Source organism: Paracoccus sp. MC1854, assembly GCF_014164635.1.
GTDB lineage: Bacteria > Pseudomonadota > Alphaproteobacteria > Rhodobacterales > Rhodobacteraceae > Paracoccus.
The window spans coordinates 1-211,307 of the sequence record NZ_JACJFU010000005.1; the positions used below are offsets into that span (position 1 = coordinate 1).

The window sequence follows — 211,307 nt, forward strand, 5'->3', positions numbered from 1 at the left end:
GACCACGGCAAGACGACGCTGACGGCGGCGATCACGCGGTATTTCGGCGACTTCAAGGGCTACGACCAGATCGACAACGCCCCCGAGGAGAAGGCGCGCGGGATCACCATCTCGACCACGCATGTGGAATACGAGACCGAGTCCCGCCACTACGCCCATGTGGACTGCCCCGGCCACGCCGACTACGTGAAGAACATGATCACGGGTGCGGCGCAGATGGACGGCGCGATCCTGGTGGTGAACGCGGCCGACGGCCCGATGCCGCAGACGCGCGAACACATTCTGCTCGGCCGCCAGGTCGGCATCCCCTACATGGTGGTCTACCTGAACAAGGTCGACCAGGTGGATGACGAGGAGCTGCTGGAGCTGGTCGAGATGGAGGTGCGCGAGCTGCTCTCCTCCTACGACTATCCCGGCGACGACATCCCGATCGTCAAGGGTTCGGCGCTGGCGGCGCTGGAAGGCCGCGACCCCGAGATCGGCGAGAACTCGATCAAGGCGCTGCTGGCGGCGGTGGACGCCTATATCCCGACGCCGGAACGCGCCATCGACCAGCCCTTCCTGATGCCGATCGAGGACGTGTTCTCGATCTCGGGCCGCGGCACGGTTGTGACCGGCCGGGTCGAGCGCGGGGCGGTGAACGTCGGCGACGAGCTTGAGATCGTCGGCATCCGCCCGACCAAGAAGACGATCTGCACCGGCGTCGAGATGTTCCGCAAGCTGCTGGACCGCGGCGAGGCGGGCGACAACATCGGCGCGCTGCTGCGCGGCGTGGACCGCGACGGGGTGGAACGTGGCCAAGTGCTGTGCAAGCCGGGTTCGGTGAAGCCGCACACCAAGTTCGAGGCCGAGGCCTATATCCTGACCAAGGAGGAAGGCGGCCGCCACACGCCGTTCTTCGCCAACTACCGCCCGCAGTTCTACTTCCGCACCACCGACGTGACCGGGACCGTCAAGCTGCCCGAGGGCACCGAGATGGTGATGCCGGGCGACAACCTGAAGTTCGAGGTGGAACTGATCGCGCCGATCGCGATGGAAGAGAAGCTGCGCTTCGCCATCCGCGAGGGCGGCCGCACCGTGGGCGCCGGCGTGGTGTCCAAGATCCTCGAGTGAGCGAAGAAGCCGTGGCGGTGGGGTGAAACCCACCCCGCGGACGCTGTAGGGTGGGGTTCACCTCACCTGCACCGAACACCAAGGCCCGTCCCGTAAAGGGGCGGGCCTTTTGCTTGCCTCGGTCTGCAAACGGTCCAGAATGACGTGGTGACAGCCGTGAAGGGGCCTTGCAGATGATCCGGCAGCGATGAGGATGCTCCGCCTTCTTTTGCCGGCGTTCTGGCTGATGACGGCCGCTCAGGGCTGGGCGGGGACGGCTTTGGTTTATGACGGTCCGGGCACCTGCGACGGTTGCGCCGAGGCGATGGCCGAGGCTGCCCGGCGCGCGGGACTGACCCCGCGGCTCGTCGGTCCCGAAGGGCTGGACCCGCGCGTGCTGGAAACGGCCGAGGTGGTGATCGTGGGCGGCGGCGGCGATATGGATGTCCTGCGCGAGGGGATCGGCGATCGCCGGCTCCGGGGGCTGGCGGACTGGGTGGCGCGGGGCGGACGCTACATGGGGGTCTGCGCAGGGGGCTATCTCGCGGGGCGGACGCTCGACGACGCGGGCGAGGTGCCGGGCCCTGACCTGATCCAGGGCGATGCGGTGACCTCCACCCCGTTTGCCGCGCGGGTCGAGACGGTGACATGGCGCGGGCGCAAGCTGCGGATGTACACGCAGGAGGCGCCCGGGTTCGAACTGGACGACGATTTCGCAGGCGAGGTTGTCGCGCGCTATGCCGACGGCACCCCGGCTGCGCTGGTGGTCCCCCACGGAAAAGGCCTCGTCGCGGTGTCCGGCCCCCATCCCGAGGCTACGGCGGACTGGCTGGAGGGCGACGGCCTTCCGCCCGAGCCGCTGCCCGGTCCCGATTTTGCCGCCGAGTTCCTGCGCGAGGTGCTGTGACCCAAAACTGTCTGTTCTGCCGGATCGCGCGGGGCGAGTTGCCCGCCCATGTCGTCCATGAGGATGACGAGATCATGGCCTTTCTCGACCTGCATCCGATCCGGCCGGGTCATGCGCTGGTGATCCCCAAGGCGCATCATGTCTGGTTCGAGGACGTTCCGGCGCCGCTTGCCGCCCGCATCATGGAATGCAGCCAGATGCTCGCCCGGCGGATGAAGCGGCTTTACGGCGTCGAGCGCGTCGCCATGTTCTTCACCGGCATCCATGTGCCCCATGCCCATGCCCATGTGGTGCCGATGCACGAGGTCCATGACGTGACCTCGCAGGCCTATCTGGCCGAGGGGCTGACAGGCTTCTCGGCCCCGCCCCGGCTGTCCGAGGAAGAAATGGCCAGGGTCGCCCGCGAATTGGCGCGGGACTGAAGCCGGTGAAAAGGCCTGTCCCCGAACCGGCTCTTTGCAGGTGAACAAGGCGGGTCGGAAGGCCATGATGGGCCGATCGCAACAGGGAGCCGCGGCCATGACACGCAAGACCTATCACGGAAGCTGCCACTGCAAGGCCGTCACCTTCGAGGTGGACCTGGACCTGTCGCACGGAACCGGGCGCTGCAACTGCTCCTATTGCCGCAAGGTCCGGGAATGGGCGGCAATGGTGAAGCCCGACGCCTTCCGGCTGAGCGGGGCGGAGAACCTGACCCGTTATCCCGACGACCCCTCGCGCCCGAACGCCAGCTTCTTCTGCCGCAACTGCGGGGTGCGGACGCATGGCGCGGGCGACATCCCCGAGATCGGCGGCCCCTATGTGGGCGTGCAGATCCCCGCGCTGGACGATACCACGCCCGAGGAGATCATCGCAGCACCCGTGCAGTGGATGAACGGGCTGAAGGACGACTGGTTCAGCATCCCGGCGGAAACCCGGCACCTGTGACCCCGACCCGCCGGGGAACCGGGACGCGGCCCCGTGGTTCATTCCCGTAGCGCCCGGGGGCGGGGCGCCGGTCCCTCACTCGCCACAAGAGGCCAGGATGTTCAGTTGGTTCGAGCGGCGCCTCGACCCTTACCCTTCCGATCCGCCGAGGATGCCGCCCAGGGGGCTGGTGTCCTTCGTGCTGCATTATTCGCAGGGCGCGCTGCCCTGGCTGGTGCTGCTGGCTCTCACCTCCGCCCTGATCGCGCTGGGCGAGGTCGTGCTGTTCGGTTATCTGGGCGATCTGGTGAACCGGCTGGCCGAGACGCCCGCGTCCGAGTTCTGGGCGCTGGAAGGGCGACGGGCCGCGTGGATGGCGGTTCTGCTGCTGCTGGTGCTGCCGGCCCTGAACATCCTCAGCGCGCTGGTGATGCACCAGACGCTTCTGGGCAACTTTCCCCAGCGCATCCGCTGGCAGGCGCACCGCTACCTGCTGCGCCAGTCGCTGGGCTATTTTCAGGACGAGTTCGCGGGCCGCATCGCCACCAAGCTGATGCAGACGGCGCTGGCCGTGCGCGAGGTGGCGATGAAGGTCATGGACGTGGCCGTCTATGTCGCCGTCTATTTCCTCGGCGCGCTGGCTCTGGCCGCATCCCAGGACTGGCGGCTGGCGCTGCCCTTCGCGGCCTGGGGTTTGGGCTACGCGGTCCTTCTGTGGCTGCTGATCCCGCGCCTCGGCCGCGCAGCCGAAGCGCAGGCCGGGGCGCGCGCCGGCATGACGGGCCGCATCGTCGATGCCTATACCAACATCGCCACGGTCAAGCTGTTCAGCCATTCGGCCCGCGAGGAGTCCTTTGCCCGCGAATCGATGGACGGGTTCCTGGGCACCGTCCACTGGCAGATGCGGCTGTCGGCGGTGCAGGACATCACCCTGAACCTGCTGAACGCCGCGCTTGTAGGGTCATCGGCGGCGCTGGGCCTGTGGCTGTGGACAAACGGCACGGTGCCGGTGGGCGCGGTCGCGGTGGCGGTGCCGCTGGCGATGCGTCTGAACACCATGAGCCACTGGATCATGTGGGAATTCGCGGCGCTGTTCGAAAACATCGGCACCGTGCGGGACGGCATCGGCAGCCTGTCCCTGCCGCGCATGGTGGTGGACGCGCCGGGCGCGAAGCCTCTGCAGGTCACGGCGGGCGCCGTGCGGTTCGAGAATGTGACCTTCCGCTATGACGCCGGCCCCGGCGAACGGCCGCTTGCGGTGCTGGACGGGCTGACGCTGGACATCGCGCCGGGCGAGCGGATCGGGCTCGTGGGCCGCTCGGGCGCGGGGAAATCGACGCTGATCAACCTGCTGCTGCGCTTCCACGATGTCGAATCCGGGCGCATCCTGATCGACGGGCAGGACATCTCGCAGGTCACGCAGAACTCCCTGCGCGCGGCCATCGGCGTGGTAACGCAGGATTCGAGCCTGCTGCACCGATCCGTCCGCGACAACATTGCCTATGGCCGGCCCGAGGCCACGCCCGCGCAGATCGAGGCCGCGGCAAGGCTGGCCGAGGCCGCCGAGTTCATCCCGCGCCTTGCCGACAGCAAGGGGCGGCGCGGGTTCGACGCCCATGTGGGCGAACGCGGCGTCAAGCTGTCGGGCGGCCAGCGCCAGCGCATCGCCATCGCCCGCGTTGCACTGAAGGACGCGCCGATCCTGGTGCTGGACGAGGCGACCAGCGCGCTCGACAGCGAGGTCGAGGCCGCGATCCAGGCGCAACTGGAACGGCTGATGGCGGGCAAGACCGTGATCGCCATTGCCCATCGCCTGTCCACCATCGCCGCGATGGACAGGCTGGTGGTCATGGACCGGGGCCGCATCGTGGAACAGGGGACGCACGCCGAGCTGCTGGCGGCGAGCGGGCTATACGCCCGGCTGTGGGCGCGCCAGTCGGGGGGGTTCCTTGAGGCCGTGCCCGACGCCGTGCCCGATCCGCTTCCGGCCTGAGCGCAGATTGACCTTGCGCCAGCGCCGATCCTGCCGTAATCCGCAACTCGGCCTAGGGGTATAGCTCAGTTGGTAGAGCATCGGTCTCCAAAACCGAGGGTCGTGGGTTCGAGTCCCCCTGCCCCTGCCAGTTCCCGCACATCGAAAGTCCGGCCATGTCGCTGACGATTCATGTCGGCGCGCACAAGACCGCCTCGACCCATCTGCAACAGACCCTGCGCGGGCTGATCCCGCGGATGCTGGCGGCGGGAACCCATTACAGCGACGTCCACCACTGGCGCGGCGGCCCGGCCCGGCTGACGGTGGCGCTGGGCGAGGGGGAGGACGCGGCCCGCCTGCGCAAGCGGCTGCGGCGGCGGCTGGACGTGACGGCGGCGACCTGGCCCGAGATGGTGATCTCGGAAGAAAACATCCTCGGCAGCCTCAGGCGCGAGTCGCTGATGGGCAGGGGCAACCTCATCTACCCCGAGGCGCGTCGCCGGATGGGGCGGCTTTGCGGGATGCTGCGGCACCGTCCGGCCACGATCTGCCTTGCCGTGCGAGAGCCCTGCGACTTCCTGACCTCGGCCTTCTCGATGCAGGTCATGGGCGGTCACGAGCTGGTCCTGCCCGATTACCTCGGCGGTTTCGACCCCGCGCGCCTGTCCTGGACCGACCTCGCGCGGCGCCTGTTGTCTCTGCGCGGCGTGGCCCGGCTGGTCGTCTGGGCCTACGAGGACTATGCGGCGGTTCGCCCGCAGATCCTGTCCGCCATCTTGCCGCAGGCGCTGGCCGACCGTGCAGGCGACCCCCCGCCCGCCATCGTCGGCCTTTCGCAACCGGCCTACCGTGAAGTGCTGGCCCTGACGCTTGATCGCCCGGACGCCGATCTGGCGCGGATCGCCCGCGAGGCCAAGTCACGCTTTCCGCGTGATGCCGGCGCCGAGCCGCTGAACCTGATCGACGAGGCGACAGCCGCCCGCTGCCGTGCCGCTTACGGCGCCGACATGGCCCAACTTGCCCGCCTGCCGCGCACCACGCTGCTGCGTGCTTCCGGGCAATGACATCTTTCCGGCCCGAATACCCATGCACCCGTGCCGCCTGCGCGGCGCCTCAGCCCCTCCGCGCTGCCCTGCGCCCTTGCCTTCGCCCCCTTGCGGCCTTATCTGGGCCGCTGCAACGCAAGGGACGCCCATGACCAACCCCGCCCAGTTCATCAGCCAGGTCCGCGCCGAAGCCGCCAAGATCGTCTGGCCGGGCCGGCGCGAGGTCGTCACCACGACGATCATGGTCTTCGTCATGGCGGGCCTGTTCAGCCTGTTCTTCTTCCTAGTGGATTTGGTGATCCGCTGGGGCGTGACCACGGTCCTGACGACGGTCGGCTGACGCTTGCAATTCGCAGGGTGCACGGATATGTCCGCTCGACCTGCCCGGCGACCGGCGTGCATCGATTCGGTATGCGCGCCTTTTCAGTTTTCGGGCCAGCGCGGACCCGTGCGGCCGCAGAGTTCAAGCAGGGGACGATCAGTCGATGGCAAAGCGGTGGTATTCGGTCAGCGTCCTGTCCAACTTCGAGAAGAAGGTGGCCGAGGCGATCCGTCAGGCCGTGGCCGAAAAGGGTCTGGAAGACGAGATCGACGAGGTCGTCGTCCCCACCGAGGAAGTGATCGAGATCCGCCGCGGCAAGAAGGTCACATCCGAACGCCGCTTCATGCCGGGTTATGTGCTGGTCCACATGGACCTGTCGGACAAGACCTACCATCTGGTCAACTCGATCAACCGCGTCACCGGCTTTCTCGGCGCGCAGGGCAAGCCGATGCCGATGCGCGACGACGAGGTGAACGCGATGCTCAGCCGTTCGGGCCAGGGCGGGGCCGAGGTGGCGCCGCGCAACCTGATCCGTTTCGAGGTCGGCGAGAAGGTGAACGTGACCGACGGACCCTTCGAGGGCTTCTCGGGCATGGTGGAAGAGGTCGACGACGCGTCCAGCCGCATCAAGGTGACCGTCTCGATCTTCGGCCGGCCGACGCCGGTCGAACTGGAATTCACGCAGGTTTCCAAGGCCTCGTGAAGCAAGCGCGGGAGGCCCCCGATCCTTGAGGGTCGCGCCGCACCGCTAGGTCTGCCCTTCGGGGCGTGATGACAAGGAGAAGGCCCCATGGCCAAGAAAGTCGTCGGCAGCCTCAAGCTGCAAGTCAAGGCGGGGCAGGCGAACCCGTCCCCGCCCATCGGTCCGGCGCTGGGTCAGCGCGGGATCAACATCATGGAATTCTGCAAGGCGTTCAACGCCCGCACGCAGGAACTGGAACCGGGCGCCCCGACTCCGACCGTGATCACCTATTACGCGGACAAGTCCTTCACCTTCGAGACGAAGACTCCGCCCGCCGCCTTCCTGCTCAAGAAGGCCGCCGGCCTGAAGCCGGTGGGCAAGCGCAACCGGGCCAAGGGTTCGGACAAGCCCGGCCGGGCGACTGCCGGCACCGTGACCGCCAAGCAGGTCCGCGAGATCGCCGAACTGAAGATGAAGGACCTGTCGGCCCACGACATCGACGCGGCGATGCAGATCGTCCTCGGTTCGGCCCGGTCCATCGGCATCGAAGTGAAGGGCTGACCGACATGGCAAAACTGGCAAAGAAGAAAGCCGCCGCTCGCGCTGCGTTCGAAGGCAAGGCGAATCTCGCTCTCGAGGAAGCCGTTGCACTGGTGAAGGCCAACGCCACGGCGAAGTTCGACGAGACGGTCGAAATCGCGATGAACCTCGGCGTCGATCCGCGCCACGCCGACCAGATGGTCCGCGGTGTCGTGCAGCTGCCGAACGGCACCGGCAAGGACGTCCGCGTGGCGGTCTTCGCCCGCGGTCCCAAGGCCGAGGAAGCGAAAGCCGCCGGGGCCGATATCGTCGGCGCCGAGGACCTGATGGAAGCGATCCAGGGCGGAAAGATCGACTTTGACCGCTGCATCGCCACGCCGGACATGATGCCGCTGGTCGGTCGTCTGGGCAAGATCCTGGGGCCGCGCAACCTGATGCCGAACCCCAAGGTCGGCACGGTGACGATGGACGTGGCCGGCGCCGTCGGCAACGCGAAGGGCGGCGAGGTCCAGTTCAAGGCCGAAAAGGCGGGCGTGGTCCATGCCGGCGTCGGCAAGGCCTCGTTCGACGGCGAGAAGCTCGCCCAGAACATCCGCGCCTTCGTCGAGGCGGTGAACCGGGCGAAACCCTCGGGGGCGAAGGGGACCTATCTCAAGAAGGTCTCGATCAGCTCGACCATGGGACCGGGCGTGTCGCTGGACCTGACCTCGGCCACGCAGGGCTGAGCAGGCACCCGTTATGGCAGAAGGCCCCGGCAGCGATGCCGGGGCCTTTCTCGTTCCTACTGCTGCGCAGCGATGGCCCTCTCTGAGGGTGCCGGTTCAAGTATGGCTCTCTCACGCCGCCGGACCTCTCTCTGGCTGGGGGCACGGCGCATGATAGTAAGGAAATGAGACGCATTCTTGCCGCCGAATTGTTGCGCAATCGCCTGCTTGAAGCGGCGAGGGCGGTCGCCGAAATACAGGGCGTGATCGGCGCGCGCACGAGCAAGCTTTCCACGCTGCGCCGATATGGTATCGGAATGGAGATGCGCCGTGTGAATGAAGGCGAACAATCCCGGCAAACTCAGCGAGGGAACATATCTGTAATGTTTCCCATGCATCAGGTGGTATGGATTCCGAATCATTCCCGGCGGATTCACGATTGCGAATCCGATGGCGATATAGGGTTCGAACTTGGCCAGAAGTTGCGGACCTTCAGGCGAATCCATGAGGAAAAGCCCTAATGGACGGCTGATGATCGAGTGATCGGGAACTTCGTGCATGTGCTTGCGAATCGCTGCGATGAAGTCGACCGACAAGGCGTCGTCGTCATCCAGCCTGAAATGCACCGTACGTTGTTCGTGGACGATCCTCTGCTTCTTGATCCAAGGATCGATCGCTTCGCTGATATGTGCAGCCTTGCTGTAGACGATCTCGACCTGTGGAACCTTTCGAACCGAGCGGGCAAGCCGTTTCTTGTACTTGCGCGGAAGTTCCGGGGACGTGAATATCGCGAAACGGAAATTCCTGTCGGTCTGCCAGCGCAGGGACGGAAGGCAGATTTTCTCGAAAAAGTAGAAACGTTCTTTCAGCCGCTCCGGCGCGTAGAGGATCTGCTTGCGCTGCTCGAGGTCATCGGTGCTGCGCGCCAGCTTTGCATCGCTTCGTCCAAGATAGGAAAAGCGCATGTATCCGAAAATGTCGGGCTCCATCCTGCACCTTGAAAACGGGTTTTCTGGTTGCTGCCTTTAACCCGTTCCGGGGCGGGATGCCATGGCTGCGAACCGCTTGAAAGCTGCCGGAATGGAGAGTATGGACATCCCTTCAGGTGCCGCCGCGATTCGCGGCTGCCCTGTTCCTGTCCGAGACGGAGGGCCGGCGCGTGAACGCCGCTAAGTCCTTCCCGAGATGGAAGTCGAGATTTTTCCGCAAAGGTTCCACCTTTGGGGCGCTCTCGGGCCCATCGTCCAAGGACCCGCCCCTGCCGCCCCGGTGGCGGGGACAAGTGAGCCGGGGGGAAACCCCCAACGTGGAGTGAACCGTGGATAGAGCCCAAAAGGAAAACGTGGTCGAGGAACTCGGCCAGATCTTTGAAAGCTCTGGCGTCGTGGTGGTTGCCCGCTACGAGGGGATGACGGTTGCCGAGATGCAGACCCTGCGTGCGCAGATGCGCGACGCCGGGGGTGCTGTCCGCGTTGCCAAGAACAGGCTCGCCAAGATCGCCCTGGAAGGGAAGCCGGCGGCTTCGATCGCCGATTACCTGACGGGCATGACCGTGCTCGCCTTCTCCGACGACCCCGTGGCTGCGGCCAAGGTTGCGGATGCCTATGCCAAGACGAACGACAAGTTCGTCATCCTTGGCGGGGCGATGGGCGACACGGCCCTTGATCCGGCCGGTGTGAAGACCGTGGCCCAGATGCCGTCGCGCGAGGAGCTTATCGCTTCGATCGTGGCTGCCATCGGTGCCCCCGCGTCCAACATCGCCGGTGCGATCGGCGCGCCTGCCAGCAACATCGCGGGCATCCTGTCCACGCTCGAAGAGCGTGAGGCTGCCTGAGGCAATCCCGTCCCGTCCGGCGGCATGAAGGCCCCGACGTTGGAACAACCTGACTGGAAAGAACGGAAAAATGGCTGATCTGAAGCAACTCGCCGAGCAAATCGTCAACCTTACCCTGCTGGAAGCGCAGGAACTGAAGACGATCCTGAAGGATGAATACGGCATCGAGCCCGCCGCCGGTGGCGCGGTCATGATGGCCGGCCCGGCTGGCGCCGCTGCCCCCGCCGAAGAGGAGAAGACCGAATTCGACGTCGTCCTGACCGACGCCGGCGCCAACAAGATCAACGTGATCAAGGAAGTGCGTGCGATCACCGGCCTGGGCCTGAAAGAGGCCAAGGACCTGGTGGAAGCCGGCGGCAAGGTCAAGGAAGGTGCCAACAAGACCGACGCCGAAGAGCTGAAGAAGAAGCTCGAAGCGGCCGGCGCCAAGGTCGAGTTGAAGTAATCCGCCCCACGCGGATGCTGAAGGATTGGGCAGGGTCCGGGATTTCCCGGTCCCTGCCGAACCCGTCTTGAAGGACGCTTGCGGCGGCCCTACATAGGGCCACTCCGAGTTTCCTTCAGGGCGAGTTCGCGGTTCGGGAGCCGTGCGGTGGGACGCATGGCACGAATTGGGCCGCACCCCCTGATGTTCGCAAGCCGCCGGTTCGGGCCCCGACGAACCGGCGTGCGATGACGAAAGGCGATTACCTTCCATGGCGCAATCCTACGTCGGCCAGAAGCGCATCCGGCGCTCTTACGGCAATATCCGCGAAGTGCTGGAGATGCCGAACCTCATCGAGGTTCAGAAATCCTCCTATGACCTGTTCCTCGCATCCGGCGAAGGGGAGGTCCACAAGGATGGCGAAGGCATCCAGGGCGTCTTCCAGTCGGTCTTCCCGATCAAGGACTTCAACGAGACCGCCACGCTCGAATTCGTGAAGTACGAGCTGGAAAAGCCGAAATACGACGTGGACGAATGCCAGCAGCGCGACATGACCTATGCCGCGCCGTTGAAGGTCACGCTGCGCCTGATCGTGTTCGATGTGGACGAGAACTCGGGCACCCGCGTGGTGAAGGACATCAAGGAGCAGGACGTCTACATGGGCGACATGCCCCTGATGACCCAGAACGGCACGTTCATCGTGAACGGGACCGAGCGGGTGGTCGTCAGCCAGATGCACCGCAGCCCCGGCGTCTTCTTCGACCATGACCGCGGCAAGACCCACTCCAGCGGCAAGCTGCTCTTCGCCTGCCGGATCATTCCCTATCGCGGTTCGTGGCTCGACTTCGAGTTCGACGCCAAGGACCTGGTCTTCGCGCGCATCGACCGCAAGCGGAAGCTGCCGGTGACGACGCTTCTGTATGCGCTGGGGATGGACCAGGACGCGATCATGTCCGCGTTCTACGAGACCGTCGATTACAGGCTGCAAAAGGGCGCGCGCACCGAGGCCGGAGCCTGGGTCACGCGCTTCTTCCCCGAGCGGATGCGCGGCACCCGGCCGAGCTTTGACCTGGTCAACGCCGATACCGGCGAGGTCATCACCAAGGCCGGCGACAAGGTCACGCCGCGCCAGGTCAAGCAACTGATCGAATCGGGCGAAGTCACGAACCTGCTGGTCCCGTTCGAGCGGATCGTCGGCCGCTTCATCGCGCGCGACATCATCAACGAGGACACCGGCCTGATCTATGCCGAGGCGGGGGACGAGATCACCGCCGAATACAGCAAGGACGGCACCGAACTGACCGGCGGGCTGCTCAAGGTGCTGCTGGACAATGGCATCACCGATGTTCCGGTGCTGGACATCGACCATGTCAACGTCGGCCCCTACATCCGCAACACGATGGCCGCCGACAAGAACATGAACCGTGACGGCGCGCTGATGGACATCTATCGCGTGATGCGTCCGGGCGAGCCGCCGACGGTCGAGGCGGCAAGCGCGCTGTTCAACAACCTGTTCTTCGACGGCGAACGTTACGACCTGTCCGCCGTGGGCCGGGTCAAGATGAACATGCGCCTGGACCTTGATGCGCCCGACACCCAGCGCACGCTGCGGCACGAGGACATCATCGCCTGCATCCGCGGGCTGGTGGAACTGCGCGACGGCAAGGGCGAGATCGACGACATCGACCACCTCGGCAACCGCCGGGTGCGTTCTGTCGGCGAACTGATGGAGAACCAGTACCGCATTGGCCTGCTGCGCATGGAACGTGCGATCCGCGAGCGGATGTCGGGCGTCGAGATCGACACCGTGATGCCGCAGGACCTCATCAACGCCAAGCCTGCCGCGGCCGCGGTGCGCGAGTTCTTCGGCTCGTCGCAGCTGTCGCAGTTCATGGACCAGACGAACCCCTTGTCCGAGGTGACGCACAAGCGCCGCCTGTCGGCGTTGGGGCCGGGCGGCCTGACGCGGGAACGCGCGGGCTTCGAGGTGCGCGACGTTCACCCCACCCATTATGGACGGATGTGCCCGATCGAGACGCCGGAAGGCCAGAACATCGGCCTCATCAACAGCCTCGCGACCTATGCCCGCGTGAACAAGTACGGCTTCATCGAGACGCCGTATCGCAAGGTGGTGGACGGGCAGGTGACGGATGACGTGATCTACATGTCGGCTACCGAGGAAATGCGCCACACCGTCGCCCAGGCCAATGCCACGCTGGATGAAGAGGGCAGGTTCGTCGATGAGCTGGTCTCGACCCGCCAGGCGGGCGACTTCATGCTGAACCCGGTCGAGGCCGTCGATCTGATCGACGTGTCGCCGAAGCAGCTGGTGTCGGTCGCGGCGGCGCTGATCCCGTTCCTTGAGAACGACGACGCCAACCGCGCGCTGATGGGCTCGAACATGCAGCGTCAGGCCGTGCCCTTGCTGCGGGCCGAGGCGCCGTTTGTCGGCACCGGCATGGAGGCGACCGTTGCGCGCGACTCGGGTGCTGCCATCATGGCGCGCCGGGGCGGCGTGATCGACCAGGTGGACGCGAGCCGCATCGTTGTCCGGGCGACCGAGGGTCTCGGCGCGGGCGACGCGGGCGTGGACATCTATCGCCTGCGCAAGTTCAAGCGGTCCAACCAGTCCTCGACCATCAACCAGCGTCCGCTGGTCAAGGTGGGCGAACGGGTGAAGACGGATCAGGTCATTGCCGACGGCCCCTCGACCGACCAGGGGGAACTCGCCATCGGCCGGAACGTGGTCGTCGCCTTCATGCCGTGGAACGGCTACAACTATGAGGACTCGATCCTAATTTCGGAACGGATCCACCGCGACGACGTGTTCACCTCGATCCACATCGACGAATACGAGGTTGCGGCGCGCGACACCAAGCTGGGGCCGGAAGAGATCACCCGCGACATCCCCAACGTCGGCGAGGAAGCCCTGCGCAACCTCGACGAGGCGGGCATCGTCTATATCGGCGCGGAAGTGGGTCCGGGCGACATCCTCGTGGGCAAGATCACGCCCAAGGGCGAAAGCCCGATGACGCCCGAGGAGAAGCTGCTGCGCGCCATCTTCGGCGAAAAGGCGTCGGACGTGCGGGACACCTCGCTGCGCCTGCCGCCGGGAGCCTATGGCACCATCGTCGAGGTCCGGGTCTTCAACCGCCACGGCGTGGACAAGGACGAACGCGCGCTGCAGATCGAGCGCGAGGAAGTCGAACGCCTCGCCCGCGACCGCGACGACGAGATGGCGATCCTCGAGCGCAACATCTACGCGCGCCTCAAGTCGCTGATCCTCGGTCAGACCGCGGTCAAGGGGCCGAAGGGCATCCGCGCCAATTCGGAGATCAACGAGGACCTGCTGGGCCAGCTGTCGCGCGGCCAGTGGTTCCAGTTGGCGGTCGCCGACGAGGAGACGGCGCGCGAGGTCGAGGCGCTGCAAGACCAGTTCAACCTGCAGAAGAAGGCGCTGGAAGCCCGCTTCGAGGACAAGGTCGAGAAGGTCCGCCAGGGCGACGACCTGCCGCCGGGCGTGATGAAGATGGTCAAGGTCTTCGTCGCCGTGAAGCGCAAGCTGCAGGCGGGCGACAAGATGGCCGGTCGTCACGGCAACAAGGGCGTCGTGTCCAAGGTGGTCCCGATGGAGGACATGCCGTTCCTTGCGGACGGCACCCCCGTCGATCTGGTCTTCAACCCGCTCGGCGTGCCGAGCCGGATGAACGTGGGCCAGATCCTTGAAACCCACATGGGCTGGGCCGCGCGTGGTCTTGGCATCAAGATCGACGAGGCGCTGCAGGAATACCGGCGCAAGGGCGACATGGCGCCTGTCCGCGAAGCGATGCGGATCGGCTATGGCGACGACACCTATGAAGCCGAGTTCGGCGACATGGAGGACGACGCCCTGGTCGAAAGCGCCGAGCAGGTGACGAACGGCGTGCCGGTCGCCACCCCCGTCTTCGACGGTGCCAAGGAGGCCGACATCGACGACGCGCTGCGCCGCGCGGGCTTCGACACCTCGGGCCAGTCGGTGGTCTTCGACGGCCGCACGGGCGAGCAGTTCACCCGTCCTGTCACGGTCGGCGTCAAGTATGTCCTGAAGCTGCATCACCTTGTCGATGACAAGATGCACGCCCGTTCGACCGGCCCCTACAGCCTGGTCACCCAGCAGCCGCTGGGCGGCAAGGCCCAGTTCGGCGGCCAGCGCCTGGGCGAGATGGAGGTCTGGGCCCTCGAAGCCTACGGCGCCGCCTACACCCTGCAGGAGATGCTGACGGTGAAGTCGGACGACGTGGCGGGCCGGACCAAGGTCTACGAGTCGATCGTCAAGGGCGAGGACAACTTCGAGGCCGGCGTGCCGGAATCCTTCAACGTGCTGGTCAAGGAGGTCCGGGGTCTGGGCCTCAACATGGAACTCCTGGATGCGGAGGACGGGGAATAACGCTGCGCGCAAACACGCACCCTGCCTGTCGTAGGGTGCGTGGTCCCCACGCACCTTCCCCCATCCGCGCCACTCACAAGGTATTCAGATGAACCAGGAACTCTCCACCAATCCCTTCAACCCGATCGCCCCGGCGCGGCAGTTCGACGAGATCCGCATCTCGCTGGCCTCGCCCGAGGAGATCCTCGCCTGGTCCTTCGGCGAGGTGAAGAAGCCCGAAACTATCAACTACCGCACGTTCAAGCCGGAACGTGACGGTCTGTTCTGCGCGCGCATCTTCGGGCCGATCAAGGACTACGAATGCCTCTGCGGCAAGTACAAGCGCATGAAGTATCGCGGCCTCGTCTGCGAGAAATGCGGCGTGGAAGTCACGCTGCAGAAGGTGCGCCGCGAACGCATGGGCCATATCGAGCTGGCCGCTCCGGTCGCGCATATCTGGTTCCTCAAGTCGCTCCCGTCCCGGATCGGCCTGATGCTGGACATGACGCTGCGCGACCTGGAACGCATCCTCTACTTTGAAAACTACGTCGTCATCGAGCCGGGTCTGACGGACCTCACCTACGGTCAGCTTCTGACCGAGGAAGAGTTCATGGACGCGCAGGACCAGTATGGCGTGGACGCCTTCACCGCCAACATCGGCGCGGAAGCGATCCGCGAGATGCTGTCGGCGATCGACCTGCAGGCCACGGCCGACCAGTTGCGCGAGGAGCTGAAGGAAGCCACGGGCGAGCTGAAGCCGAAAAAGATCATCAAGCGGCTGAAGATCGTCGAATCCTTCCTGGAATCTGGCAACCGTCCCGAGTGGATGGTCATGACCGTGATCCCGGTCATCCCGCCGGAACTGCGCCCGCTGGTCCCGCTGGACGGCGGCCGCTTTGCCACCTCGGACCTGAACGACCTGTATCGCCGGGTCATCAACCGCAACAACCGCCTCAAGCGGCTGATCGAGCTGCGCGCGCCCGACATCATCGTCCGCAACGAAAAGCGGATGCTGCAGGAATCGGTCGATGCGCTGTTCGACAACGGCCGCCGCGGCCGCGTCATCACGGGCAACAACAAGCGCCCGCTGAAGTCGCTGTCGGACATGCTGAAGGGCAAGCAGGGGCGGTTCCGCCAGAACCTGCTTGGCAAGCGCGTGGACTTTTCCGGCCGCTCGGTCATCGTGACGGGCCCGGAACTCAAGCTGCACCAGTGCGGACTGCCGAAGAAGATGGCGCTCGAACTGTTCAAGCCCTTCATCTATTCCAAGCTGCAGGCGCAGGGCTATTCCACGACCGTCAAGCAGTCGAAGAAGCTGGTGGAAAAGGAACGCCCCGAGGTCTGGGACATCCTGGACGAGGTGATCCGCGAGCATCCGGTCCTGCTGAACCGCGCGCCGACGCTGCACCGCCTGGGCATCCAGGCCTTTGAGCCGATCCTGATCGAAGGCAAGGCGATCCAGCTGCACCCGCTGGTCTGCTCGGCCTTCAACGCCGACTTCGACGGCGACCAGATGGCCGTGCACGTGCCCCTTTCGCTGGAAGCCCAGTTGGAAGCCCGCGTCCTGATGATGTCCACGAACAACGTGCTGTCGCCCGCCAACGGCGCGCCGATCATCGTGCCGTCGCAGGACATGGTCCTTGGCCTCTACTACACCACCATGCAGCGTGACGGCATGGTGGGCGAGGGCATGGCCTTCGGTTCGGTTGACGAGGTCGAGCATGCCCTGGCCGCCGGCGCCGTGCATCTGCATTCGAAGATCACCTGCCGTCTGCCGCAGATCGACGAGGACGGCAACGAGGTCATCAAGCGCTATGAGACGACGCCCGGCCGGGTCCGTCTGGGCGCGCTGCTGCCGAAAAATGCCAAGGCCCCGTTCGAGCTGGTCAACCGCCTGCTGCGCAAGAAGGACGTCCAGAACGTCATCGACACCGTCTACCGCTACTGCGGCCAGAAGGAATCCGTGATCTTCTGCGACCAGATCATGGGCATGGGCTTCCGCGAGGCCTTCCGTGCCGGCATCAGCTTCGGCAAGGACGACATGGTGGTCCCGGATTCCAAATGGGACATCGTCGGCGAAGTGCAGGATCAGGTGAAGGAGTTCGAGCAGCAGTATCTCGACGGCCTCATCACCCAGGGCGAGAAGTACAACAAGGTCGTGGACGCCTGGTCGAAGTGCAACGACCGCGTGACCGAGGCCATGATGACCACGATCTCGGCCAAGCACCAGGACGAGAACGGCGCCGAGATGGAGCCGAACTCGGTCTACATGATGGCGCATTCGGGCGCGCGGGGTTCTGTCAGCCAGATGAAGCAGCTTGGCGGGATGCGGGGCCTGATGGCCAAGCCGAACGGCGAGATCATCGAGACGCCGATCATCTCGAACTTCAAGGAAGGCCTGACCGTTCTTGAATACTTCAACTCGACCCACGGCGCCCGGAAGGGCCTGTCGGACACGGCGTTGAAGACGGCGAACTCGGGCTACCTGACCCGCCGCCTGGTGGACGTGGCGCAGGACTGCATCATCCGCGAGCATGACTGCGGCACCGACCGGGCGATCACGGCTTCGGCCGCGATCAACGATGGCGAGGTGATCTCGCCCTTGGCCGAGCGCATCCTGGGCCGTGTCGCGGCCGAGGACGTGCTGGTGCCCGGCGAGGACGAGGTGCTGCTGCGCCGCAACGAGCTGATCGACGAGCGCAAGGCCGACGCCATCGAGGCGGCGGGCGTGCTGAACGTCCGCATCCGCTCGGCGCTGACCTGCGAGGCCGAGGACGGCGTCTGCGCCCTCTGCTACGGGCGCGACCTTGCGCGCGGCACGCTGGTCAATATCGGCGAGGCGGTGGGCATCATCGCGGCCCAGTCGATCGGCGAGCCCGGCACGCAGCTGACGATGCGGACCTTCCACATCGGCGGCATCGCGCAAGGCGGTCAGCAGTCCTTCATCGCGGCGAACCAGGAAGGCACCGTCCAGTTCGAGAACGCGGCCGTGCTGGAAAACGCGAATGGCGATCTGATCGTCATGAGCCGTTCGATGCAGTTGCACGTGATGAACGAGCAGGGCACCGCGCTGGCCAGCCACAAGCTGTTCTACGGTTCCAAGCTGATGGTGCGGGACGGCGACGCGGTGACGCGGGGCCAGAAGCTGTTCGAATGGGACCCCTACACCCTGCCGATCATCGCCGAGCAGGCGGGTTCCGCGCGCTTCGTCGATCTTCTCTCGGGCCTCTCGGTCCGCGAGGACACCGACGATGCCACCGGGATGACCCAGAAGATCGTGACGGACTGGCGGTCGGCGCCCAAGGGCAGCGACCTCAAGCCCGAGATCATCATCATGGGCGAGGACGGCGAGCCGGTCCGCAACGAGCAGGGCAACCCGATCAGCTATCCGATGTCGGTCGATGCGATCCTGTCGATCGAGGACGGGCAGGAGGTCAAGGCGGGCGACGTCATCGCGCGGATCCCGCGCGAGGGCGCGCGCACCAAGGACATCACCGGGGGCCTTCCCCGCGTGGCCGAACTGTTCGAGGCCCGTCGTCCCAAGGACCACGCGATCATCACCGAGATGGACGGCACGGTGAAATTCGGCAAGGACTACAAGAACAAGCGCCGGATCATCGTGCAGCCCAACAAGGAGGGACTCGAGCCCGTCGAGTACATGGTGCCGAAAGGCAAGCACATCCCGGTGCAGGAAGGCGACTTCGTGCAGAAGGGCGACTACATCATGGACGGGAACCCCGCGCCGCATGACATCCTGCGGATCATGGGGATCGAGGCGCTTGCGGACTACCTGATCGACGAGGTGCAGGACGTCTACCGCCTGCAGGGCGTGAAGATCAACGACAAGCACATCGAGGTGATCGTCCGCCAGATGCTGCAGAAGATCGAGATCCTCGATTCGGGCGACACCACGCTGCTGAAGGGCGAGCACGTGGACCGCGACGAGTTCGACGAGGAGAACGCCAAGATCGAGGCCCGCGGCGGCCGTCCGGCCTCGGGCGAACCCGTGCTGCTGGGCATCACCAAGGCAAGCCTGCAGACGCGCAGCTTCATCTCGGCCGCGTCCTTCCAGGAAACGACCCGGGTGCTGACCGAGGCTGCCGTTCAGGGCAAGCGCGACAAGCTCGTGGGCCTGAAGGAGAACGTCATCGTCGGCCGCCTGATCCCGGCCGGCACCGGTGGAGCTACGAGCCGCGTCAAGCGCATCGCCGAGGGCCGCGACGCCGAGGTGATCGAGATGCGCCGCGCCGAGGCGGAAGCCGCGGCCGCGCTGGCCGCGCCCCAGTCCTCGCCCGAAGTGCGTGAGGCGGATATCGACACGATCATCACCTCGCCCGAGGAATGATCTGACAGCCCCGACGAACCGAAAGGCCCGGCCAAGCGCTGGGCCTTTTCTTTTGCGGGCAGGACCCCAGCCGCCCGCTTGCGCGTCACCGGCGGCAGGCGTAGCCATGGGGCAGACAAACAGAATGCCTTTCGAGGGTCGGATGCAGGCTGCGGTCGATCAGAAGTGACGGATCAATCTGATGCGGCTGTCACTTCTGGCCATGATGCCGGCGATCCTTGTGATCAATCCGGCGCTTGGGCTAAGGGGGCCTCGGACACGAAGTCATTGAAGCCCTCGGTCTTCTGCTTCTGCTGACGGGAGTTCTGGGCCATTTCTGGTCATCCTGTATGTCGGCGGAGCCAAGAACCGGATGGTGGTGCAGGACGGCCCCTATTCGATGACCCGCAATCCGCTTTATTTCTTTTCAACCATCGCCGCGACAGGCATCGGTCTGATGTTCGGGGCGGTCAGCCTGGGGCTGCTGATCGGGGCGACCGTCGGCGTGATCCTGTGGATCACTGCGCGGAAGGAAGCCGCCTTCCTGTCGCACGGCTTCGGCGCGGATTATGACGCCCATGCGGCGCGCACGCCATTCTTCCTGCCCGGTCCCCGGCTGTTTTGCACCGGCAGGACCGTGCAGGTCGATACCGCCACGCTGCGGCGCAACATGTTCGATGCCCTTGTCTTCCTGTGCTTCATCCCGATCGTCGAACTGGTGGACCAGATCAAGGTCGGCCTCGGCTGGGTCCTGCTGTCGCTATGGTGAGGATGCGCCTTCCCTCTGCCGCCGCCGCGCCCTAAGGGCTGGGTGACAACAGCGCCGGCTTTCCATGCGAACCCCTCTGATTTCGATGAACCGCCGGTTTCGGCTGCACTCCGGCCCACGCAGCGGGGCGGGGGACAACCTGCTGGCGGCGGCTCTGATGGTCGCCTCGATGGCCGCCTTCGTGTTCAACGATACCGCCATCAAGCTCGTCACCCAGACCCTGCCGCTGTCCGAGGGGATCGCGCTGCGGGGCATCGCTGTCACCGCGATCCTCTGGGTAATCGCGCAGCGGGACGGCGGGGTTGTCTGGTGGCCGAAGGGGCGACGGGATCGTCTCATGCTGTCGCTCAGGACCGTGGCCGAGGTTTCCTCGACCCTCGTCTATCTGCTGGCGCTGCAGCTCATGTCGCTCGGGCAGCTTTCGGCGGTCATGCAGGCGACGCCGCTGCTGATCATGCTGGCGGCGGCCGTCGTCTTCCGCGAGCGGCTGGGCTGGCGGCGGTTGTCGGCCGTGGGGGTCGGACTGGCCGGCGTGCTGCTGATCCTGCGCCCCGGAACCGGCGCCTTCGACGCCTCGGCGCTCCTGGCAGTGGTGGCCGTGGTCCTGATCGTGGTGCGCGACCTGGCCAGCCGCGGCTTCACCCCGGCGGTCAGGTCCAGCACCGTCGCCTTCTACGCCGCGCTTGCCGTCACCCTGGGCGCGCCGCTGACCGGAGAGCTTGGCGACTGGCGTTGGCCGACGGGCGGGGAAGTCATGGGCCTCGCGGTCTCGACCGTGTTCCTGACCATCGGCTACCTGACCGCCGTCGCGGTCATGCGGGTGGGCGAGGTCGGCTTCGTCTCGCCCTTCCGCTACTCCGCCCTGATCTTCGCCTTTCTCGTGGACCTCGCCGTCTTCGGTGTCTGGCCCGCTGGCTGGACCTGGGTGGGCGCCGGGCTGGTGGTGGCGGCCGGCCTTTATTCGATCTGGCGCGAGGCGCGGCTGCAGGACAGGTCCCGCTGATGCGGGCGCAGCTTCTGGGCCTCTGCCGCTTCTCCTATCTCGGCGGGCGGGGCTTTCAGGTCAGGCACGCTTCGATCGAGGAACGGCGGGCCTTCCTTTACGACCCCGAGCGGCTTGCCCGTCGCTGGGCATGGTTCGAGGCGGTGGCGCTTCCCGGCCTGACCGGCCAGACCGATCCCGATTACACCATCGTCATCATGACCGGCCCCGACCTGCCGCAGCCATGGCTGGGCCGGCTGCGCGAAATCGCCGCCGCCCACCCGCAGATCCGGCTGGAGCTGGTGCCGCCGATGGAACATCACCGCGTCGCCTGCGCCCGCGCGATCCATCCCCATGTGGACCCTGCAGCCGACTGGGTCGGGCAGTTCAAGCATGACGACGATGACGGGCTGGCCTTTGACTTCGTGGCCCGCGCCCGCCGCGACCTGCGGCTGCTGATGCCGATGCTGCGGCGGGACGGCCGCGCCTGGTGCGACTACATGAAGGGCGTGATCCTGAAGGCCACCGAAACCGGGATCGAAACCCTGCCGCGTCATGTTCATGCCACCGGCGTGGCGCTGGTCATCTGGCAGCGTCCGGATGCGCGGCAGACCTGCATCGACCATGAGCACTGGAAGATCGGCAGCTACATGAACGGCATGGCCGTCAATGACCGCCCGATGTTCCTGCGGACGGTGCACCACGACAGCGACTCGGGCGCCTTGGGGCCGAACTATCCCTGGTCCGACCTGCCCGCCGACCTTGCGCCCGTGGTCAGGCGCCGCTTCGGCGTGGACCTGCGCGCGCTGGACAGGGCGGCGAAGGCCGCAGCCGTGCCGGGGGCGGACCGGCCGAAATGGGGACGCTGAGCCCCGCGTCATTGACATATGCCCGCGAATCCGCATATACGCCCGGCACCCGACGCGAAAGCGGACGGGAACCCCAGAACCTCAACGGTCGGATTCGGGCACAGCCCTGATCCTCTGGAAATCTTCCCGTCCAGCCCCTGACAGGGTTCGGATGGGTTTGGCGTTTCGCGATGGGCGCGAAAAGCTGTCGAGAAGTGGCGCACCAAGCCCGGGTGCGAGTATCGCAAAGCAAGACGGGGAACCGAATGCCGACGATCCAACAGCTGATCCGCAATCCGCGGCAGCCCAAGGTGCAGCGATCCAAGTCGCAGCACCTGCAGGGAAACCCTCAGAAGCGCGGCGTCTGCACCCGCGTCTACACCACTACGCCGAAGAAGCCGAACTCGGCCATGCGGAAGGTCGCCAAGGTGCGCCTGACCAACGGGTTCGAGGTCATCAGCTACATCCCCGGCGAAAAGCACAACCTGCAGGAACACAGCGTCGTGCTGATCCGCGGCGGCCGGGTCAAGGACCTTCCGGGTGTGCGCTACCACATCCTGCGCGGTGTCCTGGATACCCAGGGCGTCAAAGATCGTCGTCAGCGTCGTTCGAAATACGGCGCCAAGCGTCCGAAGTGAGGTTCTGATCCATGTCCCGTCGTCACGCCGCTGAAAAGCGCGAAGTCCTGCCCGACGCCAAGTATGGCGATCGCGTGCTGACCAAATTCATGAACAACCTGATGGTTGACGGCAAGAAGTCCATCGCCGAGACGATCGTCTACAACGCGCTCGACCGCGTTCAGGGCCGCCTCAAGCGCGAGCCGATCGAGGTCTTCCACGAGGCGCTCGACAACGTGAAGCCTTCGGTCGAGGTGCGTTCGCGCCGCGTCGGCGGCGCCACCTACCAGGTGCCGGTCGAAGTCCGCCCGATCCGCCGCGAGGCGCTGGGCATCCGCTGGCTGATCGACGCCGCCAAGAAGCGCAACGAACACACCATGGAAGAGCGGCTCGCGGGCGAGCTGGCCGACGCGGTGAACGGCCGCGGCACCGCGGTGAAGAAGCGCGAAGACACCCACAAGATGGCCGACGCCAACAAGGCGTTCAGCCACTACCGCTGGTAAGGACCGCGCATCATGGCACGCGTTTACGCTCTCGACCACTACCGCAACTTCGGCATCATGGCCCACATCGATGCCGGCAAGACCACCACGACCGAGCGGATCCTGTTCTACACGGGCAAGAACCACAAGATGGGCGAGACGCACGAAGGCGCGTCCACCATGGACTTCATGGAACAGGAAGCCGAGCGCGGGATCACCATCTCGTCGGCTGCCACCACCACCTTCTGGCAGCGTCAGGAAGACCCGACCAGCGAAGGCACGTCGGAAACCAAGTACCGCTTCAACATCATCGACACCCCCGGCCACGTGGACTTCACCATCGAGGTCGAGCGTTCGCTGGCGGTGCTTGACGGCGCGATCTGCCTGCTGGACGCCAACGCCGGCGTCGAGCCGCAGACCGAGACCGTCTGGCGTCAGGCCGACCGCTATGAAGTTCCGCGGATCGTGTTCGTCAACAAGATGGACAAGATCGGCGCCGACTTCTTCAAATGCGTCCAGATGATCAAGGACCGCACTGGCGGCACTCCCTGCCCGATCGCCCTGCCGATCGGCGCCGAGGACAAGCTGGAAGGCATCGTCGACCTGATCAAGATGGAAGAATGGATCTGGAAGGGCGAGGATCTTGGCGCAAGCTGGGTCCGCCAGCCGGTCCGGGATGAGCTGAAGGACGTCGCAGAGGAATGGCGCGGCAAGATGATCGAACTCGCCGTCGAACAGGACGACGAGGCGATGGAAGCCTATCTCGAAGGCAACGAACCCGACGAGGAGACGCTGCGCCGCCTGATCCGCAAGGGCACGCTGGCGCTGGCCTTCTTCCCGGTCACCGCCGGATCGGCCTTCAAGAACAAGGGCGTCCAGCCGCTGCTGAACGCGGTCATCGACTTCCTGCCGGCGCCGGTCGACGTGCCGCCGCTGATGGGCTTTGCCCCCGATGACGAGACAGAAACCCGCAACATCGAACGCAAGGCCGATGACGCGGCACCCTTCTCGGCGCTGGCGTTCAAGATCATGAACGACCCCTTCGTCGGCTCGCTGACCTTCACGCGCATCTATTCCGGCGCGCTGAAGAAGGGCGACGCGATGCTGAACGCGACCAAGGGCAAGCGCGAGCGTGTCGGCCGGATGATGCTGATGCACGCCATCCAGCGCGAAGAGATCGACGAGGCGTTCGCCGGCGACATCATCGCGCTGGCGGGCCTGAAGGACACCACGACGGGCGACACGCTCTGCGATCCGGCGAAGCCCGTGGTCCTGGAAACCATGACCTTCCCCGAGCCGGTGATCGAGATCGCCGTCGAGCCGAAGTCGAAGGCCGACCAGGAAAAGATGGGCCTCGCCCTTCAGCGCCTGTCGGCCGAGGACCCGTCCTTCCGCGTCGAGACCGACATCGAGTCGGGCCAGACCATCATGAAGGGTATGGGCGAACTTCACCTCGACATCCTCGTCGACCGCATGAAGCGCGAGTTCAAGGTCGAGGCGAATATCGGCGCCCCGCAGGTGGCCTACCGCGAGACCATCTCGACCGAGGCCGAGATCGACTACACCCACAAGAAGCAGACCGGCGGCACGGGCCAGTTCGCCCGCGTCAAGCTGGTCATCACTCCGACCGAACCGGGCGAGGGCTACTCCTTCGAGTCGAAGATCGTGGGCGGCGCGGTGCCGAAGGAATACGTTCCCGGCGTCGAGAAGGGCATCAAGTCGGTCATGGACTCGGGTCCGCTGGCGGGCTTCCCGGTGATCGACTTCAAGGTCGCGCTGATCGACGGCGCCTTCCACGACGTCGACTCCTCGGTCCTGGCCTTCGAGATCGCATCCCGTGCGGCCATGCGCGAGGGCCTGAAGAAGGCGGGCGCCAAGCTGCTGGAGCCGATCATGAAGGTCGAAGTGGTGACGCCCGACGAATACACAGGCTCGATCATCGGTGATCTGACCAGCCGCCGCGGCATGGTGCGTGGCCAGGATACCCGCGGCAATGCCAACGTCATCGACGCGATGGTGCCACTGGCCAACATGTTCGGCTACATCAACAACCTGCGTTCGATGTCCTCGGGCCGCGCGGTGTTCACGATGCAGTTCGACCATTACGAGGCCGTGCCGCAGAACATCTCGGACGAGATCCAGAAGAAATACGCCTGATGCTGCAGGGCGGGGTGAAAGCCCCGCCCGCCTTCACCTGACATACAAGGAGATCTTTGCGATGGCAAAGGCAAAATTCGAGCGCAACAAGCCGCACGTCAACATCGGGACGATCGGGCATGTTGACCACGGCAAGACGACGCTGACGGCGGCGATCACGCGGTATTTCGGCGACTTCAAGGGCTACGACCAGATCGACAACGCCCCCGAGGAGAAGGCGCGCGGGATCACCATCTCGACCACGCATGTGGAATACGAGACCGAGTCCCGCCACTACGCCCATGTGGACTGCCCCGGCCACGCCGACTACGTGAAGAACATGATCACGGGTGCGGCGCAGATGGACGGCGCGATCCTGGTGGTGAACGCGGCCGACGGCCCGATGCCGCAGACGCGCGAACACATTCTGCTCGGCCGCCAGGTCGGCATCCCCTACATGGTGGTCTACCTGAACAAGGTCGACCAGGTGGATGACGAGGAGCTGCTGGAGCTGGTCGAGATGGAGGTGCGCGAGCTGCTCTCCTCCTACGACTATCCCGGCGACGACATCCCGATCGTCAAGGGTTCGGCGCTGGCGGCGCTGGAAGGCCGCGACCCCGAGATCGGCGAGAACTCGATCAAGGCGCTGCTGGCGGCGGTGGACGCCTATATCCCGACGCCGGAACGCGCCATCGACCAGCCCTTCCTGATGCCGATCGAGGACGTGTTCTCGATCTCGGGCCGCGGCACGGTTGTGACCGGCCGGGTCGAGCGCGGGGCGGTGAACGTCGGCGACGAGCTTGAGATCGTCGGCATCCGCCCGACCAAGAAGACGATCTGCACCGGCGTCGAGATGTTCCGCAAGCTGCTGGACCGCGGCGAGGCGGGCGACAACATCGGCGCGCTGCTGCGCGGCGTGGACCGCGACGGGGTGGAACGTGGCCAAGTGCTGTGCAAGCCGGGTTCGGTGAAGCCGCACACCAAGTTCGAGGCCGAGGCCTATATCCTGACCAAGGAGGAAGGCGGCCGCCACACGCCGTTCTTCGCCAACTACCGCCCGCAGTTCTACTTCCGCACCACCGACGTGACCGGGACCGTCAAGCTGCCCGAGGGCACCGAGATGGTGATGCCGGGCGACAACCTGAAGTTCGAGGTGGAACTGATCGCGCCGATCGCGATGGAAGAGAAGCTGCGCTTCGCCATCCGCGAGGGCGGCCGCACCGTCGGCGCCGGCGTGGTCTCGAAGATCCTCGAGTGATCTGAAGCATGGTGCTGCAAGAGAGTGGCCCGTCCCGAAGGGGCGGGCTTTGAATTACTACTTTTAGCTAATTCTATTTAGCCATTTCGGTATACTCAAGTTGATACCCGGAAATGTTTGCCTCGTACAGTTTGACGTTTGCTTTGCGGCAGATGTTCAGCAACTTGGGTAGATGCCTTTTTCTCTCAAACCGCACCCCTATCGTCACACCTGCTACAGTTAGCGGATCGTCGAAATGCACCAGTCCGATCTTAGGGGAAAGCAGCCGCCACTCCCGTTCTTCGCCCCACCTAAGCGTCTTAGTGGAAAGGGCCAACCTAGCTTTTTCTGTGTCCGGCATTCGATCGTTTAAGAAAACAGGCGGAACATCATCGTATGTGACGCGAACTAGCTCAATGTCATTCGGCGTGGATCTTACAAGCCGTTTAAAGCGGTAGGAAATAGTTATTCCGTGAAATTCCCCCGCGTAGTGAGCCCACATCGTTTCGCTCGCACGGCATTCGGAGAAGCTGGCTATTCCGATAGAATCTCGTTCTGCTAGGATGCTGGCCATCCGGCTGCTTTTTCGCGATGATTTCTCGAAGATGGCGCTTTCCCGATGGGTGCCCTCCATAGGGTCATTCAAATTTTTAAATCCCCCGCAGTAGATCTCACTTCTCAATACACAGTTAAATTCCCTCTCCCAATTGTCATCGTTAATTGGCCTGTATCTGTATAATAATTGCGGATATGCGTAGCGTGTCACTTTCCCCATCGGCAAACTTCGTTCCTATTTTGACGACGCTAGACCAAGGGAAATTGTGTAGCAATGTTCTGTTGACACCCGCCCCCGCACCCCTCATAAGCTTCCATCGCTACCGGTCACGCAGAATCGGTTGCATCTGACAGGGCCGCCCGTTATGGGGGCGGCCTTGCAGTTTTTCTAAGGTCCGATGCTGGCGCCGTATGGTGCGACGTCAGCCTCTCGACTGAAATCCCCGACCGAGGGATGCTTTGATGCAAAGCCAGACCATCCGTATCCGGCTCAAGGCGTTCGATTATCGCGTGCTGGACGCCAGCACCGCCGAGATCGTGAACACCGCCAAGCGGACCGGCGCGACCATTCGTGGCCCGATCCCGCTGCCGAACAAGATCGAGAAATTCACCGTCCTGCGTGGTCCGCACATCGACAAGAAGTCGCGCGACCAGTGGGAAATCCGCACGCACAAGCGGCTTCTGGACATCGTCGATCCGACGCCCCAGACCGTTGACGCCCTGATGAAGCTCGACCTCGCCGCCGGCGTGGACGTCGAGATCAAGGTCTGAGGGGGATCGTCATGCGGACTGGTGTTATCGCCAAGAAACTGGGCATGACCCGGCTGTTCCTCGAGGACGGTCGTCAGGTGCCCGTCACCGTGCTGCAGCTGGACAACCTTCAGGTGGTCGCGCAGCGCACCGCCGGGCAGGACGGCTACACCGCGCTTCAACTGGGCGCAGGCGACGCGAAGCCGAAGAACGTGACAGCGCCCATGCGCGGTCACTTCGCCAAAGCCAGTGTCGCGCCCAAGCGCAAGATTGCCGAGTTCCGGGTGTCCGAGGACAACCTGGTCCCCGTGGGCGAGGAAATCATCGCCGCCCATTACTTCGCGGGTCAGTTCGTGGACATCGCGGGCACCTCGATCGGCAAGGGCTTTGCCGGTGCGATGAAGCGGCACAACTTCGGCGGGTTGCGCGCCTCGCACGGCGTGTCGGTCAGCCACCGCTCGCACGGGTCCACCGGCCAGTGTCAGGACCCCGGCAAGGTGTTCAAGGGCAAGAAGATGGCGGGCCATCTGGGCGCGGTGCGCGTCACCACCCAGAACCTGCAGGTCGTCCGCACCGACGCTGACCGTGGCCTCATCATGGTCAAGGGCTCGGTTCCCGGTTCCAAGGGCGGCTGGGTCACGATCAAGGACGCCGTGAAGAAGCCGCAGGCCGAGAACACGATCTACCCGGCCGCGCTGCGGTCGGCCGAGCGTGAGGCCAAGCGTCTGGCCGAGGAAGCCGCCGCCCAGGCCGCTGCCGAGGAAGAAGCCGCGCGTCAGGCCGCGCTTGAGGCCGAAGCCGCCGCGCAGGAAGCCGCGCTGGCCGAAGCTCAGGCCTCGATCGCCGAGGGCGACAGCGCTGCCCCCGAAGGAGACGAGAGCAAATGAAACTCGACGTGATTTCGCTTTCCTCGGGCAAGGCCGGGGACATCGAACTGCCCGACGACATCTTCGGGCTGGAGCCGCGCGCGGACATCCTGCAGCGTGTCGTCCGCTGGCAGCGGGCGAAGGCTCAGGCTGGAACCCATGCCACGCTGGGCAAGTCGGACGTCAGCTATTCGACCAAGAAGATCTATCGCCAGAAGGGCACGGGCGGCGCGCGCCACGGCTCGCGCAAGGCGCCGATCTTCCGCAAGGGTGGCGTCTACAAGGGTCCGACCCCGCGCAGCCACGCCTTCGACCTGCCCAAGAAGGTGCGCGCCCTCGGCCTGCGCCACGCGCTGTCGGCGAAAGCCTCGCGCGGCAAGCTGGTCGTGCTGGAGAACCTGGACCTGGCCGACGCCAAGACCTCAGTCCTGGCCAAGGCGGTCAGGGAGCAGGGCTGGAAGCGCGTCCTGGTCATCGACGGTGCCCAGGTGAACGAGAACTTCGCCCGCGCCGCCCGCAACCTGGAAGGCGTGGATATCCTGCCCTCGATGGGCGCCAACGTCTATGACATCCTCAAGCGCGACACGCTGGTGATCACGCGCGCGGGTGTCGAGGCGCTGCAGGCCCGGCTGAACGGCGCGCAGGCTGCCGCCGCCGATCAAGGAGCGACCGTGTGATGGCTGCGAAACCCGAACATTACGACGTGATCGTCAAGCCGATCATCACCGAGAAGGCGACGATGGCGGGCGAGCTTGCCAATGCCGTCACCTTCGAGGTGCAGAAATCGGCCAGCAAGCCGCAGATCAAGGATGCCGTCGAGGCGCTGTTCAACGTCAAGGTCAAGGCGGTCAACACCGTTTTGACCAAGGGCAAGACCAAGCGCTTCCGCGGCCGCCCCGGCGTCCGCTCGGACGTCAAGAAGGCCTATGTGATGCTCGAGGCTGGCAACAGCATCGACGTGAACACCGGCCTCTGATAAGGGCAACGACTCTGCGGCCCTCGGGATTCTCGGGGGCCGCGGTGCTTTTCGACTGAAACGGACCTTTGGTCCAAGGCAAACGGAAGACAGAAACCATGGCACTCAAGTCGTATAAACCGACGACGCCTGGCCAGCGCGGGCTGGTACTGATCGACCGTTCGGAGCTTTGGAAAGGCCGCCCCGTCAAGACCCTCACCGAAGGTTTGACCAAGACGGGCGGCCGGAACAACACCGGACGGATCACGATGTGGCACAAGGGCGGCGGGGCCAAGCGGCTTTACCGCGTCGTCGATTTCCGCCGCACCAAGCTGGACGTCGCCGCCACCGTGGAACGGATCGAATACGACCCGAACCGCACTGCCTTCATCGCGCTGATCCGCTATGAGGATGGCGAGCAGGCCTATATCCTTGCCCCGCAGCGTCTGGCTGTCGGCGACAAGGTTTTGGCCGCGCGCAAGGCGGACATCAAGCCGGGCAATGCGATGCCCTTCAGCGGCATGCCGATCGGCACGATCGTCCACAACGTGGAGCTGAAGCCCGGCAAAGGCGGCCAACTGGCCCGTTCCGCCGGCACCTACGCGCAGTTCGTGGGACGCGATGGCGGCTATGCGCAGATCCGCCTGTCCTCGGGCGAACTGCGGCTGGTGCGTCAGGAATGCATGGCGACCATCGGCGCCGTGTCGAACCCTGACCATTCCAACCAGAACTTCGGCAAGGCTGGCCGGATGCGGCATCTGGGCGTCCGCCCGACCGTTCGCGGCGTTGCCATGAACCCAATCGACCACCCGCATGGTGGTGGTGAGGGCCGGACTTCGGGCGGCCGTCACCCTGTGACCCCCTGGGGCAAGCCTACGAAGGGCAAGCGCACTCGTTCCAACAAGTCGACCGACAAGTACATTCTGCGGTCGCGCCACGCCAAGAAGAAGGGGCGCTGATCCATGTCACGTTCTGTTTGGAAAGGCCCGTTCGTCGACGCCTATGTCCTGCGCAAGGCCGAAAAGGCGCGCGACTCGGGTCGGTCCGAGGTCATCAAGATCTGGTCGCGCCGTTCGACCATCCTGCCGCAATTCGTCGGCCTGACCTTCGGCGTCTACAACGGGCACAAGCATATCCCCGTGAACGTCAGCGAGGAAATGATCGGCCAGAAGTTCGGTGAATATTCGCCGACGCGGACCTATTACGGTCATGCGGCCGACAAGAAAGCGAAAAGGAAGTAAACCGTCATGGGTAAGGAAAACAATCCGCGCCGCGTGGCGGACAATGAGGCGATGGCGAAGACCAAGATGCTTCGCACCTCGCCGCAGAAGCTGAACCTCGTCGCCGCCATGATCCGCGGCAAGAAGGTGGAAAAGGCTCTGGCCGATCTCACCTTCTCGAAGCGCCGCATCGCGGGCGACGTGAAGAAATGCCTGCAGTCGGCCATCGCCAATGCCGAGAACAACCACAACCTGGACGTCGACCAACTGGTCGTCGCCGAAGCCTGGGTCGGCAAGAACATGGTGCTGAAGCGGGGCCGTCCGCGCGCCCGTGGCCGGTTCGGCAAGATCATGAAGCCGTTCTCGGAAATCACCATCATGGTGCGCGAGATCGACGCAGCGGCCGAGGCCGCGAAGAAGGCGGCGAAGTCGCAGAAGCGCACGGCGTCGAACCGTCAGGCCGAAGTCACCGCCACCCCCGAAGCCGCTGCCGAGGAGCTCGCGTAATGGGTCAGAAGGTCAATCCCATCGGGTTCCGCCTGCAGGTCAACCGCACCTGGGACAGCCGCTGGTTCGCCGAAAGCAAGGACTTCGGCAACCTGCTGCTCGAGGACGTCAAGATCCGCGAGTTCATCCACGATGAAGCCAAGCAGGCCGGCGTCAGCCGTGTCATCATCGAGCGTCCGCATCGCAAGTGCCGCGTGACGATCCATGCCGCCCGTCCGGGCGTCATCATCGGCCGCAAAGGCGCCGACATCGAGACGCTGCGCAAGAAGCTGGCGAACTTCACCGACTCGGAACTGCACCTCAACATCGTCGAGGTCCGCAAGCCCGAGCTGGATGCCCAGTTGGTGGCCGAATCGATCGCCCAGCAGCTTGAACGCCGGGTGTCGTTCCGCCGCGCCATGAAGCGCGCGGTGCAGAACTCGATGCGCATGGGAGCTCTCGGCATCCGCGTCAACGTCGCCGGCCGCCTGGGCGGCGCCGAGATCGCGCGGACCGAATGGTATCGTGAGGGCCGTGTGCCGCTGCACACGCTGCGCGCCGACATGGACTATGCTTTGTCCGAAGCGAAGACCCCTTACGGGATCATCGGGGTCAAGGTCTGGGTCTTCAAGGGTGAGATCATGGAACACGACCCGCAGGCGCACGACCGCCGCGCCGCCGAGGCGCAGGAAGGTCCGGCATCTCGTGGTCCGCGCCGCGACCGCGACGCGCGCTGAGGAGTAGGGAACAATGCTGCAACCGAAACGGACCAAGTTCCGCAAACAGCACAAGGGCCGCATTCACGGCGAGGCCAAGGGCGGGTTCAACCTGAACTTCGGCTCCTATGCGCTGAAGGCGACGGAACCCGAGCGCGTCACCGCGCGCCAGATCGAGGCGGCCCGCCGCGCGATCACCCGTCACATGAAGCGCCAGGGCCGCGTCTGGATCCGAATCTTCCCGGACGTGCCGGTGTCGTCGAAGCCGACCGAAGTGCGGATGGGCAAGGGCAAGGGCTCGGTCGATTTCTGGGCCGCCCGCGTCCACCCCGGTCGGATCATGTTCGAGATCGACGGCGTCGAGGACGAGGTGGCCCGCGAGGCGCTGCGCCTCGGCGCGATGAAGCTGCCGGTGCTTAGCCGGATCGTGCATCGCGAAGATTGGTGATCGGTGCGTGTGAACCACGCACCCTGCGACTACGAGAAGCCCTGCCGGAAACGGCGGGGCTTTGCATTGGAGGGACCAGGCTGGCGCTCAAGCTTGTTGCCGCTCTGCTGATCATGTCCGGCGCGGTGTGGATCTCAACATCGCGGCACGGCGAAGTTTCTGCGGACTGCCGAAACGCACAGAGCTCCGTGAATGACGATCCGAACGATCGGGTCTTTCTTGGCTGGATTGCCTCCTGCGCGAAATAGCACAGGTCCGGGGCGCATCTTTGCTTGCCGCCAAGGCAAATATCGCGTATGCGCAGGCTTTCATCTCTAACTCCACCGGGAATCAGGGTGGCCCAGGCGACTGGGGCCCTCCGGTGATGTTGAAAGGAACGGGCGCATGAAAGCGCAGGAACTGAAAGACAAGACGCCCGAGCAGCTGCGCGAGCAGCTGGTCGCGCTGAAGAAGGAGGCGTTCAACCTCCGCTTCCAGCAGGCCACTGGCCAGATTGAATCGACCGCCCGGATGCGCACCGTCCGCAAGGACGTGGCCCGCGTGCTGACCGTCATGAACCAGAAGGCCGCCGACGCGGCCGCGTCGAACTGAGGAGCGGCCCATGCCCAAACGCATCCTGCAAGGCCGCGTCACCAGCGACAAGAACGAACAGACCGTCACCGTCCTGGTCGAGCGCCGTTTCAAGCACCCCGTGCTGCACAAGATCGTCCGCTCGTCCAAGAAGTACCGGGCGCATGACGCCAACAACACCTACAAGGTCGGCGATACCGTGCGCATCATCGAATGCGCGCCGATGTCCAAGACCAAGCGCTGGACCGTCCTCATGAACGAGACGGCAGCCGAGGCCGTTCAGGCCTGAGGAACAACGGCGGGCCGCCCGGCCCGTTGATATAGCGAAACCCTGGGGCCGGGACTGCAACCGGTCCCCAAAGGTCGGGAGCAAACCATGATCCAGATGCAGACCAACCTGGATGTTGCTGACAACTCCGGCGCTCGCCGGGTGCAGTGCATCAAGGTTCTGGGCGGATCGCACCGGCGCTATGCGTCGGTCGGCGACATCATCGTCGTCTCCGTCAAGGAAGCCATTCCGCGCGGCCGCGTGAAGAAGGGCGACGTCCGCAAGGCCGTCGTCGTGCGCACCGCCAAGGAAGTGAAGCGCGAGGACGGCACCTCGATCCGTTTCGACGCGAATGCCGCCGTCATCCTGAACAACCAGGGCGAACCGGTCGGCACCCGCATCTTCGGGCCGGTCGTGCGCGAGCTGCGCGCCAAGAACTTCATGAAGATCATCTCGCTTGCGCCGGAGGTGCTGTAATGGCCGCCAAGCTCAAGAAGGGTGACCGCGTCGTCGTTCTGGCCGGCAAGGACAAGGGAAAGACCGGCGAGATCACGCAGGTGATGCCCAAGGACAACAAGGCGGTCGTGGACGGCGTGAACATCGTGCTGCGCCACACCCGCCAGTCGCAGACCTCGCCCGGCGGCCGCGTTCCAAAGAACATGCCGATCGACCTGTCGAACCTCGCGCTGACGGACGCCAACGGCAAACCGACCCGCGTCGGCTTCCGCATGGAAGGCGACCGCAAGGTCCGCTTCGCCAAGACCACGGGAGACGTGATCTGATGCTGGATCAAGCGACCTATACCCCGCGGCTCAAGGCGGAATACCGCGACCGCATCCGTGCCGCTCTGAAGGAAGAGTTCGGCTACAAGAACGACATGCAGATCCCGCGCCTGGACAAGATCGTCCTGAACATGGGCGTGGGCGAGGCGGTCAAGGACACCAAGAAGGTCAAGCAGGCCGCCGAGGAACTGTCCCTGATCGCCGGCCAGAAGGCCGTCATCACCCATGCCAAGAAGTCGATCGCCGGCTTCCGCGTGCGGGAAGAAATGCCTCTGGGCTGCAAGGTCACGCTGCGCGGCGACCGCATGTATGAATTCTTGGACCGCCTGATCAACATCGCGCTGCCCCGCGTCCGCGACTTCCGCGGCGTCAAGGGTTCGTCGTTTGACGGCCGCGGCAACTATGCCATGGGTCTCAAGGAACAGATCGTGTTCCCCGAGATCGAGTTCGACAAGGTCGACGAAGTGCTGGGGATGGACATCATCATCACCACCAATGCGAAGACCGATGCCGAGGCGAAGGCGCTGCTGAAGCACTTCAACATGCCGTTCAACAGCTGATCGCGCGAGGAAGAACGATATGGCAAAGAAATCCATGATCGAACGTCAGAAGAAGCGCGAGCGGATGGTGGCCCAGTATGCCCCCAAGCGCGCGGCTCTGAACGAAATCATCAACGACCAGTCGAAACCGATGGAAGAGCGCTTCAAGGCCACGCTGAAGCTGGCCGAGCTGCCGCGCAACTCATCGCCGACCCGGCTGAAGAACCGCTGCGAACTGACGGGCCGCCCGCGCGCCTATTATCGCAAGCTGAAGGTATCGCGGATCATGCTGCGCGAACTCGGTTCGTTCGGCCAGATCCCCGGCCTCGTGAAGTCGAGCTGGTAAGGGAGAGGCACAGATGTCGATGAACGATCCGCTCGGCGATATGCTGACCCGCATCCGCAACGCTCAGATGCGCGGGAAATCCACCGTCCGCACCCCGGCCAGCAAGCTGCGCGCCTGGGTCCTGGATGTGCTGAAGGCCGAGGGCTACATCCGCGGCTATGAAGAGGTGACGACCGACGCCGGTCACACCGAAATCGAGATCAGCCTGAAATACTACGAGGGCACCCCGGTGATCCGCGAGTTGGCTCGCGTCTCCAAGCCTGGCCGCCGCGTCTATGCCGGCGCCAAGGCCCTGCCGCAGGTCCGCAACGGCCTCGGCGTCTCGATCGTGTCCACGCCCAAGGGCGTCATGACGGATGCAGCGGCTCGCAACGCCAATGTCGGCGGCGAAGTCCTCTGCACCGTGTTCTAAAGGGGGGGCAGGATGTCTCGGATTGGTAAGAAGCCGGTCGAACTGCCCTCGGGCGTGACGGCCGAAGTCAGGGGCCAGACCATCTCGGTCAAGGGTCCCAAAGGCACGCGGACCTTCACCGCGACGGATGACGTGGACCTGGTCCTGGACGGCAGCACCGTTTCGGTGAAGCCGCGCGGGCTGTCCAAGCGCGCCCGCCAGCAGTGGGGGATGTCGCGGTCGATGGTGGAAAACCTCGTCACCGGCGTGACCACGGGCTTCAAGCGCGAGCTTGAGATCCAGGGCGTCGGCTACCGGGCCTCGATGCAGGGCAAGACCCTGAAGCTGGCGCTCGGCTACAGCCACGACGTCATCTTCGAGGCGCCGGAAGGCGTCTCGGTGAACGCGCCGAAGCAGACGGAGATCGTGGTCGAGGGCATCGACCAGCAGGTCGTCGGCCAGGTCGCCGCCAACATCCGCGGATGGCGGAAACCCGAGCCCTACAAGGGCAAGGGCATCCGCTACAAGGGTGAGCAGGTCTTCCGCAAGGAAGGCAAGAAGAAGTAAGGATCGCGCAAATGGCACTGAACAAGAGAGAGCTGTTCCAGAAGCGCCGCCTGCGCGTTCGGAACAAACTGCGCGAGATGTCCGCTGGACGTCCGCGCCTGTCCGTCCACCGCTCGTCGAAGAACATCAGCGTCCAGCTGATCGACGACGCGCAGGGCGTGACGCTGGCTTCCGCCTCGACCCTGGAAAAGGATCTGGGCTTGGTCGGCAAGAACAACGTCGAGGCTGCGGCCAAGATCGGCGCGGCCATCGCGGAACGCGCGAAGGCGAATGGTGTCGAGGCGGTCGTGTTCGATCGCGGCGGCTTCCTGTTCCACGGCAAGATCAAGGCGCTTGCCGACGCGGCCCGCGAAGGCGGTCTGAAGTTCTAAGCGACTGCGGGTGGCGGTGACGCCACCCCGATGATCCGGGAGCCCTTCGGCTCACCTGGATCGGATCAACCGGCGCGGACCCTGCGCCAGAATGCAAGGGATGCCTCATGGCAGAACGTGATAACCGCGGGGGTCGCCGCGACGACCGCCGGGACCGGGACGAAACCCCGGAATTCGCCGATCGTCTGGTTGCGATCAACCGCGTGTCGAAGACCGTCAAGGGCGGCAAGCGCTTCGGCTTCGCCGCACTGGTCGTCGTCGGTGACCAGCGGGGCCGCGTCGGCTTCGGCAAGGGCAAGGCCAAGGAAGTGCCGGAAGCCATCCGCAAGGCGACCGAGCAGGCCAAGCGCGGTCTGATCCGCGTGCCGCTGCGCGACGGCCGCACGCTGCACCACGACATCGAGGGCCGCCACGGCGCGGGCCGCGTCGTGATGCGGACGGCCGTTCCGGGGACCGGCATCATCGCCGGCGGCCCGATGCGGGCCGTCTTCGAGATGCTGGGCGTGCAGGACGTCGTGGCCAAGTCGCTGGGGTCGCAGAACCCCTACAACATGATCCGCGCCACCCTCGACGGCCTGAAAGCCGAGGCCTCGCCACGTTCGGTGGCGCAGCGCCGCGGCAAGAAGGTCGCCGAGATCCTGCCCTCGCAGGACGCGAAACCCGCCCAAGCCGAGGCCGAACCGGCCATGGCCGAAGCCTGAGGAGAAGCGAGATGGCAACCATCGTCGTCAAGCAGATCGGCTCGCCGATCCGCCGTCCCAAGGAACAGCGCGCGACGCTGAAGGGTCTTGGGCTGAACAAGATGCACCGCACCCGCGAATTGGAGGACACCCCTGCGATCCGCGGCATGGTGAACGCGATCCCGCATCTGGCGAAGATCGTCGAGGAAAAGAACTGATCGACAAGGCCGGGGTTTGCCCCGGCCTTTTCCTTTGATCGCGGGGTCTTACCCCGAGGACAAGGGAACCGATCCCCGGGGTTCCGGCGTTTCGCCACAGCAAAGGAGAAATGCCATGCGCCACCTGAGCCTTTTCGCCGTCCTTGGCGGCACTGCAGTCCTTGCGGCCTGCGCCCAGCCAGCCTCGACCACCACGATCATCGTGCCCCCGGCGGCGACCGAGTGCACCGCCGCCGACTACCAGTCCTATATCGGGCAGCAGTCGCCGGCGATCACCCTGCCGCCTGGCACCGAGTTCCGCCATTATCGCAGCGGCGAGGCCGTCGCCACGGATGTGAACCCGGCGCGGCTGAACTTCGAATATGACCGCAGCGGCCGCCTGGTCGGCGTGACCTGCGGCTGACCCGAAAGCAAACGCCCCGACACTGCCGGGGCGTTTTCCCATTCAGCGCCGGGGCTGCGCCACATAGCGCAGATAGGGCAGGGTCTTGGTGAGTTTGCCGAAGCGTTCTTCGGCCTGCTCGTCGTTCAGCGACAGGGCCACGATCACGTCCTCGCCCGGGTTCCAGTTGGCGGGGGTCGAGATCGGCACCCCGTCCGTCGCCTGCACCGCGTCCAGCGCCCGCAGGATTTCCGCAAAGTTGCGCCCCACCGACATCGGGTAGGTCATCGTCAGCCGCACCCGTCTGTCCGGCCCGATGATGAAGACGCTGCGGACCGTCGCGGTATCCGCCGGCGTGCGGTCGTCAGGCAGCGAGGCATCCGCGGGGAACATGTCGTAAAGCTTGGCAATGGTCAGCGAGGTGTCGTCCGCCATCGCGAAATTCGCGGGGCAGCCCGCGACCGCCTCGATGTCGCGCTTCCATTTGCCGTGGTCTTCCAGGCTGTCCACCGACACGCCCAGGACCTTGGTGTTGCGCTTCTCGAATTCAGGCACCAGTTGCGCCACGACGCCGAATTCGGTCGTGCAGACGGGGGTGAAGTCGCGCGGATGGCTGAAGATGATCGCGTAGCTGTCGCCCATCCAGTCATGGAAGCGGATCTCGCCCTCGGTCGTCCGGGCGGTGAAGTCGGGGGCGATGTCGTTGATGCGCAGGGCCATGGGATGCTCCTTCAAAGCGGCAGGTTGTCGCAGAGATAAGCCCTTGCCGGTAAAATGCCACTGGGCGCGTGAAGGACTCGCCTGCGGAACGCCGGCCGAATCAATCAGATCGTCAGCCTTGCCAACCTTGCGCCGGGAATGACCGGGTGCAACGCTGTGGCCCGACAACAAGCCGGCAAGGGAGAGCGACATGGCCGAACTGGCAGACAAGCGGAAATTCTACATCGATGGCGCTTGGGTGGACCCCGCCGGGGCTCAGGACCTTGAGGTGATCGACCCGACGACCGAGGAGCCTTTTGCCGTCATTTCGCTGGGCGGGCAGGCAGATACCGACCGCGCCGTGGCGGCGGCCAAGGCCGCGCAGCCGGGCTGGGCGGCGACGCCCCCGGCCGAGCGGCTGGGTTTCGCCGAGCGGCTGCTGGAAATCTACAAGCGCCGCAACGACGACGTGGCCCATGCCATGACCTGCGAGATGGGCGCCCCCACCGACATGTCGAAGGGCGACCAGGCCGAGTCTGGCTCGTTCCATATCGAGACCTTCATCAACAGCTTCCGCGACTTCGAGTTCATCCGGCCCCTTGGCTCCCACGCCCCCACCAGCATGGTCGCGTGGGAGCCTGTCGGCGTCGTGGCCCTCATCACCCCCTGGAACTGGCCGATGAACCAGGTCACGCTGAAGGTGATCCCGGCGATCCTGGCGGGCAACAGCGTCGTGCTGAAGCCCTCGGAAATCTCCCCGATCTCGTCCATGGTCTTTGCCGAGATGATCCACGAGGCCGGGCTGCCCCCCGGCGTCTTCAATCTGGTGAACGGCGACGGCGCGGGCGTGGGCACGCAACTGTCCACGCATCCGGACGTGGACATGGTGTCCTTCACCGGCTCGACCCGCGCGGGCATCGCCATCACCAAGGCGGCGGCGGATTCGCTGAAGAAGGTGGCGCTGGAACTGGGCGGCAAGGGCGCGAACGTGGTCTTCGCCGATGCCGACGAGAAGGCGGTGACGCGCGGGACGCGGCATGTCTTCTACAACTCGGGGCAGTCCTGCAACGCGCCAACCCGGATGCTGGTCGAGCGGTCCTTCTACGAGCAGGCGGTCGAAGCCGCCGCTCGCGTGGCCGAGGAAACCACCGTCGGCAGCGCGCATGAAGCGGGCAAGCATATTGGCCCCGTGGTCAGCAAGCAGCAGTGGGAAAAGATCCAGGGGTTGATCCAGACCGGCATCGACGAGGGCGCGCGGCTGGTCGCCGGCGGCCCCGGCCTGCCCGAAGGCGTCAACCGCGGCTATTTCGTCCGTCCCACGGTCTTTGCGGATGTGACCCGCGACATGACCATCTTCCGGCAGGAGATCTTCGGCCCCGTGCTGTCGATCACCCCCTTCGACAGTGAGGAGGAAGCCGTCGAATTGGCCAACGACACGATCTACGGGCTGACCAACTACGTCCAGACGCAGGACGGCGCCCGCCGGAACCGGCTGGCCCGGCAGCTCAAGGCCGGGATGATCGAGACGAACGGCGTGAACCGCGGCCGGGGTTCCGCCTTCGGCGGGGTCAAGGCCTCGGGGCGCGCCCGCGAGGGCGGGGTCTGGGGGCTGGAGGAGTTCATGGACTCCAAGCAGATCTCGGGCTGGGACAACGACGCCTGACCCGGACATGGAGGGCGCCCCGCAGGGCGCCCTTACGGCTCAGCCCTGCGCCGCCCGCTCGGCTTCCAGTTCCTTCATCGCATCCTCCCACAGCACGTCGCCATAGGTCTCCCGCAGGGTTGCCTTGACGATCTTGCCGGTCGCGCCCAGCGGCAGGGTTTCGACAAAGATCACCCGGTCGGGCCGCTGCCAGCGCGGCACCTTGCCGTCATACCAGGAGAGCAGTTCTTCTTCGCTCAGGGCCGACTGCGACCGCCTGATCGCGCAGATCACCGGGCGCTCGTCCCATTTCGGATGCCGGGCGGCAATGGCGGCGGCATTGGCAATCTCGGGATGGCCCACGGCGATGTTTTCCAGATCGACGGTGGAAATCCATTCGCCCCCCGACTTGATGATGTCCTTGGATCGGTCGCGGATCACCATGTAGCCGTTCGGGTCGATGGTGGACACGTCGCCGGTGCCGAACCAGCCGTCCCAGGTCAGGGCGGATTTCTCATGCCCGAAATAGCTGTCCAGCACCCAGTGGCCGCGGATCTGCAACTCGCCCTCGGTCGTGCCGTCATTGGGCAGGACGCGGCCCTCGGCATCGACGATCCGCAACTCGGCCCCATAGGGGGGGCGGCCCTGGCCGTTGCCGATGCGGTCCTGTTCCTCGAAGGGCAGCGACAGGTGCTTGGCCAAGGGCGCGTTCAGCGTGCCGAGCGGGCTCGTTTCCGTCATTCCCCAGGCATGGATCAGTTCGACGCCATAGCGGTCGCGGAAGGCCGCGCGCATCGACGGCGGCAGGGCCGAGCCGCCGACGACCGTGCGCTTGAAGGTGGTGGGCTTCTCGTCCATGCCGTCCAGCGCGATCAGCAGCCCCAGCCAGATCGTCGGCACCCCGGCCGCCAGCGTCACGCTTTCGTCGATGATCAGCCGCGCGAGGCTGTCGCCGTCCAGCCTCGGCCCCGGCATCACCAGCCGCGCGCCGACGGCGGCCGAGGCATAGGGGATGCCCCATGCGTTGACGTGGAACATCGGCACGACCGGCATGACCGAATCCGTGGCCCCGATCCCCAGCCCGTCGCGGTTGTTGACGCAAAGCGCGTGCAGCAGCGTCGAACGGTGGGAGTAAAGCACCCCCTTGGGATCGCCGGTCGTCCCCGAGGTATAGCAGAGCGACGAGGGCGAGGTTTCATCGACCTCGGCAAAGGGCGCGGCGGGATCGCCCTCGACCAGCAGCTCGTCGTGGAACAGAAGGCCCGGCAGTTGCGCGGCCAGTTCCTCGTCGCGTCCGCCCAGCAGGACGATGCCGGTCAGCGTCGGCAACTGGTCGCGGACCGAGGCGATCAGCGGCACGAAGGTCCGCTCGATGAACAGGATGCGGTCGGCAGCATGGTTGACGATATAGACCAGTTGCTCGGGCGCGAGCCGGGGGTTCAGCGTGTGGCAGACCATCCCCATGCCCGGCACGCCGAAATACAGTTCCAGATGCCGCCGGTTGTTCCAGGCAAGCGTCCCCACCCGGTCGCCCGGCTGCAGCCCGCGCGCCCGCAGGGCCGAGCCGATCCGGTGCGCGTTGACGGCGACCTCGGCCCATGTGGTCCGCTCGAATCCGCCTTCGGTCAGGGCCGAGACGATCTCGGTGTCGCCGTGATAGCGCGCGGCGTGGTCGATCAGCGAACCGACGCTCAGCGGCTGATGCATCATCTGGCCAAGCAGCATGGTTTCCCCCTTTTTTGACGACAAGACACTGCGTCCACCGCCCGCCTGCCGCAAGTGTTTTGGCGCGCGACAGGGCGCGACGGCAGGTCCGCCTGACGGAAATCCGCCGCGCGCCTGGATTGCCGCGCCCTGCCGCCTTGCCTATCGTCGCCGCGGATTTGACGGAGGGGAAGATGAAACTGCTGCGCCATGGACCGGCCGGATCGGAAAAGCCGGGGCTGCTGGATGCCGGGGGGCGGGTGCGCGACCTGTCCGCCCATGTCGCCGACATCGCGGGCGAGGTTCTGACGCCCGAGGGGCTGGCGCGTCTGGCAGCGCTGGACCCCGCCACCCTGCCGCTGGTCGAGGGCACGCCGCAGGGGAACCTGCGTCTCGGCCCCTGCGTGGGGGATGTGCGCAAGTTCATCGCCATCGGGCTGAACTATGCCGATCACGCGGCGGAATCCGGGATGCCGGTCCCGACCGAGCCGATCGTCTTCGCCAAGTGGACAAGCTGCATCACCGGCCCCGACGACGAGGTGCGCCTGCCGAAAGGTTCCACCAAGACCGACTGGGAGGTCGAACTTGGCATCGTCATCGGCCAGCCCGTCTCGGACGTGCCGGTGGACGCGGCCCTCGGGCATGTCGCGGGCTACTGCGTCGTCAACGACATCAGCGAGCGGGAATGGCAGCTTGAGCGCGGTGGCACCTGGGACAAGGGCAAGGGCTTCGACACCTTCGGCCCGATCGGGCCGTGGCTGGTGACGACCGACGAGATCCCCGACCCGCAGGCGCTGGCGATCTGGCTGGAAGTGGACGGCAGGCGCTATCAGGACGGCTCGACCGCGACGATGGTCTTCGGGGTGGCGGAACTGGTCGCCTATTGCTCGCGGCTGATGCGGCTGATGCCGGGCGACATCATCACCACCGGCACGCCGCCCGGCGTGGGCATGGGGCAGGACCCCAAGGTCTTCCTGAAAGGCGGCGAGGTCATGCGGCTGGGGATCGAGGGACTGGGCGTGCAGACCCAGAAGGTGGTCGCGCAGGGCTGACCGACGCAGGCCGGGCCTGAGCCTGCCGTGGCGAAGGCCGGCCCGGTTGATCCCCCTTGCCCCGGCATGACAGACTTGCCGCGACCCATCGAAAGGCGCCGCCCATGTTCGACCTGCCGCTTTCCGGCCTGACCGTCGTCTGCATGGCCACCAATGTCCCCGGCCCGGCCGCGGCGGCAATTCTGGCGGGGCAGGGGATGGAGGTCATCAAGATCGAGCCGCCCTCGGGCGACCTGACCGCCTTGGCGATGCCGCAATGGTATGCCGAACTGAACCGCGCCGCGAAGATCGAGACGGTGGACCTGCGGTCCGACGCAGGGCAGGCCCGGTTCCGCGAACTGCTGAAGGGGGCCGACCTGCTGATCTCCAGCCACCGCCGGGCGGCGCTGGGGCGGCTCGGGATCACGGTTCCGGCGCTAGCGGCCGTGAACCCGCGGCTCGCCTGGGTCGAGATCGTCGGCGACGAGGATGCCCCGGACCTGCCCGGCCACGACCTGACCTATCAGGCCACCGCCGGGCTGCTGGACGGGCGGATGCCACGCGCGGTGATCGCCGACATGGCCGGGGCCGAGCGGGCCGCCAGCGCGGCCACGACGCTGCTTCTGGGGCGGGAACGGGGCCGCCCGCAGCGCCACGCCGTCATCGGGTTGCGGCAGGCGGCGGAACGCTTCGCCGCGCCGGTGCGCCTTGGCTTTACCGTGAATGGCGGGCTTCTGTCCGGTGCCTCGCCGGATTACGCCATCCACGCCTTGCGCGACGGGCTGGTCGCCTGCGCAGCACTTGAGCCGCATTTCTCGGCCCGTCTGGCCGAGGTCGCGGGCGGCGACATTCCCGGCTTCTTCGCCGGCCTGACCATCAAGGAATGCCGCGCCCTGGCTAGGGAACGGGATCTGCCGCTGGAGCCGTTCCGGGCGTGACCCGCACCCGCCGTTCGCGCGGCGGCTTTGCCGGGGCGGTCGCCGTCTCGTCCACGCCAGCGAAGTGGTGGGTCATGCGGAAGACGTCCACCGGGCAGGAATCGATGCAGGCGCCGCAGTTCAGGCAGTCGCCCGACCGGATCACCGGGCTGCCTTCGCCCTTCAGCGCCGGGACGATGACGTGGGGTTCCGGGCAGATGTTGAAGCAGGCGGCGCAGTCGGTGCAGGCCGCCCGACGGGTCGCCGCCACGCGGGTCAGCGAGAACCGCCCGATCTGCCCGTAGAAGGCGCCCACAGGGCAGAGATGGCTGCACCAGGCCCGCCGCGCCACGAACAGGTCCAGCAGGAACACCGCCAGCACCAGCCCCCAGCCAAGGCCGACGCCGGTGATCAGCCCCCGCTGCATCATGCTGACGGGGTTGACCAGTTCCCAGGCAATGCGCCCGGTCAGCACCGCCGCCATCAGCGTCGCCGCCAGAATCACCAGCCGGGTGCGGCGGTCGAGCTTGCGGTCGCGGGTCAGCCCGGTCTTCTCGCGCAGCCAGTGGGCGCTGTCGGTCACGACATTGACCGGGCAGACCCAACTGCAATAGGCGCGGCCCCCGACGATCAGGTAAAGCGCGACGATCAGCGCCGCCCCGATCAGCGCAGTGACGGCCAGCCCATGCCCCGCCGCAAGCGATTGCAGCAGGATATAGGGGTCCGACAGCGGCAGCACGCCGAGGATGTCGCTCGATGCAAAGTTCCCCCGCACCAACCAGATCCCCGCCCAAGGGCCCAGCATGAAGACCGCCATCGCCGCGATCTGGCTGGACCGGCGCAGCAGCCACCACTTGTGCGACCGCCACCAGCCGCGCGCCGCGACCGACTGCCGCCGCGCGTCCAGATCGAGCCGCCCGATCATGCAGGCCGCCCGGCGCGGTTGCGCCCCTCTCCGCCTAGGCCCAGATCACGGGGCAAGACGCGGATCGAGGCATGGCCGGTGACGCAATGCTTCTCGCAGGTGCCGCAGCCGGTGCATTTGTCGGAATGGACCACCGGCAGGACCACGGCGCGGCCGTCGATCTCGCCCTTTTCCAGCGTGATCGCCTCGTTGCGGATGGGGCAGACGCGGTGGCAGATGCTGCAGTTGAGGCCCTTGTAATTCAGGCAGGTCTCGTGCCCCACCAGAACCGCCACGCCCATGTCGGCCTGCCGGATGTCGGGGATCTCGCGGTCCAATGCGCCCGTGGGGCAGGCGCGGGCGCAGGGCACGTCCTTGCACATGAAGCAGGGCGTCTGTCGCGGGGTGAAGAAGGGGGTGCCCACCGCCGCCTCGTCGCCCCATTCGGCCAGCGACAGCGTATCATAGGGGCAGGCCTCGACGCAAAGGCCGCAGCGGACGCAGGCGGACAGGAAGTCATCCTCGGGCAGCGCCCCCGGCGGGCGCAGGGCGCGGGCGTCGGCGCGGCTGGCCATGTTGACCAGCGCCGTCAGCGACAACCCGGCCAGGCAGGCCGCGCCGCCCACGCGGGCGACCTCGCCCAAGGCGGCGCGGCGCGTGATCTTGCGTGGTCCGGCCATCGTCACCTCCTCCCGGGTTCGATGCGGGTCTCACTCCTGTTCGCTAGCGCGCGCGGCCTTCTGTTCGGCCAGCAGCGGCTCGTAGCGGCGGTCGGTCAGCGTTTCCAGGAACGCGACCAGCGCATCCACACGCACATCGTCAACCATCAGCCCGGATTCAAGCTCGGTCAGCGAGAGATTCGCCTCCACCTCGGGCGGGCCCCAGTCCTCGCCCGTCTCGGGGTTGATGCCTGCGTTCTTCCGGCGGCTCGTGTATTTGTTGTAGAAGACGATGGCCGTCCGCAGATCCTCGAACACGCCGTTGTGCATGTAGGGGCCGGTCACGGCCACGTTCCGCAGCGTGGGCACCTTGAAGCGGCCGTCCTGCGTCGGATCATCGATGCCCGGATGGGCGGACAGCCCGAGGTCCGCGTGATCCGCGCCAAGCCCGCTGGCATCCCGTGCCGGGGCGTGCACCGGCAGGCCGATGTTGTGATATTCGTAATTGGTGAAGGTTTCTTTCTCGGCCACCCCCTGCTTGCGGCTCATGTGGCAAAGCCGGCAGTTCCAGGTGATGAAGACGGTGTGGCCGAATTCCTCCTGCGCGGTGAACTTTTCCTCGCCGCGCAGCCAGCGGTCATAGCGGGAATCGAAGGGGGCGAATTCGTTGGTCTGCTGGTAGGCGGCAAGCGCCTCGGCCACGGCGTCGAAGGCGCCTTCTGGGTCGTCCAGCGCGCCCGGTCCCCAAAGCGCCGCGAACTCGGCGGGATAGCCGAGGTCGGCGGCAAGGCGGGCGGCGACGGTCTGCTTGTCGGGCATCGCCATCTCGACGGGGTTCAGCATCGGCTGGCCCGCCTGCTCGAACAGGTTGGCGGCGCGCCCGTCCCAGAACTGCCCGCCCTTCCAGTCACCGGATTCGGTCTGGTGGAACTCGGGGCTGAAGCTGGCATAGGCCAGCGTCGGCGTGTTGCGGTCGCCGTGCGAATCGCCGTCGTCGCCGACCGAGACGGCCAGCCCGGCGCGGCCCTCGCGCGGGTCGGTGAAGGCGCGGGCGGGGTCGTGGCAGGTGGCGCAGGACTGCGTGTTGTTCCGCGACAGCGCGGGATCGAAGAACAGCCGCTCGCCCAGCGCGGCAAGGCGGGTGGGATCGGGCGCGCGCCTTTCGGGCGGCTCGGCGATGGCGGCCAGCGCCACGGCGGCCCAGCCGGCGGCGATCACCGTGCCCAGACCAAGCGTCGCCCTCAGCATGGCGCCATCTCCTTTTCCGCGGGCTGCGGGGCAACCGTCCCCCGCGCCCGGATCTCGGCGGCAAGCAGCCGGTGCGCGGCAAGATCGGCAAGGTTCGCCATCCGCGACAGCCGCTGCCGCTGGGCCAGGTCGTCGCAAAGGGGCCGCCTGATCCCGGTCGGCCCGACCAGCCGGTCGTGCCAGGGCTGCAGCGCCGCCAGCAGGCCGGGCAGGTCGAGGCCCGACAGGGACAGGTCATCCGCCCCCGCATGGACCAGCATCTCGGTCGTGACGCGGAAGCCCGCGGCATTGGCGCGGGCCAGCGCCGGATGACCCTCATCCGCCGCGTGCAGCAGGGCGAATGCCGACAGCAGCCTTGCGCCCGGCTCGGTCGCGGCGCGGGCCGACTGGAACAGTTCGGCCAGGGGCGCGAGGTCCTCGGGCATGGGCGCGAAGGCCCCGTGGTCCAGCGTCAGGGCGCTGGGCCGAAAGGGGGTGCAGCGCCAGCGGGCGTCGTGGGCCATGTCGGCGATCCGCCAGCCTGCGATGGCCATGCCGCGCCCGGTTTCCACCACATAGCGCAACAGGCGCCGGGTCATCGCCCCATGGGCGCGTTCCAGCGCGGCCAAGGCCGAGGGGGCCGTCACGCGGACGATCACCTCGGCCAGCTTGCCCGCCTCGTTGCCATGCAGGGTCAGCGTCAACTCGCCCTCGGCCAGTTCGGTCCCGGCGGGGTCGGCCACGAGGTCCAGTTCCCATGCCTGCGTCACCGGGTTCCGCAGCAGGAAGCCCACCAGGAAAGCCCGCGGCGTCTGATCCGCGCGCGACTGACGGATCGTCTCGGGCGCGGTTGCCGCCTTCAGCGATCCGGTGATGTCATAGGGAATCCACATGGCACTGACCCTTTCACCTCACTCGACGATGACCTTGGCCTTCATGAAGGGATGGGGCGTGCAGTGGTAATCATAGCTGCCCGCCTCGTTGAAGGTGATGGAATAGGATTGCTCCTTCTTCATCATCGCCCCGTCCATCTTGGCGTCGTCGACGACGCCGGCCTTGAAGGCGACGTTGTGGGGCATCGCCTCGGTGTTGATCCAGGTGACGGTCTGGCCGGGCTTGATGGTCACCTCGGCCGGTTCGTATTTCATCTTGGCGATGTTCACGATGACGGCTTCGGCGGGCGCCTCGGCTGCCGGCGCGGGCGCTTCGGTCAGGATCGAGATCTTGTCGGCCAGTGCCATCTGCGTGCCCAGCGCGGTCAGCGCGAGGGCGGTCAGCAGGGTGCGGGTCTTGGTGGCGAAGGTCATGATGGCTCCGTGGGGTTCAAAGGGCCGGAGGGGCAGGGGAGCCGCCCCTCCGGCGCCTCTCGGATCAGCCGGCTCGGCCGACGATCGGAGAGATGGTGCAGTGATAGGTCATCGCGTCATCCTCGGCGCCGAAGCACCAGATGATATCGTTGCCGAATTCCGGGCGATAGACCGGCAGTTCGCCTTCCGTGTTGAAGCAGGGGCAGCGGCCGGACACCTGCGCGCCGCAGCAGTCGCGATAGGCGATCAGGTAGCTCTGCCCATCGGTCGGGTTGTAGCAGCTTGCCACCCAGGATGCGGTGGCCAGCTTGGTGCCCGGCGGGCAGTTGGTCAGCGAGCCGCCCGAGCAGTCGCAGACGTTGCCGTCGATCGAGCAGTGGCGCCAGTAGTCGCAGGCCTGGATGTCATGGTCCTGCGGGTTCCAGCCGTCGCGCGGATGGGCGGCGCCCGGTTCCGGCGTGGTGGCGGCGTTCGCCCGGCTGACGCGGCCGCGGCGGTCCACCGGCAGCAGCGGCACCAGGCCCACGCCCAGCATCACCGTGCCCAGCTTGCCGATGGCGCCGCGCCGGCTGGTCCGGCCTGCCACGCGCCGCGACATCTTTTCGACCATGTCGTCGAACCTGAAGTTCCCCAGCATCGAAATCCTCCCTAGTCTTGTGGGGTTGCGGTCAGCGGCCCGGTCAGGCCGCCTTCTTCCGGCTGGCGATATACTGCTGCAGCGAGGCGAAGCCGGTCTTGTCGGCCTCCAGCAGGCTTTCCAGATGCTCGCGCGTGTTGGTCAGGCCCTTGGCGCGGATGGTGCCCTGCGGGTCCAGAAGGACGCCGTAAGGGATCTTGCCGACCTGGAAGGCCATCCCCGCCTCGGCCGAGACGACATAGCGGATCTCGCCCAGATCATGACTGTCGAGGAAGCGGCGGTGTTCCTCGGGCGCGCCGTCCGAGATCATCACGACCGAGATCTTTTCCGCCCGCGCGATCGACTTGATGATCGGGAACAGCTTGTCGCAGACCGGGCAGGTGGGCGCGGTGAACATCAGCAGCGTCTGCCGCCCGTCCGCCGCGGGGCCGCCGATCTTGACGGCGCGGCCGGCGAAATCGGTCAGGTCCAGTTCCGGCGCCTTGTCGCCGATGTCCGGCCCGTGGTCGGTGATCATCGCGCCCATGGGCGACGAGCGTTCGTGCAGCAGCCCGACCTGGCGCATCAGCCCCAGCATCACCACCGTGACGCCCAGAAAGGCCACCCACAGCAGGACGTTGGATACGATCAGAAGATTGGTCATGTCAGCGTCCTTTCGACGTGGTGGTGTGCATGGCCCGCAGGCCCCCCAGCGCCGCGGCGCTGAGGTAAAGCATCATGGCGGTCAGCCCGGCCATCAGGCCGACCAGCGCCTCGGCCAGCATCGGACCGGGGGCGGCGGGCAGCAGCCCCGCCACCGCCAGCGCCGCACCGGCCATCAGCGCATTGCGCCCGACCAGCGCCCAGCCGACCTGCTGCTTCAGCCCGTTGCGGAAGCAGCCGCAGTCGATGGAGGTCCGCCCGCGCAGCACGTTGACCGCGATGGCCGCCCCGAAGACCGCCAGCAGCGCCGCCGCGGCGATGGCGGCCGGAACCGCCGTCGCCCCGATCAGCAGCCCCGCCGCGACCGCCAGTTCCACCACCGGCAGCGCCAGCGCGGTCACGCGGGACGCCCCGTCGGGCAGGATGCGGAAGTTGCGGACGACGCCGTAGAACTCCTCGGCATGGCCCAGCTTGGACAGCGCCGCCGTGGCGAAGACCAGCGCCAGGAAGACGCGGATCGCCAGCAGGGCCGCAGGATTGGCGATGAGATCGTGCATCATCGCCTCAGTTCATGTCCGACAGGCTGATGACGGTCGGACCGTGGCCAAGCTGGTTCACGGACCGCAGTTCCTCGCCCGACTCGGCGTCATAGATGTAGAGCGTCCTGGCCCCGGTCGAGAGACCGTAAAGCAGCGGATCGTCGTCCTGGCTGACCGCGACCGAGTCGATGTCATGGCCAAGCTCGTGCCTGGCGATGCGCTCGCCCGTCTCGGCGTTGATGACGACGACATGGCGGCTGGGGGTCTTGTGGGTCCATTCCGCGCGCTGGTCGACCAGCATGTAGATCTGGTTCGACGGCCGGTGATAGGCCACCAGTTGCCAGCCGCCCGGACGCCAGTTGTCGGCGCGTTCCTCGGCGGTCAGCCCGTCGATGGTGTTCAGCGCCTGCGGCTCGCCCGAGGACAGGTCGAACTGGTAGATCTTGCCCTCGTAGGTCGGCCAGGCCAGCCGCCCGGTCTTCTGCGAATAGGCCGGGTGGTTGACGAGATATTCGTCCTCGGGGTGGAAGACCGCGCTGTGGGTGATCTGCGGCTCGGCGTCGGATGCGGCGTCGAACTGCACCCGGGCAAGGCTGCCGTCGCGGCAATGCATGAAGAAGTTGTCGGGCGCGGTCGGGAAGATGTGGTAGCAGTCCGGCACTTCCAGCATCCGGCTGAAGGCCTTGCCCTCAAGGTCCACGACGCCGACGGCGGGCGCGGGCGAGAACTGGTAATACAGCAGCGTGCTGTTGCCCGGCGTCACCGCCGCCATCCAGGGATAGGTGCCGACGAGGAAGCGGTGCGCCTCGACCGGCAGGGTGATGTCGGCCACGGGATTGAAGGTGACGGGGTCGAAGACCTCGACGTAATCCTCGCGCTCGCCCCGCGAGATGCGGGAATAGGTGGTGCTGACCTGCGCATAGACCGAGCCGTCGTCGGACAGGACCGGGTTCGGCAGGAAGCCGCTGTCGGTGATGGCGATGACCCGGCCCGCGTCCGTGTCGATCACGAACTGCTGGGTGAGCGAGCCGAAATGCGCCGAGTCGTTGATATAGACGCGCCGGGTGTTCGGGGCGGGTGCCTCGAGGATCACCGGCTCGTCGTCCTCGCCCGCGGCCAGGGCGGCGGCAGCTTCGGCGGCGGCGCGCTGGCCGTGGGTCTGTCCCTCGGCGGCGGTGGCGGCAGCCGCACCCGCATCCGCAGCGGCAGGCGCGTCGGTCGCGGCAGGGGTGGCGTCAGCGGCGGCGGGGGCCTCGGCAGCCGGCGGCTGGCCCTCGGCCGGCGCGGGCGTCTGAGCCCAGGCCGCGCTGAAGGCGAGAAGCGAGCAGGTCAGCCCCGCCCCGACGAAAGATGCGCGCAAGAGCCGCGGCTTTTGGCCTGATTCGACCATCCTGTCCTCCCATTGATGGCAGCGTGGTGCTGGCTGCGCGGGTCGTGCCGCGCAGGCCGGTGTCATAGGTTTCGGCGGAAATCAGGCCAGCGCGGCCACCGCGAGGGCGGCGCCAAGGGCCACGAGGATCGCCCCGTCGGCCATCGCCGCGCGTTCCTGGTTGCGGGCCAGCCAGCCTTGGATCTGGTAGTCGTTGACCGGCAGGGCCGTGACCGCGACCGGCAGGAAGCGGCCGATGTTGAACAGCGCGATCAGGGCGATCGCCTCGGGGATGTTGCCGGTCAGCACCGCCGCCGCCGTGACCAGATACAGCAGCGGCGTCTGCACATAGGTCATGTAGTCCAGCCCCAGCGCGAGGCCGTAAAGCCCGCCCACCACCGGCTTGGAAAACCGCACCCGCGCGTCATGGGGCACCTGCGCCCGCCGCTGCGGATAAGGCACCCGCAGAAAGTCCAGCTGATGCGCGCCGTAGATCAGCCCGACCAGCGCCAACAGCACCAGCGCCACCGTCCCGAAGCCCGCAAAGCCCAAGATCGCCCCGAGGGCGCCCAGCGCGGTCCCCAGGATCAGCGCCCCCAGCGCATAGCCCGCCCCATGCATGGCAAAGGTCGGCAGCCACTCGGCCACGGCCTTCGCGCCGCGCCCGGTCGGCCGCAGCAGCGAGATCGAGGAATAGCCGCAGGGCGACCAGGTGGACAGCACGCCCCCCGCGACCGCCGCTACCCCCAGCGTGCCCCAGACCGCCGCCGTGCTGTCGGCGGCGCCGGCAAGCGCCACCCCGCCCACCGCGCCGGCCAAGCCCGAGGCGGCCAGGATCGTCAGCCGGGCGGGACGCGAGAATTCTTCCGCGAAGATCTGGCAGTCGGGAACGCCCTCCTGGCCGTCCGCGTTCTCGGGAAACCTGTCGATCGAAGCCACGCTGCGCTCTCCCCTCGCTGCTGCCGGTGGCAGCGGGTCGTTCCGACGCGCCGCTGCCGCAATCGGGACAACTGTGACGGAACGTCGCACACGGTAAACTTGTATCTGTGCAGGGAGGGGCTGCGTTTTTGCAGCAGGAAATATTTTTTCCTGCAAGTAATTGTATTCATTCGCACACGAAATCGGGCCGCAGAGTTAAGTGGCTGTGTTGCTTTCAGACTTTCGGGTGAGGCGGCGATGCGGCGAACTGTCCGGCGCACCAATCCGCCACGCTGCGGGCCAGAGAATCATCGCGCAGATGCGGCTGGGCCAGCAGCCAGACCTCGCGCGTGATCTCCAGCGGCTCGATCTCGATGGCGGGGTTGTCGGACAGGGTCCGGGCCAGCCGGTCCGGCACCACCCCGATGGCCCGGCCCGAACCCAGAAAGCGCCGCATCAGCTCAAGGTCCGTGGTTTCCAGCCTTGGCCGGACGCGGCCCAGCACCCCTTCCAGCGCCTGCATCTCGGGCGTTTCCAGCATCGCGTCGGGATAGGCCGCGACAAGCGGGACAAGGGCCGGGTCGCGCGGCCGCACCAGCGCGAACTGCAGGGTGCCGATGCGGCGGACGGTGAAATCCCCCCGGCTGGGGCGGCCGAGGCGCAGGGCGAAATCGGCCTCCCAGCGCGACATGGCGATATTCTGGTCCGAGGTGTCGATGGACAAAAGCAGGTCCGGCTCGGCTTCCAGCAGCTCGGGCAGGGCCGGGGCAAGGTAGAAATTGGCGATGGCGCCGATGGTGGACAGGCGCAGCCGGCGCTGGGCGGCATGGGGCTCGGCCAGCATCGCCGTGATGGCCTCGCTCGCCTGCTCCATCACCGCAAGGTGGCGCAGGATGCGGCGGCAGTCCTCGGTGGGTTCCCGCCGGCCATGGCTGGCGACGAACAGCGGCACGCCCAGCGCCGCCTCGATCCGGGCCATCCTGCGGGCGATCGTGGTCTCGTCCACGTCCAGCGCCGCGGCGGCGCGGGTGAAGGAACCGGTGCGGTTGATCGTCGCCACCACGCGCAGGTCGTCCCAGTTCATCGCGTCTCCCTCATGCCGCAAGGGGCATAGACCGGACCGCCCGTCGGGATACAAGCAAAGGATAGCCGGCCTTGCGTCGGCGGGACAGGGGCTGTAGATGCGGCCAGTCGCCGTGGATCCACCTGCGGGGACGGATGATTCATCACGCCGCGTGCGCCCCTTTGTCGCTGTTGGGGCGTTTCCGGCAAGGGAGATAGCGACATGAAACTGCATGAACTGCGCGACAACGACGGCGCGAACCGCAAGAAGAAGCGCGTGGCGCGCGGCCCCGGTTCCGGCAAGGGCAAGACCGCCGGGCGCGGGATCAAGGGCCAGACCTCGCGCTCGGGCGTGGCGCTGAACGGCTACGAAGGCGGCCAGATGCCGCTGTATCGCCGCCTGCCCAAGCGCGGCTTCACCAAGCCGAACCGGCTGGAATTCGCCGTGGTCAACCTGGGCCAGCTTCAGGCGATGGTCGATGCGGGCAAGCTGAGCGCCGGCCAGTCGGTGGACGAGGACGCGCTGATCGCGGCCGGCGCCACCCGGCGCAAGCGCGACGGCATCCGCCTGTTGGGCAAGGGCCAGTTGACGGCGGCGCTGAACCTGACGCTGTCGGGCGCGTCCGGCTCGGCGGCGGCGGCGGTGCAGGCCGCGGGCGGCTCACTGGTGCTGACCCGCCCGGTGGCTGAGCAGGACAACGCCACCGCCGAATGAGCGGCGCAATAAGCTGTTGAAGCGGCATCCCGCGCCGCCTAGATAGCGGTGAGTTTTTCCCAGCGCCGCCGCACCGGCAACGGTCCGGCGGCGCTGTCAAATCCGGCAGGCATCGCCGCCGATAGACAGAGGTCAGTCATGGCGTCAGCCGCAGAACAGATGGCCGCGAACCTCAGCTGGGGTCAGCTGGGCCGCGCGACCGAGCTTCGCCAACGCATCTGGTTCACTCTGGGCCTGCTGATCATCTACCGGCTCGGCACCTATATCCCCGTTCCCGGCATCGACGGCGGCGCGTTGCGGGCCTTCATGGAACAGGCGCAGGCGGGCATCGGCGGGATGCTGTCGATGTTCACCGGCGGCGCGCTGGGCCGCATGGGCGTCTTCGCCCTGGGCATCATGCCCTACATCTCGGCCTCGATCATCGTGCAGCTGCTGACGGCGATGGTCCCCACGCTCGCGCAACTGAAAAAGGAAGGCGAGCAGGGCCGCAAGAAGATCAACCAGTACACCCGCTACGGCACCGTGCTGCTGGCGCTGTTCCAGGCCTACGGCATCGCGCTGAGCCTCGAGGCCGGCGGCATGGCCCATGATCCGGGCTGGTTCTTCCGCGCCGCCGTCATCATCACCCTGGTCGGCGGCACCATGTTCCTGATGTGGCTGGGCGAGCAGATCACCGCCCGCGGCATCGGCAACGGCATCTCGCTCATCATCTATGTCGGCATCCTTGCGGAAATCCCCGGCAGCTTGGCGCAGTTCTTCGCCCAGGGCCGTTCCGGCGCGATCTCGACCCCGGTGATCCTCGGCATCATCGCCTTGGTGATCGCGGTCATGGCCTTCGTCGTGTTCGTCGAACGTGCGCTGAGGAAGATCCGCATCCAGTATCCCCGCCGCCAGGTCGGCATGAAGATCTACGACGGACAGTCCAGCCACCTGCCCTTGAAGGTGAACCCGGCGGGCGTCATCCCCGCGATCTTCGCCAGCTCGCTTCTGCTGCTGCCGGTCACGATCTCGACCTTCTCGGGCAACCAGACCGGGCCGGTGATGTCCACGATCCTGGCCTATTTCGGCCCCGGACAGCCGCTGTACCTGCTGTTCTTCGCGGCGATGATCATCTTCTTCAGCTACTTCTATACCCAGAACGTGGCCTTCAAGTCGGATGACGTCGCCGAGAACCTCAAGAACCAGGGCGGCTTCATCCCCGGCATCCGTCCCGGCAAGCGGACCGAGGAATATCTGGACTACGTGGTCAACCGGGTGCTGGTGATCGGCTCGCTTTATCTTGCGCTGGTCTGCCTGCTGCCCGAGGTGATCCGCGACGGCTTCTCGGTCCCGGTCTATTTCGGCGGCACCTCGGTCCTGATCATCGTCTCGGTGACGATGGACACCATCAACCAGGTCCAAAGCCACTTGCTTGCCCATCAGTATGAGGCTTTGATCGAGAAGTCGCAGTTGCGCGGCAAGCGCAAGGCGGGCGAACCCAAGCCCCGCCGCCTGCCGGCCCGCCGCTGACAATCCACGAAGGGGGGAGTCGTGACGATCAACATCATCCTGCTGGGGCCGCCCGGCGCGGGCAAGGGCACCCAGGCCCGCGCGCTGGTCGAGGACCGCGGCCTGGTGCAACTGTCCACCGGCGACATGCTGCGCGAGGCGCGCAGCTCGGGGACCGAGATGGGAAAGGTCGTGGCCGATGTCATGGACCGCGGCCAGCTTGTCACCGACGAGATCGTCATCGGCCTGATCCGCGAAAAGCTGGAAACCGAGGAGGCCCCCGGCTTCATCTTCGACGGCTTTCCCCGGACTTTGCCGCAGGCCGACGCGCTGGAAGAGCTGCTCTCCGGCATGGGCCGCAAGATCGACGCCGTGATCGAGATGCGGGTGGATGACGAGGCGCTGGTGGACCGGATCAGCGGCCGCTTCACCTGCGGCAACTGCGGCGAGGTTTATCACGACAAGACCCGCCCCACCGCGAAGGAGGGGGTCTGCGACGTCTGCGGCTCGACCGACCTGCGGCGGCGCGGCGACGACAATGCCGAAAGCCTCAAGACCCGGCTGATGGAATATTACAAGAAGACCTCGCCGCTGGTCGGTTACTACTACGCCAAGAAGACCCTGGCGCCCGTGGACGGCATGGCCGCCATGGACGAGGTCGGCGCAGAAGTGGCGGCCATCATGGACGGCATCGAAGCCGATCCGGCGCTGTCCGCAAGCGGTTGACGGGCAGCCCCTGATCCATTAACCGCAGTCATCTCATTCGAGAATCACCCATCCGGGGTGAAGCGATGGCCCGACGGCGATGCCGCGGGCCATTGGTTGTGAAAAAAGCTTCCGGCGTTACGGAAGCGCAACATGAAGGACAACGGACTTGGCCCGTATCGCTGGCGTCAACATCCCGACCGGCAAGCGCGTTCCCATCGCGCTGCAGTATATCCATGGAATCGGCCCGCTGAATGCCGACGAAATCGTCAAGGCCGTGGGCATCGACCCCTCGCGCCGCGTCAACGACCTGTCGGACGCCGAAGTCCTGCAGATCCGCGAGTTCATCGACGCCAACCTGACCGTCGAGGGCGACCTGCGCCGCGAGACGCAGATGAACATCAAGCGCATGATGGACCTCGGTTCCTACCGTGGCCTGCGCCACCGCCGCGGGTTGCCCGTGCGCGGCCAGCGCACCCATACCAACGCCCGCACCCGCAAGGGCCCGGCGAAACCCATCGCCGGCAAGAAGAAGTAAGGGGGCAGGGACATGGCACGCGACAAGACGCGCATGAAGCGCAAGGAACGCAAGAACATCGCCACCGGCGTGGCGCATGTGAACTCGTCGTTCAACAACACCAAGATCCTGATCTCGGACGTGCAGGGCAACGCGATCGCATGGTCGTCGGCCGGCACCATGGGCTTCAAGGGCTCGCGCAAATCGACCCCCTATGCCGCGCAGATGGCCGCCGAGGATGCGGGCAAGAAGGCGCAGGAACACGGGATGCGCACCATCGAGGTCGAGGTTCAGGGTCCCGGCTCGGGCCGCGAATCGGCGCTGCGCGCACTGGCCGCAGTGGGCTTCAACATCACCGCGATCCGCGACGTGACGCCGATCGCCCACAACGGTGTCCGCCCGCCCAAGCGCCGGCGCGTCTGACGACCGTTCATTGACCCGTCCCGCGCCGCATCCGCCGGCGCGGGACGGCTTTTCGCATTTTACCTCGGGCGTTTCCGGCGGCTGGACATGGGGCCGGAAACAGGAATGGAGGAAATCGCATGATCCACAAGAACTGGGCCGAGCTGATCAAGCCCGCGCAGCTGGACATCCGGCCGGGCGGCAATCCGTCCCGCGTCGCCACCGTCATCGCCGAGCCGCTGGAACGGGGCTTCGGCCTGACCCTGGGCAACGCGCTGCGCCGGGTGCTGATGTCGTCCCTGCAGGGCGCCGCCATCACCAGCGTGCAGATCGACAACGTGCTGCACGAATTTTCCTCGGTGCCGGGCGTGCGCGAGGACGTGACCGACATCGTGCTGAACCTCAAGGGCGTCACGCTGAAGATGGACGTGGACGGGACCAAGCGCCTGACCCTGTCCGCCAAGGGCCCGGGCGAGGTCAAGGCCGGCCAGATCACCGAAACCGCCGGCATCACCGTGCTGAACCGCGACCATGTGATCTGCCACCTCGACGAGGGCGCCGAGCTGAACGTGGAACTGACGGTCGCCATCGGCAAGGGCTATGTCGCCGCCGACAAGAACCGTCCCGAGGACGCGCCCATCGGCCTGATCCCGATCGACGCCATCTTCTCGCCGGTCAAGCGGGTCAGCTACGAGGTCACGCCCACGCGGGAAGGCCAGGTGCTGGACTACGACAAGCTGACCATGCGCGTCGAAACCGACGGCTCGCTGACCCCCGACGACGCCGTGGCCTATGCCGCGCGCATCCTGCAGGACCAGCTTGGCGTTTTCGTCAACTTCGAGGAACCCGAATCGGCCCGCAGCCAGGACGCCGAGGACGGGCTGGAGTTCGATCCGCGCCTGCTGAAGAAGGTGGACGAGCTGGAGCTTTCGGTCCGTTCGGCCAACTGCCTCAAGAACGACAACATCGTCTATATCGGCGACCTGATCCAGAAGACCGAGGCCGAGATGCTGCGGACCCCGAACTTCGGCCGCAAGTCGCTGAACGAGATCAAGGAGGTGCTTTCGGGCATGGGCCTGCATCTCGGCATGGACGTGGTGGACTGGCCGCCCGAGAACATCGAGGATCTCGCCAAGCGCTTCGACGACCAGTTCTGAGGAAACTTCGGGGGCACGGTCCCGTCTGCATCGTCTGTGCATCGACTGTGCATCGCCCGTGCCCCGGAAAAACCGGGCATCCCGCCCCAAGGAGAGCGTCCGCAACGCACGGCCGCCGGACAAAGCAAAACGCGATAGGAGACACCCATGCGTCACGCCCGCGGCTACCGCCGCCTGAACCGCACCCACGAGCACCGCAAGGCGCTGTTTTCCAATATGGCCGGCTCGCTGATCGAGCATGAGCAGATCAAGACGACCCTGCCCAAGGCCAAGGAACTGCGCCCGATCATCGAAAAGCTGATCACGCTGGCCAAGCGCGGCGACCTGCACGCCCGCCGGCAGGCTGCGGCACAACTGAAGCAGGACCAGCATGTCGCCCGCCTGTTCGAGATCCTCGGCCCCCGCTATGCCGACCGTCAGGGCGGCTATGTCCGGGTGCTGAAGGCCGGCTTCCGCTACGGCGACATGGCCCCCATGGCGATCATCGAGTTCGTCGACCGCGACACCTCGGCCAAGGGCGCCGCGGACCGCGCCCGTCTGGAAGCCGAGGCGGATATCGGTTTCGACGCCTGATCCACGAAGTCAGGGGCCGGTTGCTGCCGGCCCTTGCCAAGTGACGCCACGTCAGGACAAATAGACCCGCGCAGCCATGCTGCGCGGGTTCTTTTTTGCATCACCGTTAACTGAAAAAATACGTTCTACACTTAAATAACAGGGTAACGCCGGCAAGGCTTGGGCCTTGTCCTTAAATAAGCCCATTGACCGCCTCCTTGGCAATTTGTCTAAAAGGATATGTCTTCGAGAGCCGAGATCACCGCCACCCTGTCGCGCCTGAAAAAACTGGCGCCCGTGGGGTATTACATCGGGCTGCACATCCGTTTCGCGGCCCCCATCATGAGGTTCCAGACCTATCCCGAGGGCTGGTCGGAACGATACACGGCGAATGCCTATGCCTTGCGCGATCCGACGATCGCCTGGGGCTTCTCGACGACAGGTGCGGTGCGCTGGTCGGCCATGCCGATTCCCGATCCCTTCGGCATCCTCGCCGATGCGGCAAGTCATGGGCTGCATTACGGGCTGACCATGTCCAGCGGTCCGATCAAGTCACGCACCATTGCGAGCTTTGCCCATGACACGCGTGAATTCAAGGATGACGAGATCGAGACGATCTCGGCTCTGGTACGACGACTCCACGAGATCACGGAGCCGCCGGAGAGCCTGACAAAGGCTCAGCAAGAGGCCCTTCGATGTATCGCGGAGGGCGATCGCCACGCGGCAGCGGCTGCAAAGCTCGGCATCACCGAAAGTGCGTTCAAGGCGCGTCTGATTTCCGCCCGTGAACGGCTGATGGCCAGGACAACGGCCGAGGCGCTGCAGCGAGCCAAGGATTACCGTCTGCTTTAGGCCGTTCGCCCGTCATTCAACCAACCGCGGTCGCTCCGGGGGGCCAACCCCTCAACCCCAGGAGAAGACCATGCAGACCACCACGCTTTCCTTCAGCAATCTTCACAACCACGGCGAACTGTTTGCGAATTTGTTCCGCGCCCGCCGGCAGAGCTTCATCATCCAGAAGAACTGGGATCTGCCGCAGGCCGATGGCATGGAATATGACCAGTACGACACCCCCGCCAGCCGCTGGGTCGCTGTTCACGACGGCGTTGACCAGGTGCTTGGCGGCTTCCGCCTGACGCCCACCACCGCCCAGTGCGGGATCTACTCCTACATGATCCGCGACGCGCAGCGCGGCGTCCTTGGCGGCACGATCCCGCAGGACCTGCTGTATGGGGAAGCCCCCGTCGATCCGCAGGTGTGGGAATGCACCCGCGTCTTCGTCAACCACGAGACCCCGATGGCGATCCGCCGCAAGGTCCACATGCAGATGGCGGGTGCCATGACCCGGACCGCGCGCGAATTCGGCGCGACCCGTCTGATAGCGCTCACCGGGGCGACCTGGCCGCGCTGGTACGGCCGCTGCGGCCTGGACGCCGAGGCGATCGGCCGCGTCCTGCTGATCGAGGGCGAGGAGAACCAGTGTGTATCGATCAACCTCGTGCCGAAGATGCACTGATGGCGCGGCAAAGGTGGGGGATACCCACCACATGGCGGGCAGCGTAAACTGCCCGCCATGGCCGATCTTTTCGACGACATGCCCCTTTCGCCCGAGCCCGCGGGACGCTCGGCCCACCGTCCGCTCGCGGATCGCATCCGCCCGCGGCGGCTGGCCGAGGTCATCGGCCAGGGCGCGATCCTCGGCCCCGACGGGCCGCTTGGGGCGATGCTGGGGGCGGGCAGCCTGTCCTCGCTGATCCTCTGGGGACCGCCCGGCGTTGGCAAGACCACCATCGCGCGGTTGCTGGCCGACCAGACCGAGCGCGACTTCGTCCAGATCTCCGCGATCTTCTCGGGCGTGCCCGAGTTGCGGAAAGTCTTCGACACCGCCCGCCTGCATTACCGGCAGGGGCGGGGCACGCTGCTGTTCGTGGAGGAGATCCACCGCTTCAACAAGGCGCAGCAGGACAGCTTCCTGCCGCATATGGAGGATGGGACCATCCTTCTGGTCGGCGCCACGACCGAGAATCCCAGCTTCGAGCTGAACGCGGCGCTTCTGTCCCGCGCGCAGGTGATCGTTCTGAAGCGGCTGGAACTGGCCGATCTTGAACTGCTCGCCCAGCGGGCCGAGCGCGAGATGGACCGCGCCCTGCCGCTGACCGGCGAGGCGCGCGAGGCGCTGCTGGCCATGGCCGACGGCGACGGCCGCGCCGCCCTGAACCTGATCGAGCAGGTGATGGCTTGGAAGGTGGAGCGTCCCCTCGGCACCGACGAACTCTCGCGCCGGCTGATGCGCCGGGCCGCGAAATACGACAAGGGGGGCGACGAGCATTACAACCTGATCTCGGCGCTGCACAAATCCGTCCGTGGTTCGGACCCCGATGCCGCGCTCTACTGGCTCGCGCGGATGCTGGAAGGGGGCGAGGACCCGCGCTACCTCGCCCGCCGCATCACCCGCATGGCGATCGAGGACATCGGTCTGGCCGATCCGGCAGCGCAGCGCCACTGCCTGGACGCCTGGGCGCTGTATGAACGGCTCGGTTCGCCGGAAGGCGAGTTGGCGCTGGCGCAGGCGGTGATCTACCTTGCGCTCGCGCCCAAGTCGAACGCGGGCTATGCCGCCTACAAGGCCGCGCGGGCCGAGGCGCGGAAGACCGGCAGCCTGATGCCGCCCGCCCATATCCTGAACGCGCCCACGCGGCTTATGAAGGACCAGGGCTATGGCGCGGGCTATGCCTATGACCACGACGCCGAGGACGGCTTTTCCGGGCAGAACTATTTCCCTGACGGCATGAAGCGCCCCGTCCTCTACACCCCCGTCGAGCGCGGGTTCGAGCGGGAACTGAAGAAGCGGCTCGACTGGTTCGTGAGCCAGCGGCTCAAGCGCGGCGGTTGACTTTGCCGGGGCGCATCTACAGGTCAGCGGGATGATGACTGCGGTATTTCAGGTGGCGCTGGGCGGCGCTTTGGGCGCGACGGCACGCCATGGCGTGAACCTGGGCGCGGCGCGGCTGCTGGGGCCGGCTTTCCCCTGGGCGACGCTGGGGGTGAATGTCGCGGGCTCGTTCCTGATGGGCTTGGTGGTAGCGGCCCTGGGGCGTGACGGCGCCTGGGCACCCCTCCTGCTGACGGGGATGCTGGGCGGCTTTACCACCTTCTCGGCCTTCTCGCTGGATGCGGTGACGCTGTGGCAGAAGGGACAGGGGGGCATGGCCGCGCTTTATGTCGGGGTCAGCGTCCTTCTTTCGCTCGCCGCGCTTGTTGCGGGGCTTTCCATGGGGCGTCCGGCATGAGCGGCGTGCAGATCCTTCGCGTGGGCGATGACGAGGGCGAGCAGCGGCTGGACCGCTGGATGAGGAAGCGTTTTCCGCAACTGAACCAGATCGCCATCGAGAAGCTGTGCCGCACCGGCCAGATCCGTGTCGATGCGGGCCGGGTCAAGCCCGCAACCCGCGTCGAGCCGGGGCAGGAGGTGCGGGTGCCGCCCTTGCCCGACGCCGCACCTGCGCCTGCCGCGCCGCGCCTGCGGGAAAGCGACGCCGAGATGATCCAGGCGGCGGTGCTGTGGAAGGACGAGCATATCATCGCCATCAACAAGCCGCCGGGACTGCCCTCGCAGGGCGGCTCGGGGCAAGGGGAACGCCATGTGGACGGCCTGACTCCCGCGCTGATGTTCGGCTACAAGGAGAAGCCGAAGCTGGTGCACCGGCTGGACAAGGATACCTCGGGCGTGCTGCTGCTGGCCCGCACTGACCGGGTGGCGCGCCGGCTGTCGGAAGCCTTCCGCGCAAGGACCACCCGGAAGATCTACTGGGCGGCCGTCGCGGGTGTGCCGAACCCGAAAATGGGCACTGTCCGCTTTGGCCTTGTCAAGGCGCCGGGCCACGGGCGGGGCGGCGAGGGCGAGAAGATGATCTGCGTCCACCCGGCCAAGGTCGATCAGACCGAAGGCGCCAAGCGAGCGACCACCGACTACGCCGTGGTGGACAGCCTCGGCACCCGCGTCAGCTGGACCGCGCTGGTGCCCATCACCGGCCGCACCCACCAGTTGCGGGCGCATATGGCGGAACTCGGCCACCCGATCATCGGCGACGGCAAATATGGCGGCTCGGGGCAGGAAAACCTCGGCGACGGCTGGGGCGCGCAGCTTGGCGGAGAGATCAGCCGCAAGCTGCACCTGCACGCGCGGTCCATCGGCTTTGACCACCCGATCACCGGCAAGCGCGTCACCCTGACCGCGCCCCTGCCCGATCACATGGCGCGGACATGGAAGACCCTGGGCTGGCACGAGAGTGACGTGCCCGCCGATCCGTTCGAGGACGCATGAAGCTGGTCATCTGGGACATCGACGGCACGCTGGTGGACAGCCATGCGATGATCATGGAGGCCATGGCCGCGGGCATGGCTGCCGCAGGGCTGCCGGAACTGCCGCACCGCAAGGTCAGCGGCATCGTCGGCCTGTCGCTGCCGGTAGCGGTGGAGACCCTGCTGCCCGGCCATGACCCGGCGACCCATGCGGCCGTGGCCGAGGGCTATCGCGTCCATTACTCTGCCGCGCGGGCGATGGCCGAATCGCCGCTGTTTCCCGGCGCGCGGGACTGCCTTGACCGGCTGGCCGCGCTGGACGACCTGCTGATGGCGGTCGCCACCGGCAAGTCGCGGCGGGGCTTGGACGCGCTGCTGGCCGCGCATGGGCTGGAGGGCTATTTTACGGCCACCCATTGCGCCGACGGCCATCTGTCGAAGCCCGCGCCAGGGATGATCCTCTCTTGTCTCAATGACAGCGGGGTCGATGCCACCCGCGCGGTGATGATCGGCGACACCAGCTTCGACATCCTCATGGCAGGGAATGCCGGCATCAAGGCCATCGGGGTTGCCTGGGGCCATCACCCGGCCGGTGACCTGACTGCGGCGGGGGCGCTGGCCGTCGCCCGCGACTTTTCCGAACTTTCCCAACTGATCGAGGATTGGGCAGCATGAGCGAATGGCAGGCCCGCCGCTTCTGGAAGGAAAACGCCGTCGAGCCCGTCCCCGGCGGCTATGAGGTGCGGCTGGACGGTCGTCCCCTGCGCACCCCCGGCAAGCTGCCGCTGGTGCTGCCGACCCGTGCGCTGGCACTGGCGGTGGCCGCGGAATGGGACGCGCAGACCGACGTGATCGATCCCGGCGCGATGCCGCTGACGCGGGCCGCGAACTCGGCCATCGAGCGGGTCGCGCCGCAGTTCGATGCCGTGGCCGACATGCTGGCCGAATACGGCGGCACCGATCTTCTGTGCTACCGGGCCGAGCATCCGGTCGAGCTGGTCATGCAGCAGGCCGAGGGCTGGAACCCCTTGCTGGACTGGGCGCGGTCCGACCTGCAGGCAATGCTGCTGGTGACGCAGGGAGTGATCCCCGTCGCGCAGGACCGGGTGGCGCTGACGCGGCTGCGGGACCGGCTGGACGCCCTGAGCCATTGGCAACTGACGGCGCTGCATGACCTGGTGACGCTCTCGGGCTCGCTCATCCTGGGGCTTGCGGTGCTGGGGGGGCGGCTGCGGGCGGACGAGGCGCACCGGTTGTCCCGCATCGACGAGGAGCATCAGGCCGCAATCTGGGGCCGCGACGAGGAAGCCGACATCGCCGCCGAGGGGCGGCTGCAGGCGCTGCGGAATGCCGCGCGGCTGCTGGCGCTGCTGGCGGCGGACGCGGCGTCGAAAACGGACCCCTCGCCTGACGCTTGACGGACGCGTTGCGACCGGCAGTATGACGTTCAGGCCGAGCGCGTCAGGCGCGTCCCGGCAGGCGGGCCGGTCAACCGAGCCGAGAAAACCGTGCCGGGCGCAGATCCGGCGGACAACAGAGAGGAACTTCATGCGACACACGGCTTTCCTGGCCACGGTGGCCGCCGCGGCGCTGTCCGCGGGCACGGTGATGGCAGCCGAGGGCGACACCCTCGCGCAGGTCAAGCAGCGCGACGTGCTGAACTGCGGCGTCAACACCGGCCTTGTCGGCTTTGCCGCGCCGGATGCGAACGGCAACTGGTCGGGCTTCGACATCGCGGTCTGCCGCGCGGTCGCCGCGGCCGTGCTGGGCGACCCCGCCAAGGTGAAATACATCCCCACCACCGGGCAGACGCGATTCACCGCGCTGACCTCGGGCGAGGTGGACCTGCTGGCGCGGAACTCGACCTGGACCTTCCAGCGCGACACCGACCTCAAGATGGATTTCGCGGCGGTGAACTATTACGATGGGCAGGGCTTCATGGTCCGTCAGGATCTCGGCGTCAGCTCGGCCACCGAACTCGACGGCGCGACGATCTGCATCCAGACCGGCACCTCGACCGAACTGAACCTGGCCGACTGGTTCAAGGCCAACAACATGACCTACCAGCCGGTCAACATCGATTCGAACGCCGAGGGTGAGCAGCAGTACATGGCGGGCGCCTGCGACGCCTATACCACCGACGCATCCGGCCTTGCCGCGACCCGGGCGGCCTTCGCCGATCCCGACAGCCACATCATCCTGCCCGAGATCATCTCGAAAGAGCCGCTGGCTCCGGCGGTCCGCCACGGCGACAGCAACTGGGGCGACATCGTCCGCTGGACGCTTTACGCGCTGATCTCGGCCGAGGAATACGGCGTGACCTCGGCCAATCTGGACGAACTGTCGCGGTCCTCGACCAATCCCGACGTGCAGCGGATGCTGGGCGCCACCGACGATTACGGCGCGATGCTGGGGCTGGACAAGGAATGGGCCAAGCGGGCCATCGCCGCCTCGGGCAACTATGGCGAGATCTTTGCCGCCAACATCGGCGAGCAGACCCCCATCGGGCTGCCGCGCGGGCTGAACGCGCTGTGGACGCAGGGCGGCCTGATGTACGCGATGCCGTTCCGCTGAAAACCCTGACGCCCCGCCCCGCCGACCTGCGCGGCGGGGCGCTTCGTTCCGGCTGAACGATGCACCCGTGGCCGAGGTGGACGCAAAGATCCGCCCGGCCCAACTGGGAGAAACATATGGCGCCTGCACCCCCGGCAAGGCAGTCCTTCCGGCTGTCCATGCTGATCTACGACCGCCACTATCGCGCGCTGCTGATCCAGGCGCTCGTATTCATCCTGGTGATGTCCGTCGCGGCATGGCTGGTGAACAACACGGTCCAGAACCTTGCCCGGATGGGCAAGACCTTCGACTTCGGCTTCCTGACCAACCGGTCGGGCTATGACATCCCCTTCAGCCTGATCGCTTACGATTCGAACTCGACCCATCTGCGGGCGGCGATGGTGGGGCTGCTGAACACGCTGCTGGTGTCGGCGCTGGGCTGCGTCATCGCCACGGTCCTGGGCGTCACCGCGGGGGTGCTGCGGCTGTCGCGGAACTGGCTCGTTTCCAGGCTGATGACGGTCTATGTGGAAATCTTCCGCAACGTGCCGCTGCTGCTGTGGATCCTCGTGATCCTCGCGCTGTTCACCGAGGTGATGCCCGCCCCCCGCGATTACCGCACGGCCGAGGACGGGACCGCCAATGCCGAGATGATCCTGTTCGGCACCGTCGCGCCCACGAATCGCTATACCGCCGTCCCCGCCGTGGTGGCGGAACGCGATCCCGGCCCGGTGTCGATCCTAGGGGTCCAGATCGACGCGATGGTGGTGGCCTTTGCCGTGGCGCTGCTGTCGGCCTGGCTCATCAACCGCTGGCTGCGGAAGCGGGCGCAGTATCTGCAGGACACCACCGGGCGGCGGCCCGTGACTTGGTGGATCTCGCTGGCGCTGTTTCTGCTGCCGCTGCTGGGGCTGATGCAGTTGTTCGGCATCCATCTGGTCGCGCCGGAACTTCGCGGCTTCAACTTCGCGGGCGGCATGAACCTCGACAACGGCTTCGTGGTGCTGCTGCTGGCGCTGTCGCTTTATACCGGCGCCTTCATCGCCGAGATCGTGCGCGCCGGGATCATGGCCGTCAGCCGCGGCCAGACCGAGGCCGCCGCGGCCTTGGGGATGCGCGCCCGCCCGATCATGGCGCTGGTGGTGCTGCCGCAGGCGCTGCGGGTCATCATCCCGCCGCTGATCTCGCAGTTCCTGAACCTGACCAAGAACAGTTCGCTGGCGATCGCGGTGGGCTATCCCGACTTGCGGGCGACGCTGGGCGGCACCACGCTGAACCAGACGGGGCGGGAAATGGAATCGATGATCCTGATGATGGGGATCTATCTGGCGATCAGCCTGATCGTCTCGGCGGTGATGAACCTCTACAATTCCCGCGTCCGGCTGAAGGAGCGCTGAGATGAGCGAAGTCCATGCCGAAACCGTCCCCTTCGTGCGCGGCACCATGCTGCCGCCGACCCCTCCGCCTGCGCGGCAATCGGGGGTGGTGCTGTGGCTGCGCGAGAACCTGTTTTCCGGGCCGCTGAACATCCTGCTGACTCTGGCCGGCCTGGCGGTTGTCTGGAGCATCGTCTCGCATCTGTGGCCGTGGTTCGCGAACTCGGTCTGGAACGCATCCAGCATCGGCGAGTGCCGCCAGATCATCGCGGAACGCGACGGCCCTGGCGCCACCGGCGCCTGCTTCGCCATCATCCGCGAACGCTGGAACCAGTTCATCTTCGGCTTCTACCCGGCCGAGCATTACTGGCGCCCGACCGCCGCCTTCGCGCTGCTGCTGTTCGCCGTGGCTCCCATCCTGTTTTCCGAAAGCCGCCGACTGCGCTGGACGGTGCTGGCGCTGACCGCGGTCCTTGGCTTTGCGGCCTGCGTCGCGCTGGGCACGCCCATGCGGCCGCTGCTGGTCATCGGCGCCGCTTTCGTCGCCCTGACGGCGCTGATCGAATACGTGCCGGGACGGGCGCTGATCTTCAGCCTCCTTTACCCTTTCCTTGCGGTCTGGCTGCTCTGGGGCGGGCCGATCTGGAATCCGCTTGCGGTTCTGGCCGGATTTGCCCTTGCCCTGATCATCTGGCGGACCCTCGGACGCTTCGGCGCGGGGTTGATCGGGCTGGCGCTGGGCGTGGGTTTTGCCGTCTGGTGGTGGACGGCGCTCGGCCCCCGGGTGGCGGCGGACCTGCAGGCGCTTCTGCCGATGGCGCTGGCCCCGGTCGAATCGCGGTCCTTCGGCGGCTTCCTGCTGGCGCTGACCATCGGCGTCTCGGGCATCGTCATGTCGCTGCCGCTGGGGATCATCCTGGCGCTTGCCCGCCAGTCGAACCTGCCGGTAGTCAAGATGCTGGCAGTCATGTTCATCGAGTTCATCCGCGGCGTGCCGCTGATCACGCTGCTCTTCGTGGCCTCGATCCTGCTGAACTACTTCCTGCCGCCGGGCACCAGCTTCGACATTATCCTGCGGGTCATCATCATGGTGACCCTGTTCGCGAGCGCCTACATGGCCGAGGTGATCCGCGGCGGCTTGGCCGCCCTGCCGCGCGGGCAATACGAGGGCGCGGACTCGCTTGGCCTGACCTATTGGCAGGCGCAGCGGCTGATCATCCTGCCGCAGGCGCTGAAGATTTCCATCCCCGGCATCGTCGGCACCTTCATCGGCGTCTTCAAGGACACCACGCTGGTCACCTTCGTGGGCCTTTTCGACCCGCTGAAGCAGATGGCCGACACGATCCGGGCGACCTTCGCCTGGAAGGGTGCCTATTGGGAGCCTTACGTCTTCACCGGCACCATCTTCTTCATCCTGTGCTTCGCCATGTCCCGATACGCCATGTATCTGGAACGGCGGCTCAAGACCGATCACCGCTGAGGGACCGTTTATGACCGACCTGAACACCCGGCCCCGGCCGGCCCCCACGATGGGGTCCGAGATCGCCGTGCGGATCGAGAAGCTGAACAAGTGGTACGGCACCTTTCACGTGCTGCGCGACATCGACCTGACCGTCCACCGGGGCGAGCGGATCGTGATCGCCGGGCCGTCGGGATCGGGGAAATCGACGCTGATCCGCTGCATCAACCAGCTTGAGGAACACCAGTCCGGCCGCATCACCGTGGACGGGATCGAACTGACCAACGACATCAAGAACATCGACAAGATCCGGTCCGAGGTCGGGATGGTGTTCCAGCACTTCAACCTGTTCCCGCATCTGACCGTGCTGGAGAACTGCACCCTTGCGCCCATCTGGGTCCGCAAGGTGCCCCGGCGCGAGGCCGAGGAAACGGCGATGCATTTCCTGCGCGAGGTCCGCATCCCCGAGCAGGCCGACAAGTATCCCGGCCAGTTGTCGGGCGGCCAGCAGCAGCGGGTGGCCATTGCCCGCTCGCTCTGCATGAAGCCCAAGATCATGCTCTTCGACGAGCCGACCAGCGCCCTTGATCCCGAGATGATCAAGGAAGTTCTGGATACCATGATCGAGCTGGCCGAGGGCGGCATGACGATGATCTGCGTGACGCATGAGATGGGCTTTGCCCAGGCCGTGGCGCATCGGGTGATCTTCATGGACCAGGGCCAGATCGTCGAGGAGAACACCCCGCGCGAGTTTTTCAACAATCCGCAATCCGAACGCACCAAGCTGTTCCTCAGCCAGATTCTGGGGCATTGAGGGACAAAACAACGCGCGTGGGGGTGATCGAATGAACCAGATGTATCTGCTGCTGCTCGGCCTTCTGGGCGTCGCCGCCATCGGCAGCCTTCTGTCCAGCGACGACGACGAGGAATTCGACGAAGGCGAGGACCTGCCTGACATTCCCGTCCGGGACGGCACCGACAATTCCGAGACGCTGACCGGCACCGACGGGGCCGAGATCATCCGCGGCTTCCGGGGGGACGACACCATCGACGCGGGCGCCGGCGACGACTGGATCTACGGGGGGCTGGACGATGATACGGTCATCGCCGATGCCGGGGACGACCGCGTCTTCCTGGGCAGGGGCGACGATCTCTACGGCGAGCGCGGCAGCACCGCCGATGACGGCAACGACACCATCGAGGGCGGCAGCGGCAAGGACACCGTCCATGCAGGCGCGGGCGATGACCTGATTCTGCCCGGCGACGACGACAATGACGACGACGTGCTGAACGGCGGCCCCGGCTCGGACACGATCCGGGGCGGCCATGGCGATGACCTCATCGGCGCCGACGACGTTCTGGATGGCGATCCCGACTTTTACTACGGCGACAAGGGCAGCGACACGATCTGGCTCGGCGACGGCGATTACGCCGAAGGGGGCGAAGGCCGCGACGACTACCTGCTGACCGCGGGCCTGGGCGCCTCGACCATCGTCTATGGATCGGCGGACCGGATCACCGTGAACTACGAGGGCACCGGGGATGATCCGCCCGAGGTCAGGGTGGTGCAGTCGGGCGCAGACGCCCATCTGGTCGTGGACGGCGATGTTCTGGCCATTCTCAAGGACACCGACGCTGCGGCGGTCGACGAGATCGAGCTGAAGGCATCGGGCAGCGCGGCTGGTGCCGCCACGGGTGCCGTCGTCGGCGGTCCCGCGGGTTCCGGTCCCGGCTCTGCTGCAGGACCGGCAAGCTAGGACAGGAGCGCGCCTCTGGCTGGAACGGCCCGCCGCCCTGGCGGGCCGTCTGTATTTCAGACCGCCGTGCGGCGCATCTCGTCCAGGTAGATCTCGCGCAGCCGCCGCGCCACGGGGCCGGGCTTGCCGTCCCCGATGGCCGTGCCGTCCAGTTCCACCACCGGCATCACGAAGGCCGAGGCCGAGGTGATGAAGGCCTCGTCCGCCGCCTTTGCCTCATCCACGGTGAAGCTGCGTTCCTCGACCCCAAGCTGCGCCTCGGCGGCCAGCCGCAGCACCGCGGCGCGGGTGATGCCATGCAGGATGTCGGTCGAAAGCTGGCGGGTGATGATGGTGCCGTCCTTGACGATATAGGCGTTGTTCGAGGTTCCTTCGGTCACCAGCCCGTCCTCGACCATCCAGGCGTCGTCGCAGCCCCGCGCCTTGGCCTCCATCTTGGCCATCGAGGGGTAAAGGAGTTGCACCGTCTTGATGTCGCGGCGCGACCAGCGCAGGTCGGGCACCGTGCAGACTCGCAGCCCGGTTTCCGCCTGCGGGTTCTGGGCCAATCCCGGCTTCGACTGGGTGAACATGACGACCGTGGGCGTTGTCCCTTCGGGCGGATAGGCAAAGTCGCGGTCACCGGGGTTGCCGCGCGTGACCTGCAGATAGACCAGCCCCTCGGCAATGCCGTTTTCCGTGACCAGCCGCTGGTGCGCTTGCAGCCATTCCGCATTCGTCATGGGATGGGTCATGCCCAGCTCATCCAGCGAGCGCGCCAGCCGTTTCATATGGCCGTCGAAATCCAGAAGCCTGCCGTCCAGCACGCTGACGACCTCGTAGACGCCGTCGGCCATCAGAAATCCCCGGTCGAAGATCGAGACGGTGGCCTGTTCCTCAGGCAGGTAGCGGCCGTTGACAAGGACGGTGCGGGACATCGTGTTCTCCGGAATGTGGCGGGTTGGTTGTGCGCCAATGCGCGGATGCGTTCAATGCGCCTTCCCCGTGCATCCGCAGAAAGGCTTGCTGCAACTGCGGCAACAATCTATCACCCCTGCGACACGCCACGAAATATCCTTGCACGAGGTCTCATGTCTTTCCGGCTGCAACCCCCTGCTCCTGCCCGCCTGAACCGCTGCCAGTTGTTCGGCCCCGGTTCCCGCACCCAGCTTTTCCAGAAGATGGCGGGTTCGGCTGCCGATGTCATCAACCTTGATCTTGAGGATTCGGTCGCCCCGGACGACAAGCACCAGGCCCGGAAGAACGTCATCCAGGCCATCGGCGATGTGGACTGGGGCAACAAGACGCTGTCGGTGCGGATCAACGGGCTGGACACGCCTTATTGGTACCGCGACGTGGTGGATCTGCTGGAACAGGCCTCGGACCGGCTGGACCAGATCATGATCCCCAAGGTCGGCAATGCCGCCGACATCTATGCGGTGGACGCGCTGGTGACAGCGGCGGAACGCGCCAGAGGTCGCCAGAAGCCGATTACCTTCGAGGTCATCATCGAATCGGCCGCCGGCATCTCTCATGTCGAGGAGATCGCCGCCGCCAGCCCCCGTTTGCAGGCGATGAGCCTGGGCGCGGCCGATTTCGCGGCCAGCATGGGCATGGCGACAACCGGCATCGGCGGCACGCAGGAAAACTACTACATGGCCCGCGAGGGGCAGAAATACTGGTCCGACCCATGGCACTGGGCACAGGCTGCCATCGTCGCGGCCTGCCGGACGCATGGCGTGCTGCCGGTGGACGGCCCCTTCGGCGATTTCAGCGACGAGGAGGGCTTCCGCGCCCAGGCGCTGCGTTCGGCCACGCTGGGCATGGTCGGGAAGTGGGCGATCCACCCCAGCCAGGTGGCGCTGGCCAACGAGATCTTCTCGCCGAACGAAAAGGCCGTCACCGAAGCGCGCGAGATCCTCGCGGCCATGGAAGACGCGCAGAAATCCGGCGCCGGGGCGGCGGTATACAAAGGTAGACTGGTTGACATCGCGTCAATTCGTCAGGCACAAGTGATCGTGCGCCAGGCAGAACTGATCACTGCCGAGGCACAACGCTGACGCAAGCGGACCCGGACGGCTCGGCGGGGAGGCCAGCCGTCTTAGGGGGAGGAGCGACAGGCCCCGTCCCACGCGGGGCCTGTCTCTGTTTGGATGGGCCGCCGAGGTCGTCAGAAATCGAACAGGTCGCCCAAGAAGGATTCGCGGCGTTTGGGTTTGCGGCCATGGCGATGATCGTCGTCGTAATCATCATGATCCCGCCGCCGATCACGCTCCTCGGAGCGATAGCTGTCCTGCCGCTCATGGCCGGATTGCGGCGATCCCTGCAGATCGGGGGCTGCAGTGGGCTGGCCGACAGAGGGTAGAGGAGGCATCGACACAGCGGCGCGGTCGATGATCTTGTCCAGTTCCCCGCGATCCAGCCAGACGCCGCGGCATCTGGGGCAATAATCGATCTCGACACCGCTGCGATCGGACATCACCAGCGTCTCGCCATCTGCCGGACATTTCATCCAAGGTCTCCTCTGGTCCCTGCCTTTTCAGGTAAGCCGCCCGGCGCTGAGCGCAATGGGCAGACAGCAACACGTCCCGGTGATTTCTTTCCGGTAAAAATATTCCCGGCTTCCGGGCGCCCGGGAACAGCTTGTTGGACTGTGTTCAGCCAAGAAGGCCGTGGCGGCTGATAGGCCCGAAGGGTCGATCCCCCATGCGGCCCTGCAGCAAGCCCTTATGTCGCGGCCTGCCATTCCGCCGGGATCACCGGGGTCGCCGCGACCAGCTTGCGGGTGACGGGATGGCGGGGGGAGGACAGGATGCGCGCGGTCGGGCCTTCCTCGACCATGCGGCCCTGGTCCATCACCAGCACCCGGTCGGTAATCGCGCGCACCAGCGACAGGTCGTGGCTGATGAACAGCCAAGACAGCCCGTGCCGCTGACGAAGCCTGGCTAGCAGGTCCAGCACCCTTGCGCGCACCTGCACGTCCAGCGCGCTGACCGCCTCGTCCAGCACGATCAGACGGGGCTGGATGATGAGGGCGCGGGCGATGGCGATGCGCTGGCGCTGGCCGCCGGAAAACTCGTGGATATGGCGGCGCATGGCGTCGACCCCGATCCCGACCTCGTCCAGAACCTCGGCCACGCGCTCGCGCCAGTCGGCGGGCCGGCCGGTCAGGTGGAAGGGTTCGGCCACCAGCCGGTCCACCGTCCAGCGCGGGTCGAAGCTGGAAAACGGGTCCTGGAAGACCGCCTGCATCTGTGCCCGCTGCGCCTTGGGCATCCCCGGCCCGACCGCCGCGCCCCCCAGCCGGACCCGGCCGCCCTGCAGCGCATCCAGCCCCATGATCGCGCGGGCGAGCGTCGATTTCCCGCAGCCCGATTCACCCACCAGCCCGACTGATTCTCCTTGCGCGATGGTCAGGCTGACGCCATCCACCGCCCGCAGAACGGGGCGCGGGGCGAAAAGTGCCGGACGGGGCAGGCGGTATTCGCGCACCGCGCCCTCGACCTGCAGGATCGGCGGGCCTTGCGCCCGCGCCCCTGTCTCGGCGGGGACGTGGCTCGCGGCGGCGAAGAGGGAGCAGGTATAGGGATGGCGGCGGAAGCGGAAGACCTCGGCCGTGGTTCCGGCCTCGACGATCCGGCCGTGCTGCATCACCGCCACGCGGTCGGCGATGCCTGCGACGACCGCGAGGTCATGGGTGATGAGCAGCAGCGCCATCCCTTCGTCCCGCACCAGCCCGCGCAGCAGGTTCAGGATCTGCGCCTGCGTAGTCACGTCCAGCGCCGTCGTCGGCTCGTCGGCGATCAGCAGGTCAGGGGCCTCGGCGATGGCCATGGCGATGGCGACGCGCTGGCGCTGGCCGCCCGACAGTTGGTGCGGGTAAAGCCCGAGGGGAAAGCGGGCGGCGGGCAGGCCCACCCGGTCCAGCCTGTCGCGGGCGCGGGCCAGCGCCTGCGCGCGGGGAAGGCGGCGGAAGCTTTCCGCCACCTGGTCGCCGATGGTCATCAGCGGGTTCAGCGCCGTCATCGGCTCCTGGAAGATCATCCCGATGCGACGACCCCGCAGCGCATCCATCGCCCGTTCCGGCAGGTCGAGCAGGTTGCGCCCGTCCAGTTCCACCCGCCCGCCGACCTGCGCGCCATCCGGCAGCAGCCCGATGGCCGCCAGCGCCGTCATCGACTTGCCCGAGCCGCTTTCGCCGACCAGCCCCGTCACCTCTCCCCGCGCCAGCGGCAGGGTCACGTCCGACACCACCTGCCGCCCGGCGATGGTGACGCACAGGTTCTGCAGCGCGATCATGTCAGCCGCGCCTTGAGCCGGGGGTCCAGCGCGTCGCGCAAGCCGTCGCCCAGCAGGTTCAGCCCCAGCACCGTCAGCACGATCGCCATTCCCGGCACGATGGCGACATGAGGGGCGATCGTCACCATCGTCTGCGCCTCGGCCAGCATCCGCCCCCAGCTCGGGATGGGCGGCTGCGCGCCGAGGCCCACATAGGACAGCCCGGCTTCCGCCAGAATCCCCAGCGCGAACTGGATCGTGGCCTGCACGATCAGAAGGCTCGCAAGGTTCGGCAGGATGTGTTCGACGCTGATCCGCGCCGCGCCCTTGCCCGCGACCTCGGCCGCGCGGATGTAGTCGAGCGTCCACAGCGGCAGCGCCCCGCCGCGCGTCACGCGGGCGAAGACGGGGATGTTGAAGATGCCGATGGCGAGCATGGCGTTCCCCGCCGAAGGCCCCAGCGCGGCGGTGATGAGGATCGCCGTGACCAGCGCCGGGAAGGCGAAGATCAGGTCGTTCCCCCGCATGATCGCCTCGTCCAGCCACCCGCCGCGGGAACCCGCGGCCACCAGCCCCAGCGGCACGCCGATCCCGGCGCCGATCCCGACCGCCGCCAGCGCCACGGCCAGCGAGGTCCGCGCCCCGATCATCACCATCGACAGCAGGTCGCGGCCCAGATGGTCGGTGCCCAGAAGATGGGGGCCGCCGGGCGGACGCAGACGGTTCGCGACATCGACCCCGGTCACGTCGAAGGGCGTCCAGACCAGCGAGACCAGCGCCAGAGCCACCGCCAGTCCTGCCAGCGCCGCGCCCAGGCTCAGGCCCAGCCGATGGAGGAGGACGCTCATCGCCCGCGCAGCCTCGGGTCCACGGCGGCATAGGCCAGATCGACGAGGAAGGTGACAAGGATCACTGCCGCGACCAGCACCAGCACCGCCGACTGCACCACCACCAGGTCGCGCTGGGTGATCGCCTGAAAGATCAGCCGCCCAAGGCCGGGCAGGTAGAAGACATTCTCGATGATGATCGCGCCGGCCAGCAGGAAGGAAAACTGCATCCCCAGGATCGTCAGGACCGGGATCATCGCGTTGCGCAGCGCATGGCGGCGCATGACCTGCCCGCGGCTGAGACCCTTGGCCCGCGCGCTGCGGATATAGTCCTGTCCCAGCGTCTCGATCAGCGCCGAGCGCAGCACGCGGGCAAGTATCGCCGCCTGCGGCAGCGCCAGCGCGACAGCAGGCAGGATCAGGGCGCGCAGAGCCGCGAGGGGATCGGCCCAGCCGGGGAAGCCCCCCGCCGGAAGCCAGCGCAGCTTCACCGCGAAGACGAGCACCAGCAGCATTGCGAACCAGAAGTTCGGCAGCGCGATGCCGATCTGCGTGGCCCCCATCGCTACCGCGTCGGCTACCCGGCCGCGCCGTCCCGCCGCCAGCATCCCCACCGGCAGCGCCACCGTGACCGCCAAGGCCAGCGCCAGCGCCGCCAAGGGCAGCGAGACCCGCACCCGGTCGAGGATCATCCCCGCCACCGGCGTCTTGTAGGCGAGGCTGGTGCCCAGGTCCCCCGTCAGCACGCCCCCCAGCCATTGCGCGTAGCGCACCGGCCATGGCAGGTTCAGGCCAAGCTGCTCGCGCAGGGCCGCAATGGTTTCAGGCTGCGCGCCGGTGCCGAGGACAAAGACCGCCGGATCGCCCGGCACGAGGTCCACCACCGCGAAGATCACCGCCGAGGCGGCGACCAGCGCCAGGGCCAGCGAGACGAGGCGCCGCGCCAGCAGCCTCATGCGCCGCTTCCCCCGGCCGGGTTCATGAGCCTGGCACCTCGATCTTGCCCAGCAGCGGCGGGTCGCCGGGGTTGATGCTGTGGCGCTCGATCATGCGATGGACGCGGGGATCGCCCTTGCCGCGATGCAGGGCGCGCATGGCGACGATCACCTCATGGTCGGACTTGGTGCGGCGCAGGTTGTGGCGCACGTAATCGTCCCAGGTGGCGAGGTGATAGCTTTCCGACCAGACGCGCGGGTTTTCCAGGTCGCGCAGCAAGGCCCAGTTGCGCGCGCCGTTGCGGCGGCGGATTGCGCGGCGGCGGGCCATCAGGCGCAGGAACTCGGGCGTGTCCTCGGGGTCGATGAGATAGTCCACCATGACCACGATCGGCCCGGACCGCCCGCGCAGGTCCAGGGCAAGCTGCGGCTTGCGGAACTGCCCGGCGGGGTCGAGGTCGAGCTTGCCGAACTCGGGCTGGCTGAACCAGTGCCCGATCACGGCCCCAAAGATCAGCAGCCCCGCGGCCCAGGCCAGCGCCGCATCCACCCCCTGCGCGTCGGCCAGCATCCCCCACAGGAAGCTGCCCGCCGCCATGCCGCCAAAGGTGGCGGTCTGGTACAGCGCCAGCGCCCGCGCCACCACCCAGCGCGGCGTGGACAACTGGACGGTCACGTTGAACAGCGACAGCGCCAGCACCCAGGACGCGCCCGCCGGCAGCAGCGCCAGCCCCTGCAGATAAACGTTGTCGGTGGTCGAGATCAGCAGGCAGGAGATCGCAAAGCCCATGAAGGCCACGCGGACCACGTTCTCGTTGTTCATCCGCTCGCGGATGCGGCTGTTCGAGGCGGCGCCGAGGATCGCGCCCAGGCCATAACAGCCCAGCAGCAGGCCGAGGGTCAGCGAGCCACCCTCGGGGTGTTCGGTCGCGATCAGGGGCAGCAGGGCCAGGATGGCCACCGCCGAAAAACCGAACAGTGCCCCCCGTGCCAGCACCCGCATCAGGTTCGGGGACAGCGCCACATAGCGCAGTCCGGCGGCGATCGCGGGGGCCAGCGGCTCGGGCGGGGCGATGCGGACGCGCGCTGGCGGCTTCCAGCGGATCAGGGCGAAGAGCAGCGGCACATAGCTGAAGGCGTTGACCGCAAAGGCCGCCGCGGCGCCGTAAGCCGCCACGATCAGCCCGCCCGCCGCCGGCCCGACCGAGCGCATCAGGTTGAAGCCGACCGAGTTCAGCGTGACCGCCGCCGGCAGGTCCGCACGCGGGACCAGGTCGCCTATGCTGGCCTGCCACGGCGGGTTGTAGAGCGCCTGCCCCAGCCCGATCAGGAAGGTCAGCGCCAGCAGGCTGTAGGGGTCGAGCCAGCCGTAGGTCGCGACCACCGCCAGGAACAGCGACACGCTGGCCATGACCCCCAGCGCGATCAGCAGCAGCCGCTTGCGCTCGAAGATGTCGGCCAGAGCGCCCGACAGCAGCGCGAACAGCATGATCGGCAGGGTGTTGGAGGCCTGCACCAGCGCCACCAGCGTGGCGCTGTCGGTCAGTTGCGTCATCATCCAGGCCGCGCCCACCGCCTGTACCAGCCCGCCGAAGTTCGAGACCAGCGTTGCCGCCCAGAGGGTGCGGAACGCCTTGTGACGGAACGGGGCAAGGGCGGAGGGGCGGGACATCAGGGTCACACTAGCGGCGGCGGCGGGAAGGGCAATCGGACGCTGGCCTGCCCGGCAAGGAAGCGCGGCTTGACGGCGATGGTTCCGCCGTCATGCTGGCCGGCGCTGTCCCGAACCGAGGATGCCTCATGACCGATCCGCGCCCCATGCCCATCCCGGACCGCCTTGCCGGGCGCCAGCTTGCGTTGCGGGCGATCATGGACGGGCGGGGCTTGGACGCGGTGATCCTGTCCTCTCTGCCGAGCCTGGCCCATTACGGCGGGCTCGGGAGCGGCGACGCATCCTGCCTGCTGGTCGTCACCGCGCGCGAGGCAAGGCTGGCCTGGCCGGGACACCCGCCCGGGATATGGGCCGAGGCCACGGCCCTGCTGCCTGACAACTGTGCGCTGGGCCACGAGGACGATGTTCCGGCGGATGCGCTTGCGGCGGTGCAGCGGCTCAGGCGGCCCCGGCGGCTGATCTCCATATCCGCCGACATCGCCCGCCAGATCGCGGAAGGATGAAAGACCCCCGCCCGAGGAAAGGCGGGGGTCCAGAGCGGCGGCCTTCGGGGGAGGAGCCGGCCGCCGGACGGCCGCGCGCTCAGCGGCGGCCGGTGAACAACGAGACGATCACCAGCAGGATCACCGCGCCGATGGTCGAGAACACGATCGAGCCGAGAAAGCTCGTGCCGCGGACGGTAGCGCCCGCGGCCGGTCCGGCCCCGAGGTTCCAGCCCAGCGTCGGGAACAGCCAGCTTGCCAGAACGGCGCCCAGGACGCCCACCACGATGTTCATCAGGCTGCCCTGACCGTGGCCCTTGACGATCTTGCCGGCAAGCCAGCCGGCGATGGCGCCGATGATGATGGCGACGATGAAGCCCATGCTTGGTCCCTTTCCAGATGCGGCGGGGCTTGTGCAGCCGCCGGATGTCCCCCGAACGTCGGGCTGGCCCGGGGGTTCCGGGGCAGGGAAAGGGTGGTGCCGCGCTGCGGCATATGGGCAACGGATCACGGCGTGATCAAAAGATCGCGGGCGCGGCAAATATGCCACGTGCCGGGCGCGACTCCCCTGTGTTTCTTGACGTATGGGCATGAACTCCGACCTATGGACCGATCGGATCGGCTTGCGACCCATGGCCGCGATTCGTGCCGTCCACCCTGCCAACCTCCGGCCGCCGCGCGGCATCCCGTGCGCGGTCATGCGTGAAGGAAACCCTTGATGCGTCTCGCCTCTGCCGCGCTGCTGGCATGTGCCCTCGGCCTTGCCGCCTGTGGCCCCGACAACCGGGCCGCGCAGGCCCCCGAAACCAGCAACTTCGTTCCCCAGGCTTATCAGGCGCGCATCGACCGCGGCCCCAACGGCGAGCCGCTGGACATCCCGGCGATCAAGCCCGCCTACCTGCGCGAGCGCAACGTGCGGACCGTCGTTCCCTATAACGGTCCCGATGCGCCCGGCACGGTCGTGGTCGATCCCTATGCGCGCTTCCTTTACCTGGTCGAGAATGGCGGCATGGCCACCCGTGTCGGCATCGCCGTTGGCCGCGCCGGCGTGGGCTACGCCGGCACCGCGACCATCCGGCGCAAGGCGCAGTGGCCGTCCTGGACGCCGACCGCGAACATGGTCGCGACCGAGCCCGAGCTTTACGCCCAGTTCCGGGGCGGCGTGCCGGGTGGCATCGGCAACCCGCTGGGGTCGCGGGCGCTGTATCTCTACGAAGGCAGCCGCGACACCATGTACCGCATCCACGGGACCATGGACCCCTCGTCGGTCGGCAAGGCGACCTCGGCGGGCTGCATCCGGCTGTTCAACCAGGACATCATGGACCTGTATGACCGCATCCCGATGGGCACGACCGTCAAGGTCCGCACCGAGGCCGAATCGCGGGCGCTGGAAGGCCCGCTGCGCCAGACCCCTGACGGCTATCTGGAACCGGCGCAGTTTGTCGCTGCCGTTGTCCAGCCCGTGGCCGTTGCCCCTCAGCCCGTGGTGGTGGCTTCCCAGCCCGTCGCGGTGGTCGCCCAGCCCGTCGCGCCGCCTGCCACGCCCCTGATCGAAAGCGCCGTCCCTCGGCGCCGCTTCTGAGAATCGGCGGGATTTGAGTAAAAGCCCGGCCCCCGCGCCGGGCTTTTCCTGTTGCGCTGTCCGGGATCTTGCGGGAACCTGCCGCCAAAACAGACAATTGCGGCGACTGCCTTTCCCCTGCGCGAGGATGACCATGGCCAAGACCCCGACCCCGGAAGCAAGCGGCGATGACGAGGCCTCGGCCGATGAAGGTCTTGTCGAGAAAAGCCGCTCCCCGGCTCTGGAAAAGCATGCCGACCGCACGCTGAAGTCCCTGGCCCGGCGGATCGAGGAAGCGCGCGATGCTGCCGGCGACCGTGGCGACGAACAGGGCGCCAGGCAGCTTGGCGGCGCGCTGCGGCGGGTGCGGGCCGAGGTCCGCCGCCGCAGCGAAGCCGGGACAGGGGATGCCTCTCCGGAACAGCCTGCGGCTGCGGAAGCCGCCTCGGCGCCGAAGGTGGGCCGTCCGGCACGGGCACCGGGCGTGCGCGCCGGGCGTCCCGGCGCGCGCAAGCCAGAGAAAGCCGGCCGGGTGAAGGCTGGCGAATCCATCCCCGCCCCGGTGCCGCAGGCCGGCCCCGACAGCGCCGCTGCTGATCCCGCCGCATCCGCCCCGGTGCCGCTGGCCCCCCCGCGCCGCGAGACCGCCGCTGCCCGGCCGAAACCTTCCAAGGAGGACAAGGCCGAGAAGAAGGCCCGCAAGGAGGCCGAGAAAGCCGAGCGCAAGCGCGTCAAGGACGCCGAGAAGGCCGAGCTGAAAGCCGCCCGCAAGGCCGAGAAGAAGGCCGCCAGAGAGGCCGAGAAGGCTGACAGGAAGGCGAAGAAGGGCAGCGGGAAGGCCGAGGGGACGACGGCATAGCCTTTCGCCGCGGCTCTGGCTTCTGCCAAAGGTTCACAGGCGCGCGCGCTCTTGCTATCGGGGGCCTGTCGATTGCAAAGGAAAGATCCGTGCGCTGCTGTTTCCAGCTTGTCGTGATCGCGGCTCTGGCCGCGGCCCCCGTTCTTGCCGAGGATGTGCCCGCCGCTGCCATGACCGTGATCGCGGCGGCCGATGCGGATGCGCAGGCCCCGCTGTCCGATGCCGCGATGGACACCGTCGCCTCTGATGCGCCGGTCGTGTCGGACAGTCCGGTGCCTGACGCCGCCGCAGTTCCCGCCGTCCCGGCCGAAAGCCCCGACGTGCCGCCGCTGACCGATCCCGTGGCCCTGATCGGTCCGCCCATGCCTGCACCTGACACAAAAGACCGCCGCTGCACGGCGGACGGGCGCAGCTGCATCGCCGTCGCCACCTATGTCGCCGATGTCTGTTCCACGATCGAGAAGGCCGCGGGAGAGAACCGGCTGGATCCTAATTTCCTCGCCCGGCTGTTGTGGAAGGAAAGCCTGTTCGAGCCCGAGGCGGTCTCGCCCGCGGGGGCCCTCGGCATCGCCCAGTTCATGCCGGGAACGGCGCGCATCCGAAAGCTGGACGATCCGATGAACCCGGCCAAGGCCATCCATGCCTCGGCCGACTACCTGCGCCATCTGATCGACGGCTTTGGCAACATGGGGCTGGCCGCCGTCGCCTATAACGGCGGCGAAGGGCGGGCCTCAAGTTTTTCCAAGGGCAGCGATTCCTTGCCTTATGAGACGCGGGACTATGTCGAGGCGATCACCGGCTTCAACGCCTGGAAATGGCGCGACGATCCGCCGCCGCAGATCGATGTGCGGCTGGACAAGGACAAGCCCTTTGGCGACGCCTGTGTGCAACTGGCCGCGAACCGGACGCTCAAGGAGTTCTCGGCCACCCAGCGCAGCTTCCCCTGGGGGGTGATCCTTGCCTCGCATCCCCGGCAGTCGGGCGTGCAGCAGCATGTCGAGCGGCTGAACAGCCGGTTGCGCCCGATCCTGGGCGGCAAGCGGATCACCACGGTCCGCAAGACCATGTCGGGCAGCGGCAAGCGGGTCTACACGGCGCAGGTCGGCTATTCCTCGCGCACCGAGGCCAATGCCTTCTGCAGCCAGTTCCGCGCCTTGGGCGGGCGCTGCATCGTGCTGAAGAACTGACGGAAAGGTGCGTGGAAACCACGCACCCTGCGAGGTCGGGAAGGGATGGGCCAAAGGGTAGCGCCGTAGGGTGCGTGCTCTGCATGCTCCTTCGCCACAGCCTCACTCGACCCACCGCACCTTTGTCAGATCATTGGCGGGAGTGGGCGCGTTCTGCCACAGCCCCTCGATCCGCGCATCCGCGACGCCGGGCTTGGCCAACTGGAACAGGAAGGCGGCGGGGCTGTCCTCGGCCAGCATCTCCTGCGCCTGTTTCAGCAGGGCGCTGCGCTCGGCCGGATCGGTCGAGGCGGTGAAGCGGCCGATCACGTCGCGGTAGGCCGGGTTGTCATAGCCGATGTAATAACCCTCGCGGGCGTAGATATCGATGTCCATGGGCTCGACATGGCTGATGATGGTCAGGTCGAAATCGGCCCCGCGGAAGACTGTTTCCAGCCACTGCGCCCATTCCATGTTGGTGATCCGCGTCTCGATCCCGACCGCGCGCAACTGCGCGGCCACGATCTCTCCGCCGCGCCGGGCATAGGGCGGGGGCGGCAAGGCCAGCCGCAGGGTCAGGCCGGATACCCCCGCCTCGGCCAGCAGGGTGCGGGCGCGGTCCGGGTCATGGGGCGAGCGGTCCAGAAGGTCCACATAATCCGGGTGATGCGGCGCGAAGTGGCTGCCGATGGGGGTGCCATGGCCAAACATCGCCCCGTCGATGATCGCTTGCCGGTCCACCGCCAGGGCAATGGCCTTGCGGACGCGCGGATCGTTCAGCGGCGCATGGCGGTTGTTCATGGACAGGATCGTCTCGCCCTCGGTCGTGCCCACGATCACCTTGAAGCGCGGGTCGGCCGCAAGCTGGGGCAGGGTTTCCGGGGCGGGATAGATCGGGAATGCGTCCACGTCGCCCGCCATCATCGCCGCAAAGGCCGCCGTCGGGTCCGGGATGAAGCGGAAAGTGGCCGAGCGCAGCGCGGGCTTGTCGCCCCAGTAGCCGTCGAAGGCTTCCAGCGTGATGTGGTCGCCCTGGGTCCATTCGCCCAGGCGGAACGGCCCGGTGCCGACAGGCGCCGTCGCCGCCTGCGCGGCCGAGGCGGGGTCCAGCATCACCGCATCGCCCCAGGCCATCTTCCACGGGAAGCTGCCGTCCGGCCCGTCCAGCGTCACCCGGACCAGATCCGGCTCCACGGCCTCGACCCCGGTGATCCCGGCGAAGAGCTGCTTCTGGGCGTTGGTCGAATCCTCGGCCCGCGCCCGGTCCAGCGAGAAGACCACGTCCGAGGCGTCGAACGTCGCGCCGTCGTGGAAGGTGACGCCCTGCCGCAGCCTGAACTCGTAGACAGCGCCGTTGTCCTTTGCCTGCCACTCCAAGGCGAGGCCGGGGACGATCGTTCCGTCTGGTGCGAAGCGGGTCAGCCCCTCGAAGAGGTTGGCATAGACCACCTCGTCGATGGCGGCGGCAGCGTTGGCAGTGGGGTCCAGCCCCTGCGGCTCCAGCACCATGCCCAGCCGGATCGTGTCGGTGGCCGCCAGCGCCGGTGTGGCGATCAGCGCGATAACGGCGGGCAGCAGGCGGTCGAGCATGGGCGTTCCCCTGTGACGAAGCGTGGCGCGGACACTACGAGGCTTGCCGCCACGCGATCAAGCGCGCTGTCGGGTTTTCGGGGGGAAGGCCTGCTGCAATGGCCCTGCCAGCAGCAGCCACAGCGAGCTGATGACTAGCCCCCACAGCGCCCAGCTTTGCGGGTGGAAGTCCACCGCGATGGCCCAAAGCGCGCAGGCGACCCAGGCCGCCATCATCGGCAGCGACACCACGCGCCAGCGCGCCGTGCGGACGGGGTGAATGAACTTGACCGGCAGGAACATCGCCACGGTCAGGGGGATCACCAGCGCCAGGATCACCCAGTAGGACGGCTTCAGCGCAAACAGCACCAGCACCAGCATGTTCCAGCAGGCCGGAAAGCCCGCAAAGCTGTTGTCCTTTGTCTTCATCCGCGTATCGGCCATGTACAGAAGCGAGCCGTAAACGATGGCGATGGTGCAGACCCACCCGGTCCAGCCCGGCAGCAGCCCCGACTGGAACAGCGCAAAGGCCGGGATGAAGATCCAGGTGATGTAGTCGATCATCAGGTCCATCACCACGCCGTCATAGCTGGGCCAGTTTTCCTTGACCCGATAGCGGCGCGCCAGCGGCCCGTCGATCCCGTCCACGACCATGGCGACGATCAGCCAGACGAACATGGTGGACCAGTCCCCGTCCACCGCGGCCAGCAGTGCCAGCACCGCCCAGATGACGCCCGTGGCGGTGAAGAGATGGACCCCGAGGGCCTTGAGACGCAGGTTCATGCGGCTTTCTCGCACCCCGGCCGCGGTCATGCAATCGGATCAGACAGGGGGAATGGGCAGGGCCGAGGTCGCCTTCATCTCCTCCATCGACAAAAGCGCGGTGACGTTCTGGATGCGGACCTCGGAAATCAGCGACTGGTAGAAGCGGTCGTAGGCCCGCGCGTTCCTGACCACGACCTTCAGGATATAGTCGATGTCGCCCGCCAGCCGGTGCGCCTCGATCACCTCGGGGCGGGCGCGGACGGCAGCCATGAAGCGGGCGGCCCAGTCGGCGTCATGCTCGGTCGTGCGGATCAGGACGAAGAAGCAGGCCTCCAGTCCCAGCGCCTCGGCATCCAGCAGCGCGACCTGCGCGCGGATCACGCCCTGTTCCCGCATCCGCCGGATGCGGTTCCAGACGGGGGTGCGCGAGGCGCCGACGCGGGTGGCGATCTCCTCCAGCGGCAGGCTCGCGTCCTGCTGCAGCAGGGACAGTATCTTACGGTCCAGTTCATCCAGCCGGACCGGAGTCTGCGTTTGTACGGTCATCAGGACGATCTTCCCAGTTGTTCCACCGTTCGGCAGTGAGACTGTCCTTATTTCCCCTGCGCTCTGGCTTTTAGCAATATCTTTTTCCTATTTTAAAGGCTGCATTACAAGGCGTCTCTCATGTCCAAGACCTTCGTCCCCTCGCCCGGCACGCCCGCCGTGCTGACCGCCAACAACCTGCTGGACGGGCTGTCCGTCTGGATGTCGGCGCAAGGATGGACCACGGACCCGAAGGCCGCCAGGCTTTACGAGGACGCCGCCACCGCCGAAACCGCGCTGCTGGCCGCTCAGGCCCAGCCCGATGTCGTGGTCGGCCCCTACCTGGTCGAATCGGGCCGCGATGAGGCCGGCCTGCCGATCCCTGTCCATTTCCGCGAGGCCTTCCGCCAGAAAGGCCCCTCGGTCGAGACCAACGCCACTTTTACCTCCGAGGCTGCCCATGCTTGACGCCATCAACGACGACGGCCGCGCCTATCTGCAGCACCGCGCCCAGCAGTTCCGCGCGCAGGTCGCGCGGCGGCTGGACGGCAGCCTGACCGAGGACGAGTTCCGCCCCCTGCGTCTGATGAACGGCGTCTATCTGCAGCTTCACGCCTACATGCTGCGGGTCGCGATCCCCTACGGCACGATCAGCCCGAACCAGATCCGCGGACTGGCCGACATCGCCGACCGCTGGGACCGCGGCTACGGCCATTTCACCACGCGGCAGAACATCCAGTTCAACTGGGCCAAGCTGGTGGACATCCCCGACATGCTGGACGCGCTGGCCGACGTGGGGCTGCACGCCATCCAGACCTCGGGCAACACCGTCCGCAACGTGACGACCGACGCCTTCGCCGGCGCCGCCGCCGACGAGATCGAGGACCCGCGCCCCTGGGCCGAGCTTCTGCGCTTCTGGTCCACCGACCATGCCGAGTTCCAGTTCCTGCCGCGCAAGTTCAAGATCGCCATTTCGGGCGGCAAGCGCGACCGCGCGGTAATCGCCGCCCATGACATCGGGTTGCGCCTGCGCCGCCAGGACGGGAAACTCGGCTTCCAGGTCTGGATCGGCGGCGGCCTTGGCCGCACCCCCATGATCGGCAAGGTCGTGCGCGAGTTCCTGCCCGCCGAGGACCTGCTTCCCTATGTCGAGGGCATCCTCGCCGCCTACAACCTCAGCGGCCGGCGCGACAACAAGTACAAGGCGCGCCTGAAGATCACCGTGGCCGAGCGCGGACTCGACGTGCTGCGCGAGGAGATCGAGGAAGAGTTCCAGCGCCGCCGCGCCGTCTTCCAGGGTCATGACGAGGCCCTGCTGGCCCGCCTGCGCGACCGCTTCGCCGCGCCCGTCTTCCGCGAGGTGGACGACAGCGCCTATGAGGCTGCGCTTGCCGCGAACGGGGCCTTCCGCTCCTGGATCGACACCAACCTGTCGGAACATCGCACCCCCGGCTATGCCAGCGTGACCGTGACGCTGAAGGCGCCGGGCGCGATTCCGGGCGACTGCACGTCCTCGCAGATGCGCCTGATCGCGGAACTGGCCGAGCGTCATGCCCATGGCGACATCCGCATCGCGCATGACCAGAACATCGTCCTGCCGCATGTGCCGAAGTCCGAACTGCCCGCGCTTTACGACAGCTTGCGCGATGCCGGGCTGGCGACGGCCAACGCGGGGCACATCACCGACATCATCTCCTGCCCCGGTATGGACTTCTGCACGCTGGCGACCGCGCGCTCGGTCCCGATCGCGCAGGAACTGGCGGAATACGTCCGCGCCCGCGACCTCGACGACGAGATCGGCAAGTTCGACGTCCGCATCTCGGGCTGCATCAACGCCTGCGGCCATCACCACCTGGGGCACGTGGGCATCCTCGGGCTGGATCGGGCAGGGGTCGAGAACTACCAGATCACCCTTGGCGGCGACGGCTACGAGATGCCGGCCATCGGCGAGCGCGCCGGCGCAGGCTTCCCCTACGACCAGGTCGTGCCCGCCATCGGCCGGCTGATCGACGCCTACCTCGAGGTTCGGGAATCGCCCGAAGAACGCTTCATCGACGCCCTGCGGCGGCTGGGGCCTGCGCCCTTCAAGGCGGCGCTTTACCCGGTTGAGGCAAGCAATGCTTGACGCCAACCTCGACAGCCGCGCCGCCACGCTGAACGCGCGCTACCGCAACCACGCGGCGGTGCAGGTGCTGCGCCATGCGCTCTCGGACCCCGACCTTGGCCGGGTGGCGCTGGTGTCCTCCTTCGGGGCAGAATCGGTCGTGCTGCTGCACATGCTGTCGGTCGCCGCGCCCGACACGCCGGTGCTGTTCATCGACACCGAGATGCTGTTCCCCGAGACGCTGGACTACCAGCGCGAGATCGCTGCGCGCCTGCCCCTGACCGATATCCGCGTGATCCGCGCGGCGCAGGACGAGATCGCGGCGGTCGATCCCGACAACACCCTGCACCAGCGAGACACGGATTCTTGCTGCAATGTCCGCAAGGTGGTGCCGCTGGAACGGGCGCTGTCGCAGTTCGACGCCTGGATCACCGGCCGCAAGCGCTTTCAGGGCGGCGAGCGGAAGGAACTGGACTTCTTCGAGCCCGAGCCTCCGCTGCGGCTGCGGGTGAATCCTCTGGCGCACTGGCGGCCGCAGGACGTCGCAGACTACATGGACGAGAACGCGCTGCCCCGGCATCCGCTGGTGGCGCGGGGCTATCCCTCGATTGGCTGCGCCCCCTGCACCTCGCCGGTGAAGGAAGGCGAGGACCCCCGCTCGGGCCGCTGGCGCGGCTCGGCCAAGACCGAATGCGGCATCCATTTCATCGGCGGCAAGATCGTGCGCGGCCCCGTCGCGCCGGAACCCGAGCCGGAGGTTGCGCGGGCTGCCCCCGCCGCCCATCTGCACGTAGTCACGCCCGCCGAGGAAAGCTCCGCTGCCAGCAAGGATCAAGAGATGACGACCGCCGAGCAGACCCAAGCCTCCCCCACTGCCACGACCGAGGCAGACGCACCGGTGCTGGTCCGCGACGACGGCTTTCATCCGCTGGACGGCACGCCTGCCGTCAGCCTGCCGTCCGACACCGATCCCGACACGCTGGCGGATCACCTGAACGCGGCGATGATCGCCGTCGAGTTCCCCGCGATGACCGACGGCCGGGGCTTCACGCTGGCGCGGCTGCTGCGCGAACTGGGCTACACGGGCCGCATCCGGGCGACCGGTAGCCTGATCGCCGACCAGTATGCGATGGCCCGCCGCGTCGGCATCGACGAGGTGCAGATTTCGGCCGCCCTCGCCAAACGGCAGCCGGCGGAGCAGTGGCTCGCCCGCGCCGACTGGCGCGAGTGGGACCACAGGTCGCGGCTGGCGGGCTAGTCCCCGACAGCCTTACACCCTATCTGATTACGGACATCCGAAATGACCCTGGATATTCCCTTGGCCGACGAGCCCCACGCGATGCAGACCAGATCGACCGCCACCCTCATGCCGGACGCGCAGACCGTCACGGCGGTCAGGCACTGGACGGACTGGCTGTTCTCCTTCCGCGTGACGCGGCCCGCGTCCCTGCGCTTCCGCTCGGGCGAGTTCGTGATGATCGGCCTGCCTGGCGACAACGGCAAGCCGGTCCTGCGGGCCTATTCCATCGCCTCGCCCAACTGGGACGAGGAGCTTGAGTTCTACTCGATCAAGGTGCCCGAAGGCCCGCTGACCTCGCGCCTGCAGCACATCAAGCCGGGCGACCAGATCATCCTGCGGCCCAAGCCCGTGGGCACGCTGGTCCTTGACGCGCTGCTGCCCGGCAAGCGGCTGTGGTTCCTGGCGACCGGCACCGGCATCGCGCCTTTCGCCTCGCTGATGCGCGACCCGGAAACCTTCGAGCGCTACGAGCAGGTCGTGATGATGCACACCTGCCGCACCGCGGACGAACTGGAATACGGCCGCGAACTGGTCGAGAACCTGCGCAACGACGAATTGCTGACCGAGCTTTACGGCACCAGCTTTGCCGACCGGCTGCTGTATTATCCGACCACCACGCGCGAGGATTACCCGCACATGGGCCGGATCACCGACAACCTGACCAGCGGCAAGGTCTTTGCTGACCTCGGGCTGCCGGCGATGAACCCGACCGAGGATCGGGCGATGGTCTGCGGCAGCCTCGCCTTCAACGTGGACGTCAAGGCGGTGCTGGAGGGCTTCGGCCTGCACGAAGGCGCCAACAGCGAGCCGCGCGAGTTCGTCGTGGAAAAGGCCTTCGTGGGCGAGGGCGTCTGATCTCGGCAACTTTTGTTGCAGGGGCAGAACCTTCGTTTCTTTCGGGGGGTTCATCCGAGGCAGATTTTTGCGCCCTCGGAGGAGACCCCATGAAGAAGCTGCTTCTGATCACCGCCTTCAGCCTCGCCAGCGTCGGCATGGCCGCGGCCCAGACCGCGACCCCGCCGACCGATGGCACGGTCGCCGCGACGCCTCCTGCCGGCGCGGCGACATCCACAATGACACCCGCTGCGACGGCCACAACCACGGCCGCGGACGGGACTACCACCACCACCACGGCCACCGGGACGGCGGCTGCAGGGACTACGGAAGCCGCGGGTGCGGCCGCCGTCATGCCCGCCATGGCCCCGCAGGACTTCGTCAACAGCGCCGCCAGCGGCGGCATGTTCGAGGTCCAGTCGAGCGAACTGGCGCTGGAACGCAGCCAGACTCCCGCCGTTCAGGAGTTCGCTCGGATGATGATCGCCGATCACTCCGCCGCGAACGAGGAACTGAAGGCCGTTGCCGAAGGCAAGGGCCTGACGGTGCCCACCGAGATCGCCGGGCCTCCGGCCGAGCATATGTCCGCCGTGCAGGCGGCCGAGGGCGAGGCCTTCGATCAGACCTACATGCAGCACCAGGTGCAGGCGCATGAGGAAACGATCATGATGTTCCAGGCCGAGGCCCAGAACGGCAGCGATCCCGACCTGCGCGCCTTTGCCGAAAAGACCCTGCCCACGCTGAACGCCCATCTTCAGCACGCCCAGGGCCTGGCCACGGGCAACTGAGATCGCCCGTCTTCGACCGGGGCGCCGCGACCGCAGGGTGGCGGCGCCCTTTCTCATGCGGCACGAAGCCCGCGTTGACTCCGCGAGCCGCGGCCACCATGTTGCCGGGCCAAATCTGCCAAAGGTCGCCCCATGCCCGTCGTCGTCGTCGAATCCCCGGCCAAGGCCAAGACAATCAACAAGTATCTGGGCGACGACTACACCGTTCTCGCGTCCTTCGGCCATGTCCGCGACCTGCCGCCCAAGGACGGGTCCGTAGATACGGACGATGATTTCGCGATGAAATGGGAAGTCGCGGCGGATTCGAAGAAGCACGTCAAGGCGATCAAGGACGCGCTGGCGTCGGACCCCAACCTGATCCTGGCCACCGACCCCGACCGCGAGGGCGAGGCGATTTCCTGGCACCTGCGCGAGGCGCTGGCGTCCTCGCTGAAGAAGGGCGCGCAGGTCAGCCGCGTGACCTTCAACGCGATCACCAAGAGCGCCGTGACCGAGGCGATGGCGAACCCGCGCGAGATCGACCAGCCGCTGGTCGATGCCTATCTTGCGCGTCGGGCGCTGGACTACCTCGTGGGCTTCAACCTGTCGCCGGTGCTGTGGCGCAAGCTGCCGGGCGCCAAGTCCGCTGGCCGCGTCCAGTCCGTCGCCCTGCGGATCATCGTCGACCGCGAGATGGAGATCGAGGCGTTCCGCGCCCGCGAATACTGGTCGGTCCATGCGACTCTGGCGACGCCCAAGGGCGACCAATACCGCGCCACGCTGGTCACCTATGCGGGCAAGAAGCTGGAACGCTACGATCTGGCGAATGAGGAAGCCGCCAAGCTGGCGGTGAAGGCCGTGGAAAGCCGCGACCTGACCGTGACCTCGATCATGTCCAAGCCCGCGAGCCGCAACCCTTGGCCGCCCTTCATGACCTCGACCTTGCAGCAGGAGGCGAGCCGCAAGCTGGGTCTCGGTGCCCGGGCCTGCATGAGCGCGGCGCAAAGGCTCTACGAGGCGGGCCACATCACCTACATGCGGACCGACGGCATTGACATGGCGCCCGAGGCGATCATGGCAGCACGCGACGCCATCAAGGCGCGCTTCGGGGATGCCTATGTCCCCCAAAGCCCGCGCATCTACAAGAACAAGGCCAAGAACGCGCAGGAAGCGCATGAATGCATCCGGCCCACCGACATGATGCTGTCCCCCGACAGGCTGAACGTCGAGCTCGAGCAGAGGAAGCTCTACGACCTGATCTGGAAGCGCACGCTCGCGTCCCAGATGGAAGCCGCGCGGATGGAGCGGACCACCGTCGAGATCGGCTCGGCCGACGGGCAGGTGGGCCTGCGCGCGACGGGTCAGGTGATGCTGTTCGACGGCTTCCTCAAGGTCTACGACCAGGGCACCGACGACGACGAGGGCGAGGACAGCGCCCGCCTGCCGCAGATCGCGCAGGGCGAGCCGGCCGCCAAGCGCGGCGTCGTGCCGGAACAGCATTTCACCCAGCCGCCGCCCCGCTATACCGAGGCCACGCTGGTCAAGCGGATGGAGGAACTGGGCATCGGCCGACCCTCGACCTATGCCAGCATCGTCACCACCATTCAGGACCGCGAATACGTCCGCAAGGACAAGAACCGCCTGATCCCCGAGGACAAGGGCCGGCTGGTGACGGCCTTCCTGACCCGTTACTTCCCGCGCTACGTCAGCTACGACTTCACCGCCGATCTGGAAGGGGAACTCGACGACATCTCCTCGGGCGAGCGGGAATACCGCGAGGTCCTGCGCCGCTTCTGGCGCGACTTCACCGCCGCGCTGGAGGGCACCAGCGAGCTTCGCATCACCGAGGTGCTGGAGGCTATTGACGAGGCCTTGGCCCCGCATCTCTATCCGGCTCGCGCCGACGGGGGCGATCCGCGCGAATGCCCGCTTTGCGGCAAGGGGCGGCTGAACCTCAAGACCGCGCGCTCGGGCGGGGCCTTCATCGGCTGCAACAATTATCCCGAATGCCGCTACACCCGCCCGATCTCGGGCGCGGAAGGCGAGGCGGTGGGCGACACGGTTCTGGGCCTCGACCCCGAGGGCATCGAGATCAGCCTGAAGAACGGCCGCTTCGGCCCCTATGTCCAGCGCGGCGAGGCGACGGCGGAACAGCCCAAGCCCCCCCGTGCGTCCATCCCCAAGGGCTGGGACGCAGGCTCGATGGATCTGGAAAAGGCGCTGATGCTCTTGGACCTGCCGCGCGAGATTGGCCCCCACCCCGAGGATGGCGTGACCATCGAGGCGGGGATCGGCCGCTACGGCCCCTACGTCAAGCACGGGCCGCGCTATGCCAACCTGCCCGAGGTGGACGAGGTCTTCACCATCGGCATGAACCGCGCGGTCGAAGTGCTGGCCTCGAAACCCCAGCGGGGCCGCGCCGCGCCCGCGGCGCCCTTGGCGGAACTGGGCGAGCATCCTGAGGGCGGCGCCGTGCAGGTCCTGAACGGCCGCTTCGGGCCCTACGTCAAATGGGGCAAGGTCAATGCTACCCTGCCGCGCGACATGGCGCCTGAATCCGTGACGATGGAACAGGCGCTGGAACTGATCGCCGCCAAGGCATCGAAGGGCGGCAGGAAGCCTGCGCCGAAGAAAGCCGCCAAGGAGCCCGCGAAGGCCGCCCGCAAGCCCGCCGCGAAGAAGCCGGCTGCGTCGAAGACCGCAAAGCCGGCGGCGAAAGCGACGGCTCGGAAAACCGCCAAGGCAGATGCTGCGTCAAAGGCAGCCGAAACCTGAGCCGGACCCGCATGAAGCCGTCCTTGCGGAAATGCGATCCACCACCTGAGCCGGACGTGCCCTTGTCACGCTTGGAATGGGTATTTACGCCAGAAAGAAGCCGCTTCTTTCTGGCGTAAATACCCATGCGACCGTGAAGCCTGCCCCGCCTGCGCCTTTTCGGCCGTGCCCCTGGCAAGGAACCCCGCCCATGCAGACCCTCCTCCTTTCCCTGGCGCTGGCAGGTCCGCTTGCCGCGACAATCCTGGCGCCCGTCGGGGCGCATGAGGTGGCCGACCATATCCTGCCCGTCCACTATGTCTGCGAAGGCGGCCTGACGATGGAGGTCGTCTTCCTCAACACCGCGGGCGGCAACAGCTATGCCTTTGTCCTGGCGGACGGCGAGATGACCCCGATGCGGGTCGCCGTCTCGGCCTCGGGCGCGCGCTACCTGTCGCTTGAGGAGCAGCCCACCCGCCAGTTCTGGGAAGCAAAGGGCCGCGCCGATCTGTGGGCGCTGGAGGGTCAGGCGGAAACGCGGCTGCGCACCGGCTGCGCGCCCGCCGGGGAAGGCGAGGCAGCCCCTCGTTGACACCTGCAGCCCCCCCGTGCAGAACCGCATGAACGGTTTGCACGGGGGGACCATGCGCAAGGTTTACGATAGCGCGGATGCCGCGCTGGAAGGGGTGCTGCGGGACGGGATCACCATCGCCGCCGGGGGATTCGGCCTTTCCGGCATCCCGGAACTGCTGATCGCGGCGATCCACAAGTCCGGCGTCAAGGACCTGACGGTCGCGTCCAACAACTGCGGCGTGGACGGCTTCGGCCTAGGCATCCTGCTGGACAGCAAGCAGATCAAAAAGATGCAGTCCTCCTATGTCGGCGAGAATGCCGAGTTCATGCGCCAGTATCTGTCGGGCGAGCTTGAACTCGAGTTCAATCCGCAAGGGACGCTGGCCGAGCGGATGCGGGCCGGCGGCGCCGGCATCCCCGGTTTCTACACCAAGACCGGCGTCGGCACCGTCATCGCCGACGGCAAGGAAGTGAAGACCTTCGACGGTGAGGACTATATCCTCGAACGCGGGATCGTCACCGACCTGTCCATCGTCAAGGCCTGGAAGGCCGACGAGACGGGCAACCTCGTCTTCCGCAAGACCGCGCGCAACTTCAATGTGCCCGCCGCCACCTGCGGTCGCGTCTGCGTCGCCGAGGTCGAGGAGATCGTGCCCGCGGGCAGCCTTGACCCCGACCACATCCACCTGCCCGGCATCTACGTCCACCGCATCGTCCAGGGCGAACACGAGAAGCGCATCGAGCAGCGCACCACCCGCAAGCGGGCCGATCAGAACACCGCGCCCGCCGCGCAAGGGGAGAAAGCCTGATGCCCACCGAAGCAAAGGGTTGGGACCGCAACCAGATGGCCGCCCGCGCCGCGCAGGAGCTTGAGGACGGCATGTATGTCAACCTCGGCATCGGCATCCCGACGCTGGTGTCGAACTATATCCCCGAGGGCGTCCACGTGACGCTGCAATCGGAAAACGGAATGCTCGGCATGGGTCCCTTCCCCTATGAGGGCGAGGAGGACCCCGACCTCATCAACGCCGGCAAGCAGACGATCACCGAACTGCCGCACTCGGCCTATTTCGACAGCGCCACCAGCTTCGCCATGATCCGCGGCGGCAAGATCGCCATGGCGATCCTGGGGGCGATGGAGGTGGCGGAAAACGGCGATCTGGCGAACTGGATGATCCCCGGCAAGCTGGTCAAGGGCATGGGCGGGGCGATGGACCTTGTCGCCGGCGTCAAGCGCGTGGTCGTGGTCATGGACCACACCAACAAGGCGGGCGAATCCAAGGTGCTGAAGGACTGCACCCTGCCGCTGACCGGCAAGGGCGTGGTGGACCGCATCATCACCAACCTGGGCGTGCTGGACGTGGTGCCGGGCGGGCTTTCGATCGTGGAACTGGCCGATGGCGTGACCGAGGAGGAACTCCGCGTCGCGACCGAGGCCACGATTGTCAACTGAGCCCGTCCGCCGCGCGCTGCGCTGGACGGATGCCGAGGGCCAGGGGCTGGAACACTGCCTTGTGACCCTCGATGACACGGGCCTGACGCTGGAAGGCGTCGTGGCCGGAACGCGGGACGGCAAATATGGCGCGCATTACAAGGTGCGCGCCGATGCCGGTGGACGGACGCGAGAGGTCCGGGTCCGCTGTCTCGGCGGCCCGGAACTGTGTCTAACCGTGGACGAAGGCGCCTGCTGGCGGGACGCGATCCGCGGCGCCGACCTGCCGGACCTCGACGGCTGCCTGGACGTGGATCTCGGGATCACGCCCTCGACCAACACGCTGCCGATCCGTCGGCTGAGGCTGAAAGTCGGGCAATCGGCCGAGGTTCGCGCCGCCTATGTCCCGTTGCCCTCCGAGATCGAGGGCGACTTCCTGCCCCGCCCGGCCGACCAGCGGTATACCCGGCTGACGGACCGGCTCTGGCGCTATGACGGCTTGTTGTGGAACTTCACCGCCGATCTGGCCGTGGACGACCTGGGACTGGTGCTGGACTACCCAGTGCTGTTCCGCCGCCTGCGTCCGAAGGACGCGCTGACGGATGCGGACCCTCCTGCATAAGCCGACGAGCCTGCGAAATGACTATACCCGAAGGAACCGCCGCGAGCCTGACCCCTGACCGGATCGCCGCGCTCTTCACTGGCCCTGATGACGCCTTCCTCTGCGCCCGCTGGGGGCGTCCGGTCGCGCCGGTGGTCTTCGGCCTTGACGACGCCTCGCTGTCGGTCTTCCGCGCTGCGACCGCCGCCGTCTTCGCCCATGCGCGCCACCCGCTGACCGACACCGACCCAGACATGGGCGCGAACCTGATGGTCTTCGCCGTCCGCGACTGGGAGGACCTGGCGGGCCTGCCCGACCTCGACCGCCTGACCGGGATGGAGGGTCTGCCGGATCGGCTGGCCAGGCAGGGTGCCGACCAGTATCGCCTGTTCCGCTTCGACCCCGACGGCAGCATCCGCGCCGCTTTCGCCTTCCTGCGCCTCGGCGGCGCGCTGGGTCAGGCCCATCCGGCGCAGCTGGCCGAATCCGTCGCCGTTAATGCGCTGCTGACCTGGGCGCATCCGGTCACGCCCTCGCAGCCGCTGGCCGCCCTGATCCGCGCCGCCTACGACCCGCTGCTGCTCGCCTGCGCCCGCGACCCGAGCCACGCGCTGCGGCTGGCCGCCCGGCTTCAGGCTTCTTCTTCGTAGAAATATCCCGGGGGAGCCGTCCGCAAGGACGGCGGGGGCAGCGCCCCACGTCTTCGCCAAGGTTCCCTTCAGTCGCCTGACGTGCTTGACCCTCGCCCGAGCCGGCAAGGACCACCGCCATGACCCACCGTTTCCCCGTCCGCGTTTATTACGAGGACACCGACCTCGGGCAGGTTGTCTATTACGCCAACTACCTGAAGTTCATCGAACGCGGCCGCAGCGAGTGGCTACGCGCCGCCGGCGTGGACCAGCGGCAGTTGCTTGAACAGCATGATCTCGCCTTCGTCGTCCGCCGGGTCGAGGCCGATTACCTGCGCCCCGCCCGCTTTGACGACCGGCTCGATGTCGTCACGTCGCTGGACCATGCCGGCGGCCCGAAGATCGTCGTGGCCCAGTCCGTCGAACGGGACGGCACGGTGCTGTTCACCGCCCGCGTCACCGTCGTCTGCGTGGACTTGCGGACCATGCGGCCCCATCGCCTGCCGCCCGCGGTGGCCGCGGCCTTGTCCGGCTGAGACGGCCGCCCGCGGCGCACAGAACTGTGTTGCCGGTTTGTGTGGCCTTCACCGGCAGGATAAGGGAAAACGCGCGCAACCACGGCAGGACAGGCTTCATGGAAAACCTTGCAATCGGCGCCCCGACCGACTTTTCGCTGATCGCGCTGTTCCTGCGCGCGGGCCTGACCGTCAAGATCGTGATGGTGCTGCTGGTGCTGGCCTCGGTCTGGTCCTGGGCGCTGATCGTCCAGAAGACGATGGTCCAGACCGCCGCCCGCCGTGACAGCACAAGCTTCGACCGCCGCTTCTGGTCGGGCGAGCCGCTGGACGATGTCTTCGACCGCATGAACGGGCGCGCGCGGGGTCCGGCCGAGCGGATCTTCTCGGCCGGGATGGGCGAATGGCGGCGCTCGCAGACGGATGACGGCGGGCTCATTCCCGGCGTCATGCAGCGGGTGGACCGGGCCATGAACGTCGCCATCGGGCGCGAAAGCGACCGGCTGACGCGGGGCCTGCCGATTCTTGCCTCGATCGGATCGACCGCGCCCTTCATCGGGCTCTTCGGCACCGTCTGGGGCATCAAGACCGCCTTCGAGGGCATCGCGCTGAGTCAGGACACCAGCCTTGCCGTCGTCGCCCCCGGCATCGCCGAGGCGCTGGTCGCGACCGCGCTGGGCCTTCTGGCCGCAATCCCGGCGGTGATCTTCTACAACAAGCTGTCCAGCGACGCGAACCGCATCAGCGGCGGGCACGAGGCTTTCGCGGACGAATTCGCCACCATCCTCTCGCGTCAGACCGAGGCCGGCTGATGGCGGGCGGTCTTTCGCGCCGTGGCGCCGGCCGGCGGGGCCGCGACCGCCTGGCGCCCATGGCGGAAATCAACGTCACGCCCTTCGTGGACGTGATGCTGGTGCTGCTGATCATCTTCATGGTCGCGGCCCCCCTGCTGACCGTGGGCGTGCCGCTGCAACTGCCGCAGACGGCCGCCGAGGCCGTGACGGCGGAACCCGAAGAGCCGCTGACCGTCTCGCTACCGGCCGAGGGGCCGCTGGTCCTGATGACCACCGAGGTTCCTGCGGGCGAGCTGATCCCCCGCTTGCGCGCCGTCGCCGCCGAACGGCAGTCGAGCCGCATCTACCTGCGCGCCGACGGCGCCGTGGCCTATGCCCGGGTGATGGAGGTCATGGGCGCGCTGAACGCGGCCGGTTTCCGCGACATCGTGCTGGTCACCGACTCTGGCGGCCCGCGGATGGATGGCTGACCCGTTTCCCCCCAACGAGGCGCGCGAGCGCCGGATCGGCGCCTGGATCTCGGGCGCGGCGCACGCGGGCCTGATTGCTTGGGTGGCGGTCAGTGGCGCCCTGTTCCGCGCCCCCCAGGCGCCCGCGCTGCGGATGTCGCCCGTGGAAACCATCTCGGCCGTCGAGTTCGAGGCGATGGCCGCCGCCGCCCGCGGCTCGGGTCCGATCGGACAGGAGGCCTCGGCCATCCCCGCACAGCCCCGCCCGCCCTCGGACGAGGTGATCGCCGGCGGCCCCGTGGCGATGGCCCCGCCCGCCCCGAATGCCGATCCGCAGGCGCTGCCCGCGCCCGAGTTCGCCGGCGAGGCTGCGCCGAACCTGTCCGACCTGCAGGTGCCGCAATCTCCTGTCACCGTGGCGACCGTGGCGCCGATGCCGCAGCAACCCGCCAGCCTGCAGGACGAGGGCGCGCCGGGCGACCTGCCCGCGGCGCTGGACCTGCCGCCCGCGCTGCCACGGGTTGCGGCGGTACGGCCGCTGCCCTCGCCTAGTGCGGAAGGCGCTGCACCCGCGGCCCCGCCGCCGCCACCGGTCCTGACCGCCTCCGAAGCGCCCTTCGACGTTGCCGCTGCCCGCCAGCGCCGCGCCGACCGCATCGCCGCCGCCGAAGCGCAGGCCCTTGCAGCAGCACAGGCCACCGAGGCGGCCCGGCAGGCGGAAGCCGCGCGTCAGGCCGAGGCCCTGCGTCAGGCCGAGGCTGCCACCGAAGCCGCCCGCCAGCAGGCCGCCGCCGCGGCCGCCCGCGTCGCCGCCGAAGCCGCCGCCCGCGCCGAGGCGGAACGTGCCGCAGCCGAGGCCGCTGCCGCCGAGGAAGCCCGCCGCGCCGAGGCCGAGGCCAGCGCTGCAGCCGAAGCCGAACGACAGGCCGCGCTGGAGGCCGAGCGGCAGGAGCAGGAGCGCCTTGAGACCGAAGCCCGCGCAGAGGCCGAGGCCGAGGCAGCGGCCCGTCGCGCCGAGGAACAGCGTCTGGCCGAGGAAGCCCGCCGCGCGGAACAGGAACGCCTCGCCGAAGAAGCCCGCCGAACCGAGGAGCGCCGGATCGCCGAGGAAGCCCGCCGTGCCGAGGAGCAACGCGAGGCGCAAGAGGCCCGCCGCCGCGCCGAGGAGGAGGCTGCCGCCGCCGCCGCCGAGGCGCTGGCCCGGACCGAGGAGGAAGCCGCCCGTGCCCGCGCCGAGGCCGAGGCCCGCGCGCAGGCCGAGGCCGCGCAGCAGGCGCCCGACGATCCCGACCCGCTGATGCAGGCGCTGAACGAGGCGCTGGACCTGCCCGGCGCCACCGAAGATGGCGGCGGCGGCCGCGCCGCGATGGGACCGCCCCTGTCGCAAGGGGAAAAGGACGGACTCAGGCTGCAGATCGAATCCTGCTGGAACATTGGCTCGCTGTCGCGCGAAGCGCAGCGGACTTCGGTGTCGATCCAGTTCTCGATGTCGCCCGACGGGATGCCCGAACCGGATTCGCTGCGGATGATCGGCTTCGACGGCGGATCGGAAGCGGCGGCGGAGAGGGCCTTCGAGGCCGCAAGCCGGGCCATCCGGCGCTGCGCCCTGCAGGGCGGCGGCTTCAACCTGCCGGCCGAGAAATACACCCGCTGGCGCGACACGATCATCGACTTCCGCCCCCAAGGCGGTCCCTCGATCCGGTGACGATGGCCCGCATTTCCATCACACCCCAAACAGGTTAGGTTGCGCGCATCATGTCGCTTTCCGTCCATCTCGCCCGCCTTTCGCTTGCCCTTGCCGCGGCCCTCGCGCTTGCAGGTCCCGCCGCCGCGCAGGATACGGCCCCCCCCGCGCTTGCCGCCACGGAAGACGAAGGTCCGCTGCGGATCGAGATCACGGGCGGCCAGGTCGAGCCGATGCCGACCGCCGTCGCCCCCTTCTTCGACGAAGGGGGCGCGGGTGATCTGGCCGCTCGTATCCAGGCCGTGGTGACGGCCGACCTGACCGGCACCGACCTGTTCCGGGAAATCCCGGCCTCGGCCCATGTTGCCCAGCCCTCGGGCTTTGACGAGCCGGTGACATACCCTGACTGGCGGGCGGTCAATGCCGAGGCGCTGATCCTTGGCGCGGTCTCAGTCCAGGGCGGGCAGGTCACGGCCAAGTTCCGGCTGTTCGACGTCTTTTCCGGCCAGCCCCTGGGCGACGGGATGCAGTTCGACGCCCCCGAGGCGGGCTGGCGCCGCGTCGCCCACAAGGTCGCCGATCAGGTCTATGCCCGGATCACCGGGGAAGGCCCGTATTTCGACAGCCGCGTGACCTTTGTCTCGGAAACCGGCCCCAAGGATGCCCGGCTCAAGCGCATCGGGATCATGGATTACGACGGCGCGAACCCGATCTGGGTGACGGATGACAGCGCGCTGGTCGTCTCGCCCCGCTTCTCGCCCGACGGTAGCCAACTGCTTTACACCAGCTTCGGGAACGGGATGCCGCAGGTGATGCTGATGGACGTGGCCACCGTCCAGTCGCGCCCGCTGAAGCAGGAGGCGGGGACCATGAGCTTTGCGCCCCGCTTTTCCCCCGACAGCCGCTGGATCGTCTATTCGCGCGAACAGGGCGGCAATACCGACGTCTGGCAGATGGACGTGGCCACAGGGGCGGAACGGCCGCTGACGGAGACTTCGGCTATCGAGACCTCGCCCAGCTATTCGCCAGACGGCCGCCGGATCGTCTTCGAAAGCGACCAGTCGGGCAACCAGCAGATCTATGTCATCCCTGCCGACGGCTCGGGCGAACCGACGCGGATCAGCTTCGGCGACGGCAGCTACGGCACCCCCGCATGGTCGCCCACCGGCGACCTGATCGCCTTCACCAAGCGCAACGGCGACCGCTTCCATATCGGCGTGATGCGGCCGGACGGGACCGAGGAAAAGCTGTTGACCGAATCCTTTCTTGACGAGGGTCCGACCTGGGCCCCCAATGGCCGCGTCGTCATGTTCACGCGCCAGACGCCCGGCGGCGACGGCACCTCGCGCCTGCATTCGGTGGACGTGACCGGCCGGAACATGCGCCCGCTGTCGATCGAGGGCGCCGCCTCCGACCCCGACTGGGGACCGCTTTTGCCATGAGGAGCTTGCTGCCGATGAACGGCCTTCGCACCGCTGCCGCCGTGTTCCTGCTTGCGGGTCTGGGCGCCTGCGCCCAGACCCCGCCCATTGCAACGGTGACCGATCCCTACGCAGGCAGCCGCTATACCGGCACGCTGCCCGGCGGCACCCTTCCCGGCGCCAGCGCCGAGGATTTCCGCCGCATTGCCGGCGACACCGTCTGGTTCCCCGAAAACGATGCGGCGCTGGACGGCCGCGCGCGCGAGACGCTGGTGCGGCAGGCCGGCTGGCTTAAGCAGAACGGCAGCTTCTCGACCGTCATCGAGGGGCACGCGGACGAGCAGGGGACGCGGGAATACAACCTCGCGCTGGGGGCTCGGCGGGCCAGCGCGGTGCAGGAATACCTGGTCTCGCAGGGCGTGGACCGGGGACGCATCCGCACCAGTTCCTATGGCAAGGAGCGGCCCTTCGAGATCTGTTCCGATCCCGCCTGTCAGGCCCAGAACCGCCGGACCGTGACCGTTGTCACGCCGGGGGCGGGCGTCTGATGCTGCGCTCCCTTTGCTTTGGCGCGGCGCTTGCGCTGACGGCGCCGGTGCCGCTGCTGGCGCAGGATGCGGCTTTCGCGCCTGCGCCCGAGGGCCGCACGCTGGCCGACCTCAGGACCGACCTGCGGGCGGTCGCGGCCGAGTTGCGGGCGCTGCGGGCCGAGCTGAACGCCTCGGGCGCCGAGGGCTTCCGGGCGGCGGGCGGCGACAGCGCCATCGATCGCATGAACGCGATGGAGCGTGAGATCACCCGCCTGACCGGCGAGACCGAGCGGCTGAAGCACCGCATCGATGGCGTCACGCGCGACGGCACCAACCGCATCGGCGATATCGAGTTCCGCCTGTGCGAGATGGAGGAAGGCTGCGACCTGAGCGCCCTGACCACGCCCACCCTGGGCGAGGTGGATGTTTCCGGCGGGATGCTGCAGCCCGCGCTGGGCGCAGGCGGCCCGGCGGTGGCCCCCGCAGGCGACGCGCCGCTGACGGCGCAGGAACAGGTGGATCTCGACCGCGCCCGCGCGGCGATGCAGGACGGCGACTTCCTGCGCGCGGCCGATCTTTTCGGACGGTTCGCCGAAAGCCATGCCGGCAGCCCGGCTGCGACCGAGGCGCGCTATCTTCAGGGCGCGGCGCTGGACAGCGCGAACGATCCCAAGGGCGCGACCGCCGCCTGGCTGCAGGCCTTTGCCGCCGAACCCGCCGGTCCCCGCGCACCCGACGCGCTGCTGGGGCTGTCGCGGGTATCCGCCGCCGGGCGCCCCGCCTCGGAGGGCTGCGTCTACCTGGGCGAACTGGCGAACCGCTTTGCCGGCACGCCGCAGGCGGACGAGGCCGGGCGGCGCATGGTCGCGGCGGGCTGTCGGGCGGATGCCGGAACCGACCCGGCCGATGGCGGCTGAGCCGCAGGACCTGGTTTCCGCCGAACTCGACCGGCTGGCCGGCGATCTGCCGGCGCTGGGCATCGCCGTCTCGGGTGGCGGCGATTCGATGGCGCTGCTGCACATGGCCCATGCTTGGGGGACCGCGCGCGGGGTGCGGATCGAGGCCGCCACCGTCGATCACCGCTTGCGGGCGGAGTCTGCCACTGAGGCCGCCCATGTCGCGGCCATGGCGGCGGCGCTTGGGATTCCTCATGCGGTGCTGGCCTGGCGGCATCAGGGGGGGACAGGAAACCTCATGGATGCCGCACGCCGGGCGCGGCTGCGCCTTCTGGCTGACTGGGCGCGGGACGGGGGCCTTGGGGCCGTGGCGCTGGGACACACGCAGGACGACCAGGCCGAAACGCTGCTGATGCGGCTGGCGCGCGGCGCCGGCATCGACGGGCTTTCGGCGATGGCCGCCGCCCGCGATCACGATGGCATCCGCTGGATGCGGCCGATGCTGGGGCTGCGGCGGCCGGCCCTGCGGGAATGGCTCGCGCAGCGGAACGTCGGATGGATCGACGATCCGACCAACGAGGACGCCGCATATGACCGGGTGCGGGCGCGGCAGGCGATCCGGGCGCTGGAACTGCCGGTCGAGGCCCTCGCGCGGTCCGCGGCCCATCTGGCCGAGGCGCGGGCGGCGCTGGCAGAGGCTGCCGTCGCCGCGGCCGATGGCGTCGAGGCGGATCGCGGGACCCTGCGCCTGCCGCGCCGGGCGCTTTCCGCCAGCCCCGAGATCCGCCGCCGGCTGGTCACCGCGGCGCTGCGCTGGGTGACGGGGGCCGACTATCCGCCGCGCGGAGAGGATGTCGGTCGGCTGATCGGGACGCTGGCGGCGAGCGGGCAGGGGACACTGGACGGGGTAATCGCGCGGGTGAAGGGCGAGGCAGTGGAGTTCCTGCGCGAACCTGCAGCCGCGGTGCGAAGCGGGGCCGCCCGGCCGGAACCTTGCCCACCCGGTGTTCACGACGAAGGACGGGTGCACGGTGTTTCAGCCGGAAGGAACGAGGTGTTCTGGGACCGGCGCTGGCGGCTGACCGGGCTGCCTGATGGGGCTGTCGTGACGGCCGCGACCGAAGCGTCGCTTGCCGGCCGCGACTGGCGCGCATCGGGTCTGGCCCGCCTTGCGCTGGCGTCCTCGCCTGCCGTCCGCATCGACGGGCGGGTGATCCTGCCATTGCTCGACCCTTCCCCCGTCAGGGCGATGCCGCTGCGCGGGGTTCAGGATTTCCTCGCAATCCTGCGAGCGCATTGATACCCGGGCTCGCAATCCTTACTTTCACCCAAAGACTCTCATTCCCGCGGAGGACATGCCCTTGGGCAACGCGCGCAACCTCGCCTTCTGGGTGGTCCTGTTCCTGATGATCCTGGCGCTGTTCAACGCCTTCGGCGGCAACAGCGCCCAGATGAACAGCACCCAGATCGCCTATTCGGACTTCATCCAGCGGGTCGAGAACGATCAGGTCTCTGCCGCCACCATCGACGGCGAGACCGTCATCATCACCGGCACCGACGGCCGGCGCTATTCGACCGTGCGGCCGATCGGCGAGGATCTGGCCGACCGGCTGATCGACAAAGGCGTCGAGGTGAAGGTCGAACGCCAGCAGCAGTCGGGCTTCATGTCGCTCTTGGGCGTCTGGCTGCCCTTCATCCTGCTGATCGGCGTCTGGATCTTCATGATGAACCGGATGCAGGGCGGAGGCAAAGGCGGGGCCATGGGCTTTGGCAAGTCCAAGGCCAAGCTGCTGACCGAAAAGCACGGCCGCGTCACATTCGATGACGTGGCGGGCATCGACGAGGCCAAGGAGGAGCTTGAGGAGATCGTCGAGTTCCTGCGCAACCCGCAGAAGTTCTCTCGCTTGGGCGGAAAGATCCCCAAGGGCGCGTTGCTGGTGGGTCCTCCGGGCACCGGCAAGACCCTGCTTGCCCGCGCCATCGCGGGTGAGGCGGGGGTGCCGTTCTTCACCATCTCGGGTTCGGACTTCGTCGAGATGTTCGTGGGCGTCGGCGCCAGCCGTGTCCGCGACATGTTCGAGCAGGCGAAGAAATCGGCCCCCTGCATCGTCTTCATCGACGAGATCGACGCGGTGGGCCGTGCCCGTGGCGTCGGCATCGGCGGCGGCAACGACGAGCGCGAGCAGACGCTGAACCAGCTTCTGGTGGAAATGGACGGCTTCGAGGCGAACGAGGGGATCATCATCATCGCCGCCACGAACCGCAAGGACGTGCTGGACCCGGCGCTGCTGCGCCCCGGCCGCTTCGACCGCCAGATCCACGTGCCGAACCCGGACATCAAGGGGCGCGAGAAGATCCTGAACGTCCATGCCCGCAAGGTGCCGCAAGGCCCCGACGTGGACCTGCGGATCATCGCGCGCGGCACGCCGGGCTTTTCCGGCGCCGACCTGATGAACCTCGTGAACGAGGCCGCCCTGATGGCCGCGCGCATCGGGCGGCGGTTCGTCACGATGGAGGATTTCGAGAACGCCAAGGACAAGGTGATGCTGGGCGTGGAACGCCGCAGCATGGTCCTGACGCCCGAGCAGAAGGAAAAGACCGCCTATCACGAGGCAGGCCACGCCGTCGTCGGCCTGTCGCTGCCGAAATGCGATCCGGTCTACAAGGCCACGATCATCCCGCGTGGTGGCGCTCTTGGCATGGTCGTCAGCCTGCCCGAGGTGGACCGGCTGAACTATCACAAGGACGAGGCCAAGCAGAAGATCACCATGACCATGGCCGGCAAGGCCGCCGAGATCATCAAATATGGCGAGGAAGGCGTGTCGAACGGCCCGGCGGGCGACATCCAGCAGGCCAGTGCGCTGGCCCGCGCGATGGTGATGCGCTGGGGGATGTCGGACAAGGTCGGCGCGGTGGACTACGCCGAGGCGCATGAGGGCTATTCAGGCAACACCGGCGGTTTCTCGGTCTCGACCAAGACCAAGGAGCTGATCGAGCAGGAGGTCCGCGACCTGATCGAGGAGGGCTATCAGGAAGCCTACCGCATCCTGCTGGAAAAGGAGGTCGAGTTCGAGCGCCTCGCCAAGGGCCTCTTGGAATACGAGACCCTGACCGGCGAGGAGATCGGCAAGGTCATCCGTGGCGAGCAGCTTGGCGGCGACGACGACACGCCGAGTTCCGCGATCCCCGCGGTGCCCGCCGTGCCGCGCATCCCGCCGGCCAGCGGCGGCCCGGCTCCGGTGCCGACTGCCTGACCCTGCGAGAACCCCGGCCCTTCGGCCGGGGTTTGCCGTTTCAGGGCTTGATGCCGACGAAGAAATCGCGCTTCAGCCCGTTCCAGCCCGCGCCATAAGTCATGATCTCGGCAAATCCGCCGTGTTCGCGCATCTGCGCCAGGCACCAGTCGCGGTCGATCCGCAAGGGCAGCCGGTCGCGGTAATGCGCCTCGTCGGTATAGCCCATCTCGAAGAAGAACAGCTTGCGGGCCTTGGCCATCAGCGCCCGCAGCGAGCGGTGGACGGCCTCCGTGTCGTGCTTTTCGTAAAGCCATTGGTAGACGCTGAAGGTCGAGGCGACGTCATGTTCCGGCATCATGTCCGGGACCCAGGCCAGCGCGTCCCTGACCTGCAGGTCCAAATGGCGGTTATAGATATAGCTGTCCGCGACCCGGCCCATGTGGATGTCGTTCCTGGCCACGTCGATCCCCGAGGCCCGCAGGCCGAGGTCCGCCATGCGCTTGCAGAAGAAGCCGCTGTTGCAGCCGATGTCGATATAGGACTTCTGCCCTGCGTCCTGTAGGTCGAGGTGCCGGGCCACGAACTCGGCCATGATCCCGGCGCGGATGGCGCTGTCGGCCCGGATCGGATTGAGGCCGGCGAACTCGGGGAAATCGGCGTCGATGGGCTGGTAGATCTCGGGCGTGCCTGGGCTGGGGGCGGTGGCCACCAGCCGGTCGCGCAGGTGGGTGCGGGCCATCGCCTGCAGCCGTTCCGCGCACCCCTCGCAGACGGAAATCGTCCCGTCCCCGCCGGGCAGCCGGATCGTCACCGTGGCGTCCCCGTCAGCCATCAGGTCGCAGAGCTTGCGGATGCTCTGGATGTCCGCGCCTGCCTCGCGCAGCCGGTCCAGCTGCGCCGCCGAGGGGGTCGAGACGATGACCACATGGCCCTTGCCCGACAACGCAATCCAGTCCTCGGCAAAATCCTTGCCGAAGCGCTGCGCCTCGTCGAAAACGAAGGTCGAGGGGGCGGTCCCCTTGGCGCTGATGAAGGCCCGGATCTCGGCGGCATGGCCCTTGAAATCCACCCGCGCCTTGCGCCCGCTGCGGGCGTTGATGATGTCGTATTTTTCCAGCGCCGGCCGCACCGTCCCGCCGTCCAGCGTGGCGATCAGGAATGACCTTTGCCTGTGTTCGCGCAGGTCGGTGACGATGCGGATGACCTCGGTCGTCTTTCCGGCGCCCGCCGCCCCCGTCAGCACTGTCAGCGTCATGATTCTGTCATCCGGTCCTGTTGATCGGACGGAAACTGACGCTTTTCCGTCATGATGCAAGGGAGGAACCTGCCGGCCTTGCGCCGGCCCGGTGTTGGGGGCATGACGCGGCCCATGAGTGATGACCTGACGCAACTGCGCGACATGACCGCCCTGCGGGCCGCCATCGACGCGCTTGACCTCGACCTCGCGCGGCTGCTTGCCCGCCGCTCGCGCCTGATCGACCGCGCGGCCGAGATCAAGGCCGGCGCGGGCCTGCCCGCCCGCATCGACGAGCGGGTCGAGGAAGTGGCCGAGAAGGCCCGCCGCAACGCCGCGGCCACGGGCTACGACCCCGATCTGGCCGAGGCTCTGTGGCGCCTGATGATGGAACATTTCATCGCCCAGGAAGCCCGCCAACTGGGAGAAGCCGATGACGGCTGACCTGATCGACGGCAAGGCCACTGCCGCCGCCCTGCGCAGGCGCGTGGCCGAAGGGGTCGCCGCGCTGAAGGCCTGCCATGGCATCACGCCGGGCCTTGCCGTGGTGCTGGTGGGCGAGGACCCCGCCTCTGCGGTCTATGTCCGCAGCAAAGGCAAGGCGACGGTCGAAGCCGGGATGGAAAGCTTCCAGCACCGCCTGCCCGTGGATGCCTCGCAGCAGGACCTGCTGGCGCTGATCGCGCGGCTGAATGGCGATCCGGCGGTGAACGGCATCCTCGTGCAGCTTCCCTTGCCGAAGCACATGGACGAGGCGGCGGTCATCAATGCCATCGCGCCGGAAAAGGACGTGGACGGATTCACCGTGCTGAACGCCGGGCGGCTGGCCACCGGGCAGAAGGCGATGGTGCCCTGCACGCCGCTGGGCTGCCTGATGCTGCTGCGGGACCGGCTCGGCTCGCTCGTGGGCAGGGAGGCGCTGGTGATCGGGCGGTCGAACATCGTCGGCAAACCGATGGCGCAGCTTCTTCTGGCCGACAGCGCAACCGTGACCGTGGCCCATTCGCGGACCCGCGATCTGCCGGACCTGTGCCGCCGCGCCGAGATCGTCGTGGCTGCCGTGGGCCGGGCGCGCTTTGTGCAGGGCGACTGGATCAGGCCGGGCGCGACCGTGATCGACGTCGGCATCAACCGGACCGATGACGGGCTGGTCGGCGACGTGGACTTCGAGGCCGCGCGTCACGTGGCGGGCGCGATCACCCCGGTTCCGGGCGGCGTCGGCCCCATGACCATCGCCTGCCTGCTGGCGAACACGCTGACCGCCACGGCGCGGGTGAACGGGCTGCCGGAACCCGAGGGGCTGACGCCCTGATCCCCCGCCGCGTCAGGATTCTGGCTGCTTCTTGACGCTGCGGGCAGCCAGCCAATCGGTTGCGGCCATCAGCAGGCCCGAGAAGACGAAGACCACATGGATGATGACCAGCCACTTCAGTTCGCGGTCGTCCGGCGAAACGATGCCGGGACGTCCGACCTCCATGAACCGCTTGAGCAGATCGATGGCAGAGATCGCCACGATCGAGGCGATCAGCTTCATCTTCTGGCCCGCAAAATCGACCGTTCCCATCCATGAAGGCCGCGCCACGTCGAGGGGCACGTCCAGCCGCGACACGAAGTTCTCGTAGCCTGAAAATACCACGATCAGCAGCAGGTTCGCCGTCAATGTCAGGTCGCTCAGCGACAGCGCCGTGACGATGGCGGTTTCGGTTGTCATGGTCAGGGCTTGGGGCAGGTAGTGAAGGGTCTGGCGCAGGAAGACGACCAGCAGCATCCCCATGACCGCGACCAGCCCCAGATACATCGGCGCCAGCAGCCAGCGCGAGGCGGACAGCAGCCGCTCGAACCCCTTTTCCATGCCCGCGCGTCCTCGTCCGTTCCTTGGCGCAGATTAGCGGCGACCGGCAGGCCCGCAAGGCTTTCCGCTTGGGGCGATCTGGTCTAAACCAGCCCCGACCCACGCCCGAGGAGGCCGCCGCGCCATGAGATTCTTCGTCGATACCGCCGACATCGCCGCCATCCGCGAATTGCACGAACTGGGCATGGTGGACGGGGTCACGACCAACCCCTCGCTGATCCTGAAATCGGGCCGCGACATCGCCGAGGTCACGCGCGAGATCTGCGAGATGGTCCCCGGCCCCGTCAGCGCCGAGGTCGTGGCCGCCGACGCCGAGGGCATGATCCGCGAGGGCAAGCATCTGGCCGAGATCGCCCCCAACGTCACCGTCAAGGTGCCGCTGACCTGGGACGGGCTGAAAGCCTGCAAGGCGCTGACCGACGACGGCCACATGGTCAACGTCACGCTGTGCTTCACGGCGGCGCAGGCGATCCTCGCGGCCAAGGCGGGGGCGACCTTCATCAGCCCCTTCATCGGCCGGCTGGACGACATCGGCCTGGACGGGATGGAGCTGATCGCCGACATCCGCCGCATCTACGACAACTACGGCTACGAGACGAACCTGCTGGCCGCCTCGATCCGGTCGGTCAACCACATTATCGAATGCGCCCGCATCGGCGCCGATGTCATCACCGCGCCGCCCGCCGTCATCAAGGCCATGGCCAGCCACGTCCTGACCGACAAGGGGCTGGACCAGTTCAACGCCGACTGGGCCCGGACCGGCCAGAAGATCGGCCTGTGACCGGGGCTGCGGAACGCGCGGCCGCCGCGGCGCTGGATGGCGGCACCCGCGCCCGGCTGCTGGCCGAGCCTGCGCTGATCCTGCAGGACCGGGAACTGATGCGGGCGCTGGTCGCCGCACGCGAGGCCGAGTTCGGCGAGAATGTCATCGACATCCGCGGCCGCGCGATGGAGGCGCTGGAGCATCGGCTCGACCGGCTGGAATCGGTGCATGAAAGCGTGATCTCGGCGGCCTACGAGAACCAGGCCGGGACGCAGACGGTCCACCGCGCGGTGCTGGCGCTGCTGGAGCCGATGGATTTCGCGGCCTTCCTCGACATGCTGGAAACCGATGTGGCGCCGATCCTGCGGATCGAGACGCTGAAGCTGGTGATGGAAACGCAGGATCCGCCTGCACCGCCCTCCGCCGGCGCGTTGGTGGTGGTGCCCGCAGGGGCCGTCGGGCGGATGATCGCGGCGGGCCGCAGGGCGCCGCGCGGCGACGACATCGTGCTGCGCCGCGCCAGCGCCGAGACGCGGGCCGTCCATGGCGCCGAGGTCCGGTCCGAGGCGCTGCTGCCGCTGAACCTAGGGACGGGCCGCCCCCCGGCGCTGCTGGTGATGGGCTCGCTGGATGGCGGGCGGTTCTCGCCTGCGCATGGCACCGACCTGTTGCGATTCTTCGCGCAGGTGTTCCGGCTGGTCCTGATCGGCTGGCTCAGGGAATGAGCGGGCAGGGTCCAGTGCCGCTGGCGCTGGTCCCGGCCATGGCCGACGCGCTGGCCCGCTGGCTTGACAGCGAACGCGCGACCCGTGGCCGGTCGGACCACACGATCACCGCCTATCAGGGCGACCTGCTGGCCTTCCTGTCCTTTCTTGGCGGCTACCACGGTCAGCCCGCGCTGCCCCGGACGCTGGGGGGGCTTGTGCAGACCGACATCCGCGCCTTTGCCGCGGCCGAACGAGCGCGGGGCCTTTCGGCCCGCAGCCTCGCCCGCCGCCTGTCCGCCGTCCGCAGCTTCCTGCGCTGGATCAGCGACCGCGAGGGCTTCGACGCGAGCCGGGCGCTGTCCGCGCGCAGCCCCCGCTATCGCCGCAGCCTGCCGCGCCCGATCCCGGTGGAACAGGCCCGCGCCATCCTGGACCTCGCGGGCGAGCGGCACCCGACGCCATGGGTCTCGGCCCGCGACGTGGCGGTGCTGACGCTGCTTTACGGGCTGGGCCTGCGGATCAGCGAGGCGCTGGGGCTGGACGGCCGCGACTGGCCCTTCGGCGAATCACTGGTGATCTGCGGCAAGGGCGGACGCGAGCGGCTGGTCCCGGTCCTGCCCGCCGCGCGGGACGCTGTCACGGCTTACCTGCGGATATGCCCCTTTCCGCTGACGCCCGACGGGCCGCTGTTCTGCACGGTCAAGGGCAAGCGGCTTTACGCGGGCGCCATCTCGGGGGCGATGGTGGCCCTGCGCCAGTCGCTGGGCCTGCCCGAGACGGCCACCCCCCATGCGCTGCGCCACAGCTTTGCCACGCACCTGTTGGCGGCGGGGGGCGACCTGCGGACCATCCAGCAGCTTCTGGGCCATGCGAGCCTGTCCACAACGCAGGTCTATACCGGCGTCGATGACGCGCATCTGCTGGCTGTCCATCGCGCCGCCCATCCGCGGCGCTAGGGCTTATTCGCTTGCGCGGGGCTGGTCGGGAGCCTGGACGATGGGGCTGGTCTCGGCCCCCCGACCATAGGTGGCCCAGTCGGCGCCCGAGGGCGGCTGCGGCAGTTCGCTCCGCTTCCACGACAGGTGCATATGCGCCTTGCCGACATAAAGCCCGGTGATCGGCGAGGTCATGAAGACGAACAGCGCGATCAGCAGCTCGTGCCAGCTCAACTGGCCGTGATGGGTCCAGAAATAGGCAATCGAGGCGATCAGGACCGATCCCACCCCCAGCGTCGCCGCCTTGGTCGGCCCGTGCAGCCGCGTCATCATGTCGGGCAGCCGAACCAGCCCCCAGGCACCGACAAGGCCGAAGAAGCCGCCCGCCACCAGCAGAAAGGCGATGAGGATATCCGCAAGCCAGATCATTCGATGATGTCCCCCCGCAGGATGAACTTGGCGAAGGCCACGGTCGAGACGAAGCCGAAGAGCGCAAACAGCATCGAGGTCTCGAAATAGACCGTGGTGCCGCGCTGGATGCCGAACAGCGTGATCAGCGCGATCATGTTGATCGTCATCGTGTCCAGCGCCAGCACCCGGTCGCTGAAGCCCGGCGCCCGCATCAGCCGGTAAAGGCAGAGGATCTGCGCCAGCGCGAAGCAGCCGAAGGCGAACCACAGGGCAAGAGCGAGGATGCTCAACGGAAGATCTCCTGCAGGCGGGCCTCGTAGCGGGTCTTGATCTCGTCGATCGTGGCGGCCGGGTCGGGGCAGTGCAGCGCATGGACCAGCAGGGCCGATCCGTCCTCGGCCATGTCGCAACTGACGGTGCCGGGGGTCAGGGTGATGGTGCCCATCAAAACGGCGATGGCTTCGGGCACGGTCAGGTCCAGCGGCACCACCAGCCAGGCGGGCTGCAACTCGGCCTTGGGCATGAACAGCACGATCCGCGCCACGTCGATATTGGCCTTGACGATGTCGTGGATGACGATGCCCAGATAGCCGGGGATGCGGGTGGCGCGGATGCTGGCGCGGCGAGGCCAGTAGGGGGCGGTCACGACTGGAATCAGCAGCCCCAGAACGGCCGCGAAGACCACCGAGCCCCAGGCGAAGCGGTTGACCAGCAGCATCCAGACCAGCGCCACCACCAGCGACAGGACCGGATGGGGAAGGATGCGGCGGATCATTTCACCCCCTCCTGTCCGACCAGCACGGCCTCGATGTAAGGGGCAGGGTTCATCAGTTGGCGGGCGGTGGCATCGGCATAGCGCATCATCGGCCCTGCAAGCACGGTGAGCGCCACCATGCCCGCGATCAGTGCCCCCGTCGCCGTCAGCGCCAGCCCGGCCGAGGGGAAGGTCCGGTCATGCGGCGGCTCGTCGGGTTCCTGCCGGTCGGGCAGGAAGTCCTCGGCCGCATGGGCCTTCCAGAAGACCAGCGAGCCCGCGCGGGCCAGCCCGACAATGGCGAAGATCGAGGTGACGAGGACGATGCCCCAGATCACCGCCGTGCCTTCTCCGTTCCGCACCGCCTGCAGCACTGCCAGCTTGCCGAGAAAGCCCGACAGCGGCGGCAGGCCCGCCATCCCGATGGCGGCCGCGAAATACAGCGCGGCGACGATCCCCGCCTGCAGGATGGGCGGGGCGGGGCGCAGCCACAGGCTCGCGTCACGCCGCCTTGTGCCGATCAGGTCCACCGCCAGGAACAGCGCCGCCGAGGCCAGCGTCGAATGGACGAGATACCAGATCCCCGCCGTCAGACCGGGTAGCCGGAACTGCGCCACCGCGATCATCAGCGTGCCGACCGACCCCAGCGCCGCGAAGGCTGCCATCCGTCCCATGTGGCGCGAGCCGAGAACGCCCAACTGCCCCACGATCAGCGTGACAAGGGCCGCGGGCAGCAGGATGTCGGCGGCGAAACGCTCGATCACGCTGTCGGCGGGGAAGACCAGGGTGAAGAAGCGGATGATGCCGTAAACGCCAACCTTGGTCATGATCGCGAACAGCGCCGCGACGGGACCGGGCGCGCGGGCATAGGTCGCGGGCAGCCAGAAATGCAGCGGCACCAGCGCCGCCTTGATCGCGAAGACCAGCATCAGCAGCACCGCGCCCACGCGCAGCACCGCCGTGTCGGTCGCGGGCATCTGCGCCACGCGCATCGCCATGTCGGCCATGTTCAGCGTGCCGGTCGCGGAATAGATCGTCCCCAGCGCGGCGAGGAACAGAGACGATCCGGCGAGGTTGTAGACGACATATTGCACGCCCGCGCGCAGCCGCAGCTCTCCGCCCGCCTGGATCATCAGCCCGTAGCTGGCGATCAGCAGGATTTCGAAGAAGACGAAGAGATTGAAGGCGTCGCCGGTCAGGAAAGCGCCGTTGACGCCCATCAACTGGAACTGCCACAGCGCATGAAAATGCTTGCCCCTGCGGTCCCAGCCCGAACCGATGGCGTAAAGCTGCACCAGCAGCCCCACCACCCCCGTCAGCACCAGCATCAGCGCCGCCAGCCGGTCCAGCATCAGCACGATGCCGAAGGGCGCGGCCCAGTTTCCCAGCCGATAGACCTGCACGTCCCCGCCCATCGCCTGCAGCATCAGCCAGAGCGCGAGCAGCAGTTGCCCCGCGGTCGCGGCGGTGCTGAAGACGCGCTGCAGAAGCAGGTCCTGCCGCATCGCCAGGACGATCAGCGGGCCGACGAAGGCTGGCAGGACGACCGGGATGACAAGCCAGTGGTTCATGGGCGCGGCCCCTTGCGGTCGCGGCCGGGCAGGTCGATGCGGTCGTCGCCGCCCTCGATGAAAGCGCCCAGCGCCATCATCAACGTGACCGCCGTCATCCCGAAGGAAATGACGATGGCGGTCAGCACCAGTGCCTGCGGCAGCGGGTCGGTATAGCCCGGCGCGGCATCATTCAGGATCGGCGGAAGGTCGATCACCAGCCGCCCCGTCGCGAACAGGAACAGGTTGGTGGCATAGCTCAGCAGCGTCATCCCCACGATCACCGCGAAGCTGCGCTTGCGAAGGGTCAGGTAGACTCCGGCGGCGGTCAGGGTGCCGATGGCCGAGGCGATCAGGACCTCCATCTCAGCGGCCTCCCTCCTGCCGGAAATCCATGGGATGCGCGTTGACGCTTTCTCCCGCCGCCCGCGCGATGCGCGACAGCGAGTTCAGCGCCAGCATCACCGCCCCCACGACCGCCAGGAAGACGCCGGTGTCGAAGCCCATGGCCGTGGCCCATTCGACCGGCTCGACGCCCGCCAGATGGACATAGCCGAAGGCCGAGGTCAGGAACGGCTGGCCCGCGAACCATGCGCCCCCGCCGGTAATCCCGGCCGCCAGCACCCCAAGCGCGATCAGCGCGTGATAGGGGATGTTCTGCCGTTCCATCGCCCAGGCATAGCCCGAGGCCATGTATTGCATGACCAGCGCGACCGACACGACAAGGCCGGCGATGAAACCGCCGCCCGGCGCGTTGTGGCCGCGCAGGAAGATATAGATGCCCACCACGAAGGACAGCGGCAGCAGCACCCGCGTCGCCACCACCAGCATCAGCGGATGGCGGTCGCCCGCGCGGCGCATGTCATGGGTCCAGCCCCGCAGCCGGGCGGATGCGCGGCCGCCCAGCAGCGCCTCGGTCATGGCGAAGATAGCCAGCCCGGCAATGCCCAGCACGGTAATCTCGCCATAGGTGTCAAAGCCGCGGAAATCGACCAGGATCACGTTGACGACATTGTCGCCGCCGCCAAGCCTGTAGCTGTTCTCGACCATGTAGCCCGAGATCGAGGGGAAGGCGAAGTCGCGCCGCATGATGGCATAGGACAACGCGCCAACACCCAGCCCGGCCAGAGTCGCCACAAAGGCATCCGCCCCGCGCTTGGCGTTGCCGGTGTCCAGCACAGTGCGCTTGGGCAGGAAATTCAGCGCCAGCAGCATCAGGATAACGGTGACGACCTCGACCGTGATCTGTGTCAGCGCGAGATCGGGGGCCGAGAAATAGACAAAGGTGCAGGACACGATCAGCCCGACAATGCCCACAAGCACCAGCGCGAGGATGCGCCGCCGGTGCAGCGTGACCAGCGTCCCCACAGCCACCAGCATCATCACCCAGCCCATCAGCGCGACGGGCGTGACCGGCAGCATCGGCCTCGGCTCGGGGCGGGCGAGGCCGGTGTGCCAGGCGGCGAAGCCGCAGATCACGCAGGTCAGCATCAGCAGCGACAGGGCGCGCGACATCGAGCCATTGGTGAAGCTTTCGCTGAAGTCGCGGGCGATGCGAGCGATGCCGCCCTCGATCCCGTCGAAGATGCGCTTGGCGTCGGGACGCGGCAGACGCAGGCGGGCGGACTCGGCCGGGCGCCACAGCGCCAGCAGCAGCGCGCCGCCGGCGATCGCGACGACCGACATCATCAGCGCGGGCGTGACGCCGTGCCACAAGGTGAAATGCGGATGCTGCGGCGCCTGGGTGACGGCGGCGCCCGCGGCGGCGACCAGCCAGCCGACGGTCGCGTTCGGAAACAGCCCGGTGACGACGACCAGCGCCACCAGCAGTGCCGGGCCGGACCACAGGCCCGGCTCGGGGTCGTGGGGCGCGTGGGGATAGTCCTGACGCCTTGGCCCGAGGAAAACATGGGCCACCAGCCGCAGCGAATAAGCGACCGAGACCAGCGCCGCCAGCGTCGCGCCATAGGGGATCACCCATTCGAGGCCGTGCCAGCTTTGCGCGGCCGCTTCCTCAAGCATCATCTCTTTCGACAGGAAGCCGTTGAAGGGCGGCACGCCCGCCATCGACAGCGAGGCGATCAGCACCAGCCCGAAGGTCAGCGGCATCAACACGCGCAGGCCGCCCAGCCGTTGGATGGATCGCGTGTGCGCCGCGTGGTCGATGATGCCCGCGCACATGAACAGCGCGGCCTTGAAGGTGGCATGGGCCACGATGTGGAACATCGCGGCGACGGCGGCCTTTTCGGTGCCGAAGCCCAGAAGCATGGTGATGAGGCCCAGATGGCTGACCGTCGAATAGGCCAGCAGGCCCTTGAGGTCGTCCTGGAACAGCGCGATCACCCCCCCGACCATCATGGTGACAAGGCCCGTGGTGGCAACGATCCCGAACCACTCGGGCGTGCCCGCCAGCACCGGCCAGAGCCGCGCCATCAGGAAGATCCCGGCCTTCACCATCGTGGCCGAATGCAGGTAGGCGCTGACCGGCGTGGGCGCGGCCATGGCGCGCGGCAGCCAGAAATGGAACGGGAACTGCGCCGACTTGGTGAAGGCCCCGAGCAGGATCAGCAGCAGCGCCGGCAGGTAGAGGTCCGATCCCTGGATCGCCTCGCGCTGGGCGATGATCTCGGACAGGCGATACGATCCCGCGACCTGCCCCAGCATCAGGCAGCCCGCGATCATCGCAAGGCCGCCCAGCGCAGTCACGGTCAGCGCCATGCGGGCGCCCTGCCGCCCCTCGGGCAGGTGCTTCCAGAAGCCGATCAGCAGAAAGGACGAGAGCGACGTCAGTTCCCAGAAGACGAGCATCATCAGGATGTTGTCTGACAGCACGATGCCCGTCATCGCGCCCTGGAACAGCATCAGGTAGGTGAAGAACGGCCCCGCCGCGTCCTGTTCCGACAGGTAGAAGCGGGCATAGAGGATGATGAGCAGCCCGATCCCGAGGATGAGGATGCCGAAGAGAAGCCCCAGCCCGTCGATCATGAAATCCGCGTTCAGCCCGACCTGCGGCATCCACGCCAGCTGGGCGGTAATCAGCTCTCCGGCCATGATCGCGGGGATGTGCAGGAGCAGTCCCAGAAGCGTAAGCGCGGTGACGGTCCCACAGGCGATGGCGGCGGCGTTGCGGCCGGAACGGACCATGAGGCCGGGCAACAGGGCGCCAAGGAACGGCAGGACGGCGATCAGTGCTGGGGACATGGGCTCTCCAGATTTGAACGGGTGTCCCAAGCGGGTGCCCGGCTGTCAAGCAACTGACGAAATCGGCTAGGCGATGTTCGCGCTTCGTGCTAGCCCTTTGGGAAAGCAGGCCGAAGGGACGGGCATGAAGGTTCTGGGCATCGACCCCGGTCTGGTCAACATGGGCTGGGGGATCATCGTCGCCGATGGCTCGCGCCTGCGGCATGTGGCGAACGGGATCATCCGGTCGGACAGCAAGGGGTTGGCCGCGCGGCTCTGCGACCTGCACCGGGGGCTGGTGGCGGTGATCGCGGCGCATGCGCCCGACGCGGCGGCGGTGGAGCAGACCTTCGTCAACAAGGACGCGGTCGGGACCCTGAAGCTGGGGCAGGCGCGGGGGGTGGCGCTGCTGGCGCCCGCGCAGGCGGGGATCGAGGTCGGGGAATATGCGCCCAACGCCGTGAAGAAGGCGATCGTCGGCGTGGGCCACGCGCAGAAGCAGCAGGTGGAACACATGGTCCGCTTCCAGTTGCCGGGGGTCGAGCTTGCGGGACCGGATGCGGCGGATGCGCTGGCCATCGCCATCTGCCACGCCCGCCACCTGCAGAGCCGCAGCCTTCGCATCAAGGTCGTCGCATGATCGGGCGGATTGCCGGGCTGATCCTGCACCGCGCCGCTGACCACGTGCTGATCGACGTGCGCGGCGTGGGCTATATCGTCCATGTCAGCGAGCGCACGGCAGCGGGCCTGCCTCCGGTCGGGCAGGCGGCGGCTTTATATACCGACCTTCTGGTGCGCGAGGACCTGCTGCAGCTTTTCGGCTTTCCGACGCTGCTGGAAAAGGAATGGCACCGGCTGCTGACCTCGGTTCAGGGCATTGGAGCGAAGGCCTCGCTGGCGATCCTCGGATCGCTGGGACCGGAGGGGCTGGGCCGCGCCATTGCCCTGGGCGACTGGGCGGCGGTGCGCCGCGCGCCGGGGGTGGGGCCGAAGCTCGCGCAGCGGGTGGTGCTGGAACTGAAGGACAAGGCGCCCGGCATCATCGCGATGGGCGGCGCGCTGACGGTGGACGCGGGTGCCGTGCTGGATGCGGACGAGCCGGGCATCGAGCCCGCTGCCGCGCCGACCTCTGCGCCTGCGTGGAACGCCGGTTCAGCGGCGGCCTCGGCCGATGCGCTGTCGGCACTGACGAACCTTGGCTATGGTCCGTCCGAGGCAGCGAGTGCCGTGGCCGAGGCCGCCGCGCGGGAACCCGGCGCCGGCACCGCCGCGTTGATCCGCGCGGCGCTCAAGTCTCTGGCGCCCAAGGAATAAGGGGGATCGAGCGATGCAGGGCAACACGCGCACATTCCTTCTCATGGCGGCGATGACGGCGCTGCTGATGGGGATGGGCTGGCTGATCGGAGGGAGCGGCGGCGCGATCCTTGCGCTGGTCGTTGCGGGGGTCGGCAACGTCTGGGCCTGGTGGAACAGCGACAAGGCGGTGCTGCGCCAGCATGGCGCGATGCCGGTGACGGAAGCCGAAGCGCCCGATCTGGTGCGGATGGTCCGGCAGCTTGCGGAACGTGCCGGGCTGCCGATGCCCGCCGTCTATGTGCTGGCGACCGAGCAGCCCAATGCCTTTGCCACCGGGCGCAACCCCGAGAACTCGGCCGTGGCGGTGACGCAGGGGCTGCTGCAAATCCTGACGCGCGACGAACTCGCGGGCGTGATTGCGCATGAACTGGCCCATATCAGGCACCGCGACACGCTGACGATGACGGTGACCGCGACGATGGCGGGCGCGATCGCGATGCTGGGCAACATGATGCTGTTCACCGGCAACCGCGACCGCCCCGGCGGGGCGCTGGGCGGCATCCTCGCCATGATCCTCGCGCCCTTGGCGGCGATGCTGGTGCAGATGGCGGTCTCGCGGTCGCGGGAATATGTGGCGGACCGCTCGGGGGCGGAGATCTGCGGCAACCCGATGGCTTTGGCCTCGGCACTGGCGAAGATCGCCAATGCGGCGGGGCGGACGGTCAACATCCCGGCGGAACGCAACCCGGCCTCGGCGTCGATGTTCATCATCAACCCGCTGGGGGCATTGCGGATGGACAAGCTGTTCTCGACCCATCCCTCGACGCAGGAGCGGATTGACCTGCTGGCGCGGATGCAGGTCGCGCCCGTCGCCCGCAGTTCCGTCCCCCCGGTGCGGCGCGGATGACCCCTGATCCTGCCCTGCGCGGCGAGCGGATGGAGGGCGAGGCCGAGGACCGCGCCCTTCGCCCCCAGAAGCTTGAGGAGTTCATCGGCCAGGCCGAGGCGCGCGCCAACCTGCGCGTCTTCATCGACAGCGCCCGGATGCGGGGACAGGCGATGGATCACACGCTGTTCCACGGCCCCCCGGGCCTCGGCAAAACCACGCTGGCGCAGATCATGGCGCGGGAACTGGGCGTGAACTTCAAGATGACCTCGGGGCCGGTGCTGGCGCGGGCGGGCGATCTGGCGGCGATCCTGACCAACCTGGAAGCCCGCGACGTGCTGTTCATCGACGAGATCCACCGGATGAACCCGGCGGTCGAGGAAGTCCTGTATCCGGCGCTGGAAGATTTCGAGCTGGACCTCGTGATCGGCGAGGGACCTGCGGCGCGCACCGTGCGGATCGAACTGCAGCCCTTCACGCTGGTCGGCGCGACGACGCGGCTGGGCTTGTTGACGACCCCGCTGCGTGATCGCTTCGGCATCCCGACCCGGCTGCAGTTCTATACGGTCGAGGAACTGGACCTGATCGTCACTCGTGGCGCCCGACTGATGGGCATCAAGGCCGAGCCGGAGGGCACGTGGGAAATCGCCCGCCGCGCGCGGGGCACCCCCCGGATCGCGGGCCGGCTGCTGCGCCGGGTCGTGGACTTTGCGCTGGTCGAGGGAGACGGGCGGCTGACGCGCGAACTGGCCGACATGGCGCTGACGCGGCTGGGGGTGGACGACCTCGGGCTGGACTCGGCCGACCGGCGGTATCTCACGCTGATGGCCGAGCATTACGGCGGCGGGCCGGTCGGGGTGGAAACGCTGTCCGCCGCGCTGTCAGAAAGCCGCGACGCCATCGAGGAAGTGATCGAGCCCTACCTGCTGCAACAGGGCTTGATCCTGCGCACGCCGCGTGGCCGGATGCTCGGGCATTTGGGGTGGCGGCATCTGGGGCTGGACATGCCCAGGGCCGCGCAGGCAGGATTGTTCGATGAGTGACGTGGAAGACCGGCTGCGCGGCAGCTTCGCGCGGCAGACGATGATGCAGACCTTGGGGGCGGAGCTTGAGGAGGCATCCGAGGGCCGGACCCGGATCGCTGCCCCCATCGCGGACCATGTGCTGCAGCAGCAGGGCTTCGCCCATGCGGCGCTGGCCTTCGCCATCGGCGATTCGGCGGCAGGCTACGCGGCTTTGTCGGTGCTGCCGGAAGGGGCCGAGGTTGTCACGGTCGAGATGAAGATCAACCTTCTGTCTCCTGCCGTGGGCGACCGTCTCGTGGCCGAGGGCCGGGTGATCCGCCCGGGCCGCCGTATTGTCGCGGTAGCGTCCGACGTGTTCGCGGAAGGCGCGAACGGCCGCAAGCACATCGCCACGCTGCTGGGCACGATGGTCCCGGTCGAGCCATGAGCGACTGGCCCATTTTCCTGCGCTACGCCGTGACCGCGATCGTCTTCGCCCTGACGATCTGGGCCTTCAGCACCGGACACATGCTTCTGGCCGTTCTGGGGATCGGCGCCTGCATCTTCGTGTTCCAGCGGTTCTTCCTGTCGGACATCTGACGCTGAGGGCCGGGGAAGGTGGGGCCGGCCTCCACCCTGCGGGTTGCCGCGTCGAGGCCCTGACAGGGTCCGGCGACATGATTAGGTAATGTTGCATCCGCCCCGCCATCTGCAGGAGTTCATGACCACGCATTTCCCTGAACGCGCCCGCATCGGGGTGCTGACGACCGAGCCGGTGGGCCGGCTCGACTACCTCTCGCCCGAGGGGGGCGTGCTGCTGGGACAACTGGTCGTCGTGCCGTTGGGACCGCGCCGGGTGCTGGGCGTGGTCTGGGGCAAGGGGATGGGCGACTTCGACGCGGCCAAGCTGCGGCCTGTCGCGCGGCTGGTGGACGCCGCCCCATTCGGCGAGGGGATGCTGGAGTTCATCGGGCGCGCCGCCGACTACACCCTGACGCCCCTGCCGGTGATGCTGCGGATGACGCTGCGCGCGCCCGACCTGGACCAGCCGCCAGCCGCCCGCCGCGTCGTCCACCGCGTGGGACCGCCACCCGACCGCATGACCGAGGCGCGGGCCGCCGTCCTGCGGGTGATCGAGGAGCATGGCGGCGCGGGCTTCGCCCCTTCGGAACTGGCGCAACTGGCAGGGGTCGGCGCCTCGGTCGTCAAGGGGCTGGTCGGCACGGGAACGCTGGTCGAGACCGAGGCGCCGAAGGACGCGCCTTATCCGCGGCTCGACCCTTCGCTGCCGGGAAAGCCGCTGGCGCCGGATCAGGCAGAGGCGGCCGAGGCTCTGCGAACCGGCCTGCGCGGCGGCGGCTATGCGACGACCCTGCTGCGGGGGGTCACCGGCTCGGGCAAGACCGAGGTCTATCTGGAAGCCGTGGCCGAGACCCTGCGGATGGGCCGGCAGGCGCTGGTCCTGTTGCCGGAAATAGCGCTGTCGGCCGAGTTCATCGACCGTGTCGAGGCCCGCTTCGGTGCCCGTCCCGGCGAGTGGCACTCGGGCATCACCCGCACCGAGCGCCGCCGGTTGTGGCACATGGCGGGGCGGGGCGAGGTGGGCGTGGTCGTCGGCGCAAGGTCCGCGCTGTTCCTGCCCTTCCGCGACCTCGGCCTGATCGTGGTCGATGAGGAACATGACGGCTCCTACAAGCAGGACGAGACGGTGCATTACAACGCCCGCGACATGGCCGTGCTGCGCGCCAGCATCGAGGGGGCGCAGGTGGTGCTGGCCTCGGCCACCCCTTCGGTCGAGACCTGGGTGAATGCGGCGACCGGCAAGTATCGCCGCGTGGACCTGCGCGCCCGCTATGGCGAGGCGGAACTGCCCGACATGGCCGCCATCGACCTGCGGAAAGAGGACCTGCCCTCGGGCCGCTGGATTTCCCCCACCCTCGGCCGGGCGGTCGAGGAGCGGCTGGAGCGGGGGGAACAGTCTCTGCTGTTCCTCAACCGCCGAGGCTATGCACCGGTGACGACCTGCCGGGCCTGCGGCCACCAGATCGGCTGCGACGACTGCGACGCGCGGATGGTGGAGCACCGCTTCCAGCGGCGGCTGATCTGCCACCAGTGCGGCGCGACCAAGCCGATCCCGGTGGCCTGCCCGGCCTGCGGCGTCGAGGGCAAGCTCGCCGCCATCGGCCCCGGCGTCGAGCGGCTGGGCGAAGAGGTGGCCGAGCGTTTCCCCGGCAAGCGCGCGGTGGTGCTGTCCTCGGACCTCTATACCTCGGCCCGGGTGTTGAAGGAGACGATCGCGAACATCGCGGCGGGGGATGCCGACATCATCATCGGCACCCAGATCGTGGCGAAGGGGCACAACTTTCCCCAGTTGACGCTGGTCGGTGTGATCGACGCGGACCTCGGGCTGCAGGGGGCGGACCTGCGGGCGGCGGAACGGTCCTTCCAGCTGATGCGGCAGGTAGCCGGGCGAGCCGGACGGCAAGCGGGCGACCGGCCGGGCCTTGCGCTGCTGCAGACGCACCAGCCCGAGCATCCGGTGATCCGCGCGATCCTGTCGGGTGACGACGAGGCCTTCTGGAACGCCGAAGCCGAATCGCGCCACGCCGCCCGCATGCCGCCCTTCTCTCGACTTGCGGGCATCATCCTGTCCCACCCCGACCAGCCGGTGGTCGAGGCATACGCGCAGGAACTCGCCCGCCGCGCTGCGCCCCTCTCCGAGATCGGAGCCGAGCTGTTCGGCCCCGCGCCCGCACCCATCGCGCGGGTGCGGGCGCGCTATCGCGTGCGGATGCTGGTCCGCGCGCCCCGGCAGGCGCCGCTGCAATCGGCCATCGCGGCGTGGCTCGCCGTTGCACCGAAAGCGCCGACGAACCTGCGCCTCGCGGTGGACATCGACCCGCAGAGCTTCCTTTGACGTCTTGAAAGCAACGAGCAGCCGAGCAACGATTCCCTTGGCCGTCCTGCGGGAGCGGGTATTCAGACCAGAAAGAAGATGCCTGCCGGCTTCTTCTTCGCCCGAATATCTGGGGCTTTCGAGCGACCGGCCGGCAGCCCGGTAGACTTTTGTCAGCGAGGAAGGCCATGGCCGTGGCGATCGGGGCAGAGCCCCGCGTCAGGCACCGCTTTCAACCAGCACGGACTCCAGCACAGGAGCGAGGCGAGCGGCCCACATCTCCTGCCCCCCTGCGTCCCGGATCAGGTCGTTCCTGACCTCGACCAGCAGGTTCGGGCGGCCCTGTGCCAGCGCGTGGGTGTCAATGGAATCACCTTCAAGATGGCCGCTGTAGGGCTCGTTGTCGCCGGTGATCCAGCCCTGCGCGCGGCAGGCGCGGACCATCGCGGGGCCGAGCCGTTCATCGCGGTGGGAATAAAGGATGCCGACCAGCCAAGGGCGCGGCGGGCGGCCCTTGAGTTGCGGGGTGAAGCTGTGGACGGCGCAGATCGCCCGCGCCGGATGGGCCGCGGCCAGCCGGGCGAGTTCCCGGTGATAGGGGCGATAGAGGCGGTCGAGCCGCCGTTCCCGTTCTGCCGCATCCGCGCTGCGGTTCGCCGGGATCACCGTGCCGTCGTAAAGCCGCATCAGCAGCGTCGGGTCGTCCTCTCCCCGGTTCGGGTCGATCACGAGGCGCGAGAAATCCGACCGCACCATCGGCGCGTCCAGCCTGTGCGCCAGCGCCGAGGCAAGCCCCGCCGCGCCCACGTCATGGGAGATGTGGCGCGCCATGTCCTGCGCCGCGATGCCGAGGTCGCCGCCGTTCACCCAGTGCGGCACGCGGTTCGTCGCATGGTCGCAGGTGACAAGCCAGCGCGAGGGGCGGGTTTCTCCCTCGATGGTGAAGGGCGGGGCGTCGATCGGATCACTGTCATGTGCGTTCATGATGGGGGCGGTATACGTCCCGCTGCATGGCCGCGCCAGTTGCCCGTTCCGCAAGAGACGAGTAGACGATAGCGCAAACATGCCCGAAGGCAGGGGAAACAGGCAGATGAGACGACACCGCAACGTGAAGATCGTGGCGACCCTTGGCCCCTCGTCGAGCGATCTGGCGACGATCCGGGCGCTGTTCGAGGCGGGCGCGGACGTCTTCCGCCTGAACATGAGCCATGGCGAGCATTCCGACCAGAAGGCCCGATATGACGCCATCCGCGCCGTCGAGGCCGAGCTTGGCCGCCCCATCGGCGTGCTGGCCGACCTGCAGGGCCCGAAGCTGCGGGTGGGGGTCTTCGCAGAGGGCGCCCATGAGCTTGAGGAAGGCCAGCCGTTCCGCTTCGACCTCGACCCCGCGCCGGGGGACGGCCAGCGCGTCCAGTTGCCCCACCCCGAGATCTTCGCGGCGCTGAAGGTCGGCTCGCGCCTGCTGGTCAATGACGGCAAGATCCGCCTGCGGGTCCAGCATTGCGGCCCGGATTTCGCCGATTGTCTGGTGACGGCGGGCGGGCCGATTTCGAACCGCAAGGGGGTCAACGTTCCCGACGCGGTGCTGCCGCTCAAGGCGCTGTCGGACAAGGACCGAGCCGATCTGGAATTCGCCTGCGGGCTGGGCGTGGACTGGCTGGCCCTGTCCTTTGTCCAGCGTCCCGAGGACGTGATCGAGGCGCGCGAACTGGCGCAGGGCCGCGCCGCCATCCTGTCCAAGATCGAGAAGCCCGCGGCGGTGGAATGCTTTGCGGACATCCTCAGGGTCTCGGACGGGATCATGGTCGCGCGCGGCGATCTGGGGGTGGAACTGCCGGTCCATTCGGTGCCGCCGATCCAGAAGCGGCTGGTCCGCGCCTGCCGGCAGGCGGCGAAGCCGGTGATCGTGGCGACCCAGATGCTGGAATCGATGATCGAAAGCCCGATGCCGACGCGGGCCGAGGTCAGCGACGTCGCCACCGCCATCTACGAGGGCGCGGATGCCATCATGCTGTCGGCCGAATCGGCCGCCGGCCGCTATCCGGTCGAGGCGGTGCAGACCATGGACAGCGTCGCCCGGTCGGTCGAGGGCGATCCCATCTACCGCCAGGTCATCGACGGCTCGCGCGGCACCGACAATCGCACCAGCGTCGCCGATTCGATGGCCGTGGCCGCGCGCGAGATCGCCGAAACCACCGACATCGCGGCGATCTGCGCCTATACCCAGTCCTCGACCACCGTGCGGCTGGTCGCCCGCGAACGCCCCAAGGTGCCCATCATCGCCATGAGCTCGGAACCCTGCGTGCTGCGGCGCATGGCGCTGGTCTGGGGGGCGCATTGCGTGGGCACGCCGGTCCTGGAACGATTCAAGCAGGCGGTGGTCAATGCGGTGAAGGCGGCGCAGGAATTCGACTTCGCCGACCCTACCCGCAAAGTTATCGTGATCGCAGGCGTTCCCTTCAACACGCCGGGCTCCACCAACATTCTTCGCGTTGCATCCTGCGACGAGCTGTTGCTATCCAGCACGGACCCTGAATAACGGCGCAGTCGCGCCCCTCACGAGTTGCAAGGCATGTCCGACATCCTCATCCTGCTGGGCACCGCGCTGATGGCGGTGTCGGTCATCCTGGCGATCGCCGCACTGGCGCGGACCGAGCCGCCGCGCGGCGCCGCCATCGCCTTTGTCTTCGGGCTGGCAGCCCTGTTCGCGGGAGCCTGGCTGGACCCGACGCCCTTCCGCGTGCAGGATCTGGGGCTGGCCTGGCAGAGGCTTCTGAGCGGCCAGATCCGGCTGTAAGGCCGGCTTTTCCCTTGCCATCCGGGCCGGACGCCGCTATCAGGCGCGCTTCGACATCCGCGCGGCCGGCCCTATGGCATTGCCGAGTCGCGCGTTCACTCTGACTTAGGAGAAGAAAATGCCGAAGATGAAGACCAAGGCCGCTGCGAAGAAGCGGTTTTCGATGACCGCTTCGGGCAAGGTCAAGGCGGGCCCGGCGGGCAAGCGCCACGGCATGATCAAGCGCTCGACGAAGTTCATCCGCGAAACGACGGGGACCATGATCCTGTCCGACGCGGACACGAAGATCGTCAAGAAATACATGCCCTACGACCGCTGAAAAGGATCTGAACCATGTCCCGCGTTAAATCCGGCAAGGTCACCCACGCCCGCCACAAGAAGGTCCTTGACGCTGCCAAGGGCTATTACGGCAACCGCTCGCGCAACTTCCGCACCGCCACGCAGGCCGTGGACAAGGCGCTGCAGTATGCAACCCGCGACCGCAAGGTCCGCAAGCGCAACTTCCGCGCGCTGTGGATTCAGCGCATCAACGCCGCCGTCCGCGCGGTGGATGCCGAGATGACCTATTCCCGCTTCATCGCCGCCCTGTCCAAGGCCGGGATCGAGGTGGACCGCAAGGTCCTGGCCGACCTGGCCGTGCACGAGCCCGAGGCGTTCAACGCCATCGTGGCCCAGGCAAAAGCCGCCGCCGACACCCCGGCCCCCGTCGCCGCCTGATCATTCGGACAGGATGATCTGCAGAAACCCGTGCCCCGGCGCGGGTTTCTTTGTTTCACGCCCGCGTGACGTCCCGCCCCGGCCCGCAACCGCCGCTCCCGCTGCGGGGTTGATCCGGCATGGACATCGCCACCCGCCTGCCGCCCCGCGTTCCCCTCGCCTCGCGCCCGCTGGGCATCCTCGGCTCGGCCCTGACCGCCCGGCGCAACGTGCTGGAACTGATCCCGGAACTCGCCCTGCGCCAGCCGATGGTGTCGGGCAAGCTGGGCATCCGCTGGCACATGGTCATGGACCCCGACGCCCTGCGCCGCGTGCTGAAGGACCGGCCCGAGGATTACCCCAAGTCCACCGTCACCCGGATGATCCTGGAACCCGCCATCGGCGACAGCCTGTTCATCGCCGAAGGCGCGCAGTGGCGCTGGCAGCGGCTCGCCGCCGCCCCCGCCTTTGCCGCCCGCCATGTCGAGGCGCTGGCCCCGGTGATGACCGCCGCCGCCGAGGCATCCGCCGCCCGCATCGCCGCGGCCCCCCAACCCTTCGACGCCTTTGCCGAGATGATCGCCGTGACCTTCGACGTCATCAGCGACGTCACCTTTTCCGGCGACAACGCCTTTGACCGCGACGCCGTCCACCATGCCATCGACCGCTACATCGCCTCGACCGCGCGGGTGTCGGTGCTGGACGTGCTGGGCGCACCCCCTTGGGTGCCGCGTCCGGGGCGGATGATTTCGGGCAACGCGCTGAAGCGGACCAAGAAGCTCGCCGACCAGGCCATCGCCGAGCGCGCCCGCCGAGGCCCCCGCGTGCCGCCCGACCTTCTGGATCTGCTGCGGTCCGGCGTGGACCCGGAAACCGGGCGGTCCATGAACCCTTCGGAACTGCGCGACAACCTGCTGACCTTCATCGTCGCGGGGCACGAGACGACGGCGCTGACGCTGTCCTGGGCGCTTTACCTCTGCGCCTTCGATCCCGCCGTGCAGGCCCGCGCCGCGGCCGAGTCGCAGGCGGCAGGCCCCCGCATCACTGCCGACGACCTGCCGCGCCTGCCGTATGTCCAGCAGGTCGTGCAGGAAACGCTGCGGCTTTACCCGCCCGCCGCCTTCCTGTCGCGGACCGCGCGCCGTGCCGACACGCTGGGCGGCCGGCAGATCCAGCCCGGCGATACCGTCATGCTGCCGATCTACGCCCTGCACCGGCACAAGCTGTTGTGGGACAACCCCGACGCCTTCGATCCCGAGCGCTTTGCCCCCGGCATCGAGCGCGACCGCTTCGCCTTCCTGCCCTTCGGCGGCGGCCCCCGCATCTGCATCGGCGCCAACTTCGCGCTGCAGGAGGCCGCGATCATCCTTGCCACCCTGCTCTCCCGCTTCAACTTCGCGCTGGTCCCCGGCCGCGACCCGCGCCCCCGGATGATCCTGACGCTGCGCCCCGAGGGCGGCGTCTGGCTGCGCGCCACGCCGCGCTAGAAACCGCGCGTCCCCCGTGCTAACCCCGCCCCGCAATTCCCGCGAGGCCCCCCGATGACCGACCCCGACAGCTTGCGTTCCACCTGGCTTGGCCGCGTTGCCGAGGCCGAAGGCGTCACGGCGCTGGAGGAGGTCCGGCTTGCCGCGCTGGGCAAGAAGGGCGAGATCGCGCTGAAGATGCGCGAACTGGGCCGCATGACCCCCGAGGAGCGGCAGACCACCGGGGCCGCCCTCAACCGCGTCAAGGACGAGATCGACGCCGCCCTCCGCGCCCGCAAGCTGGCGCTGGAGGACGCGGCGCTGGATGCGCGGCTCGCGGGCGAGTGGCTGGACGTCACGCTGCCCGGCCGCCCGCGCCCGGCTGGCACCATCCATCCTGTCAGCCAGGTCATGGAGGAGGTCACCGCGATCTTCGCCGACATGGGATTCGCCGTGGCCGAGGGACCGCAGGTCGAATCCGACTGGTACAACTTCGACGCCCTGAACATCCCGCCCGAACACCCCGCCCGGCAGGAGCATGACACCTTCTTCATGGCCCGCGCCGCAGGCGACACCCGCCCGCCCCATGTCCTGCGCACCCATACCTCGCCCGTCCAGATCCGCGCGATGGAGGCGATGGGCGCCCCCATCCGCATCATCTGCCCCGGCCGCGTCTATCGCATGGACATGGACCAGACCCACACGCCCATGTTCCACCAGGTCGAGGGGCTGGCGATCGGCAAGGGCATCTCGATGGCCAACCTGAAATGGACGCTGGAAGAATTCTGCCGCGCCTTCTTCGAGGTCGACGAGGTCGAACTGCGCTTCCGCGCTTCGCATTTCCCCTTCACCGAGCCCTCGGCCGAGGTGGACATCCGCTGCGACTGGTCCGGCGGGCAACTGAAGATCGGGCAGGGGGAAAGCTGGCTGGAAATCTTGGGCAGCGGCATGGTCCATCCCAAGGTGCTTGAGGCGGGCGGGATAGACCCGTCCGAGTGGCAGGGCTTCGCCTTCGGCATGGGCATCGACCGGATCGCCATGCTGAAATATGGCATCCCCGATCTGCGCGCGTTCTTCGAGAGCGATTTGCGCTGGCTGCGGCACTATGGGTTTGCGGCGGGGGATGTGCCATCGGTGAGTGGGGGGCTGAGTCGATAATACCCTTGATGTGTGGGGTGTATCAGCTAAGCTAGTTTAGCTTAATGGGACGTATGCGCTAATTAGGGAGGGGTCGCCTTCTTTTTCTTCTTTTTCTTTTATCCATCACCTGCAGAAAAGTTTTTTTGGCTACGGCAGGTGGCAAGAGAGTCGGGCTTAACGCCCTCTGGTATGGCATTAAGCGTTAGTAATATGCCTTCTGTTGTAGAGGCCTTGGTTAGTGAGCGACTGCTTGATGTAATTAAGCAGGATGATAAGCGTATCTTTCATCTTTCGGACCTTGGCCAGAATGAGCTTGACAAGCTCACAGAAGTAGATGGCTTGGAAGCTGCAGCGCGAGAATATGAATCTTCTTTGGATGCTTCCATACGTATGCAACTTCGGGAGCCAAAGCGTTTATCCTACCACCCGGCCTCGGCAATAGATAACGCTGATACGTCGCATAGCTCTTTAATAAATGTTAAGCCTCATAAAGAGCAATTTATAGTCAAAAAGCTTTTGAGCGACTTCCATGTTCATAAACCCAAGCTTTGGCAATGGTTTAAGGGCTTTGCGGTATTGATCCTTGCCCCTCTTCTCGTTGGTTTCTTATCTAAGCTCTTGGGCTGGTAGGCATTCTTTAGGGATGGTTTCGTTGGTCTTGCTTTACAGGCCCGGCTTGGCTCGTTACCACCCGCCGGGTATTGATGATTTGTAGGGAGCTCCGGCAGTGAAACTCACCCTCTCCTGGCTCCGTGACCATCTCGACACCACGGCGACCCTGACCGAGATCACCGACGCGCTGACCGACCTCGGGCTCGAGGTCGAGGAGGTCGTCGATCCCGCCGCGAAGCTGTCCTCCTTCACCCTCGCCCGGATCGAGCATGCCGAGCCGCATCCCGATGCCGACCGGCTGCGGGTGCTGCGGGTGGAAACCGACGAGGGCGAGAAGCAGGTCGTCTGCGGCGCGCCGAATGCGCGGGCGGGGCTGGTCGGCGTGCTGGCCAAGCCCGGCGACTATGTGCCGGGCATCGACACCACCCTCGGCGTCGGGAAGATCCGGGGGATCGAGAGCCACGGCATGCTGGCCTCGGAGCGCGAGCTTGAGCTTTCCGACGAGCACAACGGCATCATCGAGCTGCCCTCGGGGCAGGTCGGGCAGCGCTTCGTCGATTGGCTGGCCGAGAACGCGCCGGAGAAGATCGACCCGATGATCCACATCAAGATCACCCCGAACCGCCCCGACGCGCTGGGCGTGCGGGGGATCGCCCGCGACCTCGCCGCGCGGGGGCTGGGGGTGCTGAAGCCGCTGGAGGTTCAGGCCGTCGCGGGCAGCTATGACAGCCCCCTCGGCGTGACCATCGCGCCGGACGTGCTGGACCGCGCCCCGCATTTCACGGGCCGGCTGATCCGGGGCGTGACGAACGGCCCCTCGCCGGACTGGCTGCAGCAGCGTCTGCGCGCCATCGGGCTGCGGCCGATCTCGGCGCTGGTCGATATCACCAACCTCTTCACCTTCGACCTGAACCGCCCGCTGCATGTCTTCGATGCGGCCAAAGTCCAAGGCGACCTGACCGTGCGCGGCGCGCGGGACGGGGAAAGCCTGCTCGCGCTCGACGGCAAGACCTATGCCCTGCGCGCGGGCGACCTGGTGATCGCGGACGACCACGGCCCGGAAAGCCTTGCGGGCATCATGGGCGGAGAGGCCTCGGGCGTGACCGAGGCCACCACCGACGTCTTCCTCGAAAGCGCATACTGGCAGCCCATCGGCATCGCGGCGACCGGGCGGGCGCTGAGGATCAACTCGGACGCCCGCTATCGCTTCGAGCGCGGCGTGGACCCGGCTTTCACCCGCGACGGGCTGGAACTGGCAACGCGGCTGATCCTCGATCTCTGCGGCGGCGAGGCCAGCCACGTGGTCGAGACCGGCGCTGCCCCGGACCATGCCCGCGCCTACCGGCTGGACCCGGCGCGGACCCAGAGCCTTGTTGGGCTGGACATCCCCGAAGCCGAGCAGCGCGCCACGCTGGAGGCGCTGGGCTTCCGGCTGGAGGGCGCCATGGCCCATGTGCCAAGCTGGCGCCCGGACGTGCAGGGCGAGGCCGATCTGGTCGAGGAAATCGCCCGCATCGCCAGCCTCTCGCGCCTGCAGGGCCAGCCCCTGCCGCGCCCCCGCGCGGGCGTGCCGCAGCCGGTGCTGACCCCCCTGCAGCGCCGCGAGTCCGCCGCCCGGCGGATGGCGGCGGCGCTGGGCTACAACGAATGCGTGACCTACAGCTTCATCGACCAGCCCTCGGCCGCGCTGTTCGGCGGCGGGTCCGAGGCGGTGCGGATCGAGAACCCGATCTCGTCGGAAATGACCCACCTGCGCCCCGACCTGCTGCCCGGCCTGCTGGCGGCGGCTGCCCGCAACCAGGCGCGCGGTTTCATGGACCTGTCGCTGTTCGAGGTCGGCCCCGTCTTCACCGGCGGCGAGCCGGGCGAGCAGGCAGTGCAGCTTTCCGGCCTGCTGGTTGGGGGGAACGCCCCCCGCGACCCGCATGGCTCTCGCCGCGCGGTGGACATCTATGACGCCAAGGCCGATGCCGAGGCGATCCTCTCCGCCATCGGCGCGCCTGCCCGCGCCCAGATCGACCGCAAGCTCGACGGCTGGTGGCACCCCGGCCGCGCCGGCAACATCGCGCTGGGGCCTAAGCGGCTGGCGACGTTCGGAGAGGTCCACCCCCGCATCCTCAAGGCGCTGGACGTCAAGGGACCGGCGGTCGCCTTCACCGTCCATCTCGCCAACGTGCCGCTGCCCAAGGTCAAGACCCCCACGCGCCCTGCGCTGGAGATCAGCGACCTGCAGGCGGTGGAACGCGACTTCGCCTTCGTCGTGGACAACCGCGTCGAGGCGCTGGCGCTGGTCAACGCGGCGCAAGGCGCCGACAAGGCGCTGGTCGAGCGTGTCACCGTCTTCGACGAGTTCAAGGGCGAACGGGCCGAGGCGCAGATGGGTTTGGGCAAAAAGTCCATCGCCCTGACCGTCCGCCTGCAGCCAAAGGGCAAGACCCTGACCGACGCGGACATCGAGGCGGTCGCGGCGAAGATCGTCGAGAAGGTGGGCAAGGCCACGGGGGGAACCCTGCGCGGCTGAGCTTTCTCGCGTGTTGGTGGATAATTAACCACAAGCACAATCTAAGGTTGGTGAGCGGGTCTATGCTGTCCTAGGCTGGGCCTGCCCCCGTTCGGAAGGATTCTGCCCGTGTCGGTTCTGTCCCCACAGCAATATGCCCAGCGGCTGATGACCAGCCTCTACAGCGACGGCGTGACCCGGACGATGCGTCCGGGTTCCGACGGCGCGATCAGCGTCAATATCACCGACCTGACAGGGCAGGAGAAATGGCTTGCCCGCGCCGCCTTGGGCGAGATCGGCGAAGTGACCGGCCTGCGGTTCCGCGAGACCACGGGCGCGGCCCAGATCACCTACAGCAACGACGGAACCGGGGCGAACACCCGCACGACGGCCTCGGGGGCGACCATCAACAAGGCTACTGTGCGGATCTCGAACGACCGGGTCAGTGACACGGACGGCTACGGCAGCTTCGCTTTCCGCACCTACATGCACGAGACGCTGCACGCCCTCGGGCTGGGCCATCCGCAGGATTATGGCCGGGCGCGCGAGTTCTCGCAGTCGGCCATCCACAATGACAGCTGGCAGATCAGCCTGATGTCCTATTTCGACCAGGACGAGAACACCCGGATCAACGCGACCAAGGCCTATCAATTGACGCCGATGGTGGCCGATTACCTTGCGCTGAAGCAGATGTATGGTCCCGCAACCATCCATGCCGGGAACACGGTCTACGGGGTGAACTCGAACGCGGGCGGTTCGCTGGATGTGGCGGCGAGCCTCGGCGCTCGGGCGACCTTCCTGATCGCGGACAGCGGTGGAACCGATCATGTGAACTTCGCCAGAAGCACGGCGGGTCAGCGGATCGACCTTGCGGCCGGGGCGATCTCGGACGTCATGGGCGCGATGGGCAACATGCAGATCGCGCCCGACACGCAGATCGAGAATGCGACCGGCGGGCAGGGCGCCGACAGGATCACCGGCAATGCAGCCGCCAACCGGCTGGCGGGGAACGCCGGCAACGACCTGCTTTATGGCCGGGCCGGCAATGACGTCCTGGATGGGGGCGCCGGGAACGACAAGCTCTGGGGCGAGGATGGCAACGACCAGTTGATCGGCGGCGCCGGCAACGATTCGCTTTACGGCGGGGCCGGCAATGACCGCCTGATCGAATCGGCCGGTACGAATTATCTGGATGGCGGGATTGGCAATGACGTGCTGATCGGCGGCAGCGGCGATGACCGGCTGATCGGGGGCGCCGGCTCGGACAGCCTGTCGGGCAATGCCGGACACGACCGGCTGGAAGGCGGCGACGGCGGCGACCGGCTGTTCGGCCAAGCAGGCAACGACCGGATCGAGGGCGGCGGCGGCCATGACATCATCATTGGCGGCGTGGGCAACGACACCCTTTACGGTGGCGCCGGCAACGATGACCTCGCGGCCGAGGGCGGCAGCGACTTTCTCGACGGCGGTGCGGGCAATGACCTGCTGCGCGGGGGCGCTGGGGCAGATCGCTTCGTCTTCAACCTCGGCTCGGACACCATCCGCAACTTCGATCCCGTTCAGGACAGCATCAACCTGAGCAGCTTTTCCGGGCTGGATTCATGGGCCGATGTCCGCGGGAAATTGACCGAAGCCGGCAACCATGTCGAGTTCCGCCAGGACGGCCAAACGCTGCGCATCGAATGGACGAGGCTTTCGGACCTCGCCGCCGACGACTTCATCTGGTGATCCGAAGGGACGGACTCAGGTCATCGGCAGATGCGCGATCAGCTTGTCGGGCGTGGCCGGGAAATCCCTGATCCGCACGCCCGTCGCGTTGTGGATCGCGTTCAGGATCGCGCCGGCGGTGCCGCAGATGGCGACCTCGCCGATGCCCTTGGCCTGCATGGGATTCGCGTAAGGATCGCGGTCGGGCAGGAAGGTCACGTCGATATGCGGCACGTCCAGGTTGGCGGGGACGTGGTATTCCGCGAGATCGCGATTGACGAAATGGCCGTCGCGGGGATCGTGCTGGACCTCCTCCATCAGGGCAGCGCCGAGGCCGAAGATCATGCCGCCGATGCATTGCGAGCGGGCGGTCTTCTCGTTGAGGATGCGGCCTGTCGCGAAGGTGGCCGAAAGGCGGCGGACCCGCACCTCGCCGGTCAGGGCGCTGACGGCGACCTCGGCGAATTGCGCGCCCCAGCTTGCCTGGCGCACGGTCTTTTCGGCAAGACCCGGCTGGATATGGCCCTTGGCCTTCAGCGAATCGCCGTCAAGGATCTCGGCCAGTGGCAGGATGCGGTTCCCGGCGATGGCCGCGCCGTCTTTCAGCGTCAGTTCCCCGGGGTCTACCTCCAGCCGCCTTGCGATCTCTGCCCGGACCGCCTGCGCCGCCAGCAGCACCGACGATCCCGCGGAAGCCGCCCCGAACGACCCGCCCGAACCCGAGGCGGGCGGCAGTTCGCTGTCCCCCAGCACTGTCGTCACCCGGTCCATGGGCAAGCCCAGCGCTTCGGCCACGATCTGGGTCAGGATCGCGTAGCTGCCGGTGCCGATGTCGGTCATGTCGGTTTCGACCCGCGCAGTGCCGTCGGGGTTCAGGATCACCGTGGCCTCGGATTCCTGCAGCATGTTGACCCGCACCGCGGTCGCCATGCCGATGCCCACCAGCCATTCGCCCTCGCGCCGGGTGCCCGCAGGCTGGCGCTGGTCCCAGCCGAAAGCCTCGGCCCCCGCGCGCAGGCAGTCCGCCATCCGGTGCGAGGAATAGGCGCGACCGGTGCCCGGCTCGTCCTCCGGGATGTTCCGCAGCCGCAGCTCGATGGGATCGATCCCCGTGGCCTCGGCCAGTTCGTCCATCGCGCATTCGATGACCGGCACGCCGATCGCCTCGCCCGGCGCCCGCATGGACCCCGCGTTGGTCACGTTCAACGAGGCGACATGGTGGCCGACCACCCGGTTCTCGCCCGCATAGGTAAAGGGCGAGGCTTGCGTCACCGGCTCCGAGAACGACTCCCCCGGCAGCGAGGACACCCAGGCCTCATGCCCGAAGCCGGTCAGCCGCCCCTCGGCATCCGCCGCCAGCCGCACCCGCTGGCGCGATTCCGACCGCCGCGTGGTCGCCTCGCAGACATTGCGCCGGTGCAGGGCGATGGCGACCGGCCGACCCAGCTTCTTCGCCGCGATGGCCGCCGCCACCGCCTCGTGCGAGATGCCAAGCTTGCTGCCGAAGCCGCCGCCGACGAAGGGCGACAGGATGCGGACATCCTTCGCCCGCACACCCAGCGCATCCGCCAGCTCGGCCTTGTTGAACTTGAGCATCTGGTACGACCCGCGCACCGTCAGCCTGCCGTCTTCCCACCAGGCGACGGCGGCATGGGGTTCCATTGCGGCATGGGTCATCGAGGGGGTCGTGTAGGCCACGTTCAGCCGATGCGCGGCCTCGGTCATGGCGCGGTCCAGATCGCCCTGCGCCGATTGCTTGGCCTTTGGGGTGGCATAGTCGGAAGGCTCGGCGCTGACCGTGGGCTTGCGCTCGATCAGCTCGGGGCGCGCGTTCAGCGCGGCATGACGCGCCTGCTCAAAGGTTTCGGCCACGACCAGCGCGATGGGCTGGCCGACATAAAGGATCTCGGACGGTCCCCGCATCGGCGCCTTGCCCGCCTGGCCCTGCGCCGGGGTCTGCAGCATCCGGTCGTCGCGCAGCACCGCCAGAACGCCCGGCATCGCCATCAGCTCGGGTTTGTTCATGCCGGTGACGAAGCCCTTGCCGATGGGGCTGCGGACGAAGAAGCCGTAGACCGTGCCCTCGGGGTGATCCTCGTCGGCATAGGTCGCGCGGCCGGTGGCCTTCAGCGGCCCGTCAGGACGATCCAGCGGCGCATGGATCACCCCCTGCGCCGTGGTGTCGAGGAAGTTCGTCTCGTCCTTGGCATCCATCCGGTGGGACAGCTTCAGTTCGATGGCATCGCGCATCACGCAACCTTTCTGCCGTCCAGGGCCTGCCGCATGGCCGCATGCAGCGTGCGGCGCAGCAGCGGGATCTTGAAATCATTGTCGCCCTGTCCCTGCGCGTCCTGCAGGATGATGTCGGCGGCGGCGTCAACGGCGGCGGCATCGCCGCCGGTGCCGGTCAGGGCGGCCTCGGCCTGGGGCACCCGCCAGGGCTTTGCGGCGACCCCGCCGATGGCCAGCGCCAGCCGGGCGATCTGCCCCTCCTCGATCGTCAGGTCCAGCGCGACCGAGACCAGCGCAAAGGCATAGCTGCGCCGGTCGCGGACCTTGCGGTAGATCTGGATGCCGCCGGTGGGCGCAGGCAGCAGGACGGCACGGATCAGTTCGCCCGGTTCCAGCACGGTGTCGCGTTCGGGATGATCGCCCGGCAGGCGGTGGAATTCGGCCACCGGGATCGTCCGCACCCCTGAGGGGCTGGTGATTTCCATCTGTGCGTCCAGCGCCACCAGCGCCACCGCCATGTCGCCGGGGAAGGTGGCGATGCAGTTTTCAGAGGCGCCAAGAATGGCGAGGTTGCGGTTCCGCCCGCCGATGGCATCGCAGCCCGACCCCGGCTCGCGCTTGTTGCAACGGGCGTCGAGGTCGTAGAAATACGGGCACCTCGTCCGCTGCAGCAGGTTGCCGCCGGTCGAGGCGCGGTTGCGGATCTGGGGGCTGGCCCCCGACAGGATCGCGCGGGACAGAAGCGGCCAGTCCCGGCGTACCCGCGCGTCCGCCGCCAGTTCGGCATTGCGGACCATGGCGCCGATCCGCAGGCCCTCGGCCTCTTCGGAAATCCCGGCCAAGGGCAGGGGATTGATGTCCACCAGCGCCGGCGGACGCTCGATTTCCAGCTTCATCAGGTCCAGAAGGTTGGTGCCCCCGGCGATGAAGCGGCCTTGTGCGGCCAGAGCCGCAACCTCGTCGCCCGCGCGCTGGTAGGTGAAGGGGATCATGCCGCATCCTCCGCCACGCTGCGGATCGCATCAACGATGTTCGGATAACAGGAACAGCGGCAGAGGTTCCCCGACATCCTTTCCCTCACCTCCTCCTCGTCGAAGGTCGGTGCGGTCAGATCGGGGCTGACGGCGCTGGGCCAGCCGCGGGCGGCTTCCTCCAGCATGGCGGTGGCCGAGACGATCTGCCCCGGCGTGCAATAGCCGCATTGCATCCCGTCGTGGGTGACAAAGGCGCGCTGCAGGTCCGACATCGCCTCGGGCGTGCCCAGCCCCTCGATGGTGGTGATGGCGGCCCCGTCGTGCATGACGGCCAGCGTCAGGCAGGAATTGATCCGCTGGCCGTCCAGCAGCACCGTGCAGGCGCCGCATTGGCCGTGGTCGCAGCCCTTCTTGGTCCCGGTCAGGTCCAGACGCTGGCGCAGCAGGTCCAGCAGGGTCACGCGCGGGTCGTCGATCTCAAGCTCGCGCGGCTGGCCGTTGATGGTCAGGCTGATCTGCATGGCTGTTCCCCGAAGGTTGGCTGTTTCCTCAACGACAGCAAGCGGGGCCGGTTCCATGTGGCACTGCCGCGGCGCGGTTATGCCGCGGACATGGCAAGCAGTTTCCCTTTGACCGGCAGGAATTCGCTTGTAGAAGCACAAGGATTGGTTGTGACGTGTAAAGCCCATGGTTGACTGGCACGACGACGGCTTCCTGGGCGATGACACTGCGTCCGCCACGCCCGAGGAGATCCTGCAGCGCAGTTGCGAACGCTACAGCGCGGCGCTGAGGGCGGGGGCGCTGGTCCTGTGGCGGGCGGATCTGTCCGGGCGCATCATTGCGGCCAAGGGCTGGCAGGCGCTGACCGGCCTGCCCGACCACAGCGCGCTGGACCGCGCGGCGATCGCCCGCTTCCACCCCGAGGACCGTGCCCGGCTGGACTTCCGTGGCCGAGAGATCGGCAGTTCGGTGCTGGCGGAAGGCCGGGTTCTGGACGCCCAGGGCCGCTGGCGCTGGATGCGCGGGCGCGGGGTGCTGATCCCCGAAAGGCCGGGCTACCCTGCCGAATGGGTGGGCACGCTGGAGGACATGCACGAGGAACGGCTGGCGCTGGAACGCGCCCGCTATCTGGCCGAACGCGATGCGCTGACCGGCCTCGGCAACCGCCGCTCGCTTTACGATCATCTGCACAGGCTGTCGGACAAGAACGCCTCGGCCACGGTGGCGCTGATCGACGTGGACCGCTTCAAGGCGATCAACGACATCCATGGCCACCATGTCGGCGACCGCTTCCTGGTGCGGCTGGCGCGGGCGCTGGTCGCCAGCGCCCCGCCCCACGCCGTCTGCGCGCGGATGGGCGGGGATGAATTCTGCGTCGTGCTGGCCGACGAGGCCGAGGCGCAGGCGCTGTTCGCGCGGCTGTCGGCCACCTGCGCCGCGGGCTTCGACGTTGGCAGCCTTCGCTGCCCGACGGGCATCAGCGCCGGCATCGCCGATGCGGACTGGACCGCGCCGAATCCTGTCTCGACCGTGTTGCGGCGGGCCGACCTTGCGCTTTACCACGCCAAGTCGCAGCCGGGCACGGCGGTCCGCTTCGAAGCCGCGATGCAGGACGAATCGGACGCGCGGCAACTGCTGCTGCACGCCATCGGCTCGGCCTGCCGCAACAACGAGCTCTTTCTGGAATATCAGCCCATCGTGTCGCTGGACAGCGCGCAGGCCTTTGCCTTCGAGGCGCTGCTGCGCTGGCAGCACCCGCAGTTCGGGCGCGTCGAGCCATCGACCTTCGTGCGGCTGGCCGAGCAGAACGGCATGATCTCGGAACTCGGGCGCTGGGTGCTGGACCGCGCCTGCGCCGACCTGCTGCGCGTGCCGGGGGATGTGCGGCTGAACGTCAATGTCTCGGCCCGGCAACTGGCCGAGCCGGGCTTTGCCGATGCCGCCGCCGCGATCGTCGGCGCCCATGGGGTCGATCCCCGGCGGCTGACGCTTGAACTGACGGAAAGCGTCTCGGCCAGCGCCGTCGCCTCGGGGACCGAGGTCGAAAGCCTGCGCCGCCACGGCTTCCGGCTGGTGCTGGACGATTTCGGGACCGAATACGCGGCACTGTCGCATGTGAGTTCCGGCCGCTTCGACGGGATCAAGCTGTCGCGCGACTTCATCGCCGATTGCTGCACCAGCGACCGCGCCTGGCTGGTGCTGCGCCATGTCGTCAACCTCTGCGACGACCTCGGCCTGACGGTGGTGGCGGAAGGGATCGAGACCGACGCCGAACTGGAGTCGCTGCGGGCCGCAGGCGTCCGGCTGGTGCAGGGCTATTACTTCGACCGGCCGCGGCGCTTGTCCGATCTTTACGGGAACCGCCCGGCGGTGGCGTGAACGCCGCCCCGTTCGGACGGCGTTCAAAGGCGTCAGACCGCCTCGTCGATCCAGGCCTTCAGCGAGGCCTTGGGCGCCGCGCCCATGCGGTTCGACACCACCTCGCCGTCCTTGAACATGAACAGCGCCGGGATGCCGCGAACGCCCAGCGTCGCCGGGATGTCGGGGTTCTCGTCCACGTTGACCTTCACGATCTTCACGCGGCCGGCGTATTCGTCGGACAGTTCCTCCAGCGCCGGGCCGATCTGGCGGCAGGGGCCGCACCATTCGGCCCAGAAGTCCACCACGACGGGGACATCGGACTGACGGACGACGCTGTCGAAATCGGCGTCGGTGGCTTTGGTCGTGGCCATGGGAGCAAACCTTTCGGGCTATCTCGGGTCAGGTGAGAGCTATGGACGCACCCGCGCAGGGTCAAGGCCGCGCATGGCAGCCTCCCATGCCGCGTCCAGCAGCGGATCGGGCAGCGTCATGGCCTGGCGCGCCCGCGTCCACAGGATCGCGCAGTCGATTCTGCGGCCCGGATAGATCGCCCGCAGCGCGTGGCGATAGGCGGCCATCTGGCGCAGGTAGCCTTCGGGAACGGCGTCAACCGTTTCGGGAACGGCGGCGTTCGACTTGTAGTCGAGCGCGGTGACAAGCCCCTCGGTCACGATCAGCCGGTCGATGGTCCCCGACAGCCTGCGCCCGCCCGGCAGCGGCGCGGTCAGCGCCACCTCGCGCAGCACCGTTCCCTGCGGCGAGAACAGCGGCGCCAGTTCCTCAGCCTCGACCAGGGCGGCGAGTTCCTCCAGCAGCGCGGCAAGCTCTGGTTCGGTCGGCAGGCCCCCCTCGGCCCCCGCCAGCAGGTCACGGGCGCGGGCAGGACGCTCCTCGGGAGGCACCCCCGGCAGATGCTCCAGCAGCAGGTGCAGCCTCGTGCCGGCGAGAAGCGCGGCCTCGCGCCCGCCTCCGTTCGCAGGGTCCGACGCAAGCACCTTGTCGCCGCCCAGCGCCGTTGCCGCAACCGGACCCGGCGCGTGCGGCACCGGCGGCGCCTTCTCGTGCAGGCAGTCGGGCAGCGTCACTGCGGGCCGCGCGGCGCGGACCTCCGCCTCGGCCAAAGTCGGCCAGTCGCCGAAGGACAGGCGGCGGATGCCGCAGTCGCCCCAGTCGCAGGGCAGGTCGGCCTGCGCCAGCCCCTCGGCGCGGGAAACTCCATCCGCCACCATCGCGTGCCAGCTTTCGGTGGCCGCGCCGGTCTCTCCCGCCGCCGCCACGATCAGCCAGCTTTCCGCACGGGTGAGGCCGACATAGAGCAGCCGCCGCCTTTCCTCCTCCTGCCGCTGCTGGTCGCGGGCAATCCAGTCCTGCACCTGCGGCGTCTGCCAAGCCTTCGCGGCCCGCCAATGCGCGGGCGGCCCGTCATCCGGCAGGATCGTCTGCGCGGTCCGTCCCGGTCCCTTGCGCTTGGCGCAGTCGGGCAGGATCACCACCGGGCTTTCCAGCCCCTTGGCGCCATGCACCGTCATCACCCGGATCAGCCCGGCCCCTTCCTGCGCCGCCCCCGGTTGGCGCTTCACCTGCGCCTCGTCATCGGCCAGCCAGACGAGGAAACCCGTCAGCGAGGGCGTCTCGCTCGTCTCATAAGTCAGCGCCTGCGCCAACAGTTCGTCGATGCCGTCCTCGGCCTCGGGGCCAAGCCGCCCGATCAGCCGCGCCCGGCCCCCGTGCCGCACCAGCAGGCGTGAGATCAGGTCATAGGGCCGCAGGAAATCCGCCTGCCCCTGCAGGTCGGACAGGATCTCGCGGGCGCGCTCATGCCCCGACCGCCGCAGCGCCTGGATCAGCAGGCCCTTGCGCGGAGCGGCAAGGCGGTAAAGCTCCTCCTCGCTCAGCCCGAAGATGGGCGAGCGCAGGGCGGCGGCCAGCGACAGGTCGTCCTCGGGCGTGGCCAGCACCGACAGGACGGCGCGGATGTCCTTGACGGCCAACTCTCCCCCCAGCCGCAGCCGGTCCGCGCCTGCCACCGGCAGCCCGGCCTGCTTCAGCGCCCGGATCAGGTCGTGGAAGATGGCCGAGCGGCGCTGGACGAGGATCAGGATGTCGCCCGGCCGCAGCGGCCGCACCCGTGCGTTCCGCAAGGTGATGGGCGTGCCGATCATGTCGTGGGCGGCCTTGGCCACCGCCTCGGCCAGCACGCGGGGGGCAGCATTGGCGGCGACGGTATCGACCGGCGCGTGCCAAGGCATCGCTTCGGGCTTTTCCGGGTCCGGCACCGGCGGCCACAGGTCCACGCGGCCGGGCATCCCCTCGTGAAAGGCGATGTGGCTGGGGGTGTCGCCGAGTCCCTGCGCGGCCTCGCCCGAAAACACCGCATCCGTCAGCCGCAGGATCGCGGGCGAGGATCGGAAGGAATGGCGCAGCGCCGCGTCTTGCATCGGCTGGCCCGCGGCGTCGAAGGCCGCCGAGAACTCGGCATGGCGCGCCTCGAAGACGGCGATGTCGGCGCCTTGGAAGGAATAGATCGACTGCTTGGGATCGCCCACGACAAAGAGCGTCCGCGCCCGGTCGGCGGCGCCCGCGCCCGCCGTGAACTCGTCCGTCAGCCGCTGGATCACCCGCCATTGCAGCGGCGAGGTGTCCTGCGCCTCGTCCACGAGGATATGGTCGATCCCCCCGTCCAGCCGGAACAGCACCCATTGTGCCATGGCCGAATCGTCCAGCAACTTTGCCGTCCGCCCGATCAGGTCGTCGAAGTCGAGCCAGCCCCCCGCCGTCTTCGCCGCCGCATAGCGGCTGCCGAAGGCATGGCCGAATCGCTGCAGCGCCAGTGTGCGCCGGGCATGGGCCAGTTGCAGCCGCATCGGCCGCGCGGCCTCGACGCGGGACATCAGCCTATCCAGCCGCCCCATCAGCGCCGCGCAGGACCCCTCGCGCAGCGCCTTGGTCGGGAAACTGTCGCGCTTGGCCGAAAACGGCGCCTTGGCACTCTCGCCGGTCAGCAGCACGGCTTCCAGCGTGACCAGTTCCTCGATCCCAGCGCGGTCCCAGACGCGGACCGACAGCTTCGCCGCCGCCCCGGCGTCGGTCTTGCCGCCCGCCTGCAGCAGCGGGATCAGCGCCGGGATCAGCGTGGCCTCGTCGCCGTCGAAGCATTGCGCCAGCAGCGCGGGTTCATCGAAGCCATGCGGCAACCCGCAGGCCGTCCACAGCGTCTCGGGGCAGGGCGGACGGTCGAAATCCTTGAGGTTGGCAAGAAAATCGTCCAGCCCGCTGTCGGATTGCAGCGCTAGCAGGTCGGCCATCTCGGGGGCGTCGTCGCCGGCCATGCGCTCGATGATCTCGGCCCGCAGGTTGGCGGCGCTGCGCTCGTCGAGTTCGGCAAAGCCATGCGGCACCCCGGCCTCCAGCGGAAAGCGCCGCAGGACGCCCGCGCAGAAGCTGTGGATGGTCTGGACCTTCAGGCCCCCCGGCGTCTCGATGGCTTGGGCAAACAGACGCCGCGCCGCGTTCAGGTCGGCCCCCGCGCCCACGCCCATGCGCGCCAGCCGCCCGGTCAGGGCGGCGTCGTCCAGCATCGCCCATTCGCCCAGGCGGCGCAGCAGGCGGTTCTGCATCTCGGTCGCGGCGGCCTTGGTATAGGTCAGGCAGAGGATGCGTTCCGGCCGCGTCCCCGCCAGCAGCAGCCGCGCCACCCGGTCGGTCAGCACGCTGGTCTTGCCGGACCCCGCGTTGGCCGTCAGCCAGGTGGAACGGTCCGGGTCCGCCGCGACGTGCTGGGCGCGGGTCGCGGGGTCCGGCCCCATGCCCTTCACGGAAAGATCATTCATGGCCCACCCTGATCGGTTGCGGCGGATCGGCCTCGGACCATTCGCCATAGCGGGCAAGGTGGTCATAGTCCGACCCGAAGCCCGTCCGCTCCATCGCGCGGCGGGCGGTGAAGCCGTGCTCGCCCTGCAGATAGGCCGAGATCAGGGCGACGAACTGGTCCCAGGTTTCCGCCATCTCGTCGTCCCAGCCGCGCGGCGTGGTCTCTCCCTCGCCACCAAGGCGGATATAGCGCAGGTCCGCGACCTTCATCTTCTGGCCGAAGGCGCCGCGTTCCGCCATCGCGGCTTCCAGTGGAAGCTGCTTGTCGAACGTCAGGATCTGCGGGCGGGTGGGGGGCGTCCCGGACTTGTAGTCATAGATCACCGCCCGCCCGTCCTGCAGCCGGTCGATGCGGTCCGGCTTGGCGGTCAGGGTGAAGTCCAGCCCATCCACGGTCAGCCGGTACTGCCGCTCGACCACCAGCGGCTGGCCCGCCTGCAGTCGCTCATGCTCGTCCCGCACCAGCCGCTGCGCGATGCCCGCGATCCGCGCCCGCCAGAACATCCGCACCGAGGGCCAAGGCACCTGTTCGGCCAGCACCCGGTCGGCGGCCTCCATCAGCCGGGTCAGCAGCGCCTCGGGGCCTTCGTGCGGCTGCGGGGTGGGCGACAGGAAGCTCTGGATGATCGCGTGCAGCACGTTGCCGCGCTCCGCCGCATCGGGCTGGGGGCAGAGCGGGTCCAGCGCCCGCAGCCGCAGCACGTGGCGTGCATAGATCGCATACGGATCGCGTATCAACTGTGCGACCGCCGTGACCGACAATTCCCGGATCGCAGGCGCAGGCGGGCGGGGCGAGGGACGGGGGCAGGGGGGCGCCGCATCCTGCGCCCTCGGGGCCGCAATCGCCGCCGCCCGGTCGAGCCACAGCTGCCCCCGCGCCCGCATCGCCGCCAGCGCGGCGGGACCGCCCTGTGCGGGCAGCCCGTTCATCAGGTTCATCAGCCGGTTGAGCCAGCGCGAAGGGATCGTCTCGGATTCGTCGCTGCGATGCGCCCGCGACAGCACCACCTTCGGCGCGGCCACGCTGATCTGGAAGTCGTGCGCCGCCAGCCCGATGCGCCGTTCCGGCAGCGTCAGCCCCGCCTGCCGCCGCATCGGCCTGCTGAGCCAGGGGTCGGGATCCAGCGCCTGCGGCCAGCCGCCCTCGTTCAGTCCGCCAAGGATAACAAGGCCCTGCGCTTCGGTCCGCGCCTCGCGCGGGCCACGGATGCGGACCAGCGGATGCGCCGCGGCATCCACCCGCACCGCCTGCCCTTGCAGCAGATCGGCCAGCAGCCGGGCAAAGTCCCTCGCCGGCATCTCCGGGCCGTGGGCTGCGTGCAGCGCCAAGTGATCCAGCACCGCCCGCAGCTTCTCGCCCGCGCTTTCGGCGTAAAGCGCCGAGGCTTCCACCTCGCCACCCGGTCCCGCCGCCCATAGTTCGGCCAGCCTGCGGTGGCGGGCGACGCGTTCCGCCAGCGGCAGCGGCCCGCCATCCGCGATCAGCGGCACCGTCGCATCCAGCATCCGGGCGATCCCGTCCGCCCATGCGGCACGCACTGCATTCGGCTTGCCGCGCCGGCCTCGGGCGCCCCATGTCCGCAGCGCCTCGCCATCCGGGAAGGCGGGACCGTGGCGGCGCAGGTGCAGTTCCAGTTCGCGCGTCTGCAGCAGGTGCAGGCGGCGGGCATGGCGGCCGCCTCCGGTCGCGGTCAGAGGGTGCTTGAGCAGGATCAGCGCCGTATCGATGCCTAGGGGGCGCCCCGGCAGGCTGGCCACATGGCGCACGAAAAGGCCCGCGGCGGTCAGCGGCAGCGGCACGCCCGCGCTGTCGTCGGCGATGATCCCCCAGCGGTCCAGCGCCGCCGAGACCCGCCGCGTCAGGCTGCGGTCGGCGGCGATCAGCGTCACCGGCTCGCCCCTGTGGACGGCCTCGCGGATCAGCGCGGCGAGCGCGCCCGCCTCGGCGGCGGGGCTTTCGGCCTCGATCAGCGTCAGGCCCTCGGTCGCCCGTTCCAGATCGCCCAGCGAAGGCCCCTCGGCCACCCACTGGTCGGTCACGGGCGCGGGCCGCAGCGCAAGGCTGACCAGCCGGTTCCGCGCCGGAGCCGCCGCCCGCGCCTCGGTCCAGGGGCGTGGCACCCCGCAACTGGCGACAAGCGGGCCGAGGCGGGCCTGCGGGTGATCCTCGTTGCCGTCGCGCAGCATCGACCAGACGTGGCCGGGGGTGTCGGGGTCGTGGCCGGGCAGGATCACCGCGCCCTCGGGCAGGCGGGCGACGGCCTCCATGAACAGCCGCGTGGCCCCGTGCGAGCCGCTGGAGCCGGCGACGATCACCGGCCCTTGCGGCAGGTTCTGCCCCTCGGCCCAGTCGGCGGCCAGCCGCGTGGCGGCGGCATGGGCCTGCGCCTCGCGGTCGATGGGCTGGCCGTCGAGGTGAAAGCCCGCCGCGATCCGCAGGAAGGCCAGCGTGCGCTGCCAGTGGGCGGCGTGATCGGCGGCGTCGATGCCGTCCAGCGCGTCCGGACCCAGCCCCTCGGCCTGCATCTCGGCCATCAGTTCCGCCAGCGAGCGGGTCAGCGCCGGGACCGACTGCCCGGTGTCATCGCCCGCCATCGCCCGCGCGACCAGATGCGCCAGTTGAAGCTGCCGCGCCAAGGGGGGCGCGGGCGGGGGAAAGCCGCATTCGCTGCCGATCTCGGCGATCAGCCGCAGGCGCGGCAGAAGCAGGGGACCGGCCTCGTGGAAGGCCGCCTCGATGGCCCGCAGGGTGTGGCTGGAGTTGCCGTAGATGGTGACGGCGGCAAGCGCCTCGGGCGGACGCCCGGCCATGCGGGACAGCAACCCGCGCACGAGTTCGGCGCCGAAATCGACGCCGGGGGGAAGGGCATAAAGGCCGCGCATCGTCATGGCACGGCCTCCAGCATCGCCTCGGCCAGCGGGATGCAGTCGGGGCGGCCCACGTCGCACCAGCCGCCGGGGTGGACGATGCCATAGGCGCGGCCATCCGCGATCATCCGGTCCCAGAGGCGGTTGAGCGAGAAGGCGGGTTCCCCGATCCCGGCCAGTCCCTCGGTGCGGATGATCTGGCAGCCGGTATAGACGAAGTCTCCGCCGCGGGTGATCCGGCCCTGCGGGTCCAGCGCGAAGTCGCCGCCGCCGATGCGGCCTTGTGCTTGCTCGACGGGAACCAGCATCAGCAGCGCGTCCATGCGGTTGTCCCACGCCGCCCGCAGCGCGGCGACAGGGTTTGGCCCGGTCCAGATCACATCCGGGTTCATCGTCAGAACCGGGTCGTGGCCCAGCAGCGGCAGGGCCTTCTTCAGCCCGCCCCCGGTTTCCAGCAGGGTGTCGGTTTCGTCCGAGATCAGGACCTCGCCGCCCGCGAGATGGTCCACGATCTGCCGCCCGAGGTGATGCACGTTGACCACGATCCGCCGCGCCCCACCTGCGCGGGCAAGCGCCAGCGCATGGTCGATCAGCGGCCGCCCCGCCACCGGGATCAGGGGTTTCGGCGTCACGTCGGTCAGGGGCGCCATCCGCGTCCCCTTTCCGGCGGCGAACAGCATCAGCGTATCGGGCGCGCTCATTGTCCCGTTCCGCAGCGGGCGCGGATCGCCGCGATGACCTGGGGCGATGGCGGGGGCACGTCCTTCAGCACCCGCGCCAGGGGCGCCAGCGCCGGATGCGCAAGGTTGCGGGTGATCGCGGCCCAGACGCGCGGCATCATGTCGAGGTAGCGGGCCTTGCCGTCCTGCAGGCAGAGGCGGGTGAAGATCCCCATGATCCGCAGGTTGCGCTGCGCCCCCAGCAGGGCGTAGGCGGCGCGGAATGCGGCGTAGTCCCCTTCCGTCGCGGTCAGGTAGCGGGTGATCGCGGCTTCCTCGATCTCGGGGGACACGTCGCGGCGGGCATCCTGCAGGACCGAGGCCAGCTCATAGGCCGGATGCGCCGTCACGGCGTCCTGAAAGTCCAGAAGGCCCAGCGGCGCCTCGCCCCGCCAGACCAGGTTTTCCGCGTGGAAATCGCGCAGGGACAGGACCGGCAGGGTGTCGTCGCAAAGCGCGGCATGAAGCGTGGCAATGTTTCGGGACAGTGCGGCCGCGTCGATGGGCGCCCCTGCGGCGGCGGCATAGTCCGCAAACAGCCCCACCTGTTCCGCCAGCGCCGGGCCGTCGAGCGCGGGGACGAACTCGGGCGGGCGGTGACTGTGCAGGTCCACGACCAGGTCCGCGATGCGGTCGTAGATCGCGGGCGCGGCCTCGGGCTGGCGGTCAAGGACGCGGGCCACGAGGTCGTCGCCCAGATCCTCGACCACGGCCAGTCCGTGGGGTTCGTTATGGGCGATGGGCGCGGGGGCGTGAAAGCCGCGCTGGCGCAGCCAGTCGGTCATTTCCAGATAGCGGGGCATCGCGCCGGTGGGGTCGTCCATCAGGACCGCTGTGCCGTCCTCACCCCAGAGCCGGAAATAGCGCCGGGCCGAGGCGTCGCCCGCCAGCGGCGCGACCCGCGCGCCCGCCCAGCCGGCGGCCTGCAGAAACTGCGCGATCTCCAGCAGCCTCGGCGCGTCGGACCAGCGGGTGGGATCGCCCGACAGGACGATCTGGCGGCGGTCGTTTTCCAAGGGGTGCAGCGTCACGGTCAGCACGCCGGGCGGCGGGGCGCCCAACCGGTCGGGCCATTCGATGAGGGTGATCGCCTGCGTCATCGCCTCGTCCAGCCCGAGTTCCACCAGCTCCGAAGGGTCGGTCAGGCGGTACAGGTCTGCGTGCCAGATCTCGACCCCCGCCACGTCGCGGTAGGTCTGGACAAGGGTGAAGGTGGGGCTGGGCACGTCCTCGGGCGCCTCGCCCTGCCGGGCGCGGATCAGGGCGCGGGCGAAATGGGTCTTGCCGGCGCCCACGGGGCCTTCCAGCAGCAGGGTGTCGCCGGGGCGCAGCACGGCCCCCAGCACGCGGGCCAAGGCGGCGGTCAGCGTTTCATCGGCGTCGCCGAGGGCGGCGAGGGCGGGAAGGGTCATGTCCATGGCGGCGAAACTAGCCCCTGCGCGGGGCCGGGGGAAGATGCCCGGAGGGTCCGCCCAGGGCCGCGCCCAGCGCCGCTGCGGCCTCGGCCACCCGGCGCCCCAGCGCGGCCAGCGCGGCGTCGTCCAGCCGCGCCGAGGGGCCGACCAGTCCCAGCGCCGCCACCGGCTCGCCCGCGCCGCCGAAGACCGGCGCGGCGATGCCGTTCTGCCCGAGGGTGGCTTCGCCCCGCTCCGTCAGCCAGCCGCCGTGCCGCAGGGTTGCAAGATCGGCGGTCAGTTCCCCCTGATCGGTCAGCGAACGCGGCGTCAGCGCGGGCAGGGCGGCGCGGCCCAGCAGGGCGCGGACCCGTGCCAGCGGCAGATGCGCGATCAGCGCCTTGCCGGGGGCACTTGCGTGATAAGGCAGGCGGGTGCCGGGCGGCAGGACGGCGCGCAGGGTTGCGCCGCCCGGCGCCTCGGCCACCACCAGCGCCGAATCCCCGTCCGGCACCGCCAGCACGGCGGTTTCGCCGCTGTCCTGTGCCAGCCGCGCCAGAACCGGGCGGGCGCGCTCGGCCAGACCTCCGCGCCGCAGGAAGGCGGCGCCAAGGCGGAAGGCGCCGGGGCCGACGGTCCAGATCTGCGTTGCCGGATCGGCCTCGGCCAGCCTGCGGGCGGCCAAGGCCGACAGCAGACGATGCACCGTCGAGGGCGCCAGCCCCAGCCGTCGCCCCAGTTCGGACAGGGTCAGCCCGTCGCTTTCGGCCAGCACCTCCAGCAGCATCAGCGCCCGGTCCACCACGGGGGAACCGACGGCCGGTCCCTGTCGCGGGGCGCGGGCGGGCGAGGGGGCAGGGCCCTTGCGGATTCGTGCGTCGTCCATGCGCCGGCCAAGCTGCCGCAAACCGCGCTACCCCGCAATCCGCATCGCGGAAAGCCGCAGGAAAGCCTTTGCGCCGCGCCGCCTCCGTTGCAGTCTGGCCCCGAGGGACCGGGCGGACCGACAGGCCCGGCAGGAGGAAACCATGACCGACCTGACCAACCGGGGGGCCGTGCATCCGGTGGATGCGATGCTGCCCGCGCCGCGCCTGTTCACGCTGGGGCTGCAGCATGTGCTGGTGATGTATGCGGGCGCCATCGCGGTGCCGCTGATCGTCGGCCGCGCCCTGCAGCTTCCGCCCGAGGAGGTGGCCTTCCTGATCTCGGCCGATCTTTTCGTCTGCGGTATCGCCTCGATCATCCAGTCGCTGGGGGCGGGGGCTTGGCTGGGTGTCAGGATGCCGGTGATGATGGGCGTGACCTTCGCCGCCGTAGGTCCGATGGTCGCCATCGCCAACCAGACGCCGGGGCAGGAAGGCGCGCGGGCGCTGTTCGGGGCGGTGATCGGGGCGGGGGTGATCTCGATCCTGATCGCGCCGCTGGTCAGCCGGATGCTGCGGTTCTTCCCGCCGGTGGTGACGGGGACGGTGATCCTCGTGATCGGGGTCAGCCTGATGCCCATCGGCATCAACTGGATCTTCGGGCTGCAGGTCGGACCGACCGCGCCCACGCTGGTGGACCCGGCGATGCAGGCCTGGCTGGACGCGCAGGTCGCGGCCGGCGGCGTCCCCGAGGGGCTGCGCCTTGCGCCGAGCATGCCGAACACGCTTTACGCCGCCCCCCGCAACATGGTGATCGCTGCCGTGGTGCTGGCGACGATCCTGCTGATCGCCCGCTTCGCCCGCGGGTTCCTGGCCAATATCGCGGTGCTGGTCGGCATCCTCGTCGGCGGCATCCTCGCCACGGCGCTGGGACTGATGCAGTTCGAGAAGGTCGCCGCCGCCGCCTGGTTCGCGCCGATCCGGCCCTTCCATTTCGGCATGCCGATCTTCGATCCGCTGATGATCCTGACCATGACGATGGTCATGCTGGTGGTGATGATCGAATCGACGGGCATGTTCCTTGCGCTGGGCAACATGGTGGACCAGCGCATCGACCAGCCGAGGCTTGCCGCGGGCCTGCGCGCCGATGGCGTGGGCACACTTCTGGGGGGCATCTTCAACACCTTTCCCTATACCTCGTTCAGCCAGAACGTGGGGCTGGTGGCTGTGACCGGAGTGCGCTCGCGCCATGTCTGCGTGGCGGGCGGCGCGATCATGATCGTCCTCGGGCTGATCCCCAAGATGGGTGCCCTGGTCGAGGCGCTGCCCACGGTCGTCCTTGGCGGCGCCGGGGTGGTGATGTTCGGGATGGTCGCGGCGACCGGCATCCGGGTGCTGTCGCAGGTTGATTTCGCCGGCAACCGGCACAACCTGTTCGTGGTGGCGGTGTCGATCGGCATGGGCATGATCCCGATGATCGCCAACAACTTCGACCAGTGGCTGCCCGCCGGGACCAAGGTGCTGACCCATTCAGGCATCTTGCTGGCGGCGCTGTCGGCGGTGTTCCTGAACTGGTTCTTCAACGGCGCGCGCCATGTCGATCAGGCGGAACTGACCCGCGCCGCCGCGCAGGCCGACGCCCACTGAGGGGCTTACCCTTCCAACAAGGACCGGCGGGCCTCGGCGTATTCGCGGGCCAGCCGGTCCACGAGGGCGCCTGCCGGGACGACCTCCTTCACCGCGCTGATGCCCTGGCCCGAACCCCAGATCTGGCTCCAGGCCTTGGCCTTGGCGCTGCCCTTGCCGAAGTCCATGGTTTCGGGCGCGGCGTCCCCCAACGCGTCGGGGTCCATCCCCGCCGCCCGAATCGAGGGCTTGAGATAGTTGCCGTGGATGCCTGTGAACAGCGGGGAATAGACGATGTCCTCGGCCCCCGATTCGACGATCATCCGCTTGTAGTCGGGGACCGCATTCGCTTCCTCGGTGGCGATGAAGGGGCTGCCGACATAGGCAAGATCCGCCCCCATCGCCTGCGCGGCCAGCACCGCGCGGCCGGTGGCGATGGCGCCCGAGAGCAGCAAGGGACCGTCGAAGAACTCGCGGATTTCCCCGATCAGGGCAAAGGGGCTTTGCGGTCCCGCATGGCCACCCGCGCCCGCCGCGACCGCGATCAGCCCGTCCGCGCCCTTCTCCAGCGCCTTGCGGGCGAAGGTCTTGTTGATGACATCGTGAAGCGTGATGCCGCCGCAATCATGGGCGGCCTCGTTCACCTCGGGGCGCGCGCCGAGGCTGGTGATCCAGATCGGCACCTTGTGGCGGTGGCAGATCTCGATGTCGCGGTCGAGCCGGGCGTTGGATCGGTGGACGATCTGGTTCACCGCGAAGGGTGCTGCGGGCCGGTCGGGGTTGGCCTGGTTGTGGCGGTCCAGTTCCTCGGCGATGCGGGTCAGCCAGGCGTCCAGCAGCGGCGGCTCTCCGTCTCTTTCGCGGGCATTCAGCGCGGGGAAGGAACCGACGATCCCGGCCTTGCACTGGGCGATCACCAGGTCGGGGGACGAGACGATGAACATCGGCGCGGCGACGACCGGCAGGCGCAGGTTCGACAGGATCGGCGGCAGCATGGTTTTTCCCCTTTGACCGGACGCGGCCATGATGCGGGCCGGTGCGGGGGCCGCAACCCCCACCGCTGCGTCAGAAGGGAAGCGGGTGCCCCCGGTGGAACGCGTCGATGGCGCGCGTGGCCTCGGCGTTTAGCCGCAGGTCCAGCCCCGCGATCAGGTGGTCCAGTTGCGCCATTCGCGTGGCCCCGAGGATCGGGATCGCCGGAAAGGGCCGCTGGCGGACAAAGGCGATGGCCGCGTGGATCGGGTCCAGTCCCAGCCCGCGCGCCATCTGCCCCCACGCCTCGGCGGCGGCGATGCCGCGCGGGGTCGCGCGCCCGTGCAGGTCGCCCTCGCCGCCCCGCAGGCGGTCGTTCCCGGCGCGGCTGCCCTCGGGGATCGCGCCATCCGCATATTTGCCGGTCAGCAGTCCTGCGGCCAGCGGCGAATAGGCCATCAGCGTCACGCCTTCCTTGTGGCCCACCTCGGCCAGATCGGTGTCGTAAAGCCGATGCAAAGGCCCGTATTCGTTCTGAATCGAGACCACCCGCGGCCCGCCGGTGCGCTCGGCTGCGGCCAGCCAGGACATGGTGCCCCAGGCGGTCTCGTTGGAAAGGCCGAACTCGCGCACCTTTCCGGCAGCCACGAGTTCGCGCATCGCCGTCAGGATGCCGTCCATGTGGTCCTGCGCCCGCGCCTTGGACGCGCGGCTGGGGTCATAGGTCCAGTTCTGGCGGAATGCGTAGCTGCCGCGCTTGGGCCAGTGAAGCTGGTAAAGGTCGATGTGATCGGTTCCGAGCCGCCGCAGCGATTCGTCCACGGCGCCCGCGATGTTCTCCGGCTCGAAGCCCTTGCCGCCACGCGTGTGGCCGCCGTTCGGGCCGCTGGCCTTTGTGGCGATCTGCAGCCGCTCGCGTCCCCCGCGCGAGGACAGCCATTCGCCGATGATCTCCTCGGTCAGGCCGTAGGTCTCGGCCAGGGCGGGGTTCACCGGATACATCTCGGCCGTGTCCCAGAAGGTGATCCCGGCGTCCAGCGCCCGGTCCATCTGGGCCAGCGCCTCTTCGCGAGCCGTGTCCTTGCCGAAGGTCATGGTGCCAAGGCAGATGTCGCTGACGGTCAGGCCGCCCAGCTTGCGTGTGTTGATCATGGATGGTCCCGTCGCGGATGCGCGGGCAACCTGACAGCGCGGCCCCCTGCAGGCAAGCGGTCAGCCGCCCGCTGCCGGAAAGCTTTGCTGGAACACCCGGCCGTCGGTGTCCTCGGCATGGGCAGTGACCGGCTGGCCGTTGGGCTTGTAGCCGAGGCGGAACACCGGGTTCTCGGAGATCGAGATGCCGCCCTCCATCGTCATCAGCACCTCGTCGCCCTGTTTCAGCTCGATGGTCTGGACGAACTCGGCAGGGATGTTCAGCAGCGTCACCTGATCGCGCTGCAGGCCCGAGAAGTTGGGATGCCGGATCATCAGCGTCCCCATTGCGCGGCCCTCCGCCGGTTCGCTGCGGAAGCGCATCTCGCCCATCCCCTCGCGCGCCTTGGCGCCGCCGCCGGCAGGCGCCGCGCAGCCGCCCGAGGCCTTGACGAAGCGCCCGGCCATGACCTGCCGCCCGTCCTCCAGCGTGGCGATGGCGCGGACGTCGGAATAGGCGTCCACCCGCACCCGAACCTCGAAGTCCAAGGGCGCGGTGGCGGGGCCGAAGGTGAATTCCCCCGCCACCGGTGCGGGGTTCTGGTCGATCACCAGCGCCAGCCCGGTGATGCGGGGGCTGCCGGGGGCCTGGGTGATACGGATCGGGACCAGCGCCGGGTTTTCCGCGCGCATGGGGGCATCGAGGTCGAAGATGGCGGGATCGACCGGCGGCTCGGCATCGGTGCCGATCACGCCGGATCGCATGTCGTCCCAGGCGGGCGAGGGCTGCAGCGGGTTGTCCGCAGCCAGCGCGGGGCTGCCAAGGATTGCCAAGGCAAGGACCAGGGGCAGCGGTGAAAGGCGAAGGGACATGGCGAATCTCCCTTTGGCCGGTGCGGACCGGCCGGATGCTGAAGGATGGTGACAAAGCAGGGGCCGGGACGGCGACCCCGACCAAGGTCGTAGAACCTGTCTCCGGCGCTGTGCAGGCCGCGAGAGCGCGACACTCTGCCCGCCGGAGGGCCCGCCGATGCACGTCCTGATCCTGACCGCCTGCCTTGCTGCCGATCCCCTGGCCTGCGCGGACCGCCTGCTGCCCGCCGCCGAGGCACTGGATGCGGCAGGATGCGAGGCCAAGGCCGAGGATACCGCCGCCGCCTGGCTGGCCGCGCACCCGGACCTGACCGGTCAGGGCTGGCGCTGCGAGCCGCTGGCCCGGGCCGAGGCGCTGGAACTTGCCGAAGTCGCCCCCGGCGTCCACGTCCATCGCGGCGCCGACGCGCAGCTTTCCCCCGAAAACCGCGGCTGGATCGCCAACCTCGGCGTGGTTGTGGGCGACAGCCGCGTGGCGGTGATCGACCCCGGCGGCTCGCGCGCGCAGGGAGAGGCACTGTACGCCGCCATCCGCCGCCTGACCGGCCTGCCCATCGGCCCTGTGGTCCTGACCCACATGCACCCTGATCACATCGCCGGTGCCGAGGTCTTCGCCGAGGCGGGCGCCGAGATCATAGGCGACGCCCGCCTGCCCGAGGCGCTGGACCTCCGCCGCGAGACCTGGGCCGAAAGCATCCCCGCGCAGATCGGCGCAGCGGCATGGGCGGGCACGGTCCTGATCGGTCCGACACGGACCATCTCGGGGCCAGAGGTGCTGGACCTCGGGGGGCGGACGCTGGAACTGTCTCCGGTGCCCCGCGCCCATACCGACAGCGACCTGACCGTGCGCGACAGCGCCACGGGGGCGCTGTTCACCGGTGATCTGGTGTTTCGGGGGCTGACGCCGGTCGTGGACGGCTCGCTGAAAGGCTGGCTCGACTGGAACGCCCAGCCGCACGAGGGGGCTCCGGTCATTCCGGGGCACGGTCCGGTGGCAGGTTCGTTCACCGAGGCAAACGCCGCGCAGCGGTCCTATCTGGAGGCCCTGCGCGACGCCGTGCGGGCGGCACTGGACGCGGGGCAGGGCCTGTCGGCGGCGGTCCCGGCGATGGGGGTGGCGATGACCCCGCTGGCGGATGGCTGGGCCGACTTTCCCGCGACGACCGCGAGGAACGCTGCCGCAGCTTATGCCGAGATGGAATGGGACTGAGCCGCCCGCGAACCGGAACGGGCCGGCTCGCGTTCTTCGCCACAGCCGCAAGGGATGAATCATGGCGACAGGCAGCATCGTCGATCCGCAGGATGCCGCCGAAAGCGCCGGGCTCGTCTACGTCAGCGACTCGGAACCCGGCATCCGCCGCCGCCGCGCGGGCAAGGGCTTCAGCTATCCCGGCCCTGACGGCAAAACGGTCAAGGACAAGGACACGCTGGCCCGCATCCGCGCTCTGGCGATCCCGCCCGCCTATACCGATGTCTGGATCTGCCCCGACTCCAACGGCCATGTGCAAGCGACGGGCCGCGATGTCCGCGGGCGCAAGCAGTATCGCTATCACCCCCGCTTCCGCGAGGCCCGCAACAGCACGAAATACGAGCGGATGCTGGATTTCGCGGCCGCCCTTCCCTCCCTGCGCGCCCGCGTGGACGAGGACATGAGCCGCCGGGGGATGCCGCGCGAAAAGATGCTGGCGACGGTGGTGCATCTGCTGGAAACGACGATGATCCGGGTCGGCAACGCCGATTACGCCAAGCAGAACAAGTCGCACGGGCTGACAACGCTGAACGACCGCCATGTGAAGATCGAAGGCTCGCAGGTCCGCTTCCGCTTCAAGGGGAAAAGCGGCAAGGAATGGAACCTCGGCATCCGCGACCGCCGGGTGGCGCGGATCGTCAAGGCCAGCCAGGACCTGCCGGGGCAGCACCTGTTCCAGTATCTCGACGAGGATGGCGAGCGGCGGAGCGTCACCTCGGGCGACGTGAACGCCTACCTGCGCGAGATTTCGGGCACCGACATCACCGCCAAGGATTTCCGCACCTGGACCGGCACGGTGCTGGCGGCGCTGGCGCTGGCCGAATACGAGAAGGCCGACAGCGCGGCCGCCGCCAAGCGCAACGTCCGCGAGGCGATCGAACAGGTCTCGGCCCGCTTGGGCAACACGCCCACGATCTGCCGCAAGTGCTATGTCCACCCGCAGGTGATCGACAGCTACCTGTCCGACGACCTCGCACTGGAAATCACCGAGGAGATCGCCGAGGAACTGGACGAACCCGCCCTGCGCCCCGAAGAACGGCAGGTGCTGGAGTTCCTGCAGAAAAGGCTTGCCGCATGAACCGCATCACCGCCACCCAAGCCGCGCTGGACCTGCTGGCCGAGATCGAGGCCGCGCATGGCCCCGTCATGTTCCACCTGTCGGGCGGCTGCTGCGACGGGACCGCGCCGATGGTCTACGCGCAGGGCGACTTCCGCATCGGGACCAACGACGTGCAGCTTGGCACCATCGGCACCGCGCCCTTCTGGACCGGCAGCCTTCAGGCCGAGGCTTGGGCCGACACCGACCTGACGGTGGACGCGGTGCCGGGGCGCGGGGCGGGCTTCAGCCTCGACAATGCGCTGGACCGCCATTTCGTCCTGCGCCCGCCCACTTGCGCCTCTTAGGCGCAGGGTCCACATCGCGGGGCAAGCGAAAGGGGGCGACATGGCGCACAAGGTGTTCATCGACGGCGAGGCCGGAACCACGGGGTTGCAGATCCGCGAGCGCCTGGCCCCACGCCGCGACATCGAGCTGGTCCAACTCGTCCCTGCTCGCCGGAAAGACCCCGAGGCCCGGCGCGAGGCGCTGGCCGAGGCCCAAGTCGCCATCCTTTGCCTTCCCGACGCCGCCGCGAAGGAAGCGGTGGAGCTGGCCGAGGGGCTGGAGGTGCGCTTCATCGACGCCTCGACCGCGCATCGGGTGGCCGACGGCTGGGCCTTCGGCTTCCCCGAACTGACCGCCGGCGCGCGCGAGGCCATCGCCACGGCTCGCCATGTGTCCAACCCCGGCTGCTATTCCACCGGCGCCATCGCGCTAGCGGCGCCGCTGGTGGCGGCGGGGCTGGTGGCCCCGGATGAGATCGCCTCGATCAACGCCGTCTCGGGCTACACCGGCGGCGGCAAGGAACTGATCGCAGAGATGGAGATCGAGGGCGCCCCCGACTACTTCGTCTATGCGCTGGGCCAAGGCCACAAGCACCTGCCCGAGATCATCAGGCATTCGAAGCTGACCCGCCGCCCGGTCTTCGCGCCTTCCGTGGGGCAGTTCGCCCAAGGGATGGTCGTGCAGATTCCGTTGCAGCTTGAAGGCCGCAGGATTGCCGATCTGCGCGACGCGCTGGCCCGCCACTATGAGGGCGCGCGTTTCGTCAAGGTCGTCGAGCCTGTGGCCCGCGTGATCCCCACCGTCCTGAACGACACCAACGAGATGCATCTCTCCGTCCACGGTAGCGACGAGAACGGCTGCGCGGTGCTGGTGGCGGTTCTGGACAACCTCGGGAAAGGTGCGTCGGGCGCGGCGGTGCAGAACCTGAACCTGATGATCGGGGCGGACGAGGGCGTGGGGCTCTGACCCCGCCGCCGGTCTCCGATCCCGAAGATGGAAAGGAGGACCGGTCATGAGCAGGACAGTCGAGGACATGGCGCAACGCTGGCTGAGCCGCCCGCCCGAGGGGCTGAGCGGGCCGGAACATCGCGTCCTTGAAAGCTCGGTCACGCGCCGGCCGATCGCGCGGGATACCGGCGGGGACTATGGAACCGGGCTGACCTTCGGCCAGCGCCTGGCGGATGCCGTCGCCCGCTTCGGCGGATCATGGCCCTTCATCCTGTGGTTCGGCGCCTTCATGCTGCTGTGGACCGTCGGCAACACCTGGCTGCCGGGGCGCGGGGCCTTCGATCCCTATCCCTTCATCTTCCTGAACCTGATCCTGTCGATGCTGGCCGCGATCCAGGCGCCCGTCATCATGATGAGCCAGAACCGGCAGGCGCAGCGTGACCGCATCGACGCGGCCCATGACTACGAGGTCAACCTGAAGGCCGCGCTCGAGATCATGGCGCTGCATGAAAAGCTGGATGAGCTGCGTCACAGCGAGCTGCTGGCGATGAGGGACGACATCGCCCGCATCGCCGGGCAACTGGACGAGTTGCTGCGGCGCGTGGACGGGGACGGCGGCGCGCGCCCGGCGCAGGGGCTGCGGCCGGACGGCTGAACCTGCCCGGGCCGGTTCAGCGGGTGCCGCTGGCGTTCGCGCCTTTGCGGATGCTCAGCCCTCGAGGCCGAAGGCGGGGTGATGCCGGACCTCGCCCCGCGCGGGTTCGGCAAAGGGCAGCGCCAGCACATAGTCTGCCGGGATGCCGCGCACGGTGAGGCCGAGATCGGGCGCAAAGCCGAAGCGCGCGTAATATGCAGGCTCGCCCACCAGCACCGCGCCCTGCGCCCCTACGGCCCGCAGCCGCGCCAGCGCCGCCTGCATCAGCGCCGCGCCGATGCCGCGCGACTGCCGGTCGGGCCTGACCGCAAGGGGGCCGATGCCGAACCAGCCCGGCGCATCCCCGATGCCGACGGGCGAGGCCGCGACATGGCCGAGGATGCCCGCGTCCCCCTCGGCCACCAGCGACAGGCTCAGGGCGCCCGCCGCGCGCAGGCCGTCCACGATCTGCGCCTCGGTCCCGCTGGCATGGGCCGCGCCCCGGAATGCCTCGGTGACAAGGCTGCGGATCGCAGTTGCATCGCCGGGGACCTCTTCGCGCAGGGTGACGCCGGGGTCGGGCATTGCTCAGTCCGCCTTGATCTGCCGCGCCTCGGTCACCAGCATGATCGGGATGCCCGCGCGGATCGGGAAGGCGAGGCCAGCCGTCCGCGACACCAGTTCCTGCCGCGCGGCGTCATAGGACAGCGGCCCATGCGTCACCGGGCAGACCAGCGCTTCCAGCATATGCCGGTCGAAGGCGGGGGCGGGGGCGGGGGCTTCGGGCAGGGGCGGGGTGGTCAATGCAGCATCTCCTCGTCATCGCCGCCGCCGTGCAGGGCGTATTCCAGAAGGCCGTCCAGCATCTCGCGCCGGGCGGGCAGGTCGGGGGCTTCCAGCAGCGCCTGCTTTTCCTCGACGCCCAGCGGCAGCAGCATGGACAGGCTGTTGACCAGCAGCTCGTCGTCGGCCTCCTCGGCAGCGTTCCAATCGGTGGACAGCTCGCGCTCGTCCATGTAGCGGCGCAGCCGTTCGATGAAACCGGGGCGGTCGAAGGCGGGATCGGGCGGCACCGAGCCGGCGCGGTCCGACCGGAACTCGCTCCACTCGATCCGGCCGCGCAGGTAGGGAGTGAAGCCCTCGATCCGTTCCGCCAGCCGGAACCGCGACACCGCGCGCAGCGAGATCATCAGCCGCCCGTCGTCAGCCTCGGAAAACATCGTGATACGCCCGGCGGTGCCGACAGTGGCAAGACCGTCGCCGATGGGCTGGATCATCCCGATCATCCGGTCGCCCGTCTTCAGCACGTCATCCACCATCTGCAGGTAGCGCGGCTCGAAGATATGCAGCGGCAGGCGGGTGCGCGGCAGCAGCACCGCGCCGGGCAGCGGGAACAGCGGGATCGTGTCGGGCAGGGTGCCGCGCAGGCTCACGCGAAGATCAGCGACGACAGCCGCCGGCGCCCCTTCTGCACCAGAGGGTCGGTGGGCGGCAGCGCGTCGAAGATCGTCAGCAGCTGCGCCTTGGCGGCGCCGTCGTTCCAGTCGCGGTCGCGACGGAAGGATTCGAGCAACTGGTCGATGGCCTCCTCGACCCGGCCCGCGGCGTGCAGCGCGGTCGCATAGTCGAAGCGGGCCTGGCTGTCCGAAGGGTCGGCGTTCACCCGCGATTCCAGATCCGCCAGCGGCCCGGCATTGGCGGCCTGCCGGGCCAGCGCCAGTTGCGCGCGGGCGGCCTCGACCGGGGCGGCCGTGGCGACGGCGGCAGGCACCTGCCCCAGCGCCGCCTCGGCCGCTTCGGTGTCGCCCCCGGCCAACTGGGCGCGGATCAGCCCGCCCCAGGCCTGCGGGTTTTCGGGTTCTTCTCCCAGAATTGCGGCAAAGGTTTCGACGGCATCCAGCGCGGCGCCTTCGGCAAGCATCGCCTCGGCGGCTTCCAGCGCGGCGCCGAGGCCGCCGTCATCGCCGCCCAAAGCCGCCAGCTTGTCCACGAAAGCCTTGATCTGGCTCTGCGGGATCGCGCCTTGGAAGGCATCGACCGGCTGGCCCTGGAAGAAGGCATAAACGGTCGGGATCGACTGCACCCGCAACTGCTGGGCGATCATCTGGTTCTTGTCCACATCGACCTTGGCCATCCTGACCCGGCCCTTGTGGCGGGCGACCTCGGCCTCAAGCTGCGGACCCAGCGTCTTGCACGGGCCGCACCATGTCGCCCAGAAATCCACGATCACCGGCACCTGCATCGAGGCGTCGATCACCTCGGCCATGAAATCGGCCTCGGTCACGTCCTTGATGAAATCGGCGGTGTTCGGCGGCGTCTCGCCCGAGCCTTGCAGCAGCATCGTCCTGATCCCCGGAGTGTTTCTTCAATTGGCCGCAATATGGGCGTTGGCGCGCGGGACCGGAAGGGGCCTTGCGGTCACACGCTCAGGTCGAAGCAGGCGAAGACGGGGACGTGGTCGCTGGGCTGATCCCATCCCCGCACGGGGCGCAGGATGCGGCTGGCGTGGCCCGCCTGCGCGATGTCGGCGGTCGCCCAGATGTGGTCCAGCCTGCGGCCCTTGTCGGCCGCGTCCCAGTCGCGGGCGCGATAGCTCCACCAAGAATAAAGCTTGCCGTCGGGGATATCCTTGCGCGTGACATCCACCCAGTCGCCCGCGTCCTGCGTCTGGGCCAGATGCTCGATCTCGATGGGGGTATGGCTGACGATCCTCTGCATCGCCTTGTGGGACCAGACGTCATCCTCCATCGGCGCGATGTTGAGGTCACCGACGAGGATCGACCGCGCGGGCTTTTCCGAATGGAAGCTGTCGCGCATGTCGGTCAGGTAGTCGAGTTTCTGGCCGAACTTGATATTGACCTCGCGGTCCGGGACATCGCCGCCTGCGGGGACATAAACGTTGTGGATGGTGACGCCGTTCTCCAGCCTTGCGGCGACATGGCGGGCGTGGCCCAGCCCTGCGTGGTCCTGGTCGCCCGCATCGATGATCGGCAGGCGCGACAGGATCGCCACGCCGTTGTAACCGCGCTGGCCGCGGGCCACGATCCAGCGATAGCCGAGATCGTGGAACAGATCGAAGGGCATCTTCTCGATCGGCGACTTGCATTCCTGCAGGCAGAGGATGTCCGGGGCTTCCTCGCCCAGAAGACGGGTGACGAGACCGGCCCGCAGGCGGACCGAGTTGATGTTCCAGGTGGCAATGGTGAACATGGGGCGCGACTTAACGCGCAGCGCGGGAAAGGGGAAGCCGATGAACCAGCTTGTGGACGGGGTCTGGACCAAGGGCAGCATCGGGGCGTCGAAAAAGGACGGCGCCTACAAGCGCCAGAACGCGGGCTTCCGCAACTGGTGCACGCCGGGCGGCGAGGCAGGGCCATCGGGGCAGGGGGGCTTTCAGGCGGAAAGCGGGCGCTATCACCTCTACGTCTCCTACGCCTGCCCATGGGCGCACCGGACGCTGATCTTCCGCGAACTCAAGGGACTTGCGCCGCATATCGACGTCTCGGTGGTCCATCCGGTGATGGGGGACGAGGGCTGGACCTTCGCCACCGATTTCGACGGGGCCACCGGCGACCCGCTGTTCGGGTCCGACTACCTGCGCGAGATCTACCTGCGCGCCGACCCGAAGATGACCGGCAAGGTCACGGTGCCGGTCCTCTGGGACAAGCAGCAGAACACCATCGTATCCAACGAATCGAGCGAGATCATCCGCATGCTGGACAGCGCCTTCGACGCGCTGACCGGGAACGAGGCGCATTACTGGCCCGAGGACCTGCGCGCCGAGATCGAGGCGGTGAACGAGCGCGTCTATCCGAACTTCAACAACGGGGTCTATCGCGCCGGTTTCGCCGCCACGCAAGCCGCCTATGACGAGGCCATCGGCCCCGTTTTCGAGACGATGGAGTGGGCCGACGACATCCTTTCGCGCCAGCGCTACCTGACCGGGGACCGGCTGACCGAGGCCGACTGGCGCATGTTCACCAGCGCCGTGCGCTTCGACACGGTCTATCACACGCATTTCAAGTGCAACCGCCAGTGGCTGCGCGACTATCCGAACCTCTGGGCCTGGACGCGCGAACTTTACCAGATGCCCGGCATCGCCCCCACCGTGCGGCAGGACCACATCACCCACCACTACTACCGCAGCCACCCCGACCTGAACCTGCACGGCCTGATCCCGATCAACCCGGTGATCGACTGGGACGAGCCGCACGGACGCGGCTGACCCGCGCAGAAAAAAACCCCGGCGCAATGCCGGGGCCAGTAAGACAGGGAGGGAGGAATGTGGCCGCGTCCCCGGCCACTGGGCTTCGTCCGTTCAACGCGCGGGGGGCGGTGCGGTTCCCGCCTCAGGCCACCAGCCGGTAGCCGCCGCTTTCCGTAACCAGCAGCCGCGCGTTGGACGGCTCCGGCTCGATCTTCTGGCGCAGGCGGTAGATGTGGGTTTCCAGCGTGTGGGTGGTGACGCCCGCATTGTAGCCCCAGACCTCGTGCAGCAGCACGTCGCGCGGCACGACCCCGTCCTGCGCGCGGTACAGGAACTTGAGGATGTTGGTTTCCTTCTCGGTCAGGCGGATCTTGCGGTCCTTGCCGTCGATCAGCATCTTCATCGACGGCTTGAAGGTATAAGGCCCAAGCTGGAAGATCGCGTCCTCGGACTGCTCGTGCGTGCGCAACTGGGCGCGCAGGCGGGCCAGCAGGACGGGGAACTTGAACGGCTTGGTGATGTAGTCGTTCGCCCCCGAATCGAGGCCGAGGATCGTGTCGGCGTCGGTGTCGTGGCCCGTCAGCATGACGATGGGGCATTTCACCCCCTGCTTGCGCAGCCGCTTGCAGAGTTCCCGCCCGTCGGTGTCGGGCAGGCCCACGTCCAGAACCACCAGGTCGAAGATCGCGCCCTTGGTCTTTTCCACCGCCTCGGCGCCGGTGCCGGCCTCGAAGACGTCGAAATCCTCGGTCGCGACCAGTTGCTCGGCCAGCGCCTCGCGCAGGTCTTCCTCGTCGTCCACAAGAAGGATCTTCTTCAGTCCGGCCATTGCAGCCTCCATCGGTTGCGCTTTGGCGGCAAGATGGCGCAGGGATGCCCGGCGTCCAGCGGGTTGAAACCTTTCTCACAAGCAGTTGTCGCGGGGCGCCCTTATGTTACGGATTGTTTCAGGATTTGCCCGCCCCATGACCCTGCTGCCCACCCTGACCGAGACGATCAGCCGCGCCCGCACCGACCTGCGGGTGGGGCTGCCGGTCGTGATCGACGGCCATCTGGCGGCGGCAGTCGAGACACTGTCGCCGGCCCGGTTGGCGGGGATTCGGGGATTCGGCAAGTCCGTGGTGGCGCTGACGGACCGCCGGGCCGAGACGCTGAAGGCGCGGGCCTATGACGGCGATCTGGCGCGGGTCGAGTTGCCCCCGGACGCCGACCTGACATGGCTGCGGGCGGTGGCAGACCCCTCGGATGACCTGCGGGTGCCGATGAAGGGGCCGCTCTTCACCCGGCGCGATGGTGACCCCGCGCCCCACCGCGCAGCCTTGGCGCTGGCGAAGTCGGCGCAGCTTCTGCCCGCCGTGCTGGTGGTGCCGGTTGATGCTCCGCCCCCCGGCCTGACCGTCCTGCCCGCCGGCCCGACGCTGGCGCAGCTTGCTGCCGAGGCGGCGCTGTCGCCTGTCGCCGCCGCCCGCCTGCCCATTGCGGCGGCCGAGCACACCCGCCTGCACATCCTGCGACCTGACGACGGCAGCGACGAGCATTACGCCATCGAGATCGGCGAGCCGCCTCGCGATGCCGCCGTGCTGGCTCGGCTGCATTCGGCCTGCTTCACCGGCGACGTGCTGGGCAGCCTCAAATGCGACTGCGGCCCGCAGTTGCACGCGGCGCTGGCGGCGATGGGGGCCGAGGGCGCGGGGGTGCTTTTATATCTCAACCAGGAAGGCAGGGGCATCGGCCTTGCCAACAAGATGCGTGCCTATGACCTGCAGGCCCAGGGCTTCGACACGGTGCAGGCGAACCACCGGCTGGGCTTCGAGGACGACGAGCGCGACTTCCGCCTTGGCGCCGCCATGCTGCGGCGGCTGGGATTCTCGGCGGTGCGGCTGATGACGAACAACCCGCGCAAGGTGGCGATGATGGAAGGCCACGGCATCCGGGTGGTCGAGCGCGTCCCCCTTCAGGTCGGCCGCAACCGCTGGAACGACGCATACCTGACGATCAAGCGCGACAAGTCGGGGCATCTGCTGTGAGGCGGCAGCCTGCAGGCCATAGGCGAGGCCCGTCCCGGCCGCGCCCCGCCATTGCGGTTTTCCGAACCGAGATGGAGGATCGGCCATGACCCTGCACCCGCAGATGGCAGGGGACGCCTGCCGCCCCCCGGATCGGCCCCGGTCTGCGCCCATCGCGCAGAGGGACGACATGGTCCTGACGCCCCTTGGCCTGCGTTTCGGGGGCCGCCTGATCCCCTGCGGCATCGGCCGCGCCGGCGTCTCGGCCGCCAAGCGCGAGGGCGACGGCGCGACCCCCGCAGGCGTCCACCGGATCGTCGGGCTGCTGTATCGCCCCGACCGGATCGCGCGGCCCGCGCCTTGGGCCGAGCCCATCGGTCCCGGCGATCTCTGGTGCGACGACAGCGGCCATCCTGCCTATAACCGCTGGGTGCGGGCGCCCCTTGCCGCCAGCCACGAGCGGCTGCGGCGGCCCGATCCGCTTTACGACCTGGTGCTGGTCACGGACTGGAACTGGCCGGTTGCCCGGGCGGGGAAGGGGTCGGCCATCTTCCTGCACCAGTGGCGGCGCCCGCGCCATCCCACGGCCGGTTGCATCGCATTCTCACGGCGCGACCTGATGCGGATCGCCGGCCTTGCCCCGCCCGGCACAAGGCTGATCGTGCCCGCCACGCTTGCGGGCCGCATGGGCAGGCGCGGCGCGGTCGCCCATGGCGCCTGAGTTGCGCCGTACCTGCGGGGACGGCGGGGGGGCCGGATGACGCCTTCCGGCAGGCGGGCAGGCGGCATCAGGTTTGCCGCCGCGCGATCCGCTCCTATGTTCAAGGCATGACCGACCGGATCGACTTTTTCCCGCGCCCATCCGTCCCCCGCGCCTTCATGGGCGTGATCGTCGCCTGCGTCGCGGTCCACCTGCTGACGCTGTCGCCCGCGCTGCGGGAGTGGGCGATGCTGCACGGGGCGCTGTGGCCGCAGCTTCTGAAGGATGTCAGGCCGATGTTTCCCGGCCAGCAGGTGACGATGTTCCTCACCTACGGCTTCCTGCATGGGGGGCTGTTGCACCTGGGGATGAACATGCTGGCGCTTTACGTGCTGGCGCGCTCGCTGTCGGTGGTGATGGCGGGGGGCGCGATGGTCGCGCTTTACGTGGTGGCCCAGGTGGCGGCGGGGGTGGTGCAGTTGTGGCTGTCGGACAGCCCCTATCCGGTGGTCGGCGCATCCGGCGCGATCTTCGGGCTGGCGGGGGCCGAGATCGCCATTGCCGCGCGTATCCAGCTTGCGAAGGGCGGCAGCCTGCGCCTGCTGGCCGGGCCGGTCCTGCAGTTCGTCCTGCTGAACGTGGCGCTGACACTGGCGGTGCCGAACATCGCCTGGCAGGCGCATCTGGGCGGGGCGCTTGCCGGGATAGTGATCGGGGCGCTTTATCGGCCCCGGCTGCGGCGCTGAATCAGGCCGGAGGTTCCCCGCGCGTGTCGGCGGAGGAGTCCTCGGTCTGCGCTGGTAGTTCGCTGCCCGTCCCCTGCGCCTCTAAGTCAGGTTCGGGCAGCGGGACGGCGTCTGTTTCCGATGCGTCGCCGGCGGGTTCCGGCGCTTCATCAGCTTCGGCCTCGGGCGCGCCGCTCAGCCGCCGCATGGCGGGGCGCAGGGTTTCGGCCGGGGCATGGATCAGGTCCAGCGGGTCGAGGTCCGGCTCGCGCGACAGATGCTCGGCCAGCAGCCGGTGGGCAAGGCCGTAGCCCGCCCATTTGCGGATGTTGCCGCGGCCCTCGAACCACAGCCCGCGGTCGAGATCGCGCCAGGCCCATTCCGTCATCGCCCGCTTCGCCAGCCCCGAGGGCGGCGTGGTTGCGTCCCATGGGTCGGGCGGTCCGCCCAGCACGCGGGCGACGAAACGCCCGGCCAGCCCCTCGCTGACCAGCACCTCGCCCAGCGAGCGGCCATAGCCGGGACGTTCCCACCGGACGAGGTGATGAAGCTCGCGCACCATCCGCCGCACCGTAAGGTCATGGGCGAAGCGCGCGGGCGACAGGGTCAGCTCGATCACGCCCGGCGCGCGGGCGGTGCCGAGGACGCCCCAGTCGGACCCCCCGTCACCCGCCTGCACCACGAGGTCGAAGTCGGGCAGGTCGAGGTGGCCCGTCGCCAGCGCCACCGATTCCGCGACGGCTGCCCTGACCTCTGGCATGATGCCGGTCAGCGCATGGCGGGCGTTCAGGAAATGGACCTGCCAGTAGGGCATGGTGCTCCGGTGACCGAGGCTCAGACCTCGGGCACCAGGACCTCGCGCTTGCCGACGTGGTTCGCGGGGCTGACGACGCCCTGCTCCTCCATCTGCTCGACCAGCCGGGCGGCCTTGTTGTAGCCGATGGCGAGCTTCCTCTGGATGTAGCTGGTCGAACACTTGCGGTCCTTGGCCACGATCGCCACCGCCTGATCGTAAAGCGCGTCGTCCGAGCCGTCGCTGGCGAGGATCTGGTCGATCTCGGCGTCGCGCTCGTCCTCGGGGCTTTCGACCACGGTGGACACATATTGCGGCGGGCCGAAGGACTTGAGGTGGGTGACGACCTCCTCGACCTCTTCGTCCGACACGAAGGGGCCATGCACGCGGGTGATGCGCGAGCCGCCTGCCATGTAAAGCATGTCGCCCATGCCCAGAAGCTGCTCGGCCCCCATCTCGCCCAGGATGGTGCGCGAGTCGATCTTGCTGGTCACCTGGAAGCTGATCCGGGTCGGGAAGTTTGCCTTGATCGTGCCGGTGATGACATCGACGGACGGGCGCTGCGTCGCCATGACGATGTGGATTCCGCTTGCGCGGGCCATCTGGGCGAGGCGCTGGATGCAGGCCTCGATCTCTTTCCCGGCGACCATCATCAGGTCGGCCATCTCGTCCACGATGACGACGATATAGGGGAAGGTCTCGGGCTGGAACTCCTCGGTCTCGAAGACGGGCTCGCCGGTGTCCTCGTCAAAGCCCGTCTGCATGGTGCGGCGGAACATCTCGCCCCGCTCCAGCGCCTCGCGGACGCGGCTGTTGTAGCCCTCGATGTTGCGCACGCCCATCTTGGACATCTTGCGGTAGCGTTCCTCCATCTCGGAGACGACCCACTTGAGGGCCACGACGGCCTTCTTGGGGTGGGTCACGACGGGGGAGAGCAGATGCGGGATGCCGTCATAGACCGACAGTTCCAGCATCTTGGGGTCGATCATGATCAGCCGGCATTCCTCGGGCGTCAGCTTGTAAAGCAGGCTGAGGATCATGGTGTTGATGGCGACGGATTTTCCCGAGCCGGTCGTCCCTGCGATCAGCAGGTGCGGCATCTTGGCGAGGTTCGCCACCACCGGCTCGCCGCCGATGTCCTTGCCCAAGGCCAGCGGCAGCGGCACGGCGCTGTCGGCGAAGGGACCCGAGGACAGGATCTCGCGCAGCACGACCTTTTCGCGGCGCTGGTTCGGCAGCTCGATCCCGATCACGGTGCGGCCGGGCACGGTGGACACGCGGGCCGACAGCGCCGACATCGATCGGGCGATGTCGTCGGCCAACCCGATCACCCGGCTGGCCTTGAGCCCCGGTGCGGGTTCCAGTTCGTAAAGCGTCACCACCGGGCCGGGATGGACGGCGGTGATCTGGCCCTTGACGCCATAGTCGTCCAGCACCGCTTCCAGCATCCGGGCGTTCTCGGCAAGTGCTTCCTGGCTCGGCGTGTGGCGCTCGACCGTGGCGGGGGCGGCCAGCAGCGACAGTGGCGGGCGTTCGTAAAGGCTGTTGTCGAAGGACGACGCGGGCAGCGCCGGCTCGCGCGGGGATGCGGCTTGCGGCGGGGGCGGCACGGCGGCCCGGACGCTTTCCATCAGCGGGGCAGGGGGGACCGGCGCGCGGCCAGTCAGGCGCGCGGTGACGGCGGCCAGGGTCGAGCGGCCGTCCTCTGCCGGCTGGCGGGCCTCCGGCTCGGGATCGGTGCGGTGATGGCGGATGGCGTCGGTGATGCGGGCGCTGACCTCCCCGGCATCCGGCGCGGCGGTCGCCTCGTCGTAATGGGGGTCAGGCTCGACCAGTTCGGGCTGCAGGACCTCGGGTTCGGGTGGAGGGCGCAGGCGCGAGAACATGCCCGAAGGCGCCGGCTCTGCCTCGGGCAAGGCCTCGGGCGCCTGCTCTTTGGCTGCGGCGGTGCGCTGGCGCCAGGCCTCGGCCCGGCGACGGACCTCGCGGGCGGCGATGACCGAGGCGCTTGCGCCCCGCCCCAGAAGGGTCATCGTCAGGTCATAGGCGGTCGCCAGCCCGGCCGACAGGAACCGGCCGATCCCCATCAGCTCGCGCCGGTCGAAGCCGAGGACGAAGGCCACGATCGCCACCGTGCCGATCGCGGTCAGGAAGGCCAGGATCTTCAGCCCGGCGGCGGCGCTGACGGGCAGCAGGCCCAGCATCGCGCCCATCAGCATGTCGCCGAGATAGCCGCCGAGGCCGAAGCTCTGCGTCCAGCCCTCGGGCGGGACCAGCGAGCTTGCGTGGACCGACACGACCACCATGGCAATGGGGGTGAAGACGCCGCGCAGCAGCCGCTCCTCGCCTTGGTGCAGCATCAGGCGCAGGCCCCAGAAAATGCCCGAAACCGCCAGCATCCAGCTTCCCTGCCCCACGATCATGAACAGGGCCGAGGCGATATAGGCGCCCAGCCGCCCCAGCAGGTTCTGGGCCGGCTGGTCGGTCGCGGTGCCCACGCCGGGGTCGTCGGGCGTGTAGGAAAACAGTATCATGGCGACCAGAACGCCTGCCACGATCAGTCCGGCGCCCGCCAGTTCCTTGCTGCGGCGCTGCAGCGCCACTTGCGTGGTCTGGTCGAACAGCGGGTCGCGGTGTCTCGCGTGCCAGCTCGCCATGCCTGCCTTACCCCTTTCCATAAAGCGTGTCGCGGATGCGGGTCAGCGCATCCTCGGTCTCTGCCGTCGGACCCACCAGCGCCACCCGGACATAGCTGCGGCCGGGATTGCCCTGGTCGGTGTCGCGGGCCAGGTAGGCGCCGGGCAGCACCTGCACCCCGGCCTCGGCCCACAGCTTCCGCGCGGCGGCCTCGCCGTCCTCGGCGGGCAGCCACAGGAAGAACCCGCCCTCGGGCGGCTGGTAGCCCGGCACATTGCCGAAGATCCGGTCGGCGATGGCGTATTTTTCCTGATAAAGCGCCCGATTCGCCTGAACATGGGCTTCCTCGGCCCAGGCGGATTCGCTGACGCGCTGGTGGGGCAAGGGGACGGGGGCGCCGGCATAGCTGCGAAGCACGCGCAGGCGGGCGATATGCTCGGGTGCCGCCGCGATGAAGCCCGAGCGCAGGCCCGGCAGGTTCGACCGCTTGCTGAGCGAGTTGAACATGATGACGCGGTGGCCCAGCCCCATGCCCATTGCGACGGCAAGCGCGCCGGGGGGCGGGGCGGTGCGCCAGATCTCCGAATAGCACTCGTCGGCGAAGATCAGGAAATCGTGGCGCTCGGCCAGTTCGACCAGCCGTTCCAGATAGTCGCGGCCCGCCACCGCGCCCTGCGGATTTGCGGGCGAGCAGAGATAGCAGATGGCTGTCGCATCCAGCGTGGCCGCATCCAGCCCGGCGAAATCGGGCAGGTGGCCGGTTTCGGCGGTGGCGTTGACGAAGACCGGCACGGCCCCCACGGCGGCGGCGGCCACGGCATAGACCTGATAGAAGGGATTTGGCACGAGGATTCGCGCCGTGGCGCCGTTTTTGCGTTCCGGGCAGAGCGCGAGGGCCGCATTGAACAGACCCTCGCGGGTGCCGTTGACGATGGTGATGCCCTCGGGCGGCACCTCGATGCCGTGGCGGGTGGCAAGCCAGCCCGAGATCGCCTTCAGCAGTTCGGGCGTGCCCTCGTTCGGAGGGTACTTCCCCAGTTCATCGACGGTTCGCGACAGGATCGGGGCGACGAAATCGGGGATGCCATGGCGCGGCTCTCCGATCGTCATGACGATCGGATCGGGGCCGGGGGCCACGTTGGACAAGAGCTTCCGCAGGCGCGGAAACGCGTATTCCGGCAGGTTCGAGAACCGCTCGGGAGATGCCATGCTGCCTCGCAATCACGGGATCGTGCCGTCCCGTTTTGCGGCAAGACTAGCGGCAAAGCGCCGATGCGTCCAGACAAAGGCCGGGCGGGATCAGTCCCGTAGTGCCATCTCGACGGCCTGCGCCACCCGCAGCAGCCTGAGGTCGCCGCCTGCCGGACCCATCAGCATCAGCCCGCAGGCTGGACGCGCCGTCGGCAGGCTGATCGCGGGCAGGCCCATCGAGTTCCCGATGCGGGTGTTGCGCAGCGCGAGCAGGTTCTGGGCGGCGAAATAGGCGGCGTCCTCTTCCAGCCGGGCGATCTCGGGCGGCAGGGTCGGGGCGGTGGGCAGGATCACCGCGTCGAAGGGGGCAGCGGTGGCGGCCCAGTCCTGCCGCAGATGGAACAGCCGTTCCCATCCAGCGACGTAATCGGCGGCGCTGACCTCGCGCCCGCCGCGGAAGCGTTCGAGAATCGGGGGATACATCAGTTCCGGCGCGGCCTCGATCTGATCGCGCCACAGGCCATAGGCTTCGGAGGCAAAGAGCGTGGGCGAAAGCGCGGCGGCGTCGGTGACGCAAGGGGGCGCCGCGCGGGTGATCGAGACGCCTGCCGCCGCAAGCCGCTGCACCGCTTCCTCGAAACCGGCAACGGGTTCCTCGCGCGCGTCCTCGAAGGGCAGGCCGTCCAGCACCATCAGCCGCAACCCGCGGGCGGACGCCCCGCGCAGGTCGGGGGCGGGGTGGCCCCGCAGAAGCCCGAAGATCTCGGCGCAGTCCTCGACAGTGCGGGCCATCGGCCCCACGACATCGAAGCGGCGGCAGAGCGGCAGGATGCCGGTCATGTCCACCGCGCTGGGCGTGGGCTTGAAGCCGACGATGCCGTTCCAGGCGGCGGGCAGGCGGATCGAGCCGCCGGTGTCCGACCCGATCGCCGCCGCCGCAAGCCCCATCGCCACCGCAACCGCCGATCCGCCCGAGGAGCCTCCGGCGACAAGGTCCGCGTCATAGGCGTTGGGCACGGTGGCCACGGTCGGGTTCAGCCCGAGGCCCGAGAAGGCCAGTTCCGTCATGTGGGTCTTGCCAAGGCAGATCGCCCCCTGCAGGGTCGCCGTTTCCAGCAGCGCCGCGTCGCGGTCGGGGATGCGGCCTTCCAGCAGCATGGACCCGGCCTCGGTCGCCACGCCCGCGCTGTCGATGTTGTCCTTCCAGGCCAGCGTCACCCCGTCCAGCAGGCTGCGCCGCAGACCCGCCCTGGCGCGGTCATGGGCGGCGATGGCCTCGGCCCGGGCGCGGTCGGGCGTGGTGCGGGCAAAGATGCGGGGGCCAAGGGGGGCGCGCTCGATTGCGTCCAGATAGCCCTCGGCCAGATCGATGGGGCTGACCAGCCCGGCCATGATCGCCCGTCCCTGTTCCGTCGCCGAGGCTTTCAGCCAGTCCATGCGATGTTCCCTGAATTTTATGTTCACGCTAGCGGCGCAGGGCCGGGGCGGCAATGCCGGACCGGGGCGCTGCCCGCCCGGGCTGCTCCCCTTCCTCGCCCCTTCCTCGCCGAAAACAGTCCACTGGACCCATTCGGCGGGAAAACAGCCTTGATGGCTGTTTTCTGATCCACCACCTGTTCCGGGCGCTCGGAAGCCCCGCGGCATTTCGGCCGGAAAGAAGATGCGCAGGCGCTTGCGCCGCATGGACGGTTGCGGGGCGGACGGTTAGGGTGCGTGCCATGGCTGTTGATCACGATGTCATCATTGCGGGCGGCGGGCTGAACGGCCCGACGCTGGCGCTTGCGCTGGCCCAGGTCGGGCTGTCGGTCGCCGTTATCGACGCGCGGCCGGTGCGGGCAAGGGCCGAGGTGGGCTTCGACGGGCGCGCCTATGCTCTGGCGCTGGCCTCGCGGCGGCTGCTGACGGCGCTGGGGCTGTGGAAGGGGCTGGCCGACAAGGCCCAGCCGATCCTGCGGGTCGAGGCGGCGCAGGGGCAGCCCGGCGAGGGCGCGGGACCGTTCCACCTGATCTTCGATTCGGCCGAGATCGAGGAAGGACCAGTCGGCCACATGCTGGAGGACCGCTTCCTTTACGCAGCACTGGTCGAGGCGATGGCGGGCCGCGTCACCCATCTGCCCGGCCGTCAGGTTGTCGCGCAGGACGAGCGTCCCGGCCATGTCGCGGTCACCCTGGACGACGGGCGCGCGTTGACCGGACGGCTGCTGGTCGGCGCGGACGGGCGCGGCTCGGGCGTGGCCGCGCGGGCTGGCATCACCCGGCGCGGGCATGGCTATGGGCAGACGGCGCTGGTCTGCGCGCTCGATCACGAAAAGCCGCATGGCGGGGTGGCCTGGCAGTATTTCATGCCGACCGGCCCTCTGGCGATCCTGCCGCTGCCGGGCAACCGCAGTTCCATCGTCTGGTCCGAGACGGACGAGAATGCCCGGGCGATCGCGGCGTTGCCGGATGACGCGTTCCTCGACGTGCTGCGCCCCCGCTTCGGCGACTATCTGGGCAAGATACGGCTGGCCGGGCCGCGGTTCTCCTATCCGCTGAGCCTCAGCCTGGCCGAAGCCTATGTCGCGCCGCGCATCGCGCTGGTGGGGGATGCCGCGCACGGGGTCCATCCCGTCGCGGGGCAGGGGCTGAACCTCGGGCTGCGGGACGTGGCGGCGCTGGCCGAGGTCGTGGCCGAGGCTTCCCGACGCGGCGAGGATATCGGCGCGCCGGATGTGCTGGGGCGCTACCAGAGGTGGCGGCGATTCGATGCAACGGCGCTGGGCCTCGGCATGGACGGGGTGAACACGCTGTTTTCCAATGACCTGCCGCTTCTGCGGCAGGCGCGGGGTCTTGGGATGGGGATCGTCACCGCCATCCCTCCCCTGCGCCGCGCCTTCATGCGGCAGGCGGCGGGGCTGTCACTCGCGCCCATGCCCCGGCTGCTGACGGGGCGGCCGCTGTAGCCCGGAACCGTCACCGGAACGCGAGCGTTCGGGCCCGTGCCGTCCCGCTATCGTGACGTGCAAGTCCTTGGAAAGGCGGTATCACATCGCTCATGAACCTTCGCTCTCTCGCTCTTGCGCCCGCCTTCGCTCTGATCTTCGCGCTGCCCGCGGCGGCCGAGAGGATCTCGCTCAATGAAATCTCGCGCTACCTCAACGGTCTCAAAACGGTGGTGGCGGACTTCACCCAGGTGAATGCCGACGGCTCGGTCACGCCGGGCCGCGTCTATATCCATCGCCCCGGCCGGGTGCGGTTCGAATACCAGGGCGACAGCACGCTGGTGCTGGCTTCGGGCGGGACGGTGGCGGTCTTCGACCGCAAGTCGAACTCGGGCGCGCAGCAGTATCCGCTGGCGCGCACGCCCCTGAACATCATCCTCGCCGACAACGTGAACCTTGCGCGCAGCGGATCCGTCATCGGGCACACGGAACGCAAGAACACGACCGTGGTGACCGCGCAGGACCCTCAGCACCCGGAATACGGCAACATCCAGATGGTCTTCACCGCCAACCCGACCGAGTTGCGCCAGTGGGTCGTCACCGACGACACCGGCAAGAAGACCACCGTGATCCTGGGCGAGATGCAGAAGGGCGTGCAGATCCCCGCCTCGCGCTTTTCGATCACCAGCGAGGCACAGCGCCGGAACTGAACCCGGTCAGGCGCGCCCGCAGGCCGAAAGCTGCGCCTGATACATCCCCGCCCGCTGGTGCACCCGCCCGGCGACCCCCAGCAGCCACGGCTTTGACATGTGGCTGCCGCGGGCAAAGCCCGAGCGGCCCTCATGATAGGCGAGATACTGGTTCGCCGCGTCGTTCTTGGGGATGCCCAGCCGCTGCGCCGTGCCGTGCATGTACCAGCCCATGAAGTCGGTGGCGTCGCGGATGTCGTCGCGGCGGGCGCGGCGCTTGCCGTTTTCCTTCAGGTATTCCTCCCACGTCCCGTCCAGCGCCTGCGAATAGCCGTAGGCGGAGCTTTGCCTTCCGATCGGGATGATGCCCAGCGCAAACTGGTGCGGGGTGCGGGCGTCGCCGATGAACTTCGATTCCTGGTGGATTGAGGCCATCTGCACCGCCACCGGCACGCCCCAGCGCCGTTCTGACGCTTTCATGGCCCGCAGATAGGCCGGGCGCTGCGCCACGATCGAGCAGGCGTTGTCCAGATCGCGCGGCGCCTTGAAGTTGCCTCCGCCGCCGCCGCAGGACGCGACCAGCATCACGATGGCCAGCTTGAGATAGGTGTTCATTGCCTGTGCCCCCGGTTTTTCTTTTTCGGACATCTTAGGGATTATGGCCCGGCGGGGAAATCGCCTTTGCGTCAGCATCGGCGGGACAGTGCCCCTTGTCACCCGGCGCGCCGCCTCGTTAAGCTTGGCCCGACAGTTTTGTCCGAGGGGGATTTGAGAATGGCAGACAGCGACATCGTGATCCTGTCGGGCGTCCGCACCGCGATCGGCGGCTTTGGCGGCAGCCTGGCAAGCGTGCCGCCGATCGAGCTTGCGACCACCGTCGCCAAGGAGGCGATGGCACGCGCGGGCGTCTCGCCCGACCAGATCGGCAACGTGGCCTTCGGCCATGTCATCAACACCGAGCCGCGCGACATGTACCTGTCGCGGGTGGCGATGCTGAACGCGGGGATCCCGGAAACCACCCCGGCGATGAACGTGAACCGGCTGTGCGGCTCGGGCGCGCAGGCCATCGCCTCGGTCGCGCAGTCGCTGATGCTGGGGGACGCCGATTTCGGCTTGGCAGGCGGGGCCGAAAGCATGAGCCGCGGGCCCTATATCGTCCCCTCGATGCGCCACGGCGCCAAGATGGGCGATCAGCAGGTGCTGGACATGATGGTGGGGGCGCTGACCGACCCGATGGGCACGGGCCACATGGGTGTGACCGCTGAAAATGTCGCGTCCGAGCACCAGATCAGCCGCGACGAGCAGGACACCTTCGCGCTGGAAAGCCAGTCCCGCGCCGCCAGTGCCATCGCGGAAGGCCGCTTCAAGGACCAGATCGTCCCCGTCGAGATCAAGACCCGCAAGGGCGTCGTCACCTTTGACACCGACGAGCACCCGAAGAAGACCTCGGCCGAGGCGCTTGCCGGTCTGCGCCCCGCCTTCAAGAAGGACGGCGGCAGCGTGACCGCAGGCAACGCCAGCGGCATCAACGACGGCGCCGCCGCCATCGTGCTGGCCCGCGCGGATGCGGCCGAGCGCGCCGGCCTCAAGCCCCGCGCCCGCTTCCTCGGCTATGCCTATGCGGGCGTCCGGCCCGAGGTCATGGGCATCGGCCCGATCCCGGCCGTCCAGAAGCTGATGGAAAAGATCGGCCTGACCGTGGACGATTTCGACGTGATCGAATCGAACGAGGCCTTCGCGGCGCAGGCGGTGGCGGTGAACAAGGGCCTCGGCCTCGACGAGGCGAAGGTGAACCCGAATGGCGGCGCCATCGCGCTGGGCCATCCGATCGGCGCGACCGGCGCGATCCTGACCGTCAAGGCGCTTTACGAACTTGAGCGCACCGGCGGCAAGCGCGGGCTGATCACTATGTGCATCGGCGGTGGCCAGGGCATCGCGCTGGCCATCGAGCGGATCTGACGCCTGCCCTGAAACAGGAAACCCCGGCTGCTGGAAGGCGGCCGGGGTTTTTTCATGCCTTCCCGCACAAGCGGGCGCCGGAAACTCGAACGGGCCGCCCCTTTGGGACGGCCCGCGAGATCAGGAAGATGGTCCGGTTAGGGATGGATGATCCGTCCCAGACAAGGGTTCTTCACCCTCGGGGCTGCCCTCAGGCGGCGACCCCCCTGGCTGTCCCGGTTCCTCTCTCCAACATCACTCTCGACACTGGACCACCTCCTTTCAATGTTACTCGTGGGGTGAAGGTTGGCACAGGCCGGCTACAAGTCAATAGCCGCTGGCGGGGCCTGACAATATTTTGCGGACAAGCACCCGGAAAGGCACAAGGGCCAGCAGCGCCAGCGCCATCTTGACCGCCCAGTCGGCCACGCCCAGCGACATCCACAGCGGCGCCATGGGGCCTGCGCCCAAGAGCGGCACGGCTTCGTTCGACCAGCCGGTGTTGGCATCGGCGGGCAGGAACACGGCAAAGGCGATGGTGAAGAACAGCACCGTGTCCACCACCGACCCGACCACCGAGGACAGGAAGGGCGCCTGCCACCAGTCGCGGTGGCGCAGCCGGTCGAACAGCCACACGTCCAGAAGCTGCGCCAGCAGGAAGGCCGTGCCCGAGGCGAGCGCGATGCGAAGCGTGGTCCCCCCGCCCGCCGCCGCGACCAGCGAACAGAAGACGCCGATCACGAAGCCCGCGACCACCACCCGGCGCGCGGCCTGCAACCCGTGGACGCGGTTGGTGATGTCGGTCACGAGAAAGGCCACCGGATAGGTCAGCGCCCCCCATGTCAGCCAGTCGCCCAGGCGGAACTGCACGAGGATGTTCGACGCAAGGACGGTCGCGGCCATCGCGAGGATGGCTGGAAGGATCGGGCGCATCGGATTTTTTCCGTTTTACAAGGTGGCGGAAGAACTCGGCCCCGCGGAACGGGACGGCAGGCGGCTACGCCCTGCGGGCGGGAAAGTCAAGGAAGGGAGGGCTTTGCCCCTGCGCTCCGCGCTTCCCCGGATATTTGGGCGATGAAGAACGGGCCGGATTCAGCGGATGCGGTATTCCACCAGTTCGGTGCGCTGGACGAACAGGAAGTTGTCGTCCGAGATCATGGTGATGCGGATGCCCTGTCCGTCCGCCCACACTGCGATGCCTTCGAGGTTGTCGAATTGCATCAGGCTGGTTTCGAGGATCGGCTCGGGCGGGCCGAGGCCGGCGTCGTCCATGGCATAGCGGCGCACCCGGCTGGCAAAGCCGCGCAGGCCCCGGAAGTCGCGCTCAAGGACGTAAAGCCTGCCGTCCGGGCCGACATCGGCGCCGACCGGGGCCCAGCGTTCGTCGCGGGGCAGATGGAAGGCGGTGGACCAGGCCCCGTCGCGAAAGCGCCAGACCGGGGTCAGCGGCTCGGGCGAGTTCCAGCGTTCCGGCATGGTCAGCAGGTCACCCTCGGGCGTCACCGCCAGCGCCTCAAGCCCGGCGTTCCGCAGCAGGGATTGGAACTCGGGCGCGGGGGGGATGCGGGTGGCAGGGCCGTCGGGGTCGTCGAAGCGGGCGATGCGGTCCAGCCCCTCGAAGCTGACGAACATCCGGCCTTCCCCGTCGATCGCCAGCCCTTCGGCATCGCCCAGATAGCCCGGGCGCAGCTTGGTGCCGGTGCTGTCCTGCAGCCGCGCCCGGCCTGCCGTGGACAGCGACCGGATGCGGCCCTGGCCATCGCGCAGGATGCTGCCCCAGCGCACGGTGCCCCGGTCGGACAGCACCGTGTAGCTGAAGCCGTCGGCGGAAACATCAATCCCCGAAAAACCGCCGAAATCCTCGTCGGCCCTGGTCCAGACGTGGGTGCCCAGATATTCGACCGTGATATCGGCGCAGGTCGGGGCCGCTGCCCCTGCCGACAGCGCCAGTCCCAACGCCGCCGAGATCAGCGCGCGACGAGGGCCTGGCATGTCCGGGGAAGCTCGCTCAGCCGATAGCTGCGGGGATGGCGGTAGTTCGGGTCCGCAGGCGCGGGCGGGGCTGGGTCGATCCGGTTGCGGATCCACTGCGCGGCTTCCTCGCAGCCGTCGCCGGGGGGTGGGGCGGCCTGATCCTCGCAGCCCTGGTTGGGGCAGGAAAGCCGGACGTGGAAGTGATAGTCATGCCCGTTGATGGGGCGGATCTTGCGCAGATAGGCGCGGTTGCCGCGTTCGGACTGGCACATCGCCAGCTTCGCCACCGGATCGACGAAGATGCGGGCCACGCGCGGGTCGGACGCGGCCGCCCGCAGAATCGCGTGATGGCTGGCCGACCACAGCGGGCTGAGCTGCGTGCCGCCCCTGGCCACCACCGACTGCGACGAGATGTTTTCCCGCTGCGAGGGTGTCAGTTGCAGCGAGGCGGGCGGCAGCATCCAGATGTCGGCGTCCAGCCCGATCTGATGGCTGGCGTGGCCGGTCAGCATCGGCCCGCCCATCGGCTGGCTCATGTCGCCGATGTAAAGCCCGGCCCAGCCGTGGCGGGTCGCCTGCTGCGACAGACCCACGAGGAAATCGACCAACTGCGGGTGCCCCCAGTTACGGTTCCGCGACAGCCGCATCGCCTGCCAGGTCGGTCCGGTTTCGGGCAAGGCGACGTTGCCGGTGGCGCAGCCGCGCGAATAGCCGCCGAAGGCGCCCGCCGGGCCTCCGTTCGACTGCCGGAAGGCGCCGAAGACATCCTTGGCCAGCGGGTCGGCGGCGGCAGGCAGGGCCAGCGCCGACAGGGCCAGGGCGGCCAGCATGGATTTGAGGTTGCGGATCACTGCTCGGGTTCTCCCTCGGGTTTTACCCAGCTTAGCAGGGCGAGCGACAGAAGGAACATCACGATCAGGGGCGAGATGCCAAGCCGCTGGTTGCCTGTTGCCGTGGTGACAACGGCGATCAGGAAAGGCGCGAGAAAGGCCGTGGCCTTGCCCGACAGCGCGTAAAGGCCAAAGGTGCCCGCCGCCTTTTCGGCTGAGGTGTGGCGCACCATCATGGTGCGGCTTGCGGCCTGCACCACCCCTCCCGCGCCGCCGATGGCGACGCCGCAGGAGAAGAAAAGCGCATCGGGCAGGCGCGACCCGGGGGGAAGCGCGACGCCGAAGATGCTGGCGCGGTCCATGCCCACGACCAGCATGCAGACCGCGATCAGGACCAGCGTGCAGGCGGCGATCACCGGCCTTGGCCCCCAGCGCCGGTCGGCGCGGCCGCCAATCCAGCAGATCACGGCGGCAGACAGGGCGCTGACGACGCCGAAGATGCCCGACAGGATCACCGGCCAGCCCAGGACCGTCCCTGCATAGACCCCGCCGAAGCCGTAAAGCGCGTTCAGCGCATCGCGCGAGAACATCGACGACAGTAGCCACGCCGCCAGCGAGCGCCGGTGCCGCAGGCTGCGCAGCAAGGTCCCGAGGTCGCGCATTGCCTCCCCCAGCCGCAGGGGGCGGGCAATGCCGCGTGGTTCTCGCACCCACAGGAAGAAGGGGATCATGAAGACGAGATACCACAGCGCGGTGAAGGGACCGACGAAGCGCGTGCCCTCGCGCGCAGCAGCATCCAGCCCCAGCGCGGGCGGCTTCCCCAGCAGCGTGAGTCCCGTGACCGCGCTTTCGGCAAACAGACCCAGCATGACCGCCAGCGCCAGCACGCCGCCGACATAGCCGAAGGCGAAGCCCGAACCCGAGATGCGGCCGATCTCGTCCCGGCTTCCCAGCGTCGGCATCAGGGCGTTGGTAAAGATGGTGGCGAACTCCATCCCGATCAGGCCGAGGCCGAAGAAGACCAGCGCCGCCACCAGCGCACTGCCGCCGGGCGCCAGCACCCACAGCCCCGCCGCGCCTGCGACATAGAAGGCAGAGAACAGCCAGATCCACGGCATCCTCCGCCCCGTGGTGTCGGCTACCGCCCCGAGGACGGGGGCCAGCACCGCGATCGCGACCCCCGCCAGCGCCAGCCCCCAGCCCCACAGCGCCTGCGCCTGCGCGCCCGCCTGCCGGGGGTCCGCACCTTCAAGGACGAAGCGGGCGCTCGCGACCTCGGCGAAGTAGATCGAGAAGATGAAGGTCAGCAGCAGTGTGGCATAGGGCTGGCTGGCGAAGTCGAAGAACCACCAGCCCCAGATGCGTTTGCGGTCCATCGCCGTCCCTTATGCCCATGCGCGGCGCATAAGGCCGCAGGTGCCCTATGCTGGCAAGTCGTCGGTGCGCTCGGTGATCGGTGGCAGAACGGGCGGCCATGGGCGCCGGGCGTCGGCCTCGATCCAGGCCGCGACCCAGTCGGGAAGGGGCGGGCTGGGAGCGTCGTGGCCCATGGCGGCCATGAACTCGGACGGCGCGATCATGCCGCGCCGGGCCGCGCCGCCGACGATGGCCACACGCAGCAGCATGTGGTTCAGGCATTCGCCCTTGGCCCACATCGACTGCTCCATGTAGACAAAGCGGTCGTCCCAGCCGATCACCCGCGACACCTGCGTGATGCGCTGGAATGCCCTGATCCGGCGGCGGTAACGCACCGTGTTGCCCGCCACGGTGAAGCCCCAGCCGTTCTTCTTCAGCGTCTCGGTGATGCCCAGCCGGATCGCCATCGGAATCCGGCCCAGGTCATAAAGCGTCAGCGTCCGGCCGTTGTTCAGTTCGCGCCACGGATCGAGGTCAAGCAGCGAGATCCGGTGCGTCGAGACATGCGGGTCCAGAGGCCCCAGCCGGGGGGCGCGGCGGGCCGAGGCGACCTCGCCCAGAAAGCGCAGGATGGGATACATGGGCCGGATTCCTTTTCCGCACGGGGCTAGAGAGCGGGCACGCCCTCGTCAATCACGACGCCGCGGTCTTGCGCGCGGGCGCTTGCGCGACGGTGCCGGCTGACCTAACTCAGGCGCGCAAGAGAAAAAGGGCGGACCACGGGATGACGACACTGTTTCAGGCGCTGATGCTGATCCTGGATGTGCTGTGGTTCATCATGATCGCGCATATCATCATGTCGTGGCTCATCAACTTCGACGTGCTGAACCTGCGCCAGCCGCTGGTGCGGCAGATCTGGGACGGGCTGTCGCGCCTGCTGGAACCGCTCTATCGCCCGATCCGCAACATCCTGCCGGATCTGGGCGGGCTGGACCTTGCGCCGCTGGTGGTCTTCATCGGCATCATCATCCTGCAGCGGGCTCTGGTGAACAACGCCGGGTTCTTCCTGGGCTACTGATGCCGGGTGACTTGCTGCGGCAGGTCTGGGGCTTCGACGGATTCCGCCCCGGCCAGCAGGAGATCGTCGAGGCCGTGGCCAAAGGCCGCGACGTGCTGGCGATCATGCCCACAGGCGGCGGCAAGTCGCTGTGCTTCCAGTTGCCGGCGCTGATGCGCGAGGGCGTGACGGTGGTGATCTCTCCGCTGATCGCCCTGATGCGGGACCAGGTGCGGAGCTTGCGCGAGGCGGGGGTGGCTGCGGGCGCGCTGACATCGGGGAACACCGAAGAGGAAAGCGACGAGGTTTACCGGGCGCTTTCGGCGGGAAACCTCAAGCTGCTCTACATGGCGCCCGAGCGGCTGGCATCTGGCGCGACGGTGCCGATGCTGAAACGCGCGGGCGTCACCGCCATTGCCGTGGACGAGGCGCATTGCGTCAGCCAGTGGGGCCATGATTTCCGCCCCGACTACCTGCGGGTGGGCGACCTGCGCCGGGCGCTGGACGTGCCGCTCGCCGCCTTCACCGCCACGGCGGACGCCGAGACGCGCGAGGAGATCGTGGCGCGCCTGTTCGATGGCCGCGCGCCCCTGACCTTCCTGCGCGGCTTCGACCGGCCGAACATCCATCTCGCGTTCCAGCCCAAGGACAGCCCGCGCCGCCAGATCATGGACTTCGCCAGCGCCCGCCGCGGCCAGTCCGGCATCATCTACTGCGCCACCCGCGCCAGGACCGAGACGCTGGAAGCCGCGCTGAACGCCGCCGGCATCGCCGCCGTCGCCTATCACGGCGGGATGGAGGCCGACCTGCGCCGTGAGGTCGAGGCGCGTTTCCAGCGCGAGGACGGGCTGGTCGTCACCGCCACCGTCGCCTTCGGCATGGGCATCGACAAGCCCGACATCCGCTGGGTGGCGCACGCCGACCTGCCGAAGTCGATCGAATCCTACTATCAGGAAATCGGCCGCGCGGGCCGCGACGGGGCACCTGCGGAAACGCTGACCCTCTACGGTCCCGACGACATCCGCCTGCGTCGGACGCAGGTTGACGAGGGCCTCGCGCCGCCCGCCCGGAAGGAAGCCGACCACGGCCGCCTGAATGCCCTGCTTGGTTTGGCGGAAGCCGTGGCCTGCCGCCGCCAGCACCTGCTCGCCTATTTCGGGGAAACCGCCGAGCCCTGCGGCAACTGCGACCTGTGCGACACCCCGCCCGAGGTCTTCGATGCGACCCAGCCCGTCCGCATGGCCCTGTCGGCGATCCTGCGGACGGGCGAGTGGTTCGGGCAAGGGCACATCATCGACGTGCTGACCGGCAATGTCACCGACAAGATCACCCAGCGCCGCCATGACAAGCTGCCGACCTTCGGGGTGGGGAAGGCCACGTCCAAGGCGGAATGGCAGGCGATCCTGCGGCAGATGCTGGGCCACGACCTGATCCGCCCCGACCCCGAGCGCCACGGCGGTCTGAGGATGACAGCCGCCGCCCATCCGGTGCTGCGCGGCGAAACCCCCGTCACCCTGCGCCGCGACCTGATCCGGCGCGCGAAACCCGCCACCGTCGTCCGCACCCAGGTCGATGACGAGGATGCGCCGCTTCTGTCGGCGCTGAAAGCCAAACGGCGGGCGCTGGCCGAGCCGCAGCGGGTGCCCGCCTATGTCATCTTCCCCGACCGCACGCTGATCGAGATGGCGCAGGCGCGGCCCTCGACACTGGACGAGATGGCCCGCATCAACGGCGTGGGTGCCAAGAAGCTGGAAAGCTATGGCGCGGCCTTCCTGTCGGTCATCGCGGGCGAGATCCCCGCCATGCACCCCGCGCGCCGGGCGCTGGCGGGCCGCGCCTCGGGCGCGCTTTACGACCGGCTGGCTGAAACCGCCCAGCGGCTCGCCCGCGGCGAGAACGGCACCGGAAAGCCCCTGTCGCTGACAGCCAGCCAGTTGCGCCGCATTGCCGAGGATCGGCCGCGCGATCTGTCGCGCTATCTGGATGCCGCAAGGCTCGACCGCTTCGGCGCGGCCTTCGCGCAAGAGATCGCGGCGGACTGACGACTTCAGCGCCGCAGGGGGCTGTCCGCCCCCCCCGTCGCCGTTCCGGCGACTCCCCCGGAGGATATTTGTGACCGTCCAAAACATGCTCAGGGTTCTTCGGACAGTCTCGAATATCCCGGAGGTCCGGGGGCTGGCCTGCGGTCTGAGGGTGAAGCCTGACCCTGCGGCTCGCGCACCCGGAAAAAGACGCAATAAAGTGCCGGCACGAACAGCAGCGTGATCAGCGTCCCCGCGATGATGCCGCCCATCATGGCATAGGCCATTGGACCCCAGAACACCTGCCGCGAGATCGGGATCAGCGCAAGGCTCGCGGCAGCCGCCGTCAGCAGGATCGGCCGGGCGCGGCTGTCCGAGGCCTCGAACACCGCGTCCCACCGGCGGCGGCCGCGGTCCAGCAGCGACTGGATTTCGTGGACAAGGATGATCGAGTTGCGGATCAGGATGCCCCCAAGCGCAAGGATGCCGAGGATCGCGACGAATCCCAAGGGCACGCCGAAGGGCAGGAGCGTCGCCACCACCCCGATCAGCCCCAAGGGGGCCGCGGCGAAGACGATCAGCGACAGGCGGAAGCTCTGCATCTGGATCATCACCAGCAGCGCGATCGCCAGCAGCATCAGCGGCACCACCGCCGCGATGGGCTGCTGGCTTTCGGCCGAGCTTTCAACCGTCCCCCCCACCGTGATGGAAACCGAGGGCGGCAGCCCGGCCGCGTAGTCCGCCACCCGCGGGGCCAGCGCAGCCACCAGCGTCGCGGGCTGGTCCGAGGTCGCCACGTCCGCCTTGACCGTGACAGTCGGCACGCCGTTTCGCTGCAGGATCAGCGGCTGCTCGGTGTCGAAGCTCAGCCGCGCCAGTCCGGCCAGCGGGATCGGCGTGCCGGAGGGCGTGGCCAGTTCCAGGTTGTGGATCGATTCAAGCGACTGGCGGTCGGCCTCGACCCCGCGCGCCACCACGTCGATCAGGAAGATCCCGTCGCGCAACTGGGTGACGGTGAGCCCCGAGAACACCGTCGCCAGCGTGTTCGAGATGTCCTGGCTCGATACCCCCAGCCGGCGGGCGCGGTCGTGATCGACCTCGACCCGGACCACCCGCGCGGGCTCGTTCCAGTCGAGCGCGATGTCGCGCAGGCGCGGCTCGCCCGCCAGCACGGCGGCAAGGCCGCGGGCGGCGTCCCGCGCTTCCGCCGGGTCGCTGGCGCTGACGCGGTATTGCACCGGCTTGCCGACCGGGGGACCGACCTCCAGGAATTTCACATAGATGTCGGTGCCGATCATCCGGCTTTCCGCGAACCGGCCGATCTTTTCCTTCAGCGCGTCGCGGGCGGCGATGTCGGAGGTCTGGACCAGCACCTGCCCCATGAACGGCCCCGGCGTCGGTATGTCCAGCGCCAGCACGAAGCGCGGCGCGCCGCGTCCGACATAGCTTGTCCAGAACAGCGCCTCTGGCTGCTCGGCCAGGAAGGCTTCGAGATTCGCGATCGAGGCGTCGGTGCGGGCGATGGAGGCATTGTGCCGTTCGGTGACGTCGATCAGCAACTCGGGCCGGTCCGAAGGCGGGAAGAACTGCTGCTCGACGAAGCGCATCCCCCAGACCGAGGCGGCGAACAGCAGAAGGGTCACGCCGATGGTGATCCAGCGGAACCGCATGGACCAGCGCAGCATCGCGTGGAAGGCCCGGCGCAGGCGGCTGACGCGGCCTGCCTGATGTTTCAGCGCGCGGGGCAGGAAGGTCACGCCCAGAAGCGGCGCGAACAGCACCGCGACGATCCAGCTTATCACCAGTGAGACGGCGATGACGACGAACAGTGAGAATGTGAACTCGCCCGCCATGGAGCTGTTCAGCCCGATCGGGATGAAGCCCGCGACCGTCACCAGCGTCCCCGTCAGCATCGGGAATGCGATCGAGGTCCAGGCGTAGCTGGCGGCCTGTTCCCGGCTTTCGCCAAGCTCCATCCGCGAGATCATCGTCTCGATGGCGATCATGGCGTCATCGACCAGCAGGCCCAGCGCGATGATCAGCGCCCCCAGCGACACCCGCTGCAGGGTGATCCCCCAGACCTGCATGACGACAAAGGTGATCGCCAGCACCAGCGGGATGGTCAGCGTCACGATAAGCCCCGCCCGCAGCCCGAGGCTGAGGAAGCTGACCAGCAGGACGATGGCCACCGCCTCGGCCAGCGCCTTGACGAAGGTGCCGACGGCATGGCGGACGACCTCGGGCTGGTCGGCGAACTTGTGCATCTCGATGCCGATGGGCAGGTCCAGCGCGATGCGTGCCATCAGCGCGTCCAGATCGGTCCCGAAGCTCTGGATGTTCTCGCCCTCGCGCATGGCGATTTCCAGCCCGATGGCGTCACGGCCGTTGTGGCGGAAGATGGTGGCGGGCGGGTCGGCATAGGCGCGGCGCACCGTCGCGACCTCGCCCAGGTTGAAGAAGCGGTCGCCGATCCGCAGGTTGACGGCGGCGACGGCCTCGGCGGTGTCGAACTGGCCGCCGACGCGCAGCAGCACCTGTTCCGGGCCGGCCTGCACGATCCCCGCCTGGGCGATGGCGTTCTGCGCGGCCAGCGTCTGCAGCACCTGCGATTCGTTCAGCCCCAGCGCCGCCAGCCGGGCGGGCGAGAACTCGATGTAGATCTGTTCCTCGCGCACCCCCAGAAGCGAGGTCCTGCCGGCGGCGGGCAGGGCGCCCACCTGCTTGCGGATTGCCTCGACCCGGTCGCGCAGTTCCCGCGGGGTGAAGCCGTCCGCCGTGAAGGCGTAGATGTTGCCGAACACGTCGCCGAAGCTGTCGTTGAACTGGAAGCCCGCGAATTCCTGCGGGAACTCGGGGCGCAGGTCGTCCATCATGTTGCGCACGCGCTGCCAGCTTCGCCGGACATTTTGCCCGCGCACGTTGTCCAGCAGCTCGACATAGACGACCGCCAGCCCCGGCAGCGTGACCGAGCGCGTCAGCTTCAGTTGGTCCAGCTCCTCCAGCTTGGTCTCGATCCGGTCGGTGACCTGGCCCATCATCTCGTCGGTGGTGGCGCCGGGCATGGCGGCGGTGATCACCATGACCTTGACGGTGAAGCTGGGGTCTTCCTCGCGTCCCAGGGCGCGATAGGCCATGGTGCCCGCGATCATCGAAAGGATCAGCAGGAACCACACGAGCGAGCGGTGCCGCAGCGCCCAGTCCGAAAGGTTGAAGCCGCGGCGGCTCATGGATCGACCCGGCGCCCGACCGCCTGCCCGTCCGCCAGCGAGTTGACCCCGCGCACGACCACCTCGGCCCCGAGGGCAAGTCCCCCGATCACCTCGACGCGGCCGTCAAGCCGCGCGCCCGTCACGATGACCTGCAGCGTGACGCGGGCGGTCTCGCCCTCGCGGGCCACGACCCAGACGGCATGGCCTTCGGGCCTTTCCACCAGCGCCGATGCCGGCACGGACAGCCTTGCTGCGCGCGAGGTGACGCGGCCGGCGCGGATCAGGCTGCCCAGGCGAAAGCCGGTGCCGGGGGGCAGGGCGATATGGACGCGGCGGGTGCGGGTCAGGTGGTCGGCCACCGGCGAGATGCGGCTGACCTCTCCCCGGACGCCTTGCTCGATCTCGTGGTCGCGCCAGACCAGGAACAGGGCGCCGGGCGCCAGCCCGGCAAGCTCGGGCTCGGTCAGGTCGATGCGGGCTTCGATGCGGTCTTCCGAGGACAGCGTCAGGATCGGATCGCCCGCCGCGACCACTGCCCCCGGCGTCGCCCGCACGGCGCTGACGACGCCCGAAACCGGCGCGCTCATCACCGCAAAGCGTTCCGCGTCGCGGGCGCTTTCCACCCGCGCGCGCGCCTGTTCAAGCGCCGAGCGCGCGGCCGACAGCGCCTGCTCGGCCCGTTCAAGCTGGGCGGTCGAGGTCACGTCGCGGTCCAGCAGCGCCTGCGCCCGCGCGGCGGTGTTGTCGGCGGTCGTCAGGTTCACCTCGGCCGCCGCCAGCGCGGCCTCGGCGGCAAGGGTGGCGCCGGCAAGATCCTCGGGGTCGAGCCGGGCCAGCACGTCCCCCTGGTTCACCCGGTCGCCGATGTCCACGCGCCGTTCGATCATCCGGCCCAGGGTCTGGAAGGCCATCTGCACCTCGGTCGCGGCGGTGACCACCCCCGGAATGCTGCGGCCGACGGGACGGCTGTCGCCGTTGGTGACGATTTCGGTGACGACCGGGCGGGGCAGGGGCGGCGTCCCGGCCCGCGCCGGGCCGAAGTGCAGGGTGAAGGCCCCCGCGGGGGCCGCCGCCAACAGGCCGAGCGCCAGAAAAAGGGCCAGACGCATCCTCAACCTTTCTCTTCCGCCGTTGTCACCCGGCGGCCCGGATACATGAGCTGCGAGCCTTCGCCCACGACCAGATCCCCTGGCGAAAGGCCCGATCTCAGCACCACCCGGCCGGTGTCGAACCGTTCGATCCCCACGGGGGCGAGGGCCACGGTGCCATCCTCGGCCACGCGCCAGACGGCCGGGTCGGCGCCTGTCGAGGTCAGGGCCGTCCAGGGCACCTCGATCCCGGTCCCGGCGGGCAGGTGGACGATGCCCAGCACCGCCGCGCCCAGCAGCGTGGCGTCAAAGGGGCCCTCGATCTCGGCCCGCACCGCCACCGACCCGCTGGCCGGATTGACCAGGGGCGCGATCTCGGTCACGCGGCCCTGCAATTCGATACCCCGCCTGTCGATGATGCTCAGCGAGACATCGGCGCCCATCGCCATGTCCAGTTGCGGCGCGTCGGGCACCTGGAAGACGGCCTCGAGGCTGGTCAGCGCCGCCACCGTCAGGACCGGCTGGGCGGCGCCCACGACCTGCCCCGGCTCGGCCATGCGTGCGGTCACCACGGCGGCCTGAGGCGCGCGGATCATTGCGTCGAAGACCGCGCGGCGGGACTGGTTGACCATGATGCGAGCGCTTTCCAACTGCCCCTGTGCCGCCGACAGCGCCTGTTCGGCGGCTTCAGCGGCGGCACGGGTGCCGATGCCCCGACGCAGCAGCTCGGCCGCGCGGGCCGCGGCGTGGCCTGCCTGCTGCTCGGCGGCCTCGGCAGCGGCGCGGGCGGCCAGGGCCTGAACCAGAGTCTGCCGCTGCTGCACGCCCTCGGTGCGGGCCAGCACATGGCCGCCCATCACCCGGTCGCCCGCCTGCACATGGATGTCGGTGATCCGGCCGGCCGCCGGAAAGGACAGGTCAATGCTGTGCTGCGCGGTGATCGAGCCGGTCAGCCGAAGGTCGATCGTCATCGGGCGCTCGCCGACCCGGACGATCTCGACTGCGATGGGGGCGTCGGGCGACTGTGCGGGTGCCGCCGCCGCCATGGCCATGATCGCGCAGAAGGTCAGAAGCGAACGGCCGGTCAAGCGACGACTCCACGGTTCATCGGGGCGTTATGGCGCGGCGCGGTCCACTGCAAGGCCATTGCCCCGGATCAGGTCACCGCGGCCCGGCGGTGGTGTTCGGGCCTGTTCCAGCGGCCTTCCCGCAGGACTGTCGCCAGCACCTCCACCGCCCGCGCCACGTCGTCCGTGTTGTTGTAAAGCGGTGCAAAGCCGAAGCGCAGCACGTCGGGCGCGCGGAAGTCGCCGATCACCCCCTCGGTGATCAGTGCCTGCATCACGGCATGGGCCTGCGGGTGGCGGAAGCCCACCTGGCTGCCCCGCTGCGCAGGGTCACGCGGGGAATGCAGCGCGACATCGGGGCAGGCGGCCTCGATGCCGCGGATAAAGGCTTCGGTCAGCTCGATGGACCGGGCGCGCAGCGCGGCCATGTCCACGCTCTCCCATATGTCCAGGGCCGCATCCAGCGCCGCAAGCGCGATGACCGGAGGGGTTCCGACCCGCATCCGCTCGATGCCCTGTGCGGGGGCATAGGCCTGGTCGAAGGCAAAGGGCGCGGCGTGCCCCATCCAGCCCTGCAGGCAGGGTCGGGCGGCATCCGCATGGTCCGGGTGGACCCAGATGAAGGCCGGGGCGCCGGGGCCGCCGTTCAGATACTTGTAGGTGCAGCCCACCGCGAAATCCGCGCCCGCCCCCAGCAGGTCCACGTCCACCGCCCCGGCCGAATGGGCAAGGTCCCAGACCGTCAGCGCCCCTGCCTCATGCGCGGCGGCTGTCAGCGCGGCCATGTCGTGGCGACGACCGGTGCGGTAATCGACCTCGGTCAGCATCAGCACGGCGATGTCGGGCGCGATGTGCGCGGCCACCTCTTCAGGCGCGACGACACGCAGTTCCGCGCCAACGGTTTCGGCCAGCCCCTGCGCGACGTAAAGGTCCGAGGGGAAGTTGCCGCTGTCCGACAGGATCACCCGCCGGTCCGGCCGTATCCGCAGCGCGGCGGACAGCGCCTGGAACACCTTGATCGACAGCGTGTCGCCCATGACGACCTGCCCCTCGCCCGCGCCGATCAGTCGCGCGATCCGGTCGCCGACGCGGCGCGGCTGCACATACCAGCCGGCCCGGTTCCAGCCGGTGATGAGCATCCCGGCCCACTCGTCCCGCATCATCGCCGCCGCCCGGTCGGCGGCATGGCGCGGCATCGGCCCCAGCGAGTTTCCGTCGAGATAGGTGATCCCGTCAGGCAGATGGAAGGCGGCACGCGTCTGGGCGAAGTCGGTCATGTGGTTCCCCTTTGGTATGAGGCTAGCAGCGCAACCGGCGGCTGCAAGATGGCGCATGCCATTCATCCTTCCGGCCCGCCGCCGCGGCTTTCCTTGCCGAAAGGCTCCAGCAGCCCCATCCGGCCGGAAGACAGCCGTGGCATCGGTTCCCTGACCCGCCTGCTAAAAGCCGCCGCGATGTTCAGGGCCGCTCAAGGTTGTTTCAGACGGTCCTGAAATATCCCCGGGGGAAGAGGCCGAAGGCCTCGCAGGGGCAGACAGCCCGCGTGCGGCGGCGCAACAGGGGCCAGGCTCGCGGATGAAGCAATGGCCAACCGCCAGCTGCATCTGTGCTGTCCGGCACCTGCCATCTTCGGATCGCCTCCAACTCGTCACCTGCACTTCGGCGTTCGAGGAGGCGCGGTCGCCGGAACTTTCCAGCACCCTGCCCAAGTCCTGCGCGGCAGGCCTCGGGACTGCAAACCGTCCACGGGATTGTCTGCGGCCAGCCTTTTGCCTGCGCCGGGGCCTTCGCCGGCGGCAAGGTCCGGCGGACCTTTCCCTGATCCGGCCCGGCCCTTCGCTTGCGCTCGGGGCTTCAAACGGTCCACCGGACCGTTTGCGGACGTCCCTCACCCCTCGATCCTGCCGAAATCGGCGATCAAGCGGCCCGCTTCGCGGATGCGGGACAACAGGTTCAGGCGGTTTCGGCGGAGGATGGGGTTGTCGGAGTTGACCTGCACCGCCTCGAAGAAGGCGTCGATGGGCGCGCGCAGGGCGGCGATGGCCGACATGGCGGCGGGGAAGTCCTCGGCCCGCATGGCGGCGGCGATCTTCGGCTCGGCGGCGTCGAGTGCTGCAAAGAGTGCGCGTTCCTCGTCGGTTTCCGCGAATTTCGGGTCCGCGCCGAAGGAGTATTCGACGCCGTCCTTCTCCTCGGCCTGCGCCAGGATGTTGGCGGCGCGCTTGAGCCCCTGCAGCAGGTTCGGGCCGTCCTCGGTTCCCAGCATCCCGTTCAGCGCGGTGGCGCGGCGCACGACGAGCGTGAGGTCGTCCGACCCCGGCATCGCCAGCACCGCGTCGATCACGTCATGGCGGATGCCTTGGTCGCGGAGATGGACCTTGAGGCGGTCGTGGAGGAAGGCGAGGAGGTCGGCGGTAAGTGGAGCAACAAATGCCGCGAGCGAATCTTCGGCTTCTTCCGGGATTTCACCACATTCCTCTTCCGCGATATTTAGCTTTCCAAGAAAGACCTCGGCAGCAGTCCTCTCCTCGATGGACAGCGGACCGAGGACTTCAAGGATGTCTGTATGCTTTGAGAAAAGGATGCCCTTGGTAACGGCCTCTTCAACAGCGTTCGAAATCCGGTGCCGCAGACTATCACTTACGCCGTGGAGCAGATACATGTCCTGCAGTGAGCGGGGAACGGAATGCTCAAGAGCCTCTACAAAATCCAACGGGTTGAGGGCTAAGGAAAACACAAGGTCAAGAGTTCGTCGTCCGAAAAAGGCTCGCTCATTTAGATGGGTTGAAAGCTGCGCCTTCAATCCCAACCGCAGCCCATTTCCTGTCACCAGCCGGATCACACCCAGCGCCGCCCGCCGCAGGGCAAAAGGGTCTTTGCTCCCGGTGGGCTTCTCGTCAATCGCCCAGAACCCGGCCAACGTGTCCAGCTTGTCAGCCAGTGCCACGGCCACCGACACCGGCGCGGAGGGCACCTCGTCCGACGGCCCCAGCGGCGAGTAATGGTCGCGGGCCGCATCCGCGACCGCCTGAGGCAGCCCGGCAGCCTGCGCGTAGTACCGACCCATCGTCCCTTGCAACTCAGGGAATTCGCCCACCATCGCCGACCGCAGGTCCAGCTTTGCGACACGCGCGGCCTGTTCCGCTTGATCTGGGTCCGCACCTATGGCGGGCGCGATCTTGCGCGCCAGATCCGCGATGTGATGTACTCGGAGGGCTTGCGAGCCCAACTTGGCGTGGAATGTTACCTTCCCCAGTCCAGTAGCCCAGGCCTGCATCCCCGTGAGGGCCTCGCGCAGGTCGTTCTCCCAGAAGAAGGCGGCGTCGGAGAGGCGGGCGGCGAGGACGCGCTGGTTGCCGGCCAGGATCGTCGCGCCGTGATCGGGTGTCTCGATATTGGCGACGGTGACATAGCCCTCGATCCGGCCCGTCTTCGGGTTGCGGGCCGAGAGGAACTTCTGGTGCGCCTTCATCGAGGTCTGCAGCACCTCGGGCGGCAGGTCGAGGAAGCGCGCCTCGATCACCCCCATCAGCGGCACCGGCCATTCGACCAGCCCGGCGAGTTCCGTCATCAGGCCCTCGTCGGGCACGATCTCCCACCCCCGCGCAAAGGCGAGGTTCGCGGCCTCCTGCCGGATCGCGGATTCGCGCTCGGCGGGGTCGAGCATCACCTTTGCCCGGCGCAGCTTGGCGGCGTAGTCGTCAAAGCCCGTCACGCGGAAGGCGTCGGGCGCCATGAAGCGGTGGCCGTGCGTCGTGTCGCCCGCGGCGATGCCGTCCACTGTCAGCGGCACGACCTGCGCCCCCGCCTCGTCGGACAGGATCGCGATGATGGAATGCAGCGGGCGAACCCAGCGCAGACTGCCGGAGCCCCAGCGCATCGACTTGGGCCAGGGGAAGTCGCGGATGGTCGCCTCCAGCACCTCGGCCACAATCTCGGCGGCCTTGCGGCCCGGCTTCTCGATGACGGCGAAATAAACCTCGCCCTTCTTCTCGGGGCGGCGTTCAAGCTGGTCCAGCGTCAGGCCGGTCGAGCGCAGGAAGCCCTCGATGGCCTTTTCGGGCGCGTCCGTCCTCGGTCCCTTGCGTTCCTCGCGCACGGGCCTCGATTCCGGCGTCAGCCCCTCTACCGCAAGCGCCAGCCGCCGCGGCGTGGAAAAGGCGCCGGCAGAGGCATAGGTCAGGCCCGCTTCCACCAGCCCGTCGGTGATCAGGCGTTTGAGGTCCTCGCCTGCGCGGGGCTGCATCCGGGCGGGGATTTCCTCGGAGAACAGCTCGATCAGCAGGTCCATCAGTCCATCACTCCGCGTGCGGGGGTCTTGTCGTTCAACTGGTGCCAGCCGAAAGCTCGGCCGTCGGGATAGACGGCGATCACGCGGTCCACGTCGGGGTGAACCTCGGACTGGCCCAGGATGGCGCGGGCATTCCCGGCCTCGAGGTCGGCGGTCAGGGCACGCGCGGAATAGCACTGGAACCAGCCCGGCCCGTTCAGGGGCGTGGCCTGCGGGAAGGGGGTGGCGTCCGCGACCTCGGCCGGGTCCAGCGTGAAGCAGGACCGCCAACGGATGGGCGAGGAGTCCGCGTCGATGGCCCGGAAGCCCCCGACCGCAACCGGCCGGGTCGAGCCGTCGAGCAGCGTCACCATCATCTCGGATGCGCCGGTGATCTCGTCCACGTCCTCGTAGAAACCGTAGACCTGCAGGTAATACATGGCGAGGCCCGCCAGTAGCGCGGTCAGCACCAGCATCGAGGCCATGATCTTGCCGGTGGTCACGCCTCGGCCCCCGCGTTCGCCCCGGTCGCAGCCTCGGTCGTGACGAACAGGTCGGCGCAGGCCTTCGCCAGCGCCCGGACCCGGCCGATATAGGCTTGCCGTTCGGTGACCGAGATCACCCCGCGGGCGTCCAGCAGGTTGAAGATGTGGCTGGCCTTGATCGCCTGGTCATAGGCAGGATGCGCCATCGGGATATGCCGCCCCGCGCTGTCCTCGGGCGGCGCATCGAGGATGCGGGCGCATTCCGCCTCGGCGTCCTTGAAATGTTGCAGCAGCATGGCGGTGTCGGCCACCTCGAAGTTCCAGCGGGAATATTCGCGCTCGGTCTGGCGGAAGACGTCGCCATAGGTCAGCGGGATCGGCGCGTCGGGGGCGTTGAAAGGCATGTCCATGACGTGTTCCACGCCCAGCACATACATCGCCAGCCGTTCCAGCCCATAGGTCAGCTCGCCCGACACCGGGCGGCAGTCATGCCCGCCGACCTGCTGGAAATAGGTGAACTGGCTGACTTCCATGCCGTCGCACCATACCTCCCACCCAAGGCCCCAAGCGCCGAGCGTCGGGGATTCCCAGTCGTCCTCGACGAAGCGGACGTCATGGACCAGCGGGTCCAGCCCGATCGCCTTGAGCGAACCCAGGTAAAGCTCCTGCAGGTTCGGAGGCGAGGGTTTGATGATGACCTGATACTGGTAGTAATGCTGCAGCCGGTTCGGGTTCTCGCCATAGCGACCGTCCGTGGGGCGGCGCGAGGGCTGGACATAGGCAGCGGCCCATGGGCGCGTCCCTAAAGATCGCAGCGTCGTCGCCGGGTGGAAGGTGCCCGCGCCCACTTCCATGTCATAGGGCTGCAGGATCGCGCAGCCTGTGGCCGCCCAATAGTCCTGCAGCCGCAGGATCACGTCCTGGAAACAGCGCGGCCGGTCGGTCTGTTCGGGGCTGGTCATCCCGGCGTCCTTTCGCATAACTGACGCGAATGCAGGCCGCTCATAGGGTGCGGTCCGGGCCGGGTCAATCGGCCCACGGGGGCAAGGGGGTTGCCGATGCGGGGCTTGGGCTTTCTGATCGTCGCGATGCTGCCGGGGGCGGCGCTGGCCGAACCGGTGGTGCTGCGGATCGAGGCACAGCGCAGCGCGGCAGTCGCTCCGGTGGCCGAGGGCTGGGCCGGGCGCTTCCCCGACGTGATGACTTTCCCGCTGCCGGGCGGCTGGACCGGCATCGGTCTTGGCCCCATGGAGCGGGAGGCGGCCGAGGCGGAGCTTGCGCGCCTGCGCGCCTTGGGCGAGATCCCGGGAGACAGCTTCATCGTGCCGGTGCCCGAGGGCGCGCAGCCCGTGCAGGCCACAGCCGCGCCGCCGGAAGCGGAGGGCCCCTCGGCGGCCGGACCGGCCCCGGGTTCCTCGACTTTCGTGCCCTCTGGTGCCGAGGGGGACGAACCTGCCACCCCTGCCGATACTGGACCCGAAGCCGACGAACAGGCAGATGCGCCGGAGACGGCGGCGGTGGAGCCAGCCCCCGCGCCACCCGCCGGCGACTACCTGCGCCTGCAGCGGTTCGACACCCGCGAGGCGGCGGATGCGGCGCTTGCGTCATGGCGCGAGGACTTCCCCGAGGCCGGGCTGTTCCAGCAGCCCGACGGTGGCCTCGCCATCGCCCTCGGCCCGATGCCTGCCGAGGTGGCCGAGGCCTGGCTGGGCGCCTTCCGCACCGCCCAGCGCGTCGGCCGCTTCGCCGCCGTCCTGCCGCCCGCCGACCTGGGCCAGCCGCTGGAGCCGGCGGAAGAGATCGACCTGCCCGCCCCCGGCCCCGCTGCCGAGATGCCGCCGCTTGAGGACATCCAGCGCGCCCTGCGCTGGGCGGGGCATTACGACGGCGAGATCGACGGCAAGGACGGCCCCCAGACCCGCGCCGCCATCGCGGCCGAGGTGCTGGCGCTGCGGGCCTCGCCGGACCCTGCCGCCACGATGCAGGCGCTGATCGCGCAGCGCGAGGACTGGCGCGAGGACATGAACCTGACCCGGCTGGACGACCCGCAGTCCGGGCTGTCGCTGGTCGCGCCGATGGATCGGCTGCAATTCGACCGCAACGAGCAGGGGCTGTCGATCTATGGTCCCAGGGACGGCTCGGGCGCGGCGCTGATCCTTTACGGCGCGCCGGGCGGCCAGCAGGAGATGCTGGATTTCACCGGCCTTGTCACCGCGCTGGGCTGGGTGCCCTCGCCCGAGCGGCAGGTGGCGCGGGGCCGCGCCACGCTGGTCGGCCGCAACGACACCCATATCGGCCAGGCCGAGGCGCGGGTCGCGGACGGCCGGGTGCAGGGCATGGTGCTGATCTGGCCGGTGATGGACGCCGCGGACCAGCCCCGCGTCGCCGCCGAGATCCTCGACAGCATCCGGGTTACGCCGGCGGCGGAACCCGTGCCCGAGGACGCCCCCCTGTCCCCGGACGATCCCGCCTGATCACTGCCGCCAGAAGCGCGGCATCAGCACCACGAAGACGGTAATCAGTTCCAGCCGCCCGAGATACATGCCGCCGATCATCAGCCACTTGGCCGTGCCGGGAAAGCTCGTCACGCCGCCGTTCGCGGTGACCTCGGGTCCCCAGATCGGCCCGACATTGGCGATGGCGGTCCAGGCGGCGGTCAGTGCCGTGCGCGCGTGCAGCCCGCTCAGCGCCAAGGCCACGATCAGCACCCCGAAGCTCAGCACGAACATGGTGAAGAAGGCCATGACCGAGTTCACCACCTCGGCGTCCAGCCTGCGCCCCTGCAGGCGCAGGGGCCGCACGCGATGGGGCGAGTGCATCTGCACCAACTGCCCGCGCAGGGCCTGAAACAGCACCTGATAGCGGAAGACCTTGATCGAGCAGACCGTCGAGCCGGTGCAGCCGCCCACCAGCCCGACGAGGATCAGCAGCACGAAGGGCAGGTGCCCCCATTGCGTCACGTCCACGGTGAAGAAGCCGGTCCCCGAGATCACGGTGACGACGTTGAAGATGACCTCGCGCATGAGGTCGCGGGACAGCGCGACCTCGCGCCAGATCGCCTCGTAGGTCACGATCAGGATGCAGACGGCGGCGATGATGCCCAGGTAGGCGCGGATCTGGCTGTCGCGCCAGATCGGTCGGGGGTCGCCATGCGCCAGTTGCAGCATCCGCACGAAGGGGATCGAGGCGAGGATGGTGAAGAATGACGCCGCATACTGGATCGGGCCGATGAAAGGGCCGAAGCTCGCGTCATAGCGGCCGAAGCCGCCGGTGGAACAGGTCGTCAGCGCGTGCATCACCGCGTCGAAGCCGTTCATGCCCAGCGCGGCGTAGGTCAGGGCGCAGGCGAGGGTGATGCCAAGGTAAAGATAGGACATCTCGGCCGCGATCTGGCCCGCCCGCGGCATGACCTTGCCCATGGTGTCGAAGCCTTCTGACCGGAAGAACTGCATGCCCCCGACGCGCATGACCGGCAGGAAGACCATGGCGACGACGACGATGCCGAGGCCCCCCGACCATTGCAGGATGCCGCGCCACAGATGCGTGCCCAGGGGCAGGCCGTCGAGGTCCCGGAAGGCCGTGGCGCCGGTCGTGGTCATGCCCGACATCGCTTCGAACATGGCGTCGGTCCATCCTGCCCCCGGCGCGCCCAGCATGAAGGGGACCGCCCCCAGAACCGGCAGCACCAGCCAAAGCCCCGAGGTCAGCAGAAACGCCTGCTCGATCTGGAACCGCCCGCCGTCGCTGCGGGTGGCGAGCATGGTCATGCTGCCCAGCAGGATCGTCCCGCAGCCGGTGGCGAGGAAGGCCAGCCAGTTGGGATCGCCCGCCGTCCAGTCGATCGCCGCCGGCAGCAGCATCAGCCCGCCCATGGCGACGGAAAGCTTGGCAATCGCGTGGACCACGGGGCGGATGTCGATCATTGCGCCTGAGTGCCCCCGGCATCCGCGCCGGTCAAGCGCAGCCCGCTTGCACGGGCGGGCGCGCTTGGGTAAAGCTGCCGCCCATGCGGGTGTAGCTCAATGGTAGAGCAGCAGCCTTCCAAGCTGAATACGTGGGTTCGATTCCCATCACCCGCTCCACCTTCCCGTCTTTTGATCTGATTTAACTGGATTTTATCCTGGTCCAAGCGGTCAGGCGCCACCCAGTTTCGCACCCAGCAACATGGTTTTGGGCGAATGAAGAGGTCGGTCGCGAGAGTTTTGCAGGGAATCGCCACCGCGGGCTTTGACGATCCACTCGATGATCCGGTAGGGTTGAAGGCCCTCTACCATAAGTCTTGCTTCAGCATCAACGAAGCAGGCGGCCGCTTGAAACTCAACAACATGGGAAATCAAGTTCTAAACGCCGCCTGGCTTTTGATCATGTAGTTGCAATCTTCTTGAGTAGTTGGTCTGCACCAAATGGGCCGATCAGGTTAAATCCATGTCATTCGAGCAAGGAGCCGCATTGCTTTATTCATTGGACATCTGGACATTTTGAGAGGTGAGAATCTGCGCTGGGCAAAGAGTGCCAACGCTCTCAGGAACAAGCTGGCGCACGAGATGAGCTTCAAGGTTTCAGACAAAGGTGTTGCCAGGGTTGCTCTGCAGTTCAAGGATGCTGACGAGGAAGGCTTGTCGAAGTGTCGGCAATTCGCCCACTGAACTGGCCCCCCTTCCGACCGCACACCCGGGCATAGTCATGGAAGCTCAGGCATGCGCCTGAGCACGTCCTTATGTCTGAGATCGAGATCATCACCGACAGCGGCCGCCGTCGCCGCTGGAGTATGGTCCGGCGAAGACCCTCTACAATCGCTGGAGAGGGTGGAGCGACATGGGGGGCTTCGCCCCGGATCATGGAAGGGCTTGCCGCCACGGAGGAGCGACCGGGGACAATCATGATCGACACGACCTACCTCAAGACACATTGCACGGCTTCCAGCTTGCGGGCGAAAAGGGGTGTGGACGCCTGATCGGCCGCAGTTCGAGCATCAGAAAAGGATCTGCGAGATCGTTTTCCCGAGAACAGGCGGCATGAGCACCATACTTCATGCCATCACCCACGCCCAAGGCCGTCCGATCCGGTTCTTCATGGCCGCAGGTCAGAACGGCGACTACGTCAGGGCAGTTGCCTTTCTGAGCGACCCTCCCGCGGCGGAATGGTTGCTGGCTGATACGGGCTGCGATGCCGAATGGTTCCGGGAAGCTTTGAGGGACAAAGGGATACGTGCCTGCATCCCCAGCCGGAAATCACGCGCCAAACCCATCAGGTATGACAAGCGCCGATACCGGCGTCGCAACAGGATAGAGATCATGTTCGGTCGTGTGGAAAACTGGCGGCGCAGAGCAACCCAGCTCACGACAGACGCCCGAAGGTCTGCGTTTCCGCGTCGATCCGTGCGTCGATCCCCCGCCACCACCGTCATCTTCTGGCTATGAAGACGATGGGTCATGAGCCTGGCATGGCCCTGAGCAAAATCCGCTGCATTGAAAGGGAGCGCAGTCTGCACGGCTGCAGTTGCGCTCCCTTGGCGGGTCAGTTGACCGACGTCGCCGCGTCCGAGGCGTTGCGCATCAGGAAGTCGGTGACCATCGCCGCCTCGTCGGCATCCAGCCCCGCGCGCGGGAACATCGAGGGGGTGATGCCGCGCCACTGCAACTGGGTGAAACCGCCAGGATCGCGTGGCCCATGGCAGACGGTGCAGCGCTGGTAGAAGATGCGCTCGCCCGGCTCCATGTCGGCATAAAGCGATTCGACCAGTTCGGCCACGCGGTCGAGGCCCAGTTCGGATTCGTCCACCGCGGCGAACTGGTAGTCGGTCAAGATCGGCGGCTTCTGATGCGCCTGGTTCGGGCGCTCGGCATCCTCGCATTTGGCCACGGACGCCACGCAGGTATTGGCGATGGTCGCCTGCGTCAGCCCCGAGGCCGGGCGTTCCGAGGTGATCCAGTTGATCTGCCCCGAGTTGCAGCGCCCCTTGCTGTCGAGGTCCGGCCAGACCCCCTCGTAAAGCGACATGACGCCCGGCATGATGTCGTCCGACAGCACCGCGCCCGCAATGATCGCGCCGCGTTCGTTGCGGATCTCGACCAAGTCGCCTTCGGCGATGCCGCGCGCCTCGGCATCTTGGCGGTTGATCCGCACCGGCTCGCGCCCGTCGATCTTGTAAAGCTCGCGCAACTGGGCCGAGTTGTCCATCTGGCTGTGCAGGCGATACCAAGGGTGGGGGCTGACGATGTGCAACTGGCCTTCCTGCGCGTTGCCCAGGTATTCCAGCGGCTCCTGCCAGATCGGCATGCCGGGGTTGTCGGGCACGTTCATGTCCGCGATGGTCGTGCAGAACATCTCGACCTTGCCCGACAGCGTGTGCAGCGGATTCTTCTCGGGGTCCTCATAGAAGGCGCCGTGGCGGACCCATTTGCGGGCTTCGGGCGGGGCGGGTTGCAGGGCGTAGCCTTTTTCCCAGAACTCCTCGAAGGGCGTGGTCTTGGACGCACCCGTCCGGCCATAGGCCGCCATGATGTGGTCCATGTAGTCCAGCGAATCGGTGAACTGCGCCCAGAGGCCCATCTTGTCGGCCAGCGCCTCGAAGATCTCGTAGTCGCTCATCGACTCGCCCAACGGCTCGATGACCTTCTTCATCGCGTAGATCTTGTCGTTGGAATAGGTGCCGCCGACCGAGATATCGTCGCGTTCCAGAGTCGAGGATGCCGGCAGCACGATATCGGCCCAGCGCACGGCCGCTGTCCACCAGACGTCCTGGCTGACGATCGTGTGCAGCTTGCCGAAGGCCTTGAGCAGCCGGTTCAGGTCCTGCTGGTGCGAGACGAAGTTGTTGCCCGCGTTGTAGATCATCTTGATGTCGGGATAGGCGCGGGTCTGGCCGTTGTAGAAGAATTCCTTGCCCGGATTTTCCAGCATCTCGACGATGCGGCTGGCGGGGCAGAGCGTGGACACCATGTTCTTGCCCGAGGACAGGCCCGTGGGCGTCGGCTGGCCCGACTGCGGCATCCCGCCGCCGCCATAATGCCAGCTGAAGCCCACGCCCTCGCCCGGCTTTCCGATCTTGCCGGTCAGCGCGGCGAAGTTGATGATCGCGTGGTGGACCAGTTCGCCGTGATGGGCGCGCTGCAGCGACCAGGCGCCGCCGAACTGGGTGCGCGAAGAGGCGAACAGCTCGGCCATCTCGCGGATCTTCTCGGCCGGGATGCCGGTGATCGCGGCGGCCCAGTCGGGCGTCTTGGGGGTGCCGTCGTCCTCGCCGCGGACATAGGCGATCCAGCGGTCGGCGCCGGTCGTGTATTTGTCCATGTAGGCGCGGTCCTCAAGCCCGTTTTCCAGCACATGATGGGCCATGCCGAGGAACAGGGCGATGTCGGTGTTCGGGATGATCTGCAGCCATTCCGCGTTCAGGTAGTAATCGGACGCGGTGCGCTGCGGGTTGATCGAGATGAAGCGGCAGCCGGCATCGCGGATTTCTGCCCAGGGGCGGGACATGCCGTGGTCGGCGACGGTGAACTCGATCCGGTTGTTCTTGACCGGGTCGCAGCCGACGAGGACGAAGACCTCGGTGTTGTCGCGGATGACCTCCCAGGCGGTCTGGGGCGAATAGACCTCCATGTCGCCGATGATATGCGGCAGGGCCACCTGCGCCGCCCCGGCCGAGAAGTCCCCCTGCGTGATGGTGCAGCCGCCGATCAGGTTGAAGAAGCGCTGCTGCATGACGTTCGGGCGGAACGAGCCCGCGTTCGACCAGCCACCATAGGACGAGCTGAAGATCGCCTCGTTCCCGTCAGCCTCGATGGTGTTGATGATGGCATTGGCCGCCAGGGCCAGCGCGGTGTCCCAGTCGACCTGCACGAACTCTTCCTTGCCGCGCAGTTCGGGCTTGGTGTCGCCGGTCTGCCAACCGTCCAGGTAGGACTTGCGGACCATGGGATAAAGGATGCGCGTCTCGTCATAGGTGCGGTCCACGGTGCCCAGCATCAGCATGTCGGTCGGCTGGTGGTCCAGTTCCGTGACCGGCGAGATCGCCGTGATGCGGCCGTCGCGCACCACCGCCTCGAAGGGGCCGTAATGCGAAGCGTGGAAGATCCGCTGCGAATGCGAGTTGGGATCGATCGAAGCCAGCGCGGTGCTGTTCATCAGCCGACCCATCGACAGCGCCCCTGCGGCGGCGACGCCGACCTGCATGAAGTTGCGACGGGAAAATTGCATGGTCATGGCTGCCACCTTTCTTGTTCGCTCCGCCACCCCTTCAACTGTCCGCTACAAGGGATGGTTGAAGCGCGATGGGTGAGCCAAAGTCTGAAGACATGGCGCGGCAATGGCAAGGCGCAGCAACCACAGCAAGCGCAAGGGACTTGAACATACCGGGAATCTGCGGCGTTGTGTCGCGAGATAGTGGAAGGAGAAACACCATGTTCACCAATCACGCTGCAGGCGCCGGGCGACTGGCTGCCGCATTGGCCTTGTCCGTGCTGCTTCCGGTTGCGGCCCTGGCGCAGACACCGGCACCATCGGCCGACACCGGGGCGTCGGCGGTTCCCGCGCAGTCTTCAGGGACCCCGGCTCAGGGCGCTGTGGGGGGTGCGGGGGCCGCGGCCGACCCGGCGGCTGATCCTCACAGGCTGCTGGACGAGATGAGCGGCGGCCCGCAGGGCTCGCCCACGGCGCAGCGCGGCAACCCGCAGCCGGGGACCTCGACCTCGATCCCGACGACCAATCCCGCCACCATCCGGCCAGTGGAGCAGGAAAGGGCCGGGAACTCGGACATGGCTGTCGAGGACACCGGCTTCGAAGGCCAGTGCGATCCGGTGGTGAGCATCGGCTGTCCGGCAGTGGCGGACCAGTTGCCACAAGCCGATGCCGCCGGTGGGTCCACCGCCGGCACGGCGGCGCAGTCGGCGAACGACGCCCCGGCGGAACCAGCCGAAGCGGCGAACTGACCGCCGGGCAGTCTTCCGCAGAGACAATGCAGCCTCAGTGTCCGAGGATGGGAGGCTGCCTTCATGGCTCGGGCAGCCGTTCAGGACGGCATCCATGCCCGAGTCGCAGGGTTGGTTGAAAGTCGCCGACCGGCATCCCCGCCAGCAGCAGGGACATGCGGGCAACGTTGCGGTTGCCCTCGCGCGCCTGATCGGGGCAACCGAACATCATGTCAGCGACGGCTTCCCAGACGACCCGGTTGCGCGCTATCAGTGCGCAGCGGCACCACGCTCCAGATCGTCGGTACGGATCAACGACGGCGCCACCCCCATGGCAGCCGATAAGGGGGTCCGGGTGTCGTAGCAGATGAAGGCGTCGGCTGTGACACTCCCCTTCAGCGGTTGCGCTTGGCGTTACATGTCACATTCCGTGTGATTATAGGGCTGTTTCCTGAACAGTTCGGGTCTTTCGCGATGCCAGACCTTGAGCGCGTCGATGGGCGTTCGACCCTTGAGGACAGGCTGGGGCAGCTGGCCGTTGTAGAGGCGGACATGAGCCGCAGGATGGTCTGCTTCAAGTCCTCGCCCCTGTGGAAGCGGTGGCTCTGCAGGACATCCTCGATCCGGCCATTGAACCACTCGACCATGCCGTTCGTTTGTGGGTGCATCGGGGTGCATCGGGGTGCATCGGGGTGCATCGGGGTGCATCGGGGTGCCAGGCGGTGCTCGATGCCGAGAACGTCTCAAAGACGGTCGAACTCGTGGTTGCCGGTGGCGGCGCGGCGGCGCAGCCTGAAGAGCCGGTCGGTGAACTCCTTGCCGTTATCGGTCAGCACCCGAGTAATCCGCATCGGTGCGGCGCGGTCGATGGCCACGAAGAGGTAGCGCCGGCGGTCCTCGTCGGCCATCTGGGGCAGGTATTTGACATCGATGTGGAGGTAGCCCGCAGCATAGTCCTTGAAGGGCTTGTGGGCCGGACGCGGCGTGGCCGGTTTCAGATCGCGCAGGTTGCCAGCGCTATGCCGCCGCAGGCAGCGGTCAAGGTCGGAACGCGAGACATTCGGGTTCAGAAACTCCCGCACCACCGACAGCAGGTCGTCGAGCGGCAGCAGCAGCGACCTGCGCAACGCAACCGCCACCGCCTGCCTCGGGCGGGCGTCAGCGTGGTCTGCAACCGGTGCGCCGTGTGGCTCCGGTCATGGAGGCTGTCGCGCTTGCGCCATTTCCAGACGGTCTGCCAAGAGATGCCGTAGCGCTCGGCAACCATCCAGGCAGGTGGAGCCTGGCGACCAGGTTCACCCCCGTCAGCCGCCCAGGCCCCAGATCAGCGCGATCATCGGGGTGCCGACGACCACCATCAGGATCGACAGCGGCAGGCCGAGCCGCCAGTAGTCGCCGAAGCGATAGCCGCCCGGTCCCATGACCAGCGTGTTGCACTGGTGCCCGATGGGGGTCAGAAAGTCGCAGGCCGCGCCCAGGGCCACCGCCATGAGGAAAGGGTCGGGGTTCAGCTCAAGCCGCCCGGCGAGGCTCGCGGCGATGGGGGCCATCACCAGAACGGTTGCGGCGTTGTTAAGGAAGGGCGTCACCGCCATCGCCAGCACGATCATCAGCGCCACCGCGGCCAGTGGCGGCACCTCTCCGGCCACGCGCTGCAGCCCGGCGGCGATCAGGTCCGACCCGCCGGTCGCCTGGATCGCGTTGCTGACCGGGATCAGTGCGGCCAGCAGGACGATCACGGCCATTCGATCGATTGATAGGCCTCGTCCATTGTCATCACGCGCAGCAGCAGCAGCGCCGCCGCACCCGCGAAAGCCACGGCCACGGGGACGACATGGCCGGCAACCAGCACCATCGCCGCGGCCAGGATCAGGATCGGAAGCCAGCTGCGCTTGCGGCTTCCAAGTGCCACGTCGCGCTGGCTCAGGGGCAGGATGCGCAGCTCGCCCAAGGAAGGCGCCAGCCGCTCGGGGGCAGCCTTGAGGATCAGCACATCCCCGACTTCCAGCCGCAGGCGGCGCAGCCTCCGGTTCAGGCGCTGGCCGCGGCGGCTGACGGCAAGAAGCTGCAGCCCGTGGCGGCGCAAAAGCTGCGCCTCGGCCGGGGTGCGGCCGACCAGCACGGAATCGGCGGTGACGACGCCTTCCGCGACCACGCTTTCGTTCTCGTCGGCCTCATCCTCGGCCACCTCCTCGCCTGCCAGACGCAGGCGGGCGCGGGCGACGACGCGCTCCAGGTCCTCGGGCTCGCCGCTCAGCAGCAGCACGTCCTCGGCCTCAAGCGCCTCGTCGGGGCGGGGCGCATGGCGGCGGAAGCGTTCGCGGATCACCATGATCACGCGCAGGCCTCCCTCGGCCAGCGCCTCGAGGTCCGCGACCGTGCGGCCGACGAAGGGAGAGCCTTCGGGCACGCGGGCCTCAGTGGCGCATTCCTCCAGCGTGAAGGCCGCGTCCATGGAGCGGCTGGCCGCGCGCCGGTCGGGCAGCAGGCGATACGCGAAGGACAGGAATACCACGCCCAGCATGGCGATCACGATGCCCACGGGCGTGTAGTCGAACACCCCGAAGGGCTTGCCCAGGATATCCTCGCGCACCTTGGAGACGAGGATGTTGGGCGAGGTGCCCACCAGCGTCACGATCACGCCGATCAGCGAGCCGAAGGCCATGGGCATCAGCATGAGGGACAAGGGCGTCTCCGTACGCCGCGACAGCTGCGCCGCGACCGGCATCATCATGGCCAGCGCTCCCACGTTCTTGGTCACCATCGACAGCACGGTGACTGCCGAAACCAGCACCGTCACCTGCGCCTGCGCGCCCCTGAGGTTTCGCAGCAGGGGCCGCATCGCGGTTTCCACCGCCCCCGACCGTGCCACGGCGGCCGAGACCAGCAGGGCGGTCGCCACGATGATCACCACGTCGTCGCCGAAGCCGGAAAACGCCTCGGCCGCGGGGATGATCCCGATCAGGACGCCGGCCAGCAGGGCCAGCAGGGCGACAAGGTCGTAGGGCAGCCGCCCCCAGATGAACAGGCCGATGGTGACGGCCATCAGTCCGAAGGCAAGCGCTTGATCGAGGGTCAATTCCGGGGTCACTCCGCAAGGGCAGCGCGGAACCGCCGGCCCTCGGACCCGGTTCCACCCGGCATTGACGCAGGGGAGCCTTTGGCGGTGGATATCATGGGATGGCTTTTCCGGGCCTCGCGCTACCGCGACGGCCAGGCCGTGGCACTGCAGGAACCGGCGCTTCACCCGCCCGCATCCGCGCTACCCTCCGGTCCCGCCCCCGACCCCGAGGCACGGCTGGAGGTGGCGCTGGCCACCCGCCTGCTCGACGGCTGGCTGTCGAACGGCCAGCAGCTGCTGGTGCCGCACACGCTGAACTTCCGCGCCATGGGCCCCGGGCAGGCCGCGCTGCTGGTCGAGGTGATGGCCGCCGCTGCCCAGGCCGACGGCGCGGTCGATCCCCGCGAGGCGCAGGCGCTGCCCCAGGTGCTGCGGCGGGTCGGCGCGGACGCCCCCGAGGATGCGCGGCTGGCGGCCGCCCTGGCCGAGCCGCAGAACCTCGGGGCGCTGCTGGCGCGGGTCGAGGTCGAGGGGCTGGCAACCCACGCCTATGCCGCGGCGCTGCTGGCGATCAACCGGCGGGACAGGGTGAACCGTGCCTTTCTGGACTACCTGGCCGGCCGGCTGGGGCTTGCAGCCGAGGTCGCCCGCAGCCTCGAACGCCGCTACCGCGCCTGAAGGGAGCAGGGCGCGCGCGGCACTTTCCGGGCGTCCCGCCCGGTCCCTTCCAGCCGCGTCTCACAGCCCGCGCGAAGGGCCGGGTGCCGCCTGTCCCCCCCTCGGGGCGTCCTGCGGGCTTCCGCCCCTTGGACATCGCGGCCGCGACTTGGCCGGCAGGGGCAAAGGCGACATGCCGTTGCCGCATCATGTTCGATGCGGTGGGCAGCGGCCATTGCCTTGCAGTGGTGGAAGAGGGCAGGGCGCCTGTCATCGGCTGGCGACCCGGCGGCAGATGGAGAAGGCGTCCCTCAAGGAAGGGCCGGGCGGCCGGCCGCAGTTCAGCGCGCAGTCAGATCCCGTTCCCGGATTTGACCAGTCCCTTTCTGCAAGGCCCGGCCGGGCAGCGGACCGCCGTTCAGGGCGCAGGCGCAGTCCGGATCTCAGAACCATGCGGCTCTTCCCGAAACCCCGCAGCCGCCAGTCCGTGCTGCCCGGCCCGCGCCCTCAGCCCTGTGCCGGCGCGGGCGCGGCTTCGGTTCCCGGCCCCTCGGTCAGTTCGCGCAGCGCCGCCTGCACGGTGCCGCGTTCGACCAGCAGGTGGCGGGCAAGGTCGGCCAGTGTCAGCCAGCCGATGACTTTGCCGCCCGCGTCCCGCACGACCAGCCTGCGGATGTGATGGGCGGCCATCAGGTTCATCGCGTCCCGCAGGCTGTCCTCCTCGCCGCAGCCGATCACGGGGCGGGTGGCGATCTCGCCCACCGGCAGCTCGGCGGCCGAGAGGCCGCGGGCGACCACGCGATAAAGGATGTCGCGGTCGGTCACCACGCCCAGCAGGTCCTCGGCCGTCCCCACGGGCAGGGCGCCGACCTCCAGCTCGCCCATCAGCTCGGCGGCCTCGGACACGGGGGCGTCGGCCGGGATGAAGTCGACATGGCGCGCCATGATCTCGCCCACCCTCATGCCGCGGCCCCCAGAGCGGCGTCGATCTGGGTCATCAGGCGCGAGAAGTCGATGGGCTTGGGGTGATAGTCGTCGCAGCCCGCCGCCAGCGCCTTTTCCCGGTCGCCGGCCAGCGCGTGCGCGGTCAGGGCGATGATCGGGATGGCCGCCGTCGCGGGGTCGTCCTTGAGCCGCCGCGCCACCGTCCAGCCGTCCATCACCGGCAGGTTCATGTCCAGCAGGATCACCTGCGACCGGGCCGCCTGCGCAGCGTCCAGCCCTGCCTGCCCGTCATGGGCCAGCGCGACCTCGTGCCCGCGCCGGGCCAGGCGGCGGGACAGGAAGTCCCAGATCTCCGGCGTGTCCTCGACCAGAAGCAGCTTGGCCATCAGCCCTGTCCTTTCACCCGTGCCTTTTCCCGCTCGCCGGCGATGCGCTTCAATTCGTCCAGCAACTCCTCAACGCTCTCCTCGCCCGGCTGGATCACCTGCCGCACCTGGTCGCGCAGGCGGGCGCGGTCCTCGGGCGACAGGCCGCCCTCGGTCAGCGCGATGACGGGGATGCGCCGCAGGTCGGGGTCGCGGCGCAGTTCGCCCAGAAGCGCAAAGCCCCCGACCTGCGGCAGGTCCAGGTTGACGAGGATCAGGTCGGGCCGCCGCTCGGCCATGCGGGCGCGGGCCGGCCCGGCGGCCTCGGCCTGCGCCATCTCCCAGCCCTCGCCTTCCAGCAGGCGGGCGAGTTCCTCGCGCGCGGGGGCGTCGCCCTCGACCAGCAGCGCCAGCCCCGCGGGCGGGGCCGAAGGCAGGCGGTGGCGGTCCACCGTCTCCTTGAGCCGCTGCCAGTCCACGGGCTTGGTCAGGTAGTCGGCCGCCCCCAGCGAATAGGCCAGCCCCGTTTCCCGGATCATCGACACCATGATGACCGGGATCTCGGTCAGATCCGGGTCAGCCTTCAGCGCCGACAGCACCGCCCAGCCATCCATCCGCGGCATCATCACGTCGAGGATGATGGCCGAGGGCGAAATCCCGCGCGCCAGCGCCAGCCCGTCCTGCCCGTTCGCGGCCGTGGCGACCCCCAGCCCGTCGCGACCGAGGAAGCGCACCAGGAGGTCGCGCATATGCGGGTCGTCGTCGATCACCAGCACTTGGCCGCCGGTCGCCTCGCCCACGGCGGGGGCAGCGTCGGAGCCTTCGGGATGGCGCAGGTCGGCGGGCAGGGTCAGGGTGAAGACCGTCTCCATCCCCTCGGCGCTGTCGACGGCGATCGATCCGCCCAGCATCTCGGCGAAGGCCTTGGTCAGGCCAGCCCCAGCCCGGTGCCGCCGAAGCGGCGGGTGGTGGACACGTCGGCCTGGGTAAAGCGCTGGAACAGCTTCTCCTGCTGCTCGGGCGTCATGCCGATGCCGGTGTCGGCCACGCGGAAGACCAGCCGCCCGCCCGTACGCCGGGCGCTCAGCGTCACCTCGCCGCCCTCGGTGAACTTGGCGGCGTTGGACAGCAGGTTGAACAGGCATTGCCGCAGCTTGACCGGGTCGGATTGCATCGCGCCGAGGTCGGGGGCGAGGTCCGCGGCGAAGCGGTTGTCCTTCTTCGCCATCAGCCCCTCGACGGTGGTGCAGACCTCGTCCAGCAGGGGAGCGAGGTCGAAGGCCTCGACCTCGACCTCCATCTTCCCCGCCTCGATCTTGGACAGGTCAAGGACGCCGTTGATCAGCGACAGCAGGTGCCGGGCGCTGACCTCGATCTTGCCCAGGTCCTCGGCCATGTTGCCCGCGGCCTCGCCCAGGTCCTCGGCCTCCTCCTCCAGCAGTTCGGCATAGCCGATGATGGCCGACAGGGGCGTGCGCAGCTCGTGGCTCATGTTGGCGATGAACTGGCTTTTCGCGCGGTTGGCCTCCTCGGCGGCCAGCTTGGCGGCGGCCAGATCCTCCTCGCGCCGCTTCTGCTCGGTCACGTCCCAGGTGATCCCCAGGGCATAGACGCCGCGCCCGAAGGGCCGCCGCTCGACCGAGCCGCGCAGGACCGCCCAACGCACCTCGCCGTCCCGCGTGCACAGGCGGAATTCAAGGTCGAACTCGCCCTGCTCGCGGCGGGCCAGGGCCAGGACCTCGGTCACGCGGGGGGCGTCCCCGGGATGCAGGCGGGCGAGGAAGTCGGCGGCGGGCAGGTCGGCCTCGCCGGGGTGGAGGTCGAGGTCGAAGAGTGCGCAAAAGCCCTCGTCCGCCTCCAGCGTCTCGCGGTCGAGGTCCCAGGTCTAGGACCCGATGCGGGCGACCTGCAGGGCAAAGCGCAAGCGGCGCTCGGCGGCCAGCGCCCGCGCCTCGGCCTGGCGCTGTGCGGTGATGTCGGTGTTGGTGCCGAACCAGCGGGTGATGCGGCCGTCCTCGTCGGGGATCGGGACGGCGCGGGACAGGAACCAGCGATAGCGCCCGTCCTGCCCGCGCAGGGGGAAGGTGTCCTCCCACACGGTCCCGGCCTCGATGGCGGCGCGGTAGGAGGCTTCGGCCCGCTCGACATGGTCGGGGTGATGCAGGGCGCGCCAGCCCCATCCCTCGGCCTGGCCGGGCGTGGTGCCGGTGTAGTCGTGCCAGCGGCAGTTGAACCAGTTGATCGCCCCGGTCGCATCCGTGATCCAGGTCAGTTGCGGCAGGTTCTCGGCGAAGTCGCGGAACTCCTCCTCGCGGTCGCGCAGGGCGGCCTCGGCCCGCCTGCGGCGCAGGTATTGCGCCGCCTGCTGGCCGATGGCCGAGGCGCTGTCGATCAGGTCGTCCCCCGCTTCGACGGGGCGGTCGGCGTAAAGCTCGATCACGCCGAGGACGCGCCGCCCGAGGCGCGCCGGGATGGCCAGCGCCGAAACCAGCCCCGCCGCCCGCGCCGCCGCTTCCCGGCCCTCGGGGGGGTGTGCAGGATCTCGCCTTCCTCCCAGGCGCGGCCGGGCAAGTCCTCGCCGCGGTCGAGCGTCAGGGCCATGGTCTGCCCGGCCAGCGCGCCCGCCTCGAAGCCCGGCGCGGTCCAGCTGGCGGTCGCGGTCAGCTGCCGCTCGCGGTGGCTCACGTCCCAGAAGAAGCCCGCCTGGAAGCCGAGGCTGCCGCCCACCGCCGCCAGAAGGCGGGCAAGCACCTCCTCGGGTTCGGCCATGCCGGCCAGCACACGGCTAACGGTGACCTGCAGCGCCAGCCGGTCCGAGGCCCCGCCCAGCTGCGCAGTATCGACCAGCGTGACCACGCTGCCCGCGATCCGGTCGCCGTCCCGCAGTGGCCAGGCGGAATATTCGGCGGTGAAGAAGCTGCCGTCGCAGCGCCACAGGACCTCGTTCGACAGCCGCACCGCCCGCCCCGTCATGCGGGTGGCGACCATCGGGCAGGCCGATTGCGGATAAGCCGAGCCGTCGGGATGGCTGTGGTGGATCAGGTCGTGCATGTTGCGCCCCAGCACCTCGTCCGCGGCATAGCCCAGCATCGCCAGGCAGGCCGGGTTTGCATAGGTGCAGCGCCCCTCGTCATCGAGGCAGTAGAGCCCGAACCCGAGCGCATCGAGCGCGGCCCGGTCGGGGAAGGGTCCGCAGGCGGTGAGGGCCGGAGTGGCAGGGTCCAAGGTGGCCTCGTGCGGCAAGGATTGGCGGGGCTCGCCTCAACCCGGTGCGCGGCCAGCCGTTCCGGGGAAGTTATGCGGGCGGCGCATTTTGCCCGCGTCAGGAGCCGGGCCGTTCCTCCATGTCGAAAACGCCAGCCGGCATAGGGATGTCGCGTTTCAGAATGGAATCCGTCGGTGTTCGGATCGGTGTCCCGGCAGATCAGCGGCGCAGGCGCTTGTTGGCATTTCCGGCCGAGCCTTTACGGCAGGGCGACGGTGCCTCGCAGAACCATGCCAAGCATGCCGACCTGCTGAAGACCATCCGGAAGATCATCAGCCTGTCCGTGTTCGGCGTGCTTTCATGGCTCTATCTGGACGATAACCCGGCCCGCCAACATGGTGCGGGTTTCTCCCTGATCTGCTCGGGAGCATGGATTGTCCTTCACGGCCGGTACTCGATCTCCGCCCAGGATGGCGACGCTGATGGCATGGGCAGGGATCGCCGCTCTTTCCATGAACGTGTTCCTGCCGTCGCGGCCGGCGATGGCGCGGTATTTCGGCGTTGAATACGGACTGATGCAGTTGTGGGTCTCGGCCTGTCTCGGTGCCTCGGCGGTGGTGCAGTTGCTCGTCGGGCCAATCAGTGATCGCTGGGGACGCCGCCCGGTGATGCTGGGCGCCTTGGCGATCTTCCTGGCTGCGACCGCGGGGACGCTGCTGGCGCCGACCGCGGGTTGGCTCCTGGCCATGCGAATGATCCAGGCGGTGGTGACCACCGGGCCGGTGCTGTCACGCGCCGTCGTGCGCGACATGGTGTCCGGCCCTGCGGTCGCAAGCCGGATCGGCTGTGTCACCATTGGCATGGCGGTCGTCCCGATGCTGCCCCCCGTATTGGGCGGCGCGCTGGATCAATTTTGGGGCTGGAAGGCCAGCTTCACCGCGACGCTCGCCTTGCGGGCCTTCTTCGCTTATCTGGACGGCGCACCGTTCGTGGGCGAGACAGTGTTCCGGCTCACCCCTGCCGAGGTGGGCTACTGGTTTGCCGCGCCTCGGTCGGCTATCTGCTGGGCAACTTCGCTTCAGGCCGCTGGTCGATCCACCTCGGCATGGACCGGATGATCCTGTGGGGCGCAGGGGTGTCGCTGACCGCCGATCTGGCACAGTTGCACCACCCGCTGATGTTCTTCGGGGCAGGAGCGTTCATGGGGCTGGGGAATGGCATGGTCCTGCCGAACGCGAATGCCGGCATGATGAGCGTGCGCCCCTAGTTCGCAGGCACCGCTAGCGGGCTGGAGGGCGCAATGGCGGTCGCGGGCGGGGCGGCGCTTGCCGGCTATTTCCTTGTGTCGGGTGCGGGGGTGACGCCGCTGCTGGTTTTCATGCTGCTGTCCGCACTCGGGTCCTGCCTGGCCTGCCCTGCTGGGGTGGTCCCTTTCCGATCTTGGTGCATGACGGGTGCTGGCGCCATGCTCCGGGTGGCGAAGGCGGTCCCTGCGGGACCTCGGGAGCGGGGGGCCGCTCGCCCGGGGAGGAATGCGGGCGCTTTGTGGTGCAAGGGCGGCGCCCCGCCGCGAGGACGATCTTCGCCGCGGCGAGGCTGCAGAGGATGTCGCCGGTGAGCCGCTCGTCGCGCAGCTTGGCGGTGAAGCTCTCGCAGCGGCCCGTCGTCGGGCAAACAGTCCCCCGGACCGTTTCCTGATCCTCCTCCCTCCCCGGGGGATCCAGGCTCGACAGAGGCCGTTCCGGCGCCGGCCGCGGCGATCCGGTCGCGCAGCGCGGTGGCCACGAACGCCGGGCCGTTG

210 protein-coding genes, 2 tRNA genes and 5 pseudogenes are annotated in these 211,307 nt (G+C 68.1%); 136 read left to right on the forward strand and 81 right to left on the reverse strand.

The window, feature by feature from the left end:
- The 11 genes from tuf (H5395_RS05615) to rplA form a co-directional block, all read left to right on the forward strand.
- Positions 1-1,113 (forward strand): elongation factor Tu (gene tuf / locus H5395_RS05615; protein WP_182791555.1); only part of this gene is annotated, 1,113 nt, incomplete at its 5' end.
- A 193-nt stretch (positions 1,114-1,306) separates the two neighbouring features.
- Positions 1,307-1,999: a BPL-N domain-containing protein gene (locus H5395_RS18800; RefSeq protein WP_182791556.1), complete on the forward strand. Its 693-nt coding sequence runs from the start codon at positions 1,307-1,309 to the stop codon at positions 1,997-1,999.
- Positions 1,996-2,421 (forward strand): HIT family protein, encoded by a 426-nt coding sequence (locus H5395_RS18805; protein ID WP_182791557.1) that lies wholly within the window; start codon positions 1,996-1,998, stop codon positions 2,419-2,421. The genes H5395_RS18800 and H5395_RS18805 overlap by 4 nt, the downstream gene beginning before the upstream one ends.
- Positions 2,422-2,518: 97 nt before the next feature.
- Entirely contained in the window at positions 2,519-2,926 is a 408-nt protein-coding gene (locus H5395_RS05630; RefSeq protein ID WP_182791558.1) for a GFA family protein, read from the forward strand.
- A gap of 97 nt (positions 2,927-3,023) precedes the next feature.
- Positions 3,024-4,898: an ABC transporter ATP-binding protein gene (locus H5395_RS05635; RefSeq protein ID WP_182791559.1), complete on the forward strand. Its 1,875-nt coding sequence runs from the start codon at positions 3,024-3,026 to the stop codon at positions 4,896-4,898.
- A 54-nt stretch (positions 4,899-4,952) separates the two neighbouring features.
- Positions 4,953-5,028, forward strand: a tRNA-Trp gene (locus H5395_RS05640).
- Positions 5,029-5,053: 25 nt separating this feature from the next.
- Positions 5,054-5,941, forward strand: coding sequence for a hypothetical protein (locus H5395_RS05645; protein WP_182791560.1), 888 nt, complete (start codon positions 5,054-5,056; stop codon positions 5,939-5,941).
- A gap of 130 nt (positions 5,942-6,071) precedes the next feature.
- Entirely contained in the window at positions 6,072-6,263 is a 192-nt protein-coding gene (secE, locus tag H5395_RS05650) for a preprotein translocase subunit SecE (RefSeq protein WP_182791561.1), read from the forward strand.
- 145 nt (positions 6,264-6,408) lie between these two features.
- The gene (gene nusG, locus H5395_RS05655) at positions 6,409-6,948 is read left to right on the forward strand and encodes a transcription termination/antitermination protein NusG (protein WP_182791562.1); all 540 of its coding nucleotides are present in this window, start codon (positions 6,409-6,411) and stop codon (positions 6,946-6,948) included.
- Between the two features lie 87 nt (positions 6,949-7,035).
- Positions 7,036-7,488: a 50S ribosomal protein L11 gene (gene rplK, locus H5395_RS05660; protein ID WP_182791563.1), complete on the forward strand. Its 453-nt coding sequence runs from the start codon at positions 7,036-7,038 to the stop codon at positions 7,486-7,488.
- A gap of 5 nt (positions 7,489-7,493) precedes the next feature.
- Entirely contained in the window at positions 7,494-8,192 is a 699-nt protein-coding gene (gene rplA / locus H5395_RS05665) for a 50S ribosomal protein L1 (RefSeq protein ID WP_182791564.1), read from the forward strand.
- A 56-nt stretch (positions 8,193-8,248) separates the two neighbouring features.
- Here rplA and H5395_RS05670 read toward each other — a convergent pair whose 3' ends face one another.
- Positions 8,249-9,160, reverse strand: a complete 912-nt coding sequence (locus H5395_RS05670) for a glycosyltransferase (protein ID WP_182791565.1) — start codon at positions 9,158-9,160, stop codon at positions 8,249-8,251.
- Positions 9,161-9,489: 329 nt separating this feature from the next.
- On the opposite strand from H5395_RS05670, the gene rplJ reads away from it, so the two are divergent.
- From rplJ to tuf (H5395_RS05725), 11 genes are all read left to right on the forward strand, one after another.
- A complete protein-coding gene (gene rplJ, locus H5395_RS05675; RefSeq protein ID WP_182791566.1) occupies positions 9,490-10,005 on the forward strand; it encodes a 50S ribosomal protein L10 in 516 nt (171 codons plus the stop codon).
- Between the two features lie 70 nt (positions 10,006-10,075).
- Positions 10,076-10,450, forward strand: coding sequence for a 50S ribosomal protein L7/L12 (rplL, locus tag H5395_RS05680; protein WP_182791567.1), 375 nt, complete (start codon positions 10,076-10,078; stop codon positions 10,448-10,450).
- 250 nt (positions 10,451-10,700) lie between these two features.
- A complete protein-coding gene (gene rpoB, locus H5395_RS05685; protein WP_182791568.1) occupies positions 10,701-14,855 on the forward strand; it encodes a DNA-directed RNA polymerase subunit beta in 4,155 nt (1,384 codons plus the stop codon).
- A gap of 88 nt (positions 14,856-14,943) precedes the next feature.
- Positions 14,944-19,179 carry a DNA-directed RNA polymerase subunit beta' gene (rpoC, locus tag H5395_RS05690; RefSeq protein ID WP_182791569.1) on the forward strand — a complete coding sequence of 1,412 codons (4,236 nt, stop codon included), beginning with the start codon at positions 14,944-14,946 and terminating at the stop codon, positions 19,177-19,179.
- A gap of 352 nt (positions 19,180-19,531) precedes the next feature.
- Positions 19,532-19,927 carry an isoprenylcysteine carboxylmethyltransferase family protein gene (locus tag H5395_RS05695; protein WP_234450758.1) on the forward strand — a complete coding sequence of 132 codons (396 nt, stop codon included), beginning with the start codon at positions 19,532-19,534 and terminating at the stop codon, positions 19,925-19,927.
- An 85-nt stretch (positions 19,928-20,012) separates the two neighbouring features.
- Positions 20,013-20,930, forward strand: coding sequence for a DMT family transporter (locus H5395_RS05700; protein ID WP_234450759.1), 918 nt, complete (start codon positions 20,013-20,015; stop codon positions 20,928-20,930).
- On the forward strand, positions 20,930-21,778 hold the full coding sequence (locus H5395_RS05705) for a glycosyltransferase (protein ID WP_182791571.1): 849 nt from the start codon (positions 20,930-20,932) through the stop codon (positions 21,776-21,778). The genes H5395_RS05700 and H5395_RS05705 overlap by 1 nt, the downstream gene beginning before the upstream one ends.
- A gap of 245 nt (positions 21,779-22,023) precedes the next feature.
- Positions 22,024-22,395 (forward strand): 30S ribosomal protein S12, encoded by a 372-nt coding sequence (gene rpsL / locus H5395_RS05710; protein ID WP_036707536.1) that lies wholly within the window; start codon positions 22,024-22,026, stop codon positions 22,393-22,395.
- Positions 22,396-22,406: 11 nt separating this feature from the next.
- On the forward strand, positions 22,407-22,877 hold the full coding sequence (gene rpsG / locus H5395_RS05715; RefSeq protein ID WP_182791572.1) for a 30S ribosomal protein S7: 471 nt from the start codon (positions 22,407-22,409) through the stop codon (positions 22,875-22,877).
- A 12-nt stretch (positions 22,878-22,889) separates the two neighbouring features.
- Positions 22,890-25,013, forward strand: a complete 2,124-nt coding sequence (gene fusA / locus H5395_RS05720; RefSeq protein ID WP_182791573.1) for an elongation factor G — start codon at positions 22,890-22,892, stop codon at positions 25,011-25,013.
- Between the two features lie 61 nt (positions 25,014-25,074).
- A complete protein-coding gene (gene tuf / locus H5395_RS05725) occupies positions 25,075-26,250 on the forward strand; it encodes an elongation factor Tu (protein ID WP_182791574.1) in 1,176 nt (391 codons plus the stop codon).
- A gap of 73 nt (positions 26,251-26,323) precedes the next feature.
- On the opposite strand, the gene H5395_RS05730 is transcribed toward tuf (H5395_RS05725), so the two are convergent.
- A complete protein-coding gene (locus H5395_RS05730; RefSeq protein ID WP_182791575.1) occupies positions 26,324-26,863 on the reverse strand; it encodes a DUF2971 domain-containing protein in 540 nt (179 codons plus the stop codon).
- A 383-nt stretch (positions 26,864-27,246) separates the two neighbouring features.
- On the opposite strand from H5395_RS05730, the gene rpsJ reads away from it, so the two are divergent.
- The 21 genes and pseudogenes from rpsJ (at position 27,247) to H5395_RS05835 (ending at position 37,360) form a co-directional block, all read left to right on the forward strand.
- On the forward strand, positions 27,247-27,555 hold the full coding sequence (gene rpsJ / locus H5395_RS05735) for a 30S ribosomal protein S10 (protein ID WP_182791576.1): 309 nt from the start codon (positions 27,247-27,249) through the stop codon (positions 27,553-27,555).
- Positions 27,556-27,566: 11 nt separating this feature from the next.
- The gene (gene rplC, locus H5395_RS05740) at positions 27,567-28,421 is read left to right on the forward strand and encodes a 50S ribosomal protein L3 (protein WP_182791577.1); all 855 of its coding nucleotides are present in this window, start codon (positions 27,567-27,569) and stop codon (positions 28,419-28,421) included.
- Positions 28,418-29,077 carry a 50S ribosomal protein L4 gene (gene rplD / locus H5395_RS05745; protein WP_182791578.1) on the forward strand — a complete coding sequence of 220 codons (660 nt, stop codon included), beginning with the start codon at positions 28,418-28,420 and terminating at the stop codon, positions 29,075-29,077. Before rplC ends, rplD begins: the two co-directional genes overlap by 4 nt.
- A complete protein-coding gene (locus H5395_RS05750) occupies positions 29,077-29,376 on the forward strand; it encodes a 50S ribosomal protein L23 (protein WP_182791579.1) in 300 nt (99 codons plus the stop codon). Before rplD ends, H5395_RS05750 begins: the two co-directional genes overlap by 1 nt.
- Positions 29,377-29,474: 98 nt before the next feature.
- Positions 29,475-30,314: a 50S ribosomal protein L2 gene (gene rplB / locus H5395_RS05755; RefSeq protein WP_182791580.1), complete on the forward strand. Its 840-nt coding sequence runs from the start codon at positions 29,475-29,477 to the stop codon at positions 30,312-30,314.
- Positions 30,315-30,317: 3 nt separating this feature from the next.
- Positions 30,318-30,596, forward strand: a complete 279-nt coding sequence (rpsS, locus tag H5395_RS05760; RefSeq protein ID WP_182791581.1) for a 30S ribosomal protein S19 — start codon at positions 30,318-30,320, stop codon at positions 30,594-30,596.
- A gap of 6 nt (positions 30,597-30,602) precedes the next feature.
- A pseudogene (rplV, locus tag H5395_RS05765) lies at positions 30,603-30,980 on the forward strand (50S ribosomal protein L22); the annotation flags it as partial.
- A gap of 101 nt (positions 30,981-31,081) precedes the next feature.
- Positions 31,082-31,798, forward strand: a complete 717-nt coding sequence (rpsC, locus tag H5395_RS05770; RefSeq protein ID WP_182791583.1) for a 30S ribosomal protein S3 — start codon at positions 31,082-31,084, stop codon at positions 31,796-31,798.
- A 13-nt stretch (positions 31,799-31,811) separates the two neighbouring features.
- On the forward strand, positions 31,812-32,225 hold the full coding sequence (gene rplP, locus H5395_RS05775; RefSeq protein WP_182791584.1) for a 50S ribosomal protein L16: 414 nt from the start codon (positions 31,812-31,814) through the stop codon (positions 32,223-32,225).
- A 384-nt stretch (positions 32,226-32,609) separates the two neighbouring features.
- Positions 32,610-32,816 carry a 50S ribosomal protein L29 gene (rpmC, locus tag H5395_RS05780; protein WP_182791585.1) on the forward strand — a complete coding sequence of 69 codons (207 nt, stop codon included), beginning with the start codon at positions 32,610-32,612 and terminating at the stop codon, positions 32,814-32,816.
- A gap of 10 nt (positions 32,817-32,826) precedes the next feature.
- Positions 32,827-33,084, forward strand: a complete 258-nt coding sequence (rpsQ, locus tag H5395_RS05785) for a 30S ribosomal protein S17 (protein ID WP_182791586.1) — start codon at positions 32,827-32,829, stop codon at positions 33,082-33,084.
- An 87-nt stretch (positions 33,085-33,171) separates the two neighbouring features.
- Positions 33,172-33,540, forward strand: coding sequence for a 50S ribosomal protein L14 (gene rplN, locus H5395_RS05790; RefSeq protein ID WP_036717337.1), 369 nt, complete (start codon positions 33,172-33,174; stop codon positions 33,538-33,540).
- Complete coding sequence (gene rplX / locus H5395_RS05795) at positions 33,540-33,845, forward strand: 50S ribosomal protein L24 (protein WP_182791587.1); 306 nt, start codon at positions 33,540-33,542, stop codon at positions 33,843-33,845. Before rplN ends, rplX begins: the two co-directional genes overlap by 1 nt.
- Positions 33,845-34,405 carry a 50S ribosomal protein L5 gene (gene rplE / locus H5395_RS05800; protein ID WP_182791588.1) on the forward strand — a complete coding sequence of 187 codons (561 nt, stop codon included), beginning with the start codon at positions 33,845-33,847 and terminating at the stop codon, positions 34,403-34,405. The genes rplX and rplE overlap by 1 nt, the downstream gene beginning before the upstream one ends.
- 19 nt (positions 34,406-34,424) lie before the next feature.
- Positions 34,425-34,730 carry a 30S ribosomal protein S14 gene (gene rpsN, locus H5395_RS05805; RefSeq protein WP_182791589.1) on the forward strand — a complete coding sequence of 102 codons (306 nt, stop codon included), beginning with the start codon at positions 34,425-34,427 and terminating at the stop codon, positions 34,728-34,730.
- 13 nt (positions 34,731-34,743) lie between these two features.
- Positions 34,744-35,142, forward strand: a complete 399-nt coding sequence (gene rpsH / locus H5395_RS05810; RefSeq protein WP_182791590.1) for a 30S ribosomal protein S8 — start codon at positions 34,744-34,746, stop codon at positions 35,140-35,142.
- Between the two features lie 12 nt (positions 35,143-35,154).
- Positions 35,155-35,688 carry a 50S ribosomal protein L6 gene (gene rplF / locus H5395_RS05815; RefSeq protein ID WP_182791591.1) on the forward strand — a complete coding sequence of 178 codons (534 nt, stop codon included), beginning with the start codon at positions 35,155-35,157 and terminating at the stop codon, positions 35,686-35,688.
- Between the two features lie 11 nt (positions 35,689-35,699).
- Positions 35,700-36,059: a 50S ribosomal protein L18 gene (rplR, locus tag H5395_RS05820; protein WP_182791592.1), complete on the forward strand. Its 360-nt coding sequence runs from the start codon at positions 35,700-35,702 to the stop codon at positions 36,057-36,059.
- A 107-nt stretch (positions 36,060-36,166) separates the two neighbouring features.
- On the forward strand, positions 36,167-36,760 hold the full coding sequence (gene rpsE, locus H5395_RS05825; protein ID WP_182791593.1) for a 30S ribosomal protein S5: 594 nt from the start codon (positions 36,167-36,169) through the stop codon (positions 36,758-36,760).
- Positions 36,761-36,771: 11 nt separating this feature from the next.
- Complete coding sequence (gene rpmD / locus H5395_RS05830) at positions 36,772-36,957, forward strand: 50S ribosomal protein L30 (protein WP_182791594.1); 186 nt, start codon at positions 36,772-36,774, stop codon at positions 36,955-36,957.
- Between the two features lie 115 nt (positions 36,958-37,072).
- Positions 37,073-37,360, forward strand: coding sequence for a hypothetical protein (locus H5395_RS05835; RefSeq protein WP_182791595.1), 288 nt, complete (start codon positions 37,073-37,075; stop codon positions 37,358-37,360).
- Positions 37,361-37,402: 42 nt separating this feature from the next.
- Here H5395_RS05835 and H5395_RS05840 read toward each other — a convergent pair whose 3' ends face one another.
- The gene (locus tag H5395_RS05840; RefSeq protein ID WP_182791596.1) at positions 37,403-38,059 is read right to left on the reverse strand and encodes a peroxiredoxin; all 657 of its coding nucleotides are present in this window, start codon (positions 38,057-38,059) and stop codon (positions 37,403-37,405) included.
- 199 nt (positions 38,060-38,258) lie between these two features.
- Here H5395_RS05840 and H5395_RS05845 point away from each other — a divergent pair, with 199 nt between their 5' ends.
- A complete protein-coding gene (locus H5395_RS05845; protein ID WP_182791783.1) occupies positions 38,259-39,701 on the forward strand; it encodes an aldehyde dehydrogenase family protein in 1,443 nt (480 codons plus the stop codon).
- A 39-nt stretch (positions 39,702-39,740) separates the two neighbouring features.
- Here the strand turns inward: H5395_RS05845 and H5395_RS05850 are convergent, their stop codons facing one another.
- A complete protein-coding gene (locus H5395_RS05850) occupies positions 39,741-41,405 on the reverse strand; it encodes a long-chain fatty acid--CoA ligase (RefSeq protein ID WP_304612831.1) in 1,665 nt (554 codons plus the stop codon).
- Positions 41,406-41,578: 173 nt separating this feature from the next.
- Between H5395_RS05850 and H5395_RS05855 the strand changes: the two genes are divergently transcribed.
- Together H5395_RS05855 and H5395_RS05860 are read left to right on the forward strand one after the other, a co-directional pair.
- Positions 41,579-42,436 (forward strand): ureidoglycolate lyase, encoded by an 858-nt coding sequence (locus H5395_RS05855; RefSeq protein ID WP_182791597.1) that lies wholly within the window; start codon positions 41,579-41,581, stop codon positions 42,434-42,436.
- Positions 42,437-42,540: 104 nt separating this feature from the next.
- Positions 42,541-43,353: a CoA transferase gene (locus H5395_RS05860; RefSeq protein ID WP_182791598.1), complete on the forward strand. Its 813-nt coding sequence runs from the start codon at positions 42,541-42,543 to the stop codon at positions 43,351-43,353.
- On the opposite strand, the gene napH is transcribed toward H5395_RS05860, so the two are convergent.
- The 11 genes from napH to H5395_RS05915 form a co-directional block, all read right to left on the reverse strand.
- Positions 43,313-44,257, reverse strand: a complete 945-nt coding sequence (gene napH / locus H5395_RS05865) for a quinol dehydrogenase ferredoxin subunit NapH (protein WP_182791599.1) — start codon at positions 44,255-44,257, stop codon at positions 43,313-43,315. The genes H5395_RS05860 and napH overlap by 41 nt on opposite strands.
- On the reverse strand, positions 44,254-44,916 hold the full coding sequence (gene napG / locus H5395_RS05870; protein WP_182791600.1) for a ferredoxin-type protein NapG: 663 nt from the start codon (positions 44,914-44,916) through the stop codon (positions 44,254-44,256). Before napG ends, napH begins: the two co-directional genes overlap by 4 nt.
- 30 nt (positions 44,917-44,946) lie before the next feature.
- Entirely contained in the window at positions 44,947-46,143 is a 1,197-nt protein-coding gene (locus H5395_RS05875; protein WP_182791601.1) for a cytochrome-c peroxidase, read from the reverse strand.
- The gene (locus H5395_RS05880) at positions 46,137-47,015 is read right to left on the reverse strand and encodes a methylamine utilization protein MauJ (RefSeq protein WP_182791602.1); all 879 of its coding nucleotides are present in this window, start codon (positions 47,013-47,015) and stop codon (positions 46,137-46,139) included. The genes H5395_RS05875 and H5395_RS05880 overlap by 7 nt, the downstream gene beginning before the upstream one ends.
- Before the next feature lie 18 nt (positions 47,016-47,033).
- Positions 47,034-47,429, reverse strand: coding sequence for an amicyanin (locus H5395_RS05885; RefSeq protein WP_182791603.1), 396 nt, complete (start codon positions 47,427-47,429; stop codon positions 47,034-47,036).
- 64 nt (positions 47,430-47,493) lie between these two features.
- Positions 47,494-48,066 (reverse strand): methylamine dehydrogenase (amicyanin) small subunit, encoded by a 573-nt coding sequence (gene mauA / locus H5395_RS05890; RefSeq protein WP_182791604.1) that lies wholly within the window; start codon positions 48,064-48,066, stop codon positions 47,494-47,496.
- A 43-nt stretch (positions 48,067-48,109) separates the two neighbouring features.
- Entirely contained in the window at positions 48,110-48,709 is a 600-nt protein-coding gene (mauD, locus tag H5395_RS05895; RefSeq protein WP_182791605.1) for a methylamine dehydrogenase accessory protein MauD, read from the reverse strand.
- A gap of 1 nt (position 48,710) precedes the next feature.
- Positions 48,711-49,268 carry a MauE/DoxX family redox-associated membrane protein gene (locus tag H5395_RS05900; RefSeq protein ID WP_182791606.1) on the reverse strand — a complete coding sequence of 186 codons (558 nt, stop codon included), beginning with the start codon at positions 49,266-49,268 and terminating at the stop codon, positions 48,711-48,713.
- A gap of 4 nt (positions 49,269-49,272) precedes the next feature.
- Entirely contained in the window at positions 49,273-50,637 is a 1,365-nt protein-coding gene (mauB, locus tag H5395_RS05905; RefSeq protein WP_182791607.1) for a methylamine dehydrogenase (amicyanin) large subunit, read from the reverse strand.
- Positions 50,638-50,718: 81 nt separating this feature from the next.
- A complete protein-coding gene (locus H5395_RS05910; RefSeq protein ID WP_182791608.1) occupies positions 50,719-51,555 on the reverse strand; it encodes a methylamine utilization protein MauF in 837 nt (278 codons plus the stop codon).
- Positions 51,556-51,769: 214 nt separating this feature from the next.
- On the reverse strand, positions 51,770-52,618 hold the full coding sequence (locus H5395_RS05915; protein ID WP_182791609.1) for a LysR family transcriptional regulator: 849 nt from the start codon (positions 52,616-52,618) through the stop codon (positions 51,770-51,772).
- A 201-nt stretch (positions 52,619-52,819) separates the two neighbouring features.
- On the opposite strand from H5395_RS05915, the gene rplO reads away from it, so the two are divergent.
- From rplO to H5395_RS06010, 19 genes are all read left to right on the forward strand, one after another.
- Positions 52,820-53,311 carry a 50S ribosomal protein L15 gene (gene rplO / locus H5395_RS05920; protein ID WP_182791610.1) on the forward strand — a complete coding sequence of 164 codons (492 nt, stop codon included), beginning with the start codon at positions 52,820-52,822 and terminating at the stop codon, positions 53,309-53,311.
- Between the two features lie 138 nt (positions 53,312-53,449).
- A complete protein-coding gene (gene secY, locus H5395_RS05925) occupies positions 53,450-54,820 on the forward strand; it encodes a preprotein translocase subunit SecY (protein WP_182791611.1) in 1,371 nt (456 codons plus the stop codon).
- Between the two features lie 21 nt (positions 54,821-54,841).
- Positions 54,842-55,525, forward strand: coding sequence for an adenylate kinase (locus tag H5395_RS05930; protein WP_182791612.1), 684 nt, complete (start codon positions 54,842-54,844; stop codon positions 55,523-55,525).
- Positions 55,526-55,673: 148 nt separating this feature from the next.
- Positions 55,674-56,042: a 30S ribosomal protein S13 gene (gene rpsM / locus H5395_RS05935; protein WP_182791613.1), complete on the forward strand. Its 369-nt coding sequence runs from the start codon at positions 55,674-55,676 to the stop codon at positions 56,040-56,042.
- 12 nt (positions 56,043-56,054) lie between these two features.
- Positions 56,055-56,444, forward strand: coding sequence for a 30S ribosomal protein S11 (rpsK, locus tag H5395_RS05940; protein WP_036704563.1), 390 nt, complete (start codon positions 56,055-56,057; stop codon positions 56,442-56,444).
- A gap of 119 nt (positions 56,445-56,563) precedes the next feature.
- The gene (locus tag H5395_RS05945) at positions 56,564-57,580 is read left to right on the forward strand and encodes a DNA-directed RNA polymerase subunit alpha (protein ID WP_182791614.1); all 1,017 of its coding nucleotides are present in this window, start codon (positions 56,564-56,566) and stop codon (positions 57,578-57,580) included.
- A 147-nt stretch (positions 57,581-57,727) separates the two neighbouring features.
- Positions 57,728-58,153, forward strand: coding sequence for a 50S ribosomal protein L17 (gene rplQ / locus H5395_RS05950; protein WP_182791615.1), 426 nt, complete (start codon positions 57,728-57,730; stop codon positions 58,151-58,153).
- A 219-nt stretch (positions 58,154-58,372) separates the two neighbouring features.
- A complete protein-coding gene (locus H5395_RS05955) occupies positions 58,373-58,984 on the forward strand; it encodes an autoinducer binding domain-containing protein (RefSeq protein WP_182791616.1) in 612 nt (203 codons plus the stop codon).
- A gap of 70 nt (positions 58,985-59,054) precedes the next feature.
- Positions 59,055-59,648, forward strand: coding sequence for an acyl-homoserine-lactone synthase (locus H5395_RS05960; protein ID WP_182791617.1), 594 nt, complete (start codon positions 59,055-59,057; stop codon positions 59,646-59,648).
- A 57-nt stretch (positions 59,649-59,705) separates the two neighbouring features.
- Positions 59,706-61,025 (forward strand): replication-associated recombination protein A, encoded by a 1,320-nt coding sequence (locus H5395_RS05965; RefSeq protein WP_182791618.1) that lies wholly within the window; start codon positions 59,706-59,708, stop codon positions 61,023-61,025.
- Positions 61,026-61,056: 31 nt separating this feature from the next.
- Entirely contained in the window at positions 61,057-61,422 is a 366-nt protein-coding gene (gene crcB, locus H5395_RS05970) for a fluoride efflux transporter CrcB (RefSeq protein ID WP_182791619.1), read from the forward strand.
- The gene (locus H5395_RS05975; RefSeq protein WP_182791621.1) at positions 61,419-62,456 is read left to right on the forward strand and encodes an RluA family pseudouridine synthase; all 1,038 of its coding nucleotides are present in this window, start codon (positions 61,419-61,421) and stop codon (positions 62,454-62,456) included. Before crcB ends, H5395_RS05975 begins: the two co-directional genes overlap by 4 nt.
- Positions 62,453-63,109 carry an HAD-IA family hydrolase gene (locus H5395_RS05980; RefSeq protein ID WP_182791622.1) on the forward strand — a complete coding sequence of 219 codons (657 nt, stop codon included), beginning with the start codon at positions 62,453-62,455 and terminating at the stop codon, positions 63,107-63,109. Before H5395_RS05975 ends, H5395_RS05980 begins: the two co-directional genes overlap by 4 nt.
- On the forward strand, positions 63,106-63,852 hold the full coding sequence (locus tag H5395_RS05985) for an ATP12 family chaperone protein (RefSeq protein ID WP_182791623.1): 747 nt from the start codon (positions 63,106-63,108) through the stop codon (positions 63,850-63,852). The genes H5395_RS05980 and H5395_RS05985 overlap by 4 nt, the downstream gene beginning before the upstream one ends.
- 130 nt (positions 63,853-63,982) lie before the next feature.
- Positions 63,983-65,008 (forward strand): amino acid ABC transporter substrate-binding protein, encoded by a 1,026-nt coding sequence (locus H5395_RS05990; protein ID WP_182791625.1) that lies wholly within the window; start codon positions 63,983-63,985, stop codon positions 65,006-65,008.
- Positions 65,009-65,124: 116 nt separating this feature from the next.
- Positions 65,125-66,384, forward strand: coding sequence for an amino acid ABC transporter permease (locus H5395_RS05995; RefSeq protein WP_182791626.1), 1,260 nt, complete (start codon positions 65,125-65,127; stop codon positions 66,382-66,384).
- Position 66,385: 1 nt separating this feature from the next.
- Positions 66,386-67,843 (forward strand): amino acid ABC transporter permease, encoded by a 1,458-nt coding sequence (locus H5395_RS06000; protein WP_182791628.1) that lies wholly within the window; start codon positions 66,386-66,388, stop codon positions 67,841-67,843.
- Between the two features lie 49 nt (positions 67,844-67,892).
- Positions 67,893-68,636 (forward strand): amino acid ABC transporter ATP-binding protein, encoded by a 744-nt coding sequence (locus H5395_RS06005; RefSeq protein WP_182791785.1) that lies wholly within the window; start codon positions 67,893-67,895, stop codon positions 68,634-68,636.
- Positions 68,637-68,667: 31 nt separating this feature from the next.
- Entirely contained in the window at positions 68,668-69,579 is a 912-nt protein-coding gene (locus H5395_RS06010) for a calcium-binding protein (RefSeq protein WP_182791629.1), read from the forward strand.
- 56 nt (positions 69,580-69,635) lie between these two features.
- On the opposite strand, the gene H5395_RS06015 is transcribed toward H5395_RS06010, so the two are convergent.
- A complete protein-coding gene (locus tag H5395_RS06015) occupies positions 69,636-70,496 on the reverse strand; it encodes a D-amino-acid transaminase (RefSeq protein WP_182791630.1) in 861 nt (286 codons plus the stop codon).
- Between the two features lie 153 nt (positions 70,497-70,649).
- Between H5395_RS06015 and H5395_RS06020 the strand changes: the two genes are divergently transcribed.
- Complete coding sequence (locus H5395_RS06020; protein WP_182791631.1) at positions 70,650-71,618, forward strand: L-malyl-CoA/beta-methylmalyl-CoA lyase; 969 nt, start codon at positions 70,650-70,652, stop codon at positions 71,616-71,618.
- Positions 71,619-71,728: 110 nt separating this feature from the next.
- Here the strand turns inward: H5395_RS06020 and H5395_RS06025 are convergent, their stop codons facing one another.
- From H5395_RS06025 to H5395_RS06045, 5 genes are all read right to left on the reverse strand, one after another.
- The gene (locus H5395_RS06025; RefSeq protein WP_182791632.1) at positions 71,729-72,070 is read right to left on the reverse strand and encodes a zf-TFIIB domain-containing protein; all 342 of its coding nucleotides are present in this window, start codon (positions 72,068-72,070) and stop codon (positions 71,729-71,731) included.
- A gap of 215 nt (positions 72,071-72,285) precedes the next feature.
- Positions 72,286-73,857 (reverse strand): ABC transporter ATP-binding protein, encoded by a 1,572-nt coding sequence (locus H5395_RS06030; RefSeq protein ID WP_182791633.1) that lies wholly within the window; start codon positions 73,855-73,857, stop codon positions 72,286-72,288.
- Positions 73,854-74,684, reverse strand: a complete 831-nt coding sequence (locus H5395_RS06035; RefSeq protein WP_182791634.1) for an ABC transporter permease — start codon at positions 74,682-74,684, stop codon at positions 73,854-73,856. Before H5395_RS06035 ends, H5395_RS06030 begins: the two co-directional genes overlap by 4 nt.
- The gene (locus tag H5395_RS06040) at positions 74,681-75,619 is read right to left on the reverse strand and encodes an ABC transporter permease (protein ID WP_182791635.1); all 939 of its coding nucleotides are present in this window, start codon (positions 75,617-75,619) and stop codon (positions 74,681-74,683) included. Before H5395_RS06040 ends, H5395_RS06035 begins: the two co-directional genes overlap by 4 nt.
- 22 nt (positions 75,620-75,641) lie before the next feature.
- The gene (locus H5395_RS06045; protein ID WP_220494857.1) at positions 75,642-77,270 is read right to left on the reverse strand and encodes an MFS transporter; all 1,629 of its coding nucleotides are present in this window, start codon (positions 77,268-77,270) and stop codon (positions 75,642-75,644) included.
- Between the two features lie 128 nt (positions 77,271-77,398).
- On the opposite strand from H5395_RS06045, the gene H5395_RS06050 reads away from it, so the two are divergent.
- Positions 77,399-77,773: a hypothetical protein gene (locus H5395_RS06050; protein ID WP_182791636.1), complete on the forward strand. Its 375-nt coding sequence runs from the start codon at positions 77,399-77,401 to the stop codon at positions 77,771-77,773.
- Between the two features lie 79 nt (positions 77,774-77,852).
- Here H5395_RS06050 and H5395_RS06055 read toward each other — a convergent pair whose 3' ends face one another.
- Positions 77,853-78,134 carry a GlsB/YeaQ/YmgE family stress response membrane protein gene (locus H5395_RS06055; protein WP_182791637.1) on the reverse strand — a complete coding sequence of 94 codons (282 nt, stop codon included), beginning with the start codon at positions 78,132-78,134 and terminating at the stop codon, positions 77,853-77,855.
- A gap of 336 nt (positions 78,135-78,470) precedes the next feature.
- Between H5395_RS06055 and H5395_RS06060 the strand changes: the two genes are divergently transcribed.
- The 3 genes from H5395_RS06060 to H5395_RS06070 all read left to right on the forward strand — a co-directional run bounded on the left by H5395_RS06060 (position 78,471) and on the right by H5395_RS06070 (position 81,359).
- Positions 78,471-79,334 carry a L,D-transpeptidase gene (locus tag H5395_RS06060; protein ID WP_182791639.1) on the forward strand — a complete coding sequence of 288 codons (864 nt, stop codon included), beginning with the start codon at positions 78,471-78,473 and terminating at the stop codon, positions 79,332-79,334.
- Positions 79,335-79,467: 133 nt separating this feature from the next.
- Positions 79,468-80,172 carry a hypothetical protein gene (locus H5395_RS06065; protein ID WP_182791640.1) on the forward strand — a complete coding sequence of 235 codons (705 nt, stop codon included), beginning with the start codon at positions 79,468-79,470 and terminating at the stop codon, positions 80,170-80,172.
- 89 nt (positions 80,173-80,261) lie between these two features.
- Positions 80,262-81,359: a transglycosylase SLT domain-containing protein gene (locus tag H5395_RS06070; RefSeq protein ID WP_370576395.1), complete on the forward strand. Its 1,098-nt coding sequence runs from the start codon at positions 80,262-80,264 to the stop codon at positions 81,357-81,359.
- Positions 81,360-81,461: 102 nt separating this feature from the next.
- On the opposite strand, the gene H5395_RS06075 is transcribed toward H5395_RS06070, so the two are convergent.
- Genes H5395_RS06075 through H5395_RS06085 form a run of 3 tightly spaced genes read right to left on the reverse strand, consistent with a single transcriptional unit; the run spans position 81,462 to position 84,218 of the window.
- Positions 81,462-82,928, reverse strand: a complete 1,467-nt coding sequence (locus H5395_RS06075; protein WP_182791641.1) for an ABC transporter substrate-binding protein — start codon at positions 82,926-82,928, stop codon at positions 81,462-81,464.
- 57 nt (positions 82,929-82,985) lie between these two features.
- Entirely contained in the window at positions 82,986-83,690 is a 705-nt protein-coding gene (locus H5395_RS06080) for a phosphatidylcholine/phosphatidylserine synthase (protein ID WP_182791643.1), read from the reverse strand.
- Positions 83,691-83,729: 39 nt separating this feature from the next.
- Complete coding sequence (locus H5395_RS06085; protein ID WP_182791644.1) at positions 83,730-84,218, reverse strand: Lrp/AsnC family transcriptional regulator; 489 nt, start codon at positions 84,216-84,218, stop codon at positions 83,730-83,732.
- Between the two features lie 120 nt (positions 84,219-84,338).
- Between H5395_RS06085 and H5395_RS06090 the strand changes: the two genes are divergently transcribed.
- The 21 genes and pseudogenes from H5395_RS06090 (at position 84,339) to ftsH (ending at position 104,734) form a co-directional block, all read left to right on the forward strand.
- A complete protein-coding gene (locus H5395_RS06090; RefSeq protein ID WP_182791645.1) occupies positions 84,339-84,665 on the forward strand; it encodes a DUF2849 domain-containing protein in 327 nt (108 codons plus the stop codon).
- Complete coding sequence (locus H5395_RS06095) at positions 84,658-86,322, forward strand: nitrite/sulfite reductase (RefSeq protein ID WP_182791646.1); 1,665 nt, start codon at positions 84,658-84,660, stop codon at positions 86,320-86,322. Before H5395_RS06090 ends, H5395_RS06095 begins: the two co-directional genes overlap by 8 nt.
- Positions 86,315-87,040: pseudogene (locus tag H5395_RS18510) on the forward strand (phosphoadenylyl-sulfate reductase); the annotation flags it as partial. The gene H5395_RS06095 and the pseudogene H5395_RS18510, both read left to right, overlap by 8 nt.
- 99 nt (positions 87,041-87,139) lie before the next feature.
- Complete coding sequence (locus H5395_RS18515) at positions 87,140-87,559, forward strand: DUF934 domain-containing protein (protein ID WP_220494869.1); 420 nt, start codon at positions 87,140-87,142, stop codon at positions 87,557-87,559.
- Positions 87,560-87,640: 81 nt separating this feature from the next.
- Positions 87,641-88,456 (forward strand): ferredoxin--NADP reductase, encoded by an 816-nt coding sequence (locus tag H5395_RS06105; RefSeq protein WP_304612833.1) that lies wholly within the window; start codon positions 87,641-87,643, stop codon positions 88,454-88,456.
- A gap of 89 nt (positions 88,457-88,545) precedes the next feature.
- Positions 88,546-89,223, forward strand: coding sequence for a DUF4142 domain-containing protein (locus tag H5395_RS06110; protein ID WP_182791649.1), 678 nt, complete (start codon positions 88,546-88,548; stop codon positions 89,221-89,223).
- A gap of 132 nt (positions 89,224-89,355) precedes the next feature.
- Positions 89,356-91,977, forward strand: a complete 2,622-nt coding sequence (gene topA, locus H5395_RS06115; RefSeq protein ID WP_182791650.1) for a type I DNA topoisomerase — start codon at positions 89,356-89,358, stop codon at positions 91,975-91,977.
- A 190-nt stretch (positions 91,978-92,167) separates the two neighbouring features.
- Complete coding sequence (locus H5395_RS06120; RefSeq protein WP_182791651.1) at positions 92,168-92,548, forward strand: MliC family protein; 381 nt, start codon at positions 92,168-92,170, stop codon at positions 92,546-92,548.
- A 52-nt stretch (positions 92,549-92,600) separates the two neighbouring features.
- Positions 92,601-93,338 carry a CoA transferase subunit A gene (locus H5395_RS06125; RefSeq protein WP_182791653.1) on the forward strand — a complete coding sequence of 246 codons (738 nt, stop codon included), beginning with the start codon at positions 92,601-92,603 and terminating at the stop codon, positions 93,336-93,338.
- Complete coding sequence (locus H5395_RS06130; RefSeq protein WP_182791654.1) at positions 93,338-93,982, forward strand: CoA transferase subunit B; 645 nt, start codon at positions 93,338-93,340, stop codon at positions 93,980-93,982. The genes H5395_RS06125 and H5395_RS06130 overlap by 1 nt, the downstream gene beginning before the upstream one ends.
- Positions 93,972-94,583 carry a putative glycolipid-binding domain-containing protein gene (locus tag H5395_RS06135; protein WP_200559346.1) on the forward strand — a complete coding sequence of 204 codons (612 nt, stop codon included), beginning with the start codon at positions 93,972-93,974 and terminating at the stop codon, positions 94,581-94,583. The genes H5395_RS06130 and H5395_RS06135 overlap by 11 nt, the downstream gene beginning before the upstream one ends.
- A gap of 17 nt (positions 94,584-94,600) precedes the next feature.
- A complete protein-coding gene (locus H5395_RS06140; RefSeq protein ID WP_182791656.1) occupies positions 94,601-95,212 on the forward strand; it encodes a hypothetical protein in 612 nt (203 codons plus the stop codon).
- A 119-nt stretch (positions 95,213-95,331) separates the two neighbouring features.
- Positions 95,332-95,727: a tol-pal system-associated acyl-CoA thioesterase gene (gene ybgC / locus H5395_RS06145; RefSeq protein ID WP_182791657.1), complete on the forward strand. Its 396-nt coding sequence runs from the start codon at positions 95,332-95,334 to the stop codon at positions 95,725-95,727.
- Positions 95,728-95,825: 98 nt separating this feature from the next.
- The gene (tolQ, locus tag H5395_RS06150) at positions 95,826-96,518 is read left to right on the forward strand and encodes a protein TolQ (RefSeq protein ID WP_182791659.1); all 693 of its coding nucleotides are present in this window, start codon (positions 95,826-95,828) and stop codon (positions 96,516-96,518) included.
- Positions 96,518-96,970 carry an ExbD/TolR family protein gene (locus H5395_RS06155; RefSeq protein WP_182791660.1) on the forward strand — a complete coding sequence of 151 codons (453 nt, stop codon included), beginning with the start codon at positions 96,518-96,520 and terminating at the stop codon, positions 96,968-96,970. The genes tolQ and H5395_RS06155 overlap by 1 nt, the downstream gene beginning before the upstream one ends.
- Entirely contained in the window at positions 96,963-98,654 is a 1,692-nt protein-coding gene (locus tag H5395_RS06160; protein ID WP_182791661.1) for a protein TolA, read from the forward strand. The genes H5395_RS06155 and H5395_RS06160 overlap by 8 nt, the downstream gene beginning before the upstream one ends.
- Before the next feature lie 50 nt (positions 98,655-98,704).
- The gene (tolB, locus tag H5395_RS06165; protein WP_182791663.1) at positions 98,705-100,075 is read left to right on the forward strand and encodes a Tol-Pal system beta propeller repeat protein TolB; all 1,371 of its coding nucleotides are present in this window, start codon (positions 98,705-98,707) and stop codon (positions 100,073-100,075) included.
- 14 nt (positions 100,076-100,089) lie between these two features.
- Complete coding sequence (locus tag H5395_RS06170) at positions 100,090-100,602, forward strand: OmpA family protein (protein WP_182791664.1); 513 nt, start codon at positions 100,090-100,092, stop codon at positions 100,600-100,602.
- Complete coding sequence (locus H5395_RS06175; protein WP_182791665.1) at positions 100,602-101,501, forward strand: tol-pal system protein; 900 nt, start codon at positions 100,602-100,604, stop codon at positions 101,499-101,501. The genes H5395_RS06170 and H5395_RS06175 overlap by 1 nt, the downstream gene beginning before the upstream one ends.
- The gene (gene tilS / locus H5395_RS06180; RefSeq protein WP_182791667.1) at positions 101,491-102,780 is read left to right on the forward strand and encodes a tRNA lysidine(34) synthetase TilS; all 1,290 of its coding nucleotides are present in this window, start codon (positions 101,491-101,493) and stop codon (positions 102,778-102,780) included. Before H5395_RS06175 ends, tilS begins: the two co-directional genes overlap by 11 nt.
- Positions 102,781-102,841: 61 nt before the next feature.
- The gene (gene ftsH / locus H5395_RS06185) at positions 102,842-104,734 is read left to right on the forward strand and encodes an ATP-dependent zinc metalloprotease FtsH (RefSeq protein ID WP_304612825.1); all 1,893 of its coding nucleotides are present in this window, start codon (positions 102,842-102,844) and stop codon (positions 104,732-104,734) included.
- Between the two features lie 40 nt (positions 104,735-104,774).
- Here the strand turns inward: ftsH and H5395_RS06190 are convergent, their stop codons facing one another.
- The gene (locus tag H5395_RS06190) at positions 104,775-105,971 is read right to left on the reverse strand and encodes a DNA/RNA helicase domain-containing protein (protein ID WP_182791670.1); all 1,197 of its coding nucleotides are present in this window, start codon (positions 105,969-105,971) and stop codon (positions 104,775-104,777) included.
- A 114-nt stretch (positions 105,972-106,085) separates the two neighbouring features.
- On the opposite strand from H5395_RS06190, the gene H5395_RS06195 reads away from it, so the two are divergent.
- Both H5395_RS06195 and folD read left to right on the forward strand, forming a co-directional pair.
- Positions 106,086-106,394 carry a chorismate mutase gene (locus H5395_RS06195; protein WP_182791671.1) on the forward strand — a complete coding sequence of 103 codons (309 nt, stop codon included), beginning with the start codon at positions 106,086-106,088 and terminating at the stop codon, positions 106,392-106,394.
- Positions 106,384-107,262 (forward strand): bifunctional methylenetetrahydrofolate dehydrogenase/methenyltetrahydrofolate cyclohydrolase FolD, encoded by an 879-nt coding sequence (folD, locus tag H5395_RS06200; protein ID WP_182791672.1) that lies wholly within the window; start codon positions 106,384-106,386, stop codon positions 107,260-107,262. The genes H5395_RS06195 and folD overlap by 11 nt, the downstream gene beginning before the upstream one ends.
- A 12-nt stretch (positions 107,263-107,274) precedes the next feature.
- Here the strand turns inward: folD and H5395_RS06205 are convergent, their stop codons facing one another.
- Complete coding sequence (locus H5395_RS06205; RefSeq protein WP_182791673.1) at positions 107,275-107,802, reverse strand: TIGR00645 family protein; 528 nt, start codon at positions 107,800-107,802, stop codon at positions 107,275-107,277.
- A gap of 124 nt (positions 107,803-107,926) precedes the next feature.
- On the opposite strand from H5395_RS06205, the gene fsa reads away from it, so the two are divergent.
- Genes fsa through H5395_RS06220 form a run of 3 tightly spaced genes read left to right on the forward strand, consistent with a single transcriptional unit; the run spans position 107,927 to position 110,228 of the window.
- Positions 107,927-108,583 (forward strand): fructose-6-phosphate aldolase, encoded by a 657-nt coding sequence (gene fsa / locus H5395_RS06210; RefSeq protein WP_182791675.1) that lies wholly within the window; start codon positions 107,927-107,929, stop codon positions 108,581-108,583.
- Positions 108,580-109,290: a DUF484 family protein gene (locus H5395_RS06215; protein WP_234450762.1), complete on the forward strand. Its 711-nt coding sequence runs from the start codon at positions 108,580-108,582 to the stop codon at positions 109,288-109,290. The genes fsa and H5395_RS06215 overlap by 4 nt, the downstream gene beginning before the upstream one ends.
- Positions 109,287-110,228, forward strand: coding sequence for a tyrosine recombinase XerC (locus H5395_RS06220; protein ID WP_182791676.1), 942 nt, complete (start codon positions 109,287-109,289; stop codon positions 110,226-110,228). The genes H5395_RS06215 and H5395_RS06220 overlap by 4 nt, the downstream gene beginning before the upstream one ends.
- A gap of 3 nt (positions 110,229-110,231) precedes the next feature.
- Here the strand turns inward: H5395_RS06220 and H5395_RS06225 are convergent, their stop codons facing one another.
- From H5395_RS06225 to H5395_RS06250, 6 genes are read right to left on the reverse strand one after another with little or no spacing between them, the layout of a single operon-like run.
- Positions 110,232-110,636, reverse strand: coding sequence for a Na+/H+ antiporter subunit G (locus H5395_RS06225; protein ID WP_182791677.1), 405 nt, complete (start codon positions 110,634-110,636; stop codon positions 110,232-110,234).
- Positions 110,633-110,902, reverse strand: coding sequence for a K+/H+ antiporter subunit F (locus tag H5395_RS06230; protein ID WP_182791790.1), 270 nt, complete (start codon positions 110,900-110,902; stop codon positions 110,633-110,635). Before H5395_RS06230 ends, H5395_RS06225 begins: the two co-directional genes overlap by 4 nt.
- 2 nt (positions 110,903-110,904) lie before the next feature.
- Positions 110,905-111,393, reverse strand: a complete 489-nt coding sequence (locus H5395_RS06235; protein ID WP_182791678.1) for a Na+/H+ antiporter subunit E — start codon at positions 111,391-111,393, stop codon at positions 110,905-110,907.
- The gene (locus tag H5395_RS06240; protein WP_182791680.1) at positions 111,390-112,943 is read right to left on the reverse strand and encodes a monovalent cation/H+ antiporter subunit D; all 1,554 of its coding nucleotides are present in this window, start codon (positions 112,941-112,943) and stop codon (positions 111,390-111,392) included. The genes H5395_RS06235 and H5395_RS06240 overlap by 4 nt, the downstream gene beginning before the upstream one ends.
- Complete coding sequence (locus tag H5395_RS06245; protein ID WP_182791681.1) at positions 112,940-113,287, reverse strand: Na+/H+ antiporter subunit C; 348 nt, start codon at positions 113,285-113,287, stop codon at positions 112,940-112,942. Before H5395_RS06245 ends, H5395_RS06240 begins: the two co-directional genes overlap by 4 nt.
- Position 113,288: 1 nt before the next feature.
- A complete protein-coding gene (locus H5395_RS06250) occupies positions 113,289-116,123 on the reverse strand; it encodes a monovalent cation/H+ antiporter subunit A (RefSeq protein WP_182791682.1) in 2,835 nt (944 codons plus the stop codon).
- Positions 116,124-116,247: 124 nt separating this feature from the next.
- Between H5395_RS06250 and ruvC the strand changes: the two genes are divergently transcribed.
- The 7 genes from ruvC to H5395_RS06285 all read left to right on the forward strand — a co-directional run bounded on the left by ruvC (position 116,248) and on the right by H5395_RS06285 (position 122,205).
- Positions 116,248-116,742 (forward strand): crossover junction endodeoxyribonuclease RuvC, encoded by a 495-nt coding sequence (gene ruvC / locus H5395_RS06255; RefSeq protein ID WP_182791684.1) that lies wholly within the window; start codon positions 116,248-116,250, stop codon positions 116,740-116,742.
- A complete protein-coding gene (gene ruvA, locus H5395_RS06260) occupies positions 116,739-117,416 on the forward strand; it encodes a Holliday junction branch migration protein RuvA (protein WP_182791685.1) in 678 nt (225 codons plus the stop codon). The genes ruvC and ruvA overlap by 4 nt, the downstream gene beginning before the upstream one ends.
- 13 nt (positions 117,417-117,429) lie before the next feature.
- Positions 117,430-118,305 (forward strand): zinc metalloprotease HtpX, encoded by an 876-nt coding sequence (htpX, locus tag H5395_RS06265; protein WP_182791687.1) that lies wholly within the window; start codon positions 117,430-117,432, stop codon positions 118,303-118,305.
- Positions 118,302-119,327 (forward strand): Holliday junction branch migration DNA helicase RuvB, encoded by a 1,026-nt coding sequence (gene ruvB / locus H5395_RS06270; RefSeq protein WP_182791688.1) that lies wholly within the window; start codon positions 118,302-118,304, stop codon positions 119,325-119,327. The genes htpX and ruvB overlap by 4 nt, the downstream gene beginning before the upstream one ends.
- Positions 119,320-119,736, forward strand: a complete 417-nt coding sequence (locus H5395_RS06275) for a PaaI family thioesterase (RefSeq protein ID WP_182791689.1) — start codon at positions 119,320-119,322, stop codon at positions 119,734-119,736. The genes ruvB and H5395_RS06275 overlap by 8 nt, the downstream gene beginning before the upstream one ends.
- Positions 119,733-119,888 carry a hypothetical protein gene (locus H5395_RS06280; protein WP_182791691.1) on the forward strand — a complete coding sequence of 52 codons (156 nt, stop codon included), beginning with the start codon at positions 119,733-119,735 and terminating at the stop codon, positions 119,886-119,888. Before H5395_RS06275 ends, H5395_RS06280 begins: the two co-directional genes overlap by 4 nt.
- A gap of 121 nt (positions 119,889-120,009) precedes the next feature.
- Positions 120,010-122,205, forward strand: coding sequence for a primosomal protein N' (locus tag H5395_RS06285; RefSeq protein ID WP_182791791.1), 2,196 nt, complete (start codon positions 120,010-120,012; stop codon positions 122,203-122,205).
- A gap of 198 nt (positions 122,206-122,403) precedes the next feature.
- Here H5395_RS06285 and H5395_RS06290 read toward each other — a convergent pair whose 3' ends face one another.
- Positions 122,404-123,168: an N-formylglutamate amidohydrolase gene (locus tag H5395_RS06290; protein ID WP_220494861.1), complete on the reverse strand. Its 765-nt coding sequence runs from the start codon at positions 123,166-123,168 to the stop codon at positions 122,404-122,406.
- A gap of 106 nt (positions 123,169-123,274) precedes the next feature.
- Here H5395_RS06290 and pyk point away from each other — a divergent pair, with 106 nt between their 5' ends.
- From pyk to H5395_RS06335, 9 genes are all read left to right on the forward strand, one after another.
- Positions 123,275-124,723: a pyruvate kinase gene (gene pyk, locus H5395_RS06295; protein ID WP_182791692.1), complete on the forward strand. Its 1,449-nt coding sequence runs from the start codon at positions 123,275-123,277 to the stop codon at positions 124,721-124,723.
- A gap of 33 nt (positions 124,724-124,756) precedes the next feature.
- Positions 124,757-124,981 (forward strand): hypothetical protein, encoded by a 225-nt coding sequence (locus H5395_RS06300; protein ID WP_182791694.1) that lies wholly within the window; start codon positions 124,757-124,759, stop codon positions 124,979-124,981.
- A 118-nt stretch (positions 124,982-125,099) separates the two neighbouring features.
- Positions 125,100-125,300 carry a 50S ribosomal protein L35 gene (gene rpmI / locus H5395_RS06305; protein ID WP_182791695.1) on the forward strand — a complete coding sequence of 67 codons (201 nt, stop codon included), beginning with the start codon at positions 125,100-125,102 and terminating at the stop codon, positions 125,298-125,300.
- Between the two features lie 14 nt (positions 125,301-125,314).
- On the forward strand, positions 125,315-125,698 hold the full coding sequence (rplT, locus tag H5395_RS06310; RefSeq protein WP_182791696.1) for a 50S ribosomal protein L20: 384 nt from the start codon (positions 125,315-125,317) through the stop codon (positions 125,696-125,698).
- 119 nt (positions 125,699-125,817) lie between these two features.
- Positions 125,818-127,164, forward strand: coding sequence for a cytochrome P450 (locus H5395_RS06315; protein WP_182791698.1), 1,347 nt, complete (start codon positions 125,818-125,820; stop codon positions 127,162-127,164).
- A gap of 54 nt (positions 127,165-127,218) precedes the next feature.
- Positions 127,219-128,301 carry a phenylalanine--tRNA ligase subunit alpha gene (gene pheS, locus H5395_RS06320; RefSeq protein WP_182791700.1) on the forward strand — a complete coding sequence of 361 codons (1,083 nt, stop codon included), beginning with the start codon at positions 127,219-127,221 and terminating at the stop codon, positions 128,299-128,301.
- 171 nt (positions 128,302-128,472) lie between these two features.
- A complete protein-coding gene (locus tag H5395_RS06325) occupies positions 128,473-128,913 on the forward strand; it encodes a hypothetical protein (protein ID WP_182791701.1) in 441 nt (146 codons plus the stop codon).
- 97 nt (positions 128,914-129,010) lie between these two features.
- Positions 129,011-131,416: a phenylalanine--tRNA ligase subunit beta gene (pheT, locus tag H5395_RS06330; RefSeq protein ID WP_182791703.1), complete on the forward strand. Its 2,406-nt coding sequence runs from the start codon at positions 129,011-129,013 to the stop codon at positions 131,414-131,416.
- A 108-nt stretch (positions 131,417-131,524) separates the two neighbouring features.
- The gene (locus H5395_RS06335; protein ID WP_182791705.1) at positions 131,525-133,123 is read left to right on the forward strand and encodes a M10 family metallopeptidase C-terminal domain-containing protein; all 1,599 of its coding nucleotides are present in this window, start codon (positions 131,525-131,527) and stop codon (positions 133,121-133,123) included.
- Positions 133,124-133,138: 15 nt separating this feature from the next.
- Here the strand turns inward: H5395_RS06335 and H5395_RS06340 are convergent, their stop codons facing one another.
- The 3 genes from H5395_RS06340 to H5395_RS06350 are packed head-to-tail and all read right to left on the reverse strand — an operon-like array spanning position 133,139 to position 136,829.
- Positions 133,139-135,352 carry a xanthine dehydrogenase family protein molybdopterin-binding subunit gene (locus H5395_RS06340; RefSeq protein WP_182791706.1) on the reverse strand — a complete coding sequence of 738 codons (2,214 nt, stop codon included), beginning with the start codon at positions 135,350-135,352 and terminating at the stop codon, positions 133,139-133,141.
- Positions 135,352-136,326, reverse strand: a complete 975-nt coding sequence (locus H5395_RS06345) for a xanthine dehydrogenase family protein subunit M (RefSeq protein WP_182791708.1) — start codon at positions 136,324-136,326, stop codon at positions 135,352-135,354. Before H5395_RS06345 ends, H5395_RS06340 begins: the two co-directional genes overlap by 1 nt.
- The gene (locus tag H5395_RS06350) at positions 136,323-136,829 is read right to left on the reverse strand and encodes a 2Fe-2S iron-sulfur cluster-binding protein (RefSeq protein WP_182791709.1); all 507 of its coding nucleotides are present in this window, start codon (positions 136,827-136,829) and stop codon (positions 136,323-136,325) included. Before H5395_RS06350 ends, H5395_RS06345 begins: the two co-directional genes overlap by 4 nt.
- 166 nt (positions 136,830-136,995) lie before the next feature.
- On the opposite strand from H5395_RS06350, the gene H5395_RS06355 reads away from it, so the two are divergent.
- Positions 136,996-138,687: a bifunctional diguanylate cyclase/phosphodiesterase gene (locus H5395_RS06355; protein WP_182791711.1), complete on the forward strand. Its 1,692-nt coding sequence runs from the start codon at positions 136,996-136,998 to the stop codon at positions 138,685-138,687.
- A 32-nt stretch (positions 138,688-138,719) separates the two neighbouring features.
- Here the strand turns inward: H5395_RS06355 and trxA are convergent, their stop codons facing one another.
- From trxA to H5395_RS06385, 6 genes are read right to left on the reverse strand one after another with little or no spacing between them, the layout of a single operon-like run.
- Positions 138,720-139,040, reverse strand: a complete 321-nt coding sequence (gene trxA / locus H5395_RS06360) for a thioredoxin (protein WP_182791712.1) — start codon at positions 139,038-139,040, stop codon at positions 138,720-138,722.
- Between the two features lie 39 nt (positions 139,041-139,079).
- Positions 139,080-142,499 (reverse strand): double-strand break repair helicase AddA, encoded by a 3,420-nt coding sequence (gene addA / locus H5395_RS06365; RefSeq protein WP_234450763.1) that lies wholly within the window; start codon positions 142,497-142,499, stop codon positions 139,080-139,082.
- Positions 142,492-145,428: a double-strand break repair protein AddB gene (gene addB, locus H5395_RS06370; RefSeq protein ID WP_182791714.1), complete on the reverse strand. Its 2,937-nt coding sequence runs from the start codon at positions 145,426-145,428 to the stop codon at positions 142,492-142,494. Before addB ends, addA begins: the two co-directional genes overlap by 8 nt.
- Positions 145,425-146,108 carry a nucleotidyltransferase family protein gene (locus H5395_RS06375; protein WP_182791716.1) on the reverse strand — a complete coding sequence of 228 codons (684 nt, stop codon included), beginning with the start codon at positions 146,106-146,108 and terminating at the stop codon, positions 145,425-145,427. The genes addB and H5395_RS06375 overlap by 4 nt, the downstream gene beginning before the upstream one ends.
- A complete protein-coding gene (tsaE, locus tag H5395_RS06380; RefSeq protein WP_182791717.1) occupies positions 146,105-147,538 on the reverse strand; it encodes a tRNA (adenosine(37)-N6)-threonylcarbamoyltransferase complex ATPase subunit type 1 TsaE in 1,434 nt (477 codons plus the stop codon). The genes H5395_RS06375 and tsaE overlap by 4 nt, the downstream gene beginning before the upstream one ends.
- A 16-nt stretch (positions 147,539-147,554) precedes the next feature.
- Positions 147,555-148,406, reverse strand: coding sequence for an IclR family transcriptional regulator (locus H5395_RS06385; protein WP_182791719.1), 852 nt, complete (start codon positions 148,404-148,406; stop codon positions 147,555-147,557).
- A gap of 142 nt (positions 148,407-148,548) precedes the next feature.
- Between H5395_RS06385 and H5395_RS06390 the strand changes: the two genes are divergently transcribed.
- Positions 148,549-150,030, forward strand: a complete 1,482-nt coding sequence (locus tag H5395_RS06390; RefSeq protein WP_182791720.1) for a nucleobase:cation symporter-2 family protein — start codon at positions 148,549-148,551, stop codon at positions 150,028-150,030.
- A gap of 5 nt (positions 150,031-150,035) precedes the next feature.
- Here the strand turns inward: H5395_RS06390 and H5395_RS06395 are convergent, their stop codons facing one another.
- The 3 genes from H5395_RS06395 to H5395_RS06405 form a co-directional block, all read right to left on the reverse strand.
- Positions 150,036-151,004: a nitronate monooxygenase family protein gene (locus H5395_RS06395; RefSeq protein ID WP_182791722.1), complete on the reverse strand. Its 969-nt coding sequence runs from the start codon at positions 151,002-151,004 to the stop codon at positions 150,036-150,038.
- A gap of 70 nt (positions 151,005-151,074) precedes the next feature.
- Positions 151,075-152,133 (reverse strand): aldo/keto reductase, encoded by a 1,059-nt coding sequence (locus tag H5395_RS06400; RefSeq protein WP_220494863.1) that lies wholly within the window; start codon positions 152,131-152,133, stop codon positions 151,075-151,077.
- A 60-nt stretch (positions 152,134-152,193) separates the two neighbouring features.
- On the reverse strand, positions 152,194-152,985 hold the full coding sequence (locus H5395_RS06405; protein WP_182791723.1) for a quinoprotein dehydrogenase-associated SoxYZ-like carrier: 792 nt from the start codon (positions 152,983-152,985) through the stop codon (positions 152,194-152,196).
- 157 nt (positions 152,986-153,142) lie between these two features.
- On the opposite strand from H5395_RS06405, the gene H5395_RS06410 reads away from it, so the two are divergent.
- The 5 genes from H5395_RS06410 to H5395_RS06430 all read left to right on the forward strand — a co-directional run bounded on the left by H5395_RS06410 (position 153,143) and on the right by H5395_RS06430 (position 157,221).
- Positions 153,143-154,195 carry a quinoprotein relay system zinc metallohydrolase 2 gene (locus tag H5395_RS06410; protein WP_182791725.1) on the forward strand — a complete coding sequence of 351 codons (1,053 nt, stop codon included), beginning with the start codon at positions 153,143-153,145 and terminating at the stop codon, positions 154,193-154,195.
- A 61-nt stretch (positions 154,196-154,256) separates the two neighbouring features.
- On the forward strand, positions 154,257-155,312 hold the full coding sequence (locus tag H5395_RS06415) for a DNA topoisomerase IB (protein WP_182791727.1): 1,056 nt from the start codon (positions 154,257-154,259) through the stop codon (positions 155,310-155,312).
- Positions 155,309-155,638 (forward strand): DUF779 domain-containing protein, encoded by a 330-nt coding sequence (locus H5395_RS06420; protein WP_182791728.1) that lies wholly within the window; start codon positions 155,309-155,311, stop codon positions 155,636-155,638. The genes H5395_RS06415 and H5395_RS06420 overlap by 4 nt, the downstream gene beginning before the upstream one ends.
- 40 nt (positions 155,639-155,678) lie before the next feature.
- Positions 155,679-156,584 (forward strand): N-acetyl-gamma-glutamyl-phosphate reductase, encoded by a 906-nt coding sequence (gene argC / locus H5395_RS06425; RefSeq protein ID WP_182791730.1) that lies wholly within the window; start codon positions 155,679-155,681, stop codon positions 156,582-156,584.
- A gap of 46 nt (positions 156,585-156,630) precedes the next feature.
- Positions 156,631-157,221 (forward strand): DUF1003 domain-containing protein, encoded by a 591-nt coding sequence (locus H5395_RS06430; protein WP_182791732.1) that lies wholly within the window; start codon positions 156,631-156,633, stop codon positions 157,219-157,221.
- 54 nt (positions 157,222-157,275) lie between these two features.
- On the opposite strand, the gene H5395_RS06435 is transcribed toward H5395_RS06430, so the two are convergent.
- The 5 genes from H5395_RS06435 to H5395_RS06455 all read right to left on the reverse strand — a co-directional run bounded on the left by H5395_RS06435 (position 157,276) and on the right by H5395_RS06455 (position 160,410).
- Positions 157,276-157,785, reverse strand: a complete 510-nt coding sequence (locus H5395_RS06435; RefSeq protein ID WP_182791734.1) for a GNAT family N-acetyltransferase — start codon at positions 157,783-157,785, stop codon at positions 157,276-157,278.
- A gap of 3 nt (positions 157,786-157,788) precedes the next feature.
- Positions 157,789-157,947, reverse strand: coding sequence for a Trm112 family protein (locus tag H5395_RS06440; protein WP_182791795.1), 159 nt, complete (start codon positions 157,945-157,947; stop codon positions 157,789-157,791).
- 53 nt (positions 157,948-158,000) lie between these two features.
- Entirely contained in the window at positions 158,001-158,633 is a 633-nt protein-coding gene (locus tag H5395_RS06445) for an LON peptidase substrate-binding domain-containing protein (RefSeq protein WP_182791736.1), read from the reverse strand.
- A complete protein-coding gene (locus H5395_RS06450) occupies positions 158,630-159,541 on the reverse strand; it encodes a co-chaperone YbbN (RefSeq protein ID WP_182791738.1) in 912 nt (303 codons plus the stop codon). The genes H5395_RS06445 and H5395_RS06450 overlap by 4 nt, the downstream gene beginning before the upstream one ends.
- Positions 159,542-159,618: 77 nt before the next feature.
- Positions 159,619-160,410 (reverse strand): exodeoxyribonuclease III, encoded by a 792-nt coding sequence (locus H5395_RS06455; RefSeq protein ID WP_182791796.1) that lies wholly within the window; start codon positions 160,408-160,410, stop codon positions 159,619-159,621.
- A 40-nt stretch (positions 160,411-160,450) separates the two neighbouring features.
- Between H5395_RS06455 and H5395_RS06460 the strand changes: the two genes are divergently transcribed.
- Positions 160,451-161,425 carry a glutathione S-transferase family protein gene (locus H5395_RS06460; protein WP_182791740.1) on the forward strand — a complete coding sequence of 325 codons (975 nt, stop codon included), beginning with the start codon at positions 160,451-160,453 and terminating at the stop codon, positions 161,423-161,425.
- Positions 161,426-161,549: 124 nt separating this feature from the next.
- On the opposite strand, the gene H5395_RS06465 is transcribed toward H5395_RS06460, so the two are convergent.
- Positions 161,550-162,236 (reverse strand): response regulator transcription factor, encoded by a 687-nt coding sequence (locus H5395_RS06465; RefSeq protein ID WP_182791742.1) that lies wholly within the window; start codon positions 162,234-162,236, stop codon positions 161,550-161,552.
- Between the two features lie 136 nt (positions 162,237-162,372).
- Here H5395_RS06465 and ribA point away from each other — a divergent pair, with 136 nt between their 5' ends.
- The 3 genes from ribA to H5395_RS06480 all read left to right on the forward strand — a co-directional run bounded on the left by ribA (position 162,373) and on the right by H5395_RS06480 (position 164,859).
- Positions 162,373-163,434, forward strand: coding sequence for a GTP cyclohydrolase II (gene ribA, locus H5395_RS06470; protein ID WP_182791744.1), 1,062 nt, complete (start codon positions 162,373-162,375; stop codon positions 163,432-163,434).
- A gap of 169 nt (positions 163,435-163,603) precedes the next feature.
- Positions 163,604-164,134, forward strand: a complete 531-nt coding sequence (locus tag H5395_RS06475) for a L,D-transpeptidase (RefSeq protein ID WP_182791797.1) — start codon at positions 163,604-163,606, stop codon at positions 164,132-164,134.
- Positions 164,135-164,241: 107 nt separating this feature from the next.
- Entirely contained in the window at positions 164,242-164,859 is a 618-nt protein-coding gene (locus H5395_RS06480) for a rhomboid family intramembrane serine protease (protein ID WP_182791746.1), read from the forward strand.
- A 1-nt stretch (position 164,860) separates the two neighbouring features.
- Here the strand turns inward: H5395_RS06480 and H5395_RS06485 are convergent, their stop codons facing one another.
- From H5395_RS06485 to H5395_RS06500, 4 genes are all read right to left on the reverse strand, one after another.
- On the reverse strand, positions 164,861-165,652 hold the full coding sequence (locus tag H5395_RS06485) for a DUF2268 domain-containing putative Zn-dependent protease (protein WP_182791748.1): 792 nt from the start codon (positions 165,650-165,652) through the stop codon (positions 164,861-164,863).
- Between the two features lie 20 nt (positions 165,653-165,672).
- A complete protein-coding gene (locus H5395_RS06490) occupies positions 165,673-168,288 on the reverse strand; it encodes a DNA translocase FtsK (protein WP_182791749.1) in 2,616 nt (871 codons plus the stop codon).
- Between the two features lie 7 nt (positions 168,289-168,295).
- Positions 168,296-169,477, reverse strand: coding sequence for an aminotransferase class I/II-fold pyridoxal phosphate-dependent enzyme (locus tag H5395_RS06495; RefSeq protein ID WP_182791751.1), 1,182 nt, complete (start codon positions 169,475-169,477; stop codon positions 168,296-168,298).
- 90 nt (positions 169,478-169,567) lie between these two features.
- Positions 169,568-170,896, reverse strand: a complete 1,329-nt coding sequence (locus H5395_RS06500; RefSeq protein ID WP_182791753.1) for an amidase — start codon at positions 170,894-170,896, stop codon at positions 169,568-169,570.
- Between the two features lie 281 nt (positions 170,897-171,177).
- Here H5395_RS06500 and H5395_RS06505 point away from each other — a divergent pair, with 281 nt between their 5' ends.
- Both H5395_RS06505 and H5395_RS06510 read left to right on the forward strand, forming a co-directional pair.
- Positions 171,178-172,401: a UbiH/UbiF/VisC/COQ6 family ubiquinone biosynthesis hydroxylase gene (locus H5395_RS06505; RefSeq protein ID WP_182791754.1), complete on the forward strand. Its 1,224-nt coding sequence runs from the start codon at positions 171,178-171,180 to the stop codon at positions 172,399-172,401.
- Positions 172,402-172,493: 92 nt separating this feature from the next.
- A complete protein-coding gene (locus H5395_RS06510) occupies positions 172,494-173,090 on the forward strand; it encodes an outer membrane lipoprotein carrier protein LolA (RefSeq protein WP_182791756.1) in 597 nt (198 codons plus the stop codon).
- 6 nt (positions 173,091-173,096) lie between these two features.
- On the opposite strand, the gene H5395_RS06515 is transcribed toward H5395_RS06510, so the two are convergent.
- A complete protein-coding gene (locus H5395_RS06515) occupies positions 173,097-173,684 on the reverse strand; it encodes a lytic transglycosylase (protein ID WP_182791757.1) in 588 nt (195 codons plus the stop codon).
- A gap of 159 nt (positions 173,685-173,843) precedes the next feature.
- Here H5395_RS06515 and H5395_RS06520 point away from each other — a divergent pair, with 159 nt between their 5' ends.
- Positions 173,844-175,028 carry an acetyl-CoA C-acyltransferase family protein gene (locus tag H5395_RS06520; RefSeq protein WP_182791758.1) on the forward strand — a complete coding sequence of 395 codons (1,185 nt, stop codon included), beginning with the start codon at positions 173,844-173,846 and terminating at the stop codon, positions 175,026-175,028.
- A 306-nt stretch (positions 175,029-175,334) separates the two neighbouring features.
- Here H5395_RS06520 and H5395_RS06525 read toward each other — a convergent pair whose 3' ends face one another.
- From H5395_RS06525 to H5395_RS06545, 5 genes are all read right to left on the reverse strand, one after another.
- Entirely contained in the window at positions 175,335-175,940 is a 606-nt protein-coding gene (locus tag H5395_RS06525) for a queuosine precursor transporter (protein ID WP_182791759.1), read from the reverse strand.
- Between the two features lie 159 nt (positions 175,941-176,099).
- Positions 176,100-176,999: an esterase-like activity of phytase family protein gene (locus H5395_RS06530; RefSeq protein ID WP_182791760.1), complete on the reverse strand. Its 900-nt coding sequence runs from the start codon at positions 176,997-176,999 to the stop codon at positions 176,100-176,102.
- Positions 176,975-177,811: a penicillin-insensitive murein endopeptidase gene (gene mepA, locus H5395_RS06535; protein ID WP_182791798.1), complete on the reverse strand. Its 837-nt coding sequence runs from the start codon at positions 177,809-177,811 to the stop codon at positions 176,975-176,977. The genes H5395_RS06530 and mepA overlap by 25 nt, the downstream gene beginning before the upstream one ends.
- Before the next feature lie 17 nt (positions 177,812-177,828).
- Positions 177,829-179,187, reverse strand: a complete 1,359-nt coding sequence (locus H5395_RS06540; protein ID WP_182791761.1) for an MFS transporter — start codon at positions 179,185-179,187, stop codon at positions 177,829-177,831.
- A gap of 45 nt (positions 179,188-179,232) precedes the next feature.
- The gene (locus H5395_RS06545; RefSeq protein WP_182791762.1) at positions 179,233-179,808 is read right to left on the reverse strand and encodes an acyl-CoA thioesterase; all 576 of its coding nucleotides are present in this window, start codon (positions 179,806-179,808) and stop codon (positions 179,233-179,235) included.
- Between the two features lie 143 nt (positions 179,809-179,951).
- Between H5395_RS06545 and H5395_RS06550 the strand changes: the two genes are divergently transcribed.
- A complete protein-coding gene (locus H5395_RS06550) occupies positions 179,952-180,245 on the forward strand; it encodes a YggT family protein (protein ID WP_182791763.1) in 294 nt (97 codons plus the stop codon).
- Positions 180,245-182,266, forward strand: a complete 2,022-nt coding sequence (recQ, locus tag H5395_RS06555) for a DNA helicase RecQ (RefSeq protein WP_182791764.1) — start codon at positions 180,245-180,247, stop codon at positions 182,264-182,266. The genes H5395_RS06550 and recQ overlap by 1 nt, the downstream gene beginning before the upstream one ends.
- Positions 182,267-182,355: 89 nt before the next feature.
- Here recQ and H5395_RS06560 read toward each other — a convergent pair whose 3' ends face one another.
- The 7 genes from H5395_RS06560 to H5395_RS06590 form a co-directional block, all read right to left on the reverse strand.
- Positions 182,356-185,472 (reverse strand): efflux RND transporter permease subunit, encoded by a 3,117-nt coding sequence (locus tag H5395_RS06560; RefSeq protein WP_182791765.1) that lies wholly within the window; start codon positions 185,470-185,472, stop codon positions 182,356-182,358.
- Complete coding sequence (locus H5395_RS06565; RefSeq protein WP_182791766.1) at positions 185,469-186,563, reverse strand: efflux RND transporter periplasmic adaptor subunit; 1,095 nt, start codon at positions 186,561-186,563, stop codon at positions 185,469-185,471. The genes H5395_RS06560 and H5395_RS06565 overlap by 4 nt, the downstream gene beginning before the upstream one ends.
- Positions 186,564-186,565: 2 nt before the next feature.
- A complete protein-coding gene (locus tag H5395_RS06570; RefSeq protein WP_234450765.1) occupies positions 186,566-187,630 on the reverse strand; it encodes an efflux RND transporter periplasmic adaptor subunit in 1,065 nt (354 codons plus the stop codon).
- Between the two features lie 68 nt (positions 187,631-187,698).
- On the reverse strand, positions 187,699-188,886 hold the full coding sequence (kynU, locus tag H5395_RS06575; RefSeq protein ID WP_182791767.1) for a kynureninase: 1,188 nt from the start codon (positions 188,884-188,886) through the stop codon (positions 187,699-187,701).
- Positions 188,887-189,497: 611 nt separating this feature from the next.
- Positions 189,498-191,903 (reverse strand): glycine--tRNA ligase subunit beta, encoded by a 2,406-nt coding sequence (gene glyS / locus H5395_RS06580; RefSeq protein WP_182791800.1) that lies wholly within the window; start codon positions 191,901-191,903, stop codon positions 189,498-189,500.
- Positions 191,900-192,382 (reverse strand): DUF6446 family protein, encoded by a 483-nt coding sequence (locus H5395_RS06585; protein ID WP_182791768.1) that lies wholly within the window; start codon positions 192,380-192,382, stop codon positions 191,900-191,902. Before H5395_RS06585 ends, glyS begins: the two co-directional genes overlap by 4 nt.
- Positions 192,379-193,326 carry a glycine--tRNA ligase subunit alpha gene (locus H5395_RS06590; RefSeq protein ID WP_182791769.1) on the reverse strand — a complete coding sequence of 316 codons (948 nt, stop codon included), beginning with the start codon at positions 193,324-193,326 and terminating at the stop codon, positions 192,379-192,381. Before H5395_RS06590 ends, H5395_RS06585 begins: the two co-directional genes overlap by 4 nt.
- Before the next feature lie 96 nt (positions 193,327-193,422).
- Between H5395_RS06590 and H5395_RS06595 the strand changes: the two genes are divergently transcribed.
- Positions 193,423-194,838 (forward strand): peptidoglycan-binding domain-containing protein, encoded by a 1,416-nt coding sequence (locus H5395_RS06595; RefSeq protein ID WP_182791770.1) that lies wholly within the window; start codon positions 193,423-193,425, stop codon positions 194,836-194,838.
- Here H5395_RS06595 and H5395_RS06600 read toward each other — a convergent pair whose 3' ends face one another.
- Complete coding sequence (locus H5395_RS06600) at positions 194,839-196,287, reverse strand: TrkH family potassium uptake protein (protein ID WP_182791771.1); 1,449 nt, start codon at positions 196,285-196,287, stop codon at positions 194,839-194,841.
- 85 nt (positions 196,288-196,372) lie between these two features.
- Between H5395_RS06600 and H5395_RS06605 the strand changes: the two genes are divergently transcribed.
- Positions 196,373-196,446 (forward strand) — tRNA-Gly (locus H5395_RS06605).
- Positions 196,447-197,119: 673 nt separating this feature from the next.
- Positions 197,120-197,784: pseudogene (locus tag H5395_RS18810) on the forward strand (IS5 family transposase); the annotation flags it as partial.
- A gap of 97 nt (positions 197,785-197,881) precedes the next feature.
- On the opposite strand, the gene H5395_RS06615 reads toward H5395_RS18810, so the two are convergent.
- Positions 197,882-200,569: a molybdopterin-dependent oxidoreductase gene (locus H5395_RS06615; RefSeq protein WP_234450766.1), complete on the reverse strand. Its 2,688-nt coding sequence runs from the start codon at positions 200,567-200,569 to the stop codon at positions 197,882-197,884.
- Between the two features lie 197 nt (positions 200,570-200,766).
- On the opposite strand from H5395_RS06615, the gene H5395_RS06620 reads away from it, so the two are divergent.
- Positions 200,767-201,294: a hypothetical protein gene (locus H5395_RS06620; RefSeq protein WP_182791773.1), complete on the forward strand. Its 528-nt coding sequence runs from the start codon at positions 200,767-200,769 to the stop codon at positions 201,292-201,294.
- A gap of 94 nt (positions 201,295-201,388) precedes the next feature.
- A complete protein-coding gene (locus tag H5395_RS06625) occupies positions 201,389-201,637 on the forward strand; it encodes a hypothetical protein (RefSeq protein ID WP_182791774.1) in 249 nt (82 codons plus the stop codon).
- Between the two features lie 50 nt (positions 201,638-201,687).
- Here the strand turns inward: H5395_RS06625 and H5395_RS06630 are convergent.
- The 3 genes and pseudogenes from H5395_RS06630 to H5395_RS06635 all read right to left on the reverse strand — a co-directional run.
- A pseudogene (locus tag H5395_RS06630) lies at positions 201,688-202,546 on the reverse strand (IS481 family transposase); the annotation flags it as partial.
- Between the two features lie 31 nt (positions 202,547-202,577).
- Positions 202,578-203,018: an SLC13 family permease gene (locus tag H5395_RS18815; RefSeq protein WP_234450767.1), complete on the reverse strand. Its 441-nt coding sequence runs from the start codon at positions 203,016-203,018 to the stop codon at positions 202,578-202,580.
- Positions 203,009-204,352, reverse strand: coding sequence for an SLC13 family permease (locus H5395_RS06635; RefSeq protein WP_234450768.1), 1,344 nt, complete (start codon positions 204,350-204,352; stop codon positions 203,009-203,011). Before H5395_RS06635 ends, H5395_RS18815 begins: the two co-directional genes overlap by 10 nt.
- A 96-nt stretch (positions 204,353-204,448) precedes the next feature.
- Between H5395_RS06635 and H5395_RS06640 the strand changes: the two genes are divergently transcribed.
- Positions 204,449-205,012 carry a DUF533 domain-containing protein gene (locus H5395_RS06640; protein WP_182791775.1) on the forward strand — a complete coding sequence of 188 codons (564 nt, stop codon included), beginning with the start codon at positions 204,449-204,451 and terminating at the stop codon, positions 205,010-205,012.
- A 486-nt stretch (positions 205,013-205,498) separates the two neighbouring features.
- Here the strand turns inward: H5395_RS06640 and H5395_RS06645 are convergent, their stop codons facing one another.
- From H5395_RS06645 to H5395_RS06670, 6 genes are read right to left on the reverse strand one after another with little or no spacing between them, the layout of a single operon-like run.
- Entirely contained in the window at positions 205,499-205,954 is a 456-nt protein-coding gene (locus H5395_RS06645; protein ID WP_182791776.1) for a CBS domain-containing protein, read from the reverse strand.
- Complete coding sequence (locus H5395_RS06650) at positions 205,951-206,322, reverse strand: response regulator (RefSeq protein WP_182791777.1); 372 nt, start codon at positions 206,320-206,322, stop codon at positions 205,951-205,953. The genes H5395_RS06645 and H5395_RS06650 overlap by 4 nt, the downstream gene beginning before the upstream one ends.
- On the reverse strand, positions 206,322-207,212 hold the full coding sequence (locus H5395_RS06655) for a PleD family two-component system response regulator (protein WP_182791778.1): 891 nt from the start codon (positions 207,210-207,212) through the stop codon (positions 206,322-206,324). The genes H5395_RS06650 and H5395_RS06655 overlap by 1 nt, the downstream gene beginning before the upstream one ends.
- Positions 207,213-207,229: 17 nt before the next feature.
- A complete protein-coding gene (locus H5395_RS06660; RefSeq protein ID WP_255440543.1) occupies positions 207,230-208,162 on the reverse strand; it encodes a HAMP domain-containing sensor histidine kinase in 933 nt (310 codons plus the stop codon).
- Positions 208,163-208,186: 24 nt separating this feature from the next.
- Positions 208,187-208,741 carry a PAS domain-containing protein gene (locus H5395_RS06665; protein WP_182791780.1) on the reverse strand — a complete coding sequence of 185 codons (555 nt, stop codon included), beginning with the start codon at positions 208,739-208,741 and terminating at the stop codon, positions 208,187-208,189.
- The gene (locus tag H5395_RS06670; protein WP_182791781.1) at positions 208,738-209,526 is read right to left on the reverse strand and encodes a PAS domain-containing protein; all 789 of its coding nucleotides are present in this window, start codon (positions 209,524-209,526) and stop codon (positions 208,738-208,740) included. The genes H5395_RS06665 and H5395_RS06670 overlap by 4 nt, the downstream gene beginning before the upstream one ends.
- A 161-nt stretch (positions 209,527-209,687) precedes the next feature.
- Here H5395_RS06670 and H5395_RS06675 point away from each other — a divergent pair, with 161 nt between their 5' ends.
- Together H5395_RS06675 and H5395_RS06680 are read left to right on the forward strand one after the other, a co-directional pair.
- Positions 209,688-210,071, forward strand: a complete 384-nt coding sequence (locus tag H5395_RS06675) for a hypothetical protein (protein ID WP_182791782.1) — start codon at positions 209,688-209,690, stop codon at positions 210,069-210,071.
- Positions 209,977-210,917, forward strand: a pseudogene (locus tag H5395_RS06680) (MFS transporter); the annotation flags it as partial. The gene H5395_RS06675 and the pseudogene H5395_RS06680, both read left to right, overlap by 95 nt.
- On the opposite strand, the gene H5395_RS06685 reads toward H5395_RS06680, so the two are convergent.
- Entirely contained in the window at positions 210,883-211,239 is a 357-nt protein-coding gene (locus H5395_RS06685; protein WP_182791802.1) for an integrase core domain-containing protein, read from the reverse strand. The pseudogene H5395_RS06680 and the gene H5395_RS06685 overlap by 35 nt on opposite strands.
- Positions 211,240-211,307 lie beyond the last annotated feature (68 nt).

Excerpts from the sequence above, each read along its gene's own strand:
- H5395_RS05875 (WP_182791601.1), bottom strand. The coding sequence starts at position 46,143 with ATGCTGAGGGCGACGCTTGGTCTGGGCACGGTGATCGCCGCCGGCTGG.
- H5395_RS06615 (WP_234450766.1), bottom strand. The coding sequence starts at position 200,569 with ATGACCATGCAATTTTCCCGTCGCAACTTCATGCAGGTCGGCGTCGCC.
- H5395_RS06035 (WP_182791634.1), bottom strand. The coding sequence starts at position 74,684 with ATGAGCGTCCTCCTCCATCGGCTGGGCCTGAGCCTGGGCGCGGCGCTG.
- H5395_RS06340 (WP_182791706.1), bottom strand. The coding sequence starts at position 135,352 with ATGCGCGATGCCATCGAACTGAAGCTGTCCCACCGGATGGATGCCAAG.
- rplO (WP_182791610.1), top strand. The coding sequence starts at position 52,820 with ATGAAACTGCATGAACTGCGCGACAACGACGGCGCGAACCGCAAGAAG.
- H5395_RS06055 (WP_182791637.1), bottom strand. The coding sequence starts at position 78,134 with ATGGGCTTCATCGTCGCCATCATCATCGGCGCCATCGCCGGCTGGCTT.
- H5395_RS06175 (WP_182791665.1), top strand. The coding sequence starts at position 100,602 with ATGCTGCGCTCCCTTTGCTTTGGCGCGGCGCTTGCGCTGACGGCGCCG.
- H5395_RS06030 (WP_182791633.1), bottom strand. The coding sequence starts at position 73,857 with ATGATCGCGCTGCAGAACCTGTGCGTCACCATCGCCGGGCGGCAGGTG.
- H5395_RS06420 (WP_182791728.1), top strand. The coding sequence starts at position 155,309 with ATGAACCGCATCACCGCCACCCAAGCCGCGCTGGACCTGCTGGCCGAG.
- H5395_RS06005 (WP_182791785.1), top strand. The coding sequence starts at position 67,893 with ATGGGGTCCGAGATCGCCGTGCGGATCGAGAAGCTGAACAAGTGGTAC.
- rplE (WP_182791588.1), top strand. The coding sequence starts at position 33,845 with ATGCTGGATCAAGCGACCTATACCCCGCGGCTCAAGGCGGAATACCGC.
- H5395_RS06620 (WP_182791773.1), top strand. The coding sequence starts at position 200,767 with ATGTTCACCAATCACGCTGCAGGCGCCGGGCGACTGGCTGCCGCATTG.
- H5395_RS06490 (WP_182791749.1), bottom strand. The coding sequence starts at position 168,288 with ATGGCGAGCTGGCACGCGAGACACCGCGACCCGCTGTTCGACCAGACC.
- rplL (WP_182791567.1), top strand. The coding sequence starts at position 10,076 with ATGGCTGATCTGAAGCAACTCGCCGAGCAAATCGTCAACCTTACCCTG.
- napG (WP_182791600.1), bottom strand. The coding sequence starts at position 44,916 with ATGGCCGGACCACGCAAGATCACGCGCCGCGCCGCCTTGGGCGAGGTC.
- ruvC (WP_182791684.1), top strand. The coding sequence starts at position 116,248 with ATGAAGGTTCTGGGCATCGACCCCGGTCTGGTCAACATGGGCTGGGGG.
- H5395_RS06285 (WP_182791791.1), top strand. The coding sequence starts at position 120,010 with ATGACCACGCATTTCCCTGAACGCGCCCGCATCGGGGTGCTGACGACC.
- H5395_RS06500 (WP_182791753.1), bottom strand. The coding sequence starts at position 170,896 with ATGGACTGGCTGAAAGCCTCGGCGACGGAACAGGGACGGGCGATCATG.
- H5395_RS06655 (WP_182791778.1), bottom strand. The coding sequence starts at position 207,212 with ATGCTGGGCGGATCGATCGCCGTCGACAGCGCCGAGGGGATGGAGACG.
- fusA (WP_182791573.1), top strand. The coding sequence starts at position 22,890 with ATGGCACGCGTTTACGCTCTCGACCACTACCGCAACTTCGGCATCATG.
- ruvA (WP_182791685.1), top strand. The coding sequence starts at position 116,739 with ATGATCGGGCGGATTGCCGGGCTGATCCTGCACCGCGCCGCTGACCAC.
- H5395_RS05880 (WP_182791602.1), bottom strand. The coding sequence starts at position 47,015 with ATGTGGATTCCCTATGACATCACCGGATCGCTGAAGGCGGCAACCGCG.
- H5395_RS06465 (WP_182791742.1), bottom strand. The coding sequence starts at position 162,236 with ATGGCCGGACTGAAGAAGATCCTTCTTGTGGACGACGAGGAAGACCTG.
- H5395_RS06205 (WP_182791673.1), bottom strand. The coding sequence starts at position 107,802 with ATGGAAAAGGGGTTCGAGCGGCTGCTGTCCGCCTCGCGCTGGCTGCTG.
- tuf (WP_182791574.1), top strand. The coding sequence starts at position 25,075 with ATGGCAAAGGCAAAATTCGAGCGCAACAAGCCGCACGTCAACATCGGG.
- H5395_RS06110 (WP_182791649.1), top strand. The coding sequence starts at position 88,546 with ATGAAGAAGCTGCTTCTGATCACCGCCTTCAGCCTCGCCAGCGTCGGC.
- H5395_RS05670 (WP_182791565.1), bottom strand. The coding sequence starts at position 9,160 with ATGGAGCCCGACATTTTCGGATACATGCGCTTTTCCTATCTTGGACGA.
- H5395_RS05915 (WP_182791609.1), bottom strand. The coding sequence starts at position 52,618 with ATGAACTGGGACGACCTGCGCGTGGTGGCGACGATCAACCGCACCGGT.
- H5395_RS06400 (WP_220494863.1), bottom strand. The coding sequence starts at position 152,133 with ATGATCAACACACGCAAGCTGGGCGGCCTGACCGTCAGCGACATCTGC.
- H5395_RS06080 (WP_182791643.1), bottom strand. The coding sequence starts at position 83,690 with ATGAACCTGCGTCTCAAGGCCCTCGGGGTCCATCTCTTCACCGCCACG.
- htpX (WP_182791687.1), top strand. The coding sequence starts at position 117,430 with ATGCAGGGCAACACGCGCACATTCCTTCTCATGGCGGCGATGACGGCG.
- rplD (WP_182791578.1), top strand. The coding sequence starts at position 28,418 with ATGAAACTCGACGTGATTTCGCTTTCCTCGGGCAAGGCCGGGGACATC.
- H5395_RS05750 (WP_182791579.1), top strand. The coding sequence starts at position 29,077 with ATGGCTGCGAAACCCGAACATTACGACGTGATCGTCAAGCCGATCATC.
- H5395_RS05705 (WP_182791571.1), top strand. The coding sequence starts at position 20,930 with ATGCGGGCGCAGCTTCTGGGCCTCTGCCGCTTCTCCTATCTCGGCGGG.
- mauA (WP_182791604.1), bottom strand. The coding sequence starts at position 48,066 with ATGCTGGGGAACTTCAGGTTCGACGACATGGTCGAAAAGATGTCGCGG.
- H5395_RS06590 (WP_182791769.1), bottom strand. The coding sequence starts at position 193,326 with ATGACCAGCCCCGAACAGACCGACCGGCCGCGCTGTTTCCAGGACGTG.
- H5395_RS05645 (WP_182791560.1), top strand. The coding sequence starts at position 5,054 with ATGTCGCTGACGATTCATGTCGGCGCGCACAAGACCGCCTCGACCCAT.
- rpsN (WP_182791589.1), top strand. The coding sequence starts at position 34,425 with ATGGCAAAGAAATCCATGATCGAACGTCAGAAGAAGCGCGAGCGGATG.
- H5395_RS05855 (WP_182791597.1), top strand. The coding sequence starts at position 41,579 with ATGAAACTGCTGCGCCATGGACCGGCCGGATCGGAAAAGCCGGGGCTG.
- H5395_RS06505 (WP_182791754.1), top strand. The coding sequence starts at position 171,178 with ATGGCTGTTGATCACGATGTCATCATTGCGGGCGGCGGGCTGAACGGC.
- rplX (WP_182791587.1), top strand. The coding sequence starts at position 33,540 with ATGGCCGCCAAGCTCAAGAAGGGTGACCGCGTCGTCGTTCTGGCCGGC.
- H5395_RS06510 (WP_182791756.1), top strand. The coding sequence starts at position 172,494 with ATGAACCTTCGCTCTCTCGCTCTTGCGCCCGCCTTCGCTCTGATCTTC.
- H5395_RS06675 (WP_182791782.1), top strand. The coding sequence starts at position 209,688 with ATGGAATCCGTCGGTGTTCGGATCGGTGTCCCGGCAGATCAGCGGCGC.
- addA (WP_234450763.1), bottom strand. The coding sequence starts at position 142,499 with ATGAATGATCTTTCCGTGAAGGGCATGGGGCCGGACCCCGCGACCCGC.
- H5395_RS06395 (WP_182791722.1), bottom strand. The coding sequence starts at position 151,004 with ATGCTGCCGCCGATCCTGTCGAACCTGCGCCTGCCGGTCGTCGCCGCG.
- H5395_RS06105 (WP_304612833.1), top strand. The coding sequence starts at position 87,641 with ATGCAGACCAGATCGACCGCCACCCTCATGCCGGACGCGCAGACCGTC.
- folD (WP_182791672.1), top strand. The coding sequence starts at position 106,384 with ATGACGGCTGACCTGATCGACGGCAAGGCCACTGCCGCCGCCCTGCGC.
- H5395_RS06645 (WP_182791776.1), bottom strand. The coding sequence starts at position 205,954 with ATGAGGGTGGGCGAGATCATGGCGCGCCATGTCGACTTCATCCCGGCC.
- H5395_RS06350 (WP_182791709.1), bottom strand. The coding sequence starts at position 136,829 with ATGCAGATCAGCCTGACCATCAACGGCCAGCCGCGCGAGCTTGAGATC.
- H5395_RS06525 (WP_182791759.1), bottom strand. The coding sequence starts at position 175,940 with ATGCGCCCGATCCTTCCAGCCATCCTCGCGATGGCCGCGACCGTCCTT.
- H5395_RS06170 (WP_182791664.1), top strand. The coding sequence starts at position 100,090 with ATGAACGGCCTTCGCACCGCTGCCGCCGTGTTCCTGCTTGCGGGTCTG.
- H5395_RS06385 (WP_182791719.1), bottom strand. The coding sequence starts at position 148,406 with ATGGACGACGCACGAATCCGCAAGGGCCCTGCCCCCTCGCCCGCCCGC.
- H5395_RS06325 (WP_182791701.1), top strand. The coding sequence starts at position 128,473 with ATGGCATTAAGCGTTAGTAATATGCCTTCTGTTGTAGAGGCCTTGGTT.
- H5395_RS05945 (WP_182791614.1), top strand. The coding sequence starts at position 56,564 with ATGATCCACAAGAACTGGGCCGAGCTGATCAAGCCCGCGCAGCTGGAC.
- pyk (WP_182791692.1), top strand. The coding sequence starts at position 123,275 with ATGAGACGACACCGCAACGTGAAGATCGTGGCGACCCTTGGCCCCTCG.
- H5395_RS06475 (WP_182791797.1), top strand. The coding sequence starts at position 163,604 with ATGGTCCTGACGCCCCTTGGCCTGCGTTTCGGGGGCCGCCTGATCCCC.
- napH (WP_182791599.1), bottom strand. The coding sequence starts at position 44,257 with ATGATCGGGCGGCTCGATCTGGACGCGCGGCGGCAGTCGGTCGCGGCG.
- rplF (WP_182791591.1), top strand. The coding sequence starts at position 35,155 with ATGTCTCGGATTGGTAAGAAGCCGGTCGAACTGCCCTCGGGCGTGACG.
- H5395_RS05990 (WP_182791625.1), top strand. The coding sequence starts at position 63,983 with ATGCGACACACGGCTTTCCTGGCCACGGTGGCCGCCGCGGCGCTGTCC.
- H5395_RS06290 (WP_220494861.1), bottom strand. The coding sequence starts at position 123,168 with ATGAACGCACATGACAGTGATCCGATCGACGCCCCGCCCTTCACCATC.
- secE (WP_182791561.1), top strand. The coding sequence starts at position 6,072 with ATGACCAACCCCGCCCAGTTCATCAGCCAGGTCCGCGCCGAAGCCGCC.
- H5395_RS06540 (WP_182791761.1), bottom strand. The coding sequence starts at position 179,187 with ATGGACCGCAAACGCATCTGGGGCTGGTGGTTCTTCGACTTCGCCAGC.
- mauB (WP_182791607.1), bottom strand. The coding sequence starts at position 50,637 with ATGGTCGAATCAGGCCAAAAGCCGCGGCTCTTGCGCGCATCTTTCGTC.
- rpsQ (WP_182791586.1), top strand. The coding sequence starts at position 32,827 with ATGCCCAAACGCATCCTGCAAGGCCGCGTCACCAGCGACAAGAACGAA.
- rplR (WP_182791592.1), top strand. The coding sequence starts at position 35,700 with ATGGCACTGAACAAGAGAGAGCTGTTCCAGAAGCGCCGCCTGCGCGTT.
- H5395_RS06495 (WP_182791751.1), bottom strand. The coding sequence starts at position 169,477 with ATGGCATCTCCCGAGCGGTTCTCGAACCTGCCGGAATACGCGTTTCCG.
- H5395_RS06015 (WP_182791630.1), bottom strand. The coding sequence starts at position 70,496 with ATGTCCCGCACCGTCCTTGTCAACGGCCGCTACCTGCCTGAGGAACAG.
- H5395_RS06560 (WP_182791765.1), bottom strand. The coding sequence starts at position 185,472 with ATGAGCCGCCGCGGCTTCAACCTTTCGGACTGGGCGCTGCGGCACCGC.
- H5395_RS05985 (WP_182791623.1), top strand. The coding sequence starts at position 63,106 with ATGAGCGAATGGCAGGCCCGCCGCTTCTGGAAGGAAAACGCCGTCGAG.
- rpsH (WP_182791590.1), top strand. The coding sequence starts at position 34,744 with ATGTCGATGAACGATCCGCTCGGCGATATGCTGACCCGCATCCGCAAC.
- H5395_RS06565 (WP_182791766.1), bottom strand. The coding sequence starts at position 186,563 with ATGCGTCTGGCCCTTTTTCTGGCGCTCGGCCTGTTGGCGGCGGCCCCC.
- H5395_RS06065 (WP_182791640.1), top strand. The coding sequence starts at position 79,468 with ATGGCCAAGACCCCGACCCCGGAAGCAAGCGGCGATGACGAGGCCTCG.
- topA (WP_182791650.1), top strand. The coding sequence starts at position 89,356 with ATGCCCGTCGTCGTCGTCGAATCCCCGGCCAAGGCCAAGACAATCAAC.
- H5395_RS06085 (WP_182791644.1), bottom strand. The coding sequence starts at position 84,218 with ATGACCGTACAAACGCAGACTCCGGTCCGGCTGGATGAACTGGACCGT.
- H5395_RS05860 (WP_182791598.1), top strand. The coding sequence starts at position 42,541 with ATGTTCGACCTGCCGCTTTCCGGCCTGACCGTCGTCTGCATGGCCACC.
- pheS (WP_182791700.1), top strand. The coding sequence starts at position 127,219 with ATGACCGACCCCGACAGCTTGCGTTCCACCTGGCTTGGCCGCGTTGCC.
- H5395_RS06595 (WP_182791770.1), top strand. The coding sequence starts at position 193,423 with ATGCGGGGCTTGGGCTTTCTGATCGTCGCGATGCTGCCGGGGGCGGCG.
- rpsE (WP_182791593.1), top strand. The coding sequence starts at position 36,167 with ATGGCAGAACGTGATAACCGCGGGGGTCGCCGCGACGACCGCCGGGAC.
- H5395_RS06405 (WP_182791723.1), bottom strand. The coding sequence starts at position 152,985 with ATGTCCCTTCGCCTTTCACCGCTGCCCCTGGTCCTTGCCTTGGCAATC.
- H5395_RS06640 (WP_182791775.1), top strand. The coding sequence starts at position 204,449 with ATGGGATGGCTTTTCCGGGCCTCGCGCTACCGCGACGGCCAGGCCGTG.
- mepA (WP_182791798.1), bottom strand. The coding sequence starts at position 177,811 with ATGCTGGCCGCCCTGGCCCTGTCGGCGCTGGCCCTGCCTGCCGCCGCC.
- H5395_RS06235 (WP_182791678.1), bottom strand. The coding sequence starts at position 111,393 with ATGATCCGCCGCATCCTTCCCCATCCGGTCCTGTCGCTGGTGGTGGCG.
- H5395_RS06045 (WP_220494857.1), bottom strand. The coding sequence starts at position 77,270 with ATGTCCCGCCCCTCCGCCCTTGCCCCGTTCCGTCACAAGGCGTTCCGC.
- rpoC (WP_182791569.1), top strand. The coding sequence starts at position 14,944 with ATGAACCAGGAACTCTCCACCAATCCCTTCAACCCGATCGCCCCGGCG.
- nusG (WP_182791562.1), top strand. The coding sequence starts at position 6,409 with ATGGCAAAGCGGTGGTATTCGGTCAGCGTCCTGTCCAACTTCGAGAAG.
- H5395_RS05885 (WP_182791603.1), bottom strand. The coding sequence starts at position 47,429 with ATGACCTTCGCCACCAAGACCCGCACCCTGCTGACCGCCCTCGCGCTG.
- H5395_RS06140 (WP_182791656.1), top strand. The coding sequence starts at position 94,601 with ATGACTATACCCGAAGGAACCGCCGCGAGCCTGACCCCTGACCGGATC.
- H5395_RS06515 (WP_182791757.1), bottom strand. The coding sequence starts at position 173,684 with ATGAACACCTATCTCAAGCTGGCCATCGTGATGCTGGTCGCGTCCTGC.
- tilS (WP_182791667.1), top strand. The coding sequence starts at position 101,491 with ATGGCGGCTGAGCCGCAGGACCTGGTTTCCGCCGAACTCGACCGGCTG.
- H5395_RS06240 (WP_182791680.1), bottom strand. The coding sequence starts at position 112,943 with ATGAACCACTGGCTTGTCATCCCGGTCGTCCTGCCAGCCTTCGTCGGC.
- H5395_RS06485 (WP_182791748.1), bottom strand. The coding sequence starts at position 165,652 with ATGCCCTACTGGCAGGTCCATTTCCTGAACGCCCGCCATGCGCTGACC.
- H5395_RS06345 (WP_182791708.1), bottom strand. The coding sequence starts at position 136,326 with ATGATCCCCTTCACCTACCAGCGCGCGGGCGACGAGGTTGCGGCTCTG.
- H5395_RS06530 (WP_182791760.1), bottom strand. The coding sequence starts at position 176,999 with ATGCCAGGCCCTCGTCGCGCGCTGATCTCGGCGGCGTTGGGACTGGCG.
- H5395_RS06010 (WP_182791629.1), top strand. The coding sequence starts at position 68,668 with ATGAACCAGATGTATCTGCTGCTGCTCGGCCTTCTGGGCGTCGCCGCC.
- mauD (WP_182791605.1), bottom strand. The coding sequence starts at position 48,709 with ATGACCAATCTTCTGATCGTATCCAACGTCCTGCTGTGGGTGGCCTTT.
- H5395_RS06550 (WP_182791763.1), top strand. The coding sequence starts at position 179,952 with ATGACGACACTGTTTCAGGCGCTGATGCTGATCCTGGATGTGCTGTGG.
- H5395_RS06355 (WP_182791711.1), top strand. The coding sequence starts at position 136,996 with ATGGTTGACTGGCACGACGACGGCTTCCTGGGCGATGACACTGCGTCC.
- H5395_RS06245 (WP_182791681.1), bottom strand. The coding sequence starts at position 113,287 with ATGGAGGTCCTGATCGCCTCGGCCATCGGCACCCTGACCGCCGCCGGA.
- H5395_RS06155 (WP_182791660.1), top strand. The coding sequence starts at position 96,518 with ATGGCGGGCGGTCTTTCGCGCCGTGGCGCCGGCCGGCGGGGCCGCGAC.
- rplP (WP_182791584.1), top strand. The coding sequence starts at position 31,812 with ATGCTGCAACCGAAACGGACCAAGTTCCGCAAACAGCACAAGGGCCGC.
- H5395_RS05630 (WP_182791558.1), top strand. The coding sequence starts at position 2,519 with ATGACACGCAAGACCTATCACGGAAGCTGCCACTGCAAGGCCGTCACC.
- H5395_RS06545 (WP_182791762.1), bottom strand. The coding sequence starts at position 179,808 with ATGTATCCCATCCTGCGCTTTCTGGGCGAGGTCGCCTCGGCCCGCCGC.
- secY (WP_182791611.1), top strand. The coding sequence starts at position 53,450 with ATGGCGTCAGCCGCAGAACAGATGGCCGCGAACCTCAGCTGGGGTCAG.
- rpmC (WP_182791585.1), top strand. The coding sequence starts at position 32,610 with ATGAAAGCGCAGGAACTGAAAGACAAGACGCCCGAGCAGCTGCGCGAG.
- H5395_RS05840 (WP_182791596.1), bottom strand. The coding sequence starts at position 38,059 with ATGGCCCTGCGCATCAACGACATCGCCCCCGACTTCACCGCCCGGACG.
- H5395_RS05900 (WP_182791606.1), bottom strand. The coding sequence starts at position 49,268 with ATGATGCACGATCTCATCGCCAATCCTGCGGCCCTGCTGGCGATCCGC.
- H5395_RS06315 (WP_182791698.1), top strand. The coding sequence starts at position 125,818 with ATGGACATCGCCACCCGCCTGCCGCCCCGCGTTCCCCTCGCCTCGCGC.
- H5395_RS06250 (WP_182791682.1), bottom strand. The coding sequence starts at position 116,123 with ATGTCCCCAGCACTGATCGCCGTCCTGCCGTTCCTTGGCGCCCTGTTG.
- H5395_RS06410 (WP_182791725.1), top strand. The coding sequence starts at position 153,143 with ATGCACGTCCTGATCCTGACCGCCTGCCTTGCTGCCGATCCCCTGGCC.
- H5395_RS05695 (WP_234450758.1), top strand. The coding sequence starts at position 19,532 with ATGGTGGTGCAGGACGGCCCCTATTCGATGACCCGCAATCCGCTTTAT.
- H5395_RS06280 (WP_182791691.1), top strand. The coding sequence starts at position 119,733 with ATGAGCGACTGGCCCATTTTCCTGCGCTACGCCGTGACCGCGATCGTC.
- H5395_RS06160 (WP_182791661.1), top strand. The coding sequence starts at position 96,963 with ATGGCTGACCCGTTTCCCCCCAACGAGGCGCGCGAGCGCCGGATCGGC.
- H5395_RS06650 (WP_182791777.1), bottom strand. The coding sequence starts at position 206,322 with ATGGCCAAGCTGCTTCTGGTCGAGGACACGCCGGAGATCTGGGACTTC.
- H5395_RS06060 (WP_182791639.1), top strand. The coding sequence starts at position 78,471 with ATGCGTCTCGCCTCTGCCGCGCTGCTGGCATGTGCCCTCGGCCTTGCC.
- H5395_RS06300 (WP_182791694.1), top strand. The coding sequence starts at position 124,757 with ATGTCCGACATCCTCATCCTGCTGGGCACCGCGCTGATGGCGGTGTCG.
- H5395_RS06020 (WP_182791631.1), top strand. The coding sequence starts at position 70,650 with ATGTCTTTCCGGCTGCAACCCCCTGCTCCTGCCCGCCTGAACCGCTGC.
- H5395_RS05700 (WP_234450759.1), top strand. The coding sequence starts at position 20,013 with ATGAACCGCCGGTTTCGGCTGCACTCCGGCCCACGCAGCGGGGCGGGG.
- H5395_RS06460 (WP_182791740.1), top strand. The coding sequence starts at position 160,451 with ATGAACCAGCTTGTGGACGGGGTCTGGACCAAGGGCAGCATCGGGGCG.
- H5395_RS06390 (WP_182791720.1), top strand. The coding sequence starts at position 148,549 with ATGACCGACCTGACCAACCGGGGGGCCGTGCATCCGGTGGATGCGATG.
- rplN (WP_036717337.1), top strand. The coding sequence starts at position 33,172 with ATGATCCAGATGCAGACCAACCTGGATGTTGCTGACAACTCCGGCGCT.
- rpsL (WP_036707536.1), top strand. The coding sequence starts at position 22,024 with ATGCCGACGATCCAACAGCTGATCCGCAATCCGCGGCAGCCCAAGGTG.
- H5395_RS05730 (WP_182791575.1), bottom strand. The coding sequence starts at position 26,863 with ATGGAGGGCACCCATCGGGAAAGCGCCATCTTCGAGAAATCATCGCGA.
- ribA (WP_182791744.1), top strand. The coding sequence starts at position 162,373 with ATGACCCTGCTGCCCACCCTGACCGAGACGATCAGCCGCGCCCGCACC.
- H5395_RS05975 (WP_182791621.1), top strand. The coding sequence starts at position 61,419 with ATGAGCGGCGTGCAGATCCTTCGCGTGGGCGATGACGAGGGCGAGCAG.
- H5395_RS06275 (WP_182791689.1), top strand. The coding sequence starts at position 119,320 with ATGAGTGACGTGGAAGACCGGCTGCGCGGCAGCTTCGCGCGGCAGACG.
- tolQ (WP_182791659.1), top strand. The coding sequence starts at position 95,826 with ATGGAAAACCTTGCAATCGGCGCCCCGACCGACTTTTCGCTGATCGCG.
- H5395_RS05980 (WP_182791622.1), top strand. The coding sequence starts at position 62,453 with ATGAAGCTGGTCATCTGGGACATCGACGGCACGCTGGTGGACAGCCAT.
- rpoB (WP_182791568.1), top strand. The coding sequence starts at position 10,701 with ATGGCGCAATCCTACGTCGGCCAGAAGCGCATCCGGCGCTCTTACGGC.
- H5395_RS18800 (WP_182791556.1), top strand. The coding sequence starts at position 1,307 with ATGCTCCGCCTTCTTTTGCCGGCGTTCTGGCTGATGACGGCCGCTCAG.
- H5395_RS06040 (WP_182791635.1), bottom strand. The coding sequence starts at position 75,619 with ATGAGGCTGCTGGCGCGGCGCCTCGTCTCGCTGGCCCTGGCGCTGGTC.
- H5395_RS06075 (WP_182791641.1), bottom strand. The coding sequence starts at position 82,928 with ATGCTCGACCGCCTGCTGCCCGCCGTTATCGCGCTGATCGCCACACCG.
- rpsG (WP_182791572.1), top strand. The coding sequence starts at position 22,407 with ATGTCCCGTCGTCACGCCGCTGAAAAGCGCGAAGTCCTGCCCGACGCC.
- rplB (WP_182791580.1), top strand. The coding sequence starts at position 29,475 with ATGGCACTCAAGTCGTATAAACCGACGACGCCTGGCCAGCGCGGGCTG.
- H5395_RS18515 (WP_220494869.1), top strand. The coding sequence starts at position 87,140 with ATGACGACCGCCGAGCAGACCCAAGCCTCCCCCACTGCCACGACCGAG.
- rplQ (WP_182791615.1), top strand. The coding sequence starts at position 57,728 with ATGCGTCACGCCCGCGGCTACCGCCGCCTGAACCGCACCCACGAGCAC.
- H5395_RS05965 (WP_182791618.1), top strand. The coding sequence starts at position 59,706 with ATGGCCGATCTTTTCGACGACATGCCCCTTTCGCCCGAGCCCGCGGGA.
- H5395_RS06450 (WP_182791738.1), bottom strand. The coding sequence starts at position 159,541 with ATGCTGCTGCAAGGCTCGGGCGAGACGCCGCCGAACACCGCCGATTTC.
- H5395_RS06415 (WP_182791727.1), top strand. The coding sequence starts at position 154,257 with ATGGCGACAGGCAGCATCGTCGATCCGCAGGATGCCGCCGAAAGCGCC.
- H5395_RS05955 (WP_182791616.1), top strand. The coding sequence starts at position 58,373 with ATGTCTTCGAGAGCCGAGATCACCGCCACCCTGTCGCGCCTGAAAAAA.
- rpmI (WP_182791695.1), top strand. The coding sequence starts at position 125,100 with ATGCCGAAGATGAAGACCAAGGCCGCTGCGAAGAAGCGGTTTTCGATG.
- H5395_RS05850 (WP_304612831.1), bottom strand. The coding sequence starts at position 41,405 with ATGCTGCTTGGCCAGATGATGCATCAGCCGCTGAGCGTCGGTTCGCTG.
- ruvB (WP_182791688.1), top strand. The coding sequence starts at position 118,302 with ATGACCCCTGATCCTGCCCTGCGCGGCGAGCGGATGGAGGGCGAGGCC.
- H5395_RS05835 (WP_182791595.1), top strand. The coding sequence starts at position 37,073 with ATGCGCCACCTGAGCCTTTTCGCCGTCCTTGGCGGCACTGCAGTCCTT.
- H5395_RS06090 (WP_182791645.1), top strand. The coding sequence starts at position 84,339 with ATGTCCAAGACCTTCGTCCCCTCGCCCGGCACGCCCGCCGTGCTGACC.
- argC (WP_182791730.1), top strand. The coding sequence starts at position 155,679 with ATGGCGCACAAGGTGTTCATCGACGGCGAGGCCGGAACCACGGGGTTG.
- recQ (WP_182791764.1), top strand. The coding sequence starts at position 180,245 with ATGCCGGGTGACTTGCTGCGGCAGGTCTGGGGCTTCGACGGATTCCGC.
- crcB (WP_182791619.1), top strand. The coding sequence starts at position 61,057 with ATGATGACTGCGGTATTTCAGGTGGCGCTGGGCGGCGCTTTGGGCGCG.
- rplC (WP_182791577.1), top strand. The coding sequence starts at position 27,567 with ATGCGGACTGGTGTTATCGCCAAGAAACTGGGCATGACCCGGCTGTTC.
- rpsK (WP_036704563.1), top strand. The coding sequence starts at position 56,055 with ATGGCACGCGACAAGACGCGCATGAAGCGCAAGGAACGCAAGAACATC.
- H5395_RS06430 (WP_182791732.1), top strand. The coding sequence starts at position 156,631 with ATGAGCAGGACAGTCGAGGACATGGCGCAACGCTGGCTGAGCCGCCCG.
- H5395_RS06120 (WP_182791651.1), top strand. The coding sequence starts at position 92,168 with ATGCAGACCCTCCTCCTTTCCCTGGCGCTGGCAGGTCCGCTTGCCGCG.
- H5395_RS06225 (WP_182791677.1), bottom strand. The coding sequence starts at position 110,636 with ATGATCTGGCTTGCGGATATCCTCATCGCCTTTCTGCTGGTGGCGGGC.
- tolB (WP_182791663.1), top strand. The coding sequence starts at position 98,705 with ATGTCGCTTTCCGTCCATCTCGCCCGCCTTTCGCTTGCCCTTGCCGCG.
- H5395_RS06520 (WP_182791758.1), top strand. The coding sequence starts at position 173,844 with ATGGCAGACAGCGACATCGTGATCCTGTCGGGCGTCCGCACCGCGATC.
- H5395_RS06375 (WP_182791716.1), bottom strand. The coding sequence starts at position 146,108 with ATGAGCGCGCCCGATACGCTGATGCTGTTCGCCGCCGGAAAGGGGACG.
- H5395_RS06095 (WP_182791646.1), top strand. The coding sequence starts at position 84,658 with ATGCTTGACGCCATCAACGACGACGGCCGCGCCTATCTGCAGCACCGC.
- rpsS (WP_182791581.1), top strand. The coding sequence starts at position 30,318 with ATGTCACGTTCTGTTTGGAAAGGCCCGTTCGTCGACGCCTATGTCCTG.
- H5395_RS06220 (WP_182791676.1), top strand. The coding sequence starts at position 109,287 with ATGAGCGGGCAGGGTCCAGTGCCGCTGGCGCTGGTCCCGGCCATGGCC.
- H5395_RS06025 (WP_182791632.1), bottom strand. The coding sequence starts at position 72,070 with ATGAAATGTCCGGCAGATGGCGAGACGCTGGTGATGTCCGATCGCAGC.
- H5395_RS06130 (WP_182791654.1), top strand. The coding sequence starts at position 93,338 with ATGCCCACCGAAGCAAAGGGTTGGGACCGCAACCAGATGGCCGCCCGC.
- H5395_RS06625 (WP_182791774.1), top strand. The coding sequence starts at position 201,389 with ATGCCCGAGTCGCAGGGTTGGTTGAAAGTCGCCGACCGGCATCCCCGC.
- trxA (WP_182791712.1), bottom strand. The coding sequence starts at position 139,040 with ATGGCCACGACCAAAGCCACCGACGCCGATTTCGACAGCGTCGTCCGT.
- H5395_RS06435 (WP_182791734.1), bottom strand. The coding sequence starts at position 157,785 with ATGCCCGACCCCGGCGTCACCCTGCGCGAAGAGGTCCCCGGCGATGCA.
- H5395_RS05960 (WP_182791617.1), top strand. The coding sequence starts at position 59,055 with ATGCAGACCACCACGCTTTCCTTCAGCAATCTTCACAACCACGGCGAA.
- H5395_RS06000 (WP_182791628.1), top strand. The coding sequence starts at position 66,386 with ATGAGCGAAGTCCATGCCGAAACCGTCCCCTTCGTGCGCGGCACCATG.
- fsa (WP_182791675.1), top strand. The coding sequence starts at position 107,927 with ATGAGATTCTTCGTCGATACCGCCGACATCGCCGCCATCCGCGAATTG.
- H5395_RS05635 (WP_182791559.1), top strand. The coding sequence starts at position 3,024 with ATGTTCAGTTGGTTCGAGCGGCGCCTCGACCCTTACCCTTCCGATCCG.
- H5395_RS18815 (WP_234450767.1), bottom strand. The coding sequence starts at position 203,018 with ATGGCCGTGATCGTCCTGCTGGCCGCACTGATCCCGGTCAGCAACGCG.
- rpsJ (WP_182791576.1), top strand. The coding sequence starts at position 27,247 with ATGCAAAGCCAGACCATCCGTATCCGGCTCAAGGCGTTCGATTATCGC.
- H5395_RS06050 (WP_182791636.1), top strand. The coding sequence starts at position 77,399 with ATGACCGATCCGCGCCCCATGCCCATCCCGGACCGCCTTGCCGGGCGC.
- kynU (WP_182791767.1), bottom strand. The coding sequence starts at position 188,886 with ATGACCGACTTCGCCCAGACGCGTGCCGCCTTCCATCTGCCTGACGGG.
- rplK (WP_182791563.1), top strand. The coding sequence starts at position 7,036 with ATGGCCAAGAAAGTCGTCGGCAGCCTCAAGCTGCAAGTCAAGGCGGGG.
- H5395_RS06480 (WP_182791746.1), top strand. The coding sequence starts at position 164,242 with ATGACCGACCGGATCGACTTTTTCCCGCGCCCATCCGTCCCCCGCGCC.
- addB (WP_182791714.1), bottom strand. The coding sequence starts at position 145,428 with ATGACGATGCGCGGCCTTTATGCCCTTCCCCCCGGCGTCGATTTCGGC.
- H5395_RS05995 (WP_182791626.1), top strand. The coding sequence starts at position 65,125 with ATGGCGCCTGCACCCCCGGCAAGGCAGTCCTTCCGGCTGTCCATGCTG.
- H5395_RS06600 (WP_182791771.1), bottom strand. The coding sequence starts at position 196,287 with ATGATCGACATCCGCCCCGTGGTCCACGCGATTGCCAAGCTTTCCGTC.
- rpmD (WP_182791594.1), top strand. The coding sequence starts at position 36,772 with ATGGCAACCATCGTCGTCAAGCAGATCGGCTCGCCGATCCGCCGTCCC.
- rplA (WP_182791564.1), top strand. The coding sequence starts at position 7,494 with ATGGCAAAACTGGCAAAGAAGAAAGCCGCCGCTCGCGCTGCGTTCGAA.
- H5395_RS06195 (WP_182791671.1), top strand. The coding sequence starts at position 106,086 with ATGAGTGATGACCTGACGCAACTGCGCGACATGACCGCCCTGCGGGCC.
- H5395_RS06440 (WP_182791795.1), bottom strand. The coding sequence starts at position 157,947 with ATGCTGGAAGCGCTGGTCTGCCCGGTGACGCATGGGCCGCTGTCCTAT.
- H5395_RS06125 (WP_182791653.1), top strand. The coding sequence starts at position 92,601 with ATGCGCAAGGTTTACGATAGCGCGGATGCCGCGCTGGAAGGGGTGCTG.
- H5395_RS06190 (WP_182791670.1), bottom strand. The coding sequence starts at position 105,971 with ATGACGCTGACAGTGCTGACGGGGGCGGCGGGCGCCGGAAAGACGACC.
- H5395_RS06455 (WP_182791796.1), bottom strand. The coding sequence starts at position 160,410 with ATGTTCACCATTGCCACCTGGAACATCAACTCGGTCCGCCTGCGGGCC.
- rpsC (WP_182791583.1), top strand. The coding sequence starts at position 31,082 with ATGGGTCAGAAGGTCAATCCCATCGGGTTCCGCCTGCAGGTCAACCGC.
- tsaE (WP_182791717.1), bottom strand. The coding sequence starts at position 147,538 with ATGACCCTTCCCGCCCTCGCCGCCCTCGGCGACGCCGATGAAACGCTG.
- ybgC (WP_182791657.1), top strand. The coding sequence starts at position 95,332 with ATGACCCACCGTTTCCCCGTCCGCGTTTATTACGAGGACACCGACCTC.
- rplT (WP_182791696.1), top strand. The coding sequence starts at position 125,315 with ATGTCCCGCGTTAAATCCGGCAAGGTCACCCACGCCCGCCACAAGAAG.